210 protein-coding genes and 2 pseudogenes (2 of these 212 running past the window's edge) are annotated in these 229437 nt (G+C 71.8%); 129 read left to right on the top strand and 83 right to left on the bottom strand.

All coding sequences use genetic code 11. From position 1 onward, the window contains the following. Together sucB and lpdA are read right to left on the bottom strand one after the other, a co-directional pair. Window positions 1-49, bottom strand: the 5' end (the start) of a protein-coding gene (gene sucB, locus AB0M43_RS20160) for a 2-oxoglutarate dehydrogenase, E2 component, dihydrolipoamide succinyltransferase (protein ID WP_363726746.1). It extends 1757 nt beyond the left edge of the window; the window shows 49 of its 1806 coding nt (coding positions 1-49); the start codon lies at window positions 47-49; its stop codon lies beyond the left edge, outside the window. 30 nt (window positions 50-79) lie between these two features. After that, on the bottom strand, window positions 80-1492 hold the full coding sequence (gene lpdA, locus AB0M43_RS20155; RefSeq protein WP_363726744.1) for a dihydrolipoyl dehydrogenase: 1413 nt from the start codon (window positions 1490-1492) through the stop codon (window positions 80-82). A gap of 226 nt (window positions 1493-1718) precedes the next feature. Here lpdA and AB0M43_RS20150 point away from each other — a divergent pair, with 226 nt between their 5' ends. Further along, window positions 1719-2003 (top strand): hypothetical protein, encoded by a 285-nt coding sequence (locus AB0M43_RS20150; protein WP_363727003.1) that lies wholly within the window; start codon window positions 1719-1721, stop codon window positions 2001-2003. A 25-nt stretch (window positions 2004-2028) separates the two neighbouring features. On the opposite strand, the gene AB0M43_RS20145 is transcribed toward AB0M43_RS20150, so the two are convergent. Further along, window positions 2029-3540, bottom strand: coding sequence for a leucyl aminopeptidase (locus AB0M43_RS20145; protein WP_363726742.1), 1512 nt, complete (start codon window positions 3538-3540; stop codon window positions 2029-2031). A gap of 79 nt (window positions 3541-3619) precedes the next feature. Here AB0M43_RS20145 and gcvT point away from each other — a divergent pair, with 79 nt between their 5' ends. Beyond that, window positions 3620-4723, top strand: a complete 1104-nt coding sequence (gcvT, locus tag AB0M43_RS20140) for a glycine cleavage system aminomethyltransferase GcvT (protein WP_363726740.1) — start codon at window positions 3620-3622, stop codon at window positions 4721-4723. Window positions 4724-4725: 2 nt separating this feature from the next. Next, window positions 4726-5064, top strand: coding sequence for an MmcQ/YjbR family DNA-binding protein (locus tag AB0M43_RS20135; protein WP_363726738.1), 339 nt, complete (start codon window positions 4726-4728; stop codon window positions 5062-5064). A gap of 77 nt (window positions 5065-5141) precedes the next feature. On the opposite strand, the gene AB0M43_RS20130 is transcribed toward AB0M43_RS20135, so the two are convergent. The 3 genes from AB0M43_RS20130 to AB0M43_RS20120 all read right to left on the bottom strand — a co-directional run bounded on the left by AB0M43_RS20130 (window position 5142) and on the right by AB0M43_RS20120 (window position 8718). Further along, complete coding sequence (locus tag AB0M43_RS20130) at window positions 5142-6095, bottom strand: hypothetical protein (RefSeq protein ID WP_363726736.1); 954 nt, start codon at window positions 6093-6095, stop codon at window positions 5142-5144. A 129-nt stretch (window positions 6096-6224) separates the two neighbouring features. Further along, the gene (locus tag AB0M43_RS20125) at window positions 6225-6974 is read right to left on the bottom strand and encodes an adenosylcobinamide-GDP ribazoletransferase (RefSeq protein WP_363726734.1); all 750 of its coding nucleotides are present in this window, start codon (window positions 6972-6974) and stop codon (window positions 6225-6227) included. Between the two features lie 163 nt (window positions 6975-7137). Further along, a complete protein-coding gene (locus AB0M43_RS20120) occupies window positions 7138-8718 on the bottom strand; it encodes a bifunctional adenosylcobinamide kinase/adenosylcobinamide-phosphate guanylyltransferase (protein ID WP_363726732.1) in 1581 nt (526 codons plus the stop codon). A 96-nt stretch (window positions 8719-8814) separates the two neighbouring features. Between AB0M43_RS20120 and AB0M43_RS20115 the strand changes: the two genes are divergently transcribed. The 3 genes from AB0M43_RS20115 (at window position 8815) to AB0M43_RS20105 (ending at window position 10797) form a co-directional block, all read left to right on the top strand. After that, window positions 8815-9006: a hypothetical protein gene (locus AB0M43_RS20115; protein ID WP_363726730.1), complete on the top strand. Its 192-nt coding sequence runs from the start codon at window positions 8815-8817 to the stop codon at window positions 9004-9006. 86 nt (window positions 9007-9092) lie between these two features. Next, window positions 9093-9773: a site-2 protease family protein gene (locus AB0M43_RS20110; protein ID WP_363727002.1), complete on the top strand. Its 681-nt coding sequence runs from the start codon at window positions 9093-9095 to the stop codon at window positions 9771-9773. Between the two features lie 22 nt (window positions 9774-9795). Next, on the top strand, window positions 9796-10797 hold the full coding sequence (locus AB0M43_RS20105) for an aldo/keto reductase family protein (protein ID WP_363726728.1): 1002 nt from the start codon (window positions 9796-9798) through the stop codon (window positions 10795-10797). 150 nt (window positions 10798-10947) lie between these two features. On the opposite strand, the gene AB0M43_RS20100 is transcribed toward AB0M43_RS20105, so the two are convergent. Beyond that, entirely contained in the window at window positions 10948-12282 is a 1335-nt protein-coding gene (locus AB0M43_RS20100; protein ID WP_363726726.1) for a WG repeat-containing protein, read from the bottom strand. A 483-nt stretch (window positions 12283-12765) separates the two neighbouring features. Between AB0M43_RS20100 and AB0M43_RS20095 the strand changes: the two genes are divergently transcribed. The 3 genes from AB0M43_RS20095 to AB0M43_RS20085 are packed head-to-tail and all read left to right on the top strand — an operon-like array spanning window position 12766 to window position 15210. After that, a complete protein-coding gene (locus AB0M43_RS20095) occupies window positions 12766-13476 on the top strand; it encodes an ABC-2 family transporter protein (protein WP_363726724.1) in 711 nt (236 codons plus the stop codon). Continuing rightward, window positions 13469-14266, top strand: a complete 798-nt coding sequence (locus tag AB0M43_RS20090; RefSeq protein ID WP_363726722.1) for an ABC-2 family transporter protein — start codon at window positions 13469-13471, stop codon at window positions 14264-14266. The genes AB0M43_RS20095 and AB0M43_RS20090 overlap by 8 nt, the downstream gene beginning before the upstream one ends. Further along, window positions 14260-15210 (top strand): ATP-binding cassette domain-containing protein, encoded by a 951-nt coding sequence (locus AB0M43_RS20085; protein ID WP_363727000.1) that lies wholly within the window; start codon window positions 14260-14262, stop codon window positions 15208-15210. Before AB0M43_RS20090 ends, AB0M43_RS20085 begins: the two co-directional genes overlap by 7 nt. A 133-nt stretch (window positions 15211-15343) precedes the next feature. Here AB0M43_RS20085 and bfr read toward each other — a convergent pair whose 3' ends face one another. Together bfr and AB0M43_RS20075 are read right to left on the bottom strand one after the other, a co-directional pair. Continuing rightward, the gene (bfr, locus tag AB0M43_RS20080; protein WP_363726720.1) at window positions 15344-15823 is read right to left on the bottom strand and encodes a bacterioferritin; all 480 of its coding nucleotides are present in this window, start codon (window positions 15821-15823) and stop codon (window positions 15344-15346) included. A 52-nt stretch (window positions 15824-15875) separates the two neighbouring features. Beyond that, window positions 15876-16061 carry a (2Fe-2S)-binding protein gene (locus tag AB0M43_RS20075; protein ID WP_363726718.1) on the bottom strand — a complete coding sequence of 62 codons (186 nt, stop codon included), beginning with the start codon at window positions 16059-16061 and terminating at the stop codon, window positions 15876-15878. A gap of 194 nt (window positions 16062-16255) precedes the next feature. Between AB0M43_RS20075 and AB0M43_RS20070 the strand changes: the two genes are divergently transcribed. Beyond that, the gene (locus AB0M43_RS20070; protein WP_363726716.1) at window positions 16256-16741 is read left to right on the top strand and encodes a hypothetical protein; all 486 of its coding nucleotides are present in this window, start codon (window positions 16256-16258) and stop codon (window positions 16739-16741) included. A 145-nt stretch (window positions 16742-16886) separates the two neighbouring features. Here AB0M43_RS20070 and AB0M43_RS20065 read toward each other — a convergent pair whose 3' ends face one another. Both AB0M43_RS20065 and AB0M43_RS20060 read right to left on the bottom strand, forming a co-directional pair. Next, window positions 16887-18725, bottom strand: coding sequence for a PASTA domain-containing protein (locus AB0M43_RS20065; protein WP_363726714.1), 1839 nt, complete (start codon window positions 18723-18725; stop codon window positions 16887-16889). A gap of 55 nt (window positions 18726-18780) precedes the next feature. Next, window positions 18781-19290, bottom strand: coding sequence for a hypothetical protein (locus AB0M43_RS20060; RefSeq protein ID WP_363726713.1), 510 nt, complete (start codon window positions 19288-19290; stop codon window positions 18781-18783). 64 nt (window positions 19291-19354) lie between these two features. On the opposite strand from AB0M43_RS20060, the gene AB0M43_RS20055 reads away from it, so the two are divergent. The 11 genes from AB0M43_RS20055 (at window position 19355) to AB0M43_RS20005 (ending at window position 25587) form a co-directional block, all read left to right on the top strand. Further along, window positions 19355-19696, top strand: coding sequence for an Rv2175c family DNA-binding protein (locus AB0M43_RS20055; protein ID WP_363726711.1), 342 nt, complete (start codon window positions 19355-19357; stop codon window positions 19694-19696). Then, complete coding sequence (locus AB0M43_RS20050) at window positions 19693-20004, top strand: lycopene cyclase domain-containing protein (RefSeq protein WP_363726709.1); 312 nt, start codon at window positions 19693-19695, stop codon at window positions 20002-20004. Before AB0M43_RS20055 ends, AB0M43_RS20050 begins: the two co-directional genes overlap by 4 nt. Further along, complete coding sequence (locus tag AB0M43_RS20045) at window positions 20001-20303, top strand: lycopene cyclase domain-containing protein (protein WP_363726707.1); 303 nt, start codon at window positions 20001-20003, stop codon at window positions 20301-20303. The genes AB0M43_RS20050 and AB0M43_RS20045 overlap by 4 nt, the downstream gene beginning before the upstream one ends. Continuing rightward, window positions 20293-20793: a ribonuclease domain-containing protein gene (locus AB0M43_RS20040; RefSeq protein ID WP_363726705.1), complete on the top strand. Its 501-nt coding sequence runs from the start codon at window positions 20293-20295 to the stop codon at window positions 20791-20793. The genes AB0M43_RS20045 and AB0M43_RS20040 overlap by 11 nt, the downstream gene beginning before the upstream one ends. A gap of 49 nt (window positions 20794-20842) precedes the next feature. After that, a complete protein-coding gene (locus AB0M43_RS20035; RefSeq protein ID WP_363726703.1) occupies window positions 20843-21394 on the top strand; it encodes an HdeD family acid-resistance protein in 552 nt (183 codons plus the stop codon). Between the two features lie 5 nt (window positions 21395-21399). Beyond that, a complete protein-coding gene (locus AB0M43_RS20030; protein WP_363726701.1) occupies window positions 21400-21666 on the top strand; it encodes a helix-turn-helix transcriptional regulator in 267 nt (88 codons plus the stop codon). Window positions 21667-21817: 151 nt separating this feature from the next. Beyond that, the gene (locus AB0M43_RS20025; protein WP_363726699.1) at window positions 21818-22879 is read left to right on the top strand and encodes a polyprenyl synthetase family protein; all 1062 of its coding nucleotides are present in this window, start codon (window positions 21818-21820) and stop codon (window positions 22877-22879) included. A 259-nt stretch (window positions 22880-23138) separates the two neighbouring features. Beyond that, on the top strand, window positions 23139-23339 hold the full coding sequence (locus tag AB0M43_RS20020) for a hypothetical protein (RefSeq protein WP_363726698.1): 201 nt from the start codon (window positions 23139-23141) through the stop codon (window positions 23337-23339). Between the two features lie 46 nt (window positions 23340-23385). Next, window positions 23386-24309, top strand: a complete 924-nt coding sequence (metF, locus tag AB0M43_RS20015) for a methylenetetrahydrofolate reductase [NAD(P)H] (protein ID WP_363726696.1) — start codon at window positions 23386-23388, stop codon at window positions 24307-24309. Further along, window positions 24299-24919, top strand: a complete 621-nt coding sequence (locus AB0M43_RS20010) for an SIMPL domain-containing protein (RefSeq protein WP_363726694.1) — start codon at window positions 24299-24301, stop codon at window positions 24917-24919. The genes metF and AB0M43_RS20010 overlap by 11 nt, the downstream gene beginning before the upstream one ends. Next, the gene (locus AB0M43_RS20005) at window positions 24901-25587 is read left to right on the top strand and encodes a CDP-alcohol phosphatidyltransferase family protein (RefSeq protein WP_363726692.1); all 687 of its coding nucleotides are present in this window, start codon (window positions 24901-24903) and stop codon (window positions 25585-25587) included. The genes AB0M43_RS20010 and AB0M43_RS20005 overlap by 19 nt, the downstream gene beginning before the upstream one ends. 119 nt (window positions 25588-25706) lie before the next feature. Here the strand turns inward: AB0M43_RS20005 and AB0M43_RS20000 are convergent, their stop codons facing one another. Genes AB0M43_RS20000 through AB0M43_RS19990 form a run of 3 tightly spaced genes read right to left on the bottom strand, consistent with a single transcriptional unit; the run spans window position 25707 to window position 28544 of the window. Further along, window positions 25707-26273, bottom strand: a complete 567-nt coding sequence (locus AB0M43_RS20000) for a GNAT family N-acetyltransferase (protein WP_363726690.1) — start codon at window positions 26271-26273, stop codon at window positions 25707-25709. A gap of 19 nt (window positions 26274-26292) precedes the next feature. Next, complete coding sequence (locus AB0M43_RS19995; protein WP_363726688.1) at window positions 26293-27369, bottom strand: alpha/beta hydrolase-fold protein; 1077 nt, start codon at window positions 27367-27369, stop codon at window positions 26293-26295. Then, entirely contained in the window at window positions 27366-28544 is a 1179-nt protein-coding gene (locus AB0M43_RS19990; protein ID WP_363726686.1) for a hypothetical protein, read from the bottom strand. The genes AB0M43_RS19995 and AB0M43_RS19990 overlap by 4 nt, the downstream gene beginning before the upstream one ends. A gap of 263 nt (window positions 28545-28807) precedes the next feature. Between AB0M43_RS19990 and AB0M43_RS19985 the strand changes: the two genes are divergently transcribed. Then, entirely contained in the window at window positions 28808-29239 is a 432-nt protein-coding gene (locus AB0M43_RS19985) for an SAV_6107 family HEPN domain-containing protein (RefSeq protein ID WP_363726684.1), read from the top strand. 219 nt (window positions 29240-29458) lie between these two features. Next, the gene (locus AB0M43_RS19980) at window positions 29459-30877 is read left to right on the top strand and encodes a pyridoxal phosphate-dependent aminotransferase (protein WP_363726682.1); all 1419 of its coding nucleotides are present in this window, start codon (window positions 29459-29461) and stop codon (window positions 30875-30877) included. Here the strand turns inward: AB0M43_RS19980 and AB0M43_RS19975 are convergent. Beyond that, window positions 30852-31955, bottom strand: a complete 1104-nt coding sequence (locus tag AB0M43_RS19975; RefSeq protein WP_363726681.1) for a DUF2332 family protein — start codon at window positions 31953-31955, stop codon at window positions 30852-30854. The genes AB0M43_RS19980 and AB0M43_RS19975 overlap by 26 nt on opposite strands. Before the next feature lie 99 nt (window positions 31956-32054). On the opposite strand from AB0M43_RS19975, the gene AB0M43_RS19970 reads away from it, so the two are divergent. The 8 genes from AB0M43_RS19970 to AB0M43_RS19935 all read left to right on the top strand — a co-directional run bounded on the left by AB0M43_RS19970 (window position 32055) and on the right by AB0M43_RS19935 (window position 39762). Further along, the gene (locus tag AB0M43_RS19970) at window positions 32055-33095 is read left to right on the top strand and encodes a hypothetical protein (protein ID WP_363726679.1); all 1041 of its coding nucleotides are present in this window, start codon (window positions 32055-32057) and stop codon (window positions 33093-33095) included. A gap of 215 nt (window positions 33096-33310) precedes the next feature. After that, entirely contained in the window at window positions 33311-34231 is a 921-nt protein-coding gene (gene rpsB, locus AB0M43_RS19965) for a 30S ribosomal protein S2 (RefSeq protein WP_363726677.1), read from the top strand. A gap of 39 nt (window positions 34232-34270) precedes the next feature. Beyond that, window positions 34271-35086, top strand: coding sequence for a translation elongation factor Ts (tsf, locus tag AB0M43_RS19960; RefSeq protein ID WP_363726675.1), 816 nt, complete (start codon window positions 34271-34273; stop codon window positions 35084-35086). Between the two features lie 88 nt (window positions 35087-35174). Next, window positions 35175-35924, top strand: coding sequence for a UMP kinase (gene pyrH, locus AB0M43_RS19955; protein WP_363726673.1), 750 nt, complete (start codon window positions 35175-35177; stop codon window positions 35922-35924). A gap of 35 nt (window positions 35925-35959) precedes the next feature. After that, window positions 35960-36517 (top strand): ribosome recycling factor, encoded by a 558-nt coding sequence (gene frr / locus AB0M43_RS19950; RefSeq protein ID WP_363726671.1) that lies wholly within the window; start codon window positions 35960-35962, stop codon window positions 36515-36517. Further along, the gene (locus tag AB0M43_RS19945; RefSeq protein ID WP_363726669.1) at window positions 36517-37614 is read left to right on the top strand and encodes a phosphatidate cytidylyltransferase; all 1098 of its coding nucleotides are present in this window, start codon (window positions 36517-36519) and stop codon (window positions 37612-37614) included. Before frr ends, AB0M43_RS19945 begins: the two co-directional genes overlap by 1 nt. Window positions 37615-37678: 64 nt before the next feature. Beyond that, complete coding sequence (gene rlmN, locus AB0M43_RS19940) at window positions 37679-38845, top strand: 23S rRNA (adenine(2503)-C(2))-methyltransferase RlmN (protein ID WP_363726667.1); 1167 nt, start codon at window positions 37679-37681, stop codon at window positions 38843-38845. Continuing rightward, window positions 38842-39762: a DivIVA domain-containing protein gene (locus AB0M43_RS19935; RefSeq protein WP_363726666.1), complete on the top strand. Its 921-nt coding sequence runs from the start codon at window positions 38842-38844 to the stop codon at window positions 39760-39762. Before rlmN ends, AB0M43_RS19935 begins: the two co-directional genes overlap by 4 nt. 170 nt (window positions 39763-39932) lie before the next feature. Here the strand turns inward: AB0M43_RS19935 and AB0M43_RS19930 are convergent, their stop codons facing one another. Then, the gene (locus AB0M43_RS19930) at window positions 39933-40160 is read right to left on the bottom strand and encodes a DUF2631 domain-containing protein (RefSeq protein ID WP_363726664.1); all 228 of its coding nucleotides are present in this window, start codon (window positions 40158-40160) and stop codon (window positions 39933-39935) included. A gap of 140 nt (window positions 40161-40300) precedes the next feature. Between AB0M43_RS19930 and AB0M43_RS19925 the strand changes: the two genes are divergently transcribed. After that, complete coding sequence (locus tag AB0M43_RS19925) at window positions 40301-41803, top strand: Rieske 2Fe-2S domain-containing protein (protein ID WP_363726998.1); 1503 nt, start codon at window positions 40301-40303, stop codon at window positions 41801-41803. Between the two features lie 59 nt (window positions 41804-41862). On the opposite strand, the gene AB0M43_RS19920 is transcribed toward AB0M43_RS19925, so the two are convergent. Beyond that, a complete protein-coding gene (locus AB0M43_RS19920) occupies window positions 41863-42510 on the bottom strand; it encodes a 2-phosphosulfolactate phosphatase (RefSeq protein ID WP_363726662.1) in 648 nt (215 codons plus the stop codon). 377 nt (window positions 42511-42887) lie between these two features. On the opposite strand from AB0M43_RS19920, the gene AB0M43_RS19915 reads away from it, so the two are divergent. The 11 genes from AB0M43_RS19915 (at window position 42888) to ispG (ending at window position 53926) form a co-directional block, all read left to right on the top strand. Continuing rightward, a complete protein-coding gene (locus AB0M43_RS19915) occupies window positions 42888-43664 on the top strand; it encodes a hypothetical protein (protein WP_363726660.1) in 777 nt (258 codons plus the stop codon). Between the two features lie 83 nt (window positions 43665-43747). Beyond that, the gene (locus AB0M43_RS19910; RefSeq protein WP_363726658.1) at window positions 43748-44947 is read left to right on the top strand and encodes a S8 family serine peptidase; all 1200 of its coding nucleotides are present in this window, start codon (window positions 43748-43750) and stop codon (window positions 44945-44947) included. 39 nt (window positions 44948-44986) lie between these two features. Further along, entirely contained in the window at window positions 44987-45625 is a 639-nt protein-coding gene (locus AB0M43_RS19905) for a hypothetical protein (protein ID WP_363726656.1), read from the top strand. Then, window positions 45622-46806, top strand: a complete 1185-nt coding sequence (locus tag AB0M43_RS19900; protein ID WP_363726654.1) for a hypothetical protein — start codon at window positions 45622-45624, stop codon at window positions 46804-46806. The genes AB0M43_RS19905 and AB0M43_RS19900 overlap by 4 nt, the downstream gene beginning before the upstream one ends. 48 nt (window positions 46807-46854) lie before the next feature. Continuing rightward, window positions 46855-47514: a hypothetical protein gene (locus AB0M43_RS19895; RefSeq protein ID WP_363726652.1), complete on the top strand. Its 660-nt coding sequence runs from the start codon at window positions 46855-46857 to the stop codon at window positions 47512-47514. Next, window positions 47515-47853, top strand: coding sequence for a hypothetical protein (locus AB0M43_RS19890; protein ID WP_363726650.1), 339 nt, complete (start codon window positions 47515-47517; stop codon window positions 47851-47853). 26 nt (window positions 47854-47879) lie between these two features. Next, entirely contained in the window at window positions 47880-48899 is a 1020-nt protein-coding gene (locus AB0M43_RS19885; protein WP_363726648.1) for a hypothetical protein, read from the top strand. A gap of 359 nt (window positions 48900-49258) precedes the next feature. Next, on the top strand, window positions 49259-49771 hold the full coding sequence (locus AB0M43_RS19880; RefSeq protein WP_363726646.1) for a GNAT family N-acetyltransferase: 513 nt from the start codon (window positions 49259-49261) through the stop codon (window positions 49769-49771). Between the two features lie 525 nt (window positions 49772-50296). Beyond that, window positions 50297-51487 carry a 1-deoxy-D-xylulose-5-phosphate reductoisomerase gene (gene dxr / locus AB0M43_RS19875; protein WP_363726644.1) on the top strand — a complete coding sequence of 397 codons (1191 nt, stop codon included), beginning with the start codon at window positions 50297-50299 and terminating at the stop codon, window positions 51485-51487. A gap of 11 nt (window positions 51488-51498) precedes the next feature. Then, entirely contained in the window at window positions 51499-52749 is a 1251-nt protein-coding gene (locus AB0M43_RS19870) for a site-2 protease family protein (RefSeq protein ID WP_363726642.1), read from the top strand. 10 nt (window positions 52750-52759) lie between these two features. Next, window positions 52760-53926 carry a flavodoxin-dependent (E)-4-hydroxy-3-methylbut-2-enyl-diphosphate synthase gene (gene ispG / locus AB0M43_RS19865; RefSeq protein WP_363726640.1) on the top strand — a complete coding sequence of 389 codons (1167 nt, stop codon included), beginning with the start codon at window positions 52760-52762 and terminating at the stop codon, window positions 53924-53926. A 267-nt stretch (window positions 53927-54193) separates the two neighbouring features. Here ispG and AB0M43_RS19860 read toward each other — a convergent pair whose 3' ends face one another. Continuing rightward, on the bottom strand, window positions 54194-55411 hold the full coding sequence (locus tag AB0M43_RS19860) for an MFS transporter (protein ID WP_363726638.1): 1218 nt from the start codon (window positions 55409-55411) through the stop codon (window positions 54194-54196). Between the two features lie 66 nt (window positions 55412-55477). On the opposite strand from AB0M43_RS19860, the gene AB0M43_RS19855 reads away from it, so the two are divergent. The 4 genes from AB0M43_RS19855 (at window position 55478) to AB0M43_RS19840 (ending at window position 60196) form a co-directional block, all read left to right on the top strand. Further along, window positions 55478-56299: a GNAT family N-acetyltransferase gene (locus tag AB0M43_RS19855; RefSeq protein WP_363726636.1), complete on the top strand. Its 822-nt coding sequence runs from the start codon at window positions 55478-55480 to the stop codon at window positions 56297-56299. A 125-nt stretch (window positions 56300-56424) separates the two neighbouring features. Then, window positions 56425-56976, top strand: a complete 552-nt coding sequence (locus AB0M43_RS19850) for a hypothetical protein (RefSeq protein ID WP_363726634.1) — start codon at window positions 56425-56427, stop codon at window positions 56974-56976. A gap of 38 nt (window positions 56977-57014) precedes the next feature. After that, on the top strand, window positions 57015-57698 hold the full coding sequence (locus AB0M43_RS19845; protein WP_363726632.1) for a pyridoxamine 5'-phosphate oxidase family protein: 684 nt from the start codon (window positions 57015-57017) through the stop codon (window positions 57696-57698). Next, window positions 57695-60196, top strand: a complete 2502-nt coding sequence (locus tag AB0M43_RS19840; protein WP_363726630.1) for a DEAD/DEAH box helicase — start codon at window positions 57695-57697, stop codon at window positions 60194-60196. Before AB0M43_RS19845 ends, AB0M43_RS19840 begins: the two co-directional genes overlap by 4 nt. A gap of 241 nt (window positions 60197-60437) precedes the next feature. On the opposite strand, the gene purU is transcribed toward AB0M43_RS19840, so the two are convergent. Then, window positions 60438-61283, bottom strand: coding sequence for a formyltetrahydrofolate deformylase (gene purU, locus AB0M43_RS19835; RefSeq protein ID WP_363726628.1), 846 nt, complete (start codon window positions 61281-61283; stop codon window positions 60438-60440). Window positions 61284-61551: 268 nt separating this feature from the next. Here purU and map point away from each other — a divergent pair, with 268 nt between their 5' ends. Together map and AB0M43_RS19825 are read left to right on the top strand one after the other, a co-directional pair. Next, complete coding sequence (gene map / locus AB0M43_RS19830; RefSeq protein WP_363726627.1) at window positions 61552-62406, top strand: type I methionyl aminopeptidase; 855 nt, start codon at window positions 61552-61554, stop codon at window positions 62404-62406. Window positions 62407-62482: 76 nt separating this feature from the next. After that, window positions 62483-63178, top strand: a complete 696-nt coding sequence (locus AB0M43_RS19825) for a VIT1/CCC1 transporter family protein (protein ID WP_363726625.1) — start codon at window positions 62483-62485, stop codon at window positions 63176-63178. A gap of 212 nt (window positions 63179-63390) precedes the next feature. Here AB0M43_RS19825 and AB0M43_RS19820 read toward each other — a convergent pair whose 3' ends face one another. Beyond that, entirely contained in the window at window positions 63391-64098 is a 708-nt protein-coding gene (locus AB0M43_RS19820) for a nucleotidyltransferase domain-containing protein (protein WP_363726623.1), read from the bottom strand. Window positions 64099-64247: 149 nt separating this feature from the next. Further along, the gene (locus AB0M43_RS19815; protein WP_363726621.1) at window positions 64248-64493 is read right to left on the bottom strand and encodes a hypothetical protein; all 246 of its coding nucleotides are present in this window, start codon (window positions 64491-64493) and stop codon (window positions 64248-64250) included. A 199-nt stretch (window positions 64494-64692) separates the two neighbouring features. On the opposite strand from AB0M43_RS19815, the gene AB0M43_RS19810 reads away from it, so the two are divergent. Next, the gene (locus AB0M43_RS19810) at window positions 64693-65439 is read left to right on the top strand and encodes a GntR family transcriptional regulator (RefSeq protein WP_363726619.1); all 747 of its coding nucleotides are present in this window, start codon (window positions 64693-64695) and stop codon (window positions 65437-65439) included. A 25-nt stretch (window positions 65440-65464) separates the two neighbouring features. Here AB0M43_RS19810 and AB0M43_RS19805 read toward each other — a convergent pair whose 3' ends face one another. Genes AB0M43_RS19805 through AB0M43_RS19785 form a run of 5 tightly spaced genes read right to left on the bottom strand, consistent with a single transcriptional unit; the run spans window position 65465 to window position 70333 of the window. Further along, the gene (locus AB0M43_RS19805; RefSeq protein ID WP_363726617.1) at window positions 65465-65674 is read right to left on the bottom strand and encodes a dodecin family protein; all 210 of its coding nucleotides are present in this window, start codon (window positions 65672-65674) and stop codon (window positions 65465-65467) included. A 47-nt stretch (window positions 65675-65721) separates the two neighbouring features. Continuing rightward, window positions 65722-66192, bottom strand: a complete 471-nt coding sequence (locus tag AB0M43_RS19800) for a nitroreductase family deazaflavin-dependent oxidoreductase (protein ID WP_363726615.1) — start codon at window positions 66190-66192, stop codon at window positions 65722-65724. Between the two features lie 51 nt (window positions 66193-66243). Next, entirely contained in the window at window positions 66244-69030 is a 2787-nt protein-coding gene (locus AB0M43_RS19795; RefSeq protein WP_363726613.1) for an FtsX-like permease family protein, read from the bottom strand. After that, on the bottom strand, window positions 69027-69752 hold the full coding sequence (locus AB0M43_RS19790) for an ABC transporter ATP-binding protein (protein ID WP_363726611.1): 726 nt from the start codon (window positions 69750-69752) through the stop codon (window positions 69027-69029). Before AB0M43_RS19790 ends, AB0M43_RS19795 begins: the two co-directional genes overlap by 4 nt. Continuing rightward, window positions 69749-70333: a PadR family transcriptional regulator gene (locus AB0M43_RS19785; RefSeq protein ID WP_363726609.1), complete on the bottom strand. Its 585-nt coding sequence runs from the start codon at window positions 70331-70333 to the stop codon at window positions 69749-69751. The genes AB0M43_RS19790 and AB0M43_RS19785 overlap by 4 nt, the downstream gene beginning before the upstream one ends. Window positions 70334-70458: 125 nt before the next feature. Between AB0M43_RS19785 and AB0M43_RS19780 the strand changes: the two genes are divergently transcribed. Further along, the gene (locus tag AB0M43_RS19780; protein ID WP_363726607.1) at window positions 70459-70731 is read left to right on the top strand and encodes a hypothetical protein; all 273 of its coding nucleotides are present in this window, start codon (window positions 70459-70461) and stop codon (window positions 70729-70731) included. 45 nt (window positions 70732-70776) lie between these two features. Here the strand turns inward: AB0M43_RS19780 and AB0M43_RS19775 are convergent, their stop codons facing one another. After that, window positions 70777-71205 carry a ferritin-like domain-containing protein gene (locus AB0M43_RS19775; protein WP_363726605.1) on the bottom strand — a complete coding sequence of 143 codons (429 nt, stop codon included), beginning with the start codon at window positions 71203-71205 and terminating at the stop codon, window positions 70777-70779. After that, window positions 71202-71657 carry a hypothetical protein gene (locus AB0M43_RS19770; protein ID WP_363726603.1) on the bottom strand — a complete coding sequence of 152 codons (456 nt, stop codon included), beginning with the start codon at window positions 71655-71657 and terminating at the stop codon, window positions 71202-71204. Before AB0M43_RS19770 ends, AB0M43_RS19775 begins: the two co-directional genes overlap by 4 nt. A 144-nt stretch (window positions 71658-71801) precedes the next feature. Between AB0M43_RS19770 and rimP the strand changes: the two genes are divergently transcribed. The 8 genes from rimP (at window position 71802) to AB0M43_RS19730 (ending at window position 79699) form a co-directional block, all read left to right on the top strand. After that, a complete protein-coding gene (gene rimP / locus AB0M43_RS19765; protein ID WP_363726602.1) occupies window positions 71802-72356 on the top strand; it encodes a ribosome maturation factor RimP in 555 nt (184 codons plus the stop codon). Then, window positions 72353-73381 carry a transcription termination factor NusA gene (nusA, locus tag AB0M43_RS19760; RefSeq protein ID WP_363726600.1) on the top strand — a complete coding sequence of 343 codons (1029 nt, stop codon included), beginning with the start codon at window positions 72353-72355 and terminating at the stop codon, window positions 73379-73381. The genes rimP and nusA overlap by 4 nt, the downstream gene beginning before the upstream one ends. Before the next feature lie 8 nt (window positions 73382-73389). Further along, window positions 73390-73722, top strand: a complete 333-nt coding sequence (locus AB0M43_RS19755) for a YlxR family protein (protein WP_363726598.1) — start codon at window positions 73390-73392, stop codon at window positions 73720-73722. A gap of 97 nt (window positions 73723-73819) precedes the next feature. Then, a complete protein-coding gene (gene infB / locus AB0M43_RS19750; RefSeq protein ID WP_363726596.1) occupies window positions 73820-76798 on the top strand; it encodes a translation initiation factor IF-2 in 2979 nt (992 codons plus the stop codon). Window positions 76799-76858: 60 nt separating this feature from the next. Continuing rightward, window positions 76859-77842: an SAM-dependent methyltransferase gene (locus AB0M43_RS19745; RefSeq protein WP_363726594.1), complete on the top strand. Its 984-nt coding sequence runs from the start codon at window positions 76859-76861 to the stop codon at window positions 77840-77842. Window positions 77843-77852: 10 nt separating this feature from the next. Continuing rightward, on the top strand, window positions 77853-78146 hold the full coding sequence (locus AB0M43_RS19740; RefSeq protein WP_363726592.1) for a DUF503 domain-containing protein: 294 nt from the start codon (window positions 77853-77855) through the stop codon (window positions 78144-78146). A gap of 105 nt (window positions 78147-78251) precedes the next feature. Further along, entirely contained in the window at window positions 78252-78677 is a 426-nt protein-coding gene (gene rbfA / locus AB0M43_RS19735; RefSeq protein WP_363726590.1) for a 30S ribosome-binding factor RbfA, read from the top strand. 32 nt (window positions 78678-78709) lie between these two features. Next, window positions 78710-79699 carry a bifunctional oligoribonuclease/PAP phosphatase NrnA gene (locus AB0M43_RS19730; protein WP_363726996.1) on the top strand — a complete coding sequence of 330 codons (990 nt, stop codon included), beginning with the start codon at window positions 78710-78712 and terminating at the stop codon, window positions 79697-79699. 391 nt (window positions 79700-80090) lie between these two features. On the opposite strand, the gene AB0M43_RS19725 is transcribed toward AB0M43_RS19730, so the two are convergent. Continuing rightward, on the bottom strand, window positions 80091-81728 hold the full coding sequence (locus AB0M43_RS19725) for a hypothetical protein (protein ID WP_363726588.1): 1638 nt from the start codon (window positions 81726-81728) through the stop codon (window positions 80091-80093). Window positions 81729-82135: 407 nt separating this feature from the next. On the opposite strand from AB0M43_RS19725, the gene AB0M43_RS19720 reads away from it, so the two are divergent. Further along, on the top strand, window positions 82136-83779 hold the full coding sequence (locus AB0M43_RS19720; RefSeq protein WP_363726586.1) for a DUF2142 domain-containing protein: 1644 nt from the start codon (window positions 82136-82138) through the stop codon (window positions 83777-83779). Between the two features lie 123 nt (window positions 83780-83902). Further along, window positions 83903-84823 carry a hypothetical protein gene (locus AB0M43_RS19715; RefSeq protein WP_363726584.1) on the top strand — a complete coding sequence of 307 codons (921 nt, stop codon included), beginning with the start codon at window positions 83903-83905 and terminating at the stop codon, window positions 84821-84823. A 36-nt stretch (window positions 84824-84859) separates the two neighbouring features. Here the strand turns inward: AB0M43_RS19715 and AB0M43_RS19710 are convergent, their stop codons facing one another. From AB0M43_RS19710 to rfbB, 6 genes are read right to left on the bottom strand one after another with little or no spacing between them, the layout of a single operon-like run. Continuing rightward, window positions 84860-85885: a glycosyltransferase family 2 protein gene (locus AB0M43_RS19710; RefSeq protein ID WP_363726582.1), complete on the bottom strand. Its 1026-nt coding sequence runs from the start codon at window positions 85883-85885 to the stop codon at window positions 84860-84862. Continuing rightward, on the bottom strand, window positions 85882-87165 hold the full coding sequence (locus AB0M43_RS19705; RefSeq protein ID WP_363726580.1) for a polysaccharide biosynthesis protein: 1284 nt from the start codon (window positions 87163-87165) through the stop codon (window positions 85882-85884). The genes AB0M43_RS19710 and AB0M43_RS19705 overlap by 4 nt, the downstream gene beginning before the upstream one ends. A gap of 1 nt (window position 87166) precedes the next feature. Next, on the bottom strand, window positions 87167-87874 hold the full coding sequence (locus AB0M43_RS19700) for a glycosyltransferase family 2 protein (protein ID WP_363726579.1): 708 nt from the start codon (window positions 87872-87874) through the stop codon (window positions 87167-87169). Further along, window positions 87858-88205 carry a DUF2304 domain-containing protein gene (locus tag AB0M43_RS19695; protein ID WP_363726578.1) on the bottom strand — a complete coding sequence of 116 codons (348 nt, stop codon included), beginning with the start codon at window positions 88203-88205 and terminating at the stop codon, window positions 87858-87860. Before AB0M43_RS19695 ends, AB0M43_RS19700 begins: the two co-directional genes overlap by 17 nt. Then, entirely contained in the window at window positions 88202-89059 is an 858-nt protein-coding gene (gene rfbD / locus AB0M43_RS19690) for a dTDP-4-dehydrorhamnose reductase (protein ID WP_363726577.1), read from the bottom strand. The genes AB0M43_RS19695 and rfbD overlap by 4 nt, the downstream gene beginning before the upstream one ends. Beyond that, window positions 89056-90045: a dTDP-glucose 4,6-dehydratase gene (gene rfbB / locus AB0M43_RS19685; protein ID WP_363726575.1), complete on the bottom strand. Its 990-nt coding sequence runs from the start codon at window positions 90043-90045 to the stop codon at window positions 89056-89058. The genes rfbD and rfbB overlap by 4 nt, the downstream gene beginning before the upstream one ends. Before the next feature lie 50 nt (window positions 90046-90095). On the opposite strand from rfbB, the gene rfbA reads away from it, so the two are divergent. Then, on the top strand, window positions 90096-90953 hold the full coding sequence (gene rfbA / locus AB0M43_RS19680; protein WP_363726573.1) for a glucose-1-phosphate thymidylyltransferase RfbA: 858 nt from the start codon (window positions 90096-90098) through the stop codon (window positions 90951-90953). Window positions 90954-90986: 33 nt separating this feature from the next. Continuing rightward, window positions 90987-91589 (top strand): dTDP-4-dehydrorhamnose 3,5-epimerase, encoded by a 603-nt coding sequence (rfbC, locus tag AB0M43_RS19675; RefSeq protein ID WP_363726571.1) that lies wholly within the window; start codon window positions 90987-90989, stop codon window positions 91587-91589. 175 nt (window positions 91590-91764) lie between these two features. Here the strand turns inward: rfbC and AB0M43_RS19670 are convergent, their stop codons facing one another. Continuing rightward, the gene (locus tag AB0M43_RS19670; RefSeq protein WP_363726569.1) at window positions 91765-93726 is read right to left on the bottom strand and encodes a hypothetical protein; all 1962 of its coding nucleotides are present in this window, start codon (window positions 93724-93726) and stop codon (window positions 91765-91767) included. A 251-nt stretch (window positions 93727-93977) separates the two neighbouring features. Here AB0M43_RS19670 and AB0M43_RS19665 point away from each other — a divergent pair, with 251 nt between their 5' ends. Next, window positions 93978-95276, top strand: coding sequence for an MATE family efflux transporter (locus AB0M43_RS19665; RefSeq protein WP_363726567.1), 1299 nt, complete (start codon window positions 93978-93980; stop codon window positions 95274-95276). A gap of 231 nt (window positions 95277-95507) precedes the next feature. Further along, window positions 95508-96344 (top strand): tRNA pseudouridine(55) synthase TruB, encoded by an 837-nt coding sequence (gene truB, locus AB0M43_RS19660; RefSeq protein WP_363726994.1) that lies wholly within the window; start codon window positions 95508-95510, stop codon window positions 96342-96344. Here the strand turns inward: truB and AB0M43_RS19655 are convergent. Beyond that, a complete protein-coding gene (locus tag AB0M43_RS19655; RefSeq protein ID WP_363726565.1) occupies window positions 96289-99597 on the bottom strand; it encodes an NACHT domain-containing protein in 3309 nt (1102 codons plus the stop codon). The two genes, truB and AB0M43_RS19655, sit on opposite strands and share 56 nt — an antisense overlap. 167 nt (window positions 99598-99764) lie before the next feature. Here AB0M43_RS19655 and AB0M43_RS19650 point away from each other — a divergent pair, with 167 nt between their 5' ends. The 5 genes from AB0M43_RS19650 (at window position 99765) to dapB (ending at window position 105759) form a co-directional block, all read left to right on the top strand. Next, window positions 99765-100694 carry a bifunctional riboflavin kinase/FAD synthetase gene (locus AB0M43_RS19650; RefSeq protein ID WP_363726563.1) on the top strand — a complete coding sequence of 310 codons (930 nt, stop codon included), beginning with the start codon at window positions 99765-99767 and terminating at the stop codon, window positions 100692-100694. Between the two features lie 120 nt (window positions 100695-100814). Beyond that, window positions 100815-101084 carry a 30S ribosomal protein S15 gene (gene rpsO, locus AB0M43_RS19645; RefSeq protein ID WP_197004916.1) on the top strand — a complete coding sequence of 90 codons (270 nt, stop codon included), beginning with the start codon at window positions 100815-100817 and terminating at the stop codon, window positions 101082-101084. Between the two features lie 169 nt (window positions 101085-101253). Further along, window positions 101254-103572 (top strand): polyribonucleotide nucleotidyltransferase, encoded by a 2319-nt coding sequence (locus AB0M43_RS19640; RefSeq protein ID WP_363726560.1) that lies wholly within the window; start codon window positions 101254-101256, stop codon window positions 103570-103572. Window positions 103573-103660: 88 nt separating this feature from the next. Next, window positions 103661-105004, top strand: coding sequence for a pitrilysin family protein (locus tag AB0M43_RS19635; protein WP_363726558.1), 1344 nt, complete (start codon window positions 103661-103663; stop codon window positions 105002-105004). Further along, window positions 105001-105759, top strand: a complete 759-nt coding sequence (dapB, locus tag AB0M43_RS19630; protein ID WP_363726556.1) for a 4-hydroxy-tetrahydrodipicolinate reductase — start codon at window positions 105001-105003, stop codon at window positions 105757-105759. The genes AB0M43_RS19635 and dapB overlap by 4 nt, the downstream gene beginning before the upstream one ends. A gap of 15 nt (window positions 105760-105774) precedes the next feature. Here the strand turns inward: dapB and AB0M43_RS19625 are convergent, their stop codons facing one another. Next, the gene (locus AB0M43_RS19625; protein WP_363726554.1) at window positions 105775-106335 is read right to left on the bottom strand and encodes a GNAT family N-acetyltransferase; all 561 of its coding nucleotides are present in this window, start codon (window positions 106333-106335) and stop codon (window positions 105775-105777) included. A gap of 69 nt (window positions 106336-106404) precedes the next feature. On the opposite strand from AB0M43_RS19625, the gene AB0M43_RS19620 reads away from it, so the two are divergent. Continuing rightward, the gene (locus AB0M43_RS19620; RefSeq protein WP_363726552.1) at window positions 106405-107697 is read left to right on the top strand and encodes a glycosyltransferase family 87 protein; all 1293 of its coding nucleotides are present in this window, start codon (window positions 106405-106407) and stop codon (window positions 107695-107697) included. Between the two features lie 29 nt (window positions 107698-107726). Here AB0M43_RS19620 and AB0M43_RS19615 read toward each other — a convergent pair whose 3' ends face one another. Beyond that, entirely contained in the window at window positions 107727-108254 is a 528-nt protein-coding gene (locus AB0M43_RS19615) for a GNAT family N-acetyltransferase (protein WP_363726550.1), read from the bottom strand. 40 nt (window positions 108255-108294) lie between these two features. Between AB0M43_RS19615 and AB0M43_RS19610 the strand changes: the two genes are divergently transcribed. Beyond that, entirely contained in the window at window positions 108295-109506 is a 1212-nt protein-coding gene (locus AB0M43_RS19610) for a crosslink repair DNA glycosylase YcaQ family protein (protein WP_363726548.1), read from the top strand. 217 nt (window positions 109507-109723) lie between these two features. Here the strand turns inward: AB0M43_RS19610 and AB0M43_RS19605 are convergent, their stop codons facing one another. After that, window positions 109724-112750, bottom strand: a complete 3027-nt coding sequence (locus AB0M43_RS19605) for a PQQ-dependent sugar dehydrogenase (RefSeq protein WP_363726546.1) — start codon at window positions 112748-112750, stop codon at window positions 109724-109726. A gap of 53 nt (window positions 112751-112803) precedes the next feature. Further along, window positions 112804-115830, bottom strand: coding sequence for a PQQ-dependent sugar dehydrogenase (locus tag AB0M43_RS19600; RefSeq protein ID WP_363726544.1), 3027 nt, complete (start codon window positions 115828-115830; stop codon window positions 112804-112806). Window positions 115831-115970: 140 nt separating this feature from the next. Here AB0M43_RS19600 and AB0M43_RS19595 point away from each other — a divergent pair, with 140 nt between their 5' ends. Beyond that, the gene (locus AB0M43_RS19595) at window positions 115971-116465 is read left to right on the top strand and encodes a DUF2752 domain-containing protein (protein WP_363726542.1); all 495 of its coding nucleotides are present in this window, start codon (window positions 115971-115973) and stop codon (window positions 116463-116465) included. Window positions 116466-116515: 50 nt separating this feature from the next. Here AB0M43_RS19595 and AB0M43_RS19590 read toward each other — a convergent pair whose 3' ends face one another. The 3 genes from AB0M43_RS19590 to AB0M43_RS19580 all read right to left on the bottom strand — a co-directional run bounded on the left by AB0M43_RS19590 (window position 116516) and on the right by AB0M43_RS19580 (window position 121107). Continuing rightward, a complete protein-coding gene (locus tag AB0M43_RS19590; RefSeq protein WP_363726540.1) occupies window positions 116516-119560 on the bottom strand; it encodes a PQQ-dependent sugar dehydrogenase in 3045 nt (1014 codons plus the stop codon). A 154-nt stretch (window positions 119561-119714) separates the two neighbouring features. Beyond that, entirely contained in the window at window positions 119715-120572 is an 858-nt protein-coding gene (locus tag AB0M43_RS19585; RefSeq protein ID WP_363726538.1) for a DUF4097 family beta strand repeat-containing protein, read from the bottom strand. A gap of 22 nt (window positions 120573-120594) precedes the next feature. After that, complete coding sequence (locus AB0M43_RS19580; protein ID WP_363726536.1) at window positions 120595-121107, bottom strand: hypothetical protein; 513 nt, start codon at window positions 121105-121107, stop codon at window positions 120595-120597. Between the two features lie 150 nt (window positions 121108-121257). On the opposite strand from AB0M43_RS19580, the gene thyX reads away from it, so the two are divergent. From thyX to AB0M43_RS19525, 11 genes are all read left to right on the top strand, one after another. After that, window positions 121258-122007: an FAD-dependent thymidylate synthase gene (thyX, locus tag AB0M43_RS19575; protein WP_363726535.1), complete on the top strand. Its 750-nt coding sequence runs from the start codon at window positions 121258-121260 to the stop codon at window positions 122005-122007. A 217-nt stretch (window positions 122008-122224) separates the two neighbouring features. Beyond that, on the top strand, window positions 122225-123121 hold the full coding sequence (gene dapA, locus AB0M43_RS19570) for a 4-hydroxy-tetrahydrodipicolinate synthase (RefSeq protein ID WP_363726533.1): 897 nt from the start codon (window positions 122225-122227) through the stop codon (window positions 123119-123121). A gap of 22 nt (window positions 123122-123143) precedes the next feature. Then, window positions 123144-124832, top strand: a complete 1689-nt coding sequence (locus AB0M43_RS19565; RefSeq protein ID WP_363726531.1) for a ribonuclease J — start codon at window positions 123144-123146, stop codon at window positions 124830-124832. A gap of 224 nt (window positions 124833-125056) precedes the next feature. After that, the gene (locus tag AB0M43_RS19560; RefSeq protein WP_363726528.1) at window positions 125057-127495 is read left to right on the top strand and encodes a DNA translocase FtsK; all 2439 of its coding nucleotides are present in this window, start codon (window positions 125057-125059) and stop codon (window positions 127493-127495) included. A 181-nt stretch (window positions 127496-127676) separates the two neighbouring features. After that, window positions 127677-129149 (top strand): 30S ribosomal protein S12 methylthiotransferase RimO, encoded by a 1473-nt coding sequence (rimO, locus tag AB0M43_RS19555; RefSeq protein WP_363726527.1) that lies wholly within the window; start codon window positions 127677-127679, stop codon window positions 129147-129149. A 16-nt stretch (window positions 129150-129165) separates the two neighbouring features. Continuing rightward, entirely contained in the window at window positions 129166-129738 is a 573-nt protein-coding gene (gene pgsA / locus AB0M43_RS19550; RefSeq protein WP_363726525.1) for a CDP-diacylglycerol--glycerol-3-phosphate 3-phosphatidyltransferase, read from the top strand. A gap of 121 nt (window positions 129739-129859) precedes the next feature. Further along, window positions 129860-130210 (top strand): helix-turn-helix domain-containing protein, encoded by a 351-nt coding sequence (locus tag AB0M43_RS19545; RefSeq protein ID WP_363726523.1) that lies wholly within the window; start codon window positions 129860-129862, stop codon window positions 130208-130210. 198 nt (window positions 130211-130408) lie between these two features. Next, on the top strand, window positions 130409-132220 hold the full coding sequence (locus AB0M43_RS19540) for an extracellular solute-binding protein (RefSeq protein WP_363726521.1): 1812 nt from the start codon (window positions 130409-130411) through the stop codon (window positions 132218-132220). Beyond that, on the top strand, window positions 132220-133038 hold the full coding sequence (locus tag AB0M43_RS19535) for a hypothetical protein (protein ID WP_363726520.1): 819 nt from the start codon (window positions 132220-132222) through the stop codon (window positions 133036-133038). The genes AB0M43_RS19540 and AB0M43_RS19535 overlap by 1 nt, the downstream gene beginning before the upstream one ends. A gap of 106 nt (window positions 133039-133144) precedes the next feature. Then, a complete protein-coding gene (locus AB0M43_RS19530; protein WP_363726518.1) occupies window positions 133145-133987 on the top strand; it encodes a PspA/IM30 family protein in 843 nt (280 codons plus the stop codon). A 144-nt stretch (window positions 133988-134131) separates the two neighbouring features. Continuing rightward, window positions 134132-134893, top strand: coding sequence for a hypothetical protein (locus AB0M43_RS19525; protein WP_363726516.1), 762 nt, complete (start codon window positions 134132-134134; stop codon window positions 134891-134893). Window positions 134894-135038: 145 nt separating this feature from the next. On the opposite strand, the gene AB0M43_RS19520 is transcribed toward AB0M43_RS19525, so the two are convergent. The 7 genes from AB0M43_RS19520 to AB0M43_RS19490 all read right to left on the bottom strand — a co-directional run bounded on the left by AB0M43_RS19520 (window position 135039) and on the right by AB0M43_RS19490 (window position 140369). After that, complete coding sequence (locus AB0M43_RS19520) at window positions 135039-136613, bottom strand: polyamine aminopropyltransferase (protein ID WP_363726514.1); 1575 nt, start codon at window positions 136611-136613, stop codon at window positions 135039-135041. Then, window positions 136610-137608 (bottom strand): hypothetical protein, encoded by a 999-nt coding sequence (locus AB0M43_RS19515; RefSeq protein ID WP_363726512.1) that lies wholly within the window; start codon window positions 137606-137608, stop codon window positions 136610-136612. Before AB0M43_RS19515 ends, AB0M43_RS19520 begins: the two co-directional genes overlap by 4 nt. A gap of 2 nt (window positions 137609-137610) precedes the next feature. Next, window positions 137611-138024 (bottom strand): DUF350 domain-containing protein, encoded by a 414-nt coding sequence (locus AB0M43_RS19510; RefSeq protein WP_363726510.1) that lies wholly within the window; start codon window positions 138022-138024, stop codon window positions 137611-137613. A 12-nt stretch (window positions 138025-138036) separates the two neighbouring features. Next, complete coding sequence (locus AB0M43_RS19505; protein WP_363726508.1) at window positions 138037-138459, bottom strand: DUF4247 domain-containing protein; 423 nt, start codon at window positions 138457-138459, stop codon at window positions 138037-138039. Next, window positions 138456-138938 carry a DUF2617 family protein gene (locus tag AB0M43_RS19500; RefSeq protein ID WP_363726506.1) on the bottom strand — a complete coding sequence of 161 codons (483 nt, stop codon included), beginning with the start codon at window positions 138936-138938 and terminating at the stop codon, window positions 138456-138458. The genes AB0M43_RS19505 and AB0M43_RS19500 overlap by 4 nt, the downstream gene beginning before the upstream one ends. Continuing rightward, window positions 138935-139567 carry a DUF4178 domain-containing protein gene (locus AB0M43_RS19495; protein WP_363726504.1) on the bottom strand — a complete coding sequence of 211 codons (633 nt, stop codon included), beginning with the start codon at window positions 139565-139567 and terminating at the stop codon, window positions 138935-138937. The genes AB0M43_RS19500 and AB0M43_RS19495 overlap by 4 nt, the downstream gene beginning before the upstream one ends. 61 nt (window positions 139568-139628) lie before the next feature. After that, window positions 139629-140369 carry a CPBP family intramembrane glutamic endopeptidase gene (locus AB0M43_RS19490; RefSeq protein ID WP_363726502.1) on the bottom strand — a complete coding sequence of 247 codons (741 nt, stop codon included), beginning with the start codon at window positions 140367-140369 and terminating at the stop codon, window positions 139629-139631. 47 nt (window positions 140370-140416) lie between these two features. Between AB0M43_RS19490 and AB0M43_RS19485 the strand changes: the two genes are divergently transcribed. After that, window positions 140417-141541, top strand: a complete 1125-nt coding sequence (locus AB0M43_RS19485; RefSeq protein WP_363726500.1) for an acyltransferase — start codon at window positions 140417-140419, stop codon at window positions 141539-141541. 117 nt (window positions 141542-141658) lie between these two features. Here AB0M43_RS19485 and AB0M43_RS19480 read toward each other — a convergent pair whose 3' ends face one another. The 4 genes from AB0M43_RS19480 to AB0M43_RS19465 all read right to left on the bottom strand — a co-directional run bounded on the left by AB0M43_RS19480 (window position 141659) and on the right by AB0M43_RS19465 (window position 148417). Next, window positions 141659-142009: a VOC family protein gene (locus AB0M43_RS19480; protein WP_363726498.1), complete on the bottom strand. Its 351-nt coding sequence runs from the start codon at window positions 142007-142009 to the stop codon at window positions 141659-141661. Between the two features lie 81 nt (window positions 142010-142090). Next, a complete protein-coding gene (locus AB0M43_RS19475; protein ID WP_363726496.1) occupies window positions 142091-146371 on the bottom strand; it encodes a hypothetical protein in 4281 nt (1426 codons plus the stop codon). A 126-nt stretch (window positions 146372-146497) separates the two neighbouring features. Then, entirely contained in the window at window positions 146498-147235 is a 738-nt protein-coding gene (gene leuE, locus AB0M43_RS19470; protein ID WP_363726495.1) for a leucine efflux protein LeuE, read from the bottom strand. Then, a complete protein-coding gene (locus AB0M43_RS19465; protein WP_363726493.1) occupies window positions 147236-148417 on the bottom strand; it encodes a bifunctional pyridoxamine 5'-phosphate oxidase family protein/GNAT family N-acetyltransferase in 1182 nt (393 codons plus the stop codon). It lies immediately after the preceding gene. Window positions 148418-148451: 34 nt separating this feature from the next. On the opposite strand from AB0M43_RS19465, the gene AB0M43_RS19460 reads away from it, so the two are divergent. The 6 genes and pseudogenes from AB0M43_RS19460 to rny all read left to right on the top strand — a co-directional run bounded on the left by AB0M43_RS19460 (window position 148452) and on the right by rny (window position 158330). Beyond that, window positions 148452-149777: an aminotransferase class I/II-fold pyridoxal phosphate-dependent enzyme gene (locus AB0M43_RS19460; protein WP_363726492.1), complete on the top strand. Its 1326-nt coding sequence runs from the start codon at window positions 148452-148454 to the stop codon at window positions 149775-149777. 67 nt (window positions 149778-149844) lie between these two features. Further along, on the top strand, window positions 149845-151158 hold the full coding sequence (locus tag AB0M43_RS19455; protein WP_363726992.1) for an MFS transporter: 1314 nt from the start codon (window positions 149845-149847) through the stop codon (window positions 151156-151158). Further along, window positions 151155-151355, top strand: coding sequence for a DUF3046 domain-containing protein (locus tag AB0M43_RS19450; protein WP_363726490.1), 201 nt, complete (start codon window positions 151155-151157; stop codon window positions 151353-151355). Before AB0M43_RS19455 ends, AB0M43_RS19450 begins: the two co-directional genes overlap by 4 nt. 208 nt (window positions 151356-151563) lie before the next feature. After that, window positions 151564-152604: a recombinase RecA gene (gene recA, locus AB0M43_RS19445; RefSeq protein ID WP_363726990.1), complete on the top strand. Its 1041-nt coding sequence runs from the start codon at window positions 151564-151566 to the stop codon at window positions 152602-152604. Window positions 152605-155315: 2711 nt separating this feature from the next. Further along, window positions 155316-155912: pseudogene (locus tag AB0M43_RS19440) on the top strand (regulatory protein RecX); the annotation flags it as partial. A 519-nt stretch (window positions 155913-156431) separates the two neighbouring features. Continuing rightward, entirely contained in the window at window positions 156432-158330 is a 1899-nt protein-coding gene (rny, locus tag AB0M43_RS19435; RefSeq protein ID WP_363726488.1) for a ribonuclease Y, read from the top strand. A gap of 159 nt (window positions 158331-158489) precedes the next feature. On the opposite strand, the gene AB0M43_RS19430 is transcribed toward rny, so the two are convergent. The 3 genes from AB0M43_RS19430 to AB0M43_RS19420 are packed head-to-tail and all read right to left on the bottom strand — an operon-like array spanning window position 158490 to window position 161990. Next, a complete protein-coding gene (locus tag AB0M43_RS19430) occupies window positions 158490-159506 on the bottom strand; it encodes a TAXI family TRAP transporter solute-binding subunit (protein WP_363726486.1) in 1017 nt (338 codons plus the stop codon). After that, on the bottom strand, window positions 159503-159889 hold the full coding sequence (locus tag AB0M43_RS19425; protein WP_363726484.1) for a roadblock/LC7 domain-containing protein: 387 nt from the start codon (window positions 159887-159889) through the stop codon (window positions 159503-159505). Before AB0M43_RS19425 ends, AB0M43_RS19430 begins: the two co-directional genes overlap by 4 nt. Then, entirely contained in the window at window positions 159882-161990 is a 2109-nt protein-coding gene (locus tag AB0M43_RS19420) for a nitrate- and nitrite sensing domain-containing protein (RefSeq protein WP_363726482.1), read from the bottom strand. The genes AB0M43_RS19425 and AB0M43_RS19420 overlap by 8 nt, the downstream gene beginning before the upstream one ends. Window positions 161991-162075: 85 nt before the next feature. Here AB0M43_RS19420 and AB0M43_RS19415 point away from each other — a divergent pair, with 85 nt between their 5' ends. Together AB0M43_RS19415 and AB0M43_RS19410 are read left to right on the top strand one after the other, a co-directional pair. Then, on the top strand, window positions 162076-164088 hold the full coding sequence (locus tag AB0M43_RS19415; RefSeq protein ID WP_363726480.1) for a TRAP transporter fused permease subunit: 2013 nt from the start codon (window positions 162076-162078) through the stop codon (window positions 164086-164088). Beyond that, window positions 164085-165080, top strand: a complete 996-nt coding sequence (locus AB0M43_RS19410) for a TAXI family TRAP transporter solute-binding subunit (protein ID WP_363726478.1) — start codon at window positions 164085-164087, stop codon at window positions 165078-165080. The genes AB0M43_RS19415 and AB0M43_RS19410 overlap by 4 nt, the downstream gene beginning before the upstream one ends. Window positions 165081-165126: 46 nt before the next feature. Here the strand turns inward: AB0M43_RS19410 and AB0M43_RS19405 are convergent, their stop codons facing one another. The 5 genes from AB0M43_RS19405 to AB0M43_RS19385 all read right to left on the bottom strand — a co-directional run bounded on the left by AB0M43_RS19405 (window position 165127) and on the right by AB0M43_RS19385 (window position 168765). Next, the gene (locus AB0M43_RS19405) at window positions 165127-165468 is read right to left on the bottom strand and encodes a hypothetical protein (protein WP_363726476.1); all 342 of its coding nucleotides are present in this window, start codon (window positions 165466-165468) and stop codon (window positions 165127-165129) included. 94 nt (window positions 165469-165562) lie between these two features. After that, window positions 165563-166375: an amino acid ABC transporter permease gene (locus tag AB0M43_RS19400; RefSeq protein WP_363726474.1), complete on the bottom strand. Its 813-nt coding sequence runs from the start codon at window positions 166373-166375 to the stop codon at window positions 165563-165565. Further along, window positions 166372-167028, bottom strand: coding sequence for an amino acid ABC transporter permease (locus tag AB0M43_RS19395; RefSeq protein ID WP_363726472.1), 657 nt, complete (start codon window positions 167026-167028; stop codon window positions 166372-166374). The genes AB0M43_RS19400 and AB0M43_RS19395 overlap by 4 nt, the downstream gene beginning before the upstream one ends. A 54-nt stretch (window positions 167029-167082) precedes the next feature. Beyond that, a complete protein-coding gene (locus tag AB0M43_RS19390) occupies window positions 167083-168009 on the bottom strand; it encodes a glutamate ABC transporter substrate-binding protein (protein WP_363726470.1) in 927 nt (308 codons plus the stop codon). 15 nt (window positions 168010-168024) lie between these two features. Continuing rightward, the gene (locus tag AB0M43_RS19385) at window positions 168025-168765 is read right to left on the bottom strand and encodes an amino acid ABC transporter ATP-binding protein (protein WP_363726468.1); all 741 of its coding nucleotides are present in this window, start codon (window positions 168763-168765) and stop codon (window positions 168025-168027) included. An 80-nt stretch (window positions 168766-168845) separates the two neighbouring features. Between AB0M43_RS19385 and miaB the strand changes: the two genes are divergently transcribed. Next, the gene (gene miaB, locus AB0M43_RS19380; protein ID WP_363726466.1) at window positions 168846-170312 is read left to right on the top strand and encodes a tRNA (N6-isopentenyl adenosine(37)-C2)-methylthiotransferase MiaB; all 1467 of its coding nucleotides are present in this window, start codon (window positions 168846-168848) and stop codon (window positions 170310-170312) included. 215 nt (window positions 170313-170527) lie between these two features. Here miaB and AB0M43_RS19375 read toward each other — a convergent pair whose 3' ends face one another. Continuing rightward, window positions 170528-171739: a DUF349 domain-containing protein gene (locus AB0M43_RS19375; protein ID WP_363726464.1), complete on the bottom strand. Its 1212-nt coding sequence runs from the start codon at window positions 171737-171739 to the stop codon at window positions 170528-170530. Between the two features lie 186 nt (window positions 171740-171925). Here AB0M43_RS19375 and miaA point away from each other — a divergent pair, with 186 nt between their 5' ends. Beyond that, window positions 171926-172801, top strand: a complete 876-nt coding sequence (gene miaA / locus AB0M43_RS19370) for a tRNA (adenosine(37)-N6)-dimethylallyltransferase MiaA (RefSeq protein WP_363726989.1) — start codon at window positions 171926-171928, stop codon at window positions 172799-172801. 422 nt (window positions 172802-173223) lie between these two features. On the opposite strand, the gene dapF is transcribed toward miaA, so the two are convergent. Next, entirely contained in the window at window positions 173224-174006 is a 783-nt protein-coding gene (gene dapF, locus AB0M43_RS19365) for a diaminopimelate epimerase (protein ID WP_363726462.1), read from the bottom strand. A gap of 490 nt (window positions 174007-174496) precedes the next feature. Continuing rightward, on the bottom strand, window positions 174497-175924 hold the full coding sequence (locus AB0M43_RS19360; RefSeq protein ID WP_363726460.1) for an NAD-dependent malic enzyme: 1428 nt from the start codon (window positions 175922-175924) through the stop codon (window positions 174497-174499). Between the two features lie 166 nt (window positions 175925-176090). On the opposite strand from AB0M43_RS19360, the gene hflX reads away from it, so the two are divergent. Next, complete coding sequence (gene hflX, locus AB0M43_RS19355; RefSeq protein ID WP_363726458.1) at window positions 176091-177485, top strand: GTPase HflX; 1395 nt, start codon at window positions 176091-176093, stop codon at window positions 177483-177485. 90 nt (window positions 177486-177575) lie between these two features. Then, window positions 177576-179960: a hypothetical protein gene (locus tag AB0M43_RS19350; RefSeq protein ID WP_363726456.1), complete on the top strand. Its 2385-nt coding sequence runs from the start codon at window positions 177576-177578 to the stop codon at window positions 179958-179960. Window positions 179961-180203: 243 nt separating this feature from the next. Here AB0M43_RS19350 and lexA read toward each other — a convergent pair whose 3' ends face one another. After that, complete coding sequence (gene lexA, locus AB0M43_RS19345) at window positions 180204-180818, bottom strand: transcriptional repressor LexA (RefSeq protein WP_363726987.1); 615 nt, start codon at window positions 180816-180818, stop codon at window positions 180204-180206. Window positions 180819-181102: 284 nt separating this feature from the next. On the opposite strand from lexA, the gene AB0M43_RS19340 reads away from it, so the two are divergent. The 3 genes from AB0M43_RS19340 to AB0M43_RS19330 all read left to right on the top strand — a co-directional run bounded on the left by AB0M43_RS19340 (window position 181103) and on the right by AB0M43_RS19330 (window position 185058). Beyond that, window positions 181103-181384 carry a LysM peptidoglycan-binding domain-containing protein gene (locus tag AB0M43_RS19340; protein WP_363726454.1) on the top strand — a complete coding sequence of 94 codons (282 nt, stop codon included), beginning with the start codon at window positions 181103-181105 and terminating at the stop codon, window positions 181382-181384. A gap of 294 nt (window positions 181385-181678) precedes the next feature. Continuing rightward, window positions 181679-182233 (top strand): transcriptional regulator NrdR, encoded by a 555-nt coding sequence (nrdR, locus tag AB0M43_RS19335; protein ID WP_363726452.1) that lies wholly within the window; start codon window positions 181679-181681, stop codon window positions 182231-182233. Beyond that, complete coding sequence (locus AB0M43_RS19330; protein ID WP_363726450.1) at window positions 182230-185058, top strand: vitamin B12-dependent ribonucleotide reductase; 2829 nt, start codon at window positions 182230-182232, stop codon at window positions 185056-185058. Before nrdR ends, AB0M43_RS19330 begins: the two co-directional genes overlap by 4 nt. A gap of 207 nt (window positions 185059-185265) precedes the next feature. Here AB0M43_RS19330 and AB0M43_RS19325 read toward each other — a convergent pair whose 3' ends face one another. Next, entirely contained in the window at window positions 185266-185844 is a 579-nt protein-coding gene (locus AB0M43_RS19325; protein ID WP_363726448.1) for a pyridoxamine 5'-phosphate oxidase family protein, read from the bottom strand. 347 nt (window positions 185845-186191) lie between these two features. On the opposite strand from AB0M43_RS19325, the gene AB0M43_RS19320 reads away from it, so the two are divergent. From AB0M43_RS19320 to AB0M43_RS19275, 10 genes are all read left to right on the top strand, one after another. Continuing rightward, complete coding sequence (locus AB0M43_RS19320) at window positions 186192-187214, top strand: aspartate-semialdehyde dehydrogenase (RefSeq protein WP_363726446.1); 1023 nt, start codon at window positions 186192-186194, stop codon at window positions 187212-187214. 685 nt (window positions 187215-187899) lie between these two features. Next, on the top strand, window positions 187900-188100 hold the full coding sequence (locus AB0M43_RS19315; protein ID WP_363726444.1) for a hypothetical protein: 201 nt from the start codon (window positions 187900-187902) through the stop codon (window positions 188098-188100). 519 nt (window positions 188101-188619) lie between these two features. Continuing rightward, a complete protein-coding gene (locus tag AB0M43_RS19310; protein ID WP_363726442.1) occupies window positions 188620-189321 on the top strand; it encodes a UDP-N-acetylglucosamine acyltransferase in 702 nt (233 codons plus the stop codon). Continuing rightward, a complete protein-coding gene (locus AB0M43_RS19305; protein WP_363726440.1) occupies window positions 189308-189544 on the top strand; it encodes an acyl carrier protein in 237 nt (78 codons plus the stop codon). Before AB0M43_RS19310 ends, AB0M43_RS19305 begins: the two co-directional genes overlap by 14 nt. A 196-nt stretch (window positions 189545-189740) precedes the next feature. Beyond that, a complete protein-coding gene (locus tag AB0M43_RS19300) occupies window positions 189741-190559 on the top strand; it encodes an SDR family NAD(P)-dependent oxidoreductase (RefSeq protein ID WP_363726438.1) in 819 nt (272 codons plus the stop codon). Window positions 190560-190600: 41 nt separating this feature from the next. After that, the gene (locus tag AB0M43_RS19295) at window positions 190601-191992 is read left to right on the top strand and encodes an AMP-binding protein (RefSeq protein WP_363726436.1); all 1392 of its coding nucleotides are present in this window, start codon (window positions 190601-190603) and stop codon (window positions 191990-191992) included. 265 nt (window positions 191993-192257) lie between these two features. Then, the gene (locus AB0M43_RS19290) at window positions 192258-193292 is read left to right on the top strand and encodes an acyl-protein synthetase (protein WP_363726434.1); all 1035 of its coding nucleotides are present in this window, start codon (window positions 192258-192260) and stop codon (window positions 193290-193292) included. A gap of 62 nt (window positions 193293-193354) precedes the next feature. Next, a complete protein-coding gene (locus AB0M43_RS19285; protein WP_363726985.1) occupies window positions 193355-194485 on the top strand; it encodes an acyl-CoA reductase in 1131 nt (376 codons plus the stop codon). Between the two features lie 47 nt (window positions 194486-194532). Then, complete coding sequence (locus AB0M43_RS19280) at window positions 194533-195717, top strand: Shedu anti-phage system protein SduA domain-containing protein (RefSeq protein ID WP_363726432.1); 1185 nt, start codon at window positions 194533-194535, stop codon at window positions 195715-195717. Between the two features lie 105 nt (window positions 195718-195822). Beyond that, window positions 195823-196248, top strand: coding sequence for a hypothetical protein (locus AB0M43_RS19275; protein ID WP_363726430.1), 426 nt, complete (start codon window positions 195823-195825; stop codon window positions 196246-196248). A 60-nt stretch (window positions 196249-196308) separates the two neighbouring features. Here AB0M43_RS19275 and AB0M43_RS19270 read toward each other — a convergent pair whose 3' ends face one another. Next, the gene (locus AB0M43_RS19270) at window positions 196309-197316 is read right to left on the bottom strand and encodes a lysylphosphatidylglycerol synthase domain-containing protein (RefSeq protein WP_363726428.1); all 1008 of its coding nucleotides are present in this window, start codon (window positions 197314-197316) and stop codon (window positions 196309-196311) included. Window positions 197317-197385: 69 nt separating this feature from the next. Here AB0M43_RS19270 and AB0M43_RS19265 point away from each other — a divergent pair, with 69 nt between their 5' ends. Next, window positions 197386-198486 (top strand): DegT/DnrJ/EryC1/StrS family aminotransferase, encoded by a 1101-nt coding sequence (locus AB0M43_RS19265; protein WP_363726426.1) that lies wholly within the window; start codon window positions 197386-197388, stop codon window positions 198484-198486. After that, window positions 198483-199427 carry a Gfo/Idh/MocA family oxidoreductase gene (locus AB0M43_RS19260; RefSeq protein WP_363726424.1) on the top strand — a complete coding sequence of 315 codons (945 nt, stop codon included), beginning with the start codon at window positions 198483-198485 and terminating at the stop codon, window positions 199425-199427. Before AB0M43_RS19265 ends, AB0M43_RS19260 begins: the two co-directional genes overlap by 4 nt. A 67-nt stretch (window positions 199428-199494) precedes the next feature. Here AB0M43_RS19260 and AB0M43_RS19255 read toward each other — a convergent pair whose 3' ends face one another. The 4 genes and pseudogenes from AB0M43_RS19255 to AB0M43_RS19240 all read right to left on the bottom strand — a co-directional run bounded on the left by AB0M43_RS19255 (window position 199495) and on the right by AB0M43_RS19240 (window position 203252). Next, window positions 199495-200673: a glycosyltransferase family 4 protein gene (locus AB0M43_RS19255; protein WP_363726423.1), complete on the bottom strand. Its 1179-nt coding sequence runs from the start codon at window positions 200671-200673 to the stop codon at window positions 199495-199497. Next, window positions 200673-200879 (bottom strand): annotated as a pseudogene (locus AB0M43_RS19250) (DapH/DapD/GlmU-related protein); the annotation flags it as partial. The gene AB0M43_RS19255 and the pseudogene AB0M43_RS19250, both read right to left, overlap by 1 nt. A 293-nt stretch (window positions 200880-201172) precedes the next feature. Beyond that, window positions 201173-202108, bottom strand: a complete 936-nt coding sequence (locus tag AB0M43_RS19245) for an NAD-dependent epimerase/dehydratase family protein (RefSeq protein WP_363726421.1) — start codon at window positions 202106-202108, stop codon at window positions 201173-201175. Between the two features lies 1 nt (window position 202109). Beyond that, the gene (locus AB0M43_RS19240; protein ID WP_363726419.1) at window positions 202110-203252 is read right to left on the bottom strand and encodes a DegT/DnrJ/EryC1/StrS family aminotransferase; all 1143 of its coding nucleotides are present in this window, start codon (window positions 203250-203252) and stop codon (window positions 202110-202112) included. Between the two features lie 226 nt (window positions 203253-203478). Here AB0M43_RS19240 and lhgO point away from each other — a divergent pair, with 226 nt between their 5' ends. Both lhgO and AB0M43_RS19230 read left to right on the top strand, forming a co-directional pair. Continuing rightward, entirely contained in the window at window positions 203479-204669 is a 1191-nt protein-coding gene (lhgO, locus tag AB0M43_RS19235) for an L-2-hydroxyglutarate oxidase (RefSeq protein WP_363726417.1), read from the top strand. Window positions 204670-204759: 90 nt separating this feature from the next. Beyond that, a complete protein-coding gene (locus AB0M43_RS19230; protein ID WP_363726415.1) occupies window positions 204760-205368 on the top strand; it encodes a hypothetical protein in 609 nt (202 codons plus the stop codon). A gap of 248 nt (window positions 205369-205616) precedes the next feature. On the opposite strand, the gene AB0M43_RS19225 is transcribed toward AB0M43_RS19230, so the two are convergent. Then, window positions 205617-206282, bottom strand: a complete 666-nt coding sequence (locus tag AB0M43_RS19225) for an iron dependent repressor, metal binding and dimerization domain protein (RefSeq protein WP_363726413.1) — start codon at window positions 206280-206282, stop codon at window positions 205617-205619. Between the two features lie 53 nt (window positions 206283-206335). Here AB0M43_RS19225 and AB0M43_RS19220 point away from each other — a divergent pair, with 53 nt between their 5' ends. Genes AB0M43_RS19220 through AB0M43_RS19210 form a run of 3 tightly spaced genes read left to right on the top strand, consistent with a single transcriptional unit; the run spans window position 206336 to window position 211035 of the window. Then, entirely contained in the window at window positions 206336-207091 is a 756-nt protein-coding gene (locus AB0M43_RS19220) for a sulfurtransferase (protein ID WP_363726411.1), read from the top strand. 4 nt (window positions 207092-207095) lie between these two features. Continuing rightward, a complete protein-coding gene (locus tag AB0M43_RS19215) occupies window positions 207096-208262 on the top strand; it encodes an acetoin utilization protein AcuC (protein ID WP_363726409.1) in 1167 nt (388 codons plus the stop codon). Further along, window positions 208249-211035 (top strand): GNAT family N-acetyltransferase, encoded by a 2787-nt coding sequence (locus tag AB0M43_RS19210; RefSeq protein WP_363726407.1) that lies wholly within the window; start codon window positions 208249-208251, stop codon window positions 211033-211035. Before AB0M43_RS19215 ends, AB0M43_RS19210 begins: the two co-directional genes overlap by 14 nt. Before the next feature lie 128 nt (window positions 211036-211163). Here the strand turns inward: AB0M43_RS19210 and AB0M43_RS19205 are convergent, their stop codons facing one another. Continuing rightward, window positions 211164-212078, bottom strand: a complete 915-nt coding sequence (locus AB0M43_RS19205; protein WP_363726983.1) for a sigma-70 family RNA polymerase sigma factor — start codon at window positions 212076-212078, stop codon at window positions 211164-211166. Between the two features lie 233 nt (window positions 212079-212311). Here AB0M43_RS19205 and AB0M43_RS19200 point away from each other — a divergent pair, with 233 nt between their 5' ends. Together AB0M43_RS19200 and AB0M43_RS19195 are read left to right on the top strand one after the other, a co-directional pair. Beyond that, entirely contained in the window at window positions 212312-212683 is a 372-nt protein-coding gene (locus AB0M43_RS19200; protein WP_363726405.1) for a BlaI/MecI/CopY family transcriptional regulator, read from the top strand. A 58-nt stretch (window positions 212684-212741) separates the two neighbouring features. Continuing rightward, window positions 212742-213632: a M56 family metallopeptidase gene (locus AB0M43_RS19195; RefSeq protein WP_363726403.1), complete on the top strand. Its 891-nt coding sequence runs from the start codon at window positions 212742-212744 to the stop codon at window positions 213630-213632. A 17-nt stretch (window positions 213633-213649) separates the two neighbouring features. Here the strand turns inward: AB0M43_RS19195 and AB0M43_RS19190 are convergent, their stop codons facing one another. Then, window positions 213650-214171, bottom strand: coding sequence for a hypothetical protein (locus AB0M43_RS19190; RefSeq protein ID WP_363726401.1), 522 nt, complete (start codon window positions 214169-214171; stop codon window positions 213650-213652). A gap of 123 nt (window positions 214172-214294) precedes the next feature. Here AB0M43_RS19190 and AB0M43_RS19185 point away from each other — a divergent pair, with 123 nt between their 5' ends. Then, the gene (locus AB0M43_RS19185; protein WP_363726399.1) at window positions 214295-215182 is read left to right on the top strand and encodes a GNAT family N-acetyltransferase; all 888 of its coding nucleotides are present in this window, start codon (window positions 214295-214297) and stop codon (window positions 215180-215182) included. A gap of 73 nt (window positions 215183-215255) precedes the next feature. Here the strand turns inward: AB0M43_RS19185 and AB0M43_RS19180 are convergent, their stop codons facing one another. Both AB0M43_RS19180 and AB0M43_RS19175 read right to left on the bottom strand, forming a co-directional pair. Further along, complete coding sequence (locus AB0M43_RS19180; protein WP_363726397.1) at window positions 215256-216743, bottom strand: methyltransferase; 1488 nt, start codon at window positions 216741-216743, stop codon at window positions 215256-215258. 114 nt (window positions 216744-216857) lie between these two features. After that, window positions 216858-217406, bottom strand: coding sequence for a TetR family transcriptional regulator (locus tag AB0M43_RS19175; RefSeq protein ID WP_363726395.1), 549 nt, complete (start codon window positions 217404-217406; stop codon window positions 216858-216860). Window positions 217407-217603: 197 nt separating this feature from the next. On the opposite strand from AB0M43_RS19175, the gene AB0M43_RS19170 reads away from it, so the two are divergent. Together AB0M43_RS19170 and AB0M43_RS19165 are read left to right on the top strand one after the other, a co-directional pair. Next, complete coding sequence (locus AB0M43_RS19170; protein ID WP_363726393.1) at window positions 217604-217966, top strand: DUF3099 domain-containing protein; 363 nt, start codon at window positions 217604-217606, stop codon at window positions 217964-217966. A 68-nt stretch (window positions 217967-218034) separates the two neighbouring features. Next, window positions 218035-218421: a RidA family protein gene (locus tag AB0M43_RS19165; RefSeq protein ID WP_363726391.1), complete on the top strand. Its 387-nt coding sequence runs from the start codon at window positions 218035-218037 to the stop codon at window positions 218419-218421. A gap of 31 nt (window positions 218422-218452) precedes the next feature. On the opposite strand, the gene AB0M43_RS19160 is transcribed toward AB0M43_RS19165, so the two are convergent. Together AB0M43_RS19160 and AB0M43_RS19155 are read right to left on the bottom strand one after the other, a co-directional pair. After that, window positions 218453-219370 (bottom strand): PfkB family carbohydrate kinase, encoded by a 918-nt coding sequence (locus AB0M43_RS19160; RefSeq protein WP_363726389.1) that lies wholly within the window; start codon window positions 219368-219370, stop codon window positions 218453-218455. Then, entirely contained in the window at window positions 219367-220281 is a 915-nt protein-coding gene (locus AB0M43_RS19155) for a pseudouridine-5'-phosphate glycosidase (RefSeq protein ID WP_363726387.1), read from the bottom strand. Before AB0M43_RS19155 ends, AB0M43_RS19160 begins: the two co-directional genes overlap by 4 nt. A gap of 224 nt (window positions 220282-220505) precedes the next feature. Here AB0M43_RS19155 and AB0M43_RS19150 point away from each other — a divergent pair, with 224 nt between their 5' ends. The 6 genes from AB0M43_RS19150 to AB0M43_RS19125 all read left to right on the top strand — a co-directional run bounded on the left by AB0M43_RS19150 (window position 220506) and on the right by AB0M43_RS19125 (window position 225033). Further along, window positions 220506-220868, top strand: coding sequence for a metalloregulator ArsR/SmtB family transcription factor (locus AB0M43_RS19150; RefSeq protein ID WP_363726385.1), 363 nt, complete (start codon window positions 220506-220508; stop codon window positions 220866-220868). After that, window positions 220861-221319 (top strand): SRPBCC domain-containing protein, encoded by a 459-nt coding sequence (locus AB0M43_RS19145; RefSeq protein WP_363726383.1) that lies wholly within the window; start codon window positions 220861-220863, stop codon window positions 221317-221319. The genes AB0M43_RS19150 and AB0M43_RS19145 overlap by 8 nt, the downstream gene beginning before the upstream one ends. Window positions 221320-221412: 93 nt before the next feature. Continuing rightward, window positions 221413-222021, top strand: coding sequence for a hypothetical protein (locus AB0M43_RS19140; RefSeq protein ID WP_363726381.1), 609 nt, complete (start codon window positions 221413-221415; stop codon window positions 222019-222021). Between the two features lie 154 nt (window positions 222022-222175). Continuing rightward, window positions 222176-222394, top strand: a complete 219-nt coding sequence (locus AB0M43_RS19135; protein ID WP_363726379.1) for a DUF3039 domain-containing protein — start codon at window positions 222176-222178, stop codon at window positions 222392-222394. Between the two features lie 188 nt (window positions 222395-222582). Further along, window positions 222583-223254 carry a TRIC cation channel family protein gene (locus AB0M43_RS19130; protein ID WP_363726377.1) on the top strand — a complete coding sequence of 224 codons (672 nt, stop codon included), beginning with the start codon at window positions 222583-222585 and terminating at the stop codon, window positions 223252-223254. Between the two features lie 60 nt (window positions 223255-223314). After that, window positions 223315-225033: a DEAD/DEAH box helicase gene (locus AB0M43_RS19125; protein ID WP_363726375.1), complete on the top strand. Its 1719-nt coding sequence runs from the start codon at window positions 223315-223317 to the stop codon at window positions 225031-225033. 1135 nt (window positions 225034-226168) lie between these two features. On the opposite strand, the gene AB0M43_RS19120 is transcribed toward AB0M43_RS19125, so the two are convergent. Together AB0M43_RS19120 and AB0M43_RS19115 are read right to left on the bottom strand one after the other, a co-directional pair. Then, entirely contained in the window at window positions 226169-226399 is a 231-nt protein-coding gene (locus tag AB0M43_RS19120; RefSeq protein ID WP_197004828.1) for a hypothetical protein, read from the bottom strand. 194 nt (window positions 226400-226593) lie between these two features. Next, a complete protein-coding gene (locus tag AB0M43_RS19115) occupies window positions 226594-228117 on the bottom strand; it encodes an RNA polymerase sigma factor (RefSeq protein WP_363726372.1) in 1524 nt (507 codons plus the stop codon). A 196-nt stretch (window positions 228118-228313) separates the two neighbouring features. Between AB0M43_RS19115 and AB0M43_RS19110 the strand changes: the two genes are divergently transcribed. Beyond that, on the top strand, window positions 228314-229117 hold the full coding sequence (locus AB0M43_RS19110) for an inositol monophosphatase family protein (protein ID WP_363726981.1): 804 nt from the start codon (window positions 228314-228316) through the stop codon (window positions 229115-229117). Between the two features lie 5 nt (window positions 229118-229122). Here the strand turns inward: AB0M43_RS19110 and AB0M43_RS19105 are convergent, their stop codons facing one another. Continuing rightward, window positions 229123-229437: the 3' portion of a LytR C-terminal domain-containing protein gene (locus AB0M43_RS19105; protein ID WP_363726370.1), read on the bottom strand. The gene runs 222 nt beyond the window's last position; 315 of the gene's 537 nt are visible here — the last part of the coding sequence; its start codon lies off the right edge, out of view; the stop codon is at window positions 229123-229125.

Below are 229437 nucleotides of genomic sequence, written 5' to 3'. Positions count from 1 at the left end.
CCTCGGTGACACTCTCACCGAGAGCGGGCATGGTTACCGAGACCGGCATCTCGTTCGACTCCCTCGTAAGGTTCTTCTCTTAGGCGTGCGCGTGCAGGGGCTTGCCGGCCAGGGCCAGGAAGGCCTCGCCGAGCGCCTCGTTCTGGGTCGGGTGACCGTGGACGAGCTGGGCGACCTCGGCCGGGTACGCCTCCCAGTTGTAGATCAGCTGGGCCTCGCCGATGAGCTCGCCGACCCGGGCGCCCACCATGTGGATACCCACGACGGGGCCGTCGGTCACGCGTACCAACTTGATGAAGCCCTGGGTCTTGAGGATCTGGCTCTTGCCGTTGCCGCCGAGGTTGTAGTTGTACGTCTCGATCTTGTCCGAGCCGTACCGCTCCTTGGCCTTGTCCTCGTTGAGGCCCATCGAGGCGACCTCGGGGTCCGAGTAGGTGACGCGCGGGATGCCCGACTCGTCGATCACCGGCGGGTTGAGGCCCGCGATGTCCTCGGCCACGAAGATGCCCTGCTGGAAGCCGCGGTGCGCGAGCTGCAGGCCGGGGACGATGTCGCCGACCGCGTACACCCCCGCGACGTTGGTCTTGAGGCGCTCGTCGGTGAGGACGAAGCCGCGGTCCATGGTGATGCCCTGGGCCTCGTACCCGATGTTCGCGGTGGCCGGACCACGCCCGACGGCGACGAGCAGCAGCTCGGCCTCGAGGGTCTCGCCGCCCGCGATCGTCACCTTCACGCCGGTGGCGGTCTTCTCGAGCTTCTCGAACGGCTTGCCGACCTTGAAGCCGATGCCGCGCTTGCGGAAGGTCCGCTCGAGCTGCTTGGAGATGTCCGGGTCCTCGGCGGCCACGAGCCGGGGCAGGGCCTCGACGATGGTGACCTCGGCGCCCAGCGACTTCCACGCGGAGGCGAACTCGACGCCGATGACGCCGCCGCCCAGCACGATCGCGGAGGTCGGGACCTTCTGGAGGTTCAGCGCGTGCTCGGAGGCGAGGACCTTCTCGCCGTCGAGGTCCAGACCGGGGATCGTCTTCGAGTACGACCCGGTGGCGAGCACGATGTTCTTGCCGGTGACCCGGCGGCCGGCGACCTCGATCGTGTTCGGCGCGACCAGCGTGCCGGCGCCCTCGATGTAGTCGATCTTCGAGGACTTGATCAGACCCTGCAGGCCCTTGTACAGCTTGGCGACGACGTCGTCCTTGTACTTGTTGACGCCGGGCATGTCCACGCCCTCGAGGGTGGCCTTGATGCCGAAGTCCTCGGAGTGCCGCGCGGAGTCGGCGATCTCACCGGCGTGCAGCAGCGCCTTGGTCGGGATGCAGCCACGGTGCAGACACGTGCCGCCGACCTTGTCCTTCTCGATCAGTGCCACGGTCAGGCCGAGCTGAGCGGCACGCAACGCGCACGCGTAGCCCCCGCTGCCGCCGCCGAGGATTACTACGTCGTAACCGTCGCTCACGTGATCTCCTAGAAGACTCAGCAGTTCCGTGGTCATCTTGTCACTTCAGGGTGCGTCCCCGCATAGCGACCCGTGGGTTCCTGTGCCCAAGCACACGTTTCCCGGGCGCGGCGCCGGGTGGCGCGTCGTGGTTGCCGAGGCGGCGGGGCCGCTGGACGATATATGGCGCGCGGTCGATTCGGCGGTAGGCTTTCCGGCACGGACGAGAGAGGAAACAGCGGTGGGGTGGTTTCGGCGGAACCGCAAGCCCGACGGGGACCGGATGGCCGACAAGGCCGCGGTCAACGCCGACCTGACGCACCTGCGCGAGTGGGCGCGGTCCCGGCAGGGCGTCGAGGCGTACCTGGAGCCGAGGACCACCGTCACGGAGACCACCGTCATGCTGATCGCCCACGACGGTGAGTGGACCCGTCGGCGGGTGACCGGGCCCGACGCGGCCGGCCGGCTCGCCAACGAACTCGCCATCCCGCTGTACGAGGTGACGAAGGTCGGGTATCCGGGCCGGATGCGGGAGTTCAACGCGCGGCGCAAGGCCCAGGGCCTGTAGGAGGCCCCGGGCCGTGCTGCGGGGACTAGCCGTTGCGCGCGATGTCCTCGACGCTCTCGATCAGCGTCCGGACCGGCACGCCCGTGCCGCCCTTGGCGATGTAGCCGTACGGCTCGCCCGAGTGGTAGGACGGGCCCGCCACGTCGATGTGCGCGAACTCGACGCCCTCGGTGACGAAGGCCGACAGGAAGATGCCGCCCTGCAGCATGTGGCCACCCCGGTCCATACCCGCCGAAACCTGGAGGATGTCGGCGATGTCGGACTCCATGTTCTTCTTGATGTCGTCCGGCAGCGGCATCGTCCAGCCCTGCTCGCCGACCCGGTCGCCGGCCGCCTGGACCCGCGCGCACAGCTCGGGGGTACCCATCAGGCCGTGCACCCGCTTGCCGAGCGAGATGACCTGGCCGCCGGTGAGCGTGGACGTCTCCAGCAGGTACTGCGGCCCGTCCTCGCAGGCCCGCGCGATGGCGTCGCCCAGGATCATCCGGCCCTCGGCGTCGGTGTTGAGCACCTCGACCTTCGTGCCGCCGTACATGGTGACGATGTCGCCCGGCCGGTACGCCGTACCCGAAGCCATGTTCTCCGCCATCGGCGTGTAGGCGACGACCTCGACCTTGGGCTTGAGCGCGGCGATCGCGATCATCGTGGCGATCACGGCGGCCGCCCCGCCCATGTCGCTCTTCATCTCCCACATGCCGGCGGCCGGCTTGATGGACACGCCGCCGGTGTCGAAGGTGATGCCCTTGCCGACCAGCGCGATCTTCTTCTTCGCCGACTTGTGCTTGTAGGAGATCCGGACCAGGCGCGGCTTGGCCTCCGAGCCCTCGCCGACGGCCAGGATGCCGCCGTAGCCGCCCTTGCGCAGCGCCTTCTCGTCGAGCACCTCGACCTCGAGGCCGGCCTTCTTCGCGGCCGCGGTCGCCAGGTCGGCGAACGACGGCGGGCGCAGCTCGTTCGGGGCGGTGTTCACCAGGTCGCGGGCCAGCGCCACGGCGTCGGTGACGATCACGGCCCGCTTCAGCTCGGCCTTGGCCTCCTTGTCGGCGGCGTCGGTGACGAGCACGGTGACCTGCGAGACCGTGGCCTTGGGGGCCGGCTTGGACTTGTAGCCGGCGAACCGGTACGCGCCGAGCAGCGCGCCCTCCGCGACCGCGCGCAGTCCGCCGTCCTCCTCCGACAGGCCCGGCAGGGCCAGGGCGACCTTCGCGGTACCGGTCAGGGCGCGCACGGCGGCACCGGCGGCCCGGCGCAGCGTCTCGGCCGGGGCCGGGCCGGCGGTGCCGAGGCCGACCGCGACGACGACCGGGGCGGTGGTCGCGCCGAGCGACGCGAGCTTGGTGACCTCACCGACGGCACCGGTCGCGCCCAGCAGGGCGAAGGTGGCGGCCAGCTTGCCGTCGAACGCGGCGTCGACGCCCTCGGCGCCCTGGGCGAGGAGAGGAGCCGCCGCGGGGTCCGCGTCGCTGTACACACCGACGACGATCGCGTCGACGGGAAGTTCTGCCGGGTCGGTGTCGGCGAGGGCGAGCGTGGTCACACGATGCTCCGTTGCGGTCGGTGGGTAACGATTTCCCTGCCGATGCTAACCAGGTCTGGACTCGCGATAAGTTGCAACCATGACAGAACAGCTCCTGCGCTCACCCCTGCACGACCGGCATGTCGCCCTTGGTGCGAAGTTCGCACCCTTTGGTGGCTGGGAGATGCCGTTGGAGTACGCCGGAGGGGGTGTCCTCAAGGAGCACTCCGCGGTCCGGGAGTCCGTGGGTGTGTTCGACGTCTCCCACCTGGGCAAGGCCACCGTGACCGGGCCGGGCGCGGCGGACTTCGTCAACCGGTGTCTCACGAACGACCTGAACCGGATCGCCCCCGGCAAGGCGCAGTACACCCTGTGTTGTGACGACGCCACCGGCGGCGTGGTCGACGACCTGATCGCGTACCTGTACGGGCCCGAGCACGTCTTCCTGATCCCGAACGCGTCGAACACCACCGAGGTCGTCCGCCGGCTCGTCGAGGCCGCGCCCGAGGGGATCTCGATCGTCAACCAGCACCCCGACTACGCGGTGCTCGCCGTGCAGGGGCCGCGCTCCACGGAGCTGCTGGAGAAGCTGGGCCTGCCCACGGACCACGAGTACATGTCGTTCGAGACCGCCAAGCTGGGCGGCGCGGAGCTGACCGTGTGCCGGACCGGCTACACCGGCGAGCACGGCTACGAGCTGGTCGTGCCGGCCGCGCAGGCCGCCGAGGTGTGGGACGCCCTGTTCGGCACCGACATCGAGGTCCGGGCCGCAGGCCTGGCCGCCCGCGACACGCTGCGCACCGAGATGGGCTACCCGCTGCACGGCCAGGACCTCTCCCTGGAGATCTCCCCGGTGCAGGCCCGGGCCGGCTGGGCCGTGGGCTGGAAGAAGGCGGAGTTCTGGGGCCGCGAGGCGCTGCTGGCCGAGAAGGCCGCGCCGCAGCGGGTGCTGTGGGGCGTGCTGGCCACCGACCGGGGCATCCCGCGCGCGCACATGACCGTGCTGCGGCCCGGCACCGACGAGGTCGTCGGCGAGGTCACCAGCGGCACGTTCTCCCCGACGAAGAAGATCGGCATCGGGCTGGCCCTGATCTCGACCGCCTCCGGGCTGACCGAGGGCGACCAGGTCGAGCTCGACGTCCGGGGCCGCCGGTCCGTGGTCACCATCGTCAAGCCGCCGTTCGTGACCGCGTCGACCAAGTAGCCATGGCGACGTTCGCGCAGGTCCGGGAGCTGGCGCTCGCGCTGCCCTCGGCGGTGGAGGAGCCGACCTGGGGGGACGTGACCTTCAGGGTCAACGGCAAGATCTTCGCCATCACGGGTACGGAGTCCGCGCACGTCTCCGTGAAGGCCTCCAAGGAGGACCAGGCGGAGCTGATCGCGTCCGATCCGGAGACCTACTCGTTCGCGCCGTACGTGGGCCGGTTCGGCTGGGTGCTCGTCCAGCTGGCCGGCGTCGGGGCCGACGACCTGCGGGACCTGTTGACGGAGGCGTGGCGGCGGACCGCGCCGAAGAAGCTGGTCAAGGAGTTCGACGCGGCATAACGCGGAGCTGCACGCGGCTCGGGGGCGGTTTCCGGAATCCGGGGACCGCCCCCGACGTGTGGTGGGCGGTCCGGGGCTCAGCGCGCGGTGAGGAAACTGGTGACGATCTGGGCGATGCTGGTCACGAGGGTGGCCACGACGGCGATGATCGCGATCCGCTGGTCGAGTGTGCGCTCCGACCAGCGGAGCCGGGCTCGCGGTCGTGCCGGGGCGACGGGGTCGGCCGGCGTCGCCGGTGGCCCCGGCGACCACGTACGGGCCGGGCGCGCGGGACCGGCCGGCGGCGCGGGCTCCGGTGGCCGCCACCCGGTCGGAGTCGCGAGCGGGCTCGTCCGGGCCGGTCCCTGGGCCGGGGGCGGCAGAGGTGAGGTGGGCAGGCCCAGGATCACCGGGGTGCCGGTGTACTCCTCCGCCGGAGCCGCCTGGCCGAGCCGCATCGCGAGCCGCCGGTAGCCGGTGCCGGCCAGGAAGCCCACCGCCCCGCCGATGGCGACGATCAGGAACACCGAAACGGTCACGAGCTGGTCCAGCAGGAAGCTGACGCCGCCCCCGGCGAGCGCTGGCAGCACCCACAGCGGCCAGGACGGTCCGGTGTACACGAGGCTCCCGGGCTTCGCGACGGCGCGCCGGTCCAGCCATTCCGCGGTCCGCATCACCAGGTGGACCGGGATCCACAGTGCGACGGCGGTCGCCAGCGGCAGCCAGACGTTCCAGCGGCCGACCCCGGAGGGGTCCTCGGGCGCCCAGGAGACGGCGGAGACGAAGACGGCGAAGGACGCCTGCCGGAGAATCCGGCCGCCGCCGTCGCTCTCGTGGGCGGAGACCACGCCGAGACCGAGCAGCGCGCCCACCAGGCCCAGGTAGAAGAAGAAGGCCGCCCCGTAGAGCAGGTCGGCGCTCGTCGCGCCGCGCGCGAGGTCGTCGGCCTCGGCACCGTTGAAGCCGTCCCAGTACAGACCCAGGCCGAGCAGGACGGCGAGCCCGCTGATCCCGGCTCCCCAGGCTGCCACCACCGCGCCGCGATCGCTCACAACCTCCATTGTGGGCCGGGTCAGGTGTCCCGGGCCAGCCCAATACCGGTCGATCTCCGACTGGTCGTCGGCCCGGGGAGGTCGCGGCCCGGAAGGTCCCGGTTCGCCGCCGTGCCGTGGACGGCGTGGCTAGTGCGCGGCCCAGGCCAGGCCGATGAGGGTCGCCGTGGCGGCGAGTTCCACGCACGCGCCGAACACGTCCCCGGTGACCCCGCCGAACCGGCGCACCGCGTGCCGGGTCAGCACCGCCGCCGCCAGCAGCGCGACGGCCACGGCGAGGGGACCCTGCCAGGGCCGGTCGGTGGCCCGGACGGCTGCCGCCGCGACCAGCAGGGTGAGGCCTCCGGCGGACACCCACGAGGTGGTACCGGCGACCAGCGCGCCCAGCCCCGACGGCCGCGCGGCGGGCACCCCGGTCCGGCAGGCCCAGGTCACCGCGAGCCGCCCGGTGGCCGTGGCCACGACCAGCGCCGGGAGTACGTGGGCCGTGGGCAGGGCGGACACGGCGGCCACCTGGGCGAGCAGGGTCAGCACGACGGCCGCCACCCCGAACGGCCCCACGTCCGGCTTCTTCATGATCTCCAGCGCCCGGTCGGCCCCCGCGTACGAGCCCAGGCCGTCCACGGTGTCCGCCAGCCCGTCGAGGTGCAGTCCCCGGCTGAGCAGCGCGCCGAGCGCGACGACGAGGACGGCCCCCAGGAGCGCCGGGGCGTGCGCGAGCCGCAGACCCAGGGCCGCACCGCCCAGGACCGCCCCGAGGGCCGCACCGACCAGTGGGGCCCACCGCATGGCCGCCCCGGCGGTGGCCCGGTCGACCCGGCCGCCCCGGACCGGGGCGACCGTGAAGGTGGTGACCGCCAACCGCAACCCGTCGAGCACCGCCACACCTCCCCGCCCCGTACCCGTCGCATCCGGACCCTGTCGCGTCACCGGCCCGGCGGCCGCGCGTTCCACCCCGGCGTGCCCGGCGTGCCCGGCGTGCCCGGCGTGCCCGGCGTGCCCGGCGTGCCCGGCGTGCCCGGCGTGCCCGGCGTGCCCGGCGTTACTCCGTGGCGTCCCCGGCTTCCTCTGCGGGCTCGACGTCGCTGGTCAGGGCGGCGGCCAGGGCCAGGGCCGTCTGGGCCAGGGGCAGGGCCGCCAGCGCGTTCGCCCCCTCGCCCAGGCCGAGCTTGAGGTCCAGGACGGGGTACAACCCGAGGACGTCCGCGCCCAGCTTGACGGTCGGGTGGCCGCCGTGGTCGAGGAGCAGCAGCCAGTGCCGGGTCTGGCCGGCGATGTCCCGGGCGAGCAGCCCGGCGGTGACGCCCAGCGGCCCGTCCAGGACGACCGGGGTGCGCCGGGTGGCGGCGGCCAGGATCACGCCGGTCGCGACGGCCAGCTCGGTGCCGCCGATCGCGGCGAGCAGGCTGCGCGGGTCGCGGGCGGCGGCCCGGATCCGGCGGAGGGCGTCGCGCGCCGTGGCGGCGCGGGTCATCCAGCCGTTGTCGTCGACCTGGCCGTCGGCGGTGCTGAGCCGGGCCAGCAGGGCCGGGGGCTCGGCGCCGGTGAGCAGGGAGACGATCGCGGCGGCGGGCGTGCCGGCGTCGGTCAGGGTGCCCAGGACCAGCAGGTCCGCGCCGCCGTCGACGGCCCGGTCGGCGAGTACCCGGCCGTGGTCGATGGCCGCCGCGACCTGCTCGGCGGTCAGGACGTCGGCGTGCACCGGGTCGCCCTCGTCGGCGGTCAGCTCCACGACCTCCAGGTGGACGCCGGCCCGGTCGGCGAGCAGCGGGTACACGCCCTCGCCGGCCGCCGGGCGCGGGTCGCCGGTGGAGTTGAGCAGGACGAGCCGCACGTCGGAGTACTCCACCGGGGCGGACGTGCCCTGCTGGCCCCCCGCGACGGCGACCGTGTCGGCGAGCCCGCCCAGCCCGGGGCCGGCCACCTCCAGGGTGCCGAGCCGCTCCCGGGCGGCCTCGCGGGCGTCCTCGTCGGGCATGCCCATCGAGGTCGGGTCGAACGGGTCGGGCAGCTCGGTCAGTTCGACGCCGGACACGACGACGCCGGGCGTGGCGCGGGTCCGGACCGGGGCGGTGCGGATCCGCCGGTTGAGGGTGGCCCGGTCGGGCGGGGTGCCCTTCAGCCACACCGGCGCCCCGGCGACGACGAGCACGACCCCGTCGCAGACCTCGGCGAGCCGGCGGTTGAGCACGCCCAGCGCGTCGGTGAACCTCCGGCCGGACTCGGTGGCCGGCACGACGGTCAGCCCGACCTCGGGGGAGACCAGGACCAGCGGGCCCCGGCGGGCGGCCACGGCGGCGACGAGCGGGTCGGGGTCGACCTCGCCCTCCCAGCCGGTGGCGTCGTAGGAGGCGGTCAGCCAGGCGCCGAGGTCGTCCACGAGCAGCGCGGCCTCGCCGGTCAGCCGGTCGGTGAGGTCCGCGCCCACCTCCTCGGTGGTCCAGTGCTCGGGACGCCGCTCGGTGTGCGCCTTGATCCGGTCCGCCCAGGCGGCGTCGTCGCGGCTCGGGCCGGTGGCCAGGTACGTCACGCGGGGGGCGCCGGTCAGCAGCGCCTCGGCGTACTCCGACTTGCCCGAGCGGATGCCGCCGAGCACGAGTACCCGTCCGAATGCCTCAGTCATAACTTCGCATCCTGCCACCTGTTTTCGGGCTACGGGGCACGGGTCCACGCCCGCTAGGCTTGCGATCTACGGTCACCGGGAGCGAAGGGGTACGCAATGGCGTGGATCTGGCGGTACGAGGACGCTGACGGACAGCCGGTGGACGGTCCGGGCGAGACGTTTCCGAACCAGGGCGACGCCGAGTCATGGCTGGGGCAGCAGTGGCGCGACCTGGCGGCGACCGGGGCGGCGAGCGTGGTCCTGGTCGAGGACGAGCGCGTGGAGTACCGGATGAGCCTCCTGTCGTGAACTACCAGCTCGGGGCCCGTCGGGAGCACTTCCGGCCCAGCCCGGTCTTCGTCGCCCTGCTGGCCGTCACCCTGGCCGGCGGCGCGATGGCCTACCTCGGCTACGGCAGCGTCAAGTTCGACGTGTTCCTGCTGGTCATCGGCGGCTGGCTGGTCTCGCTGTGCCTGCACGAGTTCGCGCACGCCTTCACGGCCTACCGTGGCGGGGACCATTCGGTGGCGGCGCGCGGGTATCTGACGCTCAACCCGCTCAAGTACACCCATGTATTGCTTTCCATAGTTCTGCCGCTTTTGTTCGTGCTGCTCGGCGGGATCGGCCTGCCCGGCGGCGCGGTGTGGATCGACCGGGGCGCGGTGCGCGGGCGGCTGCGCCGGAGCCTGATCAGCGCCGTCGGGCCCGCGGTGAACATCGTGTTCGGGTTGGCGCTGGCCGCGCCGTTCTGGTTCGACCCCTACCCGGACGAACACCGGGCGTTCTGGGCCGGGCTCGCGTTCCTCGGGTTCCTGCAGTTCACGGCGGGTCTGCTCAACCTGCTGCCCATCCCGGGCCTCGACGGCTACGGCATCATCCAGGAATATCTCCCGCACGACTGGCGCAGCGCCCTGGACAAGGCCCAGCCCTGGGGCATGCTGTTCGTGTTCGCGCTCCTGTGGTGGCCGCCGGGTGGCGCGGTGTTCTTCAGAATCGTCTACTTCCTGTGCGAGCTGGTGGGACTCCCCAGGGACTTCGTCGGCGCCGGCAGCGCCCTGATCCGGTTCTGGCAGTAGTCCGCGAGCTAGGGTCGGGCCTATGGAATTTCGTCATCTCGGCCGGTCAGGCCTCCTCGTCAGTGAGATCTCCTACGGCAACTGGATCACCCACGGCTCCCAGGTCGAGGAGGACGCGGCGCTCGCCTGTGTCCGTGCGGCCCTGGAGGAGGGCATCACGACCTACGACACCGCCGACGTGTACGCGGGCACCCGCGCGGAGGCGGTGCTCGGCCGCGCGCTGAAGGACGAACGCCGCGAGGGCCTGGAGATCTTCACCAAGGTGTACTGGCCCACCGGCGACGGCCCGAACGACCGGGGCCTGTCCCGCAAGCACATCATGGAGTCGATCAACGGCTCCCTCAAGCGGCTCGGCACCGACTACGTGGACCTCTACCAGGCCCACCGCTACGACTACGCCACCCCGCTCGAAGAGACGATGGTCGCGTTCGCCGACGTCGTCCGGCAGGGCAAGGCCCTCTACATCGGGGTCTCCGAGTGGCGCGCCGAGGAGATCCGCGAGGCCGCCGCGCTCGCCAAGGAGCTGAGGATCCAGCTCGTGTCGAGCCAGCCGCAGTACAACATGCTGTGGCGGGTCATCGAGGCCGAGGTCATTCCGACGTCGGAGGAGCTGGGCCTGTCCCAGATCGTCTGGTCGCCGATCCGCCAGGGCCTGCTCACCGGCAAGTACCTGCCGGGCCAGCCCCCGCCGGCCGGCTCCCGTGCCACGGACGAGAAGTCCGGCGCGCACTTCATGAGCAACCTGATCTCCGACGAGGAGACCCTGACCCGGGTCCAGCTCCTCAAGCCGCTCGCCGAGGCCGCCGGGCTGACCATGGCCCAGCTCGCCGTCGCCTGGGTGCTGCAGAACCCGAACGTCGCGTCCGCGATCGTCGGGGCGTCCCGGCCGGAGCAGGTCCGCGACAACGTGAAGGCGGCCGGGGTCACGCTCGACGTGGAGCTGTTGAAGCAGATCGACGAGGTGCTGGAGCCGGTGATCGAGCGGGACCCGGCGAAGACCACCTCGCCGGCGGCGCGGCCGTAGGTTTCGCGCGGGAGGCCGTCGCCGCGGTGGCGGCCTCCCCGGAATGTCGCGCGGCTGGCCGGACCTGGCTCCGGGTGGGGGCCGTCTGGCCCCGCGTGGGGGCTGTCCGGCCCCGGGTGGGCCCCGGGTGGCGCGGCGTCCCCGGTCGGTTCAGAGCACCGGGCGGGCCGTCGACATCAGGCGCTCCACGTGCTCGATCACCTCGGCCCGGCTCGCGAACACCGGCTCGATGATCTCGTCCCCGCGCCGGTCCAGGGCTCCCCACCGGTGCTCCGCCGACACGATCAGGTACGCCACCGGGTGGATCACCAGCCCCCGGTACGCGGGCTGGACCAGCACCCGTCCCGTCCGGTCCACGACGCCCTTGCGCCCGCCGCGCTCGACCACGGCGAGCCCCTCCTCGGTGAACCCCTCCACGTAGCGCCCGTCGGCCAGCGCCGTGCAGAACTGGTCGTACGAGCAGGACAGCATCACCTTGCCGTGCACGTCCACGGCCCCCCAGCCGCCGGCCCGGCGCACGGCCGCGACGCCGTGCCGGAAGGGCCGCACGTCGTCGTACCCGGCGGAGATGACCACCCGGCCGTCGAGGTCGATGGCCACCCAGTCGTCGTCGTCCGTCCGGCGCACCCAGGCCAGCCCGTCCCGGTACGGCTGCGCGTCGGCGTAGTCGCCCTCCGGTACGAGCTGCTCGGGGGCCTCGCGCTGCCGGGGCATCGGCCCGAACCCGACGGTCGAGGCGCGCTCGGCGATCGCGTCGAGGACCAGTTCGACCTCGCCGATCAGTTCCTGGTCGTAGGTGAGCCGGCGCAGTTCGAGGGCGCGTTCCAGGTACGCGGCGGCCTCGATGAGCCGGCCCTGGTCGTACGCCGACCGGGACGCGTGCGCGTACAGGCTGGCGCGCAGCGGGCCGGGCAGCTCGGTGGAGTTCGCCTGCGCGTACAGCTCGTCGGCGGCCCGGTGCTCGCCGCGCCACTGGTGCACCCGCGCGAGCCGGGCCCGCGACAGCGCGATCCGGCGCAACTGGTCGGTGCTCTCGGCGTGCTCGACGGCGAGCCGGGCGTCACTGAGCGCCGGGTCGTACTCGCCGAGCAGCCGGTGGGTGACGGCGCGCAGGCCGAGGAGCCGGGCCCGGGTACCCGGATCCGAACTGTCGGAAATCCGACTCGTGAGGGCCGCCCGAATCGAGCGCAGCCGGGCCGGATCGGACACCGTCTCGCGCAGGGTCACCGGGTCGAGGGGGAAGCGTTCCTCGGCGAGGGCGCGCTCGGGGTCGCCGTCGTAGGGGACCGCGTCGTCGGTGGGGACGTAGGCCGCGACGTCGGGGATCTGCGAGGCGGCGGACGGCAGCGGTTCGACCGGGGCCGGGGGCGGGGGTGGGGGTGCGGGCGGCGCCGGCTCGGTTCGGGGCGCGGGGACCACCGGGGTCGCCACGATCACCGGCGGCGGAGCGGGGCGGGACTCCACGACCACCTCGACCACATCCACCCGCACGGCCGGCGGCGGGGCGGCGGACGGGGCCGCAGGCCCAGGAGGTGCGGAAACGGGAGCCGCGACCGGGCTGGGAGCCGCAGTCGGCGGAGCCACTGCTGCCACCGAGACCGGGGCCACCGGCACCGAAACAGCCTCCGGAACGGGCTCCGAAACCGGCGCCAACGGTGCCGGTTCTGGTACCACTACAGACGGTGCGACCGAAACTTCCTCTTCCGCCCGGACCACTTCGGGCAGCGAGGGGCGGGTGGCGAACCAGCCACCGGCCACACTCGCGTCACTCATGCCGCACGCACCCTGCGAAATTAGCCTGACGGGGGGACACCGCGCGGCGTAGGCTCGGCCGCTTGTGTGTCGATAGGAGGGTAAAGCGTGACCGCACCCGCCGCCAGTATTCCGGCCGGTTCGTTACGAGCCTTTCTGGCCCTCGCCGGAGCAGGTTATAGACGATTTTCTACCTATACGCAGGCCACGTTCGCCATGGCTTTCACCAACTCGGTCTTCGGGTTCCTCAAGTGTTACGTGTTCCTGACAGTCGCGGCCGGCGCCGGCGGGGTCGTGCTGGGCTACGACCGGTCCCAACTGGCCACCTACATGTGGGTCTCGCAGGGCATCATCGGGGTCATCAACGTGTGGGGCCAGCTCGACCTCGTGCAGCAGATCCGGACCGGCAACGTGGTGTCCGACCTGCTCCGGCCGATCGACCTGATGTGGGCGGCGGCGGCGACCGAGTCCGGCCGGTTCCTGTACTCGATGCTGGTCCGGTTCAGCCTCCCCGTCGTGGTCGGGGCGGTCTTCTTCACGTTGTACGTGCCCCGGCACGTGATCACCTATCCGCTGTTCGCGGCGGCGCTCGTGCTGTCGGCGGCGCTGTGCTTCTGCCTGCGGTACCTCCTCGCGCTCGTGTGTTTCTGGTTGTTGGACGTCCGTGGCGTGTGGACCGCGTGGCTGCTGATGTCGGGGCTGTTCGGCGGGCTGCAGTTCCCGATCGAACTCTGGCCCGACGGGCTCGCGGCGGTGCTGCGGGCCACCCCGTTCCCGCTGCTGTTCCAGGGGCCGCTGGACGTGCTCGTGGAGAAGCGGTCCTTCGACGTGCTCGGCCTCCAGCTCGGCTGGCTGGTGGCGCTGGTGGCGCTGTCCCGGGTGGTGCAGGCCCGGGCGCTGCGCAGGCTGGTGGTGCAGGGTGGCTGACAACCCCTATCTGCGGGTACTGGGCGCGCAGGTCCGCAGCCAGGCCCAGTACCGGGCGTCGTTCGCCCTGGACCTGGTCACCGCCACGGTGCTGGCGGCCGTGGACGTCGGCGCGATCTTCATGCTGTTCCGGGTCACGAAGACGCTCGGCGGTTTCGCCTGGACCGAGATCATCCTGATCACGGCGCTGTCGGTGGTCGCGTTCAGCTTCGCCGACGGGCTGGTCGGCGAGATCGAGCGCCTCAAGACGTACGTCCGCACGGGGCTGCTCGACACCGTCCTGCTCCGGCCGCTGTCCGCCCTGGGCCAGCTCCTGGTGCTCGACTTCGCCAGCCGCCGCCTGGGCCGGATGCTCCAGGCCCTGGTCTTCTACGGGGTCGCGCTGGTCGTCGCCCCGGTGGTGTGGACCCCGGGCGCGGTGCTGCTGGCCGTGCTCGCCCCGATCGCGGGGGCGGTCTTCTTCGGGTCGCTGTTCGTCGTCTTCGCCTCGCTGGCCTTCTGGTGGGTGGAGTCCGGGGACGTGGGCAACGCGTTCACGTACGGCGGCCGGGACTTCACCAACTATCCGACCACCATGTTCGGGGGCTGGTTCCGTGGCCTGTTCGCGTACGGGCTGGGGTTCGCGTTCGTCGCGTACCTGCCGGCCCTGGCGCTGCTGGGCCGCTCGGACCCCCTCGGCGTACCGGATCCGCTGCGGTGGCTCTCGCCCGTCGTCGCGCTGCTCGCCCTTCTGTTCGCCCGGACGGTCTGGCGGGCCGGGCTCCGTCGCTACGGGAGTACCGGATCATGATCATTGAGACGCGTGGACTGCGGAAGGACTTCACGGTCCGCAAGAAGGTCGGCCGGTTCCGCCGCGAGTCGGTGACCGTGCCGGCCGTCGACGGGGTGGACCTGGCCATCGACCGGGGCGAGCTGCTCGGCTACATCGGCCCGAACGGGGCCGGCAAGTCCACCACCCTGAAGATCCTCACCGGCATCATGACCCCCTCGGCCGGCGAGGTCACCGTGTGCGGGCTGCGCCCCGTGCCGCAGCGCACCACCCTGGCCCGGCGGATCGGCTCCGTGTTCGGCCAGCGGTCCCAGCTGTGGTGGGACCTGCCGCTGCGCGACTCCTTCGACCTGCTCCGACACGTGTACCGGGTGCCGCCGGCCGAGCACGCCGCCCGCCTCAAGCGCTGCCGCGCGCTGCTGGACCTGGACGAGTTCCTCGACACCCCGGTGCGGCAGCTCTCCCTCGGCCAGCGGATGCGCGGCGAGATCACGGCCTCGCTGCTGCACGGCCCCGAGGTGCTGTTCCTCGACGAGCCGACCATCGGGCTGGACGTGATGAGCAAGCAGGCCGTCCGGGGCTTCCTGGCCGAGTTGGGGGCCGCCGGGGACACCACCATCGTGTTGACCACCCACGACCTGGCCGACATCGAGAAGCTGTGCGAGCGGCTGGTCGTCATCGACCACGGCCGGGTGGTGCACGACGGCTCCCTGGAGGCGCTGCACGACCGGTACGACTCCCGGCGCGGCATCGTCGCGGACCTGGAGGCGCCGTGGCCGGCCGGGCTGGTGATCCCGGGCGCCCGGGTGGTGGAGGTCGACGGGTCGCGGGTCCGGCTGGAGGTGGACGGGGCCACGGTCGGCGAGGTGGTGGGGCGGCTCGCGGCGGTGGTCGCGCTGCGGGACCTGTCCGTGGTGGAGCCGGAGATCGAGGACGTGATCGCGAAGCTGTACGGCGGGGCGTAGGGTCCGGCCGCAACCGGCTCGGGCCGCCGGCACCGGGCCCGGGCAGGCAGCACCAGTCCCGGGCCGCCCGCCGCGCCCCGGAAACGCGTCGTGGGCACCCCCTCGGTGAGGGAGTGCCCACGGGCGGACCCGGCTACGCCTCCGGGTGCTCGGTCACGTTCTGGAGGTACAGCGGCAGGCCCAGCGACTCGATCAGAGCGAGCTGGGTCTCCAGGTAGTCGATGTGACCCTCCTCGTCGGCGAGGATCTCCTCGAAGAGGTTCGCGGAGGTGACGTCACCGATCTTGCGCATGTACTCGATCCCCTTGCGGAGCCGGGTCACGGCCTCCTGCTCGACCTGCATGTCGCAGGCGAACATCTCCGGGACGCTCTCGCCGATCCGCAGCGGGAACAGCCGCTGGTAGTTCGGCAGCCCGTCGAGGTACAGGATGCGGTCGGTGATCTTGTCGGCGTGCTTCATCTCGTCGATGGACTCGTGCCGCGTGTACTTGGCCAGCTTGGTGTAGCCCCAGTTCTCCTGCATCTTGGAATGGAGGAAGTACTGGTTGATGGCCGTCAGTTCGGCGGTGAGCTGCTCGTTGAGGAACTCGATGACTGTGGGATCTCCCTGCATGATCAGCAGGATAAAGGCACCGGTGTCCGGGTCAGTCGCTAAGGGTATGCAATTACGCGCTTAGGGTAGCCAATGCTGGGCTTTCCTCGCCGATCAGATCCGCGATCCGGTCCAGGCACGAACCGCAGCCGGTGCCGGCCCCGCAGGCGTCGCCGACGCTCTCCTCGCACCGGGCGCCGAAGCGGATCGCGTCGCGGACCTCGCACTCGCGGACGCGCGCGCAGATGCAAACGAACACGCGATCACCCCTTCGCTTAGCCTGGCCTAAGCAAGGATGCCCTAAGGGGGCGGCTCCGTCAAGGGTTCGCGCAGGTCAGAGTGGGTCCACCGTTCGGGGGAGAACGTTCGTCCCTCGATGTGCGCCGTGTCCTGTTCAGATGTTTACCGTTCGACCGATTCGGCCTTTACCTGCCGGGCCCTACGGTTCGGCACATGCGGATACATCGAGCTTTGACGATTGTTGCCGTCGCGGTGGCCGTGACGGTCGGGTTCGGCTCCCCGGCCTTCGCCGCCACCAAACTCACCCAGTCCCAGGCGGCCGGCCAGCTGTCGGCCTCGGGCATCACGTGGTCCTCCAGCGGGGGCTGCACGAACCGGAACGTCTCCACCTGCACGTCGTTCGAGCAGATCAACCAGTCCACCGTCAGCGGGATCAAGACGTTCAAGGCGATCACCGGCTGCGCGATCAACATCACGGGGGGTACGGAGACCGGGCACTCCGGCGGCACGTACAGCCACTGGAACGGCTACAAGGTCGACGTCGGCAAGACCACCTGCGTGACCAACTACGTCAAGAACCACTACACCTACGTCGGGTACATCTCCGGCTGGGGATACCAGTACAAGGCGCCGTCGGGGAACCTCTACACCGACGAGGGCAACCACTGGGACATCCTGTACTACACCTGCGGCTGCTGACCCGCCCTCCGACCGTCGCCGGGGAGGCTTCGAGCCTTCCCGGCCGGTCGCGTCGGGGTGGGTCGCTCACCAGAGCCTTGCGACGGCCCCGGAGTCGCAGGTCCCGGCGCCGGGCACGCACCCGGGCTCGACGGGCGTGGCCGGGTCAGTAGAGCCAGAGGGAGACCGACGAACCCTTCGCGACCTGCTGGTTCGCGCCCGGCGACTGGGTGTAGACCGTGTTGCGCCCGCCCGGCCAGTTGAAGGCCCTGACCGCGACCAGCCCCACCGACTCCAGCTTCTTCTTCGCGTCCTCGAACGACAGCCCGCCCACGTCGGGCACCGCCACCATCGGCGGGCCGGCGCTCACGCTCAGCGTGACCTGCGCGTTGGTCTCCACGCCGGTGCCGCTGACCGGGTTCTGGCCGATCACCCGGTCCTTGGCCACGGTGTCGTTGTTCACGACGTTGACCACGACGACGAGCCCGAGCTTCTCCAGTTCGCGCTTGGCGTCCTCGACCTTCTTGCCGACCACGCTGGGTACCGTGATCGGCGGCGGCCCCTTGCTGATCGCGAGGGAGACGGGCGCCCCGGCGGGCAGCACCGTGCCGGCCGGCGGGTCGACCGAGGCCACCTTCCCGGCGGCGACCGTCGCGCTGTACTGCTGGGACTGGGTGACCCGGAACGTCTGCGCCTTCAGGGCCTTGAGCGCGTCCTCCCCGTCCATCCCGACGAGGTCGGCGGGCACCGTGTGCCGCTCGGGCCCCTTGGAGACCGTGACGACGATCGTGCCGCCGCGCAGGATCGACTCGGTGGCCTTCGGCTGCTGGGAGACGACGGTGCCGACCGGGGCGGTCTCGCTGTAGCCCTCCACGGCCTTCAGGGAGAACCCGGCCTTCGCGGCCCTGGCCTGCGCGTCCGCCTGGGCGAGGCTGACCAGTGCCGGGGTCTCGGTGTACCGGCCCGCGCCGAACCACCAGCCGCCCAGCGCCGCGAGCACCCCGATCACGACGACGGCCGCGATGACGGCGAACGGCGGTTTGCGCAGCGCGCGCTGGGCGGCCATCGGCAGCCGGGCGGCGAGCGGGATGACGGTGGTGTGCGCCACGGGCGGCGGGACCGGGTGGTACCGCGCGACGGCGGGCCGGGGCGCGCCGAGATCCTCGCGGGCGGCGCCGAGCTCGGCGAGCATCGCCCCCGCGTCGGTGGGCCGCGCGCCCGGGTCGCGCCGGGTGGCGCGGGCGACGAGTTCGTCGAGGCTGGCGGAGGTCTCCGGGGCGAACCGCGACGGGGCGGGCACGTCGCGCTCCACGTGCTGCCAGGCGACGTCGACGGCCTGGGCGCCCTCGTACGGCACCCGGCCGGTGAGCAGCTCGAACAGCATGATGCCGGCGGAGTAGACGTCGGCGCGCGGGTCCGCGAACCCCTCGGAGACGAGTTCCGGGGCGACGTAGGCGACGGTGGCGAGCAGTTGGCCGCTGGCGGTGTTCTCCTCGCCGCTGGCCTCCACGGCGCGGGCCAGCCCGAAGTCGGCGACCTTGACCTGGCCGTCGTCGGCGATCAGCACGTTCTCGGGCTTGACGTCGCGGTGCACCAGGCCGGCCCGGTGCGCGGCGCCCAGGGCGGCGAGCACGGCGGCCATGATGTTCAGCGCCTCGTCGCCGGGAAGGGTGCCCCGGTCGTTGAGGACGTCGCGGAGGGTGCGGCCACGGACGTACTCCATCACCAGGTACGGCAGGCCGTCGTGGCTGCCCTCGTCGTACACCGCGACGATGTTGGGGTGGGTGAGCCGGGCGATCATCTTCGCCTCGCGCTCGAACCGGTCGGTGAACTGCCGCTTGCCCGCGTGCGTCGGATGGATGATCTTGATTGCGATCTCGCGCTCCAGGCGCTCGTCCATCGCGTGGTACACGGTCGCCATGCCGCCCCGGGCGATTCGGCCGCGAATGCGGTACCGCTCGTCCAGGAGCGCCCCGATCAGGGGGTCGGCGACTGTCGTGTCCACGCCCGCGAGTGTACGGGCCGGGCGCACCCCCGTGGTCCACCCGGCCCGACGACGCTCAGTGGTGGGTACTCGTGGGGGTCGGCGCGACCGTCGCGGTGGGCGTCGCGCTGGGCGTGGGACTGGGCGAGGAACTGGCCGTCGGCGACGGGGTCGGGCTGCCCTCCGGGGTGGGCGTCGGCCCGGCCGTGGACCGGGTCGGGGTCGGCCTGGGCGCCTCGGGGCGGGCGGAGGCCGACGGCTCCGCGGACGGGCTCCGGGTGGGCAGCCGGCGCGGGGTCGAGGTGACCCGCCGGGGCTCGGAGCCGGCCGGCCCGCCGTCGGCCGTACCCCCCTGGATCTCTGTGCCGCCCCGGCCGGCGGCGGCCCCCAGGGCGGTGTCGCCCCGCACGGCCTTCGCCACGCCGAGCACGGTGAAGTACGAGCCGGCGGCCACCGCGAGGACCAGCAACGACAGGCCCAGGAGCACGATGCCCCGGTGGGTGGGGTGCTCCGGCTCCGCGCCCCGACGAAACAGGTCGTAACGGACGGAGCGTAGGACTCCGCGGATTTCCCGACGGAGGTTCATGTGCGATTTCCCTTCCAGAGGCCGACCCGAGGGGCGGGAACGGGGGAGGCCCTAGTCTTGTGGGGTGACTACGGAAATTTCGCCAGCCGAGTGGCTGACCCTGCCTGATGTGTCCGAACGGCTCGACCTGCCGATCCTCAAGGTCCGGCAGCTGCTGCGGGAGGGACAGATCCTCGCGGTGCGCCGCGACGGGGTGCTGCGGGTACCGAGCGAGCTGCTCGCCACCCCGCTCGCGATCAAGCACCTCCCGGGTGTTTTGAACCTCTTGCGTGATGCTGGGTACAACGACGAAGAGGCACTCAGGTGGCTCTATACCCCCGACGAGTACCTGGAGGGGACGCCGGCCGCCGCCCTGAGCCACCGGTCCACCGAGGTCAAGCGCCGGGCACAGGCCGCGGGCTATTGAGGCACCTGTCGTACCTGTTCGTGCTGGTCGGATGCCTGGCCGCCGCGATCTGGCTGGAGCCCGTGCTCCGGACCGGGGTGCTCCGGCAGGGGCGGCGGCTCGCGCTCACCGTCCTGCCGGTCGCGGCCGTCTTCGTCTGCTGGGACCTGGCGGCCATCGCGGCCGGGCACTGGCGCTACGACCCCGCCCAGGTGCTCGGCGTGACCCTGCCCGGCCGGTTGCCCCTGGAGGAACTGCTGTTCTTCCTGGTCGTACCCCTGTGCGCGATCCTCGGTTTCGAAGCCGTCCGGAAAGTGCTGGCCCGATGACCTACACGGCCGCCGTCGGCCTCGGGCTGCTGTGCGCGGTCCTCGTCGATCTCCGGGTACTGCGGACCAGGCTGCTGCTCGGGCGGACATTCTGGGCGACGTACCCGATCATCGTGTTCTTCCAGCTTCTGTCCAACGGGATTCTCACCGGCCGGGGCATCGTCCAATATGATCCCCGTGCGATCACCGGCTGGCGGATCGCGCACGCCCCGGTCGAGGACCTGGGGTTCGGTTTCGCCCTCGTGCTGACGACACTGTCGGTATGGACCTGGCTGGGGAAGCGTAAGAGTGAACAGTAAGCAGAAGGGCCTGCTCGCCTCGGCGGCCGTCCTCGTCGTGGCCGTGCTGGCCGTGTTCCTGATCGGCAAGCTGTCGGCGGACCCGAAACCCGCCCCGGACGGCGCGCGGGCCACGGCAACAGCCACCGGCGGCACGGCGGCCACCACCGGACCGGCCGCGCAGGCGACCTCGACGAAGCCGCGGGCCACCACGCCCGCGCCGCCCGACTCCGGGCTCAAGAAGATCAAGGTCGCGGACCTGCCCGCCGAGGGCCGCAACACCCTCGCGCTGATCGACCAGGGCGGGCCGTTCCCCTACAAGCAGGACGGCGTGATCTTCGAGAACCGGGAGCGCCGGCTGCCGCAGAAGCCGGGCGGCTACTACCACGAGTACACGGTCGTGACGCCCGGCGAGGGTGACCGGGGCGCGCGCCGCCTGATCACGGGCGACGGCGGGGACCTGTACTACACGGCCGACCATTATGGCAGTTTCCAGCAGGTTCTCCGCTGACTTCCGGAATAACCGCCCACGCCCCCGCTGTCCGATTGATCATCGGTACATGCTGGAGCTGCTGGCAAGAAACTGGGGCCTCGTCGTCCTGCGGGGCGTCCTCGCCGTCGTGTTCGGCGTCCTGGCCGTCGCCTGGCCCGGGGTCACCGTGCTCGCCCTGGTACTCGTCTGGGGGGTCTACGCCCTGATCGACGGGGTCACCGCCGGCTGGCTGGGCATCTCGGGCCGGGGCGAGCACCGCTGGCTGCTCGTCCTGATGGGCGTCGCCGGGGTGCTCGCCGGCATCGGCACCTTCCTCTGGCCGGGGATCACCGCGCTCGTCCTGCTGGTCTTCATCGCCAGCTGGTCGATCATCATCGGACTGCTCTACCTGTACGCCGCCTGGCAGATCCGCAAGGAGGTGACCGGCGAGTGGCTGCTGTACCTGTCCGGCGCGCTGTTCGTCCTCCTCGGCATCGTGCTGCTGGTCCGCCCCGGTCAGGGTCTGGTCGCGCTCGCCGTCACCCTCGGGATCTGGTCGATCATCTGGGGCGTGTCCCTCGTGTTCTACGGCTTCCGGCTGCGCGGCCTGGCGAGGACGTCACACCCCTCCGGTATATAGAACGCATGTACGAATCTCTGGCCGAACTCCTGCACCGCCGCCGCCGCGCCCGGGGCTGGAGCCAGCACCGGCTCGCCCGCGAGCTCAACACCCTGACCGGCCGGCCCACCCTCACCCGGCACGAGGTGTCCCGGTGGGAACGGTCCCGCCGGCTGCCCGGGCCGTTCTGGCGCGGGGGGCTGGCGGCGTTGCTCGGCCTGTCGGAGGAGGAACTGCGGGCGGCCTCGGCCGCCGGGCGCCGCCGACGCAGGGTTCGGACCCGGCCGCGCTGACGGAGGGTCCGCGCTGGCCACGCCTACGCCGGCTCCGCGCCCGGCCCCGCCGGATTCGACCCCGGCCCCGCCGAATCGGCCCGGGAGCCCCCGGTCACCAGTGCGGAACCCGAACATCCGGAGCACCCCCTGATCGACTACCGTCGGGGCCGTGAATCACGATCATGCGCCGCTGCAGCGCCGGGTGACCGCCGCGTTGGAGTCGTTCCTGACAGCCCAGCGCGAGCGGCTCTCCGCGATCGACTCCGCCCTGCTGCCGGTCGCCGACGCGCTCACCGAGTTCGTGCTCGGCGGCGGCAAGCGGATGCGCCCCGCCTTCGCGTACTGGGGCTTCGCCGGCGCGGGCGGCACGGACGCCGACGAGGTCGTCGGGTGCCTGTCGAGCCTCGAACTCGTGCAGGCCAGCGCCCTGATCCACGACGACGTGATGGACGCCTCCGACACCCGGCGCGGCCTGCCCGCCATCCACCGCCGGTTCGCCGACCGGCACGCGGCCGAGGGCTGGGCCGGTGACTCCGAGGCGTTCGGCCGGGCGGCGGCGATCCTGCTGGGGGACCTGTGCCTGGCCTGGTCGGACGAGCTGTTCGACGGCGCGGGCGTGGATCCGGTGGCGGTGGCCCGGGCCCGGCCCGTGTTCGACGAGATGCGCACCGAGGTGATGGCCGGCCAGTACCTGGACGTGCTCGCGGTCGCCACCCGGGACACCAGCCTCGAACGGGCCAGCAAGATCGCGGTGTACAAGTCGGCGAAGTACACCATCGAGCGCCCGATCCTGATGGGCGGCGCCCTGGCCGGGGCCGACGACGGCCTGCTCAAGAGCTACTCCGCGTACGGGCTCCCGCTCGGCGAGGCGTTCCAGCTCCGCGACGACGAACTGGGCGTGTTCGGCGACCCGGCCGTCACCGGCAAGCCCGCGGGCGACGACCTGCGCGAGGGCAAGCGGACGTACCTGGTGGCCGCCGCCATGGCCGCCGGCACCCCCGCCCAGCGCGACCTGGTCACCGCCCTGCTCGGCGACCCGGACCTCGACGACGCCGGGGTGGCCGCGCTCCGGGACGTGATCGTGTCCACCGGCGCGCTGGCGACCGTGGAGGCCCGGATCTCCGAACTGACCGCCGCCGCGCACGAGGCCCTCGACGGGGCGCCGGTGGAGCCGGGGGCGCGGGCCGTGCTCGCGGACCTGATCACCGCCGCGACCCGCCGCGCGGGCTGACCCGCCACCGGGAGACGCCCGCCCCGGCCTGACCCACCACCGGGAGGCGCCGGCCCCGGCCTGACCCACCACCGGGAGACGCCCGCCCGGCCTGACCTACCGCGTGGAGCGCCTCCGGGTCGCGCCCACCCGGCCCGCGCCGCAATCCCGAGCCCGGCCCGGCGGCCCGTGCCCCGGGGCCGCCCGCCCGGAAAAGAAGTGTGGGCCAGCCCCGTTCCCGGCTCCTCCCACCCACCCCGTTCCCCGGTTACATCGACCCATGCCCGATCCCGAGAACGCGCCAATCGTCGAGCTGCTCCGGCGCCTCGCGGCGCACCTGATCCGGCAGCACGAACCCGCCCTCGACGCCCCGCCCGACACCCGTCCCCGCAGGTGCCGGGCCTGCGGCGAGTCCTGGCCGTGTCTGGGCCGCCGGCTGGGGGAGCGTGGCTGGGCGGCGAGCGCCGACCGTCCCGAATGATGGTGGTTCTTCAACTCCCCCCACCGCCACCAGTAGTCTGGCGACCGTGGCAATCAACAACGCGTCCTTCCGCCCGGCACGACCGGCGTCGATCGGTGACCTGATCCGGCACCCCGACCCGACGTTCTCGTTCGAGTTCTTCCCGCCGCGGAACGCCGAGGGCGAGCAGGTGCTGTGGCAGACGATCCGGGAACTGGAGCAGCTGCGCCCGTCGTTCGTCTCGGTGACGTACGGCGCCGGCGGCACCACCCGCGACCTGACCGTGGAGGTGACGGAGCGGCTCGCCACGGAGACCACGATGTTGCCCATGGCGCACCTGACCGCCGTGGACCACTCGGTCCGCGAGTTGCGGCACGTCGTCGGCCGGCTGGCCGGCGCCGGGGTCCGCAACATCCTCGCGGTCCGGGGCGACCCGAAGTCCGGCGTCGACGGCGAGTGGATCAAGCACCCCGAGGGCGTGCTGTACGCGGAGGACCTGGTCCGCCTCGTGAAGGAGGCCGGGGACTTCAGCGTGGGCGTGGCCGCGTTCCCGTACAAGCACCCGCGCTCGCGGGACATCGAGGAGGACACGAGGTTCTTCGTCCGCAAGATGCGGGCCGGCGCGGACTTCGCCATCACCCAGATGTTCTTCGACGCCGACGACTACCTGCGGCTGCGCGACCGGGTCGCCGCCGCCGGCTGTGACGCGCCGATCGTGCCGTGCATCATGCCGGTCGTCGCGATGGGCACGATCGCCAAGTCGGCCCAGTTGTCGGGGGCCCCGTTCCCGTCGGCGTTGGCGGCGCAGTTCGAGAAGGTGGCCGACGATCCGGCCGCCGTCCGTAGACTCGGGATCGACCAGGCCGGCGAGCTGTGCCAGAGGCTGTTGCGCGAGGGCGCGCCGGGGATCCACTTCATCACCTTCAACAGGTCCACGGCGACCCGCGAGGTGTGGCAGAACATCACGGGGGTGCGTGCGCATGCGGCATGACGGAGTCACGGTCATCGGGGTCGGCCGGGTCCCGGTCACCCCGGACGTCCTGATGGCGAACCTGGGGGCCGAGGTCACCGCCCCGTCGGTGCAGGCCGCGCTGGACCGCTGCTCGGCCGCGCTGAACAGCATCAACGACGTGCTCAAGCGCTCCGGGGTGCCCGACCGCGACCGGCAGACCGCCGGCGCCCGGGTCTTCCAGGCGTTCGGCCCCAACGGCGCGCCGCAGGGCTGGACGGCCAGCCAGCAGCTCACCGCGCGGCTGCGCGACCTGGGTACGGCCGGCGACATCGTGGGCGCGGCGATCGGAGCGGCGGGCGACGCGGCCCGGCTGCACGACCTGAGCTTCGCCGTGGACGACCCGGCCGAGGCGAAGACACGCGCGCGCGATCTGGCCTTCGAGGACGCGAAAACGAAGGCCCGGCGTTACGCTGAGCTGGCCGAGCGACGACTCGGTGTGGTCGAGGCGGTCTCCGAGGCGGGTCAGGGCGGCGGTTCCGGCCCGGGGCACGCGATGCGGGCCATGGCTTTCGGGGGCGGCCCGTCCGTGGAGGCCGGTGAACTGGAGATCTCGGCATCCGTCGAGGTGCGATGGGGGTTGTTGAGCTGACGACGCTGGGCTGGGACGGTTACGCGGCACGCTGGGCGTCGCTGCACGGGGTCGATCCGAGGACGACCCCGCAACCGTTCCGTGGCTGGCTCCGGGTGTCCTACGCCCTGGCCCGCCCGCTGGCCCGGCTCGGCGCCGCCCCCGGCAACCTGCTCGCCGCGAGCCTGGTCCTGAGCCTGGCCGTGCCGGCGTTCGCGGCCGTCGGCGGCTGGTGGACCCTCGGCGCGGGGGCGGCGGTGCTGCTCGCGGTCGTCACCGACGCGGTCAGCCGCGCGCTGGCGGTGCTCACAGAGCGGATCACCCGGATCGGCTACGTGTACGCGGCCCTGGTCGAGCGGTTGTCCGAGGCGGCCTGGCTGGGCGCGTTGTGGCTGCTGGGCGCGCCGGGCGTGCTGATCGTGGCGTGCGGCGCGCTGACCTGGCTCCAGGAGTACCTGCGGACCCGGACGGCCGAGACCGGCGTCGTCCTCGTCGAGGGTTCCGTGCTCGGCGAACGCGGCCCCCGGATCGCGACCGTCGCGCTGGGCCTGATCCTGTGTGGACTGGCCGGTGCGGCCTCCGAGACCCTGGCCCGGGGCGCGGCGGCCCTGGTCGGGGCGGTCTGGCTGCTCGTCGCCGTCCTCGGCCTGACCCACGTCTTCACGTCGGTCCGCCGCTCCCTCGGCTGACGAACCCCTTCATCGGGGTACCGGGACCCGCGCGGACCCGGGCGCCCACCCGGAAGGCGAACCGCCCACGTTGCCCCGGCCCCATCGTGTGCCGTGATCAGGCCTCCCACCCGGGCCCGCTATGCGCTCCGACCAGACTCGTCGCCCCGGTCCAGCGGCAGCGACCGCCCCAACACGGCGAACGGCCGCTCGTCCCCGGGGAAGTGGAAGTCGCGCAGCACGTCGAGGAACCCGAGCCGCCGGTACAGCCGCCAGGCCCTCGACGCCTCCCGGGGCACCTCGGGCGTGGACAGCAGCACCGTGCCGCGCGGCACCCCGGTGAGCAGTGCCACCAGCTGCCGGTGCCCGCTGCCGTGCCCCTGCGCGCCGGGGGCCACGTGCAGCTCCACCAGTTCGAAGCAGTCGTCCATCCAGCCGTGGTACACCGGCCGGGGCAGCGCGCCGCGCACCTGCTCGTGCCACCACTGGCCGGGGCTGGACGTGTACCCGTAGCCGAAGCCGAGCAGCGAGCCGTCGTCGTCGAGGGTGGCCACGGCCCGGAAGCCCGGCCGGCCGGCGTGGCTGGCGACGAAGCTGCGCCGGGAGAAGATCAGGTCCCTCGGGTACGCCATCGCCGCCCCGTACACGGCCAGGACGTCGTCGAGGCGGTGCAGGAGATCGTCGGGTCCCCAGTGGATGAGTGGCATAGGTACGTATCTTGGCGCATTAGGACAAGGTCTGCGGCGCGGCAAGCCGGGCCGAGAGCCAGTTGAGTGCCGACGGGATCAGGACGAGCCAGGCGGAAAGCGTGTGCCCGCCCACCGGGATGAACGCCGTCGTGAACCGGACCGGGGCCCTGACGTGCGGCGCGAACTCCCGGATCCCCGCCATCGCGTTCTTGTCGTCGTTGGCCGACCCGAACCAGATGTCGACGTCGGGGACCGGCGCGTTCTGGATCCGCCACAGCGGGGAGTTCTCCTGGCGGGCCCGCTCGTTCCCCTTGAACAGGTCCTGGGTGCCGCCCGCGCCGCCCGGCAACGGCTTGAAGTACCCCGCGATGCTGCCGGCCGCGACGTACCGGTCGGGGTGGCGCAGCACGTGGTTCACGGCGCAGTACCCGCCGGTGGAGAAGCCGATCACACCCCAGGCGGCCCGGTCCCCGCGTACCCGGTAACGGCTCTGCACGGCGGCGGGCACGTCCTCGGTCAGATACGTGTCGAACTGCGGCCCGCCCTCGGCGTTCACGCACTCGCTGTCCCACTTGGGATCAGGGTGCATGGTCGGGTAGATCACGACGGTCGGGGCCATCCGGTGCGCGGCGATCTCGGCGTCGAGCATCTTCTGCGCCCCGGTGCCGGACACCCACGTGTTCGGCGTGCCCGGGTAGCCCGCGTAGGCCGTGATCACCGGGTACCGCACGTTGTCGGACTGGTCGTAGCCCGGCGGCAGGTACACCACCACCGGCAGCGCGATGCCCGCCTTCCCCGGCGCGGGCGTGAACTGCTCCATCCGGCTCTGCCCGGGCGCGGCGGTGGGCGGCGCGGTCCCGTCGTCACCGCCGGACGGCACGGCGGCGGCGTCGCGGTCGCCGAGCACGTGCCCCCAGGTCGGGGCCAGGAACATGATCCGGTTGACGGCCACCCCGACCACGGAGAACGCCGTGACCGCGCACAGCAGGAGCAGCACCGGACGGATCAGCCAACGCACCCGGCGGGCCCGGGGCCAGGCCCACGCGACCAGGACGGTCGTCGCGACCGCGATCGCCATGGTGAGCAGCTGCAGGCTCAGGCTCGTGGGGGTCATCGCCGGTTCCCGGGGGCCGCCGGGGGCCGGCTCGGGGTGGCCGGCGGCCGGGGCGAGGACGACGCGCCGGGGGTGGGCGTCGGTGACGTGGTCGTGGACGTGCTGACCTGGCCGGCCGTCTGCGCCGGGTCGAGGGCGGCCGGGAGCTGGGCCGCCGCCCAGCGCAGGGCCGTCGCCAGCGGGTCGGCGTGCTTGGGGGAGAGACGCGTGTTGGGGGAGGCGGTGGCCGTCGGTTTCGCGGTGCCCGGGTGCGGGGTGCCGGTCGGGTTCGCCGTGGCACCCGGGTGGGCCGAGCCGCCCGGGCCGGGGGTGCTGCCCGTGGACGGTGGGCCGCCCGGGCTCGTGCTGCCGGCCGCCGAGGGCACGGGAACGCCGGGCGGCACCGCCACGCCGGGCGCGAGGAACACGGCCACCGGGCTGTTCATCGCCGCGAGCGCCTTCGCCGGGGCGGCCAGCTCGGCCGGGGCGGGCGGGGTGACGGCGGCCGCCGACCGGTACCGCTCCGGGTGCCGGCGGGCCAGGTCCAGCGCCGCGACCCCGTACTTCCCGACGCCGACCGTGGACCACCGGTCGGGGGTGGTGCGCAGGTCGCGGGCCAGTTCCTCCGGCAGTTCCGCGCCGAGCAGCCGCAGGGAGGCGGCGTCGTGGGTCCTCGGGTGCAGGAACACGACGATCGCCGGGTCGCCGTTGCGGCCGGCGGCGCGCGGGTCCGACCAGCCGGGCGTCCCGGGCGGCCCGAACGCGACGATCACGGGGAACCGGCTGTTGGGCTGCAGGAAGTACTGCGCCGGCAGGCTGATCGACGGGTGCTCCGCGACCGGCCACTTTCCGCCCCCCGCCGGCTGCCAGGGGAACGCCAGCCCGGACTTCGCGCCCTGCTGGGCCCGGGCCCGCAGCCACTCGTCGAGCCCGCCGCTGGTGACGCTCTCGGCCACGTGCCGCTTGGCCTTCGGCGGACTGACCAGGGTCTCCAGGGTGGGGTAGAGCTGCTCCGACCGGTTCACCACGAGGCCCACGCAGAGCACCACCATGATCTGGGACAGCAGCAGCGAGCCGCTCCGCAACGCCAGGCGCCCCCGACGCGGCCAGCGCCGCCACAGTGTGACCGTGCCCGCCACCACGAGGATCGCGAGGACGAACCCACCGACGAGGGTCGATGTGGCGGTCAGGGACATGGCTCCCACTGTAAAGAGCGGTTTTCCGGTACGACGACCGGAGTGATCTGTCCGACACCTCCACATCCCGCGCACCCCGAACACCCCTCCCCGACGGGTGGCCGAGCTGGTTCGCGGTGTGGAGATCGACCGCAAGGGGGCTGTTGTCCCGAATTGAAGAATGGTGAATGGGTGTTGCGTCCACTGTGTGGAGAGCGCTACTCTACGTCTATTCGAACAAGAGTTCGAACATGCACGCGGTTCGACCGGCTGGAGGATTCCGCATGCTGACGATCCCGGCACACGCCTTCCCGCAGCGCACGCCGCTGGAGCTGTTCGCGCTGGCCCGCAAGGGGTTGGCCGAGGCCGCTGCCGCCAGCACCGACGAGGAGCGCTACGCCACCGCCCATCTCGCCGCCCTGCGCGCGGCGGCCGCCGTCGTGGCCGCCAGGGCCCGGCCGGCCCCCGGTGGCCGGGGCCGCCCGACCAGCGTCTGGGGTCTGCTCACCCTCGTCGCGCCCGAGTTGTCCGACTGGGCGGCCCTGTTCGCCGCCGGCGCCCGCCGCCGGGCCATCGCCGAGGCCGGGGTCCCCGGCGCGGTCACCCACCAGGAGTCCGAGCGGCTCATGGTGGAGGCCGAGCGCTTCGTGGCGATCGTCGCCGACGCGCTCGCCCTGAGTTACCGGTCCGCGACCGCCCTGCCCAGGGCGGCCTGACCGGCCACCACGTCCCCGTCCGGGGCCGCGCCACTGCGTCGGCTCCGACCGGGGCCCGGCGCCCGTCGTCGGCAATCCCCCCGTCGGCGGCGACGCGCCTGCTGGTTCCGCGACCCGGCACCCCCCTGCCGGGTCGCGGAACACAACTACCCGGCAACGCGTGGGGCGAGGGTCCGGTGTGCTCGCTTTCGCCGGGTCGGACGCCCTAGGCTTTGCGGCATGACTGACCCTCTGGTCGAGCGCATGCGTCCGTTCGGCACCACGATCTTCGCGGAGATGTCCGCGCTGGCCGCCCGCACCGGTGCCGTCAACCTCGGCCAGGGCTTCCCCGACACCGACGGCCCCGCCGAGATGCTCGAGGCGGCCCGGGCGGCGATCCTCGGTGGACACAACCAGTACCCGCCGGGGCCCGGGGTGCCCGCCCTGCGGGCCGCCATCGCGGAGCACCAGCGCCGGTTCTGGGGGCTGGAGTACGACCCGGACGGCGAGGTCCTCGTCACCGCCGGGGCGACCGAGGCGATCGCGGCGTCGATCCTGGGGCTGTGCGAGGCCGGCGACGAGGTGATCTGCTTCGAGCCGTACTACGACTCCTACGCGGCCTCGATCGCGCTGGCCGGCGCCGTCCGCCGCCCGGTCACCCTCCGCCCCACCACCACCACCACCGCCGGCCCCGCCGCCAAGGCCACCGCCACGTCGACCGGCACCGGGAACACCGGCACGGCAGCCATCGCCGGCCACCCGACCTTCACCACGGCGGCCGGCACCACGGGTCACCCGACCGGCGACTCCGCTCCGGGCCCCACCGGTCACCCGGCCGCCGACTCCGGCCCCACCGGTCACCCGACCGACGCCTCCGGCCCCGGCGTCGAGGACACCTTCCTCGGCGCGGCCGGCCCCGAGGGCGACCCCGGTGCCGGTTACGCGTTCGACCCGGACGAGCTGCGCGCGGCCTTCTCCCCGCGTACCCGTCTGGTGCTCTTGAACTCCCCGCACAACCCGACCGGCAAGGTGTTCACCCGCGCCGAACTGACCCTGATCAGCGAACTGTGCGTCGAGCACGACGTGATCGCGGTCTGCGACGAGGTCTACGAGCACCTGGTGTTCGACGGCGAGCACCTGCCCCTGGCCGGCTTCCCGGGCATGCGGGACCGCACCCTGCAGATCTCCTCGGCCGGCAAGACGTTCTCCTGCACCGGCTGGAAGGTCGGCTGGGTGTGCGGCCCCGCCCCGCTGGTGTCGGCGGTCCTGCGGGTCAAGCAGTTCCTCACGTTCGTCAACGCGGGCCCGTTCCAGCCGGCCGTCGCGGTGGCCCTGGCCCTGCCGGACGGCTACTACCGGGGCTTCCGCGACGAGTTGCGCGCCAAGCGGGACGCGCTGTCGGAGGGGCTGCGCAAGGCGGGGTTCGACGTCCGCCGGGCCGAGGGCACGTACTTCGTGACGGCGGACATCACCCCGCTCGGCGGCGTCGACGGCGTGGAGTTCTGCCGCGCGCTGCCGGAACGCAGCGGGGTGGTGGCCGTGCCGACCCAGGTGTTCTACGACGACGTCGAGGCGGGCCGCCGCCTGGTCCGGTTCGCGTTCTGCAAGAAGCCGGAGGTCCTGGCCGAGGCGGTCAGCCGACTGACCGTGGGCGCATGACGGTGGGCCGCCAGTCGAGCCACCGGCCCCACGGGTCGACCTCGGCGAGCGCCACGACCTCGGTGATCCGGCCCGCCGCGTAGGTGACGGACGTCAGTACCACCGTGTGATCGCCCTCGAAGGGGTTGGGGTCGTCGGTGACGAGCGCGAGCGCGTGTTCGGGGTGCTCCTTGGTGATCCACACCAGGTCGCGCCCCGCCGCCGCGAGCAGCGCCGGGAGCTCTGCGCGCCGGTCCTTCTGACAGCAGAGGACGCTGGAGCCGTACACGACGGGCAGCTCGTCGGGCGGGATGTCGGCCAGGGCCCCGGGCAGCTGTTCGAAGAAGTCGCCGGCCCGCCAGTCGATCGTGGCGGCGTCCAGCGCGGCGAGACCCGCGGTGACCCGGGCGAGTTCGGCGGTGCGCTCGGGCCAGATCCCGGACAGCAGCCAGCGCACCGCGGCCGGGTCGTCGTGCCGGATCGGGTCCAGCTCCAGGGCGATCCGCCGCGCGATGTCCAACTCGGCGTGCCCGGGGACCTCGCCGCGGATCTCGCACCCGAGGGTGACCGCTCCCGCGCCGGTCACCCCGGAGGGGCCGGTCGACGCCGGGTAGTAGTCATAGTCATAGAAATCGGGCAGGAGGGTCAGGCCTGCCGCCGAGCCCATCTCCACGAGGGCCAGCGGCCTGCCCCCGGCGGCGACGGCCGCCCGGCCCAGCGCCGGCCGGATGATCGCGGCGATCGACGGGTCGTTGCTGCGGGGCTTGGCGTCGGCGCACAGCGCGGCCAGCCGGTCGCCGTGCGCAGCGACCAGGTCGGCGAACGCCTCGACCAGGCCGGCGTCGGGTTCGCGGGTGCCGCCGAGGGTGGGGTAGTAGTCGGCGAGCGGATGCCCGACCGTGCGCACCACGCACTGCACTGCGGAGAACAACAGGGGCGGGTGCGCCGGCGCGACCTCGCCGGAGCCCAACGGCGCCGCGAGGGCCGGATCCGCCGCGACGGCCCGGGCCAGGGCCACATAGCGGGGGGAGCCGCCCATCGTGAACCGGCCGTCGGCGGCCGTGGTGAACGCTTCCGCGAGCGTGGGGGTTTCAGTCACCGGGGAATAGTAGGTCGATCACGGACAAACGTCCGGACACCTTTTTCACCGTACGGGCCGATGGCGCTAACACCCTGGTATCGCCTAGCTTTGATACACGTGAGCTACCCCGAGCAATCCAACCCTCAGAGGTGGTACGGCGAGGAGCGCGATCCCCGCTACGCCGAGCCGCCGTACGCCGACCAGCGCCCCTCCGGGGAGTACCGGCCGCCGGAGCCCCGCGCCGGTGACCCTGCCCCCACGGAGCCCGCCTGGGGCGGCGCCACCCGGCCCGACGGCCCGGCCTGGGGCGGCGACCAGCAGTCCTGGACCCCGCCGGCCGATCAGCCCCCGGCCGCCTGGGACACCCCGCAGCCCCGCGCCACCGAGGGGTCCTGGACCCCCGAGCAGCGTCCGGCGGAACAGTCGTGGACGCCCGAGGGCCGGCCCGCCGAGGCGGCCACCGGCCAGTCGTGGACGCCCGAGCAGCGTTCGGCGGAGCAGCCCACCGGCCAGTCGTGGACCCCGGAGCAGCGCCCGGCCGAGCAGCCCTGGACCCCGGCGGAGCAGCCCACCGGCGGCCAGCGGCACCAGGCCGAACGGGTGCCCCTGCTCAAGGGCCAGCCCCGCCCGGAGCAGCCGAAGAGCAACGGTTTCCCCTCGGAGGGCAGTGGAGGCTTCCCGACGGAGCAGCCGGCGTTCGACCCGCCGACCACCCGGGTGCCGACCGTCGACCCGGCCCGGGGCCCCGAGCCCGCGCGCGGCCCGGAGCCGGCGCGCGCCCCGCAGCCCGGCTACCCGACCGAGCAGGTCCAGCTCCGCCGCCCCGAGCCGGCGGCCGACGGCGACGGCGTGTACCGCTCCCGCCGCCCGGTCATCGCCATCGGCCTGGCCGCCGTGGTCGGCGTACTGGAGATCGCGGCCCTCGTCCTGCTCGGCTCCACGCTGCTGGCCAGCGGCACGACGTCACCCTCCGGAGTCGTCGCGGGTGTCCTGCTCCTGCTGGGTCTGCCCGTTTTCGCCGCCGGAATGTACGGCATGGTGACCGGCGCGGGCCGGGCTTCCGAACGGCACGGCGCCCGGGTCCTGCTCCGCCCGCCGCTGTCGTACCTGGTGATCGGCCTGGTACTGCTGCTCGGCGCGGCCCTGGCGGCCGGGTGACAACCGGCACACCGTAGACTTGTCAACCGGCGACCGCCCTGCGCGGTCGACCTCGCGCGCCCTTCGTACGCACAGTGCGACGGCGGCTCTCCCTGGTCCCATCCGCGAGATGGACGCCAACGGGCCGACGACCGGGCGCTAGGGCCGTGACCACCGGTCGCGGCGACAACCAGGGAACAACGCGGGCCCCGGCCCGCACAGGGAGAGAAAGACACATGGCCGTCGTAACGATGCGTCAGCTCCTCGAGAGCGGCGTGCACTTCGGGCACCAGACCCGGCGCTGGAACCCGAAGATGAAGCGCTACATCTTCACCGAGCGCAACGGTATCTACATCATCGACCTGCGCCAGAGCCTCGACTACATCGAGAAGGCGTACAACCACATCAAGGCGACTGTCGCCGGTGGCGGTTCGATCCTCTTCGTGGGTACGAAGAAGCAGGCCCAGGAGGCCATCGCCGAGCAGGCCGCGCGCGTCGGCATGCCGTACGTGAACCACCGGTGGTTGGGTGGCATGCTCACCAACTTCCAGACGATCTACAAGCGGCTCCAGCGCATGAAGGAGCTCGAGGCCATGGAGCAGACCGGTCAGGGCGCGACCGGCCTGACCAAGAAGGAGCTCCTGACCCTCTCGCGCGAGAAGATCAAGCTCACCCGCACCCTCGGTGGTCTGCGGGACATGCAGAAGCTCCCGGCCGCGGTGTGGATCGTCGACACCAAGAAGGAGCACATCGCCGTCGATGAGGCGCGCAAGCTGCACATCCCGGTGATCGCGATCCTCGACACCAACTGCGACCCGGACGAGGTCGACTTCCCGATCCCGGGCAACGACGACGCGATCCGGTCGGCCGCGCTGCTGACCCGCGTGATCGCCGACGCCGTCGCCGCCGGCCTCGTGGCCCGCGCGGGCAAGGGCCGCAACGACGAGAAGCCGGAGCCGGGCGTCGTCGCCGGCGACGAGCCGCTCGCCGAGTGGGAGCAGGAGCTGCTCGCCCCGAAGGCCGACGAGACCCCGGCCGCCGCCGTGGCCGTGGAGACCGCTCCGGTCGCCGAGGCTGCTCCGGCCGCCGAGGCCGCCCCGGTCGAGGCCGCCGCGGTCGTCGAGACCCTGGCTGCCGAGAAGCCGGCCGCCGAGTAGTCCTGAGATCCTCCCAACTTTCGAGTCAGAGAGAAGACCATGGCGAACTACAGCGCAGCGGATGTCAAGAAGCTCCGCGAACTGACCGCTGCCGGCATGATGGACTGTAAGAAGGCGCTCGAGGAGGCCGAGGGCGACTTCGACAAGGCCGTCGAGATCCTGCGCGTCAAGGGTGCCAAGGACGTCGGCAAGCGGGCCGGTCGGACCGCCGCCAACGGCCTCGTCGCCCAGTCGGGCAACGCCCTGCTGGAGCTCAACTGCGAGACGGACTTCGTCGCCAAGAACGGCGCGTTCATCGAGCTGGCCCAGACCCTCGTCGAGCACGTCGCGGCCACCAAGCCGGCCGACGTGGCGGCGGCCCTGGCGAGCGACCTGAACGGCAAGAGCGTCGCGGACCTGATCCAGGACGAGTCGATCAAGATCGGCGAGAAGCTGGTCCTGAACCGGATCGCGATCTTCGAGGGCCAGACGACGGTGTACATGCACCGCAAGAGCGCCGACCTCCCGCCGGCTGTCGGCGTCATGGTCGAGTTCACCGGTGCCGACGCCGACACGGCGCGCGGCGTCGCGATGCAGATCGCGGCCATGCGGCCGAGCTACGTCACCCGTGACGAGGTTCCGGCCGAGGTCGTCGAGTCGGAGCGCCGGATCGCCGAGCAGACCTCCCGCGAGGAGGGCAAGCCCGAGGCGGCCCTGCCGAAGATCATCGAGGGCCGGGTCAACGGCTTCTTCAAGGACGTCGTCCTGACCGAGCAGGCTTCGGTCACCGACTCGAAGAAGACGGTCGCCCAGATCCTCACCGAGGCCGGGGTCACCGTGACGCGGTTCGCCCGCATCGAGGTCGGCCAGGCCTAAGCACGAACTCAAGGGGGCCGCGGTGGTGTGTTGTTGACGCGCCGCTGCGGCCCTTTTGCCGCGTAATAGACTGACTTCGGAGGTTTCCATGACCGACACCGCGACCACCCGGTACCGGCGGGTGGTTCTGAAGCTCTCCGGCGAGATGTTCGGCGGCGGAGCGGTCGGCGTCGATCCGGATGTCGTCTCCGAGGTGGCCCGCCAGATCGCCAAGGCCGTCACCGAGCGGGGCGTGCAGGTCGCCGTCGTGATGGGCGGCGGCAACTTCTTCCGGGGCGCCGAGCTGCAGAAGCGCGGCATGGACCGCCCCCGCGCCGACTACATCGGCATGCTCGGCACCGTGATGAACTGCCTGGCCCTCCAGGACTTCCTGGAGAAGGAGGGCATCGACACCCGAGTGCAGACCGCCATCCACATGGCCCAGGTCGCCGAGCCCTACATCCCGCGCCGGGCCATCCGGCACCTGGAGAAGGGCCGGGTCGTCATCTTCGGCGCCGGCGCCGGCATGCCGTTCTTCTCCACGGACACCGTGGCCGCCCAGCGCGCGCTGGAGATCGCCGCCGACGCCGTGCTGATGAGCAAGAACGGCGTCGACGCCGTCTACACCTCGGACCCGCGGACCAACCCGGACGCCGAGAAGCTCGATACCATCACGTTCGAGGAGTCGCTCCGGCGTGGACTGAAGGTGGTCGACGCGGCCGCGTTCAGCCTCTGCATGGAGAATCGGCTGCCGATGCTCGTGTTCGGTGCCGAGGGCGACGACATCCTCGTCCGGGCGCTCGGCGGCGAGCGGATCGGCACCCTGATCACCTCGGCTGAGGCCGGGCCCCGCAAGTAGAGCACCACCGACTTGAAGAAGGAGCGACGAGCCAGGTGATCGACGACACACTCCTCGAGGCCGAGGAGAAGATGGATTCGGCAGTCGAGCACGCCAAGTCGGAGTTCGCGGCGATCCGCACGGGCCGCGCGAGCGCCGCCATGTTCTCCAAGATCGTGATCGACTACTACGGGACGCCCACGGCGCTGCCGCAGATGGCGTCGATCGGCGTGCCCGAGGCCCGCATGGTCATCATCAAGCCCTACGACGGCAGCCAGCTCGGCAACATCGAGCGCGCGATCCGCGACTCGGACCTCGGGGTGAACCCGAACAACGAGGGCACCCAGATCCGGATCAACATCCCGCCGATGACCGAGGAACGCCGCCGCGACATGATCAAGGTCGCGCGGGGCAAGGGCGAGGACGCCAAGGTCGCCATCCGCAACATCCGCCGTCGGTCCAACGACGAGCTCGCCCGGATCCAGAAGGACGGCGAGGCCGGCGAGGACGAGGTCAAGCGCGCGGAGAAGGAGCTCGACGGGCTGACCACGAAGTACGTGGCGGTCATCGACGAGCTGCTCAAGCACAAGGAAGCCGAGCTGCTCGAAGTCTGATGACAGATTTCGACCCCTTCGACAACGGAGTCCGGCGCGCCCGTCGCGAGCGCGCCGACACTCCGGCGGACGAGCAGCAGCCGGACTGGCTCGACCAGGCCTGGGACTCCACCACCCCCGCGTGGTCGGAGCCCGAGCCGGCCGTACCCGCAGAGTCTGAATTTGATCCTTTCGCCCCTTCCGGCGCTGTTCCGGTGGAAGGGGCTTCCGCCGTGGCCGACGACGCCACCGGGGCGCTGCCCCTGGTGACCGCCGAGGCCCAGCCCCCGGCCGCCGCGCCCCCGCCGAAGGGCGGCCGCAACCTGCCCGCCGCGATCGGCGTCGGCGTGGGCCTCGGCGCGCTCGTGATCGCCAGCCTGTTCATCCGGCGCGAGGGCGCCCTGTTCCTGCTGGCGGCGGCCGTCGTCATCGGGATCTGGGAACTCGTCCGGGCGCTCGGCGACGGCCCCGAGCGGCCCCCGCTGGGCCCGCTGCTGGCCGGCGGGGTGCTGATGATCGGCCTCGCCTGGTTCGGCGACGTCGGGGCGCTCACGATCGGCCTGCTGCTCACCCTGCTGGCGGTGATGGTCTGGCGGCTCGGCGACGGCCCCCCGGGGTACGCGCGCTCGGTCACCTCCGCCGCGATGGTCGCCGTGTACGTACCCTTCCTCGCCTCGTTCTTCGTCCTGCTGCTGCGGCCCGAGGACGGCGCGCTGCGGGTGGTCTGCGTCGTGGCGGCCGTGGTGCTCTCCGACACCGGCGGGTACATCGCGGGCGTGTTCCTCGGCAAGCACCCGATAGCGCCCACGGTGAGCCCCAAGAAGTCCTGGGAGGGCTTCGCCGGCTCGGTGCTCGCCTGCGTGATCGGCGGCACCCTGATGCTCCGGTTCATGCTCGACGCGCCGTGGTGGGCGGGCGCCGTGTTCGGCGTGGCCCTGGCGATCGGCTCGACCGTGGGCGATCTGGCCGAGTCGTTACTGAAACGTGATCTCGGGATCAAGGACATGGGCACGCTGCTGCCCGGCCACGGCGGGGCGATGGACCGGTTGGACTCCCTGCTCGTGGCCGCTCCGCTCGGGTACATGTTGCTGAGCGTGCTGGCCGCCCCCACCGGGTGAAGTGGCTCGCCTTTCCTCCCTGGGGTCGGTTGTTCGGGGGTCGGCGTGGGACACTGGCTGAGTCATGACGACCCTGCCTGTACTCAACATGTCGCCGCCGCGCCGCGCCGGCCGTTCCATGCCGCCCCGACACCTGGCCGACCTCGATCTGGCCGGGCGTCGGGCCGCCGTCGCCGAGTTGGGGGAGAAGCCGTTCCGGGCCACCCAGCTGTCGAACCACTACTTCGGCCGGCTCGAGGGCGACCCCGCGGCGATGACGGACCTGCCCGCGGGGCTCCGGGAGAAGCTGGCCGGCGAGTTGCTGCCCCAGCTGCTCACCCCGGCCCGCCGGCTCGCCACGGACGACGGCCTGACCCAGAAGACGCTGTGGAAACTGCACGACGGTTCCCTCGTCGAGAGCGTCCTGATGGGGTACCCGTCGGTGTCCGCCACAGATGAGGACGACTCGGAACAACCGGCCAGGTTCGGTCGGGCCACGGTGTGTATTTCGTCACAGGCCGGCTGCGGGATGGCGTGTCCGTTCTGCGCCACCGGCCAGGCGGGCCTCACCCGGAACCTGTCCACCGGCGAGATCGTCGACCAGGTCGTCGACGCCGCCCGGATCGCCGCGAGTGGCCAGCTCGCGGGCATGCCGACCCGCCTGTCGAACGTCGTGTTCATGGGCATGGGCGAGCCGATGGCGAACTACAACCGGGTCATCGAGGCCGTCCGGCGGATCACCGATCCCGCCCCGGAGGGCCTGGGCCTGTCCCAGCGGCACGTGACAGTCTCGACGGTGGGCCTGGTGCCCGCGATGCGCAAACTGGCCGACGAGGGCCTGTCGGTCACCCTGGCGCTGTCCCTGCACGCCCCGGACGACGAGCTGCGCGACGAGCTCGTCCCGGTGAACACCCGGTGGAAGGTCTCCGAGGTCCTTGACGCGGCGTGGCACTATGCGTCGAAGACCGGACGTCGGGTCTCGATCGAATACGCAATGATCAGAGATATGAACGATCAGCCGTGGCGCGCCGACCTGCTCGGACGCCTACTATCTGGTCGGTTGGCACACGTGAACCTCATCCCGCTCAACCCCACACCCGGCAGCAAGTGGGATGCGAGCCCCAAGCCGGTGGAGCGGGAGTTCGTCCGACGACTGCGTGCCGCGGGAGTGCCGACTACAGTTCGGGACACGCGGGGTCGGGAGATCGACGGGGCATGTGGGCAGCTCGCTGCTGCGGAGGTGGATGAGTGACGAGTTCAGGTGGTCAGCGGTTCCGACGTCGGGCGCTGCGCCGTGGCTACAAGGTCGACGAGGTGGACACCTTCCTCGACCGCGTGGAGGCGACGCTGGGCGGTGACGCGCCGGGCACGCCCGTGACCGCGCAGGAGGTCCACGACGTGGTCTTCCGCGTGCGGTTCGGCGGCTACGACGAGTGGCAGGTGGACCTGCACCTCGACCGGGTGGAGCGCCAGCTGACCGAGCTCGAGGAGCGGGGCGGCCTGTACCAGCGGGTCGAGCAGCGGCTCGCGCCGCAGCAGGTCCCGCCGCGCGCGCAGCCCCAGGGCCCGCCGCCCGTGCAGGCCTTCGACGAGCGGCCGCAGGCGCAGCCGTTCGACGAGCGGCCCGCCATGGCGCCGCCGCCCGCGATGCCGCCGCAGTTCGACGACCGGACGGCGCAGCAGCCGCCGGTGCGCGACGACCGGGGTTTCGCCCCGCCGCCGCCGCGCGAGGACTACCCGACCCAGAACTTCCCGAGCGTCGTCCCGCCGCCGGCCCCCGTGGCCCCGCCGGTGAGCCGCTCGGGGGAGTACCCGCGGCCGGACCCCACCAGCTTCAACAGCGGCGGCTACGACGCGGCCGGCCGGCACGGCCGGATGGAGATGACCGGCGAGATGGGTGCCGTCACCGGTGCCTTCACCCCGGACGAGGTCAGCAAGGTGGACGCGCTCCGGCGCACCTTCCAGCCCCGCCGCTTCGGCAGCGGGTACGACCCGGCGCAGGTGGACCGCCTGTTCGACGCGGTCCTGGCCTACATGACGGGGCGCTCCGGCGCCGCCGTCGCCGACGGTGAGCTCGACCCGAGCCAGTTCAGCCTGGTCCAGGGCGGCTACTTCGAGGCGGACGTGGACTCGGCGCTCAAGGAGATCCGGGCCCTGCTCCGCAAGTAGTAGATGTAGAAAAGAGCCCCGCATCGCTGCGGGGCTCTTTTCTATTGCTCTAAGGCGAAGTGGCCGTCGTCAGGGCGCGGATGGCGAGGCTTTCTCGGCACCGCTAGGGCAGCGCCCTGCGGGGCCGAGAAAACGCAGCCAGCCGTGTTCTGACGACGGCCCCCAACGGTCTAGTTGGACTTCAGGCCGTTTTTGCGGAGGAGCCAGTCGCCCACGATGGTGGCCGCGAGCAGGAGGGCCAGGCCGAACAGCCAGATGTTCTCCACGTTGCCCTCGTGGTTGCCGATCGCCATCACGAGAAGGATCAGGATCGTGACGATCCCGCCGATACGTGCCGCCTTCAAGTTCGTCGGCTTGTGCTGGTCCGGCGAGGTCACCGGTTCGGAGCTGCCAGCCACGTCGTGTCCCTTCCTTACGGTGTGCGTCGCGTCCAGTCTGGCATGACGGGTTGGGGGCGCGTCGGAGGGTTCGGGTAGCGTCTAGGGCGCGTCTTACGAGGAGGTCAAGAGTGCGGGTCACGGGTACCGGTCACGCGGGCATGTTCATCGAGACCGGCGCGGGCAGCATCCTGTGCGACCCGTGGGTGAATCCAGCCTATTTCGGCTCGTGGTTCCCGTTCCCGGACAATGTCGACCTCGACTGGGACCGGTTGGGCAACCCCGACTTCCTGTTCGTCTCGCACCTGCACCGCGACCACTTCGACGCCTCCTTCCTCCGGGACCGGATCTCGAAGAAGGCGACGATCCTGCTGCCGGAGTACCCGACGTCGCAGCTGGAGGACGAGCTGCGCGACCTCGGCTTCACCTCGTTCTACAGGACGGTGTCCGACGAGGTGCACGAGATCGACGGCCTCAAGGTCATGATCCAGGCGCTGACCTCCCCGACGGACGGCCCGATCGGCGACTCGGCCATCTGGGTCGAGCACGACGGGGTGCGCCTCCTCAACCAGAACGACGCCCGGCCCACCGACCTGTCGACGTTCGCGGCCCTGGGGCAGGTGCACGCGCACCTGCTGCAGTTCAGCGGCGCCATCTGGTACCCGATGGTGTACGAACTGCCCCAGGCGGCCAAGACGGCGTTCGGCAAGCAGAAGCGCGACCGGCAGTTCGACCGCACGGTGCGCTACATCGACGACCTGAAGGCGTCGTTCGTCCTCCCGATCGCCGGCCCGCCGTGCTTCCTCGACGACGCGCTGTGGCAGTTCAACGACATCCACGGCGACGAGGGCAACATCTTCCCCGACCAGCAGGTGTTCCTCGACCACATCGAGGGCCTCGGCTACGACAACGGGGTGCTGCTGCTGCCCGGCTCCGTCGCCGACGCCGCCACCGGCAAGGTCGAGCACCCGGTCGCCGACGTGCGCGCGTTCTTCGAGAACAAGCCGGTCTACCTGCGTGAGATGGCCGAACGCAAGCGGCCCGCGTTGGAGGCCGAGAAGGCCACCTGGTCGCACCCCGAGATCGACGTGCTCGCCGAGCTGAAGCGCCGGGTCGAGCCGATCATGGAGGAGTCGGAGTACATCGCGGGCGGCATCGGCGGCCCCGTGCGCTTCGACCTGCTGGCCACCGACTCCGAGGAGGTCGTCGAGAGCATCGTCTTCGACTTCCCGAACAACGAGATCCGGGTCGCCGCCGATGAGAAGGTCCGCTACCGGTTCCGCACCGAGCGCCGGCTCCTCGAGCACCTCATCTTCATCGACGAGGGCGACTGGGTGAACTCCCTGTTCCTGTCCTGCCGGTTCTCGGCGGCCCGGATCGGCCAGTACAACGAGTTCGTCTACGCGTTCTTCAAGTGCCTGTCGGAAGAGCGGATCAACTACGCCGAGGGCTGGTACGCCGAACAGAAGCCCGACGCCGAGGACATCGAACTCGAGGGCTGGACCGTGCAGCGCCGGTGCCCGCACCTCAAGGCGGACCTGGGCCGGTTCGGCAAGGTCGAGGACGGCGTGCTGACCTGCCAGATGCACGGCTGGAAGTGGAACCTCGAATCCGGCAAGTGCATCACGAGCGCGGGGCACGAGATCCGCTCTTCGGCGTCCTAGAGGCTGCCCGGCGCGGCGATGTCCCGGTACCCGTCGAGGTCGTGTTCTTGGTTCTGGTGTCAGGACACGATCAGGTGGTCGCCGGTCGGGGTGGCCAGCAGCGGGCGGTCCAGGACGTCCAGGGTGAGGGAGCGCTCGACGTCGAGGGCGTGGATTCCGGGGTACCCGTCGGCCACGCCCCGCGCGAGCCGCGCCGCTCCCCGTGACCGGCGGGAACGCTCCAGGTAGGGCTCCGGTGCGGTGCCCGGGTCGGCCTGGAGCGCCGCGATGAACTCCGCGCACTCGCGGTCCTCCTCGCCGCCCGTCACGACGAAGGTCGCCGGCCGGTCGCCGAGGGCCCGGGCCGTGGCGCGGGCGTTGGGGAAACTCGCGACGTAGAGCTCGTCCGCGGTGCGGGCCGCGGCGGTGCCACGGGTGCCGTTCCTGGTCGCGTGGATGATCGTCGCGCCCTTGACGTCGACTGTGGACAGTTGGCCGGGGGAGTTCGTCAGGGGGAAGTCCGGCAGTTTCGGGCCGTCGGTGCAGCTGGTGGCGTCCGGGTAGGTTGCCCGCAGGCGCCTGGCGTGGTCCTTGTCGGCGGCCAGCACGATCCGGGTCGCGCCCAGGTGGATCGCCCAGGTGGCGAAGCTGAACGCGCGGAACACGTCGATCACCACTACCGGGTCGGTGGGCTGGTCCAACTCCTCGATCGTCACGAAGCGTGTCACCCGGGTCAGGGTACTGGCGTGCGTCGGTGTCGTGTGTCCCGTGGCGTGCGTGCGTCGTCCTGCGTGGATGTGGCGGTTGCCGCCCATTCATGTGGCGCGGGCTCCTGGAGAGATAGAGGGTGGGCGTGCTCCGGGGGTGACTGCGGTCGGGTACCCATCTGGCCTTCCGGGTTTGGACTTCGTCGGCGGAAGGCGATCGACCGGCGGGAATGGCGGCAGAAATCCGGGCTGGGGCGGAGCGGAGCAGGCGGGATGCATTCGGGTGGGTTGTGGGGGCTTCGAGAGTGGCGGATACCCGCTATCGTGTCGCTTTGACTACGGGGTGCACGGATAGCTGGAGGAATACGGGGATGGCGCGGCCTCGGTTCGACCTGGTTGTGAACGGCTACGACACACAGGACGTCGACCTGGTGGTTGCCCGGCACGAGACCCATGGCTGGGGGCAGGGCGGGTGGGTGACCACCTGGAGCAGGGAGAAACTGAGAACCGCGGACGTGGGGTACGACATTACCCAGGTCAACGAGTACCTGATGTCGCTCGTGAAGCCACCGACGCGGTCCTACGGTCCCGCAATAGACGCACTGTGGCCGCCGGCCCCGCCGCCCGTGGGGAAACACGTGCCGACCGTGACGAAGGTGCGGCAGTGGGCCGCTCGCGGCACGTTGGTCCTCGCCGCCGCCGTGTTCCTCCTGTCGTTCGCTCTCGTCTGCCGTTCGGACCGACTGGGCATCGGGAACGCGAGCAGTGCCACCGGCACTGCCGCGATCGGTCAGTGCCGCTCCACGGGGTGGAGTCTGGAGGCACCGTATCTCTGCGATGCCGCAGTCGAATGGGAGAAGGGGGACGGCGACGACGCTCCGATGGTGCGTTCACAGGATTCGCTGTCCGGCCTGGTGCCCGTCGAGGAGCGCTGCTTCACCATCGGAACCGGTAGGAACGGACTGGGGCAGCTGAAGTGTGTGATCACAACGGCTGACTACCCGACGGCGGAGGGGCTGCAGAACAGGCTCTTTCTGGTGCTGTGCTCCGTTTGTGTCCTGGCGGCGTTCCCGGTCTGGTGGGCGGCCTCGACGTTGCAGGACCGGAGACGGCAGTTGCGGATCGCCCGTGAATTCCGGGCGGCGAGGCGGGAATCCGACAGGGGATTCATATGACGATCCAGCTATCGTGTCGAATTGACCATGGTCGGGCTGATAGGGGCGGGTGTGTCGGGGTGTTGGGGAGACTGCGGGCCGGGGTGACGGTGCTTGCCGCCGGGGTGGTGCTGGTCGCGGCACCTGGGGTGGCGCACGCGGATACGGTGCGGGGGCTTTCGTGGCACCTCGATTCCCTGAAGATCGGGCAGGCGCACGCGATCAGCCAGGGTGAGGGTGTGGTTGTCGCCGTGATCGATTCGGGGGTGGATGCGGGGCATCCGGATCTGCAGGGGCAGGTGTTGCCGGGGTTTGGGATTGGGGGGGATGCGGCTGCGGATGGGCGGGCGGACGTCGTGGGCCACGGAACTCGGATGGCTGGGCTCATTGTGGGTAAGGGGGGCGGCGACCAGCACGTCCTTGGCGTGGCGCCCAGGGCCAAGATCTTGCCTGTCTCACTTGGCTCCAGCTATCCGGGCGGCGAAATCGCTGACGCCATTCGCGGCGCGGTTGACCGTGGAGCTTCCGTTATCAACGTGTCGTTGGGCGGTGGGACGGCCGCTGCGACGAGCGAGGAGACTGCTGCGGTGGCCTATGCGATATCAAAGGATGTCGTTGTTGTCGCAGCTGCTGGCAACTTAGAACAGGGCGCACGGGCCGTTGCCTCGCCAGCCCGAATTCCTGGAGTCGTGGCCGTAGCTGCATCGAGCCAGGACGGGAGTGCCTGGTCTGGATCTGTGCAGGGCGCTGAGTTGGCAGTAGCTGCACCTGGTGTTCGGATTGTATCGACGGATCCACAGACCGTCACGCGAAGTGGATATGCCGTCAGCGACGGAACGAGTGGCGCCGCCGCCATTGTCTCCGGTGAAGCCGCTCTCATTCGTTCCAAGTTCAAGCAGCTCAGTGCTGCCAATGTCATCAACCGAATCATTCGCACGGCGAAGGACGCCGGCAACCCCGGGCGCGACGACCTCTACGGCTTCGGGGTGATCGATCCCGTGGCCGCGCTGACCGCCGACGTGCCAGAGGTCAGCAGCAATCCGTTGATCGCGGGAGGGACGGGCGCGTCGCCGGTCGCCACGGGTACCGGCAAGCCCCCGCTCGTGGCCGTCCACATCGACTGGAAAGTCATGGGTCCGCTGCTGGCGGTCGTGGCAGTCGCCTTCGCCGGTGGTGCTGTGTGGCTGGTCCTGGCGGGCAGGCGTCGTCGCCGCGCGCACCAGCCTCCTGTCGGCTCACATCCTTACGGCCCAGGCTATCCGCCGCCGCCCGGCTACGGGCCGCCGCGACCGCCGGGTCACTAGACACACGTTGGACAACAACTTCATGGGGAGGGTTCACCGATGGGTGAGCAGGAACTGACGGTCACCAATCCACAGGCCGCGATCATGGTCAGCCATTCGCGCAAGATCGGCCCCGATACCTGGGAGATCCAGCTCGTGGACGGCCGGGTGATGACCATCAAGACAGAGGGCAACCGGCTCGACGGTGAGATCTCGGCCTGGTGGTTGCCGCCGGCGATGCGAATGCGGATCACCGCCGACGACAACGGCATGCGGACCGCCGAGGTCCCCGACGGGCTGAAGTTCGGGCCCGGCGAGGGACTGAGGACGGAGTACGACCTCACCTCGCTCGCCGAAGCCCAACGCTGGCTGCAGGACACCGGCGACGTGTCGCGGAAGCTCCTGGCGGGCATGTCCGACGTCAAGAGGCTGATCGACGGGCCGGCGTCGACCGGTACCGGTGTCGGTGGTTTTCCGAAGGCGACGGAACTCAAGACCCGACACGACGGGGTGTACGCCGGCTTCGAGAGCATGCTGCGGACCGTCGCCGAGGAGCTCTACGACGCGCACGACGCGCTCGGCCAGGTGATGCGCAACTACGTGTCGGTGGAGGACCGCAACCGGATGACGGCGGAGCAGATGACGAAGATCCTCACGGAGCAGACGACCACGTCCCACGACCTGAGGGAGACCCGGTGACCACCGACTGGAGCACGATGGTCCGTCAGGTCGTCATCCAGGGCCGACCCGGCGACCTGAAGAGCGCGGCTCTCGGCTGGGAGCAGCTGCTCAAGCAGGCCGGACAGGTCAAGGCGACGCTGGAACGCGATGTGAGCGACCTGGCCCGGTACTGGACGGGGCCCGCCTACGAGGCCTACAAGACGCACGTGCTGGGGATCGCCAAGAAGATCGGGGACGCGATCGACAAGGCGAACGCGGGTACCGGCATCGCGCCGTCCCTGCGGGAGGCGGCCTCCCGGTTGGCCGAGGCGCAGGCCGCGATGCCTGTGCCGCACGGCATGCTCGGTGACCTGTTGGCGGCCCGCAATGGGCAGATCAGTTTGGGGCCGAAGTTCTGCGAGCTGTCGCTGTCCAATGAGCTGTTCAACAATCCCGTTGCCAGGCACCTCGGGAACATCACGGACCTGTTGGAGAAGGCGGTCCACGATATTGAGGGGCCGGCTCGGAAGGCTTACGACAAGGTGTCGGGTGACTATGAGGGGGTGAAGGCGCGGATGCCAGAAGGGGCAGGGACCAGTGCAGGTTACGACGTGGGCCATGAAGGACTTGACCTCACCGATACACCGCCAGCCGGCACCTCAGGCGGCCCCGATCTGGGCTCCGGCGGCGCGTACACCCCGAATGGTTTTGCTCCTCATCAGCCCAGCCCAATGACCCCCGCCAACCCCACCCGCGACGCCTGGAACCGAGGCTGGGAGGACGCCGGCGACTTCCGTCCACCCCGCACCGACGCCACCACCCCCTCCACCACCGGCCTCGCCGGCCTGGGCGACTCCTTCGGCTCCGGCGGTACTCCGCTCGGCTCAGGCACGTTGGGCGCCGGCGCCGGCGCGGGACTCCCCGCCCAACTCCCCGGCGGCGGCACCCTCGGCCGCCCCGTCGACCTGCTCCGCACCCTCGCGGCCGGCAACGCCGCCCGCGCCGCGAGCCCCGGCCTCGGCAGCGTCGGCGCGATCGGCTCCCCGGCAGCCAGGTCCGCCGAGGACGACCCCGCCTACTCGACGTGGCTCCGTGAGGACAAGACGATCTGGTACGGCGACGAAGAGATCGCCCCCGCAGTCCTCGGCAAGGTCGAGGAACCGGTGTCCGACTGGCCGGCCGGCGTCGAGATGGTGCGCTTTGTTCGGCCGCAGGACTGATCCCGTGACCTGCACGCGAGTCAGCGGGACAGCGGGGAGCGCCTTCCGATGAGGACAGACGAGTGGATCACCGAAGCGGGCGGGATGGCCCGGTTCGCCGCCTCCTGTGTCGTGGGAGCCGAGTCCGCGAACCGCGAGGTCACTGTCATGGTGGGCGTGGGCGGCGTACCCCGGTCGATCGTGTTCGGTGGGCAGGCCGCGCGCCTGGACGGCCGGAGCCTGGCGCGGCTGGTCCTGGGCACCCTGCGCACGGCCGCGTCCCGGGTCGACGAGCACCTCACTGCCAGGCTGGGCGATCACGCGGGCCTTTTCCGCAGCGAACTCCCTGACCTCCCGCCGGGCGACGGGACGGGAGCCGAGGTCGGCGACAGCGACCCGGTTCAGAAGCCGATTCCAGAGCTGGAACGGGCCCGGGCCCTGGTGGCCGGCCGGGTCGAAATCGCATCCCAGTTGCGGATCTCCGCGTCCCAGAATCGCACTCTCGTGGAGAACTCGGACGGCCGGATCCGGGTCGGGGTCAGGGGTGTGACGGTGGAGGAACTGTTTCTGGCTGACGGCTTGCTTCCGGAGTACGGCTCGGAGGCGTTGGGCTTGCTGCTGGTGTCCCTGGTCCAGGGTGCCATCGCCCGGTCGGCTGAGCGGGTCGCGGAGCTCGCGGGCGAGTTGACGGGTACCCGGCTCGACATACCCGGACGGGGGTCGGTCTAGGTGGAGGATCCCAAGGGGTTCTGGGTGGACCCCGCGCAGCTGGAGGAGTGCCGGCAGAGGCTGGCACAGGTGCGGTACAGGACGGCGGAGCTGCTCAAGGTCGCCGAACAGGCCGATCCGGAGTGGTACATCTGGGGCGCGCTGGGCATCAACATGGCCGCCGCGTACTGGAACGGCTGCGGCCGGGACCTGTACCGCCAACTGGAGATGATAGGCGAGGGCATCCAGGGCCGGGTGCAGGCCGTCGATGCCACCGGCAAGGCCTACGCGGACGCGGACCGGGGCATCGCCGACGCGCTCGGGGGCGTCCGCAAGCTGCTCGGAGAGGAGGGGAAGTGACCTCTCCGGAAGCGAACGACAGTGACGTGACCAACGACAAACCCGATGGCGCGTGGACGCTGACCCTGGGCGACGACGGCACGCCGGGCAATATCGGCCGGTACGAGTTCCTGCGGTTCGACATCAAGTCGGATATCCCGTTCCTCTCGGATTCGGTGGCGATCGGGAAGGTGCTCGGCCAGTTCGGCGGCGAGGAGCAGACGGACCTGGCCGAGCTGTTCACGGTGATCGGCGGCCTTGGGAACAGCGTCTTCGAGGTTGCGATCGACCCGTTGAACGCGCTGCTCAGCGCCGGTCTCGGGTTCCTGATCGACGTGGTTCAGCCCGTCGAGGACCTGGTGGGGCTGGTCACGGGCAACGCGGAGCGGATGGGTACGGAGATCGCCCGTTGGGAACGGGTCGGCAAGGCGTTGGTTCCACTCGCGGCGGAGGTACGCGCGAGCGGCAACGAAAGCCTGCTCGGCTGGCAGGGCAAGACGGGGGAAGCCGTCAGGCAACGGCTCGGCGAGTTCGCCGACGGCATGCGCGCGGTGGCCACGGACATCAAACTGATCGAGGTCTGCCTGCTGCTGGCGAAAGCCGTCATGGAGATCGCGCAGGCGTTCCTGATCGGCCTGCTGGCGACGTGGGTCGAATGGCTGATCATCACGTGGGTGTTGGCGATGGGCACCGTGGTGGAAACCGCCGGCGCGTCCGTCAACCTGGCTGTCGTCGCCACCGAGATCGAGGGGACGCTGGTGCTTGGCAGGGGCGTCGCCTTCCTCGACCGGGTGGTGCCCGTGCTCAACCGGCTGGAGCGATTCTTCAACAAGTTCGAGCCGGACAAGATGCCGGGGATACGCCGCGGGTTCCGGCCGCCGGCGGGTCAGCGCACTCCGGGGGACGTGGCACGGGAGTACTCGGGGAGTGAGGACACCTGGATGCCGGCGGGACTGAAGGCCGCCGGGGGTGTGGCCAGCGTCGGGACGCGGTATCAGGACTGGCTCGACGACCCGCACCGACGGGACCAGGCCGACATCGAACGCTACCTGGACAAGGACAGATGACATCCGGGTGTACCGCCAAAGTTGTACGGCGGTCGGAAACGTCAACCCTGTGCTGGACGCCACCGGTGTCCCACCTCGGTAGCGTTCCCGGAGTCCACACTAGAGACGAGGCGGGCCGGACATGACGACGCGCCTGCTCCTGATCATCGGGGGCGTGCCCGTGGCCCTGGTCGCGGGCACGACGGTGACCGCGTCCCCGGCCGGCGCACCGGCCCGGAAGGTGGCGGGGGAACGGCGGGACCGGGCGGGAGGGGTACGGGGAGACGGCGCGCAGGTCCGGGCGACGGATCCGTCCGGCCGGCCGAGGCTGACCGACCGGACGACCGTCCCGGCCGGTCACCGGATGGCAAGCTGGCGGCATGACCATTGTTTTCCGTACCGAGCGGCTGGTTGTCCGGCCGTGGGACGAGTCCGACGCGGACCGGCTGTTCGACATGTACGCGCGGATGGAGGTCGTCCAGTACCTCGGTGCCACTCCGCAGGTGATGACAGAGCCTGAGCAGGCGCTGCGGACGGTGGCCCGGTGGCGGGAGCGGTCGGCGGATCCCCGGTTCGGGATCTGGGCGGTGCAGCGTCCGGACGGGGTGGTGGCGGGCACGGTGCTGCTGGTGCCGCTGCCGGACGGGGACGGCGAGGTGGAGGTGGGCTGGCACTTCCATCCGGACTCGTGGGGTCACGGGTACGCGACGGAGGCCGCCCGGGGCGCGATCGAGAAGGGGTTCGCGGAGGGGCTGGACGAGATCCTCGCCGTGGTGCACCCGCCGAACGCGGCCTCGTTGCGGCTGTGTGAGCGGCTGGGCATGACCCCGCAGGGGCTGACGGACCGGTGGTACGGGGTCGAACTCGAGTCGTTCCGGATCACCCGGTCCTGACGGGTGGGGGCGGCGGTGCGGGCGTTGGTTGGGAACCTCCGGCACCGCCGCCCCGGACCGGCTCCATGCCACCGCCATGGCGCGACCCGAGCTGACCGGTCAGCGGCCGAGACCCGGAGTCCCCGCCGAACACCGGCACGGGCGCGAGCCGTCGAACCTCGGTCGGCTGCCCGCCGCCTGGGCAATGGCCGACACCCGCAGTCCCGTGCCGACTCCGGCGTTCAGGCGCGAGCCCCCGAACCATGGTCGGCCCTCCACCGGCTGGGCAGCGGCCGAGGCCTGTAGTCCCCGTCGAATACCGGCTCCGGCACGCGGACGCGAGGCGCCCGAATCTCGGTCGGCCTCTCGCCGGCCGGGCGGACCCAGGCACGTGCCGGCACCCGCGACCCCTACCGGATGCCGACCCCGCCCCACCCGACCGACCACCGGCCCCCAAGCACCCCACAGACCGCGTGCCCCGGGCCTTCACAGGTCCGCCACGGCACCGCCACAACCACCCCCCGACCGGTCGGCGACAATGTCCGGGTGACGCGCACCCTCGTACTTCTCGGCTCCACCGGTTCGGTGGGCACCCAGGCCATTGACGTCGTGCGGCAGCACCCGGACAGGTTCCGGGTGGTGGGACTCGGCGCGGGTGGCGGCAACGTGGCGCTGCTGGCCGAGCAGGCGCTCGGCCTCGGGGTCGAGATCGTGGCGGTGGCCAACTCGACGGCCGTGCAGGATCTCCAGTTGGCCTTCTACGCGGAGGCGCAGAAGCGGGGCTACGCGACCGGGGACTTCCGGATCCCGAAGATCATCGCGGGGCCGGAGTCGATGGCGGACCTGGCGGCGTACCCGTGTGATGTGGTGTTGAACGCTGTCACCGGGTCCATCGGGCTCAAGCCGACCCTGGCGGCGCTGAAGGCCGGTCGGACCCTGGCGTTGGCCAACAAGGAGTCTCTGGTCGCCGGTGGGGCATTGGTGAAAAAATTCGCTCAACCCGGTCAAATCGTGCCGGTGGACAGCGAGCACTCCGCCCTGACGCAATGCCTGAGGTCGGGTACGGAGCGTGAGGTTCGCCGCCTGATCGTCACGGCGAGCGGCGGCCCGTTCCGGGGACGGTCCCGGGAGTCGCTGCAGGGCGTGACGCTGGAGGAGGCGATGGCGCACCCGACCTGGGACATGGGGCCGGTGATCACTATCAACTCCGCGACCCTGGTCAACAAGGCCCTGGAGGTGATCGAGGCGCACGAGCTGTACGGCACGCCGTACGCCGACATCGCCGTCGTGGTGCACCCGCAGTCGGTGATCCACTCGATGGTCGAGTTCGTGGACGGGTCGACGATCGCGCAGGCCAGCCCGCCGGACATGCGGTTGCCGATCGCGCTGGCCCTGGGCTGGCCGGACCGGGTGCCGGAGGCCGCGCGCGCCGTGGACTGGACCCGCGCGCACACCTGGGAGTTCGCGCCGCTGGACGACGAGGTGTTCCCGGCGGTGGCGCTCGCGAAGGCCGCCGGTACCGAGGGCCGCTGCCGGCCGGCGATCTTCAACGCGGCGAACGAGGAGTGCGTGGAGGCGTTCCGGGTCGGCCGGCTGCCGTTCCTGGGGATCGTGGACACCATCGCGCGGGTGCTCGACGACGCGCCCGACTACGCTGAGCCAGGTACCGTCGAAGAGGTGCTCGCCGCGGAGGCGTGGGCTCGCGCTCGCGCTCGCGAGCTGGCCGGGACGTACTAGAGAGGGATTTCATGGTGCAGGCGCTCGGGGTGATCTTGTTCGCCCTCGGCATTTTCGTCTCGGTTTGTCTGCATGAGGCCGGACATATGTGGACGGCCAAGCGGTTCGGGATGAAGGTCACCCGGTATTTCGCCGGCTTCGGCCCGACGCTGTTCTCCTTCCGGAGGGGTGAGACCGAGTACGGGCTCAAGGCCATTCCGCTGGGTGGTTTTGTGAAGATCGTCGGAATGACGCCCCAGGAGGAGGAAGAGGAGGAGCTGAGCGAGGCCGACCAGAAGCGGGTCATGTGGCGCAAGCCGTTGTGGCAGCGCACGATCGTGCTGTCCGCGGGCTCCGCCGTGCACTTCATCCTGGCCTTCGTGATCATGTGGCTCGCCGCGCTGTTCGTGGGCCTGCCGAACGCGGCGTACGCGCAGGCGTACGAGGACCAGACGAAGTACTCCCGGATCACCGTCATGCCCTGCGTCGTCGTCGCCAACGAGCAGCGCACCTGCAACGTGACCGACCCGAAGTCCCCGGCCCAGGAGGCCGGCCTGCGCAGCGGCGACACGATCACCAAGGTGAACGACAAGGCCGTCGCCAACTACCTCGAACTGGTCACGGCGATCCGCGCCGCCCCGGCCGGCCCCGCCACGCTCACGGTCACCGCCGACGGCGCCGAGCGCACCGTCACGGCGAACCTGGTGGCCGTCCAGCGCGCGTCGCTCACCGTGAAGGACAAGACGGAGACGGTGTCGGCGCTGGGCGTGTCCACGTACATGCCGCCCGGGGTGCCCACCACCGTGACGTACGGCCCGGTCGACGGGGTCGGCGCCGCCGGCAGCTTCTACATGGACACTCTCGGCAACACGTTCACGGCGCTGAAGAAGTTCCCCGAGAAGGTGCCGAAGCTCTGGGACGCCCTGACCGGCTCCGAGCGCGACCCGGAGACCCCGATCAGCGTGGTCGGCGCGAGCCGGATCGGCGGCGAGCTCGCGGATCGCGGCCTGTGGTCCGTGTTCCTTTGGCTCCTTGCGTCGTTGAACATATTTGTGGGCATCTTCAACCTGCTACCCCTGCTCCCGCTCGACGGGGGCCACATCGCGGTCGCCTGGTTCGAGCGCGTCCGGTCCTGGTTCGCCGCCCGACGCGGCCGCCCGGATCCGGGCCGCGTCGACTACGCCAAGCTGATGCCGGTCACCTACGTGGTCATCATCGTCTTCGGCGCGTTCACCCTGCTCACGGTGGGCGCTGACATCTTCAACCCGATCACCCTGAAGTAGTGGAAGAACAGTGACCTCGATCAGCCTTGGTATGCCCCCCATGCCGTTACCGGCTCTCGCCGAGCGGCGCGTCTCCCGTCGACTGATGGTCGGTGACGTGCCGGTCGGTGGCGGCGCGCCGATCAGCGTGCAGTCGATGACGACGACGTTGACCTCCGATGTGAACGCCACGTTGCAGCAGATCGCGGAACTGACCGCGTCGGGTTGCCAGATCGTCCGGGTGGCCGTGCCGTCCCAGGACGATGTGGAGGCTCTGCCGGCGATCGCGAAGAAGTCCAACATCCCGGTGATCGCGGACATCCATTTCCAGCCGAAGTACGTGTTCGCGGCGATCGACGCCGGGTGCGCGGCGGTCCGGGTGAACCCGGGCAACATCCGCCAGTTCGACGACAAGGTGGGCGAGATCGCCAAGGCGGCCGGCGACGCGGGGATCCCGATCCGGATCGGCGTGAACGCGGGCTCCCTGGACAAGCGCCTGCTGGAGAAGTACGGCAAGGCCACGGCCGAGGCCCTCGTCGAGAGTGCCCTGTGGGAGTGCTCGCTGTTCGAGGAGCACGGTTTCCGCGACATCAAGATCTCGGTCAAGCACAACGACCCGGTCGTGATGATCCGCGCGTACCGGCAGCTCGCGCAGCAGTGCGACTACCCGCTGCACCTGGGCGTGACCGAGGCCGGGCCGATGTTCCAGGGCACGATCAAGTCCGCCGTGGCGTTCGGCGCTCTGCTGGCCGAGGGGATCGGTGACACGATCCGGGTGTCGTTGTCCGCGCCGCCGGTCGAGGAGATCAAGGTCGGCAACCAGATCCTGGAGTCCCTGGGGCTGCGGGAGCGGGGCCTGGAGATCGTGTCGTGTCCGTCGTGCGGGCGCGCGCAGGTGGACGTGTACAAGCTGGCCGAGGAGGTCACCGCCGGGCTCGAGGGCCTGCCGGTGCCGCTGCGGGTGGCCGTGATGGGCTGTGTCGTCAACGGTCCCGGCGAGGCCCGTGAGGCCGACCTGGGTGTGGCCTCCGGCAACGGCAAGGGCCAGATCTTCGTCAAGGGTCAGGTCATCAAGACCGTGCCGGAGTCGCAGATCGTGGAGACCCTGATCGAGGAGGCGCTGCGCCTCGCCGAGGAGATGGGCGCCGAACTCCCCGAGGAGCTGCGCGGCCTGTCCTCGACGGTGACGGTGCACTAGAACATCGAGACCGGCGCCCGTCCCGTGTTCGCGCGGGGCGGGCGCCGCTATCTTCACCCCAAAAGCCTTTGATGGCTACGAGTGGGCCACCGACCCGATCCCGGACGACCCCTGCCCAGCCAGGTCACCGGCTCGGATGCTCCCGTCCCCGCTCGGCCCTGCCCAGCCCGGCGACCCTGCCCCCAGCCTGACCGGGCCCCACCCAGCCCGGTTCCTGCCTCCCACCCTGATCCAGCCCCACCCGGCCCGGCGACCCCTGCCCCCGGGCTACACCACCGCCACCTCAGGCCGAGTCCGCACCCCCCACCGCACCACCGCCGGATACACCACCCCGGCCACCCCGAACACCGCCCCCATCCCCACCCACCCGAACCGCCCCCCGGAAGCCACCAGCACCGCCAGCAACGGCGGCGTCACCATGTTCCCGAACTGCCGCCCCATGGCGTACGTCCCCTGGTACTGCCCCTGCGCCCAGTCCGGCGCCAGCCCGAACACCACGCTGAACGTGGCCGTCGACAGCCACAGCTCCCCGAGCACGTGCACCCCGGACGCCACCACGACCAGCACGGCCACCGCCCACACGGGCAGCCCGGCGGTGAACCCGTACAGCACGCAGGCCACCCCGACGACCAGCGCCCCGCGCCGTCCGATCCGCGCGGCGTCCCGGATCCCGTCGACCCCCCGGCTGGCCCACACCTGCAAGGTCACGCACCCGACGGTGTTGACCAACAGGGCGACGGTCACCAGCCACAGTGGCGCGTGCCGCTGGGTGGCCAGCCACAGGGGCAACCCCAGACTGATGATCTCGTTGTACGCGCTGGCCATGAATCCGTCTACGGCCGTGAACACGAGGAACGGCCGGTCCCGCAGCGCGACCATCCGGGGCCCGTCGGCGGGCACGGGCAGCACGGGCACCCGCGCGGCCCGGGACAGGATCGCGGCGGCCACCACGAAGGTGCACGCGTTCCCGAGCAGCATCGCGACGTACGCGGCCCGGGTGTCCAGCAGCAGCGGGATCCCGCCGACCAGGGTGCCGAGCGCGATCCCGCCGTTGTTGACGGACCGGACGAAGGCGCGCAGTTCGAGCCGCTGGTCGGGCGGCACGGCCCCGGCGATCATGGCCCCGGCCGCGCCCTTGACGGTGGCCTCGCCGACCGCGATCAGGCAGGCGAGGACGACGAAGGACCAGAAGCCGGTGACGAGCACCATGCCGGCGTACACGAGGGCGCAGGCCAGCAGGGCGCCGATCTGGGTGCCCTTGGGACCGACCCGGTCGGCGACGTAGCCCAGCGGCGCGCTGAGCACGGTGCCGAGGACCGCCGCGATGCTCAGCCCGATGCCGAGTTGGACGGGGGTGAGCCCGACGGAGCGGGTGAGGAACAGGACGCTGCACGACAGGTACGCCCCGTTCCCGAAGGTGTTGACCAGGGTGGCGAGGGTGATGATCCGGGCGGTTCCCGGGGGCGGCAGCAGTCGGTTCAGCACGGCCCGATCAAACAGTACGAACGTACGGTTTGAAAAGGAGTTGTGATCCATGACACGCTAGCGGGCGTGTTGACGTCCACGTTGCCCGTGCGGCTTCTCGGCGAGAGCGACCGCGCGGACGTGCTGCGCCTCCTGGCCAGGTCCCCGGTCGCGTCGGCCCAGCTCGCGGAACGCATCGAGGCGTACGGGGTCTCCGCCTGGCGCACCGGCGGCCAGCTCCTCGGCCACGGCCCCCGGGGTCAGTTGGAGGGCGTGTGCTGGCGCGGCGCCAACGTCATCCCGATCGGCGTCTCGACCCACTTCGCCGACGTGCTCGCGGCCGACCGTCGGGGCGTGGGCTCCATCGCGGGCCCGGCGGACACGGTGCTCGACCTCTGGCGGCGGCTGGAACCGGTGTGGGGCCCGGCGCGCCTGACCCGGCCCGACCAACCACTCCTGGTGACGGGCGGCCCGTCGGCCGTGGTCCCGGAGTCGCGGGTCCGGCTGGTCCGCCGCCGGGAGCTGTCCCTGCTCTACCCGGCCTCGGTGGCCATGTACACCGAGGAACTGGGCGTGCCGCCGATCGAGGACGAGTACCAACGAAGGGTCTCCGCCCTGATCCGCGCCCGGCGCGCCTATGCCTGGATCGAGGGCTCGGAGGTCCTGTTCAAGGCCGAGTTGGCCGTCGTGTCCCGGCACACCGCGCAGTTGCAGGGCGTCTGGGTCGCGCCGGAGCACCGGGGCCGGGGGATCGGCGCGGCGTGTCTGGCGACCGTCATCGAGGACGGCCTGCGCCGGCTCGCCCCGACTGTCAGTCTGTACGTGAACGACTTCAACGCGGCCGCCCGGCGTGTTTACGCTAAGTGCGGATTCCGACAGGTCGGCACGTTCGCGACGATCTTGTTCTAGGGCGAACATGCGTTCCCCGCAACATGAATGAATCGGCCGATCGGCCACAACTCGTGATTTCCCTCACGCACCTCGCTACTGTATGTAACGACAGCACTCCTAACGAGTAATGAGGTGACGCTGCCATGGGGAGGATCGTCAAACAGATCTCCGAGAACACCACGAAGTACTACTGGTATCCCGGGGACAAGAAGGATTGGATCAGGGCCGGCATAGCCCTCGGTGCGGGCGCGGCGGTCTTCGCCGTGGCCCGGTTGTTCACCGACGGGCCACTGTGGGGCGCCGTGCTCGGAGCGTCCGCGACCCTTGCCGTGGCCGGTTTCAACTTCGGGCGTCGCGACGCCCGGGCCCTGCACACGTTCCCGGACGTGGCGGCGGCCCGACGCGCTGCGATGGTCGACACGGGGCGAGCCGCCTGGCGGGCGCTCGTCGAGGGGTTCGGCGCGGCGGCCGCCGCGGTGTTGATCGTCAACATCCCGCGGACCGGCTTCGCGTACAACTGGTTGCTTCCGATCGTGCCGGCCATCATCGGCGCGCTCGGCCACCAGGCGGGCATGCTCTACGAGCGCTTGCAGCAGACGGCCGCCGCCGAGGCCGCCGCGACCAAGGAGGCGAAGCCGGTCCCGGCCCCGCCCGCCGCGGCCGCACCGGCACCGGAACCGGCCGCCGTGAGCTGAGCACGGGGACTGTCGGCCCCGGGGTCTAGATTGGGACTATGGGGAAGACGTACGAGAGCATCGACGCTGGGCTGCGGGAGTTCATCGCGGCCCAGCCGCTCTTTTTCACCGCCACCGCGCCGACCGGCCCCGACGGGCATGTCAACGTGTCACCGAAGGGCATGGCGGGCTGCTTCGCGGTCCTTCCCGACGACCCGGGGCTGACCCGGGCAGGCCCCCTCGAAGACCCGCTGCCGGGCTCGCCCGACGCCGGATCCGAGGCCCCGATCGGCCGGGTCGCCTACCTCGACTACACCGGCAGCGGCGCCGAGAGCATCGCCCACCTGCGGCAGAACGGCCGGATCACCATCATGTTCTGCGCCTTCGAGGGCAGACCCAAGATCGTCCGGTTGTACGGGCGGGGCCTCCTGCACTTCCCCGGCGACCCCGGATTCGCCGCCCTGCGCGGGCGCTTCCCCCGGTCCGAGGACCACGGGCTGCGCGCCATCATCGAGGTCGAGGTGCACCGGATCAGCTCGTCCTGCGGGTTCGCCGTCCCGCTGATGGACTTCGTCGGCGACCGCGACCTGCTGGAAGCCTGGGCCGACAAGCGAACCCCGGAAAAACTCGTCGAGTACCGCACGGAACGCAACGCGCTCAGCATCGACGGCCTCCCCGGCTACCCGGTCCCCGCCGCGCCCGTCACCTCGTCGGGGGCCGCCGCGTCCCGGGTGTCCGGGTGAGGGCCCGCGCCGAGGAGCTGCTCCGCCGGCTCGCCGGCCCCACGGCGGTCCTCCGCGACGACCAGTGGACCGCCATCGAGGCCCTGGTCGCCGACCGCCGCCGGGTGCTCCTCGTCCAGCGCACCGGCTTCGGCAAGTCCGCCGTCTACTTCGTGGCCACCGCGCTGCTCCGCGAGCAGGGCAGCGGCCCCACGGTGATCGTCTCGCCGCTGCTCGCCCTGATGCGCAACCAGGTCGACGCGGCGGCCACCGCCGGGATCCGGGCCGCCACCATCAACTCGGCGAACCTGGACGACTGGTCGGCCGTCGAGGCGGACATCCTCGCGGGGAACGTCGACGTGCTGCTGGTCAGCCCGGAACGGCTGAACAACCCCGACTTCCGCGACCGGGTACTCCCCGTCCTCGCCGACTCCTGCGGCATGCTCGTCATCGACGAGGCGCACTGCGTCTCCGACTGGGGCCACGACTTCCGCCCCGACTACCGGCGGATCCGCACCTTCCTCGCGGGCCTGCGCCCCGGCGTCCCCGTGCTGGCCACCACCGCCACCGCCAACGAACGCGTCACGGCCGACGTGGCCGAACAACTCGCGGTGCAGGCGCCGGCCGCAGCGGCCACGGGTGCGGCGCGGCCGGGCTCCGGTCCGGCGCGGTCCGGCCCCGGCACACCGGTTCCGGCGCGGACCTCGGGCGGCGGCCCGGCGGCCGACTGGGACGACGCATGGGCCAGCGCGGAGCCCGACCTGTGGGACGAGGCCGCCCTGGCGGAGGAAGCCGACCTCGGCCAGCCCCGGGACGCCGCCCAGCCGCCCGGACGCCCCGGCCAGGACGCAGACCAACCGCTCGACCGGTCGCGCCACGACCCGCCGTCCGGACAGGCGCAGCGGGACGCGGCCCCGGCGACCGACCGGCCCGGACGGGACCCGGCCCCGGACGCCGACGTCGCGACGGAGCCGCAGGGCACCCTCGTGCTGCGCGGTCCCCTGGACCGGGAGTCCCTCCGCCTCGGCGTGCTCCGCCTGACGGACGCCGCAGAGCGCCTCGCCTGGCTCGGCGAACACCTGGCCCACCTGCCCGGCTCGGGCATCGTCTACACCCTGACCGTCGCCGCCACGGAGGAGGTGTCGGCCTACCTGCGCTCCTGCGGGTACGAGGTCGCCGCGTACTCCGGCAAGACCGACCAGGCCGAGCGGCTCGCCGCCGAGGAGGCGCTGCTCCGCAACAAGGTGAAGGCGCTGGTGGCGACCTCCGCCCTGGGCATGGGATACGACAAGCCGGACCTCGGTTTCGTCGTGCACCTGGGCGCGCCCAGCTCGCCGATCTCCTACTACCAGCAGGTCGGCCGGGCCGGTCGCGCCGTCGAGCACGCCGAGGTGCTGCTCCTGCCGGGCCGCGAGGACGAGGCCATCTGGCGGTACTTCGCCTCCGTGGCCTTCCCCGCCGCCGACCAGGTCGCCGCGGTCCTGGCCGCGCTCGGTACGAGCCCGCTGTCCACCCAGGCGCTGGAGTCGCGCACCGAGCTGCGCCGTACCCGGCTGGAACTGCTCCTCAAGGTTCTCGACGTCGACGGCGCGGTCCGCCGGGTCAAGGGCGGCTGGGTCGGCACCGGCGAACCGTGGAGCTACGACGCCGAACGCTACGCCCGGGTCACCGCCGCCCGCGACGCCGAACAGCAGGCGATGCGCGACTACTGCGCCCTCCCGACCGGCGCCTCGTCCGTCGCGACCGCTGCCCCGGACGAACCCGCCCCTCCCGGGTTCGCGGCCCCGTCCCGCCCGGTCGGCGGCGGAACCGGCGGCACCTGTCGGATGGAGTTCCTCCGGCGGCAGCTCGACGACCCGGGCGCTCGCCCGTGCGGCCGGTGCGACGGTTGCGCCGGCCCCTGGTACCCGCTGGACATCGCCCCCGCCTCCCGCGACCGGGCCCGCGCGTTCCTCGGCAAGCCCGGCGTCGAACTCGACCCGCGCAAGCTCTGGCCGACGGGCGCGCCGGCCAAGGGCAAGATCCCCGCGGGCGAACTGGCCGACTCCGGCCGCGCCGTGGGCCGGCTCTCCGACCTGGGTTGGGGCGCGCGGCTCCGCGAGGTGACCCGCGCCGACGGCCCGGTCCCCGACGACGTGTTCGCGGCCGTGATCGACGTCCTGAAGTCCTGGGGCTGGGAGCGGCGGCCCACCGCCGTGGTCGCGGTCCCGTCGCGGACCCGCCCCCAGCTCGTCTCCACGCTGACCCGCCGCCTGGCCACCGTCGGCCGGCTGACCGACCTGGGCGACCTGACCAGGATCGGCGGCGGCCCCCCGGGGGCGTACGCGGACGCGAACAGCGCGCACCGGCTCGGCGCGGTGTGGGGCGCGTTCGAGGTGCCGCCGATGGACTTCGACGGCCCGGTGCTGCTCGTCGACGACTTCGTCGATTCGGGCTGGACGATGACCGTCGCCGCCCGCGCCCTCCGCCAGGCGGGCGCCCCGGCGGTCCTGCCCCTGGTCCTGGCCCTGTCCGGCTAGGCCGAACCCCTGCGGCGCCCACCGTGGGGCGGCCGTCGGGTTCGGGTACGAAGGGAGAAGAGCCTTTGACTCCCTCCGTACCCGAACCCGACGGCCTTCTCGCGTACGGCCGGAAACGGTCCGTGGCGGGTTCGCTGGGAGAGAGTCAAAGGCTCTTCTCTCTCCCAGCGAACCCGCCACGGACTACCCCACAGCGAGTACGGAGGGGTGCCGACGCGTGGGCCGGTACCCATCAGAGGGGTTATCTGAAGATGACCGTCCGATGGGCGTTGAGCAGGATCCGGTGCTCGACGTGCCACCGCACAGCCCGGGCCAGCGTCGTGCGCTCCAGGTCCCGCCCGATCGCGACCAGGTCCTCCGGCGTGTTGGTGTGGTCCACCCGGGCGACCTCCTGCTCGATGATCGGCCCCTCGTCGAGGTCCCCGGTGACGTAGTGCGCCGTCGCCCCGACGATCTTCACGCCCCGGTCGTAGGCCTGGTGGTAGGGCCGCGCGCCCTTGAAACTGGGCAGGAACGAGTGGTGGATGTTGATCGCCCGGCCGGACAGGGCGGTGCACAACCCGTCGGACAGGATCTGCATGTACCGGGCGAGCACCACCAGGTCCACCCGCTCGGACTCGACCAGCGCGAGGAGCCGCTCCTCGGCCTCGGAGCGGGTCGCGGCGCTGATCGGGATGTGGTGGAACTTGGCCCCGTGGAAGGCGGAGAGCTGTTCGAGGTCGGGGTGGTTGCTGACCACGCCCACGATGTCGGCGCGCAGGTCGCCGTTCTCGACCCGGTAGAACAGGTCGCTGAGGCAGTGCGCGTAGCGGGACACCATGACCAGGATCCGGGGCCGGACGGCCAGGTCGTCGAACCGCCAGGTCATGTCGTAGGTCTCGGCGAGCGGCTCGAACCCGGCCCGGAGCGCGTCGACGGTGACGCCCGGGGCGGTGGTCCGCACCCGCATCAGGAACCGTCCGGTGGTCGGCTCGGCGAACTGGCGGCTGTCGACGATGTTGCCGCCGACCTCGTGCAGGTAGGCGGAGACGGCGTGCACGATCCCCGGTCGGTCGGGGCAGTCGAGCCGAAGGACGAAGTCACCCATCGCACCAGGTTAGTGGTCGGCCGCCGTGCCGCCGCCGTGCACCGCGCCGTCCCGGGGAGTGGGAGAACCACCCGCTCGGCCGACCTGCCGGGAAGCCCGCCCACCCGACGCACCAGGGAGCCCCGTCCACCCGGGCACCCGACCCACCGGGGCGCCCCGCCCACCCGCCGCGCCCGGGGCGCCGCCCCACCCCCGCCGGGCGTGGCGCGCGGCACCCGCCCCCAGGTTCCCCCTCCGGCACCGCCCCGGCACCGGATAGGCTCGACGCATGACCGTCCGCGCTCCCCTTGTCCCCGGTGTCCAGTCGCCCTGGCGGGCCGTCCCGTCGAACATCGTCCGTCCCGAGTACGTCGGCAAGAAGAAGCCGACCAGGATCGGCGAGGACGTCCAGACCCCCGAGATCATCGAGCGGATGCGGATCGCGGGCAGGCTCGCGGCGCAGGCCCTGGAGGTGGGCGGCCAGGCCGTCAAGCCGGGGGTGACGACGGACGAGATCGACCGGATCGTGCACGAGTTCCTCTGCGACCACGGGGCGTACCCGTCGACGTTGGGTTACAAGGGTTTCCCCAAGTCGTGCTGCACCTCGCTGAACGAGGTGATCTGCCACGGCATCCCCGACTCGACGGTGGTCGAGGACGGCGACATCGTGAACATCGACGTGACGGCGTACATCAACGGGGTGCACGGCGACACGAACGCGACGTTCTTCGCGGGGGAGCCGGCCGAGGAGGTCCGGCTGCTGGTGGAGCGGACCCGCGAGGCGACGATGCGCGGCATCAAGGCCGTGCGGCCGGGCCGCTCGCTGAACGTGGTGGGCCGCGTGATCGAGTCCTACGCGAAGCGGTTCGGCTACGGCGTGGTCCGCGACTTCACCGGCCACGGCATCGGCCAGACCTTCCACACGGGGCTGTACGTGCCGCACTACGACAACCCGCGCCTGGACACGGTGATCGAGGTGGGCATGACGTTCACCATCGAGCCGATGATCACGTTGGGCACGCACGACTACGACATCTGGGCCGACGAGTGGACGGTCGTGACGAAGGACCGGAAGTGGACGGCCCAGTTCGAGCACACGCTGGTCGTGACCGAGGCCGGCGCCGAGATCCTGACGGTCGCGTGAGCCAGGCCCCCGGTCGGGTGCCACCCGCCACCACCGCCCGGATCGGGGCCGTCGCCGCCGACATCGGGGCCGTCGCGTGACCAAGGCCCCGCCGGCGGTCGACCATTCGCACGCCGACGTCTCCGGCGGCTGGCTCCGCCCGGCCACGTTCGGCGCGATGGACGGCCTGGTCACCAACATCGGCCTGATCGCGGGCGTGGGCGGCGGCCGGCTGGACCCGAAGACGATCGTGCTCACGGGTCTGGCGGGCCTGGTCGCGGGGGCGATCTCGATGGCGCTGGGGGAGTACACGAGCGTCCGCACCCAGAACGAGCAGGTCGCCTTCGAGGTGGACAAGGAGCGCCGCGAGCTGGCGGTCAACCCGGAGGGCGAGGCCGACGAGCTGGCCGAGGCGTGGATCGCCCGGGGCCTGCGCGCGGATCTGGCGCACGAGGTGGCGTCGGAGCTGGCGAAGAACCCGGCGGAGGCGCTGCGGGTGCACGCCCAGGAGGAGTTGGGCGTCGACCCGGGGGAGGTGCCGAGCCCGTGGATCGCGGCGGGGTCGTCCTTCGTGTGTTTCTCGATCGGCGCGCTGATCCCGTTGCTGCCGTATCTGCTGGGTGTCGACCAGCTGTGGCCGGCCCTGGCGGCGGGCGGCGCGGGCCTGTTCGTGGCGGGCGCGATCGTGTCGCGGTGGACGCGGCGGGTGTGGTGGGCGAGCGGCCTGCGCCAGTTGACGATGGGCGCGCTGGCGGCGGGGGCGACCTACCTGATCGGCAGCCTGTTCGCCTGAGCGCGACCCACAGATCGACACCTTCATCTGGTTACGGTGGGGACGCGCTCCCGTGGGAAGGCACTGCCCACCGGCGTCGCATCATCTGCACGGACTCCCGGCCCGCCCCTGAGCCGCGTCGGACCCGCGTCGCATCATCTGCGCGTGCCCTGTCCCCGGGGTCCGCACGTTGTGGGGAACAACTAACGAGCCAGTCCGGCACACGTCACGGGTCAACCCAACAGGTCCGATATGTCCCCATCCACCGGCCGGCCGCGCTCCGCCAACGCCTCAGCTTGTGCCATCAACTTCTCGCCGACTTCGGTGCCCGTCATCTCGCCGAGTCCGGTCCGGGTGACCGCGTCGGCCGCGCCCCGGAAGTAAGTCCTGGTCAGCAGGCCCTCGACGGTGGCGGACGCGATCCGGGCCTGGGCGAGCAGCAGCACCGCCCCATCGGTGTCGTACCGCTGCGCGAGCCGCGAGGACCGCGCGTGTAGGGACATGCCCTCGTACCAGGCGGCGCGGGCGAGCGCCGAGAACTCCCGCCCGCCAGCCTCCGCGAGCCGGGCGAGGTGCGTGTCCCGCAGGGTGTCGAGCCAGCCGCCCGGGTCGTGCAACGCCGTGGTGGTCAGGTACTGGTCCGCCGCCAGCGGCCAGGTCGTCGACAGGGTGCGCGCGTGCCGCAGGTACGCGTCGGCGCTGATCACGCCCAGGTCGACGATGATCCCGTCGATCCGCCGGCTGCCGGGGCGCGGCCCGCCCCCGTCGCCGTAGGTGACCACGACCAGGTCGATGTCGCTGCCCACGGTGTCGTCGCCGTGTGCGAGGGAGCCGTGCACGCCGACCGCCCGCACGTCGGCGGCCCACCGGCGGCGGACGGCGTCGGACAGCTCTTCGGCGAGTTCCCACCGGGGGTTGGGCGCGACATCCTCACTGGACATACGGCCATTCTGCGCCCGGAAGGCACCGGTGGGGGCGCGAACTCCGAAGCCCTGTCGGCGACAGAGCGCGAAGGGGGCCGGGGGCGGGGAGCGCGGCCCAGGTCGGGCGGCCTCAGATCCGGGGCGTGGCCCCGGAGCCGGGCGTGGCCTCAGATCCGGGCGTGCCGCAACTGCCGGCCCGGCCCCTGCGGCGCGATGCCGTTGAGGTTGACGAACACCGACCGCTTGGTGACGGCGTTGCCGCTGTTGTCCAGCACGTAGCCCTCGATCCAGGCCCAGCCGTACACGCTGGACCGGCGGCCCTCGGTCTTGGTGACCCGCAGGAGCAGGGGCTTGCCGAACTGGGGGCTGGCGGACTTGGTGAGGCGTACGACGTCGCCGGGTGTGGGCATCATCGGCTCGGACCTTCGCGTTCGGTTGAGCACAGTTGTCTGGTATTGCACCGTCAGGTCAAAATTCGCACAGTGTGAAACCTGAACGACGTGGATGGCTTGTTGGTATAAGTTCGAGCCTGAGCGTACGGTGACCGTTCCTGTACGTCAAGACAGAGCGTAATTTTGTCGGTACAAGTAGTGATCGTTTTCGGAGGCGCTGATGCCGTCGCTGTACGCCACACTCGCGGACACTCTCCGCGCCGAGATAGTGGCTGGTGCCCTGCCCCCGGGCACCCAGTTACCCAGCGAACACGAGCTGGTGCAGCGTCACGGAGTCAGCAGGAACACGGTCCGCAAGGCCCTCGGCCAGCTCGTCCACGATGGACTGGTGATCAGTCGCCAGGGCAGCGGGTACTTCGTCCGTGAGCACCAGCCCGTGATCTGGCACGCCTCGCGCCCCGAGCGCAACGTGCAGACGAGTGTGCTGCCGGCCGACGCGTGGAGCCACTGTGTCCGCGAGCAGGGTCGTACCCCGGAGGAGAAGATCCGGATCGTGGTCGGCGTGCCCAACGCGCGGATCGCGGCGGCCCTGCAACTGAAGCCTGGGGAGGAGGTGGTCGGCCGGCTGCGTGAGCGCTATGTGGACGGGGTGCTGAGCACCCTCGCCGACTCCTACTACCCGGAGTCCCTGGTCCGGGACAGTCCGATCATGCTGCCCTACGACGTCCAGCCGGGGGTGTACGCGATCCTGGCCAGTCGCGGTGCCGGCTTCACCCGCAACCGGGACGAGATCATCACCCGGATGCCGAACCGCGAGGAGTCCAACCGGCTCAAGCTGGGCCCGGGTACGCCGATCGCCGAGCATCTGAGGGTCAGCTTCACGCCGAGCAACCGCCCGGTGCGTCTTCTGCTGTCCATCCTGCCCGGCGACAAGGTGACGATCGCCTACGAGAGCTTCGCGACGTAGCGTCACGAGCCGCCCCCGGGTCCCGCTAGTCCAGCACGAACGTGATCAACAGGTGTACCTGGTAGTTGGTCACGTTCCCCTTGCCGTCCAACCCGACCTTCATCTCCTTGACCCACGCGCTCGTCACGTTGCGGAGCGTGTCGTTGGCCCGGCCGATGCCGGTCTTGATCGCGTCCTCGAAACTGGTCGGCGAGGTCGCGCTGACCTCGGTGACGCGGGCGACGGTTCCAGGCATGCCGGTCCTCCAACTACAGCGAAGTATGGAATACCAGCAAAGCTAACCTACTTTTTGGGTACTAACCGGAAGATTCGGATTTTCCGCCCGGCCCGCTCGGCATAGCTGTCGTAGGCGGGCCACACCCGCGTGACCAGCCCCCACAGCCGCTCGTACTCGGCGCCGGTCGCCATCGTGGCCGTCACCGTGGACCGGGCGCCCCGGATCTCCACCGTCGCCTCGGGGTCGGCCAGGAGGTTCCCGCTCCAGGCGGGGTGCTTCTCCTGGCCCCAGTTGGAGCCGACCACGACATAGCCGTCGCCGTCCGGCGCGTACAACAGAGGATTGGTTCTGGGTTGTCCGGACTTGCGGCCCGTGGTGGTGATCAGCAGGGAGGGTAGGTCGGGCTTGCCGAGGATCATCAGCCGGCCCTTGCTCCACCGGGTGATCACCTTGTCGACGGGGACGAGCTGCCGGCCCAGCCAGGCGAACCAGCGCTGGTGCCCGAGGCGCTTCACGAGCGCGGAGTAGCGTGCCACGCCCGACAGTGTGTCAGCGTGGCACGCCGCTCCGCTAGAGGTGAATCATTCTCATGTGATCCGGCGTTCGATCGGCAACCGGGACCGGGTGAGCAGGCCCGCACCGGTCATGGCCAGCACCGGAACCGCCAGCACCACCAGAGCGAGCAGCAACCACGGCGCGTCCAGCGGCAGCGGGACGGCCACCGGCCACGCGTCCCGGTGCGACAGGTTCACCGAGAACAGCACGGCGTACATCATGCCGAGGCCGACCAGCGAGCCCATCAGACCGCCGAGGATCGCGATCACCCCCGCCTGGGACAGCGACAGCCGGCGCCGGAAGCCCGGGGTCGCGCCCACGGCGGCCAGAGTGGACAGGTCCGCGCGCCCGTCCGCCGCCGCCAGCCCGGTCGCGATCCACGCCGCGCCCAGCGTGACCAGGCACGCCGCGAGCATCAGGACCAGGAGCATCTGGGTCTTCTCCGCGTTGTACGCCGGCGTGCCCCGCTCCAGCTCCATGTACGCCCCGATCGACACGGCGTTGACCGCCGCGCGGGCCCGGTCCTCGGCACCCGTGTCCGGCAGCTTGTCCATGACCCCCACCAGCCCCACGACCTGGGGCGACATCCCGAGATCGGCGACGACCCCCGGCGGCAGGACCGCCCGGGTGCCGCCGACCGCCCCCGTCAGTACGGCGGCGGGCACCCGCACGGCCTTCCTGGTGATGGTGGGTTCGTTGACGCCGTCCTTGGCCGAGACCGTGATCTTGAGTACCTCGACCGTGCCGTCGGTGATCATGCGCGGGTTCCTGACCAGCACCTTCCCGGCCCGCAGCGCGGCGGTCGCCCGGTCGAGCTCCGCGCCGGACAGTCCGGTCACGGTCCCCAGCGCGGTGCCGTCGTCGACCAGGTACGGGACGATGTTCCCGCCCACCCGGTCGGACTCGTCGCACCGGCGGTCGGCCAGCGCGGCCTTGCGCTCGGCGGCGGTGGGCTCCCGTTCGAGCCGCTCCCAGCCGTAGGGGCACTGCTCCCGCACGGGCAGTTCGATGGCGACCTCGCACCCGGTGCGGTCCGGCGCCGCGGGGCCGCCGCCCGGCGTGCCCGAGGTGGCGCAGCTCGGGGCGGACACCTCGTGGCTGGTGCCGACCGGAAGGGCCCGGCGCAGCGTGTTCGCGACCCGGGCGCGCTCCCCGGGATCCTTGCCGGCCGAGTCCACGGACACGGCGACCCTGCCCACCGGGTACGACGGCCGGTACTCGGCGGCCTGGCGGGCCTGGTCCCCGGCGAGGTAACCGCCGAGCGCCACGCACCCGGCCACCGCCGCCATCACGGCCGCGATCGCCGGCGCCGCCGAGGCCCGGTTGCGCGCCGCGTCCCGCAGGGCGATCCGCGGTGCCAGCGGCAGGAACCGGCCGAGCCGCGACACCGCCCCGACCAGGGCGGGCGTGCACAGCACCGCGCCGAGTTCGAACGCGACCAGCCCCAGGATCAGGAGCGGGATCACCCGCTCCAGGGCCGCGAAGCTGACGGCCGCGATCCCGGTGACCACCAGGGTCAGGCCCACCGCCACCCACCGGCGCTTGGACCGGGTCACGCCCCGGCGGCCCGACAACGCCTGGACCAGGTTGACCCGGGCGGCGGAGAAGGCGGGGACGAGCGCGCCGACCAGCCCGGTGCCGACCGCGAGGCCGACCGCCGCGAGCTGCCCGAGCGGCAGGACCCGGACCCCGCCGCCGCGCTGGCCGACCAGCAGTTCCTCCAGGAACGGCCGGCCGAACACGGCCACCGCGATGCCCACCACGACCCCGACGCCGGCCGCGAGGAGGCCGAGCACGACCCCGTCGGCGAGCACGATCCGGCGGATCTGCGCCGGGGTGCCGCCGGCCGCGCCGACCAGGGCGAGTTCGCGCTGCCGACGCCGGGCGCCGACCGCGAACGCGGGACCGGCGAGCAGCACGACCTCCAGCAGGGACAGGACGACGACGAGCGTCACGTACGCGACGTCCTGCTGGTCCAGCGAGATGCCGCCGGTGCGCATGTCGTACGTCACGTAGTAGGGCACCTCGGAGCGGGCCGGCGGGTGCAGCAGCACGTCCCGGGACATCGCGACGACGCCGGACTTGTTCAGCTCGCGGACCTGGGCCCACGGCAACGCGGCCGGCAGGTCGGCCAGGTACCGGTCCGCCATGGAGGGCACCGCCGGATCGCTGTCCGGCAACGTCCCCGGCAGGGCCACGACGAACTGGTCGTTGATCCCGTCGGGGAACTCCACGAGCCCCACCACGGTGTACGACGCGGAGCCGTCCCCGAGCCGGACCACGTCCCCCACGGCGGCCCCGAGCCGGTCGGCGGCCTTCCTGCTCAGCGCCACCTGCCCGGCGCGCTTGGGCGCGGAGCCACCGACCTGACGGAGGATTCCAGCCGCCAGCGGGTCGGCGTAGTCGAGCGAGCGGGTCTCGAGTTTGGCGATCCCGGCGTCGCGCGTGGCGAACACGGCAGAGGTGCCCGACCGGTCGAGCAGGAGCCGGCTGCCGGCGGGCAGGGCCGCCGCGACCTCGTCCCGACCGGCTGGCTCAGAGGGCGGGGGCGGCTTCGACAGGTCGGGCGGGGACCAGGCCGACCGTTCGGGGTCCTGAAACAGGGCCGCCGACTGCGGCTTGATCACGGCGGCGTCGGCCGCGCCCAGGACCCGGGTGGCCCGCTCCTGTGGGGTGAGCTGGAACATGTCGTAGGTCGCGGCGGTGAAGGACACGGCCAGTACGGGCAGCATCAGCATCACCACGATCAGGGCGGACCGGCCCTTCGCGCGCCGGATCTGCCGCCACGACATCCGCAGCGTCGTACGCAGTGCGCTCACGCCCCGGCCTCCAGCAGCGAGTCGACCTCGGGCAGCGGGCCGGACGCGTCGACCATCAGGCCGTCGCGCAGGAAGACCACCCGGTCGGCCCAGGCGGCGTGCCGGGCCTCGTGGGTGACGAGCACCCCGGCGGCTCCGGCGTCGCACCGACCGCGCAGGACCCGGAGGACGGCCTCGCCGGTCTGGGAGTCCAGCGCGCCGGTCGGCTCGTCGGCCAGCACCAGGCGGCGGGGACCGACGAGCGCGCGGGCGATCGCGACCCGCTGCTGCTGGCCCCCGGACATGTCGTCGGGGAAGCGCGGGGCCAGGTCGACCAGGTCCAGCTCGGCCAGCGCCGCGAGCGCCGTCCGCCGGGCGGCGCGCACGCCGATGCCGTCGAGTTCCAGGGGCAGGGCCACGTTCTCCACGGCGGTCAGGCTGGGCAGCAGGTTGAGGTCCTGGAACACGTAGCCGATGCTCTGCCGCCGGAGTTTCGCGAGCCCCTTCTTGGTCTGGGAGCCGAGCGACTGGCCCTCGACGAGCACCTCGCCCCGGCTGGGCCGGTCCAGGCCACCGGCCAGGTGCAGCAGGGTGGACTTGCCCGAGCCGGACGGGCCCATCACGGCCACCAGTTCGCCGGCGCGGACGGTCAGGCTGACCCCGCGCAGGGCGTGCACGGCGGCCTCGCCCGTCCCGTGGGTGCGGTGGGTGTCCCGCAGTTCCAGTACCGCCGCGCCGGTCATGCCAGGCTCCGCTCGTCGTCGTGGGCCGCCACGTCCTCGGGGGTCGGCTGGGCGGAGGGCGCCGGGACCGGGTACCGCAGCAGGCTCGCCTCGCAGTGGTCGAGCCAGCGGGCCTCCGCCTCGGCCTGGAAGATCAGGGCGTCGAGCACCAGGAGCCAGGGCAGGTCGCGCGGCGGGGCGGCCCGGGACTTCAGCCGGGTGTACTCCTGCAGCGCGCGCATCGTCGCCGTCCGCTGGGTCTGCACCACGGAGGTGACGTCCACGCCCGGGGTGGTCAGCGCCAGGGACAGCTTGATGGCCAGCTCGTCGCGCGGCCGGTCGGCCCGGGCGACCGGGGTCGCGAACCACGTCGCCAGTTCCGCGTGCCCCGCGTCGGTGATCTCGAAGGGCCGCTGTCCGCCCTCGGACTCGGGCAGCGGGCGGACCAGGCCGTCGCGCTCGAGCCGGTTCAGGGTGGTGTAGACCTGCCCGATGTTGAGGGGCCAGGTCGCGCCGGTGGACTCCTCGAAGGCCACCCGCAGCTGGTACCCGTATCGCGGCCCGTGTTCCAGGGCTGCCAGAATCCCGTGCTTCACGCTCATAGCTACCGAGTATGCATACCCGGTATGGCGATGGCAAACGATCTACTGTTAAGTTTGAGAACTAATTGACAGTACTCAATCAAAGGCTCTTGGATGGGTGGACCACCACCATCAGGAGGAACCCAGTGCGCATAGCTCTCTCCGTCGCCGTCGGCCTCGCGCTCGCCGGCGCGGCCCTCAGCGTCGCCACCCCCGCCCAGGCGGGCTACCCCGGCTGCAACGGGGTCGTGATCGGCTGGCACGCCCACGGCACCTGTACGAACTTCGCGTTCCGGCTCAACGCCGAGTGCCCGGACGGCACGATCGTGCGCAGCGCGCTCACCCCGGCCCGGGGGAACGCGGACGTGTTCTGCTGGCAGAACCAGTCCGAGCAGATCCGCCGCTACTGGTTCGACTGACCGGTCCGCCGGCCCGTGCGGCGGCGACCGTTCCGGGCGGACGGCTCAGGCCGGGCGGCCCGGGAACGCGACCACCGACGGGGACACCCCGCCCACCCGCCGCCACCGGGCCGCGCGCTGCGCCGTGTCCACCAGGGCGTCCAGGGCCAGCCGGCGCTCCTCGCCCTCGGTCACCGGCAGCGCCGCCCGCCACGCCTGCGCGGCGCGCTCCTCGATCCCGACCGCCAGGGCGAGCGCGGTGGCCCGGTCGGTGACCGGGGACGGCGGCGCGTACACCGGCTCGGCGGGCGGGGGAGTGGCCCCGGCGGCGGTCAGGCGGACGACGAGGGCGTCGCGGCGCTCGCGGTGCGCGGCCTCGGCGGACCGGGCGGCCTCCAGCGCGGTGCCCTCCAGCCGGCTGCCGAGCACGCCGTAGCCGTACACGGCCGCGTGCTCGGCGGCCAGCGCGGCGGTCAACTGGGTGGCGGCGTTCACGACATCACCTCCACGTGGGTCGCGCGGCAGGCGGCGATGGAGCCGAGCAGCGCCGCGTACGCGCCCGGGATGGTCAGCACCGCGTCGTACGCGGCCTTCGCGGCCTGCTTCTCCTCCTCCAGCAACCCGGCCCTGCCCAGCGGCGCGGACCCGGAGGGGGCCACGGAACGGCTCGGCTTCGGCTTGCGGATCGCGGCGGCGACGGCCTCGGCGTGCGCCCAGTGGTCGTCCCGGATCGCGCCGAGCCGGTCGGCCAACTCGGGGGTCGCGGCGAACGCCTCCTCGTACAACCCGGCGAGCCGGACCGTCGCGTCCAGGTGCCCGGCCAGCGGGTTCGGCGGGGGCGGACCGGCCTGCTTGTCGAACAGCCCGCAGCCGGCGAGCCCCACGGCGGCGGCGAGCCCGACGAGCGTGCCGAGGGCCTGACGGCGGGAGATGGGTTCCATGCGCACCCGGACGAGGGTAGCCGGCCGGACGGCGGCGCGCCGGGCGAGCGCGCCGCGAGGACCGCGGGGGCGGCGGGTTACGCTCATACCCCCGGTCGGCGCCTCGTGGCCCACCGGTGGTGCTGACTTATAACTGGAGGTGTTCGGGCGATGGCGAGTCTGACCGCGCTGAAAACCCGGATGACCGAGATCGTCGCCCCCGCCGTGACCGGCGCCGGCTACGACCTGGAGGACCTCGCCGTGTCCCGGGTGGGCCGGCGGCTGCTGGTCCGGATCACCGTCGACGGCGACAACGGCGTGAACCTCGACACCGTCGCGGAGCTGTCCCGGCTCATCTCGGACGGGCTCGACGCGCACGAGGCGGAACTGGGCTCCGAGCCGTACACCCTGGAGGTGTCCTCGCCCGGGGTGGACCGGCAGTTGACGACGGCGCGGCACTGGCGGCGGTCCGTGGGCCGGCTGGTGAAGACGGCGTCCGCCGGCACCGGCCGGGTGGTGTCCGTGGCCGACGAGGTCGTCACGCTCGACGTCGACGGCACGGAGAAGCAGCTCACGGTCGCCGAACTCGGCCCCGGCCGGATCCAGGTGGAGTTCACCCGGGTGAACGAGGCGTTCCCCGACGAGGACGACATCGACGACGAAGACTTCGAAGACGACGACGCCGAGCTAGCTACCGCTGAAGTGGAAGAAGAGGATCAGAAATGAACATCGACCTCGCCGCCCTCCGCGAACTGGAGCGTGAGCGGGAGATCCCGTTCGAGACGATCCTGCACGCGATCGAGTCGGCCCTGCTCACCGCCTACCGGCACACCGAGGGCGCCGTCCCGCAGGCCCGGGTGGACATCGACCGGCGCACCGGCGTCGCCTCCGTGATGGCCACCGAGCGCGGCCCGGACGGCACGATCGTCCGCGAGTGGGACGACACCCCGCACGACTTCGGCCGGATCGCGGCCATGACCGCCAAGCAGGTCATCCTCCAGCGGCTGCGCGAGGCCACCGACGACGTCAACTTCGGCGAGTACGTCGGCAAGGAGGGCGACATCGTCACCGGTGTCGTGCAGGCCGACGGCGCGCGGGCCGAGAAGGGCATCGTCGCCATCGACCTGGGCAAGGTCGAGGCCGTGCTGCCGCAGTCCGAGCAGGTCCCCGGCGAGCTGTACGAGCACGGCATGCGGATCAAGTGCCTGGTCGTCCATGTCGCCAAGGGTTTCCGCGGCCCGCAGATCACCGTGTCGCGCTCGCACCCGAACCTGGTGAAGAAGCTGTTCTCCCTCGAGGTGCCCGAGATCGCCGACCGGACCGTGGAGATCATGTCCGTGGCGCGCGAGGCCGGCCACCGCACCAAGATCGCGGTGCACTCGGCGGTGCAGGGCGTCAACGCCAAGGGCTCGTGCATCGGCCCGATGGGTACCCGGGTCCGCGCCGTCATGAGCGAGCTGCACGGCGAGAAGATCGACATCATCGACTGGGCGGAGGACCCGGCGCAGTACGTGGGCAACGCCCTCTCGCCGGCCCGCGCGCTGTCCGTCGAGGTGGTCGACCCGGTGGCCCGCGCGGCCCGGGTCGTCGTACCCGACTTCCAGCTCTCCCTCGCGATCGGCAAGGAAGGGCAGAATGCCCGACTTGCGGCCCGGCTGACCGGATGGCGGATCGACATCCGTTCCGACGCCGAGGGTCAGGGCGATCACGGAAACGAGGCTGGCGGGGCGCGTCGGGGAGCGACGGGGTAGACTTCCTCGTGGTACGTCGCGCAAATCCGTCTCGAACCCAGCCGATCAGGCTGTGTGTCGGTTGTCGGACGCGCGCGCCAGCCTCCGAGTTACTGCGAGTGGTCGTTGTGGGGTGCGCTGTCACCCCTGATCCCCGCCGCAGGCTGCCGGGCCGAGGTGCGAGTCTGCATCCCGTTCCGGCCTGTCTCACGCTGGCAGAGCGGCGCAGGGCCTTCGGCCGGGCGCTGCGGGAGACGGGTGTCCTGGACACCGGTCCGCTGCTGGAGTTTCTTGGAGTTGCCGATGGCGGTGTCACCCCGACGCCGCACGGATCCCGTAACAAGGCAGGTCGACCAGCATGAGCATCCGATGAAGCAGCTGCAATGAGCCAGCTTCCGATGCACGAGTGAGGTTGCTGCGGGTCTTTGCCCGCACGACCTCGGAACCTAGAGGAGTGCAGTGGCAGGAAAGGCCCGCGTACACGAGCTCGCCAAAGAGCTCGGGGTCGAGAGCAAGACCGTGCTCGCCAAGTTGAAGGACATGGGCGAGTTCGTCAAGTCAGCATCCAGCACCGTTGAGGCGCCGGTCGCCCGGCGACTCCGTGACGCCATGGCGGCGTCCGGTGCCCCGTCAGCGGCTCCGGCCGCGCCGGCTGCCACCCCGTCCGCTCCGGCGGCCCCGGTGAGCAGCCCGACCTCCGTTGGCCCGAAGCCGACGGACGCCAAGCCGATGGCCCCCCGGCCCGGTGTGCCCGGCCCGCCGCGGAAGGCCGTTCCCGGCCCTAAGCCGCAGGCCCCGGTCGCGCCGTCGCCCAAGTTGGCCAGCGCGCACGACATCGAGGTCGCCGCGGCCGAGGCCCGCGCGACCCAGCTGAAGAAGGACCAGGAGGCCGCTCAGGCCGCCGCGGCCAAGCAGCGTGCCGAGGCCAAGGCTGCCCCGCAGCCGAAGCCCGGTGGTGCGCCCGCCGCCCCGGCGCGTCCGGCCGGCCCCGCCGGCGGTCCGACGGGCGGTGCCCCGCGTCCGGGGCCGCGTCCCGGCCCGCGGTCCGGCAGCGCCAGCAACAACCCGTTCGGGATCACCCCCGGCGGTAACCAGCCCGCTCCCCGTCCGGCTCCGGCCGCCGGTGGCGCTCCCCGTCCGGCCTCGCCGGCGGGTGGCATCCCCCGGCCGAGCCCGGCCAGCATGCCGCCGCGGCCCAGCCCGGCGTCCATGCCGAACCGTCCGGGTCCCCGACCCGGTGGTGCTCCGGGTCGTCCCGGTGGTCCGGGTGCCGGTGCCGGTCGTCCCGGTGGTCCGGGTGCCGGCGCGGGTCGTCCCGGCGGCGGTCCCGGCGGTGCCGGTGGCGGCTTCCGTGGCGGTCCCGGTGGTGGCGGCGGCGGTGGCGGCTTCCGCCCCGGCGGCGGTGGCGGTGCTCCCGGTGGCGGTTTCCGTCCCGGTGGTGCCCCCGGCGGTGCCCCCAGCGGCGGCGGTGGTCGTCCGGGTGGCGGCGGCCGTGGTCGCGGTGGCGGCACGGCGGGTGCGTTCGGTCGTCCGGGTGGCAAGCCCGCGCGCGGACGGAAGTCGAAGAAGCAGAGGCGTCAGGAGTTCGACAACCTGTCGGCCCCGACGATGAGCTCGGGCGCTCCCCGCGGTCGTGGCGAAGAGATTCGTCTGCCCCGTGGCGCGTCGCTCTCCGACTTCGCCGACCGGATCAACGCGAACCCGGGCTCGCTCGTCCAGGAGATGTTCAACCTGGGTGAGATGGTCACGGCGACGCAGTCCTGCTCCGACGACACGATCATGCTGCTCGCCGAGCACCTGGGCTACACGATCTCGATCGTCAGCCCGGAGGACGAGGACCGCGAGCTGCTCGCGCAGTTCAACATCGACCTCGACGCGGAGGTGGACGTCGACCGGCTGGTCGTGCGTGCCCCGATCGTCACGGTCATGGGTCACGTCGACCACGGTAAGACGAAGCTGCTCGACGCGATCCGCAAGTCCAACGTCGTGGCCGGCGAGTCGGGTGGCATCACCCAGCACATCGGCGCGTACCAGGTGCGGGTCGAGCACGAGGGCATCGACCGCGCGGTCACCTTCATCGACACCCCGGGTCACGAGGCCTTCACGGCCATGCGTGCCCGTGGCGCCAACGTCACGGACATCGTGGTGCTGGTGGTCGCGGCCGACGACGGCGTCATGCCCCAGACGATCGAGGCCCTCAACCACGCGAAGGCCGCCGAGGCCCCCGTCGTGGTCGCGGTCAACAAGATCGACAAGGAAGGCGCCAACCCGGACAAGGTGCGCCAGCAGCTCACCGAGTACGGCCTGGTCGCCGAGGAGTACGGCGGCGACACGATGTTCGTGGACGTCGCGGCGAAGCCGGGCATCGGCATCGACAAGCTGCTCGAGGCGATCCTGCTCACCGCGGACGCCTCGCTGGAGCTGACCGCGCCGATCGACGGCCACGCCCAGGGTGTGTCCATCGAGGCCCACCTGGACAAGGGTCGGGGCCCCGTGGCCACCGTCCTGGTCCAGAAGGGCACGCTGCGGGTCGGCGACTCGATCGTGGCCGGCAACGCCTACGGGCGCGTCCGGGCCATGCTCGACGACACCGGTACGCCGCTCACCGAGGCGGGTCCGGCGACGCCGGTCCAGGTCCTGGGTCTGACCGCCGTGCCGGGCGCCGGGGACACGTTCCTGGCGGCCGACGACGACCGCACGGTCCGGCAGATCGCCGAGCAGCGCGCCGCACGCCGTCGCGCCGCCCAGATGGCGAACAACCGTGGCCGCGCCACTCTCGAGTCGCTCATGGAGCAGCTCAAGGAGGGCGAGAAGACGACCCTGTCCCTCATCCTCAAGGGTGACGTGTCCGGTTCGGTCGAGGCCCTGGAAGACGCGCTGTTCAAGTTGGACATCCCCGAGGAGGTCCAGCTCAAGGTCATCCACCGCGGTGTCGGTGCGATCACCGAGAACGACGTCAACCTGGCGAGTGCCTCGTCCGGCGAGAACGCCACGATCATCGGCTTCAACGTCCGCGCGACGTCGCAGTCGAAGGAGCTGGCGGACCGCGAGGGCGTCGAGATCCGGTACTACACGGTGATCTACCAGGTTCTCGAGGAGATCGAGGCCGCGCTCAAGGGCATGCTCAAGCCGGTCTACGAGCAGGCCGACCTCGGTACCGCCGAGGTCCGCGAGGTCTTCAAGTCCTCGAAGATCGGTACGATCGCGGGTTGCATCGTGCGCTCCGGCATCATCCGGCGGAACACGAAGGCCCGGCTCATCCGGGACGGCGCGGTCGTGGCCGACAACCTGTCGATCACCTCGCTCCGGCGTTTCAAGGACGACGCGACCGAGGTCCGCGAGGGCTTCGAGTGTGGTATCACGCTCGGATCCTTCAACGACATCAAGGCCGAGGACGTCATCGAGACGTGGGAGATGCGCGAGAAGCCGCGCGCGTAAGTTCACGATGGGGGCCCGGAGACTACTCCGGGCCCCCGCCCTTTTTGTAGAAAGAGAAGCATGTCCCGTTACGCGCTGTTGATCGCCCCGTCGTCCAACCGGGTGTACGCCGACACGGCCCCCCGCCTGGCCCTGGCCGAACTCGCCGTCTTCGGCCGGACCGCCCTGAAGGGCAGGATCGGCGAGCTGGCGGAGACGACGTTCGGCGGCGTGCCGTACGTGACGTTCGAGGCCGAGGACCTGACCGACCGGGACGTGGCGTACCTGTCGAATCTGTCGGCCATGTTCGCGCTGTTCCGGGTCGAGGGCGACCTGCTGCGCCCGGAGCCGTTGCGCCGCCTCGACACGTTCGACGACGACCTGATCACGATCCAGAAGTACGCGGGTAAGACGAACGAGCAGTTCACCAAGCTGCTGCTGAACGTGACGATGCTCGCCTCGGGCAAGGACCTGCTCGACGACCGGCCGGTGGTCTTCGACCCCATGGCCGGGCGCGGCACGACTTTGAACCAGGCCCTGATGTACGGCTACGACGCCCTCGGCTGCGACCTGGACCAGAAGGACTTCGAGGCGTACGCCGCGTTCCTGAAGACCTGGCTGAAGCGCAAGCGGCTCAAGCACCGCGCCGAGGTGAACCCGGTCCGCCGGGAGAAGAAGCTGCTCGCCCGCAAGCTCGAGGTCACGATCGCCGGCCAGCAGAACCTGTTGATGTACAACATCGACGCGCTGAAGGCCCGCGAGGTCATCAAGGTGCGGACCGCCGACCTGCTCGTCACCGACGCCCCCTACGGCGTCACGCACGGCGCGCACCACAAGGGACTGTCGCGCAAGCCGATCGAGCTGCTCGAGGAGGCCGTACCCGGCTGGGTGGAGATCCTGCGGCCCGGGGGCGCGTTCGGGATCGCGTTCAACACGTTCACCGCGGACAAGGACGACATCGCCCAGGTGCTGGAGGACGCGGGCCTGATGGTGATCGACACCCCGGGGTTCACGCACCGGGTCGACCAGGCAATCACGCGCGACATTCTCGTGGCCTGCAAGTAGCCTCGTCCGGGTGTTCACTGGTACCGCGTTGTTCGATCTGCTGCTGCCGGGGGATTCCCGCAGCCTGAAGGAGAAGCGGGGCTACGTCCGCCCGCTGATCGCCGCTCTGAGGAAGTTCGAGGTCGCCGTGGCCGAGGTCGGGGCGTTGGACCTGACCGGCCGGGCCGAGATCGGGGTCGCCGTGGTGGCCGCCGAGATCGCCCATGTCACCGAGGTGCTGGACCGCTGCGAGCGGCAGTTCGGCATGATGCCCGAGGTGCAGCTACTGTCCGTACGTCGTCGACTACATGGCGACGAGGATTAGTAGAAGTTTGTCCGTTTAGCTGTGCGGTGGAGGTCACGATGTGTGCACCTCCGCCGAAACCGAGTACTGTCGTCAGTTGGTGTGGCACAAGCCGGAGGTAGGAAGATGTCTGACTCGGCCCGGGTACGACGGCTGGCCGGTCGGGTGCGCGAGCTGGTCGCGTCCAGTCTGAAGACGCAGATCAAGGACCCTCGACTCGGCATGATCACCGTGACCGACGCCCGGATCACGAACGACCTGCGCGAGGCCACCGTCTACTACACGGTGTTCGGCGACGCGGTCGAGCAGTCGGCGTCCGCCGCCGCGCTGGAGAGCGCCAAGGGCGTCCTGCGCAGCACGGTCGGCAAGCGGCTCGGGCTGCGGCACTCGCCCAGCCTGACCTTCGTCGCCGACCAGGTGCAGGAGCACGTGGCGAACATCGACGACCTGCTCGCCGCCGCGAACGCCGCCGACGCGGAGGTGAACCGGCTCGCCGCCGGTGCGCAGTACGCGGGCGAGGCCAACCCGTACAAGGCCGAAGAAGAGTCGTGACGACCCCCACGGCGCGTCGACCCGCCGGGCCCGTGGGCCCGGCGGACACCGGTCCCTCGGAGTCCGAGTGGGCCAGGGCCCTCGACGCGCTGGCCCGGGCCGAGCGTCCGCTCCTGATCTGCCACGTCAACCCCGACGGCGACGCGCTGGGCAGCATGCTCGCCGTCGCGCTCGGCCTGTCCCGGCTCGGCCGGCCCTGCCAGGCCTCGTTCCCGGGGCCGTTCACGCTGCCGCCGCTGTTCGACGGCATGCCCGGCCGTGAGCTGCTCACCCCGGCCCCCGAGGTCGACCCGACGCCCGATCTGGTCGTCACGTTCGACGCGGGCAACGCCGAGCGCCTCGGTGAGCTGGCCGCCCGGTTCTTCCCCGTCGCCGACGACGTCGTCGTCCTCGACCACCACGCCTCCAACACCTTCTTCGGTACGGTGCACCTGGTCGACGCGGGTGCCGCCGCGACCGCCGTGCTCGCCGACGAGCTGCTCCGCCGGCTCGGGGTGCCCCTGGACGCGGAGATCGCCGAGTGCCTGTACGTGGGGGTGGCCACCGACACCGGCTCCTTCAAGTACAAGGCGACGACGCCCGCCGTGCACGGCCTGGCCGCCCGGCTGCTCGACACCGGCATCCAGCCCGACGTGATCTCCCGTCGACTGTTCGACACCCGGCCATTCGGCGCGCTCGGCCTGTTCGGCGCGGCCCTGGAGCGGGCCCGGCTGGACCCGACGGCCCCCGGCGGCCTGGTCTGGACGTACGCGACCCAGGACGACCTCGCCCGGCACGGTCAGACCTACGACGCGCTGGAGAGCCTGATCGACATCGTGCGCACCGCCGGCGAGGCCGACGTGGCGTGCGTGCTCAAGGAGCTCGACACCGGCGAGTGGGCGGTGTCCATGCGCAGCAAGGGCGACGTGGACGTGGCCCGGGTCGCTGTGGCCCTCGGCGGCGGCGGGCACCGGTACGCGGCGGGCTTCACCGGCACCGGGACGGCCGAGTCCGTGTTCGCGCAGGTCCGCGCGCAGCTGTAGCGCTACCGCCCCTCCGTACTCTCTGACCGGCCGGAACAGGGCCGGCGCTTCGGCGTACCCGTCGGATGGGTTTCCCGTCTTGTGGGAAAGCCGTGCAAACCTTGGGACTGAACGATAGTTTGGTCAACATGCGCCGAGTAGTACTCATTCTTAGCCGCCGAGGCGGGGCCTGATCCACGGGCCGGCCCCCCGCCCGGGGTTTCTGCGCTGGCCCGATCTTTCGATCAAGCTGAGGATGAGAACAATGGCACGCAAGCACACGCCCCGGCCGCAGGACACCGAAGCCCGCGAAGCCGCCCGCCAGGCCCTGCAGACCTCCATGGACGTCCGGCAGTAACGAACGACCTGATGTGGACAAGGGCCACCCCTTCAAGGGGTGGCCCTTCCCGCGTCATTCGAGCAGCTTCTGCCAGGTCTGGTCGCCGTCCTTGCTGCACTCGTGGTTCGGCGCGTACCGGGGGCAGTTCCCGTTGTACTCGCGCACCGTGTGCGACACCCACGGCAGGATCCGGTAGGTGTTCTCCTTCGTCGGCATGTACCGGTCCGACATCGAGGACGACACCGAGCCGAACAGCAGCAGCAGCCCCACGAACCCGCCGATCGCGGCCTTCGTCGGATCGGGGAACGCGCCCCGGTCCCGGAACCGCCGGGCCACCAGGTACACCGCCAGGCCACAGAGGATCAGCCCGCAGTACAACAGCTGGTTGTTGGTCCGCAGCCACAGCTGCACGGTGCCGGTCTCGAACATCCGGGACGCGAACCACATCCGGGCCACCCAGGCGCTCGCGAACATGCAGACGATCGTCACCACCATCGGCTTGCGCAGCCCCAGCCACAGGCACACGCCCAGGCAGACGAACAGCAGGATGCTGAACAGCCCCACCCCGCCGAGCTCGCCGGGCAGCGGCCACTGGCCGACCTTGCCGGGCATGTCGGTGCGCCACATCAGGAAGTACGTCGGGTCGGTCTTGGTGTCGAACGCGAAGTTGCGGTCCGCGGTGGTGGCGGACTCGTGCAGCATCGTCAGCACGTACCGGCCCGCGACCAGCGCGAACGCCAGACCCGTCGTGCCCAGGAACGCCAGCCCCTTCCACGGGGCCTTCTTCCACGGGAAGAACATCGCGCACGCCGCGAGCACACCCGCCGCGCTCCAGATGAACCAGCCCGAGTACGTCAGGAACAGCACGCCGAGCCCCACCCCGAACGCCGCGCCCTGGGCCAGCAGCACCCGCCAGCCGGCCAGGTGGCTGCGGCTCAGGGCCCGCACCATCGCGGCCAGCACCGGGGCCAGCAGGATCAGCACGATCTGGCTGTACGGCTTGTACGCGTCGATCAGCGAGAACGCCGGCAGCACCCCGAACGCGAGCGCCGGCAGCGGGCGGAGCAGCAACCGCCACGCCAGGTACGCGAGCGGGCCGGTGACCGCCGCGCCCAGGATCTGGAGGTCCTTGAACGCGTACGCCGTGTTGCCGCCGTGGAACCATTCCGCGTAGTAGCCGAGGATGTACAGCGGCAGCGGCGGGTAGACCGGCGACGGCGACGGCAGCCCCTTCGCGACGACGGCGGCCCACTCCACGATCCGCCCGCTGTCCCCGTTCAGCCCGAACATCGGCCACGGCGTGCCCAGCAGCGCCACCACGGCGCCACCGGCGACGAACCCGCTGGCCAGGCCCGCGACGCCGGCGCAGCACAGCCGCAACGCCGGGGCGAAGAACCGCGACCCGCGCACCTTGAGCGTCAGGAGCAGGGCGGCCACCATCACCAGCGCCACCAGGGCGAACCGGAACTGCAACGTGGCCAGCGCGCTGACCTGGCCGATCCGGTCGAGCGGGTTGACGTTCAGGTGCCGCACGGACAGCGGCAGCACCAGCGCGGCCCCGAAGCCGACCAGGGCCTCCAGCACCCACCAGTGCACGGGGCGGCCGCGGAGCAGGCGGCGGAAGCCCTTCGGCTGCGGCGCGGGGGTCGGCTCCGTCTCCGGGGCGTCGACGGCCGGTTCGGTGACGGGTGGTGCGGAGTCCGGTGCCACGGCGGTGATTCCTTCTTTGTGCGGCAGCAGTGCTGCCCGGTCGTGCGCGGGTGTGCGGGAGCCGAGCCGCGGGTCGTGCGCGGGCCGGCGGGTCGTGCGCAGACCGGCGGAAAGAGGCCTCGGAATGGTACCCTGCGGCAGGTCGCCCGGCATGTTCCGACTGCGGCCGGGGCACCACCCGCGATCATCCGGGTGCGACCCGCGATCGTCCACCGGTGCCCTACCGCACTATCGTGACATCCGGCACTTCGGGCAGGCACCCGGGCATTCGGGGCCAGCGCGGTGACTGAGGGTAGATACAATCCACGAGATCCTCCTGAGAATCCGCCGAAGATCCACCGGGCGGAGGTCCAGATCGTCGACTTGATGAGGCCGAACGTTCCGTGAGTACCAGTTCGTTGAACCGTATGGCTCGACCCCGCGCACTCTGGTCGTTGGCGTTCATCGCCTTCTTCCTCATCTTCGGCGCCTGGTCCGTGGCCGCACCCTACGACGGCACGCCGGACGAGATGCAGCACGTGATCCGGGCCTCGGGGGTCGCGGGCGGGCAGATCATGCCCGAACCGGTCCGGGTGAAGGGGCAGAGCGGCACGATCCAGAACGTGTCCGCCGGCCTCGACGCCCCGGCCACCTGCTGGCTCGCCAAGCCCGGCGTCTCCGCCGCGTGCGCCGACGAGCCCACCGGGGGCCCGCTGGTCGACACGCCCACGCTGGCCGGCCGCTACCACCCGCTGTACTACGCCGCCGTCGGCTGGCCGCTGCGGATCTGGGACGGCTGGACCGGGGTGCTGCTGGCCCGGCTCGTGAGCGCCGCGCTGTCCGCCGCCCTGCTCGCCTCCGCGTTCGTGCTGCTGGTGCGCTCGCGGTACGGACTGATGCTCGGCGGGCTCCTCGTCGCCAGCACGCCGATCCTCGGGCAGATGGCCGGGGCGGTGAACCCCAACGGGCTGGAGATCTCCTCCGGCATCGCGCTCGCGTCGGCCGGCATCCCGTTGCTGATGGGCGCGCAACGGGCCGCCGCCCGTCCCGCGTTCTGGCTGCTCGGGATCAGCGCCGCCCTGCTCGCGACCCTGCGGTCGATGGGGCCGCTGTTCCTGTTCGTCGGGCTGCTCGCGATGCTGCTGCCGGCCACCAGACGGCACTTCCGTGAACTTCTGGCCAGGTTCGGGCGGCCGTTGCGGGTCGTCGCCGTCGTGGTCGTCGTCTCGGTGGCGCTCGCCGGGGTGTGGATCCTCCTGATGAAGACGGGCGACCTCACGTCCCCGCCGCCCAAGGCACAGCTCACGGCGGGACAGGCCGTGCACACGGTGTTCAACCAGTGGGGTCCGCTGCTCCAGCAGCTGGTGGGCATCGCCGGCTGGCTGGACGTCACCATGCCGCTGCCCTTCTACTGGCTGTGGATCGGGATCGCCGCGAGCCTGACCCTGTTCGCGTACGTGGTCGGTTCCCGGGTCGACCGGTGGCGGCTCGGCGTCGTCCTGATCGGTGGCGCGCTGGTCCCGTCGGTCCTCCAGCTGATCAACATCAACACTGTGGGGTACATCACCCAGGGCCGCTACATGCTGCCCGTACTCGTCTTCCTCCCGCTGTTGAGCGCGTTCATCCTCGAACGGCGGCTGCTGAGTCCCCGGCAGTCGCACTCGTTCACGAAGATGTGCGTGTGGGCGCTGCTGCCGATCCACATGGTGTTGCTGTGGTCGTCGATGGTGCGCTGGCAGCGCGGCCTGCCGACGGTGCCGACCCTGCACCACCTCGATCCCTTCTGGGGGCCGTGGCGGCCGGTGCTGGGCTCGTGGACGCCGCTGCTGGCGATGCTCGGCGGGCTGCTGCTCCTCGGGGCGCTGGTGTTGCGGAACTCGGCCCGGATCGCCGCCGGCCCGGTCGGTGGCGACGTCGGTGGGGACGGTGCCGGGGTCGAGGCGCCCGTGGTCACGGCCGCGTCGGGCGTGGTCACGTCGGGTGGGGAGTCGGCGGCTGTGGTCGCCGATGTGAAGCCCGCCACCGGATCCACCCCGCCCCACAGCGAGTTGCAGACCGTTCGCTCCTCGTAACCTCCACCGAACGGTCACCCGTTCGGCCCCCCAGCGGGACAGCGGGCGACCGCGGTTCTGGGTCACAATCACTGCGCCTGTCCACCGGTCCGCCGGTGGCACCCTTCAGTGAGAGGATCCATCGTGCAGGAGAACACCGAGGCCACCACCGTGGGACGTCGCCGGCTGCTTCGCGGAGGCGCAGCCGCCCTCGCGGGAGTCGCCGGAGCCGGGGTCGCCGTGGCCGCGGCGTCACCGGCCCAGGCCGACCAGGGTCAGGCGATCCTCGCCGGCGTGGAGAACACCGCCACCGCGACCACGACCCTCAGCACCTCCGCCGCCACCGGGACGCTCAAGGTCGCCAACGCGGCCGGTGCCCCGCTGGTGCTCGCGCCCAGCGGCGTGCCGGTCCCCGACGGCTCGCCGGTCGGGGCCGTCGGCGCGACCGAGAACGGGTACCTGCTGCACGCCGTCGCCAACCGCGACGGCGGCACGTACGCGGAGGTCGTCTACTCCTCGTACTTCGCGTCGATGGTCGTCCCCACCGCCCCCACCCGGATCCTGGACACCCGCGACGCCAGCCTGCGCGGCTCGATCGTCGAGGGCCAGGCGTACGTCAACCCGCAGACGGGCCAGGTCGCCGCGGGCAAGGTCATCCGGATCAACCTGAGCAACCTCGTGAAGTGGGGCATCGGCGTCCAGATGAACGTCACCGTCGTCGCGGGCGGCGTCGGCGGCTTCGTGTCGGTCTGGGGCAGCAAGGGCGACCGGCCGAACGCGTCCTCCGTGAACTTCTCCGGCGGCGACGTCCTGTCGAACTTCGTGCAGAGCCAGCTGATCAGCGTCGTGGACTCCAACCAGGTTCCGCTGTGGACGGACACCATCAAGGTGTACGCGCACACCAACACCGCGATCATCGTCGACGTGGTCGGCTTCATCGTGGACCAGCCGTGGCGCATCACCAGCTCGGGCGCCGTGGTCCCCGGCCAGATGAACGTGCGCCGCCCGTCCGGCGTCGCGATCGAGCCGACCCCCGAGGGCCGTCAGTTCGACGTCCGGCACTAGGACCACGCGGGGGGAGGGGGTTCGACGCCCCCTCCCTCAGCGGGTACGCAGCAGGCGGCGCGCGACGGACCAGTACCCGGCGGAGAGGGCGTTGAACACGCCGACGCCGGGGGGAGCGCTGATGTTGGCCGCGTCGATCCGGGCCGTCAACTGGCGCGCGAACACCCCGTCGGGGACCCGCCGCTCGGACTGGAGCTGGCGCCGCCGGGCCGCCACGAACGCGCGGTTGTGCCACAGCCAGGTCCAGCCGGAGAACTTCTTCCGGTGCCAGCCGCCGGCCAGCGAGGACGCGACCATCGCCAGTTCGGTGACGGCGAGCATCGGGGCCAGGACGAGCAGGGTGCGGGTCTCGTACGTGGTGAAGAGGGTGAGGAGCCGGTTGCGCTCCACGTAGTACATCTTGCGCTCGTTGCGGGAGAACTCGTAGTGGTGCCACACGACCGCGTCGGGCACGAACTCGATGCTCAGTCCCCGGTGGTGCACGCGGATCGAGAGCTCGGTGTCCTCGTGGTACATGAAGTACTCGGGGGCGAACCCGCCCAGCTCCCGCCACAGTTCCGTGCGGATCGCGAAGACGCAGCCGCTGACGATCGGGACCGCCCGGCGGGCCGCGTGGTCGGTCGCCGGCTCGGAGAAGCCGCCCGCCCACACCATGCCGGTGTAGTGCATGGGGTTGCCGACGGTGTTCATCAGCTCCGGCTGGTCGGCGAGGCGGATCGAACCCATCGCGAGCCCGACCGCCGGCTCGGCCGCGACGGCGACCAGGCGGGCCAGCGCCTCCGGCGCGATGATCGCGTCGGAGTTGACGAAGGCGAGGAACTCGGTGTCCGCCTCCGCCGCGCCCGCGTCGCAGCCGCCCGCGAACCCGGTGTTGGTGTCCGGGGTGATCACGCGGACCCCGGGCAGCGACTTCACCAGGTCCATCTGGTCGGAGGTGCAGCCGTTGTCCACGACGAGCACCGACACGTCGACGCCCGTGGAGTCGAGGACCGCCCGGACGACCTGCTCGAGGTACGGCTCCGGGCCGTACGCGAGCACGACGGCGGCGACAGCGGGCATCATGACACGGTCTCCTTGGCTGGGCTGACCAGTTCCGCGGCCGGGCGGACCCGCCAGAGCAGGACGGCGAGGACGACGGCGGCGACCGCCGAGCTGGCGACGTAGGCGAACTCGACCCGCAGCCGGACGTCCCCGGGCCCGAACGTCACCGCGGCGAGGACCGCGAGGGCGAGCAGCCAGACGAGGGCCTGTTCGCGGTGCCGGTGCAGGCTGATGGCGCCCTGGGCCAGCACGAGCGCGAGCATGTAGGCCAGGGTGCCGGTCGCCAGGATCGCGAAGTCGGCGGTGCCCAGCACGTCCGGGGCGTTGAAGAACACCCGGATCGCCCAGGGGCCGAGCAGGATCGCGGGTACGCCGCCGCCGATGCCGAGCAGGGCGACGACGCCGGTCGCGCGGAGCAGCAGCCGGTGGTACCCGGCGGTGTCGCCCCGGGCGAGCAGGCCGGACAGGCCGGGCAGCAGCGACGCCTGCAGGGCCGCGAACACGAAGATGGGGATCCGCGCCAGGATCAGCGCCGACAGCAGGGCCGCGACGAGCGCCGCCTCACCGGGCGCGAGGAGCTTGGCGCTGACGACCCCGATGTTGACGACGGTCTGCGCCGCGAGCGCGGAGATGGTGAGCAGGCCGAGGCCGCGGGCGTACCCGCCGAGGCTCTGCGGGCTGCCCGGGCCGAGCGCGCCCAGGGTCGGCGGGAGCGTCGCCAGGACCGCCACGACCGGGGCGACCGTCAGGACCAGCGCGTAGGCGAGGGGGGAGCGCACGTCGGCGAACACCAGCGCGAGGCTGAGCCCGATCCGCAGGCCGCCGTCGATGCCCAGCTGGATCCCGTAGGCGCCGAACCGGCCACGGCCGGCGAGGATGCCCCGGGTCGCATACGAGACGGCCGCGCCGACCAGGGCGCCCGCGAGGGCCGCGACCATGCCCAGGTCGCCGTCGAACAGCGCGTCGGCCAGCGGGCGGGCGCCGATCGCGAGGCAGAACAGGAGGACGGCGAGGACCGCGCCGGACACGGCGACCGCGCGCCGGGCCACCGGGGTCGCCCCGTCGCCCCGGGCGGCCCGGGCGGCGACGATCCGGCCGGTCTCCTGCTCGACGGGCAGGAACAGCCCGAAGCCGAGCGAGATGACGATCGACCACACGACCGACACCTTCGACATGTCGACGGTGCTCAGCCGGTGCCCGGCGGCCGCGATGTGCACGTAGGACGCGACACCCAGGATGGCGAGTCCGCCGCCGACCGCGATGGTGCCGGCCGGCAGCGCCCTGATCAGGCGGTGCAGCATGTCACCGTCGGATCAGCGCGAGGAGCAGGATGATGAACGCCCGGCCGAGGTAGACGGTCGCCTTGAGGGGGGAGTGGCTGGGCACGCCACCCTGCCGGGGGCGCATCTCCACGGCGACCTGGCGGACGGTGTGCCCGTCCCGGATCGCGCGGACCAGGGTCTCGATGGTGTCGCCGAGGTACTCCACCGGGTACCAGTCCGCGAAGTACTCGATCATCTTGCGGTTGGAGCACCGCAGGCCCGAGGTGGTGTCCGTCAGCTTCGTGCGCGCCAGCCGGGAGATCACCATGCCGAGCATGCCCATCGCCCAGCGGCGCGGCCCACGGGCCTGGTACGAGCCGACGCCCGCGAATCGGGCCCCGATGACGAGGTCCGCCTCCTCCAGGCCGGCGATCAGGAGCGGCACGTACCGGGGGTCGTGCTGCCCGTCCGCGTCGACCTGGATCGTGACGTCGTAGTCGTTGTCGCGGGCGTAGCGGTAGCCGAGCCGCATGGCCCCGCCGACCCCGAGGTTGTACGGCAGCCGGAGCACGGAGGCGCCCGCGGCGCTGGCCACGGCCGCCGTGTTGTCCCCGGAGCCGTCGTCGACCACGAGCACGTCGACGTCGGGCAGTTCGGTGTGGATCTCCTTGATCACCGAACTGATGGCCTCGGCCTCGTTCCAGGCCGGCATGATGATCAGGACCCGGCTGCTACTGGGCGTTCTCATTGCTCTCCAGCTTCGCGTGGATGAGGGCGACGTCCTCGGCGAGAATGCGGGTCTCCTCCTCGAGCCGGCTGACCTCCCACGACAGGTGGATGCAGGTCAGGAGCAGGAAGACGACGGCGAAGAAGAGTGCCATGCTCACGCCGGACTGGATGCCGATCAGCGCGCTGAGACTGTTGAGCGCCTGGGGGAACATCGACAGCGGCAGCATCACCAGACCGACGAAGATCCACAGGATGCCGTACTTCTCGCGGAGCTGCCGGCGGCGCAGCAGTTCGATGATCACGACGAGCACGGTCAGGCCCGTGAGCGCCGTGACGATGGTGAGATTCATGACAGTCCCTCGATGAACGCTTTGGCGAGCATCTCCCGCCACGGGCCCAGGGGTGCGACCGGAGTACGGCCCCAGGCCAGGTGACCGAGCACACTGTTCGCCGGCCGGGCAGCCGGTCGAACGAACCGGTCACTGGTCGTCGGCAGGACCCGAGCGGGGTCGAGGCCGGCTTCTTCGAAGATCGCGCGGGCCAAACCATACCAGCTCGCCCGTCCCGCCGACGTCCCGTGGTACACGCCCGCGGGGGCGGTGCCGTCGAGGGCCGCGCGGCCCAGGTCGCGCAGCTGGACGGCGAGCGCGGCGGACCAGGTGGGCTGGCCGTACTGGTCGTTGACGACCTCGACGGTGTCCCGTTCGCCGGACAACCGGAGCATCGTCCGGACGAAGTTGGGGCCGTGCGCGCCGTACAGCCACGCGGTCCGCACGACGTAGCCGGTGTCGGGGAGGTGGCGGAGGACCGCCCGCTCGCCGACGAGCTTGCTCCGGCCGTACGCGTTGACGGGGGCGGTCGGCGCGTCCTCCGCGTGCGGCAGGGAACCCTGCCCGGCCAGCACGTAGTCGGTGGAGACCTGGAGCAGCCGGGCCCCGCTGGCGGCGCAGGCCTCCGCGAGGGTCGCCACCGCGTGCCCGTTGACGGCGGTGGCCTCGTCCTCGGCGGTCTCCGCGGCGTCCACGTTCGTCCACGCGGCGGCGTTGACCACCACGTCGTGTCCGGCGACCGCCGACGCCACGGCCAGCGGGTCGGTGATGTCCAGCTCCGTGCGGGTGACGGCGGTGACGTCCTCGCCGCCGAGCGCCGCGAGGAGGTCCTGACCGAGCATCCCGGCCGCGCCGGTGACGAGCCAGCGGGTCATCGCGCGAGGGCCGCCCGCTCCTTGAGGGGCGTCCACCAGTCGCGGTTGTCGCGGTACCAGGCGACCGTGGCGGCGAGGCCCTCGGCGAAGTCGACCCGGGGCGCGTACCCCAGCTCGGTGGCGATCTTGGAGATGTCGACCGAGTACCGGCGGTCGTGGCCGAGCCGGTCGGTGACGTGGTCGACGCTGGACCAGTCGGCGCCGCACGCGTCGAGCAGCAGGCCGGTCAGCTCCTTGTTGGTGAGCTCCACCCCGCCGCCGATGTTGTAGACCTCGCCGGCCCGGCCGCCCTCGGCGACGAGCTGGATGCCCTGGCAGTGGTCGTCGACGTGCAGCCAGTCGCGGACGTTCGCGCCGTCGCCGTACAGCGGCACCCGGCCACCGTCGAGCAGGTTCGTGACGAACAGCGGGATGACCTTCTCCGGGAACTGGTAGTGCCCGTAGTTGTTGGAGCAGCGCGTGATGACCGTGTCGAGCCCGTGGGTGCGGTGGTACGCGCGGACGAGCAGGTCGGAGCCGGCCTTGGCCGCCGAGTACGGCGAGTTGGGCTGCAGCGGGTCGGTCTCGGGCCACGAGCCCTCGTCGATCGAGCCGTACACCTCGTCGGTGGACACGTGCACGAACCGGCCGACCTCGTGCCGGTGCGCGGCGTCGAGCAGGACCTGGGTGCCGAGCACGTTGGTCAGCACGAACTGGGCGCCGCCGTCGATGGACCGGTCGACGTGCGACTCGGCCGCGAAGTGCACGATCACGTCGTGCCCGGGGACCAGCTCGTTGACGAGGTCCTTGTCGCAGATGTCGCCCTGCACGAACCGGAACTTCGGATTGTCATGTACCGGCGCGAGATTGGTAAGATTGCCGGAATAGGTTAGTTTGTCCAAAACGGTGACCTGAGCGCCGGAGTAGGCGTCATAGCTGCCGGACAACAGGCTGCGCACATAGTGCGAGCCGATGAAACCGGCACCGCCGGTGATGAGGACCTTCACAAGGCAGGGAGTCTAGTCGAAGCCCCGTCACCCTCCGCTAAGCTACCCCGATGCGTGGAATCGTGCTCGCGGGCGGTACTGGTTCGAGGTTGTGGCCGTTGACGCAGGCAGTCTCGAAGCAGCTGATGCCCATCTTCGACAAGCCCATGATCTATTACCCCTTGTCGACCCTGATGTTGGCCGGTGTCCGGGACATCCTGGTCATCACCACCCCCGAGGACCAGTCCCAGTTCCAGCGGCTGCTCGGCGACGGATCGCGGTTCGGGATCCACCTGTCGTACACGACCCAGCCCAGCCCGGACGGCATCGCGCAGGCGTTCCTCCTCGGCGAGGAGTTCATCGGCGACGAGTCCGTGGCCCTGATCCTGGGCGACAACATCTTCTACGGCGTCGGCCTCGGCACCCGTCTCGCCGAGAACTCCGATCCGGACGGTGGCCGCGTCTTCGCCTACCAGGTCGCCAACCCGCAGGAATACGGCGTGGTGGAGTTCGACCCGGCCGGCCGGGTGCTCTCGATCGAGGAGAAGCCGGAGAAGCCGAAGTCGAGGTTCGCGATCCCCGGCCTCTACTTCTACGACAACCAGGTCGTCGACATCGTCAAGGGCATCAGGCCCAGCGCCCGGGGCGAACTGGAGATCACGGCCGTCAACGAGGAGTACCTGCGCCGCGGGCAGCTGCACGTCAGCGTCCTGGAGCGCGGGACCGCGTGGCTCGACACGGGCACGTTCAACTCCCTGGTGCAGGCGTCGGAGTTCGTCCGGGTCGTCGAGGAGCGCCAGGGGCACAAGATCGGCTGCCTCGAGGAGATCGCCTGGCGCAAGGGTTTCGTGGACGACGCGGAACTGCGCGCCCTGGCCGAGCCGCTCCGCAAGAGTGGTTACGGAGAGTATCTGCTCGGCCTGCTCTAAACCCCCCGGCCACCCTCAGAAAGTGACTTCGCAGTGAAGATCAACCCGCTCGGCATCGAGGGCGCGTTCGAGATCGTGCCCGTCCAGCGCGGCGACAGCCGGGGCCTGTTCCTGGAGTGGTACCGCCACGACCTGTTCGCCGAGGCCAACGGCCACCCGCTCCGGCTCGCCCAGGCCAACCTGTCGGTGTCCAGCCGGGGCACCGTGCGCGGCGTGCACTACGCGGACGTGGCGCCGGGCCAGGCCAAGTACGTGACGTGCGTCCGGGGCGCGGTGCTCGACTTCGTCATCGACATCCGGGTCGGCTCGCCCACCTTCGGCCAGCACGAGGTCGTCCGGCTCGACGACGTCGACCGGCGCGAGGTGTACCTGGCGGAGGGGCTCGGCCACGCGATCTGCGCGCTGACCGACGACGCGACGCTGCTCTACCTGTGCTCGGAGACGTACGCCCCCCAGCGGGAGCGCGAGGTCTCGCCGCTGGATCCGGCGCTGGGGCTGGAGTTCCCGTTCGCGCGGGACGAGCTCATCCTGTCGGACAAGGACGTCGCGGCGCCGACGTTGGCGGAGGCCGCCGAGCGGGGGCTGCTGCCGGACTACGCGGCCTGCAAGCGGTTGTACGCCGATCTGAAGAGCTGACAGTTCGCAGCAAGGAGGCCGGCCGTCCCTAATGGGCGGTCGGCCTCGCTGTCTGTCCGGTGTGGACGCCGGCTTCAGGGGTGCGGCGCCGGGAAATCTCCGACCTCACGGGCCGGGCACCGGGCCGGCCCCAGATCGGGCGCCTTGCCGGCCCCAGACTCAGCGGCCCGCACCGCTACCAGGACGACGTGAACTTCAGATCCGGCTCGAACGCCACCAGCTCCACATCCAACCCGCTCGCCTGGCTCAGCGCCGCCCGCTGCGCCGGATCCACCGTCACCACCTGGTACCGGCCCGGATGCGCCCGCAGGAACGCCACGAACTCGTCCGGCGTGTGCCGCTGCTTCGTCGACGCCCAGTCCCGCCAGTCGGCGAGCCCCGGGTAGTCGCGCTGGATGACCGCGATCCACACGGACACGAAGACCTCGTCGCCCCATGACGGCAGCACGATCGTCGTCCGCCGGTCGGGGTCGGGCACCCGCAGCACCGTGTCGATCATCGCGCCCGCGTGCGGCTGGGCCAGCTTGCCCTTGAGCCGGAGCCGGCCGAGGTTGGACCCCCGGTCGTACGCGGTGGGCAGCGGCGAGTGCAGCGGGTTGAACACCTGCGCCGAGGTGACCGTCAGCGCCACGCACACCAGGGCCGCCCGCAGCCCGCGGACCCGGCCGGGAACCAGGAGCCCCTGGAGGAGCCGGCGCATCGCCAGGCCCAGGCCGACGAGGAGCACCACCGCGACCAGGTGCAGGGCCTTCTCGTAGTAGTAGGAGACGAAACCCGCCGTCCGGTACTGGAACAGCGCGATCGCCCCCGCGTACGCGCACGCCGCCGCCAGCACCGCGAGCACCATCTGCCCGGTCGGCCCGAGCTTGATCCGGCTGCCGTACAGCCCGGCGACCGTGAGCCCGCCGAGGGCCAGCAGCAGCGTGCCGTTGATCGGGTCGATCGCGCCCGTGGCGGTCAGGGCCGCGCCGGTGCCCACGTCGTTCTGCACCGTGCTGACGTTGATCAGCACCGGTACGGCCGACAGCGCGGCGACGACCGCGGCGGCCAGGGCGCTGAGCACCCAGCGGCGGCGCAGCCGGACCCGGTACCGGACCAGGCTCGCCAGCACGGCCGCGGCGGCGACCGGCAGCACGAAGTAGTAGGTGAAGGCGATCGCGACGAACAACGCGCCCACCACGGCCACCTGTTCGCCCGTGGACGTCAGCGGCCGGATCAGCAGGGCGCACAGGACGACCAGCAGGCTGAGGCAGACCAGTTCGGCCCAGAACCCGCAGCGCATCACGGTCTGGAGGTCGCCGAGCGCGGCCATCGAGGCGGCCAGCACCCCGAGGGGCAGGGCGAGCATCAGCCGGAAGCCGGGGCCGGCCACCCAGTTGATCGCCCAGGCCAGGACGCCGCAGAGCAGGACGAGCGAGCCGAAGTCGTACCACATGAAGTTGTTGAGGGAGGTGAGGCCGTCCGGACGGGGCCCGCCGCCCCGGGCGAAGGCGTCGAGCACCGCCGCGACGAAGTGGCCGCCCTGCGGGTAGTCGATGAACGCCGGCGGCACCGTGGCCGAGGCCGCGTCCTGCCGGAGGAACGTGTACCCGCCGACGCCGCCGATCGCGTCGAAGATCATGAAGTGCGCCGCCATGTCGCCCCCGGACGCGACCTGCGCGAACCGGTCCGTGAACCGGCCGGCGCGCATCGGCCACCAGACCGTCACGAAGCCGATCAGGAGCCCGAGCGGCACCACGGCGTCGACCAGCCGGAACCGGGGGACCAGGAAGAGCCGGTGGCCCCGGACCGCGGCGAGCACGGCGAGCACCGACAGGGCCGTCCCGGCGATCGGCACCGGCCCGAGCCCCCACGGCCAGACGGAGATCAGCAGCCCCGCCGCGCACGTGGCGCCGAACAGCAGCGCCCCGGCCACGACCACCCGGTCGAGCGCGAACCGGCTACCGCGCACCAGGACGGCCGTGGCACCGAGCAGCACCAGGGGGAGCAGCCAGTCGAGACCCACGAGGTGCGCGACCACGGCCACGAGCCAGGAGGCGGCGACACCGACGAGGGCCGTCCGTAACCGCAACGGCCAGCTCCGCGTCGACCGTGGGTCCCGGTTCGGGTCCGGCGACACCAGCCAGGCGCCCTTCATGGTAGAGATCCTCCTGGTGGGGGCCTTGTATTCTGCGGCAGCCGGTGAGCGGCTGCTCCACACTACGAGCTGTCGTCCGAGGCACCGACCACAAGGATGCAGCACGCTATCACAGCGGATCGCGCCGTCAGCGATAGCGGTTCATGTTTACCCATGCTTGCCGATTGGCCGTATTTCCTCCCACCCAACGTGACGCGGAACTCATCGGGCACGGCCCCGGACGTGTCGGACCCGGTGACTAGGGTCGGCGTGTGACTGACGTTTCGCTCCGCCGGATCGCCGGGCTGGCCCTGCCCGCCCTGGTCGTGCTCGCCGCCGAGCCGGTGTACCTGCTGGTGGACACCGCCGTGGTCGGCCACCTCGGCCGCACCGCCCTGGCGTCCCTGGCGATCGGCGGCGGGGTGCTGGCCGTGGCCGCGTGGCTCGGCAACGTCCTCGCCTTCGGCACCACGAGCCGCACCGCCCGGCTGTTCGGGGCCGACCGGCGCGCCGAAGCCGTCGCCGAGGGCGTCCAGGCCTCCTGGCTGGCCCTCGCCGCCGGCCTGATCCTGGTGGTCGCCGCCCAGTTCGGCGCGGGGGACCTGGCCCGCGCCCTCGCCGGCCCGGGCGAGGTCGCCGACGGCGCGGCCACCTGGCTGCGGATCGCCAGCCTGGGCGCGCCCGGCATCCTGCTCGCCCTCGCCGGCAACGGCTGGATGCGCGGCGTGCAGGACACCCGCCGCCCCGTCCTGTTCGTGCTCGGGGCCAACCTGCTGTCCGCCGTGCTCTGCCCGGTCCTGGTCTACCCGCTCGGCATGGGCCTGCAGGGCTCCGCCGTCGCCAACGTGATCGCCCAGACCCTCTCCGGCGCGCTGTTCGTCCGGGCGCTCCTCGCCGAGGGCGTCCCCCTCGCCCCGCACCCGGCGCGCCTGCTCCAGCAGCTCACCCTCAGCCGCGACCTGATCATCCGGGGCCTGGCCTTCCAGATCTGCTTCCTGTCCGCCGCCGCCGTGACCGCCCGGTTCGGGGCCGCCGCCCTCGCCGCGCACCAGATCGCCCTGCAACTCTGGATGTTCTGCGCCTTCGCCCTCGACGCGCTCGCCATCGCCGCCCAGTCCCTGGTCGGGGCAGACCTGGGCGCCGGCCGCGCCGCCGAGGCCCGCCGGACCGCCGCCCGGATCACCCGGATCGGGGCCGGCTGCGGGGTGGCGCTGGCCGGGTTCATCGGCGTCGGCGCGTGGTGGCTGCCGCAGGTGTTCACCACCGACCGGGCCGTCCTCGACCAGACCATGGTCGCCTGGCCGTGGTTCGTCGCGATGGAACTGGTCGCGGGCGTCGTCTTCGCCCTCGACGGGGTGCTGATCGGCGCCGGCGACGTCGCCTACATGCGCAACCTGACCATCGCGGCGGCCCTGGGCGGGTTCCTGCCGGCGATCTGGCTGACGTCGGTGTTCGACCTGGGGCTGGGCGGGATCTGGGCCGGGCTGACGCTGTTCATGCTGATCCGGCTGGTGACGCTGGTGTGGAGGTTGGTGTCCGGGCGGTGGGCGGTGGTGGGGGCGGTGCGCTAGGCCGCGCCGGATCGTCGGCGCTGCCGGTGTGCTCGGTTCCGGCCAGGAAGCTTCGCGTGGCCGGCGAGCGCCGGTCGACGGGTGGTGTCGCCTGGTCGCCGCTGGCCGGCGGATGATGCCGGGCGGGCGCACCGGCCGGGCGGGTGGCCCCCGGCGGACCGGCCCGGCGGCGTCTGGAAGGCTTTCCGGGTGGCGACGACAGGGCTAGTGATCGTGGACAAGCCGGCGGGGATGACCTCCCACGACGTGGTGGCGCGGGTGCGCCGCCTCGCGAAGACCCGACGGGTGGGCCACGGCGGCACCCTGGACCCGATGGCCACCGGGGTCCTCGTCCTCGGCGTCGAACGCGGCACGAAGCTCCTCACCTACGTCATCGGCAGCCGCAAGGGCTACACCGGCACGATCCGGCTCGGCCAGTCGACGATCACCGACGACGCCGAGGGCGAGTTCGTCACCGAGGTCCCGGCCGACGACGTCACCGACGAGGCGGTCCGGGCGGGCCTGGCGACCATGGTCGGCCTGATCCAGCAGGTACCCAGCTCCGTCAGCGCGATCAAGATCAAGGGCGTCAGATCCTATTCCCGGGTACGCGCCGGCGAGGACGTCGAACTCCCCTCCCGCCCCATCACGATCCACCGCCTCGACGTGGGGTCGATCCGCCGTTCCCCTGGACTCGTGGACGTCGACGTGTCGGTCGAATGCTCCTCGGGCACCTACATCCGCGCCATCGCCCGCGACCTGGGCGTCCTGACCGGCGTCGGCGGCCACCTGACGGCCCTGCGCCGCACGGCCGTCGGCGGCTTCACCCTCGCGGAGGCCCGGACCCTGGACGAGCTGGCCGAGCTGGACGACCCGGTGAACCTGGACCTGAACACGGCCGCCGGCCGCCTCTTCCCGCGCCGCGACCTGGACGAGGCCGAGGCCAAGGTGATCTCCCACGGCGGCCCGCTGTCCCCGACCGGCATCGACGTCCCCTACGCGGTCTACGGCCCGGGTGGCGACGTGCTCGCCGTCATGGTCGAGAAGGCCGGCCGCGCCAAACCCGAACTGGTGCTTGCGCCAGCCTGACGCCGTAACCGGCCCGGTCGTATGACACCGGTGCTGAGGCTGAGGGAAGCCGACTCGGACCCATGGTCGTCACCCGGCTGCTTGGCGCCAGGCGATCGGCCCCGATCACGGCTACGTTGTGGGGAACCGCAATCCAGAGGCCTTCTCGGCCTGCAAGCGGCGTGAGGTCGATGGGGCCGGGCATGTCGATGTACAGGTGGTGCAGTTGTCGGGCCTCGTGTAGTGGCGCCAGATCAACCGCACGATGACTGACCAGGTCGAGATATTTCAGTCGCCCTAATGGGATGACAGACACGTCGACTCCTCCCATCGATTCGAGATTGAGTCGACGCAGCTCCCGGAGTTCCGCGAGAGGCGAGAGGTCGGTGTTTGCCCCGACATCGATTGCCAGGTAGCGGAGACTGGCGTGCCACGGAACAAGTGAGCTGATGTCATCCAGAACATTGAAGTGGATCTTCAGAGACTCGGGGGTGGTAAGAAAGCTGAGCGGATGGAGCGTGGTCAGGCCGGACGCTCCCGTCAGTCGAACGTCCCGTAGCCCGGTGAGCTGAGTCAGGTGCGCCAGTTCGCGAACTGATACGCCGGACAGTTGCAAGCGTTCCAGCGACGTGGCATGAGTAAGTCCCATCAGACCATGTGTGCGCAGCCCGTTGACTGTGATGTGGCGGAGGCTGGACGATTTCGCGAGCGATGAGAGATCGAGGCTTGGCTCATTGATCCGCGACGTCCGTAACACGCTGAGGATCTCCAACGGAAGGTCCGCGATCTCCGTCAGATCCGGAGATTCTTCGACGCGTAGGGCGAGCGATCGGAGATGTGGCAGTGTTCGAAGAACCCCTAGTTCAGGTCTGCTTCCCATCCTCAACGTCGAGATGCTGACATGTTTGACGCGGGTGAACTCGGGGAGCGCGGCGAGTTGTTCCGGGCGTGAGATCTCAATGTTCGTGTGGGATCGCAATACTCGGCGTGCGTATTCGGCAGACTCGAAATGACGCCAGGCCGTCATCAGGTGTATGCGCGCAGGGCCGCTGGCTTGAGGGGACAACGACTCGATCAGGCTCAGGCCTGCCTGCCCGCCCACTCTCCCGGCGACGCTGATGGTGTGTGCGAATTCCTCACGGTTGTTGGGGGTCGCGGTGGCCAGGAGGTCGAGTCCCATCTCGCCCAGCCCCACCAGGACGTCTGCGTCCGCCCGGGTTCGGGGCGGGAGCAAGCGCTGTGCGGCCGCCTCGATCCTGCCGCGGATTTCCGGGGCCAGCTCTGGTGACGTCTCCAGACAGGCGACACACACCAGCAACAGACGGTCGTCAGTGTCCCGGTCCGCGCGGTCGATCAACGCCCGGAGCAGTTGGCTCCGCTTGGCCTTGGACGCGTGGCCGGCGGCGAGCACGATCACCTCGCGCCAGTTGTCGAGGTGCGCGTTGTTGATCAGCAGCCCGAGGTGGTCGTCGTCAACGGCGGCCTTGGCTGCCAGGTATTCCTGGAATGTTCGGTGCACGAAGTCGAGCCGGCCCTGTGCCGGCTCCCGCAGCAGTCCGCTGCGTTCGAGCATGTAGCGGAGCATCTCGGCCCCGTCTGACCCGACACCTGCCATCCGGGTCAGCAGCTTGCCCATCTGCCTTGCGGCATCGGCGATCGGAGCCTCGGTGTAGTCGTTGAGGATCAGCCAGAAAGCGAGCTCCTGCAACAGCAGTGTCTTCTTCGTGACGGAGACCTCTGGGCCGGTGTCGATGCCACGGCTTTTGTCGCGGCGGTCGAGCAGCATGGTCAGCGCGGTGGAGTACAGCTCCATCCGGGTGTCCGGCAGTTGTGCTTGGTGGTCCCGATGGAGGGCGCACAACAGTGCGCACAGGAGTGGGTAACTCGCGAGCCTGCGGAGATGGGACTGGCGGTCAAGCTGGGCGAGCAGGTTCGATTCATAGGTCAGAAGTTGGGCGCACTCCTCGGTGTCCTCCGCCCGGTCGTCGCGCATCGCCGCGTGCCAGCGTCGCACGAACACCGTCGTGTCCTCCGCTGTCATGGGTTCCAGCTCGGCGACGTCGAAGTTGTTGGTGCCGAGCCAGTCCGCAGGCACGGCGGCCGGACGGGAGGTGATGACGTACCGGGAATCGGGGAATGCGGTGACCAGTTCGCTGAGCCAGGTCCGGACCTCGTCCCGCCGTTCCGGTGCCAGCTCGTCCACCCCGTCGATGAGCACGATCGCCCGACCTTCGCGGAGCTGTCGGTGCGTCCAGCGGGCCGGCATTTCTTCGAGAATGTGTCCGCCGATGTCCGCGATGAACTCCTCGGGACGCGGAAGTGGCTGGGCGGCGTACCGGCGCAGCGGGAGAAAGAACGGCACCGTATCGCGCCAGTCCTGTAGCTCGGCGGAGAATCCGCGCCGGGCGCTATGGACCGCTATCCACTGCAGGAGGGTGGTCTTGCCGATCCCCGCCTGACCGCGAACGAACAGTCGGCGGCTGGCGGCGAGCGCGTCCTCCGCCCGCGCCGAGGCGGTGGTCGGGTGCCGGGAACGACCGCCCTTCTCATCGAACAGGAGTTCTCCCGAGACCTGCAGGTTCAGGTAGGCCACGGATAGCGGGTACTTTCGGCTGGCCTCGGAAAGGCTCGCCCCGAAGAACTCGATACGGTCCAGCCGATGGGCGACCAATTGTTTGTAGTCCGCCTCGAAGTCGTAAACGCCCCTGCTGGCAGGAAGTCGGTCGAGCACCTCTTGGAGGAGGGCCAGGACCTGGGTCTCGCGCCGCAGCAGCTCCTCCAGAGCGCCCATGCCACTGCCGGGAAGGGCGCGAGTGACCTCGATCAGGTATCGCGCGGACTCGCGCAGGACTAATTGGTAGAATTGGCACGCAGGGGCGCTGAGTCCCCACCGGGTGGGTCCCTGCTCCGAGAGTAGGTACTTGAAGAGAAAGCCGGCGTCAAGGTCGGTCTTGAACAGGTCCTCGTCGGTGAGCTGCGCGTTTCGCAGTGTCTCCACGACGGCGTCGATCGCTGCGGACTTCTCGTTCTCGGGAAGCCCGGCGAACTCCTGCTCGACGAGCCTCTCGATCCGGTCGGCGACCCGTTCCGCAGTCTGCTCCAGGATCCGTTTGAACTGGCGCTTCTCCTTTGACGTGCGCAGTCGTTGCACGGCCTCGTCAGCAATCTCGTGGCCCAGGCTCTCGATGAGCTTGACGTCGCCGAGCCAGATGCTGCAGGCGGCTTTGGTGATCGCTGTCCCGAGAACGAAGGCTCCGGCGGCCAGGAAACTCATGGAGCCACCCTGTCATGCGGCGACCACACCGACCACTTCGGACTTCAGGGGGTGGGTGGCAGGACGAGGTCTCCTGTCGGTACCCGTAGGAGATCGATCTTCGGCGGGACTCGGGTGCCTCCTTCCGGGTGGGCGGATAGGCTCGGGGGTGACGAAGGGGAGTGGAGATGCAGCGCTGGCGGGGAGTGGGTTCGGCACCGGGCGGCTGGGGCCGGTCCGTGGTCACCATCGGGGTCTTCGACGGCGTGCACCGCGGCCACCAGGCCACCATCGGGCACACGGTCAAGAGGGCCGCCGAGCTGGGGGTCCAGTCCGTCGTCGTGACCTTCGACCCGCACCCGAGCGAGGTGGTCCGCCCCGGCAGTCACCCGGCGGTGCTGACCGGTCCGGAGCGCAAGGCCGAGCTGATCGAGGCGCTCGGGGTGGACGTGCTGTGTGTGATCCCGTTCACGAGCGAGTTCAGCAGGCTGTCGCCGGAGACGTTCGTGCACGACGTGCTCGTGGAGCACCTGCACGCGGCGCTGGTCGTGGTGGGGGAGAACTTCCGGTTCGGGCACCGGGCGTCGGGGGACGTGAGCCTGCTCCAGGCGCTCGGCCGGACGTTCGGCTTCGGGGTGGAGCCGGCGCCGTTGGTGAACGACGAGGGCACGGTGTTCAGTTCGACGTACATCCGGAGTCAGATCGACGCGGGCGAGGTCGGGGCGGCCGGCACCGCGCTGGGTCGGCCGCACCGGCTGGACGGCATCGTGGTCCGCGGTGACCAGCGGGGCCGTGAGCTGGGCTTTCCCACGGCGAACCTGGCGGTGAGCACCCCGCACGCCGCGGTGCCCGCCGACGGGATCTACGCGGGCTGGCTGACGGAGCACGGCAACCGGCGGGCGGCGGCGATCAGTGTGGGGACGAACCCGACGTTCGCGGGGGTGGACCGCCGGATCGAGGCGTTCGTGCTGGACTACTCGGGCGACCTGTACGGGGAGCGGATCGCGCTGGAGTTCGTGCAGCGGCTGCGCGGAATGATCAAATACGACGCGTTGGACCCGCTTATCGCCCAGATCCAGGCAGACGTGGACGAAACACGTCGGATCCTGACTGTCTGATAACCGGTCGGGGGCGACTGGTAACCTTGACGGGTACGCCGGTTCTCGGCGTGGTCCCGCGTGCCTGCACGACGCCGCGGGCGTGGGACCAGTAAACCCCAGTTCAGTTAGAGGGAGAGTATGGCGCTCGAATCAGCGGTCAAGACCCAGATCATGCAGGAGCACGCGATCGTCGAGGGCGACACCGGTTCGCCCGAGGTGCAGATCGCGATGCTGACCAAGCGGATCTCGGACCTGACCGAGCACCTCAAGATGCACAAGCACGACCACCACTCGCGTCGGGGCCTGCTGCTGCTGGTCGGCCGTCGCCGCCGGCTGCTGAAGTACCTGGCGAAGTCCGAGATCACGCGCTACCGCGCGCTCATCGAGAAGCTCGGCCTGCGCCGATAGTTTTCCTGGGGGGAGTGGCCAGCGGGCCGCTCCCCCTCACTCCGCTCATGGGGACGACGCACCGGTCCTCGGTAGTGGTTGCCGGACACCAGACTCCGGCGGCTTCGATCGAAGACCGGCCAGCGAGAAGAAGCTCCCCTGGGCACACCAACCCAATCAAGGAGCAGTTTTGACTGACAAGACCCCCGAGGTCGTCCACCTCGGCACCCACAGCGCGACCGCCACGATCGACAACGGTTCGTTCGGCACGCGCTCGATCACCTTCTCGACCGGCCGGCTCGCCCGCCAGGCCGGGTCGTGCCTGGCCCAGCTCGGCGACACCGTCGTCCTGTCGGCCACCACGGCCAGCAAGTCGCCGAAGGAGCACTTCGACTTCTTCCCCCTGACGGTCGACGTCGAGGAGCGGATGTACGCGGCGGGCCGGATCCCCGGTTCCTTCTTCCGCCGCGAGGGCCGGCCGAGCGAGGACGCGATCCTCACCTGCCGCCTGATCGACCGGCCGCTGCGCCCGAGCTTCGTCAAGGGCCTGCGCAACGAGGTCCAGGTCGTCGAGACCGTGCTGGCGCTCGACCCCGAGCACCCGTACGACGTGGTCGCGATGAACGCCGCCTCCCTGTCCACCAAGCTCTCCGGTCTGCCGTTCTCCGGCCCGGTCGGCTCGGTGCGGGTCGCGCACATCGAGGGCCAGTGGGTGGCGTTCCCGACCCACGAGGAGACCTCGCGGGCGACCTTCGACATGATCGTCGCCGGTCGGGTCACCGAGGACGGCGACGTCGCGATCATGATGGTCGAGGCCGAGGCCACCACCAACGTGATCAAGCTGATCGCCGAGGGCTCCCCGAAGCCGGACGAGACCGTGGTCGCCAGCGGCCTCGAGGCCGCCAAGCCGGCCATCCGCGAGCTGTGCCGGGCCCAGTCCGAGCTGGCCGCCGTGGCGTCGCGCCCGTCGGTGGAGTTCCCGCAGTTCCTGGACTACCAGGACGACGCGTTCGCCGCCGTCGAGTCCGCCATCGCCGCCGACATGGCGACCGCGCTGACGATCGCCGACAAGCAGGAGCGCGAGACCGAGCTCGACCGCCTCAAGGCCGTCGCGCACGAGAAGCTCGACGGTCAGTTCGAGGGCCGCGAGAAGGAGCTCAGCGCGGCTGTCCGCTCGCTGACCAAGAAGCTGGTCCGCCAGCGCGTCCTCCGCGACGAGATCCGGATCGACGGCCGTGGCCCGCGCGACATCCGGCCGCTGTCGGCCGAGGTCGGCGTGCTGCCGCGCGTGCACGGTTCCGCGCTGTTCGAGCGGGGCGAGACCCAGATCCTGGGCGTCACCACGCTGAACATGCTCCGCCTGGAGCAGTCGCTCGACACCCTCTCCCCGGAGAAGTCGAAGCGGTACATGCACAACTACAACTTCCCGCCGTACTCGACCGGTGAGACCGGCCGGGTCGGCTCGCCGAAGCGCCGCGAGATCGGTCACGGCGCGCTGGCCGAGCGGGCGCTGCTGCCCGTGCTGCCGACCCGCGAGGAGTTCCCGTACGCGATCCGTCAGGTCTCCGAGGCCCTCGGCTCCAACGGCTCCACCTCGATGGGCTCGGTCTGCGCCGCGTCCCTGAGCCTGATGTTCTCGGGCGTGCCGCTGAAGGCCCCCGTCGGCGGTATCGCGATGGGCCTCATCTCCGACGAGGTCGACGGCAAGACGCGCTACGTCACGCTGACCGACATCCTCGGCGCCGAGGACGCGTTCGGTGACATGGACTTCAAGGTCGCGGGTACCCGGGACTTCGTCACCGCGCTGCAGCTCGACACCAAGCTGACGGGCATCCCGTCGGACGTGCTGGCGGGCGCGCTGTCGCAGGCGCACGACGCGCGGCACGCGATCCTCGACGTCATGCAGGACGCGATCGAGACCACCGGTGAGCTGTCGGAGTTCGCTCCGCGGGTCGTCAGCGTCAAGATCCCGACCGACAAGATCGGCGCGGTCATCGGCCCGAAGGGTCAGATGATCAACTCGATCACCGAGGAGACCGGCGCCGAGATCACGATCGAGGACGACGGCACGATCTACGTCGGCGCGACCAACGGCCCGTCGGCCGAGGCCGCGATCGCGAAGATCAACGCCATCGCGAACCCGACCATGCCGAAGGTCGGCGACCGCTTCCTGGGCACCGTCGTGAAGACCGCCGCGTTCGGCGCCTTCATCTCGCTGACCCCGGGCCGCGACGGCCTGCTGCACATCTCCAAGGTGGGCGACGGCAAGCGCGTCGACCGCGTCGAGGACTTCCTCAACGTGGGCGACAAGGTCGAGGTCCAGATCGCGGACATCGACAACCGTGGCAAGGTCTACCTGGACAAGGTCGGCGCCGACGGCGAGGTCATCGTGGTGGCCGGCGCCAGCGCCGGTGGAGGCGACCGTCCGCCGCGCGCCGAGGGTGACCGCGCCCCGCGCGGTGACCGCGAGGGCGGCGAGCGGCGCGAGCGCCGGCAGCGGCGCGACTAGTAGCTGATGACAGACTGGGGTCGGGCACGCAACTGTGCCCGGCCCCAGTTTCTCAAGCTCACACAGCTACCCCCTGACAGGAGCACACGTGGCGGAGGCTACGAACACAGCCCGGGCCCGAACCCGCACGCTGGAGGCCGATCCCCTCGGCGGCACCGTGCGCAGTACGGTCCTCCCCGGTGGCCTCCGGGTGATCACCGAGTCCGTGCCCGCGATGCGCAGCGTGTCGATCGGGTTCTGGGTCGGGATCGGCTCCCGCGACGAGACCCCCACGCTCTCGGGGGCCTCGCACTTCCTGGAGCACCTGCTCTTCAAGGGCACGAAGCGGCGCTCCGCGTTGGACATCTCGTCCGCGATCGAGGCCGTCGGCGGTGAGACGAACGCGTTCACCTCCAAGGAGTACACCTGCTACTACGCGCGGGTGCTCGACAACGACCTGCCGCTGGCCATCGACGTCCTCTGCGACGTGATCTCCTCCTCCGTCCTCAACGAGGACGATGTGGAGACCGAGCGGGACGTGATCCTCGAAGAGATCGCCATGCACGACGACGAGCCCGGCGACGAGGTGCACGACCTGTTCACGAAGGCGATCTTCGGCGAGCACGCGCTGGGCCGGCTCATCTCCGGTACCGAGGAGACGATCACCGCCCTGACCCGCAAGCAGATCGCGGGCTTCTACCACCGCCGCTACACCGCGCCCGAGATCGTGATCGCGGCCGCCGGCAGCCTGGAACACTCCGCCGTCGTGAAGCTGGTCCGGGCCGCGCTGAAGGACACCGCGCTGCTCGGCGGCGAGGGCGCGCCCGTGCCGGCGAGGCCGCAGGGCAGTCTGGTGCGCACCCGGTCGGGGCAGCTCAGCGTGGTGGACAAGGACACCGAGCAGGCCCACCTGGTACTGGGCTGCACGTCCATGACCCGGCACGACGAGCGCCGGTTCGCGCTCGGGGTGCTCAACAACGTGCTCGGCGGCGGGATGTCCAGCCGGCTGTTCCAGCTGGTCCGCGAGCAGCGCGGCCTGGCGTACTCGGTGTACTCCTACACCTCGCAGTACGCCGACGCCGGCACCTGGGGCGTGTACGCGGGCTGCACCCCGGCCAAGGCCGACGAGGTGCTCGGCATCATCCGGGACGAGCTGGCCAACGTCGCCGCGAACGGCATCACGGCGGCCGAGCTGGCCCGGGGCAAGGGCATGCTCAAGGGCGGGTTCGTCCTGGGGCTGGAGGACACCGGTTCGCGGATGAGCCGGCTGGGTAAGGGCGAGCTGCTGTACGGGGAGCTGCTCTCCGTGGACCAGCTCCTCAACAGGGTCGACGCCGTCACCCTGGACGAGGCGAACGCGATCGCCAGCGAGCTGTTGACCCGCCCGATGTCGCTGGCGGCGATCGGACCATTCGACGGGCACGATTTCTCGGGAGTAGTGAGGTCGTCATGACGGAGCAGGAGCCGCTGCCGGTCGGCGTGCTGGGCGCGCGGGGCCGGATGGGCGTCGAGGTGTGTCGCGCGGTGGACGACGCCGACGGCCTCGAGCTGGTCGCGATGGTCGACGCGGGCGAGGGCCTGTTCAGCGTCACCGACGCCGGCGCCCGGGTCGTGGTGGACTTCACCAGCCCGGAGACGGTGATGGACAACATCCACTGGTGCGTCGAGCAGGGCGTCAGCGTGGTCGTGGGCACCAGCGGGTTCACCCCGGAGCGGCTGCACCGGGTCGAGCACTGGCTGAAGCACAAGCCCGACGTGGGCGTCATCGTCGCCCCGAACTTCGCGATCGGCGCGGTGCTGATGATGGAGTTCGCCGCGAAGGCCGCCCCCTACTTCCCGTCGGTGGAGATCGTGGAGCTGCACCACCCGGGCAAGATCGACGCCCCGAGTGGTACTGCGCTGCACACCGCCGAGATGATCGGCGCCTCCCGCGCGGCGGCCGGCGTCGGCCCGTCCCCGGACGCGACGAAGACCGCGCTCGACGGCGCGCGCGGGGCCGAGGTGGCCGGGGTCCGGGTGCACTCGGTACGCTCCGCCGGCCTGGTCGCGCACCAGGAGGTGCTGCTGGGGACCGGTGGGGAGACCCTCACGATCCGGCACGACTCCCTGGACCGGGTGTCGTTCATGCCCGGGGTGCTGCTGGCCGTGCGCGAGGTGCTCAACCGGCCGGGGCTGACCGTGGGACTGGGCCCGCTGCTCGGCCTGTAGTTTTATTCGAGGACGTCAGCTGTCCGTGGGACCGCTGACGTCCTCGTTCAATGAGACGTGCAGCCGCACCTGGGGGACCAGGACGTCGGCCATGTCGAGAGCCCGGCGAGCGCCGTCGGGCTGCCATCCCGCTGAGGTGAGGAAATTGATGGTCGCCGGGGCCTGGTCGAAGGCCCAGGCCAGGGCGGTGCTGAACCCGTCGTCGCGCCAGTGCGCGGTGGCGGCGGACAGCAGGCGGCTGCCGTGGCCCCGCCGGCCCCACCGGGGCTCCACGAGCAGCTCCGTGAAGGCCGCCGCGTCGGGCACCTTGTCGTCGGCGTCGGCCGGGCCGATCGCGGCGAACCCGACGGTGTGCTCCTCGGCGGCCTGCTCGACGGCGACCAGCACCCGGAAGCGCGGGCCGGGCGGTTCGAGGACGGCGGTGCGCCAGTGCGCGGCGAGGGTGTCGGCGTCGAGCGCGGCGAGGATCTCCCGGGGCACGAGCTTGCGGTACGCGACCCGCCACGTCTCCAACTGGATCCGTGCGAGATCGGTGGCGTCCCCTGGACGCGCTGGTCGAACGAATCCGAGCGCCATGCCGAAAAGCCTACGTGGGTCGTTTCGTACTCTGGACACCGGCAGTGTCACCGATGGTTGGGTGGAGTCTTGATCGAGAGTCGTAAGCAGCGACTGTCCGCGTACGTGGCGTCGCAGGGCGGGCGCTTCTACAAGCAGCTCGCGTTCGTGGCGGTGCTGTCGGGCGTCGTGTGGTTGCTCGCCGACCGGTTCGGTGGCCAGCATCACCTGTTCGACCTGCGGATCTACCGGAAGGCAGTCACCTTCTGGTTGGCCGGGAACGACATCTACGACTACTCGCAGCCCGACGTGATCAACGGCACTCTCGGGTACACGTACCCGCCGTTCGCCGCCGTGCTGATGAGCCCGATGGGCGTGCTGCCCTACGGGTTCGTGAAGTGGTTCACGATCGGCACGACGCTGCTGGTCGCCATCCTCACCACGTACTGGATCATGAAGCCCGTGGCGATGCGCCGGGGCTGGCCGGTGTGGTTCGCCACGTCGGTCACCACGGCGCTGATCTTCGCCCTGGAGCCGATCCGGGAGACGATGAGCTTCGGCCAGATCAACCTGTACCTGGTCGCACTGGTCCTCGGTGACCTGCTGATCCTCGGCGGCCGGGGCTCGAAGTGGACGGGCGTCGGGATCGGCGTGGCCACGGCCATCAAGCTGACCCCGGGCTTCTTCATCCTGTACCTGCTGGTCACCCGCCGGTGGCGCGCGGCCGGGGTCTCCGTGGCAGCGGCCGGCGCGGCCACCCTGCTCGCGGCGGCGCTCGACTGGCACAGCTCGTGGCGGTTCTACACCAGCGTGCTGTGGGACACCGAACGCGTCGGCTTCCCGGACAACCCGGGCAACCAGGCCATCAACGGCATGGTGGCCAGGATCGACGACATGGTGCCGGTCAGCTCCGGCGGCAAGCTCGTCTGGCTGGTGCTCGCCCTCGCCGTCGGCGGCTACGGGCTGTGGCGGGCGGCCCAGGCGCACCGGGCCAAGGACGAGCTGGCGGCGATCACGATCACGGGGCTCGCGGGCGTGGCGGTGAGCCCGGTCAGCTGGACCCATCACCTGTACTGGATCGTCCCCGCCCTGGTCATCCTCGTCGACGTCGTGCTGGACGCGCCGGGCGAGAAGAAGGCCTGGTGGCGGATCGGCCTGATCAACCTCGTGTACTGGTCGTTCACGATGTCCCTGGTCTGGTTCTTCCGGCGCACCCCCGGTCACCACCGGAACAACAACCTGCCGAGCGCGGTGGGGGAGAACGCGTTCGCGATCCTGATCGTGGCGCTGCTGGTCTTCACGCCGTTCCGGCTGGGGATCGACGGGCGGGCCGGGTCGTGGGCGCGGGTCGAGGAGCCCGAGGCGCAGCCGGTTCCCGTCTAGGGGCGTGAGGGGAGGGCCCCGGGCCGGGGTCAGGCGGTCAGCGTGTAACGCAGGGTCGCCAGGCTCAGGCCGTCGCGGTCGTAGACCCTGGTCGCGCCGTCGGCCACGAAGCCGTACCGCTCGTAGAACCGGCGGGTGGCCGCGTTGCCCTCGGCGCACCACAACCGGACGGTGCGCCGACCGGACCCGGTCTCCGAGTCGCCGGGCGGCACCCGTCCGCCCAGCCGGCCCACCGCCGCGTCCATCAGCGCCCGCCCGATCCCGTGCCCCTGCCGCCCGGGGTCGACGTAGATCGCGTACACCTCGGAAAGGTCCGGATCGTCGCGGTCCGGCCCGCAGCCGGCGAACCCCGCGATCACCCCGTCGAGCACCGCGACGATCCGGTGCCGGCCCGGCGTGCCCATCCCGGCCCGCTGCCGCTCCAGCCACGCGCCGGCGTCGATCGCGTCGAGGTAGGCGTCGGGCACGAGGCCCCGGTAGGCGTCCTTCCAGGTGCGGACGTGCACGTCCACGGTCGCCGGCAGGTCGGTCCCGGTCGCGTCCCGGATGATCAGCATCCGGAAATTGTCGGACCCGTTGGCTACGCTGTCGAGCACTATGAGCATTCCGGACACGCTGACCGTCGCCCAGGCCCGGCGGATCACCCTCGCCGCCCAGGGTTTCGCCGACCCCCGCCCGGCCGGCGTGCCCGACGCCCGGCACGCCCGCAAGGTCATCGGCCGCCTCGGTCAGCTGCAGATCGACTCGGTCAACATCCTGGCCCGCGCGCACTACCTCCCGATGTACTCACGCCTCGGCCCCTATCCGCACGACCTCCTGACCAGGGTGTCGACGGGCCAGAACCGCGACCTCTTCGAGTACTGGGGGCATGAGGCCGCCCTGGTCGACGTCCGGCTGCACCAGCACCTGCGCTGGCGGATGGCCCTGGCCGACGACAAGGCCTGGGGCAACATGCGCAAGGTCGTCCGCGAGCAGCCCGAGCTCGTCGCGTGGATCCTGGACGAGGTCCGGGACAAGGGCCCGCTGACCGCGCGGCAGATCGAGCACGACGTCCCGGTGGAGAAGAACCACTGGGGGTGGAACTGGAGCGTCGCCAAGCAGGCCCTGGAGTACCTGTTCTGGGCCGGCCGGGTGACCGCCAGCCACCGCAACAGCCAGTTCGAGCGGGTGTACGACCTGCCCACCCGCGCCCTGCCCCGCTTCGTGACCGAGACGGCCGACCCCCCGCTCCCGGAGTCGTACCGGGCACTGGTCGAGGTCGCCGCCCGCGCGCTGGGCGTGGCGGCGGAGCCCGAGCTGCGCGACTACTTCCGGCTGCCCGTCGAGGCGACGAAGCCGGCGATCGCGGCGCTGGTCGCCGAGGGGGTGCTCACCCCGGTCACGGTCGAGGGCTGGAAGAAGCCGGCGTGGCTGCACGTCGACGCGCGGCTGCCCCGCTGGGTGCGGGCGAGCACGCTGGTCAGCCCGTTCGACCCGCTGATCTGGGAGCGGGGCCGCACGGAGCGCCTCTTCGACTTCCGGTACCGGCTGGAGATCTACACCCCGGCCCCCAAACGCGTGCACGGCTACTACGTGCTGCCGTTCCTGCACGGCGACCGGCTGACCGCCCGGGTCGACCTCAAGGCGGACCGGGCGGCCGGGGTGCTGCGGGTGCCGGCCGCGTGGCTGGAGCCGGGCGCCGACCCGGGGGAGACGGCGGTCGCGTTGGCGGCGGAGCTGCGGCGGATGGCGGGCTGGCTCGGGTTGACCGAGGTGGCGCTGCCGGACCGGGGCGACCTGGCCCCGGAGCTGTCCCGCGCGCTGGGCTGACCGCCATAGGTCGTGCGTGCGCGGGCCGACGACGCCCATCGTGTGTGCCTGCACTGAGACCGCCCGTCGCCTGCGGGGACAGGCCCGGACCCGTCCCGCGCTGGGTGGTCCGCGCTGAGCACGGTCGAGGGGACAACCTCCGCGAAGTTGTCCCCTCATCACCCGGAGCCTGGTCCAGCCTCGGACTGCCCGCCCGTCTCCTTGGGTCGCCGGCCGGTCAGGGCCGCCGGAACACCACCGACGTGTCCGTCCGCAGCACCGGGTCGTGGTAGAGGTAGCGGACCCCGGCGGTACCCGTCTGGTTCTCGATGCCGACCGTCGCCGTGCCGCCCCGCTCGTCGACCTGGGCGTCGATCCCCTGGTAGCCGAGCCGGATCTCGCCGTTCGGGGACAGCGTCACCGAGAAGGTCACCCGGCGGGTCGGCTGCCCCTTGACGTACACGTCGCGCCATTCCACGGTGAACGCCCCGGGGGCCGAGGCGGTCAGGACGGCCGAGGACGCGTCGAGGACGAAGTCGCGCCAGAACGGGTAGATGGCCCCGTTGGGCGCCGCCGTGCCGGGGACGGACCCGTGCTCGGGGTAGGAGACGGTGCCGCCGAAGGACAGGATGCCGTTGGTGTCCACGGTGGCCCGGGTGTAGCTCTGGGCGTAGTACGGGAAGGCGAACGGCAGGTTCACCGTGGCGAGGGCGTTGTCCCGGGTCAGGGTGATCCGCTGCGTGCCGGGGACGAAGGGCAGGGCCCCGTCGACGCAGGTGTGGCCGTAGGAGTCGGTGCGCGCCGTGACCCGGACGTCGACCGTCTTCGGCGCGTCGAGGACCACGGAGGCGGTGGCGGGGGTGACGCACCGGCCGCGGCCGAGGGCGACGGTCACGCCGTACGTGTCGGGGGTCAGGCCGGTGAAGGCGTACCCGCCGGTGGCCGTCGTGGTCGTGCTCCGGCCCCCGGGGTTGAGGGTGACGGTGGCCCCGACCAGGGGTTTCCCGGTGCTGTCGACGAGGGCCCGCCCGCTGATCCCGAGCTCCCCGCTGATCGCCGTGTACGTCGCGGTGTGGGTGGCCGGACCCGAGGCGGTCACGCTGTGCGTCTGGGCCCCGCCGTCCGACCAGTTGGCGAACGCGTAGGACCGGTCGCCGAGCGCCTGCGGGGTGGGCGCGCTGACCGACTCGACGGTGCCCACGATCATGGTGCGGGTGAACGGCGTGGCCTCGGTGGCCGAGCCGACGGTGACCTGGAGCCCGGGCGGGCTGGACTCGAACCGGATGTCGGTGGTCAGCGGGTCGAGCCGGACGCTGGTGCTGCCGGTCAGCCCGGTGGAGTCGGTGGCGGTGAGCCGGAGTTCGAGGTGCGAGGGGTAGCCGTGGCCGGGGGCGACGAAGCTCCCGCCGGTACCCGTGAAGTCCTGCAGGGGGTGGGCGTGGCACTCCCCGGCGGTGTCGCAGTGGTGCAGGATCAGCTCCCAGCGCAGCCGGTTGCCGGGGATCGTGCCGTCCTGCGGGTCGGTGCCGTGCCCGGTGAAGGCGATGGTCTCGCCGACCTTCCACCGCAGTTGGCCGCCGGGGGAGTCGATGACGGCGGTGGGCGGGGCGTTGCCGGGGTGCACGACGGTGCTGGTGCTGGCGCTGGCCCCGGCGGGGTCGGTGACGGTGAGTTTCGCGGTCCGGTCGCCGGGGGTGGGGTAGACGAAGCTGGCCGTCACGCCGGTCGCGTCGACGGTGCCGTCGTTCTGGAAGTCCCACTGGTAGGTGAGCGGGTCGCCGTCGGGGTCGGTGCTCCCGCCGGCGTCGAAGGCCACGGTCAGCGGGGCCGGTCCGTGGTCGGGGGTGGCGGTGAGGGCGGCCACGGGCGGCCGGTTGGCGGCGAAGTACCGGATCCGGCGGACCGTGCCGCCGTTGAGGTCGACGTAGTACACGTGGCCGCCGGGGCCGACGGCCAGGTCGACGGGGTTGGCGGCCTCGGTGACGAAGGTGCTGATCCTTGTCGGGTCGGGCAGCCCGTCGGGGCCGGCGCGCATCGCCCAGACGCATTTGCGGCTGTAGTCGGCGAAGAACAGCGCCTTCCGGTACTCGGCGGGGTAGCTCCCGGTGTCCGGGTAGAACGCGAGCCCGGACAGCGCGCCGCCCCCGTTGGGGCAGTTCTCGCCGGGTACGACGGGCGCGCTGTGCTTGTAGGTGAAGTACGGCGCGGTCTGCCCGCCGGCGGTGTACAGGCTCTCGCACAGGTTGAGGTTGGCCGCGTCGTAGCCGGGCTGGCGGGCGGGGCCCTCGAAGCACGGCCAGCCGAGGTTCGCGCCGGGCGTGACCCGGTTGATCTCGTCCCAGGTGTTCCAGCCGGTGTCGCCGACCCACACCTCGGAGGTGCCGGGGCGGACGGCGAGCCGGAACGGGTTGCGCATGCCGTACGCGGAGATCCGCCGGGCGTTGGCGTTCATGGAGGAGTGGTAGGGGTTGCCGGGCAGGCCCTCCCCGGTGGCGGGGTCGATCCGGATCACGGCGCCGGACAGGCCGGTCGGGTCGCCGGTGGTCCGGACGTCCTGGGCCCGCAGCGCGCCGGCCTCGGAGGTGGGCGGGGTGGGGGCGGAGCCGCCGGGGTCGCCGCACGGGTTGCCCTTCTGCCCGTGGTCGGCGTACGTGAAGCTGGCGCCCTCCCCGGCGGAGGCGTACAGCGCGCCGTCGGCCCCGAACTTCAGGTCGCCGACGGAGTGGCTGGGGAACTGCTGGCACCAGTCGGTGACCAGCACCTGTTCGGGGCCGGTCATGTGGTTGTTGGCGGCCTGGAGCCGGGACAGCCGGCCGGTGACGACGCAGCCGTCGACGGTGGCGCCGGGCGGGTCGGGGCAGACGTCGCCCCAGGCGGGCGGGTTGCCGCCGGGCTTGGCGTCGTAGGTGTAGAGCACGTAGACCCAGGGGTCGGCCGGGAAGTTCGGCGCGAGGGCCAGGCCGAGCAGGCCCCGGTCCCAGAAGTTGTGCACCTTGGCGGACAGGTCGGCGAAGACGTCGGGGGTGGGGTCGGTGAGGGAGTCGTACACCTTGATCACGCCGCCCTTCTGGGCGACGAACACCCGGCCGTCGGCCGCGAACTCGATGTTCGTGGGGGCCGCGAGCCCGGACAGCACGGTCTCCTGGACGAAACCCGGCGGCAGGGCGCTCGCGGCGCGGGCCGGGTCCCCGGTGAGCCCGAGGCACACCGGGGACATGACGGCGAGGGTGAGGACGCTTCTGAGTAGCACACCACGAATCGTCATGGACCGATCATAAGAAACCTTTTCGGGTACTGGATGATAAACGGTAATGAATGCTACGGACGGCGGAACAGCACCGAGATCCCGTCGCGGAGCACCGGCTCGCCGTGCGAGTAGCGCAGGCCCACGGTGCCGGTCTCGTTCTCGATCCCGACGGTGGCGGTGCCGCCCTGTTCGGAGGCCCGGGCGTCGAGGTCGCGGTAGCCCACCTCGATGTCCCCGTTGGCGAGCAGCGTGACGGAGAAGGTGATCCGGTGCGACCGGTAGCCGTAGATGTAGGCGTTGCGCCACTCGACCGTGAACGTGCCCGGTCCGGCGCTGGTCAGGACCTGCGAACTCGCGTCGAGCCCGAGGTCGCGCCAGAACGGGTAGACGGCCGCGTTCGGGGCGCTGGTGGCGGGCAGGTCGACGTTCGCCGCCGCCGAGGTGGCCGTGCCGAACGCGAGCACCCCGTTGCTGTCCACGGTCGCGGCCGTGTACGTCTGCCCGTAGTACGGGAAGGCGAACGGCAGGGTCACCGGGGCCACCTTGTCGTCGCCGGTCAGCGCCAGGGTCGTCGCGCCGGTCCGGAACGGGCGGGCCGCGTCGACGCAGGTGTGCCCGTACCCGTCGGTGCGGGCCGTGACCGCCAGGTCGGCGACCTTGGGCCCGTCGACGATCACCGAGGCCGTGGCGGGGGTGACGCACCGGCCGAGGCCGAGGGTCGCCGTCACGCCGTAGGTGCCGGGGGTCAGGTTGGTGAACGCGTACCCGCCCGTGGCCGAGGTCGTGGTGGTCTGCCCGCCGGGTGTCAGGGTCACGGTCGCCCCGCTCAGGGGCCGCCCGGTGCCCGCGATCGTCGCGGTGCCGGTGACCGACAGCGCGGACGAGATCGGGGTGTAGCTGGCCGTCAGGGTGGCAGGGGTGGCCGGCGCGACGAGGACATGGGTCTGCGCGCCGCCGTCCGACCAGGTCCCGAACGCGTACGCCTGGCCGCCGACCACCTGCGGGGTCGGAGCGCTGACCGACTGGGACGAGCCGACGATCACGGTGCGGGTGAACGGCCCGGTCCCGGTCGCCGACCCCACGGACACCTGCAGGCCCGCCGGGGCGGTCGCGAACGTCAGGTCGACGGTGCGCGGGTCCAGCCGCACGGTGCTCGTCCCGGTCAGGCCGGCCGAGTCGGTGGCGGTGAGGATCAGGTCCAGGTGCGACGGGTACTCGTGGTCCGGTGCCGTGAACGTCCCGCCCGCCCCGTCGAACTCCCGCACCGCGTGGCTGTGGCAGTCGGTGGCCGACGAGCAGTGCTGGAGCACGAGCTGCCAGTGCAGCCGGTTCGCGGGCAGGGTGCCGTCCTGGGTGTCGGTGGCGTGCCCGGCGAAGGTGACCGTGTCGCCGACCTTCCACCGCAGGGAACCGGCGGGGGAGTCGATCACGGCGGTCGGCGGTGAGTCCCCCGGGTTGATCTGCCGGGTGGTGCTCGCCGAGGCCCCGGTGGAGTCGGTGACGGTCAGCTTGGCGGTGCGCGGCCCGGCCGTGGCGTAGGTGTACGACGCGGTCCGGCCGATGGCGTCCTGGGTGCCGTTGTTGTCGAAGTCCCACCGGTAGGTGAGGATGTCGCCCGGGTCGGGGTCGGTGCTCCCGCCGCCGTCGAACGCGACGGTCAGGGGCGCCGGGCCGGCCGACGGGGTGGCGGTGAAGGCGGGCACGGGCGGGCGGTTGGCCGGGTAGTACCGCAGGCGGCGGATCGTGCCGCCGTTGAGGTCGGCGTAGTAGACGTCCCCGCCGGGGCCGATCTCCAGGTCGGCGGGCCCGGCCGCGCCGGACGCGAACGTCTGGATCTTCGTCGGGTCGGGCAGGCCGTTGGCCCCGACGCCCATCGACCAGATGCAGTTGCGGCTGTAGTCGGAGAAGAACAGGCTGTTCTGGTACTGCGCGGGGTACGTCCCGCCGCTGCCCGGGTAGAACGCGAGCCCCGAGATGGCCGAGCCCCCGGTCGGGCAGGCCTCCCCGGCGACGACCTTGCTGTCGTGGTTGTAGGTGTAGTGGGGCGCGGTGACGCCCCCGGCGGTGTACAGGCTCTCGCACAGGCTCACATTCACGTTGTCGTACTGAGCCTGCCTGCCGGTTCCCTCGTAGCACGGCCAACCGAAGTTCCCCCCGGGCGCGGCGAGCCGGTCGATCTCCTCCCAGGTGGTCCAGCCGACGTCGGCGGCCCACACCTCGGACGTCCCGGGCCGCACGGCCAGCCGGAACGGGTTGCGCAGCCCGAACGAGGAGATCCGGCGCGCGTTGGCGTCCGCCGAGGACGCGTACGGGTTGCCGGGCAGCCCGGCCCCGGTCGCCGGGTCGATCCGGATCACGGTCCCGTCCAGCCCGGTCGGGTCGGCGGTGGTCCGCACGTCCTGGGAGCGCAGCGCGCCGCCCTCCGCGCCGGGCGGGGCCGGGTTCGCGCCGCCGGGGTCGCCGCACGGGTTCACCGGGCTGCCGTCCTGGCCGTAGTCGGTCCAGTTGAAGCTGGCCCCGTCGCCGGCGGAGGCGTACAGCGCGCCGTCCGCCCCGAACGCCAGGTCCCCCACGGAGTGGCTCGGGTACTGCTGGCACCAGTCGGTCACCAGCACCTCCTCGGGCCCGCTCATCTGGTTGCCCACGGCCTTGAGCCGGGACAGCCGGCCGGTCACCACGCAGCCGTCGGCGGTGTCCCCGGGCGGGTTCGGGCAGGCGTCACCCCACGTCGGGGCCGTACCGCCCGGCTTGGCGTCGTAGGTGTAGAGCACGTAGACGTACGGGCTGGTCGGGAAGTTCGGGGCCAGGGCCAGGCCGAGCATCCCCCGGTCCCAGAAGTTGTGCACCTTGGCGGACAGGTCGGCGAAGGTGTCGGGGGTGGGGTCGTCCAGCGAGTCGTACACCTTGATCACGCCGTTCTTCTGGGCGACGAAGATCCGCCCGTCCGGTGCGAACTCGATGTTCGTCGGCTGGTTCAGGCCGGTGAACACGGTCTGCTCGACGAAGCCGCTCGGCAGGCCGGCGGCCGTCGCGGGCGGACCCGGGACGAGGGTGGCCGCGAGGAGGCCGGCGGCCGTGAGCAGGCGACGGAGCTTCATGCGAAGCAGCATATGAAGGAAGCTCAATATAGAGAGTGTCGGATGCGTGACTCTCCGCAGGTGATCTGGGAGCCCCTGACACGAAAAGAACGCAGGTTGTACCGTGTGAATGTCGACCGAGATGAAGAGGTGCTGGTGTCATGGCGGAGCCCGTGGACGGACACGTCCCGTATCCCTATCCGCTGCCCGAACCGGGCAGGTTCACCCGGTTCATGACCCGGATCGTGGAGAAGCCCGCGTGGCTGGCCCCGGCCGTGGCGGTCGGCTGCTTCGGCGGCGCCGTCGCCTACACCCTGCTGATGGACCCCACGGTGGCCCAGGCCGGCGCGGTGCCGACCTGCGCGATGAAGCTCCTGACCGGGTTCGACTGCCCGGGCTGCGGCGGCACCCGCGCGTTCTGGTACGTGCTGCACGGCAACCTGCCCGAGGCGGCCCGGCACCACATCCTGGTGCTGTTCGCGCTGCCGTTCCTCCTCTACATGTTCGTCTCGTGGACCTGGAACCGGATGGCCGCGTCGAAGATCCCGGCGCTCCGGTTGCCACCCCAGACGATCGCGGTGTTCCTCGTGGTCTGGGGCGTGTTCTCGGTGCTGCGGAACCTACCGTGGGCACCGTTCACCATGTTCTACGTCTGACCTGGTCGAACAGAAAAGCCCGGGCCGAGGCCCGGGCTTTTCGCGTTACCTCACGTCCGTCGGAACAGGATCGTCAGCGTGTTCCTGAGCACCGGATCCGCGAAGGAGTACTGCAGCGCGGTCGACCCGTCCGGACTCTCGATCCCCACGGTCGACGCGCCGCCCTGCTCGCTGTCGCGCGCGTCCAGGTACTGGTAGTTGAACCGGACGTTCCCGTTCGGCGACAGGATCACCTCGAAGTTCAGCCGGTACGACTTGTACCCGTAGATGTGCACGTTGTTCCAGTCGATGACGAACTCGCCGTTGACCGTCGCGGTGCGCAGCTGCGAGCTGGCGTCCATCTTCAGGTCCGCCCAGAACGGGTAGATCCCGTTGTTCGGGGCCGACGCCGTCGGGATCGCCCCCCGGTTGATCACGCTCGACGGCATCGACGTGAACGACAGCATGCCGTTGGTGTCGACCCAGGCGGTGGAGTAGTTCCCGCCGTAGAACGGGAACGCGAACGGCAGGCTGAGCTGCTGCACCGCGTCGTCCCCGGTCAGCGGCTGGACGGCCGTCCCGGGCACGTACGGCCCGGCCGTGGAGTCCACGCAGCTGTACCCGGAGTTGTCGTGCAGCGCGTTCACGGCCACGTTCGCCGTGGTCGGCCCGGCCACGGTCACCGACGCGGTGTGCGGGGTGACGCACCGGCCCAGGCCCATGGTGACCGTGACCCCGTAGTTGCCGGAGGTGACCCCCGAGAAGGAGTACCCGCCGGTCGCCGACGTGGTCGTGGTCTGCCCGCCCGGGTTCAGCGTCACGGTCGCCCCGGGCAGCGGGCGCGCCGTGCCGTTGATGGTGACCGTCCCGGCCAGGCCCTGCTGCTGCGGGGCCCCGGCCGTGAAGTTCGCCGTGTACGTCGTCTCCGCCGCCGGCGCGTCGACCACGTGGGTCTGCGCCCCGCCGTCCGACCAGCCGGTGAACGTGTAGGTCACCCCGTTGAGGGTCTGCGGGCTCGGCGCGCTGATCGAGTTGTGCGACCCGGAGATGACGACCTGGGCGCTGGGCGCGGGCTCCGTGCCGTACGCCGTGGACAGGGTCAGCCCGGGCGGGTTGGTCGCGAAGTTCAGCTTCGTGGTCTTCGGTTGTAGCGGCCGGGACGTGGTCGCGGTCCGCCCGCCGGAGTCCGTGGCCGTGAGCACCAGCTCCAGGTGCGACGGGAAGTCGTGGTCCGGGGCGTCGAACGCGCCGGAGGCCACCCCGTTGAAGTTCTGCAGCACGTGGGTGTGGCAGCTGGTGTCCTCCACGCAGTGCTCCAGGCGCAGCTCCCACTTCAGCGCGCTCGGCGGCAGGGCGCCGTCCTGCGCGCTCGTGGCGTGCCCGGAGAACGTGATGTGGTCGTCCACCTGCCAGGTCAGGCCGTCGGTCGGGGTGTCGATCACGGGGACCGGCGCGCCCACGCCCACGGCGACGGGCACGGTCGTGCTGTTGCTGGCCCCGCCGGGGTCGGTCACGGTCAGCTTCGCCGTGAACGAACCGGTGCCGGTGTAGGTGAAGCTGGGCTGCGGCGTGGTCGCGTCGACCGTGCCGTCGTTGGTGAAGTCCCAGGCGTAGGTCAGCGCGTCGCCGGGGTCGGGGTCCGACGAGCCGGTCCCGTTGAACTGCACGGTCAGCGGGGCGGGGCCCGAGGTCGGGTTCGCGGTGGCCACGGCGGTCGGCGGCTGGTTGCCGGCGAAGTACCGGACCCGGCGGATGGTGCCGCCGGACATGTCGGCGTAGTACAGGTCGCCGCCGGGGCCGATCGACAGGTCGGTGGGGGTGGCCGCGCCGCCGTCGAACAGTTCGACCTTCGTCGGGTCGGGCAGGCCGTTGGCCCCCGGCATCATCGCCCAGATGCAGCTGCGCGCGTAGTCGGCGAAGAACAGCGCCCCGTTGTACCGGCCGGGGTAGTTGCCCTTGCTCGACTGGTAGAAGGCCAGCCCGGTCGGGGACGAGCCGTCGATGGCGCAGTTGTCCCCGGGCACCACGGCGTCGGCGTGGTTGTACGCGAAGTACGGCTTCGTGGTGGAGTTCGGCGTGTTGTACAGCGAGGTGCACAGGTTGAGCCCGGCGCTGCCGTACCCGCTGGTCTTCTGGAGCCCGCCGTTGTCGCCCTCGTAGCAGGGCCAGCCGAAGTTCTGCGGGGTGGCCGCCTTCGGGTTGACGACCCGGTTGATCTCCTCCCACTTGCGCCAGCCCACGTCGCCGACCCAGATCTCGGAGGTACCGGGCCTAAACGTCAGCCGGTAGGGGTTGCGCAGCCCGTACGCCACGACCCGCTTGGTGTTGGCGTCCTGGCCGCCCGCGAACCACGGGTTGTCGTTGAGGGGAGCGGCCGTGTTCGGGTCGATCCGGATGATCGTGCCGCCCAGCGGGGTGTGCGTCCGGTCCACCGCGCGCACGGACTGGCTGCGCAGCGCGCCGCCCTCCGCCGTCGGGGCCGTCTGGACGCCGCCCACGCCGCCCGGGGCGTCGTCGCACGGGTTCACCGCGGGGTAGCCGGCCTGGCCCCAGTCCGCGAAGGTGGGGCTGGCGCCGTCGCCGCCGGAGACGTACAGCGCGCCGTCCGGGCCGAACTCGACGCTGCCCACCGAGTGGGTGAAGAACTGCTGGCACCAGTCGTTGAGCAGCACCTGCTCGTTGCCGACCATGTGGTTGCCGCTGGCCTGGAGCCGGGACAGCCGGCCGCTGATGACGCAGCCGTCCTTGGTGCCGGGCGGGTTGGAGCACCCGTCGCCCCAGGTCGGGGCGGTGCCGCCGATGGGGGCGTCGAACGAGTAGAGAACGTACACATATGGGTTGGTGGGGAAGTTCGGCGGCAGCGCGAGGCCGAGAAGACCACGGTCCGTGTAGTCCTGGACGTTGGTCGACAGGTCCGCGAACACGTCGGGAGTGGTGTCGGCGAGGGAGTCGAAGACCTTGATCGCGCCACCCTTCTCCGCCACGAAGATCCGGCCGTCGGGGGAGAACACCAGGTTGGTGGGCTTTGTCAGTCCACTGAGGACCACTTGTTCCTGAAAACCGGTCGGCAATGTGGCGGCCTGGCCGGGTTCCGCCTCGAACGGCAGTCCGATCACAGTAAGTAACGAACCCACCACAGCTAGAGCTGCGAAAAGGGCACGACGCGGCATCGACATGGCAAAGAATGTAAGCCCATCACTTGTACCGCTGACAGCCCTGTCGCCTAGATGACGACAGGACTGTCCGAACGGCTCTTGTGACGCTGAACGATCAGGCGGGGTTGAGTACCCGGTGCACCTCTATGTCCCCGCTCGCCGTGCGGACCTGGAGGGTCAGCTGCGAACCGGTGGGCGCCGCGCCGCTGCCCATGTTGAGGTCGCTCGTCGTGCGGCCGCTCGCTGTGGACAGGTCCAGCCAGACGGCCGTCCCCGCCAGCACCCCGACCCGCACGTCCCCGGACGCGGAGGTCACCTTGACGGTTCCGGACCGGGTGGACGCGATCTGGATGTCCCCCGACGCGGTGTCCGCCTTCACCGACCCCCCGACGGGGCCGACGGTGATGTCGCCGCTGGCCGAGTGCGTGGACGCCTCGCCGCGCACCTCGCCGATCCGGATGTCCCCGGACGCCGACCGGGCCTCCGCGCTGCCGCCGACGTCCCCGATGAACAGGTCCCCCGACGCGGTCTTGGCTTTCAGCGAGCCGCCGACCTGGCCGACCCGCAGCGCGCCGCTGGCCGAGTCGAGCACGGTGTCGCCCGCCGCCTCGTCGAGGTGCACCTCGCCGGACGCGGAGCTGATCCGGGCCTCCGCGTACCGGCCCTTGAGCCGGGCGTCGGCGGAGGCGACCTTCACGGCCACGGTGCTGTGCTCGGGCAGCAGCACGGTCACCCGCAGCTTGCCGCTCTTCCACAGCCCCTTGAGGCCCTTGTTCTCGGGTGCCTCGACCACGAGGTCGTCGCCGTCGAGGGCGACCCGGGTGTTGGCGGCTGCCTCGCGGGAGCTGTCGCTGGAGTCGCCGGGCTCGACGACCACCTCGATGGTGTCGCGGGCCTCGGCGGTGACCACCAGGCTGCCGGCGTGGACCCGGATATGGGCGTTGACGGGGCCGGGGGCGGCGAAGTCGTACATGTCAGTCCTCCGTGGGGGTGGTCTAGGCCTGGGCGAAGCCGGTGACCCGGCGGCCGTAGCGGACGTGCGAGGAAGGGAAGGGCGGCTCGCCCGGGTTCTGTACGGCGGAGCCGATGGCGCGGACGAGCCAGGAGTTCACCGAGATGGCCTCGGCCTGGGCGGCGCGTTCGACCGCCTGCTTGAGCGGCTCGGGGAGTCGGAGGGTGATCCGGGAGATGTCCCCGCCGTCGGGCTCGCCCGGGGGGAGCGGCGGCATCGGCGGGGGCGGGGGCGGCGGGACCGGCGGCATCGGCATCGACTCGGACACGACGATGTCGGCGTCGCGGCCGCGCAGCCGGATCTCGACGCTCGTGTCGGCGAGCCGGGTGGTGATCTCGGCGGCGGCGTCCGACAGCGCCTCGAGCAGGGCCAGCCGGGCGGAGGCCTCGAGCGAACCGGTCAGGAGTTCGGCCGCCCGGGTCATCTCCGGACCACCGGGGGCGGCGGCCGCGGTGAGATCGCGGCGTAGGGAGTCCAGGTACGGGGTCAGTTCCATGACGTCATCATGACATCAAAAGTGCTGTCGTGCAATGTCAGCCTGACATCGCCGCGTGTCATCCTCCCAGGGCACGCCGGGCTCACGGCCGTCGGGCACCGTTCCCGGGCTAGTGTTCTCGGCGAGTCGACGCCCAGGAGGCCCCGCGCTATGCCCGTGATCGTCCCACCGAAGGTCCAGCTCATCGCGTGGACACACTTCGAACCGCCGGCCGACGTGCCGTGGGAGACCGACGCGGAGGGCGGCCAGGCGCTGGCCGAGTTCGCCGGGCGGGCCTGCTACCAGTCCTGGTCCAAACCCAACCCCGCGACGAGCACCAACGAGGGGTACCTGAGCCACATCCTCGACGTGGGTCACCTGTCCGTCCTGGAACACGGGACGGTCTCCTTCTACTTCAGCGGCGTGTCCCGGTCGTGCACCCACGAGCTGATCCGGCACCGGCACTTCTCCTACAGCCAGCTCTCCCAGCGGTACGTGCCCGAGGGCGACGCCGCCATGGTCGAGCCGGCCGTGATCGCCGAGGACCCCGAACTGCACGCCCGGTTCGTCGCGGCGGCCGAGGCGAGCGTGGCCGCGTACCGCGCACTGCTCGACGGGCTGGAGCGCAAGCTCGCCGACGTCGGCAACGCCACCCTGCGCCGCAAGCAGGCCCGCCAGGCCGCCCGGGCGGTGCTGCCCAACGCCACCGAGACCCGGATCGTCGTCACCGGCAACTACCGGGCCTGGCGGCACTTCGTCGCCATGCGGGCCACCGAGCACGCCGACGTCGAGATCCGCGAACTGGCCGTCGAGGTGCTCCGCCAGCTCCAGGGTCGGGCCCCGAACGTGTTCGCCGACTTCCGGATCTCCGCGCTGCCCGACGGCACCGAGGTCGCGTTCAGCCCCCACGAGGCCGTGTAACGACGCGACCACGCCCCGCGATGAGGTGAGTAGCCCCGTGGCGTGCCGGACCCCCGACCGGCGCGGCACGGGGCTCACACCGTCCGCCCCGGGCGGAGGTCGCCTCCCGGCCCGGCAGGTCACCCCGGGTGACGCTCCGAAGGTCGCCGATGTGTCGCAGGTCGGCTTGATCGGCGCTCAGGGTCAACGGCGCCGGTCGATCAGCTAGGTTTGTGGAATGACGAAGGTAGCCACCCATCCGTTCGGTCGCCTGATCACGGCGATGGTCACGCCGTTCCAGGCCGACGGCTCCCTGGACCTGGCCGGCGCCCAGCGGCTGGCTGCCCACCTGGTCGACGAGCAGCGCAACGACGCCCTGGTGATCAGCGGGACGACCGGCGAGAGCCCCACCACCACCGACGTGGAGAAGACCCGCCTGCTCGAGGCCGTGGTCGAGGCCGTCGGGGACCGGGCCCGGATCATCGCCGGCGTCGGCACGTTCAGCACCGCGCACACCGTCGAGCTGGCCCAGTCGGCGGAGAAGGCCGGCGCGCACGGCCTGCTCGTCGTCACCCCGTACTACTCCAAGCCCCCGCAGGCCGGCATGCTGAAGCACTTCACCGCCGTCGCGGACTCCACCGGCCTCCCGGTCCTGCTCTACGACATCCCGCACCGGGCCGGCGTGGCGATCGCGACCGAGACCCTCGTCCGGCTGGCCGAGCACGAGCGCATCGTCGGGATCAAGGACGCCAAGGGCGACCTGATGGCCTCCTCCGACGTCCTGCGCCGCACCGACCTGGCCTACTATTGCGGCGAGGACGCGCTGACCCTGCCGTTCCTGGCGATCGGCGCCGTGGGCGTCGTGGGCACGTCCACCCACCTCAGCGGGGCCGAGACCCTGCGCATGATCGAGGCGTTCGAGCGCGGCGACCACGCCGAGGCGCTCCGCCTGCACCAGCAGTTGTTGCCGATCTACACCGGAATTTTCCGTACCCAGGGCACCATCCTGGTCAAGGCGGCCATGAACGAGCGCGGCCTCCCCGGCGGCCCCGTCCGTTCCCCGCTCGTCGACGCCACGAAGGAGGAGCTGGCCACGCTGCGCGCGGACTGCGCCGCAGCGGGCCTCGCCCTATGACATCCGAATCAGGAGAGAAACTGTGACCGAAGCGCACGCGGAGCTGGGCCCGCCGCCCCCGCTCCCCAAGGGAGGGCTGCGGGTCACCCCGCTGGGCGGGCTCGGCGCGATCGGGCGGAACATGACCGTCTTCGAGTTCGACGGCAGACTGCTCATCGTCGACTGCGGCGTCCTGTTCCCCGACGTCGACCAGCCGGGCGTGGACCTGATCCTGCCGGACTTCTCGACGCTGCTCGACCGGCTCGGGGACATCCAGGCCATCGTGCTCACCCACGGTCACGAGGACCACATCGGGGCCGTGCCGTACCTGCTGGCCCACAAGCACGACATCCCGCTGGTCGGCTCCAAGTTCACCCTGGCCCTGGTCGAGGCGAAGCTCGCGGAGCGGCGGATCACGCCGTACACGCTGACCGTCACGGAAGGTGACCAGGAGCGGCTCGGTCCGTTCACGTGCGAGTTCTTCGCCGTGAACCACTCGATCCCCGACGCGCTCGCGGTCGCGATCAAGACGGACGCCGGGGTCGTGCTGCACACCGGCGACTTCAAGATGGACCAGCTGCCGCTCGACGGCCGGATCACCGACCTGGCCGGCATGGCCCGGCTCGGCTCCGAGGGCGTCGACCTGCTGCTGTCGGACTCGACGAACGCCGAGATCCCCGGCTTCGTCACCCCCGAGCGCCAGATCGGCCCGGTCCTGGACACCATCTTCCGGGACGCCAAGAGCCGGATCATCGTCGCGTCGTTCGCCTCGCACGTGCACCGCGTGCAGCAGGTGCTCGACTCCGCGCACTCGCACGGCCGGAAGGTGGCCCTGATCGGCCGCTCCATGGTCCGCAACATGGGCATCGCGCGCGACCTGGGCTTCCTCAAGATCCCCCAGGGCCTGCTCGTCACCATGGACGAGATCAAGGAACTGCGGCCCGACCAGATCGTGCTGATGTCCACCGGGTCGCAGGGCGAGCCGATGAGCGCGCTCGGCCGGATGGCCACCGGCGACCACCGGCACGTCACGATGGAGCCCGGCGACACCGTCGTCCTGGCGTCCTCGCTGGTGCCGGGCAACGAGACCGCCGTGTTCCGGGTGATCAACCAGCTGTCCCGGGCGGGCGCGATCGTCGTGCACAAGGACGTCGCCAAGGTGCACGTGTCCGGGCACGCCCCGGCCGGCGAGCTGCTCTACCTGCTCAACACGGTCAAGCCGACCAACATGATGCCGGTGCACGGCGAGTGGCGGCACCTGCGCGCCCACGCCCGGCTCGCCATCGACAGCGGCATCCCGGCCGACCGGGTCGTGCTCGCCGAGGACGGCGACGTCGTCGACCTGGTCAACGGCCGGGCGAAGATCGTCGGACACGTCAAGGCCCGCTACGTGTACGTGGACGGCCTGGCCATCGGCGACGTCGGCGAGAGCCTGCTCACCGAGCGCAAGATGCTCGGCGACGGCGGCTTCATCTCCGCCACCGTCGTGGTCGACTCGGTGACCGGCAAGGTCGTCGGCGGCCCCATGGTCTCGGCGAAGGGCTTCTCCGACGACCCGGCCGCGTTCAACCCGGTGCTGCCGCTGATCACGGAGGCGCTGGACCGGGCCGCCGCCGAGGGGATCGGCGACCCGCACCAGCTGCAGCAGATCATGCGGCGGACCGTCGGCCGGTGGGTGAACGACAAGTACCGTCGGCGCCCGATGATCGTGCCGACCGTGGTCGAGGTCTGACCCCGGCCCGAACGTCACGAGGCCCCGCGCACCCACCCGGTGCGCGGGGCCTCGACGTTTCCGGGCGGGGCACCCGGGTGAGCTCCGGGCAGGGCGTGGGGCCGGCCGGTGTCGGGGACCTGACGGGGTCCACGGTCCTGAATGTCGGGAATGGTGGGAGACACAGCGCCAAGGCCGGGGACAAAAGCGGGGCTCATTGATGATCTACCGTTACCGTGTCACCTATGGCTGGTCGCGCAACTCCGAGCGGTGGCCGCACGTCCTCCACGCGGGCTGCGACCGGGCGCTCGGCCACACCCCGTAAGACAGCCGCGAAGGCGGCCCCGCGCAAGGCGGCGGCCCCGGCGAAGTCGAGCGCCCTGGCCCCGGTCGGCCGGGCGCTGGGCAGCGCGTGGATGGGTGGTGCGAACGCGGTGGGCTGGATGGCCCGTGGGCTGGGCCGCAAGGCGGCGACGGCCAAGGATCTCGACCCCGAGCACCGCCGCGACGGCGGCGGCCTGCTCCTGCTGGGTCTCGCGCTCGTGCTGGCCGTCGCGGTGTGGTTCGACGCGGCCGGCCCGTTCGGCAAGTGGCTGTCGGACACCGTGCGCTGGTGCGTGGGCGCCGTGTCGGCCGCCCTGCCCGTCCTGCTGGCCTGGGGCGCGATCCGGGTGATGCGCAACGAGCCCGACCCGGAGCACCGGGGGCGGGGCCTGGTCGGCTGGGGCGCGCTGATCTCGTCCGTCGCGGGCCTGCTGCACGTGATCGGTTCGCCGGAGACGACGGCGAAGCAGGCGTACGCGGGCGGCATGCTCGGCCGCGGCTTCGGCGGCCTCCTGGAGGCGGCGGTCACCGGCTGGGTGGCGATCCCGCTGCTGCTGCTGTTCCTGCTGTTCGGGCTGCTGGTCATCACGGCCACCCCGCTGAACCGGATCCCGGAGCGGATCGCCCGGCTGTGGGCCATCGCGCTGGGCCAGGCCCCGGCCGTGGAGACGTTCGACGACGAGGACGCCGAGGACGAGGAGGAGGCCCCGACGGCCCGTCGCCGGCCCGCGCGCCGCCGGCAGGCCGCGCTGGTCGAGCCCGTGTCGGAGTACGAGACGGAGGAGGTCCCGGAGCCCGAGCCGGTGACCCGCCGGGTGCCGTCGACCCGCAAGGCCCCGGAGCACACCCCGCCGCCGACCCGCGCCGAGCAACTGGCGCTGACCGGTGTGGAGGGCGACTACAAGCTGCCGCCGCCGGACCTGCTGGGCAAGGGCGAGCCGGCCAAGACCCGCTCCAAGGTCAACGACGACGTGATCGCCTCGCTGACCGGGGTGTTCGACCAGTTCAACGTGGACGCGATGGTCACGGGGTTCACCCGGGGGCCGACGGTGACCCGGTACGAGGTCGAGCTGGGCCCCGGCGTGAAGGTCGAACGGATCACCCAGCTGTCGCGCAACATCGCGTACGCGGTGAAGAGTCCCGACGTGCGGATCATCAGCCCGATCCCCGGCAAGAGCGCGGTCGGCATCGAGATCCCGAACCTCGACCGGGAGAACGTGTCCCTGGGCGACGTGCTGCGCTCCCGGGCGTCCACCTCCGACCACCACCCGATGGTGGCGGCCCTCGGCAAGGACATCGAGGGCGGCTTCGTCGTCGCGAACCTGGCGAAGATGCCGCACCTGCTCGTCGCGGGCGCGACCGGCGCCGGCAAGTCCAGCTGCATCAACACGCTGCTGGTGTCGATCCTGTCCCGGGCCACCCCGGACGAGGTCCGGCTGCTGCTGATCGACCCCAAACGGGTCGAGCTGACCCACTACGAGGGCATCCCGCACCTGGTCACGCCGATCGTGACGAACCCGAAGAAGGCGTCCGACGCCCTGCAGTGGGTCGTCAACGAGATGGACATGCGCTACGACGACCTCGCGGCCAACGGGGTCCGGCACATCGACGACTTCAACCGCAACGTGCGCAGCGGGAAGATCAAGGCGCCGCCGGGCAGCGAGCGCGTGATGCGGCCGTACCCGTACCTGCTCGTGATCGTCGACGAGCTCGCCGACCTGATGATGGTCGCTCCGCGTGACGTCGAGGACGCGATCGTCCGGATCACCCAGCTCGCCCGGGCCGCCGGCATCCACCTGGTCCTCGCGACCCAGCGGCCGTCCGTGGACGTCGTCACCGGCCTGATCAAGGCCAACGTGCCGTCCCGGCTGGCGTTCGCCACCTCCAGCCTCGCCGACTCCCGGGTCATCCTCGACCAGCCCGGCGCGGAGAAGCTGATCGGGCGCGGTGACGCGCTGTTCATGCCCATGGGTGCGAGCAAGCCGATCCGGTTGCAGGGCGCGTGGGTGGACGAGGCCGAGATCGCGGCCGTGGTGAAGTTCTGCAAGGACCAGCGCGATCCGGAGTACCGCGAGGAGGTCGTCGCCGCCCCGGCCGCCAAGAAGAAGCCGGAGGAGGACGTCGGCGACGACCTGGAGCTGCTGATCTCGGCCGCCGAGCTCGTGGTGACCAGTCAGTTCGGTTCGACGTCGATGCTCCAGCGCAAGCTGCGGGTCGGGTTCGCCAAGGCGGGCCGGCTGATGGACCTCATGGAGCAGCGCGGCATCGTCGGCGCCTCCGAGGGCTCCAAGGCCCGGGATGTCCTGATCAAACCGGATGAACTGGACACGACCCTGGACGCGATCCGCGCCGAGGCCTGAGGCCGACGCGGCCGCTCCGGGGACCGGGCGGGCGGCGGATATCCAGGGAGCCCGACGTGCCACGAGCGGCCCGGGCGGCTGGCGGGTGGTCGGCGCTTCCCACTCGTACCAAAATGATGGTTTTGGTGGGGTGGCGCACAGCGGTCCGGGGAGTGTCGGGCCTGCCCGCTAGACTCGCGGGGTGTCTGCACCCACCACTCCCCGCCGTGTCGCCCTCGTGACCCTCGGCTGCGCCCGCAACGAGGTCGACTCCGAGGAGCTGGCCGGCCGGCTCGCCGCCGGTGGCTGGGAGGTCACCACGGACGGCGAGAAGGCCGACGTGGTGATGGTCAACACCTGCGGTTTCGTGGCCTCCGCCAAGCAGGAGTCGATCGACACCCTGCTCGCGGCCAGCGACACCGGCGCGAAGGTCGTCGCGGCCGGCTGCATGGCCGAGCGCTACGGCAACCAGCTCGGCGACGCGCTCCCGGAGGCGTCGGTGCTCAGCTTCGACGACTACCCGGACATCTCCGACAAGCTGGAGTCGCTGCTGCGCGGCGAGGAGCACGAGGCGCACACCCCGCGCGACCGGCGTTCCCTGCTGCCCCTGACCCCGGTGAAGCGCCAGAACAGCGGCGTCGTCATCCCGGGCCACGCCGTGGTCGACGAGGCCACCCCGGCCCACCTGCGCCAGACCCTGCGCCGCCGGCTGGAGGGCGGCCCGGTGGCCTCCCTGAAGCTGGCCTCGGGCTGCGACCGGCGCTGCTCGTTCTGCGCGATCCCGTCCTTCCGGGGCGCCTTCGTCTCCCGCACCCCGGACGAGCTGCTGGCCGAGGCCGAGTGGCTGGCCACCCAGGGCGTGCGCGAGCTGGTCCTGGTCAGCGAGAACTCCTCCTCCTACGGCAAGGACCTCGGCGACCCGCGCCTGCTGGAGAAGCTCCTCCCGCAGCTCGCCGGGATCGCCGGCATCGTCCGGGTCCGGGCCAGCTACCTGCAGCCCGCCGAGATGCGGCCCTCGCTCACCGAGGCGATCGCCACCACCCCGGGCGTCGCGCCCTACTTCGACCTGTCCTTCCAGCACTCGGCCGAGCCGGTGCTGCGCCGGATGCGCCGTTTCGGCTCCACCGACCGGTTCCTGGAGCTGATGGCGAGCATCCGGGAGCTGTCCCCGGAGGCCGGCGCGCGCACCAACGTGATCGTCGGCTTCCCGGGCGAGACCAGGGCGGACGTCGGCGAGCTGGAGCGCTTCCTGACCGGGGCCCGGCTCGACGCGGTCGGCGTGTTCTCGTACTCGGACGAGGACGGCACCGAGGCCGCCACCATGACGGGCAAGGTCCGCAAGGACACCATCAACCGGCGGTACGCGAAGATCAGCGAACTGGTCGAGGAGCTCACCGCCCAGCGCGCCGAGGACCGGATCGGCACCACGATCGAGGTGCTCGTCGATCGGATATCCGACGGAGCCGAGCGCGACAGTGCGGGTCAGCCGGTGCGCGAGGTCGAGTCCCGGGCCGCCCACCAGGCTCCCGAGGTCGACGGTTCCACGGCCCTCGTCGGCGGAATCGCGGATCAGCTGCGCCCCGGCGACCTCGTCCGGGCTACGGTGACGGCATGCGGCGGAGTGGATCTGGTGGCGGAGCCGGTCGAGGTCATCGACCCGGCCACCCGACCATGACCTCCGCCGGAGTGTCATGATCACTCCTGTGAAACGGGTCCCGATCCGTAACCCGGCCAACGCGCTGACGGTCCTACGGCTGATTCTCGTCCCGGTGTTCGCCGCCTTCGTGATCGTCTCGGAGATGACGGACTCCTGGTGGCGCATGGCCGCCTGCGTCGTGTTCGGCATCGCCTCGGTGACCGACCTGGCCGACGGCTGGATCGCCCGCACCTGGGGGCTGATCACCGCGTTCGGCAAGGTGGCCGACCCGCTGGCCGACAAGGCCCTGACGGGTACGGCCCTGGTTCTGCTCTCGGCGTACGACGTGCTGCCCTGGTGGGTCACGGGCCTGATCCTCGCCCGGGAGCTCGGCGTCACCCTGATGCGCTTCTGGGTCCTCCGGCACGGTGTGATCGCGGCCAGCCGGGGCGGCAAACTGAAGACGTTGCTGCAGATAGCGGCCATCGCGTGGTACCTGTGGCCCTTCCCGTCCGGTCTCGCCACGGTCGGCCCGTGGCTGATGGCCGCGGCCGTCGCCGTGACCCTCGTGACCGGGTTGGACTACGCGTTCCGGGCGTTCGCGCTGCGGCGGAATACCCAGGCCTGAGGAACGTTGAAGTCGACAACGGTCTGGTATGTACCCGGTTCGCAGTGCGAGCATGTACGGTGACAGCGGTTGGTGAACGTAGCCCTACGGGTACCGACTGGTATGGGGAAGGAGTGTGGCGATGATCCTGCTGCGTCGTGTGATCGGCGACACGCTGCGTTCGCGGCGGCTTTCCCAGCACCGCACGCTGCGTGAGGTGTCCACCGGGGCCAACGTGAGCCTCGGCTACCTCTCGGAGATCGAGCGGGGCCAGAAGGAGGCGTCCAGCGAGCTGCTGGCCTCCATCTGCGACGCCCTCGACGTGCCGTTGTCCCAGGTTCTCCGCGAGGTCAGTGACACCCTGGCCGTGACCGAGGACCGTCCCGCCGTGCTGCAGGCCGTGGGCGCGCCCTCCGGCAAGCCGGTCAAGCAGTCGACCGCGAAGGCGTCCAACCCGATCGAGCGCAGTGTGGCGCACCTCCGGGCGGCCTGAAGCACCTTCGGATTTCCGACACGGCGACCGTCCTGCGGGGCGGTCGCCGTTTCGCTGTCCGCGTGGTGGCCGGACCTGCCCGGCCCGGCGCGTGACCCGGTACCCGTCGGGGGTCGGGCTTTCCGGTGGGAGGGCGGGGGAGGCGGGCGCTGGACGAGAGGTGCGACACTTGGGCCCCACCCTTCCGCGGAGGCACCTGTGTCCTACTCGACGCCCCCTACGTCGCGACGCAACCCGCTGCCGATCATCATCGCGGCCGTCATCGGCGTCGTGGCGATCGTCATCACCTACGTCGTTCTGAAGTCCGGCTCCGACGACGAGCCGACGGCGCGCAAGCACCGCGAGGGCTGCGTGGCCCTCGACGTGAACTCCTCGGTCGAGAAGGCCGGGCTGTTCGGCCAGGTCGCCGACGCGTACAACAACGCCGGCCGGACCGTCGGCGGCAAGTGCGTGGACGTGACGATCAGTTCGACGGCGTCCGGGGCGGCGGCCGAGGCGCTGGCGAAGGGCTGGGACCCGGCCCGGGAGGGCGCGCCCGTCCCGCAGGTGTGGAGCCCGGCCTCGTCCTCGTGGCTGGCCCTGTCCCGGCACCAGAGCGGTACGGGCGACAAGGGCGTCGTGGTGCCCACGGGCCCGCAGCCGTCGATCGCGCAGTCCCCGCTGGTGCTGGCGATGCCCAAGCCGATGGCGGAGGCGCTGGGATGGCCGGACAAGCAGCTCGGCTGGTCGGACGTGCTGGGCCTGACGACGGCCGGCTGGGGCAGCGTGGGGCACCCTGAGTGGGGCACGTTCAAGCTCGGCAAGACCAACCCGCACTTCTCGACCACGGGCCTGCAGTCCACCGTCGGGGTGTACTTCGCCGCGACCGGCCTGTCCAGCGACCTGAACGAGCAGCAGGTGGCCGACCCGAAGGTCCTCGACTACGTGAGCAAGATCGAGTCCGGGGTGGTGCACTACGGCGACACCTCGCTGACGTTCCTGGCGAACATGGCCGAGGCGGACAAGCAGGGCCGGGGCCTGGCGTACATCTCGGCGGTCGCGATCGAGGAGAAGTCGGTCTACGACTACAACGAGGGCAACCCGACCGGTGACCCGAAGCTGACGGGCAAGGGCACCAAGCCCCGGGTCCCGCTGGTGGCGATCTACCCGAAGGAGGGCACCCTGCTCTCCGACAGCCCGTTCGTGACCCTGACGACGGCCAGCGAGGAGCAGAAGGCGGGCGCGGCGGACTTCCTGAAGTTCGTGCGGGAGCCGGCCCAGCAGAAGCGGTTCACCGACCAGGCGTTCCGGTCGTTCGAGGGCAAGACCGGGCCGGTGCTCAAGCAGGAGAACGGGCTGCTGCCCCAGGCCAAGGTGAGTCTGCTGACCCCGCCGTCGCCGGCGGTGCTGGCGAAGATGGTCTCCGGCTGGGACGCGCTGCGCAAGCGGGCCCAGGTGCTGCTCGTCCTCGACGTGTCGGGCTCGATGGCGGAGACGGCCACGGGCGGCCGGTCGCGGCTGGAGCTGGCCAAGGACTCGGCGCTCAAGTCGCTGGACCTGTTCGCGCCGGACGACCAGGTCGGGCTGTGGACGTTCAGCACGGAGCGGGGCGGGGCGTCGACGCCGTACACGGAGCGGGTGCCGATCGGCAAGGTCTCCGACGTGAAGGCGCAGCTCATCGCCCAGATCAAGGGGCTGAGCCCGGAGGGCGGCACGGCGCTGTACGCGACGGCGCGCGCCGCCCAGCGCAAACTGCTGGCCGTGGCCGACCCGAACCGGATCAACGCGGTGGTGCTCCTGACGGACGGCAAGAACGAGTACCCGAAGGACGACAACCTCGCCCAGTTGGTCAAGGACCTCGACGCCTCGAAGATGGAGGAGTCGGTCCGGGTGTTCACGATCGCGTTCGGCGAGCAGGCGGACCTCAACGCGCTGCAGAGCATCTCCCGGGCCTCCCGGGCCGCGGCCTACGACGCGCGCGACCCCGCGACGATCGACAAGGTCATGGTCAACGTGATCAGTAACTTCTGATGGCACTCCGCGACCATCTCACCGAACCCTGGGGCGTCCTCGCCGCGGGGCTGATCGGCGGCCTCGGCGGGGCGGTGACCGCCGCGACCGTCTCGGCCGGCGTGGGTATCGCGCTGGGCATGGGCGTCGCCGCCGCCGTCTACGGGCTCCGGGTCGGCCTGGGCGTCGCCTTCGACCGCCCGTCGGCTCCCGGGGCCCCCGACGGCCCCGAACTGCTGGCCACGCCGACCCGCCGGCTGCCGGAGCCGCCCACGGGCAGCCCGGCCGAGCTGTGGCTGCGCCGGGCCGAGGGGGCGGCGGGCGCGCTGCGCCAGCAGGTCGCCTCGGAGGAGGACCCGATCCTGCGGTCCCAGATCGACCAGGTCGACGAGGGCGCGGTCAGCGTACTGGGCGATCTGCGGAGATTCGCCGGTCAGGTCACGTTGCTGGCGGACACGGCGGCGTGGATCGACGCGCCGGCCCTGCACGAGGAGTACGAGGCGCTGACGTTCGCGTTGCAGACCGGCCCGGCGAACCTGCGCGACGAGCGCCAGCGGGGCATCCAGGCGGTCCGGGACCAGCTGGACTCGCACCAGCGGCTCACCGAGGCCCAGGAGACCCTCCTGGTGCGCATGCAGGCGGCCGTACTGGGCCTGGAGGGCCTCGTGGTGCGCCTGGCCGAGTTGTCGACCATGCACGCCGCGTCGGATGTGGTGGGGGACACGACGAGCCGGGTACGCTTGCTGACCGAGGATCTTGACGGGTTGCGGTCGGGTCTGGCGGACGCCGAGGCGTTGTCCCGACAGGTGCTCGCCGGGGAGCCTCCTCCCGGAGGATGATGGACGGGCGACTGAATTCACCCCGAGGTGGGTGGGTGCGCCGCACCCGGGCCTGCGACGATAGACAGACAACCGCACGGCGCATGCCGGAGAGAGGACCGCAGCGATGGCTAACCCCTTCGTCAAGGGTTGGAGATACCTGATGGCGCTGTTCGGCGCCAAGATCGACGAGTACGCCGATCCGAAGGTCCAGATCCAGCAGGCGATCGAAGACGCGCAGCGCCAGCACCAGGGGCTCGTCCAGCAGGCCGCGGCGGTGATCGGCAACCAGCGTCAGCTGGAGATGAAGCTGTCCCGCACGATGTCCGAGGTCGAGAAGCTCCAGGCGTCGGCGCGGCAGGCGATCGTCCTGGCGGACAAGTCCCGGGCCGCCGGCGACGAGGCCAAGGCCACGGAGTACGAGAACGCGGCGTCGGCCTTCGCGACCCAGCTCGTCTCGCAGGAACAGTCGATGGAAGACCTCAAGGGGATGCACGACGGCGCGATCGCGGCCGCCGCACAGGCCCGCAAGGCCGTCGAGAACAACGCGATGATGCTCCAGCAGAAGCTCGCCGAGCGCACCAAGCTGCTCAGCCAGCTCGAGCAGGCCAAGATGCAGGAGACCATCGCGGCCTCCCTGGAGTCGATGAGCTCCCTCGCCGCCCCCGGCAACACCCCGTCGCTGGACGAGGTGCGCGAGAAGATCGAGCGGCGCTACGCCAACGCCCACGGCCGCGCGGAGCTCGCCTCCACCTCGGTCGAGGGCCGGATGCTCGAGGTGCAGAAGTCCACGCTGGACATGGCCGGCCAGTCCCGCCTCGACCAGATCCGCGCCTCGATGTCGGGCGACAAGCTCGCGGCCACCCCGGAGACCCCGGCGGTGTCCGGCACCGGCAACACGGCGGGCGTCACCCGCCTGGATGAGATCCGCGCCTCGATGGCCAAGGACAAGGACTCGTCCGCGGGTTAGTCCGGCCCGGCACGACACGCAGCACCTTCGGGGCGCCCGCATCTTGTGGGCGCCCCGAAAGCTCTGACCCACTTTCCGGGTACGCGGCCGGATCGGGCAAGCGGGCACACACGGCGCTCCGCGGGCGGCGGTACGCTTGCTGGCATGACCGGCGACCCGCGTGCCAAGTATTTCCGTCGGCTCCGCCGGTTGCGCCGCGCCGCGCGTCGGTGGAGCGTCATCGGAGCCACGCTGGGGGCCGCGACGGCCGTCCTGCTGCCGTACCACGGGATCGGCCTCCCCGACGTGTTCTGGGCCGCCTCGGCCGGCGGTTCGATCGCCCTGGCCGCGTGGCGCTGGTCGGACCTGAAGGCGCTCGCCGCCCAGGAACCGCCGGCCGCGCTGCCCGGCGGCGACCCGCTGAGCAAGGTCGTCGCCATGCTGTCGCGGCACCCCACCGGCAAGGCCGCCATCGACCAGCTCCGCCGCCAGCGCAGCAAGGCCCAGCTCCGGGGCACCGCCGCCGCCACCGCCGCGGCCCGCCTGGACCGCGCGTCGGCGACGATGACGGGCCTGACCGGCCGGCTCCGGGGCCCGGTGGAGTCGATCGCCGCCGAGGCCGCGTCCGCCGAGGCGCTGCTGTGGGACGTGGCGGGCCGCACCGCCGGGGTCGACAAGGCCCGGCAGTTCGCGCCCGTGGACACGCACGGCTCGCTCGACGCGGCCCGCGCCTCCCTCGTGGCCCAGCTGGACGAGGGCGTCACGGCCTACGAGCGGCTGGTCGCCGCCGCCGCCGAGTACGTGGCGGAGGACAGCCGGACCGGCCCGCACAGCCCGACCACGAACCTGCGGCTCAGCGAGGCCGTGGACATGCTCCGCGGCCACGCCCAGGGCCTGGCCGAAGCCCGGGACCTGGGCCGCGTCTAACGCCCTTGATCTAAAGCTCTTGATCTAAGGCGAAGTGGCCCGCTGAGGGCGGTGCTGGCAAGCGAATGGCCCGGATGCTAGGGCAGCGCCCTGCGTCCGGGCCATTCGCGCAGTCCAGCGCCGCCCTCAGCGGGTCCAAACGGCCTCAGTAGTTCTTCCATTCGCCGCTGACGACATCCACGATCCGGGGGTGGGTCAGGGTGGACGGGGGCATGTCGAGCCGCCGCCGGTCCGCCGGGAACGTCGTGGCCGCCGCCAGGGTGGCCGCGTCCAGGTACCGGCGCGGCGGCGCGTCGGGCGCGAGCGTCGGCACCGGGGCCGCGTCGGCGGCGGACAGCAGGTAGCCCCAGTCGCCGAAGGAGGGCACGTCCGCGTGGTACGGGGTGGTTGCCAGGCCGGCCTCGCGGACCGAGGCGTCGATGGTCCAGAAGCCTCGCGGCGCGAAGTACGGGGAGCCGGCCTGGACGACCGCCCGGCCGCCGGGGGCCAGCGCGTGCCGGATCAGGCCGTAGAACTCGACCGAGTAGAGCTTCGCGGTGGCGGGGCTGTCCGGGTCGGGCAGGTCGACGATCACCGCGTCGTACCGGTCGGTGGTCCCGGCCTGTTCGGGGGTCGGGGAACCGCCGCCGCGCGCGCCGTCGCGCAGCCACGTGAACGCGTCGGTGTTGACGACCGTGACCCGGGGGTCGGCGAACGCGTCGTGGTTGAGGTCCTTGAGCAGCGGGTTCGTCCGGGCCAGCGTGATCATGGCGGGGTCCAGTTCGACCAGGGTCGCCGAGCGGACATCCGGGTAGCGGAGCACCTCGCGCAGGGCCAGGCCGTCGCCGCCGCCGAGGATCAGCACCCGGCCGCGCGGGCCGGCGAGGACGGGGTGCACGAGGGCCTCGTGGTAGCGGTACTCGTCGACGGACGCGAACTGCAGGTCGCCGTTGAGGTAGAGCCGGACGTCCGCCGCCCCGGTCAGCGCGACCGACCGGGTGACGACGATGTCCTGGTACCGGGTGCGCTCGGCGTGCACGATCGGATCCTTGTACAGCTGCTGGCGGGCCGTGGTCTCGAAGTCGTCGCTCACCACGTACCCGAAGGCGAGGATCGTGAAGACGACGACGCACCCGGCGGTGAGCGCGGCGCGGGACCGACCACCCAGCTCTTTGCGGAACAGGCCGAGGACCAGGGTCAGGCCGCACACGGCGTTGAGCGCGCCCACGACCAGCGCGCCCTGGATCAGGCCGAAGAACGGCAGCAGCAGGAACGGGAACGCCAGCCCGCCGAGCAGCGCGCCCACGTAGTCGGCGGCGAACAGGTCGGACACCGCCTCGCCCGCGTCCTGTTTGCGGATCCGCTGCAACAGCACCATGAGCAGCGGGATCTCCGCGCCGATCAGGAGCCCGAGCAGGAACGCCACCACGATCAGCGCCGGGGTGTACAGGTCCAGCCACGCGAACGCCGCGTACAGCCCGAGGACGCTCAGCCCGCCGCACAGCGCGAGGATCAGCTCCACGGCCGCGAAGGTGGCCGCGGGCCGGCCCAGCAGCGGCTTCACGGCGAACGCGCCGACGCCCATCGCGAACACCATCACGGCGAGTACGACGGACGTCTGCCCGACGGTGTCCCCGATCAGGTACGAGCCGAGCGCGACCAGGGCCAGCTCGTAGACCAGCCCGCAGGCGGCCACGACGAAGACCGTGGAGAGCACGAAGGCCCGGGAGAGGCGTTTCACGGGGTGGGCTGGTTCCCTGCGGGGTCGGTCGGCGTGGGGCCGGGCGGGGTGCCGCCCGGGTCGGGGGCCGGGGCGGTGCCGGGCGCGGTGCCGTCGGGTGCCGGTCCCGTGCCCGGTGCGGGGTGGACGCCGGGCCGTGGGCCGCTGTCGCCGACGCGGGGGCCGGAGGGCCCGCGGGGTTGCCGCCCGGCGGCCCGGGCGTCGTCCGCGGTGCGCTTCGCGAGCGCCCGGGCGAGCTTGTCGGCCATCCGGGCGGACTCGGCGGCCCGTCGGCGGCGCTCCGGCAGCGTGTACCCGAACAGGCCGTAGAGCCCGATGCCGAGAGCGGCGCCGAGCAGGGCGACGGCCGCGACGAGCAGGCCGGAGTTCTCCCGGAGGAAGTCCGAACCGGCCCTGGTGAGCGGCTCGGGACTCTCGGTGGAGGCCGGCCCCTCGGGCACCGCCGCCTGGCCGTGCGTCGTCATCAGCAGCGGCAGCCCGAGCACGGCGGCGGCCGTCGCCTCGGCCGGCGCGTCGATGATGGCGGTGTTGGTCAGGCCGGCCTGTTCGAGCTCCGTGCGGGTCGGCAGGGACAGCCCGGCGCTGCCGGTGAGCGAGTAGTAGCCGGAGTCCTCGGACTCGCTGGACTCCGAGGTCCAGTCGACGTCCACGGACAGCAGCACCCACTTGGGGCACGCCTTCGGGTCCCGGACCGGCTTGTCGACGCCGAGGTTGGAGCCGACCTGCTTCTTCAGGGTGTTGAACGACAGCTCGTAGCCGTAGCAGACGCCCTGGGCCTGGTGCGCCTTCGCCAGTTCGGTGACCAGGGCCTCGGCGCCCGCCGTGTCGAACTGCGCGCCCTGCTCGACGTACGTGGTCCCCTCGGGGCCGGAGCTGGGCACCAGCACGAGGAAGGCCACGAACCCGAGGACGAGGGCCCCGGCGCCGCCCGAGAGCAGTGTCCTGAAGTTCCGCGTGTTCGCCGCTTTCGCGGCGGCTGTGGGGTTCGCCGCCATGGCTAGGAGATCGCGGCGGCGATGATCGCCCCCGAGGTGAGGTGCGCCGCGACGGAGACCCACACGGCCGGGTGCGGCTCCGGGTCGCACAGCAGTTCGCCGAGCTTGCCCGGGGTGGCCAGGTCCAGCAGGACGAAGGACACGGCCATCACGACGAGGCCGAGCAGGCCGTACAGGCCGGTGTCGACGATGCCCTTGGCGAAGTCGTCGTTGCTGTTCACGATGGCCACGACGACGATCATGCCGACGCCGACCAGGCCCGAGGCCAGCAGCAGGGCCGCGTTGCGGTTCCGGTCGACCCAGATCAGGTCCCGGAGCTTGCCGGGGGTCGCGATGTCCACCAGCACGTAGCCGACGGCCATCAGAGCGATGCCGACGCCGCTGTACGCGAGCGTCGCCAGGATGTCAGTGAGCATGGGGAAGTCCCTTCATTTGCCGCTGCCCGGTCCGCCACCGCGGCCGGCCTCGCCCTGACCCGTGGTGAAACCCCAGTAGCCGCCGACGTGGGAGTGGTAGCGGCGGTAGGCCCGGTCGGAGTCCTCGACCCGGATCAGGCTGCCCGAGCCGCGGGGGAACACGGCGACCACGTCGTCGGAGTAGCGCAGGTAGTACCCGCTGGCGTCGGCGAACTCCTCGGCGGGCTTCCAGCCGCCCCGGATCATCGCGGCCACGGCGGCGGGGGCCTTCGTCGACCGGTACGCCTGGGCGCCGTCCACGTCGTCGACCGCCGAGCGGGTGAACGACCGGGACACGTACCCCCGGGGGGAGGTGGCGCTGCCGAACACGGCGATCCCGCCGAGCACGAGGGCGAGGACAGCGGCGATGCCGCCGAACACGTACCACTTCCTCATCGGGGCACCTTCACGGTCGTCGACGTCACGGCGAGCTCGCCGGTCTGGGGGTAGGAGTGCCAGGTACGCCACGTGATGCCGTCGGGGGTGGCGGTGGCGAACAGGGCGGTCAGCGCGTCCGGGGAGCCGGGGAACATGCCCACCAGGGCGCTGCGGGTCGAGCCGAGCTTGGTGCGCAGGTGCCGCAGCCGCCACGGGTCGAGGACCCGGATCTCGGACCGGAAGGTGTAGCCGGCCTCCACCCACTCGTCCGGCAGGGGCTCGGACCGGTCGGGCAGGCAGGCGACGGTCTCGATCAGCCGGCCGGCCGGGGTGTCGAGGATCGCCTGGTGGGAAGCGCCGAGCAGGCGCAGTTCCAGCCGGGCGTCGACCGTCTCCACGAACAGGGTGTCGAGCGCGGGCAGCAGCGGGCCGCCGAGGGTGAAGGACAGCGCGGCGGCGTTGGTGTCCACGTAGGGCACCGGAATCGTCGTGATCATGACCGGGGGAACACCCGCAGCTCGTGCCGGTGCAGCTTCTCGCCCCGGGCGACCTCCCACGTGCCGGAGTCGCCGTACCGTTCGAAGGACAGGCGGGCGTCGCCGGCCTTGTAGTCGTGGTAGGCGAGCGTGCCGGCCGGGTCGAGCCCGGTGGTGCCCGTCGCCGTGTACCGCGCGGTGCCCGACTCGTCGGAGGCGTAGCGCCGGCCGTCGAGGTCCACCGTGGCCGGACCGGGCGTGACGGTCGCGCCCTTGACGTCGGTCCACAGCACCACGATCAGGTCGGGGTCCTCCTCGACGGACAGCCACAGGTCACTGGTCTCGGCGTCGCCGAGCAGGTGTTCCTTCCACGACCAGGAACCCTCGCTGATGTGCAGGGAGCCGCGCACCGCGTACGCGTGGCCACGGATCTCGATCGTGTCGCCCGGGCCCAGCCGGCGCGGGTCGCCGAGCTCGGCGTCCACCCCGAGGTCCGCCAGCGGGTCCACGGTCGCCGCCCGGGCGAGCGTCGCGGCGTCGGCCGCCTGGTGCCTGCGCGCGGCCCGACGGGCTGCCAGCACCACCACGACCACGACGATCAGTAGCAGCGCGACGACAGCGAGCAGTACTGCGATGACCTGGGGGTTCACCGGGTCTCCAGCCGAATCTGTGAGTGTTGTGGCACGACAACCTACCAGGAGGAAGCCACCTCTATGAAGGCAGCAGAATCCAGGCCAGCAGGTACCCGCCGGCATTTGTCGCGGTATGGAACAGGAAGGGGGCGAGCAGGCCCCGGCCCATGTGTCGCCAGGCGGACAGGAACACGCCGGCGCCCATCGCGGCCAGCATCGCCACCACCGGGGCGACGATCGCGCCGGACGAGCCCAGCAGGTCGTGCACGGCCTGGTTGTGCTGGGCCAGGTGCAGCGCCGGGAAGAAATGCCACAACCCGAACAGGGCGCTCGCGCCCAGCACCGGCTGCCAGCGCCACGTCTGGCCGTCCGCGCCCATCAGGGCCGGCAGGACACCCCGGAACGCCAGCTCCTCGATCAGCACGGTGCCGAACGGGACCCGGACCAGCATCGCCCAGGCGAGCCCGCCGAGGCCCAGGCCGGCCGCCCGGTTGTCGTGGAACGCGGCCCGGGTCTGCGGGAGGGCGAGGCCGACCGCGTAGACCGTCGCGACCAGCAGGACGCCGATCCCGGCGACCAGCAGGGTCCGCCGGGAGACGGTGATGCCCAGCCGGGCCGGGGTCAGACCCACGGCCAGGGCGCCCGCCAGCAGGACCAGGGCCATGCCGGTGTTCCACAACGGGTACGCCCACGCGGGGAGGGTGAGGCTGACCATGACGGCGGTGCCGGCGAGCAGCAGGACGCTTCCCGCCAGCGCGGCGCGCAGCCGGGGGCGGGGCGGGGATGTGAGGGGCGCCTCTACGCGTACCAAAAGGTCCATACTGAGGGGCAACCCTACCCGGGTGGCCAGGCGAAAGAGAGGTATCAGTGGCGACGGACACCCCAGCGGAACGTAACCGTTACGTCGATTTCCTCCGTGGCTTCAGCCTGATCGTCGTCGTTGTCTGGCACTGGGCGTTCACGATCATCCGCTGGCGGGTCGACGGCCCGCACGCCACGAGCCCGCTGCGCTTCACCACCGGCCTGTGGATCTTCACCTGGCTGCTCCAGGTCATGCCCCTTTTCTTTTATATCGGGGGCTATGTCCACCTGAAGTCCTGGCTCCGGGCCAAGGCGCGCGGCGACGGTCTGGGCGGGTTCGTGTGGAAGCGGGTCAAGCAGCTCGCCATCCCGGCCCTCGCACTGCTGCTCACCTGGGTGGCGCTCGGCGCGGCACTGGAGGGCGCCTACGGCCTGAAATGGATCATGCAGGCCGTCAAGCTGGTGGTCAGCCCGCTGTGGTTCCTGGCCGTGTACCTGATGCTGATCGCCCTGCTGCCCGTCGCGCTCTGGCTGCACCGCCGGTTCGGGGTGCTGGTCCTCGTCTGGCTCGGCGGGCTCGCGATGTGCATGGACATCCTGCGGTTCCGGTACCACTTCGAATGGGCCGGCTGGGCCAACCTGGTCATCGTGTGGGGGCTGGCCCACCAGGCCGGCTTCTTCTACCGCAAGGTCGTCGACGCCCCGCGCAAGGTCGACTGGTCGCTGCTGTGGATCGGGCTGTTCGGCCTCGTCGGCATGGTGTTCTCCGGGCTGTACCCGGGCTCCATGGTCGGCGTACCCGGCGACAAGTGGTCGAACATGGCGCCGCCCACCTTCGTGATCGTCGCGCTGCTGCTCTTCCAGATGGGCGTCGTGGAGGTCGCCCGGCCGAGGATGGAGGTCCTCCTCGAACGCCGGCGCTGGCGGTGGTTCACCGAGGTGATGAGCCGGTTCGCCCTGCCGCTGTTCCTGTTCCACACCACCGGGATGGCCATCTCCCGGTTCATCGGCTGGATCTTCGGCCAGCAGCTCGACGACCGGGTGCCACCGGACGCGCTGTGGTGGCTGGCCCGGCCGCTCGCGATCCTCGGGCCGCTGGTGTGCACGTTGCCGGTGATCCTGGTGTTCGGGCGGCGCTGGGTGCGCCGGCCGGCTCCCGCGCAGGAGCCGGTGCGGGTGGAGTCCTCCTAGCGGGATTCCGCTCCGGCCGGCCGGTCCTGGCCGCGTGCCGGCGGCTGGCCTGCCGGGTGCTGGCGGCCAGCGGCCGGTCGGGTGTGCCCGGGTGCCGCCGCCGGCGCGGTCCCGGTGCTACTCCTTGCACAGGCAGAACGGGTGCCCCACCGGGTCGGCGTAGACCCGCCAGCCCCGGTCCTTCCGGGTGTCCAGCGGCCGCGCGCCCAGGGCCAGCGCCTTCGCCTCGCCCGCGTCCAGGTCGGCGACCGTGAGGTCGAGGTGCGACTGCTGCGGCGCCTCCGGGTCCGGCCAGCGCGGGGCCCGGTAGTCGGCGACCCGCTGGAAGCTCAGGTCCACCCCGTCGCCGCCGACGGTCACCCAGTCGTCGCTGGTGTAGGTGACCTTCCGGTCCAGCAGCTCCGCGTAGAACCCGGCCAGCGCCGCCGGGTCGGGACAGTCCAGCGCGACCGATCCGAGCTTGATCATCGTATTCCTCCGACACCAGTGTTCAGTGATTACCGGTTACACCGTAGTCGACGGGACCCGATCCCGAAACCCGAAAGATCTTTATCCGGGTACGGGGGCGCCCGACCCGATTTCCGGCGGTCCGAGCAGCCCCGCCCGGGACGAGGTGCCCCGCACCAGCCGCGCGGCACGCCCCCGGGTACCGGGGTCGTCCGTGAACCACAGCACCTCCGCCCCGGCATACAACACGAGCCGCCCCCCGACCACCACGACCACGGCCCCGCCGTGCCGCCCCGGGTGCCTCTGGTGCCCTGGGTGCCCTGGGCCGCTCGGGCTCTCCGGGCCGCCCGGGTGACTCACGCGACCTGGGTGGTTCGGGCTCTCCGGGCGGCCACGGTGCGCCGCCGGGTTGTGGCGCCCCGAGTGGTCGGCGTGATCCGGGCTGGTCTCGCCGGCCGGGTGATCGGGCCAGGGGAGGGCCGCGCCAAAAGGGTTGGCGGGATCGGTCGCGGCGAGCAGCACCGCGTGTCCCACCGGTGCCGACCGCAACGGCACCCGCGCATCCGGATGCACCACCTGGCCACCGTCCCGGTCCCGACAGTCCCGATGCTCGCTGTCGTCCGCCGCGGCGACGCCGTACCGCCTCAGTAGCTGGTCCGCGTGGGCGGCGGCCCGCCGGCCCGCGTCGGCGTCGAGTGCGGGCAGTCTGAACCACCGGCCCGTGGCGCCCTGCGGAGTGCCCCTGGCGGGCCGGGCGCCCGGGGTCGCCGGCCGCACCGGGGCGAGGGTGTCGTTGCTGACGTACCCGGCCCAGACGAGTTCCCGGAGAGCGCGGAGCACCCGGTCGGCGACGTCGGACACAGGTGGCGGCGGACCGTCGGTGGACCCGGACGGCGGTCCGGCGGCGGACTCGTGCGGCGGGGGTCCGGCAGCCCCGCGCGGTGGCGATCCGGCGGCCTCGCGCGGTGGAGAGTCTGCGGCCTCGCGCGGTGGCGATCCGGCGGCCTCGCGCGGTGGAGAGTCGGCGGCCCCGCGGGGTGGCGGGCCAGCGGGCGAAGGGCCGGGCGATGGGTGTCCGGTCCGCGACGCGACTGCGGCCACCAGGGCGGGGAAGAACAGCGCCCGCTCGTCCAATGCGGCCAGGATTGCCTCGTGCGTCGGTGACATATCCACAGTGGCCGGTGGAGGGAGAAGGAGGCCGGCGTCCCGGGCCAGGTACAGGGCTACGTGTCCGGGGCCGTGGCCCGCCCACAGCAGTTCCCCGGAGCGGCACGCCTCGTCGAGGAGCCCGGGGGTGAAGTCGGCGACCCGTGCGGGCAGAACCAACTCCTCCAGTTCCCCGACGGGTACGGCGCACCCCTGGAGCCGCTCCACCGCGTCCACCAGCCCCGTGACCCCGACGCCACCAGACCCGACCCCCTGCCAACCGGGCAGGAACGCCGCGAACGCCCGCCCCGACACCGCCCCGAACGTCTCCCGAGCGGTCTCCGTTGACGGCGCGGGCCCCGGAACCGGCCAACCCGAAAGCGCCGCCAGCAGATGGTGGTCCAGGGTCACCGCAGGGCGCACACTCCTAGCCGGAGCCGGAGCCGGAGCCGGAGCCGGAGCCGGAGCCGGAGCCGGAGCCGGAGCTTGGCCGGCCAACTCCTCCGTCACGGCAACTCCGGCGGTCTCCACTCCGTCCTCCACCATCGCGACCGGGACGTTCCCTACCCCCTCTGCGCCCGCCGCCGTGAAGGTCTCCACCTCCCGCACGACCACCCGCCCGTCCGCGATCCCGCCCATCAGCGCGGCGAGCCCACGGACGTCGAGGACCTCCGCCAGCAACCCCCGGGCCGCCTCCAGTGCGATCGGAAAGTCCCCGCCGTCCCCGACAGCGGCCAGCAGTTCGTCCGATCGTTCCCGCTGGCGCCGCCGGGACTCGCGCCGACCCGGATCGGCGCGGGGCAGCAGCAATGCCCGCGCCGCGCCCGCACGGAACGCCTCCGCGAACAGTTCCGACCCGCCGATCGCGCCCACGACCAGGGACCCCACCTCCCCGGCGTCGAACACCACCAGCTCGCCGCACGGAGTCGCGTCGACCATGTCGGGGATCCGGAACGTGAGGGTCGTGTCCGAGTACGCGACCGGCGTGTCCAGCCCGTGCCGCCCCCGGAGCCGCACCCCCAACGCCTCGGCCCATGCCGCGTGGACCCGCGTGCCGTGAACACTGTGGACGGTCACCGACCAGTCGCCACGCTCGTCCCGGCACCGTTCCACGACGACGGTCCGGTCGTCCGGCAGTAGCCCCGCGCACTTCCGTCCGGCCAGGTAGGCGTCGAGAACGGCGACCGCGCCCCGCCCGAGAACAGCGAGCCCGGCCCCGCCGCCCCGTCCAGGCCGCAGGTGACCGTCCTCGGGTCCCGGCGGGCCGATCCCGTGAGCAGCGCCACCATCCGCACCTGGCCCTGATCCGGCACCCGGGAAGGGCTGCTGGACTCCGTGACCGCCGGGTTCGGCGTCACAGGTCTCGACGGGGGGTTCCGGAGCGTGGGCCGGGGTGACGAGTACCCGATCAGTGGTGGGGTCTGTGATCTGCCAACGGGTCGACCCGATAAGGAGGACGTCGCCCGCGCGGCAGCCGGCCGCCTCCGGCTCGCCGAGGTCCCCGATCCGTTCGGTGCCGGCGAATACCGGCACCATTCCCCGGTCGCGCCCGGCCTGCACCGCGAGCCGTTGCGCGCCGGCCCTGCCCGTGACGACGCCGGTCGCCCGATCCCAGTCGAAGCGTGGCGGCACAGCGGGGAACCGGCCGGCGAGCATGTCGAGTGTCGCGTGCAGTGCCGAGGTGGGCAGACCCGCGAACGGGGCGGCGCGGCGGACCAGCGCGGCGAGGTCGGGAACGGTCCAGTCGTCCATGGCGACCATGGCGGTGAACTGCTGCGCCAACACATCGAGCGGGCCGCTGACCTGCGTGGGCGCGTCGAGTGGTCCATCGGCCAATGCCGCCACACCGAGCGGCCCACAGACCGGCGTGGGCGCGCCGAGTGGCCCATCGGCCAGTGCCGCCACACCGAGTGGCCCACTGACCAGCGCTGTCGCACCCGGTGAGTCGCTGGCGAGCGTCGCCACACCGAGCGGATCGGTACCGGGCGTCGTCGTGCCCACGGGATCGCGGCCCCCTGTCGCCACACGGAGCGGCCCACTGACCTGCGTGGGCGCTTCGAGCGGGTCGGTGCCCGGCGGCTCCGGAACGCGGGGGGCCGGGTGCCCGGTGAGGCGTGTCGCCGCGTGCAGGTCGGCCGGATCCCGGGGCAGGACGACGGCCCGGGGCGCGAGTCCGAACCGTCGGGTCGTCTCGGCGGGCGGGGGAGTGCCGCACTGGACCACGAGTTCGACCGCTCCCGGGCCGAGGCCGAGGTCGTCGGCGGAGGTGGCGACGAGGGTGGTGATCCGTCCGCCGAGCAGGTCCGCGACCGCCCGCGCGCGCAGCCGGGACGCCATTCCACTGTGGTGCGCCCGGGCGGAGTCCAGCCGCGACGCGAGCTGTTCGGCGTTCTCCCGGCCCGGCACGAACACCACAGCCGTCCCGTGCGGCCCGACCAGCTCCCGGACCCGCCGCGTGACGTCCACGGGCGGCGTCTCGACCACCACATCGGTCCCCACCGTGGCGTCGGCAGCGGTGCGCGCCCGGCCGGGTGGACGCGACCCGGTCCGCGTGACCGGGACGGCCTCGACGGCGGTCGGCCCGGTGCCGCCGAGAAGACCCGACAGGCCTTTCAGCGGGTACGCGGCCAGGCCCACCCGCCGCGCCGGTACCCGCAGCAGTGCGTCGAGCCGTTCCAGGGACAGGGCGAGGTGCGCGCCGCGCCGGGTGCCGTGCAGCAGGTCGAGCCCCGCCACGACCACGGTCCGCACGTCGCGCAGGCCGGCGCGGGCCCGGGCGGTGAGCAGCAGGTACAGCGATTCGGGGGTGGTGGCCAGGATGTCCGGTCGGGTGCGCTCGAAGGCCCGGCGCTCGGCGGTGGGCGTGTCCCCGTTCCGCACCCCGACCGTGTACCCCGCTCCGCCCGCATCTGCTCCGCCCGCACCCGGGCCTCCCCGGCCGTGACTTCCGCCGCAGATCCCGCCGCTACGCCCGATCCCGCCTACGGTCCCGTCCGCGTCCGCGTCCCCGTCGCCGAACCGCGTCGATGACACACGCAGGTCCCGCACGACGTCGGCGGCCAGCGTGGGCAGCGGGCTGACGTACAGCACCCGGCAGCCCTCGCCGGGCCGGCCGAGCGCGTCACCCACCTCGGCGACGGCACCCGCCCCGACGACCACCACGTGCCGCCGCCCGGCGTCCGGCCCCGCGCCGTGCCCAGGGGTGGGCGCGGCACCGGTCCGGGCTGCTGTCGTCACCGCCCCATTCTCCGGGGCGGGCCGCCCGGAGCCGGCCGCCGACACGGCCGTCCCGCGAGCCGGGGCGCTCCCACGTGCCCCGGGTGCGACACCGGGGCGGCTGGCCGCGTACCCGGAAAAAGGGGTTTAGAGCGAGGCCGTGGCGAGCTTGGCGCTGAAGCCCAGGAACAGGGCGCCCGCCCCGGTCGCGAGCAGCGCGGACAGCCGGCGCCGGCGGCGGAACTGGGCCGCGAGCAGGACGCCCCCGAAGATCAGGGTGCTCAGGTACGCCAGGCTGAACACCTGCACGATCGCGCCGAGCACCACGAAGGACAGCGCCGGGTGCGCGTAGGTCGGGTCCACGAACTGGATGAAGAAGGAGACGAAGAACAGGATCGCCTTCGGGTTCAGCAGGCTGACCGTGAGCGCCCGGCGGAACGGCCGGTGCGCGCCCCCGACCGGCTCGACGGCCCCGCCAGCGGCATCGGACCCGCTGGCGGCGACAGCCCCGGTCCCGGCATCGGACCGTGCGACGGCATCGGATCCGAGAGCGGCGGCATCGGCCCCCGCGACCCCGGCCGGCGCGCGCCACGACCGCACCGCCCCCACCACCATCCGCAGCCCCATGAAGGCCAGATACGCGGCCCCGGCGTACTTCACGGCCATGAACGCCGCCGGATACGCCTGCAACAGCGACGCGACCCCGGCCGCCGACAGCACCATCAGCACCGTGTCGCCGACGAACACCCCGGCCGCCCCGCGATACCCGGCCCGGATGCCGTGCCGCGCGGCAGTGGCCAGCACGTACAGCGAGTTGGGGCCCGGCAGCAGGATGATCAGGAAGGCGCCGAGGACGTACGTCCACAGGTCGGTCACGCCGAACATTCAGCCCTCCAGCCGGGTGCGCGCCTCGGGCCACTCGTCGGCCGTCATGCCGTACCAGTATGTGTCGCGGAGCGTGCCGTCCGGCCGGACGCGGTGGTGACGGATGACACCCTCCAGCTTCGCGCCGAGGCGTTCGATGGCCTGCTGGGAGCGGGTGTTCCGATTGTCCGTGTGCCAGGTGACCTTGAGCGCGCCCAGCTCGTCGAAGGCCCGGCTGAGCATGAGCAGCTTGGACTCGGCGTTGAAGCCGCGCCGCCACCAGGGCTTGCCCAGCCAGGTGTACCCGATCGCGACGGCCCGGTTGCGCGGGTCGACCTGGTAGTAGGAGGTGGTGCCGACGGCCCGGCCCGTGGCCAGGTCGATCTGGGCCCACGCGACCCGCTCCTGGTCGGCGATCGCGCCGTCGATGATGGCGGCCATCTCCTCGACGGTGTTCGGCTGCGGGGTGGACAGCCACGGCCACACCTCGGGGTCCGCGCCAGCCTCGAAGAGGTCCGCCGCGTGCCCGGGGTGCAGGGCCTCCAGCCGGAGCCGGGTGCCGGTCATCGTCGCCGGGTGGTGCCAGGGGGTGGCCGCCAGGTACGCGGGCGGCTCCTCCCCGGTCTCGGACACGGCGGCGAGCCGGGTGGTGACGAGCGGGACGACCCCGGACCAGTACGGCAGGTCGACGTCCTCGGGTTCGTTCACCGGACCGCCGGCGCGGGCCTTGACCGTGACCTCGTCCAGGTCGAGGGCGAGGAGGACGGTCTGGGCGAGTTCCTTGGGGCTGGGCGGCCGGGAGTCGGTGGACCGGCCGACGGCGACCTTGTCCATGAACGCGGCGAACGCCAGGTCGCGCTCCGCCGGGTCGGTGACGACCCGGGCGATCCCGTGCGCGATGACGGACCGGTAGTTGGCGGAGTGGTTGAACTGGGACTTGGCCAGCACGAGGCCGTCGACCACGGTCACCGACAGGCAGAGCCGCAGCTCCGCGTCGCGGCCGTGCAGGGCGAACCGGCCACCGGTCGAGCCGTGCACGTAGACCCGCTCGCCGACCCGGACGTGGAACATGGGCAGGACGCGGGGCTCGCCGTCCACGACGAGGCCGAGGTGGGCGACGTGCGCCTCGTCGAGGGTCCGGTGCAGGAGCTCGCGGTCCTCGGTGAACCTGATCGACTTGCGCAGGGGGAGGGTCCGGGTCATGGCGGCACCTTTGTTCTAGTACAATCTATCAACTGTGCCAGTACATTATCAGCTCAGCGGGGACAGCGCCGTCTCCATCGCGGCCAGCGTCGAGGCCGGCATCCGCACCGGGGCCCTGCCCGTGGGCGCGCCCCTGCCGCCGATCCGGGGACTCGCGGCCCAACTGGGGGTGAGCCCCGCGACGGTGTCCTCGGCGTACGCGGCGCTCCGGCAGCGCGGGGTCGTCGAGACCGCCGGGCGCAACGGCACCCGGGTCCGGGAGCGGCCGGCGGTGGGCGGCAGGGCGGGCCACGTGCTCCCGGTACCCGCCCATGTCGTCGATCTGTCCTCCGGCTCGCCCAACCTGGCGCTCGTGCCCCGGCTCGGCCCCGTCCTGGCCCGGATCGACCCGCGCCCGGTCAGCTACCGGGACGCGGGCGTGCTGCCCGAACTCGCGGCGGCGGCCGGCGACCGGCTCGCCCTCGACGGGATCGCCGGGGAGGAGATCCTGGCGACCAGCGGCGCGCTCGACGCGATCGAACGCCTGCTCGGGGCGGCGCTGGGCCCCGGGGACGCGATCGGCGTCGAGGACCCGGGCTGGGCCAACCTGCTCGACCTGGCCGCCGCGATGGGCCTGCGGATCGTGCCGGTGCCCGTGGACGAGGCCGGGCCGACCCTCGACGGGCTGGCCGCCGCCCTCGCGGCCGGTATCCGCGCGCTCGTGGTCACGTCCCGCGCGCACAACCCGACCGGCGCGGCCCTCACCCCGGAACGCTCCGCCGCGCTCCGGGTGCTGCTCGCCGCGCACGCCGACGTCCTGGTCATCGAGGACGACCACTGCGGCGACCTGGACGACGTGCCGCTGCACCCGCTCGCCGGGGTCACCCCCGCCTGGGCCTACGTCCGCTCCGTGTCCAAGGCCTACGGCCCCGACCTGCGGCTCGCCGTCGTCGCCGGGGACGCCGCGACCCTCGGCCGGGTGTCCGGGCGGCTCCGGCTCGGCGCGGGCTGGGTGTCCACGCTGCTGCAACGCGCCGTGCTGGAACTGTGGGACTCCGCCGAGGTCGCCGCCCTGGTCCGCGACACCAGCGCCGTCTACCGCGCCCGCCGCGCCCGGCTCCTGGCGGCCCTCGCGGACCGGGGTCTGCACGGCTACGGGCGCAGCGGCATCAACGTCTGGCTGCCCGTCCCGGACGAGACGACGGCCGTCACCCGGCTCCGGGACGCGGGCTGGGCCGTGGCGGCCGGCGCGGCCTACCGGCAGGTGAGCCCGGCGGCGGTCCGGATCACGATCAGCGCGCTCCCCGACGACCAGGTCGAACCCCTGGCTGACGCGGTGCTGACGGCCGTCACGCCGACGTCAGGGAGTCGGAGTGTCTGATCTTGGCCGTGCGAGGATCGGGGACGTGAACACCGCTCGGGTCCAGCGCCGCACCCTCCGCCTCCTCATGATCACGAACGTGATCGGAGGGGTGGGCGTCGCGATCGGCATCGCGGTGGGCGCCCTGCTGACCGCCCGGCTCACCGGCGGCCCCGGCCTGTCCGGCCTCGCCCAGAGCGGGGCCGTCGTCGGCGGCGCCCTGATGGCCATCCCCATGACCCGGCTGATGAACAGATCAGGACGAAGACCAGGACTTCTCCTGGGGTACGCCGTCGGCGCGCTCGGCGCCCTCCTCGTCGTCGCGGCGGCCGTCACCGAGTCCGGGCCGCTCGCCTTCCTCGGCATGTTCTGCTTCGGCGGGAGCACGGCCGCGAACCTGCAGGCCCGGTACGCCGCCGTCGACCTCGCCGAGCCCGCCCGGCGCGGCTGGCAGCTGTCCATCGTCGTCTGGGCCACGACGATCGGCTCCGTCGCGGGGCCGAACCTGTCCCGGCCGGCGGACGCGCTGCTGCGGAAGGCGTGGGCCGACCTGCCCGAACTGGCCGGGCCGTTCGTGTTCAGCGCGTTGGCGTTCGCGGTGGCGGGGCTGTTGATCTGGGGGTTGCTGCGGCCGGATCCGCTGGTGGTGGCGCGGGGACTGGCCGCCGCGCAGGACGCCGGGGCGGCACCGGCCGGTCCGGTCGCCGGGTCTGCACCGGGCGGTCCGGCCGCCGGGTCGGCCCCGGGTGCGGACGGGAGCGGTCGGGGCGGGGTGGTCACCGCCGAGCCCCGGTTCGGGATGCGGTCCGCGTTCCGGCTGGTCATGGAGATCCCCGCCGCCCGGCTCGGCCTCGCCGCCACCGCCGTCGGCCACCTCGTCATGGTCGGCGTGATGTCCATGACCCCGATCTACATCGGCCAGACCCCGGGCATCGACCACGGCGACGTCCTCAGCATCGTCGGCCTCGTCCTCAGCCTGCACATCGCCGGCATGTACGCCCTGAGCCCCCTCGTCGGCCTCGCCACCGACCGGTTCGGCCGCCGCCCCGTCATCCTCACCGGACTGGGCCTGCTCCTGGCCGCGTGCGCCATCGCCGGCACCGCCGACCACGGCACCCCGCAACTCGCCGCCGGCCTGTTCACCCTGGGCCTCGGCTGGTCCTGCACCATGATCGGCGGCTCGACCCTGCTCGTGGAGTCCGTACCCGTCACCCGCCGCCCCGCCGCCCAGGGCCTGTCCGACCTCGTGATGGGCCTGTCCGGCGCGGGGGCCGGCGCGCTCGGCGGCGTGGTCGTGCAGGTCGCGGGCTTCCCGGTGCTGGCCGTCCTGGCCGCCGCGTGCGCCGTGCCGGTCCTCGCCCTCGCGCTCCGGGTGCGGTCCGCTGTTAGGGTCGGCGGGTGAGACAGACCGATTTCTGGTACCGGCTGGAGCAGGTGTTCGGCGCGACGTACGCGGGCAGCGTCGCCTCCGACCAGAACCTCTCCCAGCTCGGCGGCCTGACGATCCGCGAGGCACTGGCCCACGGCGTGGCCACGATCACCGTCTGGCGGGCCGTGTGCGCGGCCTATCCCGAGCGGGTACCCGCCAAGCTTCGCTGATCTTGTGCCACTTTTCTGTGCCTTTTGTTAGCTTTTCGTATGGCTCGCTGGACCAATACCCGTGTCGCGACTTGAATAGAACACGTGTTCGGCTAATGTGCTTACTCGTGGCAGGCGGGTCGGGGGAAGAAATGTCAGACCCGCCGCCTACGGTGTCAGCGTGAACAAGCGAGCGACCGCGAAGACGGCGACTACAGGGGTGACGGCGATGGCAGCAGGTCCGGACCGTGAGAAGGCGCTCGATCTGGCCCTCGCACAGATCGACAAGCAGTTCGGCAAGGGCTCGGTCATGCGACTGGGCGACAGGACGGCACAGCCCATGGAGGTGATCCAGACCGGCTCCATCGCGCTGGACATCGCCCTCGGGATCGGCGGCATCCCGCGCGGCCGGGTCGTCGAGATCTACGGGCCGGAGTCCTCCGGTAAGACCACACTCACCCTGCACCTGATCGCCAACGCGCAGGCCAACGGGGGCATCGCGGCGTTCATCGACGCGGAGCACGCCCTCGACCCGGAGTACGCGAAGGCGCTCGGCGTCGACACCGACGCCCTCCTGGTCTCGCAGCCCGACACGGGCGAGCAGGCCCTCGAGATCACCGACATGCTGATCCGCTCCGGCGCGATCGACCTGATCGTCATCGACTCCGTCGCCGCCCTCGTGCCGCGCGCCGAGATCGAGGGCGAGATGGGCGACAGTCACGTCGGCCTCCAGGCCCGCCTGATGAGCCAGGCCCTCCGGAAGATCACCGGTGCCCTGAGCAACTCCGGCACCACCGCCATCTTCATCAACCAGCTCCGCGAGAAGATCGGCGTCATGTTCGGCTCGCCGGAGACCACGACCGGCGGTAAGGCGCTCAAGTTCTACGCCTCCGTCCGGCTCGACATCCGCCGGATCGAGAGCCTCAAGGACGGCACCGACGTCGTCGGTAACCGCACCAGGGTCAAGGTCGTCAAGAACAAGGTCGCCTCGCCGTTCAAGCAGGCCGAGTTCGACATCATGTACGGCAAGGGCATCAGCCGCGAGGGCTCCCTCATCGACGTCGGTGTCGAGCAGAGCATCATCCGCAAGTCCGGCGCGTGGTACACGTACGACGGCGACCAGCTCGGCCAGGGCAAGGAGAACGCGCGGAACTTCCTCCGCGAGAACCCGGACGTGGCCGCCGAGATCGAGAAGAAGATCAAGGAGAAGCTGGGTGTCGGGGCGGTCCTCGACGCCGACGCCGTTGCGGCCCCGCCGGTCGACTTCTGACCGTGATCCGGCCCGACGACGCTGAGCCGTCTCACCCCGAGTCGTCCCATCCCGTGTCGTCCGCGGACAAGCACGGTGACGGGCGCGCCCTCGACGAGGGCGCGCCCGCGCCGTCCATCCCGCCGGTGGCCGATCCTTCGCGGTCGACCTCGCCGGTGGCCGGCCCGCTGCGGCCCGCGCCGACGCCGGACCCGGGTCGGCCTGCCTCGTCCTCCGACCGGGTGCCGCCCACGTTGGTCGGGTCCGAGTCCTCCGGCCCGGTGTCGCCCACGTCGGTCGGGTCCGATCCATGGGCGCTCGACCCGTTGCGGACGGATCCGGTAGCGGACCCGTCGGCAGCCGGACCGTCGGTAGCCGGACCGTCGGCTTCCGGCCCGGTGTCTTCCGGCCGGGCCGGGTCGACTTCCGATCGTGCCGGGGCGCCTCCGGTCGGCGCGGGGTGGTGGGAGCGTGACGTGGTCGACGCCCCGGATCCGTGGCCGGGGCTTCTCGCCGGGCTGGGGCATCCGCAGGCGGATCATCGCCCGGCTGATCAGGAACAAGCAGATGGTTCCGATGCGGACCTGACTGTTCCCGATCGGGCCGTTTCTCACCGTGCTGCTCCTGACGGGGCCCCCGACCGGGCTGTGTCCGACGGGGCCGGTTCTCCTCAGGTTGTTCCCGACCGGGCCGGTCCCGAGGTCGTTCCGGGCCGGGCGTCCGCTGATCCGGCTCGCGACGCTGGCCTGATCGACACCTCCGCCCACGACCGGGGCCCGAAGTCCGGTGGCTTGCTGGAGCCGGTTCCGGAGGTCGGGCAGGCTCCTGACCGGGCTACGCGGGGTGTGCCTCCGGCCCGTCCGGCGAGTTCTGCTGATGACGGTCTGGGAGAGCGTGGGCCGGTCGGCGGCGTTGCTGGTGAGGCGCCCTCCGAGAAGCCCCCGGGTCGCCCCGATCGGGCTCGCCCGAGGACGGGGCAGGCACTACCCCCGGTTGTGCGCACACGGGTGGCCCATCCTCCGGTCCGGGACAGCGGGTCTCCGTCCGGCCGTGTCGACGAGGCGCGCTCCGAGGTGGCTCCGACCAGGAGCGAGCCCTCCGTTGATCAGGGCCGGGCTGGGCCGGTCTCCGCTGAAGTCGTGGAGTTTCCCGTCCGCGCTGGTGATGTCGTGGAGTCGTCCAGCCGCGTGGCGGAGGCCCGTCCTGTCGGCTCCGCCCCCAAGGAGAGCTCCGGCCGCGCCGCCGACCCGGTTTCCCCGGGCCCGGTGATTCCGGCGCTCGACGGGGTTCGGCTCATGCGGGCCGCCGACCTCCCGTCCCCGGCCGCCGACGCGCCCGCCGGGCCGGACGGCATCCGCCGGGGGACCGGCCGGGTCCTGCCCTGGTCCGACCAGCCGTTGGAGCCCGACGGCCGGGGCTCCCGACGCCGCTCGTCCCGTGCCGCCAGGGCGACACCGCCCGACCATGGGGACCCGCAGGCCGGACCCGCCGACGACTCCGGCGGTCCGCCCGGCCGGACCCGGCGACCGTTCGGGGGCGGCAGCCGATCCACCTTCGGGGACGGTGCCCGATCGACCTCCGGGGGCGATGCCGGATCGGCCTACGAGGGTGGTGCCCGATCGGCCTCCGGGGGCGACGCCGGATCGGCCTACGAGGGTGACGCCCGGTCCACCTTCGGGGGCGACGCCCGCTCGATTTACGAGGGCGACGCCGGATCGGCCTACGGGGGTGACGCCCGGTCCACCTTCGGGGGCGACGCCCGCTCGACTTACGGGGGCGACGCCCGCTCCGGTTCGGGGGGCGTCCGCTCCGGCTTCGGGGGTGATGCCCGCTCCGGTGCAGGGGAGGGCACTCGCTCCGGCTTCGGCACCAGGTCCTCCTTCGGCGACCGTCGGGGTGGCCTGTCCCATGGCGGGGGACTGGGCTCGAAGAAGAAGGCCAGCGGAGCCGAGGCCGAGCCGCGGACCACCTCCTCCGGCCCGTGGCAGACCTTCGGCAGCCGCGCCGCCGACTCCGATCACACCGACGCCCAGGACCCCACCGAAGCCCCGGACTCCCACGAGGGTTCCCGTGCCCGGTCGGGGCGCGAAGCCCGGAACCGCCGGGGCGGCCAGGAAGTGCGCCCGGACCAGGCGGACTCCTGGCGCGACGAGTCCCTGGCCACGGAGGCGCCGTGGGCGCACGACGGGGCGGCGTCGCCGGAGGCGGGGCCCCAGCACGTCGAGCCACCGGTCCGGGTGGCGCGGGGCGGGCGTGACAGGTCTCAGTTCCCGGCGGCGAAGTCCGGGGCGGAGTCCGCGCCGGTCCCGGACTGGCATCCCGCCGCCCACGGCCACGAGGAGTCCCCGGACTTCGACCCGGCCACTGCCCCGGTCCTGCCGAGGGCTACCTACTCCACCGGCGACCGCGGCACCCACGAAGCCAGCGACTGCGGCACCCACGAAGCCAGCGACTGCGGCACCCACGAAGCCAGCGCCCGCGGCACCCACGAAGCCAGCGCCCGCGGCACCCACGAAGCCAGCGCCCGCGGCATTCGCGAAACCGGCAACCGCCGCACGCGCGAAGCCGGCGACCGCAGCGCCCACGGAGCCGGAGACCGCGACGGGGCGACACGGGAAACCCCGGCATGGGAGCCCCGGGCCTGGGAGCGTCGGCCCACAGAGTCACGGGCCAAGGAGCCACGGGCCAAGGAGCCCCGTGCCCGGGACCCCAAGCCGCGCAAACCCAAGGAACCCCGACCCCGCAGGACCCCGGAGGAACGCGCCCAGGCAGCCCTCGAGCGTGCCGAGGCCGCGCGCGCCGAGATCGCCAAGAACCCGGAGCAGGCCGCCCGGGCGATCTGCCTGCGGCTGCTCAACGACCGGCCGCGTACCCGCTCGGAACTGGCCGCCGCCCTGGCCAAGCGTGGCGTGCCGGAGGAGGCCGCCGCCGCTGTCCTGGACCGGTACGACGAGGTCGGGCTCATCGATGACGCGGCGTTCGCGCGGGCATGGGTGAGTACCCGTCATCAGGGTCGTGGTCTGGCTCGTCGGGCGCTCGGGCAGGAGTTGCGGCGCAAAGGGGTCGACTCGGACACCATCGGCGAGGCGTTGGAGGAGCTCGACCCGGAGACGGAGGAGGCCACGGCGCGGGCGTTCGTGGCCCGGCGGATGCGGTCGGTGAGCGGGCCGCCCGAGGCGGTGCTCCGCAAGGTGGTGGGCGCGCTGGCCCGGAAGGGGTATCCGCCGGGGTTGGCGTTCCGGGTGGTGAAGGAGGCGATGGAGCAGGCCGGGCAGGACGCGGACTTCGATCCGGACGCCCTGGAGGACAGCCACCTCGGGGATCTCTGAATCTCCGGGCCCCGGGAGCCGGCGGGTGTCCAGACCGCCGGTCGGACCGCCGCGTCGCGGGGCGAGCCCCGGGCAAGCTGCCACGCGTCGTGGTCTGAACTCGCCCTCGACCCGCCCCAATATGCACACCCCACACGCTGACCCAGCTGGATATCCCGCCCCGACCCTCCCGGATCCGACCGGCACCCGACGGCCCGCCCGCCGTACCCGTCTGATGATCGAAACAGCCCTGATCATGGTTTCTTGACCGGAGTAGCCATTTCGACCTAGCCTCGGCAGTAACAACGAGAAGAACGTCCGAGTACTGCGGGTTATCCGCGCCATAGAGAACGCCCCACCCAACTTCAAGACCAAGGTCCGCCCCACCGCGAACCTCGAGCCTTGGCGTGGCACGATCAGCGTGCGGCGCCCGTCATTCGTGCTGCCCTACGCAGTCCGGTCCGGCGGGTCACATGGCGTGCCCGGACCTTCTCGACACAGCGACTGCGCCGGATCCGGTGTGCACGGAAGGATGAGGCCATGACGACCGTCGGGGTAGTGGTGGGGGCGGTCGCCGCCCTGGCCCTGATCGTCGTGGTCGGCCTGGTGCTCCTTGCCCGGATGGTGGGCAGGCTGTCGGCCGGAACGCCGGGGACGGCCCGCACGGACGCCGAGGCCGAGCAGGCCCGCGCCCTGCTGGAGGCGGAGACGACGGAGGCGAGGGCGGCCGCGCGCCGCCTGGTCGAGTCGGCCCGGGTGGAGGCGGACGAGGTCGCGACCCGGTTGCGGACCCGCGCCGAGGAGGACGCCGCCCGGATCGCCGCGGAGGCCGAGCGGGCCGCCGAACGGGGTCGGGTCGAGGCGGAGCGGGTCACGGAGCGGGCGCGTCAGGAGTCCGAGGCGGCGGTCGGGAAGGCCCGCAGGGAGTCCGAGACCGCCGTGGAGAAGGCCCGCCAGGAGTCCGAGGGCGTCCTGGAGAAGGCCCGCCGGGAGGCGGAGCGGACGGTGGCCCAGGCCCAGGCGCTGGCGGAGCAGGCGGCGGGTGATGTCGCGGCCCGGGCGCGCCGGGAGGCCGAGCAGGTGGTGGAGTTGCGGTCGGCGCAGCTCACCGAGCGGCTGGCGGACGTGGAGCAGCGGCTCAACCGGTTGGACGAGCGCGAGCGCCGGCTCGGCGAGGAGGCCGAGCGGCTCGCGGCCCGGGACAGGCGGATCGCGGTCGCGGAGGCCGATCTGGAGGCGCGGGAGACCGAGGTCGGCGAGCAGGAGGTCGCGCTGGCGGAGGCCGACGAGGAGCGCCGCCGGGAGCTGTCCCGGATCGCGGGGCTGACGGCCGAGGCGGCGAAGACGGAGCTCGTCGGCGTGATCGAGGTGCAGGCGAAGCGCGAGGCGGCGGTGCTGATCCGCGACATCGAGGCGGACGCGCGCAACACGGCGGAGCAGCGGGCCCGGCACATCGTGGTCGAGGCGATCCAGCGGGTGGCCAGCGAGCAGACGGCCGAGAGCGTCGTGAGCGTGCTGCACCTGCCGAGTGACGAGATGAAGGGCCGGATCATCGGCCGCGAGGGCCGCAACATCCGGGCGTTCGAGTCGGTGACCGGGGTCAACCTGATCATCGACGACACCCCGGAGGCGGTGCTGCTGTCGTGCTTCGACCCGGTGCGCCGCGAGATCGGCCGGGTCACGCTGGAGAAGCTGGTCCTGGACGGCCGGATCCACCCGCACCGGATCGAGGAGGTGCACGACCTGGCGCGGTACGAGGTGGAGAAGCTGTGTCAGCGAGCCGCCGAGGACGCCCTGGTCGAGGTCGGGATCACGAACATCCACCCGGAGCTGGTGGAGCTGCTGGGCCGGCTGCGCTACCGCACGTCCTACGGCCAGAACGTCCTCAAGCACCTGGTCGAGACGGCGCACATCGCGGGTCTGATGGCCGCCGAGCTGGGCCTGCGCCCCGAGTTGATCAAGCGGGGCGCGTTCCTGCACGACATCGGCAAGGCGCTGACCCACGAGGTGGAGGGCAGCCACGCGCTGATCGGGGCGGACCTGGCCCGGCGGTTCGGGGAGTCCGAGGAGGTCGTGCACGCGATCGAGGCGCACCACAACGAGGTGCAGCCGCAGACGATCGAGGCGGTGCTGACCCAGGCGTCGGACTCGTGTTCGGGCGGCCGTCCGGGTGCCCGCCGCGAGAGCCTCGAGGTCTACGTGAAGCGCCTCGAGCGGATCGAGGAGATCGCCAGCGGCCAGCTCGGCGTCGAGCGGGTGTTCGCGATGCAGGCGGGCCGCGAGATCCGGGTGATGGTCCGGCCCGACGACGTGGACGACATCGGCGCGGCCGTGCTGGCCCGCGACGTGGCCAAGCAGATCGAGGACGAGCTGACCTACCCGGGCCAGATCCGGGTGACCGTGGTGCGCGAGTCCCGGGTCAGCGAAATAGCAAGATAAAAGCCTCAACCGCTAGATGGTTACGAGTCGGTCACCGGCCCGTCGCGCATCAGCTCGGCCGACCCCGGTCCGAGCACGGGGCACGGCGACCCCGGACTGACCCTTCTGCCGCGCACCCACCTCCCGCGCGGCCCCCGGGTCTCCGGCCAGCCCCCGGCCTCACCGTCCAGCGTGGAACCGCGCCGCCCCCGCGTGCAACGGCACCGGCGCGGTCGACCCGGCCGTGGCCCGGTCGATGTTCCCGGCCTCCGGATGCACCTTGGCCAGGTCCTTCTGCCGGTCGAACAGCAGCTTCACCAGGTCGTGGGCGAGCGCCTCGGGCATCGTGTCCCGGACGACGAGCAGGTTCGGCACCCCGATGGTGGCCACGTCCGCCGGCAGGTTGTACGCGCCGCGCGGAATGGTCGCCCCCGTGTACGCGTCCCCGTACTGCTGGCTGAGCCGGGGCAGCACCCCGGTGGGGGACAGGAACTCGACCTTCCCCGGGCCGGACGCGAAGAGTTCGGTGATGCCGCTGGCGGGCAGGCCGCTGGAGTACACCATGGCGTCGGTGCTGCCGGTGAGCATGCCCTTGACGGTCTGCGGCAGGGAGAGCGGCTGCCCGGTGATGTCGTCGGGGCCGATCCCGGCGGCGGCGAGCAGGCGCAGGGCGATCACCTCGGTACCGGACCGGGGGCTGCCGGTGGAGATCCGTTTGCCGCGCATGTCGGCGAGGCTCCGTACCCCGCTGCCGGTCCGCGCGATGACCTGGGTGTAGTTGAGGTACAGCTTGGCGAGGGCCCGGATCGGCTGCGGCCTGCCCTCGAAGGGTCCCTTGCCGGTGGCCGCGTCCCCGGCGGTGTCGGCGAGCGTGAAGGCCAGATCGGCGTCGCCGCGTACCACGCGCTGGATGTTCTCCACGGACGCGCCGGTCGGCTCGGCGGTCGCCTCGTACCCGGGGAGGTGCTGGCTGATCAGGTCCGCCAGGCCGCCGCCGAGCTGGTAGTACACCCCGGTGGTGTTGCCGGTGGCCACGAAGAGCTGGCGGCTGCGCCGGGTGGGCGCGGAGCCGGGTCCGGCGCACCCGGCGAGGGCCAGGGCGCCGAGGAGGAGGGTCCGACGGCCGCAGACGGCGGTCAGCGCCGTGCCGGCCGAGGACCGGCGGCCCCCGGGGAGCGGGGCGCGCCGACCGGTCACGAACGGACCTCCGGGGCGAGCGCCGTGGCCACCCGCTGGACGAGCATCGCGGTCTCGTAGCCGATCTGGCCGAGGTCGCAGCCGGGGGCGGCGAGGACGGCGATGTGCGCCCGGTCCCCGATGGCCATCAGCAGCAGGACCCCGCCGTCCATGTCGACGACGAACTGCCGGACCCGCCCGGCGGACAGGAACCGGGCCGCGCCGAGGGTGAGGCTGGTCAGGCCGCTGGTGACGGCGGCCAACTGGTCGGTCTGGTCGGTGGGCAGACCGGCGGACGTCGCCAGGGCGAGCCCGTCGACGGACACCACCAGCACGTGGGCGATGTCGGGTACCCGCTCGGCGAAGATGGTCAGCAGCCAGTCGAGATTCTGGCGATCAGTCAAGGTCCGCTCTTCCTGGGTGGGGTGACAGGTGGCCCGCCGCCGCGGTGATGCCGATGGCCAGGCTGGAGAGCCGCGACCTTATCTCCTCGGGGTCGATGGCGGTGGGGTCGGGTTCGGGTTCGGGGGGTCGGAGGAAGGCGCGGGCGACGGCCCCGGAGGGCGCGGTCCGGGGCCGCAGGCCCGTGACCGGCGCGAGCAGGGTGTTGGGCAGCCGGACGAGGGCGGCGGTGCCGTTGCCGGTGTGGCTGCGCAGCGTGACCTCGATGCCCTGCCGGGCGGCGAGCCGGGCCACCACGAGCAGGCCCATGGTGCCGGCGAGCGCCGCCGTGAGGGCCGCGGGTTGGGCGAGCCGGGCGTTGACCTCGTCCAGGCCCGCGTCGGGGATGCCGATGCCCTGGTCGTAGATGGTGATGTCCAGGCCGTCGATGGAGTGCCGGGCGGTGACGGAGACCCGGCTGTCGGGCGGGGAGAAGGTGGCCGCGTTCTCCAGGAGTTCGGCGAGGAGGTGGACGAGGTCGCCGACGGCCGCGCCGACGATGGCGAGGCCGGCCAGGTCGGAGGTGTCCACCCTCGGGTACTCCTCGATCTCGGCCGCCGCCGCGCGGACCACGTCCTCCAGCAGTTCGACGTGCGAGAACCGCCGGCCGGGTTCGCCGCCGGCCAGGAGCAGCAGGTTCTCCTCGTTGCGGCGCATCCGGGCGGCCAGGTGGTCGAGGGCGAACAGCTGGCCGAGGGTGTCCGGGTCGGACTCGGTGCGTTCGAGGTCGTCGAGGAGCTGGAGCTGCCGGTTGATCAGGGCCTGGCCGCGCCGGGACAGCGAGACGAGGGTCGCGGCGACGTCGATCCGGAGCAGGGCCTGGTCGGCGGCGAGCCGCAGGGCCTGCCGGTGCAGGGTGCCGAACGCGGTGCCGACCTGCCCGATCTCGTCGTCGAACCCGGCGGCCAGGGACGTGTCGGTGGCCGCCGCGACCGCCAGGTGGGTGTCCCGGACGACACCCGGCTCGGTGGCGACGGACACGGCGGCGATGGCGGCCGGCAGCGACTGGTTGGCGACGTTGAGCGCGGCGCGGCGCAGCCGGCGCAACCGGCGGGCGGTCCGGGCGGACAGGACGAGCGCGGTGAGCACGGACAGCACGGCGACCGCCCCGGTGAGGGCGAGCGCGAGGACGGTGCTCCGCCGGGCGGCCTCCTGGCGGGCGTACGCGGCGTCGTCGAGCTCCGTGGCCAGCCCCAGCTGCACCGTGTACAGCCGGCGGAGCAGTTGGGTCTGCGCCACGTACCAGGCGTCGGGGTCGATCCTGAGCCGGCCCGGGTCCTGGTCCCCCATGAGCGCGTCGTCCCGCAGCCCCCGGGCGATGTCGACATCGGACCCGGTGACCGTGTGGTCGTACGCGGCCCGGCCGGCGTCGTCGGCGACCCGGTAGAACTCGGCCTGCCGCGCCTCGGCGGACCCGACGAGGGTGGCGAGCGCGGACAGCTCACCCGGCGCGTACGCCCCCCGGGTGAAGACGCCGCGCAGCAGGTCGCGTTCCTCGGCGGCGAGGTGTCCGGCGGCGGCCAGCGCGGCGATCGCCCGCGTGCGGCCGGCCAGCGCGGCGTCGTCGATCCGGGCGGGCAGGGCCTCGGCGACCGCGAGGAGCAGGGTGACGACGGACCGGTAGGACTGGTCGGCGACCCGCTGTTCGCCGGACAGGCCGAGGGCCTGGCCCCGGGCGGTCGGCAGCCCGGCGAGCGCGCTGCTCGCGGTGGTCAGGGGACTGAACAGTTCGGGGACGTCGAGCTGGGTGGCCGCCCGGTACCGCACGAGGGCGGCGTCGGTGCGCCGGCGCTGGGCGAGCAGGATCTGGTCGGCGACCTTGCCGCTGCGCAGCCGGAGCGCGCCGGTCTCGGCGACCTCGCGTTCGAGCTCGTGGATCAGGCCGACGGTCGCGGTGGCGGTGCCGGCGAGCACCCGGGCGCGGACCGCGTCGTTCTCGGCCGCGAGCGCGGTGTCGGTCTGCTGGGTGCCGAGCGCGCCGAGGCCGAGGGTGGAGATCAGGATCGGCAGCAGGAGCTGGAGCCGGATCGAGCGTAGCCGCGGAGGCCCTGCCGCTCTGCGCACCGAAGAAGCTCCCCTCATACCCGCCACCGAGCACAGTAAACGATGGATGCCACTCCATGGATTGCTTGTAGTACTCTTGCCGGCTATGTCCGTCGATAACAGTCCGAGTCCGTCTGGTGACGCGGAAGACAGCGTATCGACCTTAGACGATCAAGGGAAGCTGCCCGCCGGCGGAGCGGACGTCGACGAACTCGCCGCGCGGTTCGAGGACGAGCGGCCGGCCGAGCGGCTGACCGGCCCGACCCGGATCGCCGTCTCCACAGTGGCCGGTCTGGTCTCCGTGTTCGTGCTGGCCCAGGTGTTCCTGCCGGTGCCGCAGGGCAACCAGTACTTCCTGATGCTCTTCCTCGCGGGCGTCCTCCCGCTGGTCTTCGTCTGCTACCGGGGCCCCGGCCCGCGCCTCCTCGACGGCGCCCTGGCGGCGGCGGCGTTCGTGGTCTGCCTGTACCCGGTCGCGACCGGCTTCGACGCCTTCCTGGACCGGCAGGGCTCGCTGTCGGTCCTCGACACGGTGATGGGCGGCCTGCTGCTCGTCCTGATCCTGGAGGGCTGCCGGCGGACCACCGGCTGGGTGCTGCCGGCCGTGTGCCTGGTGTTCCTCGGCTACGCCTACTACGGCGGCTTCCTGCCCCAGGGCTGGGCCATCGCGCACGCGGGCATGGACTTCGACCAGATCGTCGACGCCCTCTACAACACGTCCAGCGGCTTCTACGGCACCCCGCTGGACGTCTGCGCCAGCTACATCGTGCTGTTCACCCTGTACGGCGCGGTCCTCAACTCCTCCGGCGCCGGGACGTTCTTCGTCGACCTGTCCGTGGCCGCGTTCCGCCGGTCCCGCACGGCCCCCGGCCGGACCGCCGTCGCGAGCGGCTTCCTGCTCGGCACGGTCTCCGGCTCGGGCGCGGCCACCGCCGTCAGCGTCGGCGCGGTCACCTGGCCCATCCTCCGCCGGGCCGGCTACCCGGCGGAGAGCGCGGGCGGCATGCTCGCGGCGGCCGGGGTGGGCGCGATCCTGTCCCCGCCGACCCTGGGCGCGGCGGCCTTCATCATCGCCGAGTACCTCCGGGTGTCCTACCTGGAGGTCCTGCTCTGGGCCACGATCCCCACCCTCCTGTACTACCTGGGCATCCTCCTGGCCGTCGAGATCGACGCGCGCAGGTTCGGGGTCCGCCCGGTCGCGTTCGACGGCCGGAGCGCGGGCCGGCTGCTGGCCCGCTCCGGGTACCACTTCGCCTCGCTGTTCGCGATCGTCGCCTTCCTCGCCCTGGACGTCTCCGCCCCCCGCGCCGTCGTGTACGCCACCCTGCTCGCCCTCGCCCTGAGCTTCCTCGACCCGGCCCGCCGGATCGGCCCCCGGCGACTGGGGGAGACCCTCGCGACGGGTACCCGGGGCGTGCTCCCCGTGGCCGCCGTGTGCGCCGCCGCCGGGGTGGTCACGGCGGTGACCACGAAGACCGGGCTCGGCCCGCAGCTCGCGGAACTGCTGGTCAAGGGTGCCGCCTCGCTCACCGACAACCCGACCGGCGTCCTCGCCCTGACCGCCGTGTTCGCCGCGCTCGCCCTGATGATGCTGGGCCTGGCAGTGCCGGTGACCGCCAGCTTCATCATCGGCTGGGTCATCATCGGGCCGGCGCTGCTCGCCCTGGGCGTCAGCCAGCCCGAGGCGGCCATGTTCGTCTTCTACTACTCGGTGCTGTCCGAGGTCACCCCGCCGACCGCCCTCGCAGCCGTGGCCGCCGCCGCGATCACCGGCGGGCGGGTGATCCCGACGATGTGGCAGGCGGCGAAGTACGCGCTGCCGGCGTTCCTCGCGCCGCTGGCGTTCGTGCTCACCGACCACGGCTCGTACCTGCTCGCCCGGGGGCCCGTCCTCGGCGTCCTGTGGGCCACGGCGGTGGCCTGCCTGGCCGTGGCGGCCCTCGCCGTGTGCACCGGCGGCTGGCTGCTCGGCCCCGCGCACCCCGTCGAACGGGTCCTCGCGGGCGCCGCGGCCCTGTTCCTGCTCTACCTCGAACCGGCCAGCATCGGCGCCGGCCTGGCCTGCGCGGTCCTCGCGCTGCTCCTGCACCTGATCCGACGACGGAAGGCCCACGCATGAAACGCCAACTCACCCTCCTGATCGCGCTCACCCTGGTCGTGGGCGGTTGCGGGGGGCAGCGGCACACCGAGAAGAAGGACACCGGCGCGGACGTGGCCTGCAAGGTGGGCCAGGAGACCCGGATCGGCATCGCCACCGGCAACACCACCGGGGTGTACTACGCCCTCGGCAACGCCTACGCCACCCAGATCACGGAGGCCACCGGCGGCACGGTGAAGGCCAGCGCGGCCGAGACCGGCGCGTCCGTGCAGAACATCACCCAGCTGGTCGAGGGCAAGTACCAGCTCGCGTTCGCCCTCGCCGACACCGCCGCCGACGCGGTCAACGGCACCGGCCCCTTCAAGGAGAAGCAGCCGGTCGCGGCCGTGGCCCGGATCTACCCCAACTTCACCCAGGTCGTGGTACGCGCCGACGCCGGCATCTCCTCGATCGCCGACATGAAGGGCCGGGCCATCTCGACGGGCTCGCCGAACTCCGGGACCGAGGTCATCGCCAACCGGCTGTTCAAGGCCGCCGGACTGGCCACCGGTGACGTGAAGGCCCAGCGCCTGGAGCTCGGCAAGACCGTCGAGGGCATGAAGGACGGCAGCGTCGACGGGCTGATCTACTCCAGCGGGCTGGGCGCGGCCGGGCTCAAGGACCTGTTCGCCAGCGCCAAGGGGAAATACAAACTGCTGGACGTGACCCCGTTGCTCCCGGGGCTCAAGGAGGTCAACGCGGTGTACGACGTCGCGCCCATCCCCGCCGCCGCGTACGGCACCGAGGGGGACACCCCGGCCGTGGTCGTACCCAACGTGCTGCTGGTGAAGAACGACGTGGACGCCGAACTGGCCTGTGTGCTGACGAAGACGCTGTTCGACACGAAGGACAAGCTGGCGCTCGTGAACGCGTCGGCCAAGGAGATCACCCTGGACAAGGCCCGCAGGACCGAGCCGGTGCCGCTGCACCGGGGCTCGGCGGCGGCCCTGGACAAACTCAACGCGCCCAAGTAGAGCCACGGACCGGCCCGGCTCCCCGAGGAGCCGGGCCGTGGGACCATCAGGGCCAGTAGGCCAGATTCGAATCGAGTGCCACGTCACCGCTGTTGCAGGTGTTGGAGTACCACTCGCCGCTGCGGTGCACCTCCGAGACCACCATGTACGTGCCCGAGCTGGAGTTGGAGCACAGGATGTCGAGTCGGTTCCAGACGTTCGCCCCGGAGGGGCAGAAGGCGCTGCCGGTGCCGGCCCACTCGTTCGAGTTCCAGTACTCGTGGTGGCTCCAGCAACCGTTGCCAGCGTTCGTGTCGGCCAGCGCACCCGGCGCGTCCGCGAAGACGGCCCCGGACACCGCGAGAGCGGCGGACGTGGCCAGGGTCAGCATTGCCCTGGTTAACTGCATGCGAAACTCCCCGTGAGTGACAGTCGTCCATCTAAATATGGACATCTGCCATTGTAGAGGCCGAGGTCTTCGGCTGTCCGCCCCGAGCGCCGGCCTAACGGGCCCGGCGCCGAGCGCCGCGCTTGCTCAGCCAGTTCGCGAACCACGAGAGCAACGAGCACATCCCGATGTACACGGCCGCGACCACCAGGTACGACGGCACGTACGGCAGGTCGAACGACAGCCGGCTGCCCATCTGCTTGGCCACGTACAGCAGCTCGGGGTACGTGATGATGAAGCCGAGCGCCGTGTCCTTCAGGAGCACCACGAGCTGGCTGATGATCGACGGCAGCATGGCGCGGACGGCCTGGGGGAGCAGGATGTGCCAGAACAGCTGGCCCCGGTCGAGGCCGATGGCGAGGCCCGCCTCGGACTGGCCGCGCGGCAGGGACGCGATCCCGGACCGGAGGATCTCGGAGATGACCGCCCCGTTGTAGAGGGTCAGGCCGATCACGAGGGCCCAGAAGTTCGGGATGTGCAGCCCGTACGTCAGGGGGCCGTAGTAGAAGAAGAAGATCAGGATCAGCAGCGGGATGGCGCGGAACAGCTCCACGACGAACGTGGCCGGCGCCTCGATCGCCCGGATCCCGGTCATCCGCAGCCCCGCCAGGAAGCCGCCGAACAGCAGGGCCAGCACCGCGCCGGTCGCGGCGGCCTTGACCGTGTTGAGCAGGCCGTCGGCCAACTGCTCCTGGATCGCCGTGTACTGGAACTGCTGCCACTTCAGCGACTCGAACTGCCCGGTCTGCCAGAACCGGTACACGACCCAGGCGATGGCGGCGACGACGGCCGCGACGGCGAGGACGCTCAGGATGAGGTTGCGGCGCCGGGCGCGTGGGCCGGGGACGTCGTAGAGGACGGAGCTCACCGGGCGACCTTCCATTTCCGCTCGAGCCAGCGCTGGGCGACGATCATCGGGCCGACCAGGATCAGGAAGCCGATGGTGACCCAGACCAGGCCGTACATCTGGTTCTCGCTGCGCTCCGACAGGTACTGCTGGATCGCCCCGGCCTCGACCACCGAGAACCCGGCGGCGACCGTGGTGTTCTTCAGCATCGCGTTGAGCACGCTGATCATCGGCGGCACGACCGTGCGGAACGCCTGGGGCAGCACGATCATGGTGAGGACCTGGGTGAACGTCATCCCGATCGCGCGGGCCGCCTCGGCCTGCCCGACGGGCACGGTGTTGATGCCCGACCGCAGGGTCTCGCACACGAACGCCGCCGTGTACACGGTGAGCGCGATGTACGCGGACGTCTGGAAGTCCGCCTCCAGGCCGACCTTGGGCGCGGCGAACACCAGGAACGCGAACACGAGGGTCAGCGGGGTGTTCCGGATGATGCTGACGTAGCCGGTGCCGATGCCCCGCAGGGCCGGGACCGGCGAGACGCGCGCGGCACCGAGCAGGGTCCCGAGGATCAGGGCGAGGATCCCGCTCACCACGAACAGCTTGATCGTGTTGACGAAGCCCCGGGAGAAGATGTCCCAGTTGTCGGTCAGCGTATGCAGAAAGGCGTTCATCGCACCCTCGTGAGGAGGTGGGGGCCCGTGGACGAGCCACGGGCCCCGCTGGGACTAGTACCGCTCGAGGGCGGGCTGGGTCGCGGGGGACTTGGAGATCCCGAGCGTGCCGTCGTAGATCTTCTGCCAGGTACCGTCGCCGCGCGCGGCCTCGAGGAGGTCGTTCACGAAGTCACGGACGGCCTTGTCGTCCTTCGACAGGCCGATGCCGTACTTCTCGGTGCTGAACGGCTTGCCGACGACCTTCAGCTTGGCCGGCGCCTGGGCCGCGAAGCCCTTGAGGATCGCGTCGTCGGTGGTGACGGCGTCGACCTTCTTGTCGAGGAGCTGCGAGACGCACTCGGAGTAGGTCTTGAACTCGCTGATGTTCGCGTCCTCGGTCAGCTTCTCGTCCCGGACCCGCTGGAGCGGGGTCGAGCCGGTCGCCGAGCAGACCTTCTTGCCCTTGAGCGACTCCTTGCCGGTGATCGACGTGTCGTCCTTGCGGACGAGCAGGTCCTGGCCGGCGACGAAGTACGGGCCCGCGAAGCTCACGTCGTTCTTGCGCTTGTCGGTGATCGAGTACGTCCCGACGTAGTAGTCGATCTCGCCGCCCTTGATCGCGGTCTCCCGGTTGGCGGACGGGATCTCCTTGTACTCGATCTTCGCCGGGTCCACGCCCAGCCGCGAGGCGATGAGCTGCGCGATCTCGATGTCGAAGCCGCACCGGGTGCCCGAGGCGTCCTTGTAGCCGAGGTTCGGCTGGTCGGCCTTGACGCCCACGACGACCTTGCCGGCCGTCTTGATCTTGTCGTACGCCGGGCTGCCGGTGATCTTCACGTCCGTCGCCGGCGTGAACTTCACCCCGGAGCTCGCACACTTGTCACCCGTGCCGACGGCCTCGTCGGTCCCCGGGGACGGGGTGCCGTCCTTGCCGCAGGCCGCGACGGAAAGGGCGAGCGTTGCGATCGCGGCCGTGGCCGCGAGGCGCTGGAAACGCATGGGTACTCCTCCGTGTTAGTGCAGGATCTTGGACAGGAAGTCTTTGGCACGGTCGGACTGCGGGTGGTCGAAGAACTGCTCCGGCGGCGCCTGCTCCACGATCCGGCCATCCGCCATGAAGATCACCCGGTTGGCGGCGCGGCGGGCGAAGCCCATCTCGTGCGTGACGACGACCATCGTCATGCCCTCGGCGGCCAGCGCGATCATGACCTCCAGGACCTCGTTGACCATCTCCGGGTCCAGGGCGCTGGTCGGCTCGTCGAACAGCAGGGCCTTGGGGCGCATCGCCAGCGCGCGGGCGATCGCGGCGCGCTGCTGCTGCCCGCCGGACAGCTGGGCCGGCAACTTCTCGGCCTGGCTGGCGATGCCGACCCGCTCCAGCAGCTCCATGCCCCGCTTGCGCGCGGCCTCCTTGGAGTCGCCGAGCACCTTCACCGGACCCAGAACAACGTTGTCGATGATCGACTTGTGCGCGAACAGGTTGAAGGACTGGAACACCATCCCGACCTCGCTGCGCAGCTTGGCCAGCGCCCTGCCCTCGGCGGGCAGCACCCGGCCGTCGAACCGGATCACGCCGTCATTGATCGGCTCCAGCCGGTTGATCACCCGGCAGAGCGTCGACTTGCCCGAGCCGGACGGGCCGATCACGACCACGACCTCACCACGGGCGATGTCGAGGTTGATGTCCTGCAACACGTGCAGGGGGCCGTACCACTTGTTCACGCCCTCGATCTGCACGAGAGGGGTATCGGTCATCTGGTCACTCCATCATCGCCCGCCGGTGCACGTCACTGTAGCGGTCACCGCAAACAGGTTGGCGTAACCTAGCTGGCGAGATGAACGCTGAATTGAGGACCTACGAGGTCCGTACCTATGGCTGTCAGATGAACGTCCACGACTCCGAGCGGATCGCCGGACTCCTGGAGGGCGCCGGTTATGTGCCGGTTCCTTCGGAGGGCTCCCCGGATGTCGTGGTGTTCAATACCTGCGCGGTCCGGGAAAATGCGGACAACAAGCTCTATGGCAACCTGGGCCACCTCCGGCCGGTGAAGAAGGGCCACCCGGGGATGCAGATCGCCGTCGGCGGCTGCCTCGCCCAGAAGGATCAACACGAGATCGTCAAGAAGGCCCCCTGGGTCGACGTCGTGTTCGGCACCCACAACATCGGCTCGCTGCCGGCGCTGCTGGAGCGGTCCCGGCACAACCAGAGCGCCGAGATCGAACTCCTGGAGTCCCTCGAGGTCTTCCCCTCGACCCTGCCCACCAAGCGCGACTCGACCTACGCCGGCTGGGTGTCGATCTCCGTCGGCTGCAACAACACGTGCACCTTCTGCATCGTGCCGGCGCTGCGCGGCAAGGAGAAGGACCGCCGGCCGGGCGAGGTGCTCGCCGAGGTCGAGGCCCTGGTCGCCGAGGGTGTCCTGGAGGTCACCCTGCTCGGTCAGAACGTCAACTCCTACGGCGTCGAGTTCGGCGACAAGCTGGCGTTCGGCAAGCTGCTGCGGGCCTGCGGGAACATCGAGGGCCTGGAGCGGGTGCGGTTCACCAGCCCGCACCCGAAGGACTTCACCGACGACGTGATCGAGGCGATGGCCGAGACGCCCAACGTCTGCCCCCAGCTGCACATGCCGTTGCAGTCCGGGTCGGACTCGCTGCTCAAGGCCATGAAGCGGTCCTACCGGTCCGAGAAGTACCTGGGGATCATCGAGAAGGTCCGGGCGGCCATGCCGCACGCGGCCATCACCACGGACATCATCGTCGGCTTCCCCGGGGAGACCGAGGAGGACTTCCAGGAGACGCTCCGGGTGGTCCGCGCGGCCCGGTTCTCGGCGGCCTTCACGTTCCAGTACTCGATCCGTCCCGGCACCCCGGCCGCCACCATGGCCGACCAGGTGCCCAAGGCCGTCGTGCAGGACCGGTACAACCGGCTGATCGCCGAACTCGACCAGATCATGTGGGACGAGAACAAGCTCCAGGTCGGCCGGACCGTCGAGGTGCTCGTCGCCGTGGGCGAGGGCCGCAAGGACGGCGAGACCGGCCGGCAGTCCGGTCGGGCCCGCGACGGGCGGCTCGTGCACTTCCGGTCCGCCGAGGGGGTGCGGCCGGGCGACATCGTCGAGACGGTCGTGACCTACGCGGCGCCGCACCACCTCAACGCCGACGGCGAGCTGCTGTCACACCGGCGCACGAGGGCCGGGGACGCGTGGGAGGCCGGGCGGGCCGTGAAGACGGCGGGGACGATGCTGGGGCTGCCGAGCGTGGGCGTGCCGGCCCCCCTGCCGGTGGTCAACGGCTGCGCCTGAGCCGCCAACGCACGAGAGGGGCCCCGCACAGGGCCCCTCTTTCGTGTCCGACCGCAGCGGCGCGCGAGCCTGTCCGGACATAGCCGGGGAGCGAGCCGCGCACCGTCAACCGGAAGGCGTCGCCGCCCGGCCCCGGTCGGCCACTATCGCCAGGCGTGAACGACGAACCGCCGCCGACCCGGCTGTGGGTCGGCGGCGGAACGCTTCGGACTGGGTTACTTCGTGCCTTCGGCCAACTTCAAGAACTGCTGCTTGCCCGCGAGGGCCTGCTCCGCCTGCTTGATCCGCTTGGCGTCGCCCGAGGCCTGGGCCTTGGCCAACCGCTCCTCGGCCTCGGCCACCTGCACCCGCATCTGGGCGAGCAGCGGGTTGTCCTCCGGAGCCGTCCGCCGCCACGCGGTGTCCATCGCGAGCTTGATCTTCTCCTCGACCCCGCGCCAGCGCCGGTCCAGGCTCGCCATGTTCTCGCGCGGCACCCGCCCGACGTCGTGCCAGCGGCCCTGCAGGTCGTTGAGGATCCCCTGCGCGGACTTCGGGTCGGCCTCGACGTCGATGGCCTCGGCCTCGGCGAGCAGGGCCTGCTTGGCGCCGAGGTTGTCCTTGAACTCCGCGTCGCGGGCCGAGAACACCTCGCTCCGGCGGGAGAAGAACGCGTCCTGCGCGGCCCGGAACCGGTCCCACAGCTTCTGCTCGGTGTCCTTCGACGCCCGACCGGTCTCCTTCCACGCCGCCATCAGCTCCTTGAGCCGGTTGGCGGTGGAGTTCCAGTCCTCGGAGGAGGAGAGCGACTCGGCCTCGACGACCAGCTCCTCCTTCTGGGCCTGGACGGACTTGCGCTGCTGGTCGAGGGTCGCGAAGTGCGCGCCCCGGCGGCGGGTGAACCCGTCACGGGCCGCCGCGTACCGCTTCCACAGCTCGGTGTCGGCCTTGCGGTCGACGCCCTTGATGGTCTTCCACTCGTCGAGGATCTCCTTGAGGCGATCCCCGGCGACCTTCCACTGGGTCGACTCGTTGGCGATCAGCTCGGCTTCGCCGACGAGCGTCTGCTTCCGGGTCAGGGCCTCGGCCTTGGCGGCCTCCTTGGCCTGGCGGGCCGCCCCGGCCCGCTCCTCGGCGGCCCCGGTCAGCTTCTCCAGGCGCGCGGCGAGGCTGTCGAGGTCACCCACGGCGTGCGCGCCGTCGACGGACTCCTTGAGCCGCTTGATGCTGGCCAGGGACTGCTGGGGATCGGCCGCGCCACTGGCGAGCCGCTTCTCCAGCAGTACAACTTCGGTCTGTAGGTCTTCGAACCGCCGCACGAAGTGCGCCAGCCCCTCTTCGGGGGTGCCGGCCTGCCACGAGCCGACGGCCCGCTCGCCGGCCGCCGTCTTGACGTAGACAGTGCCGTCCGCGTCCACCCGCCCGAAGGTCGCCCAGTCGCTGCTCATCAGCCCATCCTCGTTCTCACCGGTGCCACGCGCCACCTTTTCGGGGGCTTCGGCGCCGCCAGTGCGCAGTGTCGAATTATCTTCTGGCATTCTCACAGGTCGGCCCTGGTGCGCGTCGAGCACCCACGACTCAACCGTGACCAGATGGAGACCTGAGTGATTCGTTACGGTAATTCGGTGACGAATGTGATCGCGGTGGTGGGGCCGACCGCGGCCGGAAAGACGGCCCTCAGCATAGCCCTGGCCAGGCAACTCGGCGGGGAGGTGGTCAACGCCGACTCGATGCAGCTGTACCGGGGCATGGACATCGGTACAGCCAAGGTCACGGCGGACGAAGCGGGCGACGTTCCCCATCACGTACTCGACATTTGGGATGTAACGGAGCCGGCGAGCGTCGCGGAGTACCAGTCGCTCGCCAGGTTTGCAATTGATTCGTTATTGAAGGCGGGCCGGCCGGCCATCCTCGTCGGCGGTTCGGGGCTCTACGTCCGAGCGGTACTGGACGATTTCGCGTTCCCGGGCACCGACCCGCAGATCCGCGAGCGCCTCGAAGCCGAACTCGCCGCCGTCGGCCCCGCCGCGCTCCACGGGCGGCTGCCCGCCGAGGTCGGGGCGAAGATCCTCGCCAGCAACGGCCGGCGGATCGTCCGCGCCCTCGAGGTGATCGAGCTCACCGGGGGTTTCACGGCGGAACTGCCGACCGAACCGGTGCCGCACTACCCGGCCGTCCAGCTCGGGGTCGACCTGCCGCCGGCCGACCTCGACGCCCGGATCGTCGCCCGGGTCGACCGGATGTTCGACACCGGCCTCGTCGACGAGGTCCGCCGGCTCGACACCCTGGGCCTGCGCGAGGGCCGCACGGCCGGCCGGGCGCTCGGCTACGCCCAGGCCCTGCGCCTGATCGACGGGGAGTGCGACGAGGCGACCGCCCGGGCGGACACCGTCAGCGCGACCCGCAAGTTCGTCCGCCGGCAGCGCTCCTGGTTCCGCCGCGACCCGCGCGTGCACTGGCTGACCGGCCCCGACCCGCTCGCCGAGGCCCTGGCGCTCCTCAACCGCTGAAAACCCGGATCAACCACGATCAGAGGGTTACGCCGCGTTCCCGACCGAGCGCGCATCGGCTCGGCCCGGCCCGGCTGGAAGACCCACACCCGGGCCGACCGGTGTGCGGGCTCGGACGTGGGATGCCGCACGGGCTCGGGCTTCGTCGCCGGCTCGCGCCTGGGGAGCCGGTCCTGGGCCGGACGTCGCGCGCCCGCTCACGCCCAGGGTGCTAGTTCGGGGCTGGACGCCGCGTTTCGCTCCCGCTCAGAGCGTTGGTCCAGGCCCAGACCGGGCGCGTCGGCTCGCGCCTGGGGCGCTGGTCCGGGGCCGGATGTCGCGTGTCGGCTCGCGCCTGGGGTGCCGGTCCAGGGTCGGACGTAGCTCGCCAGCTGGGGCCTGGGGCGCCCCTCCGGGGCGCCCCAGGCCCCACCCAACCCGACTCAGAACCCCGAACTCAGCTCCCCGTGCGCCACGATCACCGCGGGCCCCGCCAGCCAGCACGTCTCCCCGTCCAGCGTCACGGTCAACGTCCCGCCCCGGACCAGCACCGGCGTACTCCCCACAGCACCCTTCAGCGCCACCACGGCCACCGCGCACGCCCCGGTGCCGCACGAGTCCGTCTCCCCGACCCCGCGCTCGTACACCCGCATCCTGGTGCCCTCGGTGAACTCGACGTTCACCCCGCCCGGGTAGAGGTTCCGGTCGAAGCCGGGGGCCCTGGTCAGATCGAGCGCGTCGAGCGAGTCCACCGCGCACACCAGGTGCGGGTTGCCCATGTCGACGCCGACCCCCGCGTACTCCACCCCGCCCAGGGTCGCCACCGACGGCCCGAGCAGCCGGGGCGCGCCCATGTCGACCCGCAGGTCGGACCCGTCGACGAGCGTGCGCCGCACCCCGGCCCGGGTCGCTACCGGGATCTCGGGCCCCTCGGCGAGGCCGGTCTCCAGCAGGTACCGCACGAAGACGCGCACGCCGTTCCCGCACATCTGCGCGTACGACCCGTCGGCGTTGAAGTAGTCCATGAACCACTCGGCCTCGCCGGCCTGGTCGGCGGCGTCGGGGTGCTTGGCGGTGCGCACGACCCGCAGCAGGCCGTCGCCGCCGACGCCCTGGCGCCGGTCACACAGTCGGGCGACCCGCTCCGGGGTCAGGTCGAGGGCTCCGTCGACGTCCGGCACGATCACGAAGTCGTTGCCGGTGCCATGTCCCTTGGCGAAACGCATGGCACCAGCGTAACTCTCCGTCGATCCTGCGCCGCCCGACATCACCCTCCGCAGGATCTCCGGCCCCACCGCCCCCGCGCGCCACTCCACCCGCGAACCACGTCAGACACCCGCTTCCAGCGCGCGACCCGCGACACCCCGGGTGGGCGTTCCGGTCACACAGGGCCCGGGCCGTCGGAGTGTCGCGACAGACATCCGGGCGAACACGAACGCAGCCTTCAGGCGCGGGGCGCGGGGCGCGGGGCGCGGGGCGCGGGGCGCGGGGCGCGGGGCGCGGGGCGCGGGCTCGCAAGGTGTGAGCCGGAGGGTCCCGGCACAGAAACGCGGCGTAACCCTCTCATGCGTTTGATCTGGCTCTTCGCTTGTCCGGCAGCCCCGGGCAAGGACTCCCGCCGCCCCGCGCGGGGGATCACCACCGCCCCGCAGCGGCGCGCAGCAGACCGCCCCTGCCGGGCCGCACGACGGCGACCCCACAGGGGCGGCGGAACACCTACGAGGGGATCGCGACGACGACCTCGGGCTCGGACTTCTCACCCTTGACCACGGCCCGCACCGCCGCCGCGACGGCCGGCGCGACCCGGGCGTCGAACACGCTGGGCACGATCACGTTCGCGTTGATCTTGTCCTCGCCGACGACGTCCGCGATGGCCCGGGCGGCGGCCAGCCCCATCTCCTCGGTGTACTCCCGGGCCTGCGCGTCGAGCATCCCCCGGAACACGCCCGGGAACGCGAGCACGTTGTTGATCTGGTTGGGCTGGTCGGAGCGCCCGGTGGCCACGATCGCGGCGTGCTGGCGGGCCTCGCGCGGGTCGACCTCGGGGTCCGGGTTGGCCAGCGCGAACACGATGGAGCCGTCGGCCATGGTCGCGATGTCGTCGCCGGTGAGGATGTTCGGCGCGCTGACCCCGATGAAGACGTCGGCGCCGCGCAGGGCCTCCTTGGTGCTCCCGACGAAGTTGCCCTTGTTGGTGTTGGTGGCCAGCCACTCCCAGTTGGGGGTGAGGTCGGGCATGCCGCGGTGCAGCGCGCCGAGCCGGTCGCAGGCGACGATGTCCCCGGCGCCCTGCTTCAACAGCAACTTCATGATCGCGGTACCGGCGGCGCCCGCCCCGGACACCACGATCCGGACGTCCTCGATCTTCTTCCCGACGACGCGCAGCGCGTTGGTGAGCGCGGCGAGCACGCAGATCGCGGTGCCGTGCTGGTCGTCGTGGAAGACGGGGATGTCGAGCAGCTCGCGGAGCCGGGCCTCGATCTCGAAGCACCGGGGCGCGGAGATGTCCTCCAGGTTGATGCCCCCGTACGCGGGCGCGAGCGCCTTGACGATCCTGATGATCTCCTCGGTGTCCTGGGTGTCCAGCGCCACCGGCCACGCGTCGACGCCGCCGAACTTCTTGAACAGCGCCGCCTTGCCCTCCATCACGGGCATGGCCGCGTACGGCCCGATGTTGCCCAGGCCGAGCACCGCCGAACCGTCGGTGACCACGGCCACCGTGTTCCGCTTGATGGTGAGCCGGCGGGCGTCCTCGGGGTTCTCGGCGATCGCGAGACACACCCGGGCCACCCCCGGCGTGTACGCCCGGGACAGCTCGTCACGGGTGCGCAGCGACACCTTCGACTGGACCTCGATCTTGCCGCCGAGGTGCAGGAGGAACGTGCGGTCGGACACCTTGCGGACGTCGACCCCTTCGAGGGCGCGGAGGCTGTCGACGACCTGGTCGGCGTGGGTGGCGTCGGAGGTGTCGCAGGTCAGGTCGACCAGGACCCGGACGTGGTCGGAGTCGACGACGTCGAGCGCGGTGACGACCGCCTCGGCGGACCCGACTGCGGTGGTCAGTCGCCCGATGGCGTTGGAGTCTGCGGGCAGGGCGACCCGGATGGTGATCGAGAATCCGGCGCTCGGCAGGCGGCTGGACACGAAATTTCCTCTTCTCAGGCGGCACTGGAGGGTTTTATTGTGTCCGATCGGTGATCTCCGCTGCCGGGGCCATGGTTACCCGCAGGTAGGTACTGGGTTATGCGGATGCAATCCTGCTCCCGGCGTGCAACCCTGGAAGCAGGCGATGGGAGTGCACTTGTCTGACATGAAACAGTTCGTCACGGATGACGCGATCACCACGGGTGACTTCGAGCTCGAGGAGCGACACTCGCTCCGGCGGGTGGCGGGTCTCTCGACGGAGCTCACGGACGTCACCGAGGTCGAGTACCGGCAGCTGCGACTCGAACGCGTGGTCCTCGTCGGGGTCTGGACGGACGGCACCGTCGCCGATGCGGACAACTCGATGATCGAGCTGGCGGCGCTCGCCGAGACCGCCGGTTCCGAGGTCCTCGAGGGGCTCGTCCAGCGGCGGCGCGCGATCGACCCGGCCACCTTCATCGGCCGGGGCAAGGTCGACGAGCTCAAGGACGCGGTGGTCAACACGGGGGCCGACACCGTCATCTGCGACGGCGAGCTGTCCCCGAGCCAGCTGCGCAACCTGGAGGAGCGGCTCAACGTCAAGGTCGTCGACCGCACCGCCCTGATCCTGGACATCTTCGCCCAGCACGCGAAGAGCAAGGAGGGTAAGGCGCAGGTCGAGCTGGCCCAGCTGCAGTACCTGGTGCCGAGACTCCGGGGCTGGGGTATGACCCTGTCCCGGCAGGCCGGTGGTTCCGGCAGCGGTGCCGGCGGCGGCGTGGGCCTGCGGGGCCCCGGTGAGACCAAGCTGGAGATCGACCGGCGGCGGATCAACACCCGGATCGCGAAGCTGCGCCGGGAGATCAAGGCCATGCGGATCATCCGGGACACCAAGCGCGCGTCCCGGGCCCGCAACGAGGTGCCCGGCGTCGCCATCGCGGGGTACACGAACGCGGGCAAGTCGAGCCTGCTCAACCGGCTGACCGGCGCCGGCGTCCTGGTGGAGAACGCGCTGTTCGCCACGCTGGACCCGACCACCCGCCGGGCCCGGGCGGCCGACGGCCGGGAGTACACGCTCTCGGACACGGTCGGCTTCGTCCGGCACCTGCCGCACCAGATCGTCGAGGCGTTCCGCTCGACCCTGGAGGAGGTGGCCGGCGCGGACCTGGTCCTGCACGTGGTCGACGGGGCGCACCCCGCCCCGGCCGAGCAGGTCCGGGCGGTCCGCGAGGTGCTCGCCGACGTCGACGCGGACCGGGTGCCGGAGCTGCTCGTCGTGAACAAGATCGACATGGCGGACCCCGAGACCCTGCTCATGATCAAGCGGGACTGGCCGGGCGTGATGTTCGTGTCCGCGCACACCGGCGAGGGCATCGAGGAGCTGCGCGCGGCGATCGAGGAGCGGCTGCCGCGCCCGGCGATCGAGCTGCGGGCCCGGGTGCCGTACGACCGGGGTGACCTGGTCGACCGGGTGCACCGGCTCGGCGAGGTGCTCAGTACGGAGCACGGCGAGGGCGGCACGCTGGTGCACGTCCGGGTCCCCCGGGGCCTGGCGGCCGAGCTCAAACCTTACGCTCTGTAGCTTTTCTCGCGGAGAAGTTGTCATGGGGACAATCCGGTCGGATCAACCGGGTTGTCGCCATGATCAATGAACTGCTGGCACACTAGGCCGATGCGTCGGCTTGCTTCCCTACTAACGGTGACGGTCGCAGGGGTGTGGTTACTACCCTCTGCCGCCGTCGCGGACCCCACCCCGACCCCGAGCGCCGCGCCGCCGGCCAAGGGTGTGGCGGTCTGCAAGATCACCGATGCGAGGCTGTCGGAGCTCAGCGGCATGGTCGCGCTCGACAACGGCTACGCCGTGATGAACGACGCCCCGGACGCCGGCGAGGCCAACCCGCCGAAGATCTACTTCCTGGACAACGCCTGCAAGATCACGGCCACCTGGACCGACGCGAACCAGCAGGCCCGCGACCCCGAGGATCTCGCCGTCGCCAAGGACGGCACCCTGTGGATCGCCGACATCGGCGACAACCACTCCACCGAGCCCGACAACAAGCGCGCCACGATCGCGCTGTGGAAGGTCCCGGCGTCCCGGCAGGGCAAGGCGCAGCTGTTCCGGCTCAAGTACCCCGACGGCGCGCACGACGCCGAGGCCCTGCTGCTCGACGCGAACGACAACCCGGTCATCGTCACCAAGGACAGCGTCTCCGGGATCTACGTGCCCACTGGGCCGCTCGTCCCCGGCAACGAGGGCACGACGCTGAAGAAGGCCGGCGACTTCACCGCGACCCGGACCGGCACCCCCGGCGGGCCCGTCCCGATCATCAGCCAGAGCCTCGTCACCGGCGGCGCGAACTCGCCGGACCGCAAGAAGGTCGCGCTGCGCACCTACACCGACGCGTACGAGTGGGACGTGCCCAACGGGGACGTCGTCGGGGCCATCACCACCACCAAGCCCCGGATCACCCCGCTGCCCGACGAGCCCCAGGGCGAGTCGATCACCTACACCCGCGACGGGGCGGCGTTCCTCACCGTCTCGGAGACCAGCCTGCAGCCGGACGACGTCAAGCCGGTCATCCAGAAGTACGTGCCCGCGGTGCCCGCCGCGCCCGCCAGCAAGAACGCCGCCGCCGCCAAGAAGAACGACGACGCGCCCAGTTCACTCAGCGTCACCGACATCGCCCTGATGATCGGAGCGGTGGGTCTGCTCGGCCTGATCATGGTCGTCGCGGGCGTGATCGGCATCAAGAAGTCCAGGGTCAAGCACGCCGCCGAGGCCAGGAAGGCCAAGGCGACCCCCGGCGGTGCGCGCCCGGTCGGCGCGGCGGCCGTCCCCGGCGACCCGAAACGCGGCCCCGGCGAGGGCGCCCGCAGCCGCTCCGGCGTGTACGGGGCCAACCGCCAGGGGCCCGTCGACGACGACCTGTTCCGCCCGACCGACCCCGACGAGGCCCCGCCGGGCCGCTCCGGCGCCGTGTACGGCGGCGCCGCCCGCCCCGAACCTCCCGTGCCCGTCCCGGCCAAGCCCGAGGCCGCGTCCGGCGTCTACGGCGCACCCCGCCCCGCCCCGGAACCCGCGCCCGGCGTCTACGGCTCCGGCACCCGCCCGGCCACCGAACCCCCGCCCGGCGTGTACGGCGCGCCCCGCCCGGACGCCCCCGGTGTCTACGGCGCACCCGCCGAGCCCGCCCCCGACGGCTACGGCGTCCCCCGCCCCGCTCCGGCGTCCGGCTACGGCACCGCGCGCCCGGCCGATCCGGCGCCCGGCGTCCCCGGTGCCGCGCGCCCCGGCCCCGCCCCGGCGGCCGGCGTGTACGGCGCCACCCGGCCCGAGGCCCCTGAACCCGATCCGCTCGCCTTCCTCGACGCCCCGCCGAGGACCGAACGTGGACTCCGCAGCCGCGCCGCCCGCCCCACCGGCCCCGGCGTCGCCCGCACCGCCCCGTCCTCGGGCCGCGCCCGACCGGACACCGATCCGGCCGTCCGCCGCGAACCCGAGACCCGGGGCGGGGTCCCGATCCGCCCCGAGCCCACCGCCGGCCGCGCCGCCCGGGCCGACCGCTCCGGTGGCCTGGCCCTGCCGGCACAACCCGGCGTCCCCGTACCGCCCGTCGCCCCGGGCCGGCCCCCGCGCGCCGAGTCCGGCCGGGCCGGTCGCGCCGCGCCGCCCGAGCCCCCGGTCCGCCCCGAACGCCCGGGCCGGGCCGCCGTACCCGCGCCGGACCGCGCCCCGGTCGAGCCGCCCCCGGGCCGGGCCGCACCCGACAGCCGGACCAGCCCCGAACCCCCCGTCGGCCGCGCCCGCCCCGAGCCCGCCAGGGCCGAACCGCCCGCGCGCCCCGAACGGGTCGGCGGCGTCCCGGTCCGCCCCGATCCGGCGGTCGGCCGCGCGGGTCGGGCGGACGCCACGCCCCCGCCGGCGCCGCGTGCCGCGCGGGGGGTCAAGGGACGCAAGCCCAAGATGGACGACGACGACCTGAGCTTCGGGTTCGCCGACCTCAAGGGTGGCGACGACGAGCCGGATCTCGGCCTGCGCAGCCCGAAGAAGCGCTGACCGCGTGGCGCGTCACCAGAAGCTCGTGGGGCCCGAACGGCTGCCGTCCGGCACTCAGTAGCCAGGGAAGCCGCCTCCCACCCGGACACGGGCAGCCTGCACGGGTGACGTGCCACCCATCACGAAGTCCGGGGTGGGCCACCCGGCGAGGGGGCCCACCCCGGACTCCACGCGAGCCGTGAAAGGTGGATCAACAGGGCGCGATGCGAGGTGCGCACCCTCGCAAGTACCCAGAAAAGAGGTTCAGAGGCGGCGGAGGACCGACACGACCTTGCCCAGGATGGTGGCCTCGTCGCCCGGGATCGGGTCGTAGGACGGGTTGCGGGGCATGAGCCACAGGTGGCCGTCGTCGCGCCGCCGGTAGGTCTTCACGGTCGCCTCGCCGTCGAGCATGGCCGCGACGATGTCGCCGGTCTCGGCGGTGGGCTGCTGGCGGACCACGACCCAGTCGCCGTCGCAGATGGCGGCCTCGATCATCGAGTCACCCTGGACCTTGAGCATGAACAGCGTGCCCTCGCCGACGAGCTCGCGGGGCAGCGGGAAGGTCTCGTCCAGGGTCTGCTCCGCGAGGATCGGGCCACCGGCCGCGATGGCGCCCAGCATGGGGACCATGACCGGCGTGGGGCGGTCGGGGAGCTGCGAGACGTTGGAGCCGCCGCCGGTCTGGCGGATGTCGACCGCGCGCGGCCGGTTGGCGTCGCGGCGGAGGAAGCCCTTCTGCTCCAGGACGCCCAGCTGGTAGGCGACGGAGGAGGCGGAGGCGAGCCCGACGGCCTCACCGATCTCCCGGACACTCGGCGGGTAGCCCAGGCGCTCCACGGACTCCGAGATGACCTCGAGGATGCGCTGTTGGCGCATCGTCAGCGGACGGTTGTTCTTCTTCGAGGCCGAGGGCCGCGAGTCAGTGCCGTCGTGGGGAGCCACGTCGATCCTCCCAGGTCGGTCGGGTGTGGTGCGACGGGATGATCCCGCCCGGTGTCCTGCCATGACGTTAGCCGCTTTTGGGCAATGATTCAAACGTCTGTTCTAGCGACACGCCGGGAGTGCCTCGCTTTCGGGTTCGCGGTCTGCTAAACATCGTACGGACGTTCGATCGAACCCGTGTTCGATGGGGGTGTGGGATGGCGAGTGGCATGCGGCCCGTGCGGCTGACCCGGCGGGGGCGCCTGGTGCTGACCACGGTGTTGACGGCGGTGTTCCTCGGTGGGCTGGCGCTGGCCGCCCCCACGAGTGTGGCGTCGGGGGTGCCCACGGAGTCGAAGGTCGCCGTCGTGCGGCCGGGCGACAGCCTCTGGACGGTGGCCGTTCGCGAGCTGCCGAGGATGGACACCTACCGGGCGGTCCGCCAGCTCCGCGAGCTCAACGACCTGAGTGACGGTGTGGTGCACCCGGGACAACATCTAGTGCTCCCGGTGCGCGGCTGACCCCACCGGTGCCATGTTGGGCACATCACAACGAATCACCGCGCCGTCGGGGACCGCTCCGTGCGGCCTGCGGAAAGCTGTGAAAAATTGTCTCCGCGTGTTCCGCCGTTCCGTTTGCACGCGGGCCGCGATCGGCCTACTGTAACCCCTACATCTAGTGGCCCAGTCGAGCTAGTCCACCCACAAGTTGGGGTTTGACTACTCACAGTGGTACTGAGATAGGCGCATACTTGAAGGGTCCCTAACCAGGGGCCTCAAGACTGCTGCCCGGGTACAGGACAGGAGGCGATCTGCGTGAGGTGTCCGTATTGTCGGCACCCCGACTCGCGCGTCGTGGACTCCCGGGAGGCGGACGACGGACAACTGATCCGGCGTCGGCGTCACTGCCCGGAATGCGGCAAAAGGTTTACCACGGTCGAGGAGGCCATCCTCGCTGTGGTCAAGCGCAGCGGGGTCACCGAGCCGTTCAGTCGGACGAAGATCATCGGCGGGGTGCGCAAGGCGTGCCAGGGCCGGCCGGTCACGGACGACGCGATCGCCCAACTCGCCCAGCGGGTCGAGGAGGCGGTGCGCGCCAAGGGGTTCGCCGAGATGCCCAGCCACGAGGTGGGGCTGGCGATCCTCGGGCCGCTGCGCGAACTGGACGAGGTGGCGTACATGCGCTTCGCCAGTGTCTACAGATCTTTCGAGTCCCTGGAGGACTTCGAGGCCGAGATCGCGACGCTCCGGGGGGCGCGGAGCGAACTCGAGCCGCAGCACGAGGGCACGACCACGGAAATACGCATCTTCAGCGCGGCGAACGCCGCCAACCACGCGGCCGACGCCGCCAACCAAGGGGGAGCAGGATGACTGAGGCGGTGGGTCAGCGGGGGACCGCGGGTCGTGGGGCGCGCAAGGGCCTCAAGGTCGAGCGGGTCTGGACGACCGAGGGCACGCATCCGTACGACGAGGTGACCTGGGAGCGTCGCGACGTCGTCATGACGAACTGGCGCGACGGCTCGATCAACTTCGAGCAGCGCGGGGTCGAGTTCCCGGACTTCTGGTCCGTGAACGCGGCGAACATCGTCACCACCAAGTACTTCCGCGGCGCCGTCGGCTCCGCCGAGCGCGAGACGGGCCTCAAGCAGCTCATCGACCGGGTCGTGCACACCTACCGCGCGGCCGGCGAGAAGAACGGCTACTTCGCGACCGGCGCCGACGCCGAGGTGTTCGAGCACGAGCTGACCTGGATGCTGCTGCACCAGGTGTTCAGCTTCAACTCGCCGGTCTGGTTCAACGTGGGCACGAAGTCCCCGCAGCAGGTCAGCGCCTGTTTCATCCTCGCCACCGACGACTCGATGGACTCGATCCTCGACTGGTACAAGGAAGAGGGGCTGATCTTCAAGGGCGGCTCCGGTTCCGGCGTCAACCTGTCGCGGATCCGCTCGTCCAAGGAGCTGCTGTCCTCCGGCGGCACCGCCTCCGGCCCGGTCAGCTTCATGCGCGGCGCGGACGCCTCCGCCGGCACGATCAAGTCGGGCGGCGCCACCCGGCGCGCGGCCAAGATGGTCATCCTCGACGTGGACCACCCGGACATCGAGGAGTTCATCGACACCAAGGCGCGCGAGGAGGACAAGATCCGCGCGCTGCGGGACGCCGGCTTCGACATGGACCTCGGCGGCAAGGACATCGTGTCCGTGCAGTACCAGAACGCGAACAACTCGGTGCGGGTCAACGACGAGTTCATGCGCGCCGTGGACGCCGGCGGCGAGTTCGGGCTGCGCGGCCGGCTCGACGGGGAGATCATCGAGCACGTCGACGCCAAGCAGCTGTTCAACAAGCTGGCCCAGGCGGCGTGGGAGTGCGCGGACCCGGGCATCCAGTACGACGGCCAGATCAACGACTGGCACACCTGCCCGGAGACCGGCCGGATCACGGCGTCGAACCCGTGTTCCGAGTACATGCACCTGGACAACTCGTCCTGCAACCTCGCGTCGCTGAACCTGATGAAGTTCGTCAACGACCAGGGCACGTTCAACGTGGCGCGGTTCGTCAAGTCGGTCGAGTTCGTCATCACGGCCATGGACATCTCGATCTGCTTCGCGGACTTCCCGACGGAGAAGATCGGCGAGACCACCCGGGCGTACCGGCAGCTCGGCATCGGCTACGCCAACCTCGGCGCCCTGCTGATGGCCTCCGGCCTGCCGTACGACTCGGACGCCGGCCACGCCTACGCCGCCGCGATCACCTCGGTGATGACCGGTGTCGCCTACCGCCGCTCGGCGGAGCTGGCCGGCATCGTCGGCGCGTACGACGGCTACGCCCGCAACGCCGAGCCGCACCAGCGGGTCATGCGCAAGCACGCGGCCGCCAACGACGCGCTCAAGCACTTCGGCATCAACGACGCCGCCCTGATCAAGCAGGCGACGAAGGAGTGGTCCGAGGGCAACAAGCTCGGCGCGAAGAACGGCTGGCGCAACTCCCAGGCCTCCGTCCTCGCCCCGACCGGCACCATCGGCCTGATGATGGACTGCGACACCACGGGCGTCGAGCCGGACCTGGCCCTGGTCAAGTTCAAGAAGCTCGTCGGCGGCGGCTCGATGCAGATCGTCAACCAGACGGTGCCGCGCGCCCTGCGCAACCTGGGCTACCAGGACGAGCAGGTCGAGGCGATCATCGACCACATCTCCCACCACGGCCACGTCGTGGACGCCCCGGGCCTGAAGAAGGAGCACTACCCGGTCTTCGACTGCGCCATGGGCGAGCGCACCATCGCGCCGATGGGGCACGTCCGGATGATGGCCGCGATCCAGCCGTTCATCTCCGGTGCCATCTCCAAGACGGTCAACATGTCGGAGACGGCGACCGTCGCGGACGTCGAGGAGATCTACTACCAGGGCTGGAAGCTCGGCCTCAAGGCCCTGGCGATCTACCGGGACAACTGCAAGGTCGGCCAGCCGCTGTCCGTCGGCAAGTCCGGCAAGGTCAAGGCCGAGGAGAAGGCCGCGGCCGACAAGGCCGCCGCCGCCCCGGCCCCGGTCGTCGAGTTCCGGCCGGTCCGCAAGCGCCTGCCGAAGAAGCGGGCCTCGCAGACCGTGTCCTTCTCGGTCGGCGGCGCCGAGGGTTACCTGACCGCCTCGTCGTACCCGGACGACGGCCTCGGTGAGGTCTTCCTCAAGCTGGGCAAGCAGGGTTCGACCCTGGCCGGTGTGATGGACGCGTTCTCGGTGGCGGTGTCGGTGGCCATCCAGTACGGGGTGCCGCTGGAGACCTACGTCGAGAAGTTCATGAACATGCGCTTCGAGCCGGCCGGCATGACCGACGACCCGGACATCCGGATGGCCAACTCGATGGTGGACTACATCTTCCGCCGCCTGGCCCTGGACTTCCTGCCCTACGAGAAGCGCGCCGAGCTGGGCATCTTCACCAGCGCGGAGCGCACCGCCCAGGTCAACGGCGAGACCGTCGAGGTCGACCTGGTGGGCCTGGCCGGTTCCGCCGAGACGACCCAGGCGGTCGCGCAGGTGGAGGTGCCGGCGGAGCAGCGGGCGTTCGGTTCGTCGACGGAGCTGCTGGAGCTGGTGCAGGGCAAGGCGGCCGACGCGCCGCTGTGCTTCACCTGCGGGACGAAGATGCGGCCGGCGGGTAGCTGCTACGTGTGCGAGGGCTGCGGCTCGACGTCGGGCTGCAGCTAGTCGGACCAGGGACGGGCGGGGAGCCGACGGCTCCCCGCCCGTTTCCATGGGTTTTGATGGGTACAGGTCGGCAGCGGCGCCCGGGCCTCGCGTGCTCCGCGCTCGGCTGCACGCTGGCCTCGCGGCCGATGCTCGGTGACTGCTCAGGCCCTTGTGCCCCGGGCTCGGCGCCGGCCCAGGCCGCGGGTGCCCCGGGCTCGGCGGCGGCTACGCCTCGCAGCGACTCCCCGCCACGTCGAAGAAGTCCCCACCCTTGCGCCGCACGTCGTCCGTCCCCCAGTCCCGTTCCCGGTCCCAGGGCACGAGCCGCGGAATGTGCTTCCCGCAGTGGATGTACGCCTCGTCGACCGTGACCCGTACCCACCTCTCGGGCCGCCGCCCGGGCACGCCCTCCGGGTCGGCGACGCCCATCACCTCGGCGGGCACGATCTCGGCGACCCCGTTGACGTGCAGCCCGATCACGTCGCGGACGAAGTCGACGAACAGCAGGCCGACGTGCGGGTTCTCGCTGATGTTGCCGAGGCTGGCGTAGACGCCGTTGCCCCGGTACTCGGGCCAGGCGACCGTGTGCTCGTCGAGCACGTGCACGAATCCGGCGGGGCCGGCCCGGAAGGTGGAGTCGCAGGCGCCGGCCCGGTCGGCCGTGGCGACGAACATCATCTCCTGGCGGGCGAGGAACGCGCACATCCTCGGGTTGAGCCGGTCGAGGACCTGCTGGTCGTAGAAGCGGTCGGCGCGCTCCACGGTGTCGTACCGGTGCTGCAGAACCCGCTCACCGCTGTCCACAATGACCTCCCATGGGCACAACTTGTAAGCATGTGCCTACAGAGAGATCAAGACAAGACCGCACTTCCACCCCAAGATCAATATCATTCGCCGGGTATGCCTCCGCCGCGCCCCGCCCGGCTCCCGAGGTCCGGCCCGCCCACCGCCCGTGTGGTCCCAAGCCGCTCGGGTCGGGTCGGACGGGGCAGGTGCTCGGGCCGTCCGGGCCGCCCGGTCGGGTGGGCGCTCGGTGTGCTCCGGGCGGGTCGTCGTGAAACTTCTCCCGAAACCGTGGTGCCAGCCCTAACGTGCCCGCGCTCACGTCTACGCGGGACGCCGGAAATCTTGCGGCCCGGTAGATTCGGGCTATGAGAATCGGGATTGTGGGAGCCACCGGCCAGGTCGGTGGCGTGATGCGCCGGATGTTGGCGGAGCGGCAGTTCCCCGTCGGGCAGCTGCGGCTGTTCGCGTCCGCCCGGTCCGCCGGCCGGGGCCTGCCCTGGGGCGACGGCGAGATCGTGGTCGAGGACGCGGCGACGGCCGACTACTCGGGCCTGGACATCGTGCTGTTCTCGGCCGGCAAGACCACGGCGCTCGCGCTCGCGCCCACCGTCGCCGCCGCCGGGGCCGTCGTGATCGACAACTCGTCCGGCTGGCGGATGGACCCGGACGTGCCGCTGGTCGTCGCCGAGGTCAACCCGCACGCGGCCGCGAACCGCCCGAAGGGCATCATCGCCAACCCGAACTGCACGACCATGGCCGTCATGCCGGTCCTGCGCCCCCTGCACGACGAGGCGGGCCTCGTCGGCCTGGTCGCGACCACCTACCAGGCGGTGTCCGGCAGCGGGCTGTCCGGCGTGGCCGAGCTCGACGAACAGGCCCGCAAGGTGATCGACCGGGCCACCGAGCTGGTGCACGACGGTTCGGCCGTCGACTTCGGCACCCCGAACGTGTACGCGCGCCCGATCGCCTTCAACGTGCTTCCGCTGGCCGGTTCGATCGTGGACGACGGGTCCGACGAGACCGACGAGGAGCAGAAGCTCCGCAACGAGAGCCGCAAGATCCTGGAGATCCCGGGGCTGAAGGTGTCCGGCACCTGCGTGCGGGTCCCCGTCTTCACCGGACACTCGTTGCAGGTCAACGCCCGGTTCTCCTCGGCCATCAGCCCCGCGCGGGCCCGGGAACTGCTCGCCGCCGCGCCCGGCGTGGAGCTCAGCGACATCCCCACCCCGTTGCAGGCGGCCGGGGCGGACCCGACGTTCGTGGGCCGGATCCGGGTGGACGAGACCGTGGAGCACGGCCTGGCGCTGTTCGCGTCCAGCGACAACCTGCGCAAGGGCGCGGCCCTCAACGCGGTCCAGATCGCCGAACTGGTCGCCCGCACCCTCTGATCCCGTGGCGGGCACCGGCGTGACCCGCTCGCCCTCCAACTCGTGCCGGGTCGGTGCGTCACGCGCCGACCCGGAGGGGTGCCGAAGCGACATGCCCGCTCTCCAGCTCATGCCGGAACGCCTCGCACCAGCCCGGATGGGCGCCGCCGTGACGCGCTCGCTTTCCAGCTCGTGCCGGGTCGGTGCGTCGTAGCGCTCGCCCGAGTGGGCGTCGGAGTGGAGTGCTCGTTCGTCAGCTTGTGGCGAGCCGGTGCGTCGTGCACCGGCCCGAGTGGGCGTCGGAGTGGCGTGCGCGCCTTCCAGCTCGGGCCGGGCTGGAGTGTGGCGTAACGGCCCGAGTGGGCACGGGCGTGACGTGCTCGTTCTTCGGCTATGTCGGGATGGAATGTCGCGTGCCGGTTCGAGTGGGTGCCGGGGTGACGCACATTTCGGTTTCATGGGTGCTGACCGGGGCTGTTCGCTCCGGTGTTCAGGTGGGCGCAGGGGTGACCCGGTCGCTCCAAAGTGCACCGGGGGCGTCGTGGGGGTGCGCGGCTGCCGCCGTACCCGGATAAAGGGGTGCGGTGGTTTTTCCGTGCTGCTAGGGTGCTGGCATGTGATATTTCGGGCTTCCCTGCGCCTCGTTGCGCGATGCCGCCTCTGACGCGGCCCCTTTTTCCGCCTCAATAGCCCAGAGGAGTTCTTCATGACCACCAGCCATGAGCCCGAGCAGGTCGCTGACGAGTCCGTGACCGACGCCGAGGCCGTTCCCGAGGTCGAGCTGACCCGCAAGGAGCGCCGCGCGCTCGGCAAGCACCCGCAGCAGGTGCACGGCCAGGCGCCGACCCAGGGCAAGGGTGCGACGCTCTCGCCCCGCCGGCAGTATTCGAACCGGCGCAGCGGCTAGTCCCACCGCGAAGGGGCAGGTCCTCTGACCTGCCCCTTTGTCGTGCCCCGGGGTGTCGGAAATAGCCGGCATCCGCCCGGAAGAGCTCTGTCTGAGGGCCGTCAAACTCGTTGGTACACCCTGGCGGAAGTGTGTGATCGGGTGTTCACTGATGGTGATCAGGCCGCTGATCACTGTTGGGGGGAAAGAGCCCGAGTGGGACCACGACCCACTCGGGCTCTTTATTGTCCGGAGCCGGCCGAGACCTCGTCGGGGCGCTGACCGTGACCTTGTCCGGGGGCGGCCGAGACCTTGGCGGGGCGTTGACCGTGACCTTGCCCGGGCGGCCGTGACTGAGCCGGGGCGTCGACCGTCGCCTTGTCCGGGGGGCGGCCCGGACCTTGTCCGGGAGCTGGCCGTGATCTTGCCGGGGTGGCGACCGTCACCGTGTCCGGGCGCTGGCCGGGACGTCGTCCGGGAGGTGGGCGTGACCTGCGAGACCCCGGTGGTCGGCACGGGGGCGCTGGATAGACTCCCGAGGTGGCAAATCGTATTCACCCCTCCGCGATCGTCGGCGCCGGAGTAGAGCTGGGCGACGGCAACGTCATCGGCCCGTACACCGTGATCGTGGGTCCGACCCGGATCGGCGACGGCAACTGGATCGGCCCGATGGCCTCGATCGGCACCCCGGCGGAGTACCGGGCCGGGAACCACCCCGTCGGCTGGGAGGGCGAGCTGGACGGCGCGGGCGTCGTGATCGGCGACGGCAACATCATCCGCGACTTCGTCACCGTCAACCAGGGCGTGCACGTCACCACCACGGTCGGCGACAACTGCTACCTGCTGGCCCGCAGCCACGTCGGGCACGACTGCGTCCTCGACGACCTGGTCACCCTGTCCGACAACGTGCAGCTCGGCGGGCACACCCGCGTGTGGTCCTGGTCGAACATCGGGATGGGTACCGTCGTGCACCAGTACGGGCACATCGGGCCCGGGGCCATGGTCGGGATGGGCTCGGCGGTCCGCAAGGACATCGCCCCCTTCATGACGGCCGTGGGCAACCCGGCGCGCGAGGTGAGCGTCAACCGGGTCGGGCTGTCGCGGCGCGGGTGCGACGAGGAGCAGGTGGACGCGGTGGAGGCGTACCTGAAGAACAAGGGCGACTTGCCCGTCGGGCTCCCCACGGAGATCATCGAGCAGTTCGCAGCGTGGCTGAAGAGGAGTGAGAATGTCCCTGCATGACCGGTTGACGGGTGTCTTCGTCGAGGCGCTGGAGCTGAAGAGCGCGGACGGCGTGGACACGCTGAAGTACCGCGACATCGACAACTGGGACTCCCTCGGCCACATGACGCTGGTCGCGGCCATCGAGGACGAGTTCGACGTGCAGTTCGAGACCGAGCAGGTCATCGACATGAGCAGCTTCGCGGTGGCCGTCGAGATGCTCCGGGGCCTCGGCGTTGAGTAGCGCTCCCGGCGTGCGGGACTCCGGCCGTGAGCCGGTGACCGGCAGCACGCCGACGGTTCCCGCCGACTCCGTGACGCAGGTTTCCACCGGGACTGCGGCGGTTTCTGCGGGCTCCGCGACACGGGTTTCCGCTGCGGCTGCGTCGGTTCCCGCTGACTCCGTCGCGCGGGTTTCCGCCGGGAGGTCGCCGGTCGTCATGGGTTCCGCGACTTCGGATTCAGCCGGGAGCGCGTCGGTTCCCGCGGGTTCCGCGACTTCGGATTCCTCAGGTTCCCCGGCCGCGCCGGTTTCCGGGCGGGCGCTCGCGGGTCGGGTCGCCGTCGTCACCGGCGGGACCCGGGGCATCGGCCGGGCGACCGCCGAGGCGCTGATCGAGGCCGGCGCGACCGTGGTGATCACCGGCCGGCTGGACGTGGAGAAGGTGGCCGCCGAGATCGGCGCGTCCGCCGCGACCTTCGACGTCGGCGACTTCGACGCCGTCGCGGCCGGGTTCAAGGCCATCGCCGCCGAGCACGGCCGGATCGACATCCTGGTCGCCAACGCCGGCATCCTGGAGGACGCGCTGGTCGGCATGATCCGCCCCGAGCTGGTCGAACGGACCCTCGGCGTCAACGTCGCCGGCACCATCGCGACCGTGCAGGCCGCCGCCCGGGTCATGATGCGCAAGAAGTCGGGCGCGATCGTGCTGCTCGCCTCCATCGTCGGCGAGGAGGGCAGCGCGGGCCAGACGGTGTACGCCGCCTCCAAGGCCGCCGTCGCCGCCATCGCCCGCTCCACGGCCAAGGAACTCGGGCCGCGCGGCATCCGGGTGAACGCCGTCGCCCCCGGCCTGATCGACACCGCGATGATCGCGCACCTGCCGACCGACCTGGTCGCCCGGCGGGTCGAGGACACGTCGCTGCGCCGGCTGGGTACGCCGCAGGACGTCGCGCGGGCGATCCGGTTCCTGGTCAGCGACGAGGCGGCCTTCATCACGGGACAGGTGCTCGGCGTGGACGGCGGCCTGGTGCTGTGAGCCCGGCGGCGGAGACGGGACGGGGCTCGACGGAGCCGGAGATGGCTTCGGGCGCGCGGCTCCCGGCTGACCCGATCTCCGGCCCGGCCGGGGAGGGCGCGGAGTTCGAAGGTGTCGCCCCTGCGTCCGCCTCCCTGGTCGCGGCCGGGGCGCGCCTGATCGACGGGGCGACCGGGGAGGACGTACCCCTCAAGGTGGATCTTGATCTGCCCGAGGGGTTGGTCTTCGCGCGGACCGGGCTCGACGTCGCCTCCGTGCGGCGCTACCTCGCCGCCTGGGACGCCCGCCGCCCCGTCGCCGTCCTCGACCCGGCGCTGGCCCCGGAGACCCTGGCCGACCTGGTCCGCCGCTTCGAGCCGGCCGCCGTGCTCGGCGTCGACCTGGGCGAGGCGGGCGACCGCCCGGCCGGCTACACCGACGCCGACCTGCACGGACCCGCCTGGGTGCGCGCCACGGCCCCGGAGCACGCGCCGCACCCCGACCTCGCCGTGCTGCTGGCCACGTCAGGTTCCACCGGCGACCCGAAGCTCGTCCGGCTGTCCCGCGCCGGGGTGCTGCACAACGCCGCCGCGATCGCCGACGTGCTCGGCCTGGACCGGCACGAGGTGGCACCCACCAGCCTGCCGCTGTTCTACAGCTTCGGCCTGTCCGTGCTGCACAGCCACCTGACCGCCGGCGCGACCGTCCTGGTCGTCGACGGCGGCGTGCTGGCCCGCCCGTTCTGGGACGCCGTGGACCGGCACGGCGCGACCTCACTGGCCGGCGTGCCGTACAGCTACGAGATGCTCGCGAAGATCCGGTGGACCCCCGCGAAGCACCCGACCCTGCGGTCCCTCACCCAGGCCGGCGGCAGGCTCCGCGACGAGCTGATCGAGCGGTTCGCCGGGCAGGTCGAGCGGTTCCACGTGATGTGGGGCCAGACCGAGGCCGGGCCCCGGATGACCACGCTGCCGGCCGACCGGGTCGCCGACAAGCTCGGCTCCGTCGGCCTGCCGCTGCCCGGCGGGTCACTGTCCATCGTGGACGGCGAGGTGGTCTACGCCGGACCCAACGTCATGATGGGGTACGCCACCACGGCCGCCGACCTCGCGCGCGGCGACGAGCTGGGCGGCGTCCTGCACACCGGTGACCTGGGCGAACTCGACGCCGACGGGTACCTGTGGCTCAAGGGCCGGACGAAGCGGTTCGGCAAGGTGTTCGGCGTGCGGCTCAACCTGGACGACATCGAGGGCATGCTCGCCGACCTCGGGCCGGTCGCGGCGGTGTCCGGGCCGGACAAGGTCCTCGTGTACGTGGAGGGGCCGACCGAGGACGTCGTGCCCCGCCTGGCCGCCCGGTTGAAGCTGCACCGGACCGGGTTCGAGGCGCACCGGGTGGAGCGGCTGCCGCTGCTGCCCAACGGGAAGGTCGACTACCGGGGGTTGGCGGGATGAGCGGATCCGAGCCCGGGCCGCGGCGACTCCGGCCGGCACGACCCGGGGCCGCCTACCGTGCGCCCGCACCCACCGCGCGCTGCGTGCCCGCACCGACCGCCTACCGTGCGCCCGCACCCACCGCGCGCTGCGTGCCCGCACCGACCGCCTACCGTGCGCCCGCACCCACCGCGCGCCGCGTGCCCGCACCGACCACCGACCGTGCGCCCGCACCCACCACGCGCCGCGTGCCCGCAGCGACCACCGACCGGACGGGAGCGCACCGATGAGCGTGTTCACCCTGGCCCAGGCCGACCGCGAGGCCGCCCTGTTGCCGCAGCTCAACGACCTGACGGCCCACCACCGGACGGCCTCTGCGGAGTACGCCCGCCTCCTGGCCGCCCTCGACGCACCCCCCGCCGCCTCCGTGGCCGACCTGCCCTGGCTGCCCGTCCGGCTCTTCAAGCGCCACGTCCTCAAGAGCATCCCCGACGAGGACGTGTTCAAGGTCCTCACCTCGTCCGGCACCACGGGCGACGTCAGCCGGATCTACCTGGACAAGGAGGCCGCCGGCACCCAGCAGAAGATGCTCGCGGCCACGATGCGCGAGGTGCTCGGCCCGAAGCGGCTGCCGATGCTGCTCGTGGACACCAAGGCGCTGTTCACGAACCGGCGGTCGTTCTCGGCGCGCGGGGCGGGCGTGCTCGGCATGATGAACTTCGGCCGGGACCACACGTTCGTCCTCGACGAGGAGGACCGGCCCGATGTCCAGGCGGTCCGGGACTTCCTGGCGAAGCACGGCGACCAGCCGTTCCTGATCTTCGGGTTCACGTTCATGGCCTGGCAGTACCTGTACGAGGTCGCGCGGGCCGAAGGGCTCGACCTGTCCCACGGCATCCTGATCCACTCGGGCGGCTGGAAGAAGCTCGCCGACCGGGCCGTGGACAACGCGACGTTCCGGCGGGCGTTCGCGGAGACCGGGCTGACCCGGATCCACAACTTCTACGGCATGGTCGAGCAGATCGGCGTCGTGTACCTGGAGGGCCCCGACGGCGACGCGCTCTACTGCCCCGACCACGCGGACGTGATCATCCGGGATCCGGAGACGTGGCGGGAGCAGCCGGTGGGCGTACCCGGCGTGGTGGAGGTGCTGTCGACCCTGCCCCGTTCGTACCCCGGACATGTGCTCTTGACCGAGGATCTCGGGGTCGTGCACGGGATCGACGACGGGGCGTGGCCGGGCAAGCGGTTCGCCATCCTCGGCCGGTTGCCGCGCGCCGAGGCCCGGGGTTGCAGCGACACGTTCCAGGGGGTGCGGTGAAGCACCTGTTCGGCGCGCCGGAACCGGTCCGGGACCACTCGCTGACCGTCGGCGACCCCCGGATGGTCGACTTCCTGGTCGCGTTCGCCCGACGCCTGCTCAGGCCGGCCGTCGCCCGCCGGCACCCGGAACTCGCCTCGCTCGGCTTCTTCCTCCGCCGGGGCCCGCTCGCCGACGCCCTGGCCCCGCTCGACGGCCTGCGGTTCCCCCGGGGTCTGGTCTTCCACATCCCGCCGGCCAACGTCGACACCATCTTCGTGTACTCCTGGGCCCTGTCCGCCCTGTGCGGCAACGCCAACATCGTCCGGATCTCCGAACGCGCCGCCGGGGCCGCCACCGTCGTCCTCGACGCCCTCAACGAGACCCTCGCCGACGCCGACCCCGTCGTCGGGCGCACCCAGTCGATGCTCAGCTACGGCCGCGACGACGCGGTCACCGCGCGGCTCAGCGCGGCCTGTGACCTGCGGGTCATCTGGGGCGGGGACGCGTCGGTGGCGGCGATCCGGCAGTTCCCGCTGGCCCCGCACGCCCGGGACCTGACGTTCCCCGACCGGTCGTCGTTCACGGTGATCTCGGTCGACGGCTGGGGGCGGGCCACTGGGCAGGAGAAACGCGCCGCCGCCGAGGGGTTGTACAACGACTCCTACTGGTTCGACCAGGCCGCGTGCGCGTCGCCGAGGACGGTGTTCTGGGTCGGCGGCGCCGGTGCGGCGGGTGCCCCGGACTCCCCGGCCGGTCGGGCGCGGCGCGAGTTCTGGCAGCTCCTCGGCGAGGTCGTCGCCGCGAAGCACCCCGACATCGACGCCGCGATGGCCGTCGAGAAGCGGGTCGCCACCTACGGCCTCGCCCTGGACGGCCACGCCACCGGCCTGCACTACACCGGCAACACCGTCGCGACCGTCGACCTGCGCGACCCAGCCGACCTGCCCCGCCGCTGGCTCGGCACCGGCGTGTTCCCCGAGTCCGAGGTCGCGACCCTCGCCGACCTGGCCCCGCTGGTGGAGCGCCGCGACCAGACCGTCACGCACTTCGGCTTCACGGAGCCGGAGCTGCTGGACTTCGCCCGGCTGCTCGCGGGGCGCGGGGTCGACCGGTTCGTGCCGATGGGGGAGGCGTTGAGCTTCGCGGCGACGTGGGACGGATACCACCTGCCGCACGAGTTCACCCGCCAGGTGACGATCAAGACCCGTTGACGGGTACGTCTGCGCGACAACCCGACACGTAGGCTACGAAGCCCGCCATGACGGAAGTCGTGCGGGCGCGAACGGGCAGCTGGGGCGCGAACGGGAACGGGAATGCCATGGTGGTGCGGAAAATCAGGTCGGACTACATCCTGTCGGCTCAGTTGCGCCTGGTCGACGAGTTGGCCCGGTCGGAACAGGTGAAGTCCGCCGTCGGCGATGTGATCAGACACATGGGCGGCAGCCGAGGTTACCGCGGAGGACGTGAGCTGATCGGCCTGCTGGAGTTCGCCGCCCGCCAGGCGCGCGCGGAGGGCGAACCCCAGGTCGCGGAGATGCTTGACGACGCTCACGGATACGGGACAGGGCGGATACTGAGTTCGGAGTTCGAGTACAAGTACCAGCTTCTCGGGGAGGATGAGGACCGCAACTTTCTACAGCTCACAATGTCCAACATCCACCAGGCCGCAGCTGCGATCTTCGACGCCTTTCTGGCGGAGAATCCGGGTGCGTCCACGGAGGACGCCCGGGACCACTTCGCCCGTCTCGGCAAGCTGACGGTCAACGTCGTACGCGAGCGGGAATCAGGGTTCTTCCGTGTCCACCGGCTCGACACGGGTCGTCAGGTGTCACTCGCACACGCCCTGGTCCAGCGAATGTCACTGGGCCAGATCGCGGACGCGGTTCCCGGCACGGCACCCGTCTCTGAACTCGTTGACTCGCCGGACGTGGTGGCACTGGTGGCCGCAGCCCAGCTCGAGCTGCGGAAGAGGTCCCTGGCCAGGATCCGGACGGTGGTGGAGCACCCGTTCAGTGACGAGGCGCAGATCCAAAAGGTCGTGGGACAGGCCCCGTGGCTGTTCGGTGGGAGCTATATCGGTGTTGCGGCCCGGCGACGGCTGACCATGGGAATGGAGGTCGACATCCCGCTTCTGCGGGCGGACGGATCGCTGCACCTCGTCGAGCTCAAGAAGGCGAACATTCCGGTCGTGCGGACACACCGGGGGCGGTTGAACGTTACGGCCGCCGTGCACGAGGCGGTCGGCCAGGTGATGAACTACCTGCGCATGCTCGACGAGACCCGCAGCGAGGTGTTGGCGGAGCACGGGGTCGATGTGAGCCGCGCCGGGGCGACCGTCGTCATCGGGCACCCGACAGGACAACAGGGACGGCCGAGAGGTCGCGGAGGCTTTTCGAACGTACAACAGCCACCTGAGCCGGATCCAGGTGATCACGTACTTTGATCTGGTCGAAGGGGCGGCGAGGGCCCTCCAACTGGAGGCGGTCCCTGCAGGCTGACGGACGGGTCCGATCGGCCGCCTTCCCGCCAACGTCGAACGGAGCACACGATGACCGTCGAACGTGGTGAGCTGATCGGCCACTGGTCCGTCGAGCACGGTTACCACAGTTCGATGGAGGACGAATGGCTGATGTTCCGCGAGGACGGTTCTGGCTGGTATGCCTACCTGCGGCCGTGGTACTCGAGCGTCGTCGTCATTCGGTGGTTGTGGATCCGGCCGGGCATTGTCCGCGTCGAATCCCGCCGGGAGATCGAGGTGGACGAAGCCGAGGGAAATGCCAGGCTGGAACGCCGGTACATCGACGTCAGTGAGGAGGTTGCCTACGCCGTGACCTTGGTGAGACGGCCGCTGGTCGACGAACCCGTCCGCGAACTCCGGATCGGGCTGTCGCATTGTCTGGGCGGGGCCTTCGCCTGGGTCGGCCTCGACGAACCGGAACGCGACTTCCTCCACGCCGCTGACGTGCGCCCCTGACCGGGGGCCGATCCGACTCCGCCCAGGAAGGCCGTCCGCCACAAGGCGGAGCAGGTCCGCTCAGGACGCGCTGACGTCCTCGGGATGGTCCGCCGGGGTCCGCCGCAGGACCCGCATCGCGGTGAGCGCCGCCAGCCCGGCCGCGATCAGGTCCGCCACGGTCAGGATCAGCCGCGACGCCAGCGCGATCCCCAGCGCGGTCCCCACCACGTCCCCGCTGCTCAGGAACGGCACCAGCGCCGCCACCAGCACGCTCTCGCGCACCCCGAGCCCCGACGGCGAGATCACCACGAACATCCCGACGTTCATCGCGATCGCGAACGCCCCCACGCACACCAGGAGCCCGCCGAGTCCGGGGGCGGCCTGGGCGTTGGCCAGCAGCCAGAAGTGCAGCCCGAACAGCACCCAGCCCAGGGCGCTGAACCCCATCACCCGCAGGACTCCGGCCCAGGTCAGCGGGTTCTCCAGTCCGGGGCGGCGCACGAGGCGCAGGAACAGCTGCACGAGGCGGGTCAGCACGGCCGGGACGGCGCAGAGCAGGGCGATCGGCAGCAGGATCAGCATCACCCACAGGGCGGTGCGCACCGCGCCGGCGTGGTCGGCCGCGCCGCCGGACGCCTCCCGGAGCAGGGTGGGCAGGCCGGCGAGGCCGACGAGCAGGGCCGTGACCAGGCCGAGGCCGGTGGCGATCAGGGAGGCGAGGAAGGCGCGCGGGCGGGGGAGTCCGGCGCGGCGGCCGAGTTCCATCTGGAGGACGTAGGACCAGACGCTGCCCGGGAGGTACTTGGCGAGCCCGCCGACCAGGCAGATCTGCGCGGCGGTGGGGACGTCGACCTCGTGTTCGACGTCGGCGAGCGCGGCCCGCCAGGCGAGCACGTTGGCGCCCATCGCGGCGATCGCGGCGACGAGGGACAGCGCGAGGGACTGCCAGGCGAGCCCGAGCCAGGTGTCGCGGACCTGGGCCCAGTTGGTGACCACGTTCCACACCACGAAGCCGGCAATGGCGACAATTATCGCTATCCGCCCGGCAAGCAGGACCGGACGGGGGATACGGGGGGTGAAGGTCACCGGCAGAGTCTACGGAGAGTCAGGTTGGTACTGTCGCAGGGCCGTTCCGCACCTGACAGGAGACCCGACTTGATCCCGATTTCGAGGGTGCAACTGCCCGCCGACGCCGCGCGACTGGTCGTCGAGGTCATCGAGTCGGGGATGCTGGCCAGCGGTCCGATGGTCGAGCGGTTCGAGCGCGAGTTCGCCGCGATGATCGACGTCGAGCACGCCGTGGCCGTCAACAACGGCACCACCGCCCTGGTGGCGGCCCTCGAAGTGCTCGATCTCCAGCCCGGTGACGAGGTGCTGACCAGCCCGTTCACGTTCGTGGCGACGCTGAACGCGATCCTGGAGGCCGGCGCGACGGCCCGGTTCGCCGACATCCGCACGGACGACTTCTGCCTGGACCCGGACGCGGTGGCGGCCGCGATCGGCCCCCGCACCAAGGTCCTGATGCCGGTGCACCTGTACGGGCAGGCCGCCGACATGACCGCCCTCGCCCCGCTCGCCGCGGAACACGGCCTGGGCCTCGTCGAGGACACCGCCCAGGCGCACGGCGCGACCGTCGACGGGCGGGCGGCCGGCACGTTCGGGCTGGGCACCTTCTCGTTCTACGGCACGAAGAACCTCACCACCGGGGAGGGCGGCATGATCACGACGAACGACGCCGCGCTCGCCGCGAAGCTGCGCGTGCTGCGCAACCAGGGCATGGTCCAGCGCTACCAGTACGAGATGGCCGGGCACAACTACCGGCTCACCGACGTGCAGGCCGCCATCGGGCTCCCGCAGCTCGCCGGCTACCCGGAACAGGTCAAGCGGCGCAAGGACAACGCGGCCCGGCTCACCGAGGGCCTGGCGGGCGTGCCCGGGCTGACCACGCCGGCCGAGCTGCCGGGCCGGTCGCACGTGTGGCACCAGTACACGGTGCTGGTCTCTCCGGGTGCCGCCGTCACCCGCGACGAGCTGTCCGCGAAGCTCCTGGAGCGCGGCGTCGGCTCCGGCGTGTACTACCCGCGTCTCGTGCACGACTACGACTGCTACCGCGACCACCCCCGGGTCACCGCCGACCCGACGCCGGTCGCCGAGCGGGTCGCGGCGGGCTGCCTGTCGCTGCCGGTGCACCCGTACCTGTCGGAGTCCGACCTCGACACCGTCGTCGCCGCCGTGCGCGAGGTGATGGGCGCATGAGGTTCGCGCTGGTCGGCGCCGGGGTGATGGGTTCCCTGCACGCCCGGGTCGTGGCCCAGTCCGAGCGGGCCGAGCTGGTCCGGGTGATCGAGCCCCGGGAGGACACCGGCCGGGCCGTCGCCGAGCGGTACGACGCCGAATGGGTGCCCGAGCTGGACTTCTCCGGCGTGGACGCCGTGATCGTCGCGTCGGCCACCGAGACGCACCGCGACGTCGCGTACCGGGTGCTCTCCGAGGGCCTGCCGCTGCTGGTGGAGAAGCCGGTCTGCGCGAGCCTGGCCGAGACCGAGGAGATCGTCGCCCTGTCGGCGGCCCGGGACGTGCCCCTGATGTGCGGGCTGCTCGAACGCTTCAACCCGGCGATCCTCACCGCGCGCCAGCTCGTGGACCGGCCGGTGCACGTGACGGCCACCCGGCACTCGCCGTACGCGCCCCGGATCCGGACCGGGGTCGCCTGGGACCTGCTCGTACACGACGTGGACCTGGCGATCGGGATGTTCGGCGGCGCGGAGCCGTCCGGGGTGCGCGGCATGCTCGGGCACTTCCACCCGGAGTCCCTCGCCGGGGCCGAGGACGTCGCCGAGGCGCTGCTGACGTTCCCCGAGGGCGGGGTGGCCACCGTGTCGGCGAGCCGGATCGGGCAGCGCAAGGTGCGGTCGCTGACCGTCAACGAGGTGGACCGCTGCATCGAGGTCGACCTGCTCCGCAAGGACGTGACGATCTACCGGCACGTGTCCCTGGACGCGGCGACGCCCGACGGGCGCGGCTACCGGCAGCAGAGCATCATCGAGATCCCGGAACTGATCACGGTCCGCGAGCCCCTGGCGGCGCAGCTGGACCGGTTCCTGGACATCCTGGCCGGCAAGGCCGACGCGGCGGAGGAGCGGGCGGGCATCCTGCCGGCGCACCGGGCCGTGGGCAGCGTCCTGGCAACCGCCTAGAACACCTTTCGACGCGTACAGGGCCTGCTGCGCCCCGTACCCGGAAAAGGGCTCGTCTCTGTGGGTTTCAGCCCTCGCGGACCATCGACTCCAGCGTCTCCAGGTGCGACTTGAGCACCGAGTCCAGGGTGAACCGCTCGTGGATCAGGCGCTGGCCGCCGAGGCCGACCGCGCGCGCCCGGTCGGAGTCGGTGAGCACCTCGACCAGGGTGTCGGCGAGCGCGGCGGTGTCCCCGACCGGGGTCAGGTAGAGGTGCTCGCGGTCGCGCAGCCCGATGCCGGGGAAGTTGTCCGGCCGCACCGCCGCGACCACCGGGCAGCCGGCGCCCATGGCCTCCAGCGCGGCCGTGCCCAGCCCGAACCCGTCGAGGTCGTGGGTCTCCAGGTCGGCCGCCGCGACATAGGCGGGGATCTCCGACTTCGGCACCGCGCCGGTCGTGACGATCGCGTGCCGGACGCCCAGCTCCTCGGCCAGCTTGAGGAACTTGTCGTAGTAGACGGTGCCGACGACGAGGACCGCGAGGTCGGGCACCTTCTCCAGCACCCGGGGCAGGGCCTTCACGAGCTGCACCCGGTCGCGGAGCGGGATGACGTGCCCGAGGGACAGCGCGATCGGCCGGTCGCCCAGGCCGTGCCGCTCCCGGATCGCGGCGCCGTCCCCGTCGAGCAGCCACTGTGGATCGACCCCGACCGGGATGTACTCCAGGCCACGGACCGCCGAGCGGTACCGCTTCTGGATGTACTCCTCCATCTGCACGTCCATCACCACGAACCGGGGCTTGTACCGGCGCAGGATCGGCGCGACCAGCATCGAGTCCCCGGCCGTGAACACCGCCTGGTACGCGGCGCGCGGGCTCTCCAGCCGGGTGTGCACGCTGAGCAGGCTCGGCACGTTCCGCTTGCGCGCGTACAGCCCGCTGGCCCAGGTGAGGTCGAAGAACTGGCCGTGCTGGTGGATCACGTCCGGCCGGAACCCGTCGAGGATCCGGGTGACGTTGCGCAGCAGGGACGGCCGGACCGTGAACCCGATGTCGAAGCCGGCCACGGAGCTGGGCAGCTGCCAGGACGGCAGCCGGAGCACCCGGCACCCGCCGCGCACCTCGTCCAGCGGCGCGTCCTTGTACGTCGCGGTGAGCACCAGCACCTCGTGCCCGGCCGCCGCGTACCCGTGGGCGAGCGACTCCGACAGGTGCGCCGAGCCGCCGACACGGGGCGGGTAGAAGTTGTTGACGACGGCGATCCGCACTAGCTGACTCCCTCGAAGCGGGTGTTCTCCCCGTCGACCACGACCGTGCCCGTGACCCGGGCGGGCACCCCGGACACCACGGTGCCGGCGGCGACGTCCCCGGTCACCACGGCCCCGGCGGCCACCACGGCCCCGTCGCCGATGCTGACGCCCATCTGGACGACCGCGTTGGCGCCGAGGAACACCCGGTCGCCGATGGTCACCGGCGCGCGGTCCACGTGCGGGTAGGCCCGGCCGGACACGCAGCGCCGGGCGGTGGAGTGGGTGTAGATCTGTACCCCGCAGCTGATGTCGCAGCCGGCCCCGATGGTCAGCCCGCCGGAGCCGTCGAGCACCGTGAAGGCCCCGATCCAGGTGCCCGCGCCGATCACCGGGTCCCCGCTGATCCAGGCCTGCTCGTGGTAGTCGTTCGGCGGCAGGGCCGCCGGTACCCGCCGGGCGTCCCCGGCCGGGGCGGGCCGGGTGCCAGCGGCCGGGGCGGCCGGCTGCGACTCCGTGCTCACTGCTCCAGTGCCGCCTTCACCAGCGCGGTCATGCCCTCTTCGACGGTGATCGTCGGCTCCCAGCCGAGCACCTCGCGCGCCCGGGTGATGTCGGCGGCCCGCCGGCTGACCAGCACGTCGCGCGGCACGAAGATCGGCTCGACGTCGGAGCCGAGGGCCTCGATCAGGATCCGGGCGAGGGTCGCGATGGACGTGTCGATGCCGGTGCCGATGTTGATCGGCAGGTTGTCGCCCTTCGACTCCAGGGCCGCGACGACGCTGCGCGCCAGGTCGTGCACGTGGATGAAGTCCATCGACTGCTCACCCTTGCCGTCGATCGTGGGCGCCTGGCCGGCCCGGATCCGCTGGATGAACGTGTTGATGACGCTCGTGTAGTACGCCTCGATCTTCTGGCCGGGGCCGTACACGTTGAAGAAGCGCAGGGCGTTCCAGCTCAGGCCCTTGGTGCGCTGGTAGAAGCCCAGCAGGTCCTCGCCGGCCCGCTTGGAGATGCAGTACGGGGTCAGGGGGGCCAGCTCGTCGTCCTCGTGCATCGGCAGCCGCTTCGGGTCGCCGTAGACGCTGGCGGAGGAGGCGAACACGAGCCGCTCGACGCCGTGGTCGGCCGCCGCCGCGAACACGTTGTTGTTGCCGACCATGTTGATGTCGATCGACTCGTACGGGTCCGCGATGGACTTGTTGATCGACACCGTGGCGAAGTGGATGACGTGTGTGGCGCCCTTCATGGCCTGGTGCACGCCGCCGCCGTACCGCACGTCCTGCTCGACCAGCTCCACGTCGCCCGTGGCGATCAGCTCGTTGACCCGGGCCCGGTCGCCCCGGCCCATGTTGTCGAAGATCCGGATCCGGTAGTCCTTCTCCAGCAGCAGCGGGATGACGTGCAGCCCGATGAACCCGGCCCCGCCGGTGATGAAGACGGTTTTCTTCGACACTTCAGACTCCCTGGGCGACGTCGGTGACCACCGTACGGACGGCGGCGGCGACGGTCTCGATCTCAGCTTCGGTCAGGTTCGCGTGCATCGGGATGGCCAGGTGCCGGCCGAACAGGTCGGCGGACACCGGGCACTCGTTCGTCTTGCCGTACAGGGGCTGGACGTGCGAGGCGTAGGTGCCGAAGTTGCACTGCACCCCGCGGGCGCGCAGCCGCTGGGCCACCTCGCCCCGGTCGATCCCGGGGGCGATCGTGATGATGTACGCCTGCCACGGGTGCGTCCGGTCGTCCAACGCGAGGGGCAGTTCGATCAGCTCGAAGTCCCGCAGCAGCTCCGCGTAGCGCCCCGCGATGTGCTGGCGGGCCCGGAGCAGCAGCGGCAACCGGTCGAGCTGGGCGAGCATGATCGCGGCGGCCACGTCGGAGAGCCGGTAGTTGTAGCCGAGCTCGTCGAACGACGGGATCGGCAGCGCGGTGGACGCGGCCCGGTCCACGGCCGGCGCGATCCCGTAGGTGTGCAGCTTGCGGGCGTGCGCGGCCAGGTCGGCCCGGTCGGTGGTGAACGCCCCGCCCTCGCCGGCCGTGATGTTCTTCCGGCCGTGGAAGCTGAACGTCGCCACGTCGCCGAGCGAGCCGGCCGGGCGGCCCTGGTAGGAGGCCCCGGCGGCGCAGGCGGCGTCCTCGATGATGAACAGCCCGTGCTTGTCGGCGATGGCCCGCAGCTCCGCGTAGTCGGCGGGCTGGCCGGCGACGTCCACGGCCACGATGCCCCGGGTGCGCGGGGTGATCAGCGCCTCGACGGCGGCGGGGTCGATGGTCCAGATGTCCGGGCGGATGTCGGCGAAGACGGGCCTGGCGCCCGCGTACATCACGGCGTGGCCGGTGGCCGGGAACGTGTAGTCCCCGACGATCAGCTCGTCGCCCGGCTGCACGCCCAGGGTCAGCATGGCCAGGTGCAGGGCCGAGCCGCAGTTGTTGGTGGCCAGCGCGTGCGCCGTACCGGCCACGGCCGCGAACCGCTCCTCGAACCGCTGGCAGGTCGGGCCCGCGCCGGCGAGCCAGCCGGAGGCGAACACCTCGGCGATGGCCTTGAGTTCGGCCTCTCCGACCGTGGGCTGGCCGAGCGCGACGACTTCGGACGACATGGCACTCCTGAGCTCTCGGGGTCCCCGTGAGTCTATGGCCCGGTGCGGGCCGGCCTTCGCCCAGGCGGGGCGGCCAGAAGCGTCACTATTCGGGCACCGAGGGTGACCCGGGTGGCGTCGTACCCGAAAAAGGGTCTTCATCGGGCTGGCATATGGCGGTAACGACACCGCGCGGTCGGGAGAATACGATCGGCCACAGCCGATCCCGGCGGGCGGAGGAAGAGATATGACCAGATATGTAGTGATCGGCGGCGGGATCGTCGGTCTGGCCACGGCGCACCGGATCACCCAGGACCGGCCCGACGCCCAGGTCACGGTCATCGAGAAGGAGGCCGGCTGGGGCGCGCACCAGACCGGCCACAACAGCGGCGTCATCCACGCCGGGGTGTACTACAAGCCCGGCAGCCTCAAGGCCCGCTTCGCCAAGGCCGGCAGTGTCTCGATGGTCCGGTTCTGCGAGGAGCACGGCATCGCGCACGACGTGTGCGGCAAGCTGATCGTGGCCACCTCCGCCGACGAACTGCCCCGGCTCGACGCGCTGCACGAGCGCTCGCTGGCCAACGGGCTGCCGGTCCGCCGGATCGACGCGGCCGAGGCCCGGGAGTACGAGCCCAACGTCGCCACCGTCGGCGCCCTGCACATCGCCTCCACCGGCATCGTCGACTACGGCCAGGTGTGCGCGAAGCTCGCCGAACTGCTGGAGAAGGCGGGCGCCTCGCTGCGCACCGGGACGAAGGTCACCGGGCTGCGGCCCGACCGGGGCGGCGTGATCGTGGAGACGACGGCGGGGGAGTTCCCGGCCGACGTCCTCGTCAACTGCGCCGGCCTGCACGCCGACCGGATCGCCCGGCTCGGCGGCATCGACCCGCCGGCCCGGATCATCCCGTTCCGCGGCGAGTACTTCGAACTGACCCCGGAGCGCCGCGACCTGGTCAAGGGCCTGATCTACCCCGTGCCCGACCCGCAGTTCCCGTTCCTCGGCGTGCACCTCACCAAGATGATCGACGGCAGCGTGCACGCCGGCCCCAACGCGGTCCTGGCCCTGGCCCGCGAGGGCTACACCTGGGGCCGGATCAACGCCCGCGACCTCGCCGGAACCCTGGCCTACCCGGGCCTGTGGCAGATCGCCCGCCGGCACCTGCGCTACGGCCTGACCGAGGTCCGCCGCTCGCTGTCGAAGGCCCGGTTCGCCGAGAGCCTGGCCCGGCTGGTGCCCGCCATCACGGAGGCCGACCTGGTGAAGTCCTCGGCCGGGGTGCGCGCCCAGGCCGTGAAGCCCAACGGCGAGCTGGTCGACGACTTCCTGATCGTCGCGAAGGGCTGCCAGGTGCACGTGCTCAACGCCCCGTCCCCGGCCGCCACCGCGTCCCTGGAGATCGCCCGCCACATCGTGTCGACCCTGCCCGGAGCCCGCTGAAGATCAACCACCGTTTCCGGGTACGCCGCCGGCGCGGCCCCGGTCCGCCGGCCCGCTCCGGGTAACCTGGTCGGCTGGAGGTGACTCAACGTGAGTCTCAAGGCAACGATCGCGGCGCTCGGCGTCCTGGGCGCGCTGACCCTCTCCGGGTGCTCCGACACCCCGGAGCAGGCCCCGCCGCCCCCGGTCGACCCCACGAAGGTCGAGTCCGCCGCCCAGCCGCCCGTGGCACCGCAGAGCAAGGCCCCGGCCTCCGCCGCCCAGCCCGCGGCGGCCGCCGGCGGCGCGTGCGGCCTGCTCGACTACGACGTGGTCGCCACGGCCCTCGGCGAGCGGTTCCAGGTCGCGGTCGCCGGCGGCACGGCCCCCGCCACGACGTGTGTCCTCAAGCAGGTCGACAGCCGCTTCCCCGACCTGACCCTCGCCGTCGCGCCGACGAAGGCCGACGCGAAGGTGTTCACGAGCACCGTCACCCCGAAGGGCTCGGCGGCGGTGACCGGTCTCGGCAAGGCCGCCTACAGCCGCACCCTGCCCCCGGACGGCGCGGGCGGGCACACCGTCGAGGTCGGCTGGCTGTCGGCGAACAACCGGCTGCTCACGGTCCGTTACACGCTGCCGGCGGGTGGGGACGCGGCGGCGGCGGGCGCGCTGGCCCCGAAGTTGACGGACCTGGCCAAGCAGATCGACGCCAAAAAGTAACCGACAGGCCGGCCGTGGGCCCGGGAACGCCCCGGTGGGGTTGTCCGCGTCGGCCCGCGCGGCGGGATCCGGCCGCGACGCCCACCGGACCGGGTGCGGGCCGGCCCCGGGCGGGTGCGTGCAGGGCGGTCCCGGGGTGCGAGCCGGCCCGGGGCCAATGCGTGCCGGCTTCACGTAGTTCGGCCCCGTGGGACGCGAAAGGTCCCCGCACCGGCCAGTGCGGGGACCTTCGACGTTGCGTGTGCGGCCTAGGAGACGAAGACCCGGCTCGCGATGTCCCGGGTCAGCTTCACCGTCGCGTCCTGCGACACCACGGTCACCCCCGACCGGTCGCCGGAGACGGTCACCGACGCGCCCGGGTTGATCCCCGCGTTGTGCAGCTCGCGGAGCGCCTCGCCGTCGACCTGCACGCTCTCGCAGATCCGCACGACGGTCACCGGGCCGACCAGGCCGGTGGAGGCCAGGTTGCGCTCGGTGGACGGCTGCTCGGCGTCGCCGCCGAAGATCTCCAGGCCGGGGATCGGGTTCCCGTACGGCGAGCGGGTCGGGCGCTTGAGCAGGTCGTAGACCTTGCGCTCGACCGCGTCGCTCATCACGTGCTCCCACCGGCAGGCCTCTTCGTGGGCCTCCTCGTACGGCAGGCCGATCACGTCGACGAGCAGCAGCTCGGCGAGGCGGTGCTTGCGCATGACGGCGACCGCGTGCTCGCGGCCGGTGGCCGTCAGCTCGAGGTGCCGGTCGTCCTGCACGGTGACCAGGCCGTCGCGTTCCATCCGGGCCACGGTCTGGCTCACGGTCGGACCGCTCTGGTGCAGTCGCTCGGCTATCCGGGCACGGAGTGCCGGAACACCCTCCTCTTCGAGCTCGAGGATGGTGCGGAGATACATCTCTGTGGTGTCAACCAGCTCATTCACGGCGTGCGCCCTCCCGTGGAGACAATGCTACCTGTCGGCTACGACAGACTGTGATGGTGAGCCCATTGCTGAAGGCCGCCGAGCTGGCCGAATATTCCCCGTTGACCTTACTTGACGTCCGCTGGCGCCTCATGGGGCAGCCAGGACGGTCGGATTACCTCGCCGGGCATCTGCCGGGAGCCGTCTTCATTGACCTCGACACCGATCTTAGTGGCGCCCCGGGCGCGGCCGGCCGGCACCCGTTGCCGACTCCGTCACACCTCCAGGAGGCGCTCCGGTCCGCCGGGGTTCGCCAGGATCGTCCCGTTCTGGTGTACGACGGAGGGGACGGTCTCGCCGCCGGCCGCGCCTGGTGGACGCTGCGCTGGGCGGGCCTGACCGAGGTGTACGTCCTCGACGGCGGGTTCGCCGCCTGGACCGGCGAGGTCAGCACCGAGATCCCGACCCCGGAACGCGGCGACGTCGTGGTCACGCCCGGCGGGATGCCGACCGTGGACGCGGCGGGCGCGCTGGACCTGGCCGGGAAGGGCCGGCTGTTCGACGTCCGGGCCGCCGAGCGGTTCCGGGGCGAGGTCGAGCCGATCGATCACGTGGCCGGCCACATCCCGGGTGCCCGCAACCGTCCGATTCCCGACGGCCCCGACTACGGGCCGAAGGACGAGCCTCTCGCGTTGTACTGCGGGAGCGGCGTCACCGCCGCCCAGGCCGCGTTGGCGGCCACGCTCGCCGGGTACACCCCGAGTGTGTATGTCGGGTCCTGGAGCGAGTGGATCAGTGACCCCGACCGGCCGGTGGCTTTGGGAGAATGAGCCTGTGACCGTATTGATCTGGAGCGACGGGCTGCGGGGCTACGACCTCGGCGAGCACCCGCTGGACCCGGTGCGCCTGGAACTGACCGTGGCGCTCGCCGACGAGCTGGGCGTGCTGCGCGGGCTCACCGTGCGCGAACCCCGGCCGGCCGACGAGGCCACGCTGCGCCGGGTGCACAGCGCGGAGTACCTGGCGGCGGTGCGCCGGGCGCCCGACGAGCTGGTGTTCCACGGCTACGGCCTGGGCACGGCCGACACGCCCTGCTTCGACGACATGTACGCGGCCAGCGCCCTGATCGCCGGCGCCACCGTGCAGGCCGCCGAGGCCGTGTGGTCGGGGGAGACGAAGCGCGCGGTGAGCATCGCGGGCGGCCTGCACCACGCGTTCTCGGACGCGGCGGCCGGGTTCTGCGTGTTCAACGACCCTGCGGTGGCCATCGCCCGGCTGCTGGACCTGGGCGCGGAGCGGGTCGCGTACGTGGACATCGACGTGCACCACGGCGACGGCGTGCAGGCCATCTTCTACGACGACCCGCGGGTGCTGACGGTGAGCCTGCACGAGACGGGGTACGCGCTGTTCCCCGGCACCGGGTTCGCCGCCGAGACGGGCGGGCCGGGCGCGGAGGGCTCGGCGGTCAACGTGGCCCTGCCGCCCGGTACGGACGACGCGGCCTGGCTGCGCGCCTTCCACGCCGTGGTGCCCGGGGTGCTGCGCGCCTTCAAGCCGCAGATCCTGATCACCCAGTGCGGGGCCGACACCCACCTGCTCGACCCCCTCGCGGACCTGCGGCTCACGGTCGACGGCCAGCGCGCCGCGTACGTGGCCCTGCGCGGGCTCGCCGACGAGCTGTGCGACGGCCGGTGGGTCGCGACCGGCGGCGGGGGCTACTCGCTGTCCTCGGCCGTGCCCCGCGCGTGGACCCACCTGCTCGCCGTCGCGTCCGGCCAGGAACTCGACCCGTTGACCCCGGTCCCGGCCCGGTGGAAGAAGCTCGCCCACCAGCGCCGGCCGCACGACGACCTGCCGCTGCGGATGACCGACGACGGCTCGGGGCGCTACACGCCGTGGCAGCCGGGGCTCGAACCCGACTCGCTGGACCGGGCGATCATGGCCACCCGCCGGGCCGTGTACCCCCTGCACGGTCTGGATCCGATGGATGTCCGGGACTGACCCGGCGCGGCCCGGCGACCCCGAACCGACCGCTCCCCGCCCCCCGACCTCGGCCACCGGCCCGGAACCGCGCCCGATGCTGCCCGGCGGCCCGGAACCGCGCCCGATGCTGCCCGGCGGCCCGGAACCGCGCCCGACGCTGCCCGGCGGCCCGGACCCGCGCCCGGTCCCGGACCCCGGCCCGGACGGCTTCACTGTCCCGGACCGCTACCCCGCGCACCGGGCCGCCGACGTCCTCCTCGCCGACGGCGGCACCGTGCACCTGCGCCCGATCCGGCCCTCCGACGGCCCGGAGCTGCGCAGATTCCACTCCCGACTGTCGCAGCGCACCCGCTACTACCGGTACTTCTCCGCCTACCCCCGGATCCCCGACCGCGACCTGGCCCGGTTCACCACTGTGGACCACCACGCCCGCGAGGCCCTGGTCGCCGAGCTCGGCGAGGACCTGATCGCCGTCGGCCGCTACGACCGCCTCGACACGGCGGCCGACGACGGGGTCAAGGCCCGCGCCGAGGTGGCGTTCGTGGTGGAGGACGCGCACCAGAGCCGGGGGATCGGGTCTATCCTGCTGGAACACCTGGCCGCCGCCGCCCGCGAGGAGGGCATCGAACAGTTCGTCGCGGAGGTACTCCCCGAGAACGGCGGCATGCTCCGGGTCTTCTCCGACGCCGGCTACCAGGTCGACCGGTCCTACGCCGACGGCGTCGTGCACCTCGTCTTCGACAACGCCCCCACCGAGGCATCGATCCGGATCGCCCGGGAACGCGAGTCGCGCACCGAGGCCGCGTCGATCTCCCGGCTGCTCACCCCGCGCGGGGTGGCCGTGTTCGGCGCGTCCACCCGGGTGCCCGGGATCGGGTACACCCTGCTGCGCAGCCTGCGCACCGGCGGCTACACCGGCCAGATCCACCCGGTGCACCCCCGGGCCCGCACCGTGCAGGGCCTGCCCGCCTACCGTTCGGTCCGCGACGTGCCGGGCCCCGTCGACCTGGCCATCGTGGCCGTACCCGCCGCCGGGGTGCCGCAGATCGTCGAGGACTGCGCGGCCGTCGGCGTGCACGGCCTGGTCATCGTCTCCAGCGGGTTCGCCGAGACCGGCGCGCCCGAGGGGATCGATGCCCAGTTGGAGATCGTCCGCGAGGCCCGGCTGCGCGGGATGCGGATCATCGGCCCCAACTGCCTCGGGATCGCCAACACCGACCCGGACGTCCGGCTGAACGCCACCCTCGCGCCCCAGCTGCCCGAACCCGGCCGGGTCGGCTTCTTCTGCCAGTCCGGGGCGCTCGGCGTGGCCCTGCTGGCCGAGGCGGGCCGCCGGGGGCTCGGGCTGTCGAGCTTCGTGTCCGCCGGCAACCGGGCGGACGTGTCCGGCAACGACCTGCTCCAGTACTGGCAGGCCGACCCGCGCACCGATGTCGTCCTGCTGTACCTGGAGACGTTCGGCAACCCGCGCAAGTTCGCCCGGCTGGCCCGGGGCATCAGCCGGGACAAGCCGATCGTGGCCGTGGCCGCCCGGCGCAGCGACACCGGCCCGAACGAGCGCGGCGTCGAGGCGCTGTTCGCCCAGTCCGGGGTGGTCCGGGTCGACACCGTCGCCGAACTGTTCGACACCGGGCTGCTGCTGGCCCGCCAGCCCCTGCCGGCCGGCGACCGGGTCGCGATCGTCGGCAACACCGCCGCCCTGGGCCTGGTCGCCGCCCAGGCCGGGGAGTCGGCCGGCCTGCGGGTCGCGCGCGGCTACCCCCTGGAGGTCGACACCGCCGCCCCCGGCCCCGAACTGGCCGCCGCCCTGCGCGCCGCGAACGCCGACCCGGCCGTGGACGCGATCGTCGCCGTGTTCGTCCCGCCGCTGGTCGGCACCGCCGCCGGGTACGCCGACGTGCTCGTCGCCGAGGCCGGCCCCAAGCCGGTCGTGGCCGCGTTCGTCGCCGAAGGGGTCGGTGCCATCGTCGACCGGCCGGCCCCGGACGGGGCGCGCGACGACGCCAAGGCCCCCTCCGTCCCGCACTACCACTCCGTGGAGGCCGCGGTGGCCGCCCTGGGCCGGGTCGCCCGGTACGCGGCCTGGCGGCGCACCCCCGCCGAGCTGCCCGAACAGCCCGGGGTGCCGGCGGTGACCGTCGAACCGGGCGAGCTGCTGTCGGCGTACGGCATCAGGGTCCTGCCCGCGAGAACGGCCCGGGGCGGCGCCGGCACCCTCGCGGCGGCGGCGGAGCTGGGCTACCCGGTCGCGGTCAAGATCGCGTCGGCCGAACTGCGGCACCGCCTCGACCTCGGGGCCGTCCGGCTCAACCTGGCCACTCCGGCCGAGGTGTCCCGCGCCGTCGCCGAACTGGCCGAACGGTTCGGCCCCGCCGAGCCGCTCCTCGTCCAGCCGATGGCGCTGCCCGGCATCGCGTGCGTCGTCGAGGTCGTCGAGGACCCGTCCTTCGGCCCGATCGTCGGCTTCGGACTCGCCGGCCTGCACACCGAGCTCCTCGGCGACCGGGCCTGGCGCGCCGCCCCGCTGACCAGGGTCGACGCCGCCGAACTCCTGCGCGCGCCCCTGGCCGCACCCCTGCTGTTCGGGTACGGCGGCGGCCCCGTGGTCGACATCGGTGCCCTCACCGACCTGCTGGTCCGGGTCGGCCAGCTCGCGGACGCCACCCCGGCCCTGCACCGCCTGGAACTCAACCCGGTGATCGTCGGGGCGTCCGGGGTGGTCGCCCTGCACGCGAGCGTCGAACTCGGCACCCCGGAACCCCGCTCGGACACCGGCCCCCGCCGGATGTGACCGCCCATATGCGACGAACGCCCGAGGAGGCACTGCCGGTTGGGCGACAGCGCCCTCTCGGGCGTTCGTAGCGGATCCCGTGAGCCGTTGTTCTTGATCTAAGGCGAAGTGGCCTCAGCGGGTCCCCACTAGGCGTAACTGAGGAGGCGGTCGGAGCGCTCCGGCTGGCGGAGCTTCTTCAGCGTCTCCTGCTCGATCTGCCGGATCCGCTCCCGGGACAGCCCGAACTCCTTGCCGACCTCCTCCAGCGTGCGCTGCCGGCCGTCGTCGAGGCCGTAGCGCAGCCGGATCACGGCCTGCTCCCGGGTGGACAACGTGGACAGCACCATGCCCATCTCGCTGCGCAGCTCCAGCGCGGCGGCCGCCTCGCCGACCTCGGTGGTCGGCACCGCGACCTGGAGCAGGTCACCGAGGCAGCTGTCGCCGTCCTCGCCGACCGGGGTGTCCAGGCTGATCGGCTCCCGGTTGTAGGACAGCAGCTCCAGCACGTTGTGCGTCTCGACCTCGAGCAGCGCGGCGATCTCGGCGACGCTCGGCTCGCGGCCCAGCTCGATGGTCAGCGCGCGCTGGGCGCGGGTCAGCTTGGCCAGCTGCTCGACCATGTGCATCGGGATCCGGATGGTGCGGCCCTGGTCGGACAGCGCGCGGCTGAGCGCCTGGCGGATCCACCAGGTGGCGTAGGTGGAGAACTTGTAGCCCTTGGCGTAGTCGAACTTCTCCACGGCCCGGATCAGGCCGATGTTGCCCTCCTGGATCAGGTCGAGCAGGGCCAGGCCCTTTCCGGTGTACCGCTTGGCGATGCTCACGACCAGCCGCAGGTTGGCCTCGAGCATCCGGTTCTTCGCCCGCTGGCCCTCGTTGCGGATGACGACCAGGTCGAACTCGTCGGAACCCTGACTGAGCTTCTCGTCGGCGAACAGGCCGGCCTCGATGCTCTTGGCCAGTGTCACCTCGTCCTCGGCGGTGAGCAGTGGGATCTTGCCGATCCCGTTCAGGTAGGCCCGAACCAGATCACTCGTGATACCGGACTCCTGCGTCTCCAACACCTTGCTCGTCTCCCCGTGTCCGTTTCAACGTATGCGGCTAAGAGTGGACTGCCGAGCGTTAAACGGAGGTAAGGCGAAGGGGAGGTGGCACGAAGTGGGGATCTTTTCTACCGACTGTAGAATCGGCGCACGCCCGGTTCCCGGATCGCCCGGGGACAACCCTGACAAACCCATTTTCCGGGTACGCCGGGGAGGAAAGCGTCACCACGTCTTCGGAAAGGATGCCCCGCATGGCTCGGCTCGGTGAACTGGAGCACGCCGTCATGGAGGTGCTGTGGTCGGCCGGTGCGCCGTGCACCGCCAGGGACATCCTCGACGCCCTCCCCGACCGGGGGCTCGCCGCCACCACCGTGCTCACGGTGCTGTCCCGGCTGGAGCGCAAGCAGCTCGTCGGGCGGGACCGGGACGGCCGGGCACACCGGTACCGGCCCGTGGCCGGCCGCGAGGACCACATCGCCGCCCTGATGCGCGAGGCCCTCGACGGGGCCGCCGACCGGGGTGCCGCCCTGGCCCGGTTCGCCGACCAGGTGGACGACGCCGACGTCGAGGCGCTGGAGCTGGCGCTGCGCGAGGCGGTGCGCCGCCGCCAGGCCCTGGCATGATCCCCCGGCACCGGTCGCCCGGTGACCCGGCGGGCGGGCGCGCGGGCGGCGGTACCCGATGACGGCTCTCGCTCTGGCCCTTCTCGCCCTGGTCCTGCTCTGGCCCGCGCCGCTCCTCCTCGCCCGGGCCCGGTGGACCTACCGCGAGCCCCGCGCCGCCCTGGTGCTCTGGCAGGCCATCGGGCTCGCCGCCGGCCTGGCGCTGATCGGCGCGGCGGTCGCGGTCGCGCTCGCCCCGCTCGGCGGCGGCCTGTTCGACGGGCTCGCGGCGCTGGCCCGGGGCACCGGCCGGCTCCCGACGGCCCACACGGTGCTGTTCCTCGTCGCCCTCGGCCTGCTGACCTGGCTCGCGGGCGTCCTGGTGTACCGGTTCCTGGCCACCCTCTGGGTTCGCCGCCGGCACCGCGAACTCCTCGACCTCGTCGCCGACCCGTGGCCCGGCCAGGCCGGCGGCCGGGTGCTGGCCCACCCGCGCGCCGTCGCGTACTGCCTGCCCGGGGCCGGTTCCCGCGTCGTCCTCAGCTCGGGCGCGCTCGACCTGCTCGACCCGCAGGAACTCGACGCCGTCGTCGCCCACGAACGCGCCCACCTCGCCGAGCGCCACGACCTGGTCGTGCTCCCGTTCGCGGCGTGGCGGACGGCGCTGCCCGGCCTGCCCGGTGTCCGGCGCGCCCGGCCGGCCGTCGCGACCCTGGTGGAGATGCTCGCCGACGACCGGGCGTGCGCGGTGTGCGACCGGGCGGCGCTGGCCACGGCCCTGGCCCGGGTGGGGACGGCGGCGGCACCCGAGGGGGCGTTGGCGGCGACGGGCCGGGCGACCCTGGTGCGGGTCCAGCGCCTGCTCGATCCGCCGGCCCCGTCCCCGGTGCTGCGGTTCGGGTGCTACGCGGGGGCGGCGGCCCTGCTGGCGGTCCCGACCCTGGCCCTGCTGGCGGGCTGGTCGGGCTGAGCACCGCCGCCGGGCAGTCAGGCCCGGTCCCGGGCCGCCTCGCAGTAGCGGAGCGTGGCGCGGTGCAGGACCAGGAAGAGGAGCGCGGCGGGCAGCAGGATCCGCAGGAAGCCCAGCGTCAGCAGCACGGGGGCGGGCACCACCGGGGGCGCGCCGATCGGCAGCATCGTGGAACTCGCCGCCGCGGTGAACATCGCGGACATGCCGAGCAGGATGAGTACCACGGCGAAGACCCGGAGCCTGCGGCGGGCGACGTCGTGGCCGCGGAGGAGGCGGGTCCCGTGCCGGACCGCCATGAACACGACCACGGCGACCAGGAGGAGGGCGATCAGCTTCATCGGTGGGCTGGCCGACCGGACACCGGTCAGGCCCAGGGCGCGGAACGCCTGGTCGGTGGCGTAGGCGGCCGCGCTGGCGAAGGCCAGGACGGCGGCGGCCGTCACGGTGCGGGGCCGTCGCGGCCGCGGTGGCGCGGGTGGGGCCGGCACGGTGTAACCGGTGGCGGGGACGTCGTGCTCCGTCATCACGGTGCTCCTCATGGTGTGTCGCGGCAGCCTATCGACCGGTCGCCGGTTCCGCTGCCCCGGTGGCCGGAACGGCCCGGGGCCGCCGTCGGCCGAAACCGGTGGACGCGCCACCCGTCGCGGGGTCAGGATCGGCGGATGACCGACCTCATCTGGCGCACCGCCACCACCGCCGACGCCGAGGCTGTCGCCCGGCTCCGGACCGCGATCTACGAGGGCACCGGCACCGGATGGCCCGTCGACGCCGAGGGCGTCCGGCACGAGTGGCGGACCATGCTGACCCCGGAGGACACCCTGCTCGCGGTCGAGGGGCACGAGGTCCTGGCCTGGGGGTACGCGTGGCCCCGGGGCGAGCGGCACTACCTCGGCGGCGGGGTGCACCCGGCGCGGCGCGGCGAGGGTCTGGGCCGGCAGGTGCTCGCCTGGCAGCTCGCGCGCGTCCCGGCCGGCACGAAGGCCGACACCCGGGTGCCTGCGGCGGACGCGGGGACGATCCGGCTGCTGTCCCGGTTCGGGCTGGCCCCGCAGCGGTACTACCTGGAGCTGGAACGACCCACGTCCCTGTCCCTGGGGCCGACCACGGTCGAGGGGCTGCGGATCGACACGTTCCGGCCGGAGTACGGGCCCTCGCTGTGGGAGGCGCACCACGACGCGTTCGTGGGGCACTACGGCTTCTCGCCGTCGCCGATGGGGAAGTGGCTCGCGGAGCGGGTCGAGCACCCGGCGTTCGTGGCCGACTGGTCGTTCCTGGCGCTCGACGGGGACACCGTCGTCGGGTACGCGATCGCGTTCGGCCCGAGTTCCGTGCACATCGGCATCCTCGGCACCCGGGCCCCGTGGCGCGGCCGGGGCGTGGCGGCGGCCCTGCTGGAGAACGCGACCCGGGCGGGGGCGGCGGCCGGGGTCGGGGAGGTCAACCTCGACGTGGACAGCGAGAACGGCACCGGAGCGGTCGGGTTCTACCTGCACACGGGCTTCACGGAGACCTCCCGCACGATCTCCTACGGCCTGACCGTCAACCCCTGAGACCCGGCCCGGACGGGTACGGGGAGCCCGGCCCCGCCGTACCCGTCCGACAGGTCTGTCGGGGTTCGCGGGCTCAGTCCCGGACCGGGTCCAGGAACCCGCGTTCCACCAGGTGCGCCACGACCGGCAGCGCCACCTCGGCGAGCGCCTCCTCGTCCAGCCCGTACGCGACGGCCAGCAGCGCCAGCTGGTCGTTCAGGGTCACCTCGCCGGTGCACGAGGCGATCAGCGCCGCCGTGGCCTCGTCGACCTCCTCGGTCCAGTGCATGCCCCGGGTCTGCTCCAGCCGGCGGCTCACGCCCTCCCAGCCCTCCGGCCCCAGCTCGGACCCGGTGTGCAGCCGCAGCCCGTCGGCGGCCACGAACCGCCCGCCGAGCAGCTCGGCCGGCCCGGAGCCGCGCAGGTAGTCCTGCCGGGTGAACCAGTCGCCGATCCGGGTACCCATCGGCTGTTCGATCTGCTGGTGCACGTCCTCCATCCGGACCCTCGGGAAGCCGCCCGAGGTGCGCCGGCGCAGGGTGACCAGGCCGAAGCCGACGGCCTCGATCCGCTGCTCGTCGAACCAGTCCAGCCACGCGGCGGCCCGCCGCGCGTCGAACTGGTCCCCGGAGTCGCGCAGCCACAGCTGCACATAGGACACCGGGTCCTGGACCTCGCGCTGGATGACCCAACCGTCCACCTGGGTGCCCGCGAGCCAGGAGCCGACCCGGTCCTGCCAGGGCTCGCCCTCGACGTGCGCCCAGTTCGCGAGGAACTGCAGGTGGCCGCCCTCGGTGAGCAGCTCCTCGGCGCGGCCGGCGAGTTCGGCGCAGATCCCGTCGGCGGCCCGGCCGGAGTCGCGGTAGATGTGCGAGCCCTGGCCGGGGCCGATCACGAACGGCGGGTTGCTGACCACGAGGTCGAACCGCCGCCCGGACACCGGCTTGGTCATGTCGCCGTGCAGCAGTTCCCAGTCCAGCCCGTTGAGCGCGGCCGTCGTCGCCGCGAACCGCAGGGCCCGCTCGGACAGGTCGGTCCCGGTCACCCTCTTCGCGTGCCGGGACAGATGCAGGGCCTGGACCCCGCAGCCGGTACCGAGGTCCAGCGCCGTCTCCACCGGCGCCCGCAGCGTGGCGAGCGCGAGGGTGTTGGACGCCCCGCCGATGCCGAGCACGTGGTCGGCCCGCAGGGGAGCGCCGGGCCGGAGCAGTTCGGGCGCGTCGGCGACCAGCCACCACCCCTCGTACGGGTGCAGGTCCACGCCCGCGCGCAGCCCGCCGGGGACCGGTTCGAGCAGCTCCCCGTCGACGCAGTCCTCGACGGGCAGCACGGCGGCCACCACGTCGTGCGGGACGGTCTGGCCGCACACGTACAGCCGGATCAGGGTGTCCAGGGGCGAGTCGCCGAGCAGCCGCAACGCGGGCCGGAAGTCGTTGCGGGCGAGCGCGTCCTCCGCCGCCGGACCGAGCCGGGCCTCGACGCCGGACCGGGTGTAGTCGGCGGCGACGAGCGCCTCGCGGAGCCGGTCGATGCCGGCGGGGTCCAGGAGCGGAGTGATCTGCACACGGTCATCCTCCCGCATGGCCGCGCGCGGGGGCCGGCGATGTCGCCAAGACCGCGGCGGCCGGGGCCCCGTGTCGTCGGGCCGGGCGGTGCTGGCCGGCCCCGCTCCGTCGCGCTGGGGGTGGTCGGGCGCTCAGGGCCCGGCGAGCGCGGCCCTGACCATGAGTTCGACCGCCGGGCGCGGGTCCGTCTCGTCGTGCCGGGCGATCCGGTGCAGGACCAGGCCCTCGCTCACGGCCGCCAGGGCGGTGGCGGCGGTGGTCGGATCGGGCGCGCCGAGCCCGGTCAGGACGGCGACGGCCCACGACTCCATGACGGCCCGCCCCCGGGACACGGCCTCGCGGATCTCCGTGTTGTGGCTGCCCTCCATGAACAACACCATCCGGGCGGTGGTCAGGGTGCGGTTCACGGAGGTCCCGTACACGACGAAGCCGCACAGCGCGTCCACGAGTTCGGCGGCGGTGGTGGGGGAGGAGGGTTCGCCGATCTCGGCGAGTTCGCGTTCGAGGATCCGGTCGACCGTTCCGGCGAGCAGGGTCGCCCGGGTGCGGAAGTAGTTCGAGGTCGAACCCTTCGGGAGGCCGGCCCGCTCGTCGACCCGGGCGTGGGTGAGCGCGCGCAGCCCGCCGGTGCCGAGCAGTTCGATCGCGGCGTCGAGCGCCCGGTCCCTCGTCGTCGCCATGAGAACACTATAAACATAGTGAAATGGGTACTGCGAACGTAGTAGTCGCGCGCTGGCCATGTCTCGGCCCGGCCCATGCCTAGGCCCGGCCGCCCGCGACGGACCTGGTCCGCGACCGCGACGCGACGGATGTGCCAGCTGCGGAGAACGCGCCGCCACCCGGGGGCGGAGCGGTCCGGCAGGACTAGGCTGAAGGGGTGAAAAGCCGAGCGGTCCTCATCACCGACGCCGAGCGGAGCCAGGCCGACCAGTTGCGCAGCCGGCAGATCCGGTACGCGTCGATGATGGGCCTGCGGGTCGTCTGCCTGGTGGTGGCGACCGTCCTGGTGATGAACGAGGCCCCGCTGCTCTGGCTGTGGCTGCCGCTGTGCCTCGCGGGCATGGTCCTGCTGCCCTGGATGGCCGTCCTGATCGCCAACGACCGGCCGCCGAAGAAGGAACACACCCTGCGCGGCAAGATCGAGGCCCGGCACGCCGCGCACCAGGCGGTCGCGCCGACGTCGACCACCGAGGTCACCGCCGTCCCCGAGGGCGGCCGGATCGTCGACCACAACGGGTAGCCCGCCCAGCCGGGCACCACCCCCAGCCCCGGTGGGCGTTCCGCGCGCGGTCGGCGATCATGGTCTCCATGACCCTCACCCACGTCTCGCCGGACGGCATCGCCCCCGGCAACGGCTACAGCCACGTCGTCTGGGGCACCGGGCGCTTCATCGCGGTCTCCGGCCAGATCGCGCTCGACGAGGACGGCGCGCTCGTCGGCGGGAGCGACCCCGAGGCGCAGACCCGCCAGGTGTTCGAGAACCTCCGCCGGTGCCTGGAGGCGGCCGGGGTCGGATTCGCCGACGTGCTGAAGTTGACGATCTTCCTGACCGATCCGGCGGTACTGCCCGCCGTGCGCGTCGTGCGCGAGGAGTACCTGACCGACCCCCGGCCGGCGTGCTCCCTGGTCCAGGTGGTCGCCCTGGCCCGCCCCGACCTGCTCCTGGAGATCGAGGCCTACGCGATCGCCCCCTGACGGCCGCGCCGCCCGGCCCGCGACGAGGCACTCAGGCGCGCGGCCGGGCCCCCACCACGGTCACGGCCCGCGCCCCCAACGCGGCCCCCGCCGCCAACGCCTCCACCGGCGTCCCCCCGGCCAGCCACGCCGCCAGCAACCCGGCCGCGAACGCGTCCCCGGCCCCCGTCGGGTCCACCGCCGTCACCGGCTCCCCGGGCACCCGGACCACTCCGGGCCCGGCCCAGACCGCCCCGTCCGCGCCGAGCTTGACCACGGCGTGCGTCGCGTACCCGGCCAGCCGCTGGGCCAGCTCGTCGGGTCCGGGGCGCGCGGCGAACTCCGCCAGCTCCCGGGGCTGCACCTCGGACGCCGGCCCGGGAGTGGTCCCCACCAGCGTGTACGCCTCGTCGAGGTTGGCCAACAGCACGTCGGTGCCGCGTACCCAGTCGAGGAACCTGTCGGGTCCCAGGAGCCGCAGCGGCCCCGCCGACCCGGCGTCGACACTGGTCGTCGCGCCGAGTTCGCGGGCCCGGGCCAGCGCGTGCCGGCCGGCGGCGGCGGTCCTCGGGTCGAACAGGACGTAGCCGGACAGGTGCAGGTGCCGGGCGCCGGGCAGCGCGGCGTCGATGTCGGCGGCGGTGAGCAGCGCGTTGGCGCCCCGGTCGGTGACCATGCTCCGCTCGTCCGGTGTGGACAGCACGATGACGGTCCCGGTCGGCGCGGCGGACGCGAACCGTACGGCGTTCCCGCAGGTCAGTTCGGAGACCCGGGCCCGGCCGGCCGCGTCGTCGCCGACGACCGCCACCAGGGTGGTGTCGGTGAGCGCGCCCAGCCAGCAGGCGGTGTTGGCCGCCGAGCCGCCGCCGGTCTCCCGGATCGCGGCGGCGGTGTCCGAACCGGTGGTCAGCGGACCACCGAGGGAGGCCAGCACGTCGGTGACCAGGTCACCGACGACCACGACGGTCATCTGCCGGCCGCGACGGCGATCTGCGCGGCGAGTTCGGAGTTCCGCAGGATGATCCGGATGTTGACGTCCAGGCTGGCGCCGAGGGTGTGCTCGTGGAAGTACGCCAGCAGGAACGGGGTCACGCCCTTGCCGGTGACCCCGTGCAGCCGCATCTCGTGCAGGGCCTCGGTGAGCACCTGGTCGTGCAGCGCCGGGTCGAGCTGCTCGGACACCGGCAGCGGGTTGGCCACGACGAGCGCGCTCTGGCTGGCCCCGTGCCCCTTGCGGGCGTGGATCGCGCGGGCCGCCTGCTCGGGGCTGTCCACGGACCAGTCGAGCGGGAAGCCCGAGTCGGACAGGTAGAAGCCGGGGAACTTCTTCGTCCGGTAGCCCAGGACCCCGACCCCGAGGGTCTCGAGCCGCTCCAGCGTCGCGCCCACGTCCAGGATCGACTTGACCCCGGCCGACACCACACAGATGGGGGTACGCGCGAGCGTGACCAGGTCCGCGGACTCGTCGAAGCTCTCGCTGGCCAGCCGGTGTACGCCACCGAGCCCGCCCGTCGCGAACACCTCGATCCCGGCGGCGGCGGCCACGGCGCTGGTACTCGCCACGGTCGTCGCGCCGTTCGCCCCGGTCGCGGCGGCCACCGCCAGGTCCCGCACCGACAACTTCACCACGTCGTCGCTGGTCGCCAGGCGGGTCAGCTGCGCGTCGTCCAGCCCGACGATCAGCTCGCCGTCGACCATGCCGATCGTGGCCGGCACGGCGCCCTGGGCGCGCACCGTGGCCTCGATCTCGCGGGCGATCCGCAGGTTGTCGGGCCGGGGGAGGCCGTGGGAGATGATGGTGCTCTCCAGTGCCACGATGGGCGCCCCGGAGCGCCGCGCGGCGTCCACCTCTGGTCCGTACCGAATCTCGAAGCCGTTCACGCCGTGAGCCTAATCCCGCCGGCCGGCACCGCGCCCTGACTCCCGTAGCTCGGTGTCCATGATCACGTCGTGGACCTCGCGGAACCCGCCCCGGCCGACCCGGGCGCAGACCCGGTGGCCGAACCGCCCCGCCCTGCCGCTGAAATTTCCGCGTTCCCCTTGACGACGGCCCTTCCGGGCTCTACGTTTAACACATCAGTTAATTAACGGCGAGGTTAAATGCGATGGCGACCGACCGGCTCAGCACCATCTTCGCGGCGTTGGCGGACCCGACCCGCCGGGCGATCCTCGCCCGGTTGGCGGAGGGCGACGCGACCGTCCTGGAGCTGGCCGAGCCGTTCCCGATCAGCCTCCCGGCGATCTCCCGGCACCTCAAGGTGCTGGAGCACGCCGGCCTGATCACCCGGAGCCGCTCGGCCCAGTGGGTCTCCAGCAGCCTGGAGGCCGGGCCGCTCCGGGAGGCCACGGCCTGGATGGAGCACTACCGCCAGTTCTGGGACACCAGCTTCGACCGCCTCGACGCGCACCTCCGCCGCATCCAGCAGGCACAACGCGAATCCGACCAGAAGGACAGGAACAATGACTGACACCGCGACCCACGAGCTCGTCATCACCCGCCTCTTCGACGCCCCGCGCGAGCTCGTCTACCGGGCCTTCACTGACCCCGACCAGGTCGCCGCCTGGTTCGGCCCGGTGGGCTGGTCCGTGCCCCGCGACTCCGTGGACATGGACGTCAAGGTCGGCGGCCACCAGCGGTTCACGATGGTCAACGACGACGACGCCACGATGAACTCCCCGGTCAGCGGCACCTTCACCGAGGTCGTGGAGAACGAGCTGCTCGTCGGCGAGGAGACCGCCGACAACATCCCCGGCCTGCCGGCGGGCACGAAGTTCTCGCTGCGGCTGGAGTTCCACGACGAGGGCGGCAAGACCCGGCTCGTGCTGCGCCAGGGGCCGTACACGGCCGAGGTCGAGGGCATGGCCCGCGAGGGCTGGACCAGCTCGTTCACCAAGCTCGACGCGCTGCTCGCCGCCTGAGCGGCCCGGACCGCCCCCGCGCCGCGTGCCGGTGCGGGGGCCGGCGCCGTTTCGGGCCTTGTGGGAGTCGGGGGCCAGCCTCATCCTGTACGGATGCCCGACACGCCCCTCGACTTCACCGCGCCCGTGCCCGGCGATCCGTACGAGTCGCCCACCGCCGCCCGCCGGCAACGGCTGTCCCGGATCGTCCTCGCGGTGTGCGCGTTCGCGGTACTCCTCGTCGCCTTCGGGATGTGGAACCCGGCCCACCTGGTGGCGGTGCACGCGTACCTCAGCAGGCCCTGCGAACTGATGTTCTTCCTGCTCCCGGCCCTAGGCTTCGTCTACTACCTGCGCCGCGACGGCGACCAGGAGGGCATCAACGCGCTCCGGGCGGTCCTGGGCGTGTCCGGCGGGCTGCTGCTCCTCCTCGTGTGCGCGCTCCGGACCCCCGGCCCGGCCACGGTCGCGGTGTCCCCGGACGGCCGGTTCGAGGTGGTCCTCTGGCTGGACCCGGAGGGCCGCAACGGCGACCTGGTGATCCGGAGCCGCGACGGGCTGCTGAGCCGGGAGGCGACCGCGCCGCTGAGCTGCGTACCGCGCGGTTCCGAGGTGCGCTTCGTCGACAACGTCACGGTCACCGGGGACGGGATGGGCAAGGCGGCGACGTTCGACCCCGCCACCCTGGAGCCCACCGAACCGGCGGACTGGTGCTCCCGCTGACCGTGGACTTCACCGAACCCGTCCCGGCCGCTTCTGGCCAACGGAGGACGCACTCCTGCACCTGTGAAGCGCCGAACCGGACAGGGGCGTCCCAGGGCGGCGTCGCGGCCCCCGGCGGGGTTGCCCGCCCCGGCGGGGATGGCACACTGGGAGCGTGAGCACCGAAGTACTCGAGAAGCCGGAACTCAAGGACGCCGACACGGGTCCCGAGATGTTCCACTACGTCGACAAAACGAAGATGACCGAGAGCGCCATCCTCGGCACCCTCGTGCAGGCGCTGTGTGGCGAGGTGTTCCCCGTCACGAAGGTGCCGAAGCCCGGGGCGCCGGTGTGTCCGGCCTGCAAGGAGATCTACGACTCGTTCTCCGACTAGCGGCGGTCCCGGGCCGGGCGGCCCCGCGCCGTGGCGGCCACCCCGGGACCGGCCGGTATTCGGGTGACCTCGCCGAACGTGGACCCTGACGGCACTCCGCGTACCCGTCGAGGTGCACGGAGCGACACCACTCCCCGGGCCGTGCGGATCACACGGTTGCGGCCCCGCCGTCCCGATATCCTGCGGCGGTGGAGTCGCTGCTGCTCGTCGTCCTGGACCTGGTCGGGGTCGCCGTCTTCGCGGCCTCGGGCGGTTCCGCCGGGGTCGCCAAGCGCCTCGACCTGTTCGGCGTCGGCTTCCTCGGCCTCGTCTCCTCGCTCGGCGGCGGGATCTTCCGCGACCTGGTGATCAACGCCGCGCCCCCGCTGGCCTTCGCCGACTGGCGGTACGCGGCCGTCGCCGTCGCCGCCTCGGTCGCCGTCTTCTGGCTGCACCCGCAGCTCAACCGCCTGCGCCGCACGGTGCTGGTCCTCGACGCCGCCGGCCTGGGGCTGTTCACGGTGACGGGCACCCTCAAGGCGCTGAGCGCGGGGGTGCCGCCGGCCGGCGCGTGCCTGATCGGCATGATCACCGGGATCGGCGGCGGCATCGTCCGGGACGTGTTCACGGGCGAGATCCCGACCGTGCTCCGCAAGGAGGTGTACGCGCTGGCCTCCCTCGCCGGTGCGATCGTCATCACGGTGGCCTCGCGCCTGGACTGGGACTCGGCGGCCGTCACGATCGGGGCGGCGGTGCTGGTCTTCGGCCTGCGGCTGGTGTTCGTGAAGTCCTCGTGGCAGGTGCCGGTGGCCCAGGAACGGGAGTACCGGCCGCTGCGCAAGCGTCGTGGGAATTCGGCCCCCGGCGGTCGTACCGACTAAACTCAGCTCCGAGCCTTCGCGGGTCTGCCGCGGAGGTCTCGTCATGTGAGGAGGCACCACGTGGCCGCGCCGCGCCCCGATATCGAAGCGCTGTCCCCGCTGCGGGACTGGCAGCGCCGGGCGCTCGTCACGTACCTGCGGCGGCGCAGCGAGAACTTCCTCACCGTCGCCACGCCCGGTGCCGGCAAGACCACGTTCGCGCTGCGGATCGCGGCCGAGCTGCTGCTCGACGGCACGGTGCAGGCGGTCACGGTGGTCACGCCGACGGAGCACCTGAAGGTGCAGTGGGAGCGGGCCGCCGCCCGGTGCGGGATCGCCCTGGACGCGAGCTTCCGCAACTCCGACATCCACTCCACGAGCGACTTCCACGGCGTCGTGCTGACGTACGCGCAGGTGGGCATGGCCCCCGACGTGCACCGGCGGCGCACGATGACGAAGACGACCCTGGTGATCCTCGACGAGATCCACCACGCGGGCGACTCGCGGACCTGGGGCGACGGGGTGCGCCTCGCGTTCGAGCCGGCCACCCGGCGGCTGATGCTCACGGGCACGCCGTTCCGCTCGGACGAGAACCCGATCCCGTTCGTGCAGTACGAGCAGCTCGGCGGCGGGGTCTCCAAGTCCCGCTCGGACACCACCTACGGGTACGCCGACGCGCTGAGCGACAACGTCGTGCGCCCCGTCATCTTCCTGGCGTACTCCGGCGAGACCCGCTGGCGCACCTCGGCCGGCGAGGAACTGTCCGCCCGGCTCGGCGAGCCGCTCACCCAGGACCTGATCGCCCAGGCGTGGCGCACGGCCCTGGACCCGCAGGGCGACTGGATGCCCCAGGTGCTGCGCGCCGCCGACGCCCGGCTGCAGATCGTGCGCGGCGGGGGCATGCCCGACGCGGGCGGCCTGGTGATCGCGAGCGACCAGAACGCCGCCCGGTCGTACGCGAAGCTGCTGCACCAGATCACCGGCGAGAAGGCCACGATCGTGCTGTCCGACGAGGACGGCGCGTCGAAGCGGATCGGAGAGTTCGCCGAGGGCACGTCGCGGTGGATGGTCGCGGTCCGGATGGTGTCGGAGGGCGTGGACATCCCGCGCCTGGCCGTCGGCGTGTACGCCACCAGCGCCTCCACCCCCCTGTACTTCGCCCAGGCCATCGGCCGGTTCGTCCGGGCCCGCCGCCCCGGCGAGACGGCCAGCGTGTTCCTGCCCAGCGTGCCCAACCTGCTCGAACTCGCCAGTGACATGGAGGTCCAGCGCGACCACGTGCTCGGCGACGTGAAGAAGAAGCAGGAGGAGGACCTGGAGCTGGAGCGGGCCCAGCGCGCCGACAAGGCCAGCGGCGAGCTGGAGAGCACGTTCACGGCCCTGTCGGCCACCGCCGAGCTCGACCAGGTGATCTTCGACGGCGCCTCCTGGGGCACGCCGACCCAGTCCGGCTCGCAGGAGGAGGAGGAGTACCTCGGCCTGCCCGGGCTGCTGACCTCCGACCAGGTGTCGCTCCTGCTGGCCAAGCGGCAGTCCGACCAGGTGAAGGCCGCCAAGCGCAGCGCGCCCGTGGAGGCCCCCGTGGTGGCCCGTGCGCCCTCAGCGCCCCGCACCCCGGCGGAGCGGCGCATCCTGCTCCGCCGGCAGCTCAACGACCTCGTGGGCGCGCACCACCACCGGACCAACCTTCCGCACGGCAAGATCCACGCGGAGTTGCGGCGGTTGTGCGGGGGGCCGCCGAGCGCGCAGGCCACGATCGAACAGCTCGAGGAACGGATCGCGACCCTCCAGAGCTGGTAGAACCCTTTTTCTGGGTACTGGGGGAGCCGGGTCGGCCTGATCTGAGGGCACGTCCGCGTGGCGCGGGGTGGCGGCGGGCCGGCCTGGTGCGCGCCGGGTGCGTGGCTGCCGGGGCGGCCGGAGGCGCGGACTCACAGGGTGCACGGCGGCCCACGTGTCCGGGGGCCGCCGTCGTGGCGTGGCATGGCGCGGGCTCGCACGGGGCGCGGGCTTCGCCGTTTCTGAGGGCGGCCGGAGGCGCGGATCCACGGGGTGCACGGCGGCCCACGTGTCTGGGGGCTGTCGTGGCGTGGCTTGGGCTCGGGCTTTGCCGTCTCTGCGGGCGGTCGGAGGCGCGGATCCACAGGGTGCTCGGCGGCCCACGTGTCCGGGTGGCTGTCGTCGTGGCGTGGCGCGGCGTGGCTTGGGCTCGGGCTTCGCCGTCTCTGCGGGCGGCCGGAGGCGCGGACCCACAGGGTGCGGCGCGGCCCACGTATCCGGGTGGCTGGCGTGACGTGGCGCGGGCGTGTGACCAGTCTGGGCTGAGGGCGGGCGGCCGGAGGCGCGGATCCGTCGGCGAGCGCGGCGCGCCACCTTGTCGGGAACGGCCGCAGGCGCGGACTCGTCGGGGAGCCGGACCGCGTCCCTCTGGTGGCGGCCTGCAGCCAACTCCGGGCGGATGTATCGCTCGGCGGTCGTCTACCCAGTCTCCTAGGACGCACGAGCGCGCTGTGAGCTGTCGACCGAGGTCGCGGGTGGCTGGCCCGTCGCGGGAGCAGGTGGGGCAGGCCTGTCGGGGTGCGCCGTGGCGGCCGGAGGCGCGGGCTCGCGAAGGCAGGGCGATGCCGGCTCCGGAGGCCGGGGACTGTGCCCCGGCTCCCGGGGGCTGAGGGCGATCCCGGCTCCCGGGGGCTGAGGGCGATCCCGGCCGCCGGAGGCTGAGGACGGCGTCGGCTTGTCGGGGGCGGCCGGAGGCGCGGCGCAACCGGGGGCCGGGTCGGTGCTGATGCCCACGGGTCGGGCGCGCGGCGTAACCCCCTGATGATCTGTGGGGTTCACCCCGCGCGACCAGGTCCTGACAGTCAGTCGGACATCGGACACGTGAAGAGGCCCCCGCACACACCGCCGCGGGGGCCTCTCGCTACGTACAGGGGCCTTACTTCATCAGAACGCTGCCTCGCCAGGTGAAGTCGGGCTCTGCCGCGAAGTCGACGGCGATCTTCACCAGATCCTCGGCGTACTTGTTGGCGTGGTGACCGCAGAACATCAGGTCACCGCCACCCGCAAGCACGACCTTGAGCTTCGCCGCGGCGCTGCAACGATCGCAGCGCTCGTTGGCGGCGGTCTCTGTCGCCAACTCAGTTGGCGGCGTGAGGGTCGGGGTCATGCCTCATCCTCCTCTGCTTCACCGGTGCGTCCAGGGAACACCCCCGCGGCTGCGGAGGCAAGTCTTTGTTGCGCACTCATCGTCCAACACCCGGCCACCCGAATGCCTTCCCGAGCCGGCCGGTGGCGATCTTTGTCACAAAGACGTTTAGAAACAACGGCCCCTGCCGGATTGCGACAGGGGCCGATCGTTACTTAGTCGAGATAGTCCCGAAGGACCTGCGAACGGGACGGATGCCGCAACTTGGACATCGTCTTGGACTCGATCTGTCGGATTCGTTCCCGGGTCACCCCGTACACCTGGCCGATCTCGTCCAGGGTGCGCGGCTGGCCGTCGGTCAGGCCGAACCGCAGCCGGACCACGCCGGCCTCCCGCTCGGACAGCGTCTGGAGGACCGACTGGAGCTGGTCCTGCAGCAGCGAGAAGCTCACCGCGTCGACCGCGACGACCGCCTCGGAGTCCTCGATGAAGTCACCGAGCTGGCTGTCGCCCTCGTCGCCGATGGTCTGGTCGAGGGAGATCGGCTCCCGCGCGTACTGCTGGATCTCGAGGACCTTCTCCGGGGAGATGTCCATCTCCTTGGCCAGCTCCTCCGGGGTGGGCTCGCGCCCGAGGTCCTGGAGCAGCTCGCGCTGGATCCGGCCGAGCTTGTTGATCACCTCGACCATGTGCACCGGGATCCGGATGGTCCGGGCCTGGTCGGCCATGGCCCGGGTGATCGCCTGGCGGATCCACCACGTCGCGTACGTGGAGAACTTGTAGCCCTTGGTGTAGTCGAACTTCTCGACCGCGCGGATCAGGCCCAGGTTGCCCTCCTGGATCAGGTCCAGGAACGCCATGCCCCGGCCCGTGTACCGCTTGGCGAGCGACACGACCAGTCGGAGGTTGGCCTCGAGCAGGTGGTTCTTGGCCTTCTCGCCGTCCCGGTTGACCCACTTGAGGTCGCGCAGGAGCTGCGGCACCATCTTCTCGCCGTCCTCCTCGACGGCGCGGAGACGCTCCGCCGCGTAGAGGCCGGCCTCGATGCGCTTGGCGAGCTCGACCTCCTGCTCGGCGTTCAGCAGGGGGACCTTGCCGATCTGCTTGAGGTAGGCCCGCACCGAGTCCGCCGAGGCGGTCATCTCGGCGTCCTTACGGGCCTGCTTCAGCGCCTCGGACTCCTCGTCGTCCCACTCGAAGTCGTCGCCGGGGGTGGCCTCGTCGCCGTCCTTGGCGGCCTCGCCGTCCTTGGCACCGGCCTTGGCGGCCGTGGCCTTCGTGGCGGCGGTCTTGCGGGCCGGCGCGGCGGCCTTCTTCGCGGCGGTCTTCTTGGCGGCCGGGGCGGTCGAGGCGACCACGGCGGCGGCCCCGTCGTCCCCGGGCTCGACGTCGCCGGCCTTGGCGGCGACCTTCCTGACCACCGGCTCCGCCGTCTTCTTGACCGGCGCGGCCTTCTTGACGGCCGGGGCCTTGGCGGTGGTCGCCTTCGACGCGGGGCTGCCGCTGCGGGCGGCGGCCACCTTGCGCCGGGTGGACCCGGAGCCGTCGACGGCGAACGTGACGCCGGCCTCGGCCAGGGCACGCAGGATCTTCTTGGCCTGGGCCGGCGTCAGGCCGGCTGCTTCGACCTCACGGGCGAGCTCGGTGGCACCCAGTTGACCGCCGGCGTTGTTGGCCTGGGCGATCAGCGAGTCGGTGAGTGTCTGAACGTCGGCGCCGGTGTGGCGGGCGTCTGTCACGAATGACCTTCCCGTGGCGGTGATCGGGCACGGCAGGCACAGCCTCACGGCTGACTGCGGCGGTTGGAGCGGTTGTCTTGTCGGCCCGGGCGGTGGTGACGTGGGCACGGGCAGCGTGAATTGTAACGCCGGATCGAACGGACGGCTCGTCACCTCGGCCCTCGACGCAAGATAGGTTCATTTCGTGAACCCGAAGATGACCACCACCGAGCCCTCTGAGCTGTTGGAACTCGCCGTTACGCTGGCCCGTCAGGCGGGTGAACTCGCGAGGAACACTCGCGTCGAGGCCATCGGCCGGGTGACGACCAAGAGTACCGACACGGATGTCGTCACCGCCGCCGACAAGGCCGCCGAGCGGCTCGTCGTCGACGCACTGTCCGCCATCCGACCCGACGACACCGTCCTGGGCGAGGAGGGCGGCGAGAGCACCGGCGGCTCGGGGACCCGGTGGATCCTCGACCCGATCGACGGGACCGTCAATTATTTGTACGGGTTGGCGCACTATGCCGTCTCGCTGGCCGTCGAGGTCGACGGGGTGGTCGTGGCCGGCGTGGTGCACAACCCGGTCACCGGCGAGGAGTGGACCGCCGTGAAGGGCGAGGGCGCGTTCCGCAACTGGGAGCCGGTCCGGTGCTCGCAGGTCACCGACCTTGGTCAGACGCTGGTCGCGACCGGGTTCGGGTACGCGGCGGACCGGCGGGCGCACCAGGCGAAGGTGCTCGCCGAGGTGCTGCCCCGGGTCCGCGACCTGCGCCGCAACGGGGCCGCCTCCCTGGACCTGTGCTTCGTCGCGGACGGCCGGATCGACGCGTACTACGAGAAGGGCCTGGCGCCCTGGGACCACGCGGCGGGCGGCCTGATCTGCGCGGAGGCGGGCCTGGTGGTCTCCGGGCTCCGGGGTGCCCCAGCGGGCCCCGACATGGTCCTGGCGGCCCCCAGGGGGGTCTACGACGCCCTGCACGCGCTGCTGGTGGACCTCGACGCCGACGCCGGGCCCTGACCGGCTCAGTTCGCCGCGCAGGTGTTGTCCGGCAGCTCCGGGTTGCCGAGCGCCCCGATCTTCTGCTTGTACTCCGTCGGGCTCGCCAGCTGCCTGTAGCTCTGGCCGAGCACCACGTCCACCACGTCGTCGGTGCGGTTCGGGTCGAACTCGTCCGGCGTGTCGTTGTCGATCAGGAACTGGGCGCGCAGCACCTGGGCGGCGCCGACCGTCTTCGGCCCGTACCGCAGCTCGACGACGCCCTTGACCGTCTTGCGCTTCGGATCGTTGTTCATGCTGAGCACCTGGAACTTGGCCTGCTTCAGGCTGTCGGAGACGCC

The sequence above is a fragment of the Longispora sp. NPDC051575 genome (genome assembly GCF_040681875.1).
Classification (GTDB): domain Bacteria; phylum Actinomycetota; class Actinomycetes; order Mycobacteriales; family Micromonosporaceae; genus Longispora.
This window is presented reverse-complemented; position numbering and strand designations above follow the sequence as displayed.

Coding starts and splice junctions, on each gene's coding strand:
- AB0M43_RS19720 (WP_363726586.1), top strand. CDS start 82,136: ATGGCTCGACCCCGCGCACTCTGGTCGTTGGCGTTCATCGCCTTCTTC.
- AB0M43_RS19845 (WP_363726632.1), top strand. CDS start 57,015: ATGGGGAAGACGTACGAGAGCATCGACGCTGGGCTGCGGGAGTTCATC.
- AB0M43_RS19375 (WP_363726464.1), bottom strand. CDS start 171,739: ATGAGCAGCGACTGGGCGACCTTCGGGCGGGTGGACGCGGACGGCACT.
- AB0M43_RS20135 (WP_363726738.1), top strand. CDS start 4,726: ATGGCGACGTTCGCGCAGGTCCGGGAGCTGGCGCTCGCGCTGCCCTCG.
- AB0M43_RS20020 (WP_363726698.1), top strand. CDS start 23,139: ATGCCCGATCCCGAGAACGCGCCAATCGTCGAGCTGCTCCGGCGCCTC.
- AB0M43_RS19615 (WP_363726550.1), bottom strand. CDS start 108,254: ATGCTGATCATCCGGGACGCGACCGGGACCGACCTGCCGGCGACCGTG.
- map (WP_363726627.1), top strand. CDS start 61,552: ATGACCGTCCGCGCTCCCCTTGTCCCCGGTGTCCAGTCGCCCTGGCGG.
- AB0M43_RS19545 (WP_363726523.1), top strand. CDS start 129,860: ATGATCCTGCTGCGTCGTGTGATCGGCGACACGCTGCGTTCGCGGCGG.
- truB (WP_363726994.1), top strand. CDS start 95,508: ATGACCTCCCACGACGTGGTGGCGCGGGTGCGCCGCCTCGCGAAGACC.
- AB0M43_RS19880 (WP_363726646.1), top strand. CDS start 49,259: ATGACCATTGTTTTCCGTACCGAGCGGCTGGTTGTCCGGCCGTGGGAC.
- AB0M43_RS19695 (WP_363726578.1), bottom strand. CDS start 88,205: ATGAATCTCACCATCGTCACGGCGCTCACGGGCCTGACCGTGCTCGTC.
- dapB (WP_363726556.1), top strand. CDS start 105,001: ATGACGGAGCAGGAGCCGCTGCCGGTCGGCGTGCTGGGCGCGCGGGGC.
- AB0M43_RS20035 (WP_363726703.1), top strand. CDS start 20,843: ATGCTGGAGCTGCTGGCAAGAAACTGGGGCCTCGTCGTCCTGCGGGGC.
- AB0M43_RS19505 (WP_363726508.1), bottom strand. CDS start 138,459: ATGAGGAAGTGGTACGTGTTCGGCGGCATCGCCGCTGTCCTCGCCCTC.
- leuE (WP_363726495.1), bottom strand. CDS start 147,235: ATGTTCGGCGTGACCGACCTGTGGACGTACGTCCTCGGCGCCTTCCTG.
- AB0M43_RS19500 (WP_363726506.1), bottom strand. CDS start 138,938: ATGATCACGACGATTCCGGTGCCCTACGTGGACACCAACGCCGCCGCG.
- AB0M43_RS19945 (WP_363726669.1), top strand. CDS start 36,517: ATGACAGATTTCGACCCCTTCGACAACGGAGTCCGGCGCGCCCGTCGC.
- AB0M43_RS20060 (WP_363726713.1), bottom strand. CDS start 19,290: ATGAACCTCCGTCGGGAAATCCGCGGAGTCCTACGCTCCGTCCGTTAC.
- AB0M43_RS19815 (WP_363726621.1), bottom strand. CDS start 64,493: ATGATGCCCACACCCGGCGACGTCGTACGCCTCACCAAGTCCGCCAGC.
- AB0M43_RS20010 (WP_363726694.1), top strand. CDS start 24,299: ATGCGGCATGACGGAGTCACGGTCATCGGGGTCGGCCGGGTCCCGGTC.
- purU (WP_363726628.1), bottom strand. CDS start 61,283: ATGGGTGACTTCGTCCTTCGGCTCGACTGCCCCGACCGACCGGGGATC.
- AB0M43_RS19190 (WP_363726401.1), bottom strand. CDS start 214,171: ATGAGGAGCACCGTGATGACGGAGCACGACGTCCCCGCCACCGGTTAC.
- AB0M43_RS19175 (WP_363726395.1), bottom strand. CDS start 217,406: ATGGCGACGACGAGGGACCGGGCGCTCGACGCCGCGATCGAACTGCTC.
- AB0M43_RS19980 (WP_363726682.1), top strand. CDS start 29,459: ATGACTGACCCTCTGGTCGAGCGCATGCGTCCGTTCGGCACCACGATC.
- AB0M43_RS20000 (WP_363726690.1), bottom strand. CDS start 26,273: ATGCCACTCATCCACTGGGGACCCGACGATCTCCTGCACCGCCTCGAC.
- AB0M43_RS19195 (WP_363726403.1), top strand. CDS start 212,742: ATGACGGCTCTCGCTCTGGCCCTTCTCGCCCTGGTCCTGCTCTGGCCC.
- AB0M43_RS20070 (WP_363726716.1), top strand. CDS start 16,256: ATGCGGATACATCGAGCTTTGACGATTGTTGCCGTCGCGGTGGCCGTG.
- AB0M43_RS19405 (WP_363726476.1), bottom strand. CDS start 165,468: ATGCAGTTAACCAGGGCAATGCTGACCCTGGCCACGTCCGCCGCTCTC.
- bfr (WP_363726720.1), bottom strand. CDS start 15,823: ATGCAGGGAGATCCCACAGTCATCGAGTTCCTCAACGAGCAGCTCACC.
- AB0M43_RS19655 (WP_363726565.1), bottom strand. CDS start 99,597: ATGAGTTTCCTGGCCGCCGGAGCCTTCGTTCTCGGGACAGCGATCACC.
- AB0M43_RS19455 (WP_363726992.1), top strand. CDS start 149,845: ATGATCACGAACGTGATCGGAGGGGTGGGCGTCGCGATCGGCATCGCG.
- AB0M43_RS19925 (WP_363726998.1), top strand. CDS start 40,301: ATGTTCATCGAGACCGGCGCGGGCAGCATCCTGTGCGACCCGTGGGTG.
- AB0M43_RS19710 (WP_363726582.1), bottom strand. CDS start 85,885: ATGATGCCCGCTGTCGCCGCCGTCGTGCTCGCGTACGGCCCGGAGCCG.
- AB0M43_RS19285 (WP_363726985.1), top strand. CDS start 193,355: ATGGTCGACTTCCTGGTCGCGTTCGCCCGACGCCTGCTCAGGCCGGCC.
- AB0M43_RS19295 (WP_363726436.1), top strand. CDS start 190,601: ATGGCTTCGGGCGCGCGGCTCCCGGCTGACCCGATCTCCGGCCCGGCC.
- AB0M43_RS19150 (WP_363726385.1), top strand. CDS start 220,506: ATGGCGACCGACCGGCTCAGCACCATCTTCGCGGCGTTGGCGGACCCG.
- AB0M43_RS19600 (WP_363726544.1), bottom strand. CDS start 115,830: ATGAAGCTCCGTCGCCTGCTCACGGCCGCCGGCCTCCTCGCGGCCACC.
- AB0M43_RS19785 (WP_363726609.1), bottom strand. CDS start 70,333: ATGAGCGTGAAGCACGGGATTCTGGCAGCCCTGGAACACGGGCCGCGA.
- AB0M43_RS19275 (WP_363726430.1), top strand. CDS start 195,823: ATGACCGTCGAACGTGGTGAGCTGATCGGCCACTGGTCCGTCGAGCAC.
- AB0M43_RS19580 (WP_363726536.1), bottom strand. CDS start 121,107: ATGGAACTGACCCCGTACCTGGACTCCCTACGCCGCGATCTCACCGCG.
- AB0M43_RS19160 (WP_363726389.1), bottom strand. CDS start 219,370: ATGACCGTCGTGGTCGTCGGTGACCTGGTCACCGACGTGCTGGCCTCC.
- nusA (WP_363726600.1), top strand. CDS start 72,353: ATGAACATCGACCTCGCCGCCCTCCGCGAACTGGAGCGTGAGCGGGAG.
- lhgO (WP_363726417.1), top strand. CDS start 203,479: ATGACCAGATATGTAGTGATCGGCGGCGGGATCGTCGGTCTGGCCACG.
- AB0M43_RS19120 (WP_197004828.1), bottom strand. CDS start 226,399: ATGACCCCGACCCTCACGCCGCCAACTGAGTTGGCGACAGAGACCGCC.
- AB0M43_RS20120 (WP_363726732.1), bottom strand. CDS start 8,718: ATGACTGAGGCATTCGGACGGGTACTCGTGCTCGGCGGCATCCGCTCG.
- AB0M43_RS19805 (WP_363726617.1), bottom strand. CDS start 65,674: ATGCCTGGAACCGTCGCCCGCGTCACCGAGGTCAGCGCGACCTCGCCG.
- AB0M43_RS19895 (WP_363726652.1), top strand. CDS start 46,855: ATGAGGACAGACGAGTGGATCACCGAAGCGGGCGGGATGGCCCGGTTC.
- AB0M43_RS19850 (WP_363726634.1), top strand. CDS start 56,425: ATGGGGAGGATCGTCAAACAGATCTCCGAGAACACCACGAAGTACTAC.
- AB0M43_RS19810 (WP_363726619.1), top strand. CDS start 64,693: ATGCCGTCGCTGTACGCCACACTCGCGGACACTCTCCGCGCCGAGATA.
- AB0M43_RS19320 (WP_363726446.1), top strand. CDS start 186,192: ATGAGAATCGGGATTGTGGGAGCCACCGGCCAGGTCGGTGGCGTGATG.
- AB0M43_RS19180 (WP_363726397.1), bottom strand. CDS start 216,743: ATGCGGGAGGATGACCGTGTGCAGATCACTCCGCTCCTGGACCCCGCC.
- rpsO (WP_197004916.1), top strand. CDS start 100,815: ATGGCGCTCGAATCAGCGGTCAAGACCCAGATCATGCAGGAGCACGCG.
- AB0M43_RS20045 (WP_363726707.1), top strand. CDS start 20,001: ATGACCTACACGGCCGCCGTCGGCCTCGGGCTGCTGTGCGCGGTCCTC.
- rfbD (WP_363726577.1), bottom strand. CDS start 89,059: ATGACCCGCTGGCTCGTCACCGGCGCGGCCGGGATGCTCGGTCAGGAC.
- AB0M43_RS19585 (WP_363726538.1), bottom strand. CDS start 120,572: ATGTACGACTTCGCCGCCCCCGGCCCCGTCAACGCCCATATCCGGGTC.
- gcvT (WP_363726740.1), top strand. CDS start 3,620: ATGACAGAACAGCTCCTGCGCTCACCCCTGCACGACCGGCATGTCGCC.
- pgsA (WP_363726525.1), top strand. CDS start 129,166: ATGATCACTCCTGTGAAACGGGTCCCGATCCGTAACCCGGCCAACGCG.
- lpdA (WP_363726744.1), bottom strand. CDS start 1,492: ATGACCACGGAACTGCTGAGTCTTCTAGGAGATCACGTGAGCGACGGT.
- rfbA (WP_363726573.1), top strand. CDS start 90,096: ATGCGTGGAATCGTGCTCGCGGGCGGTACTGGTTCGAGGTTGTGGCCG.
- AB0M43_RS19650 (WP_363726563.1), top strand. CDS start 99,765: ATGCAGCGCTGGCGGGGAGTGGGTTCGGCACCGGGCGGCTGGGGCCGG.
- AB0M43_RS19305 (WP_363726440.1), top strand. CDS start 189,308: ATGTCCCTGCATGACCGGTTGACGGGTGTCTTCGTCGAGGCGCTGGAG.
- AB0M43_RS19240 (WP_363726419.1), bottom strand. CDS start 203,252: ATGTCGTCCGAAGTCGTCGCGCTCGGCCAGCCCACGGTCGGAGAGGCC.
- AB0M43_RS19870 (WP_363726642.1), top strand. CDS start 51,499: ATGGTGCAGGCGCTCGGGGTGATCTTGTTCGCCCTCGGCATTTTCGTC.
- AB0M43_RS19465 (WP_363726493.1), bottom strand. CDS start 148,417: ATGACCCGGACCCTCCCCCTGCGCAAGTCGATCAGGTTCACCGAGGAC.
- AB0M43_RS20110 (WP_363727002.1), top strand. CDS start 9,093: ATGGCCTACCTCGGCTACGGCAGCGTCAAGTTCGACGTGTTCCTGCTG.
- AB0M43_RS19790 (WP_363726611.1), bottom strand. CDS start 69,752: ATGACCGGCGCGGCGGTACTGGAACTGCGGGACACCCACCGCACCCAC.
- AB0M43_RS19705 (WP_363726580.1), bottom strand. CDS start 87,165: ATGCTGCACCGCCTGATCAGGGCGCTGCCGGCCGGCACCATCGCGGTC.
- AB0M43_RS19185 (WP_363726399.1), top strand. CDS start 214,295: ATGACCGACCTCATCTGGCGCACCGCCACCACCGCCGACGCCGAGGCT.
- AB0M43_RS19995 (WP_363726688.1), bottom strand. CDS start 27,369: ATGACCCCCACGAGCCTGAGCCTGCAGCTGCTCACCATGGCGATCGCG.
- AB0M43_RS19700 (WP_363726579.1), bottom strand. CDS start 87,874: ATGAGAACGCCCAGTAGCAGCCGGGTCCTGATCATCATGCCGGCCTGG.
- AB0M43_RS19315 (WP_363726444.1), top strand. CDS start 187,900: ATGACCACCAGCCATGAGCCCGAGCAGGTCGCTGACGAGTCCGTGACC.
- AB0M43_RS19390 (WP_363726470.1), bottom strand. CDS start 168,009: ATGCGTTTCCAGCGCCTCGCGGCCACGGCCGCGATCGCAACGCTCGCC.
- AB0M43_RS19525 (WP_363726516.1), top strand. CDS start 134,132: ATGACCGGCGACCCGCGTGCCAAGTATTTCCGTCGGCTCCGCCGGTTG.
- miaB (WP_363726466.1), top strand. CDS start 168,846: ATGAACGCTGAATTGAGGACCTACGAGGTCCGTACCTATGGCTGTCAG.
- AB0M43_RS19200 (WP_363726405.1), top strand. CDS start 212,312: ATGGCTCGGCTCGGTGAACTGGAGCACGCCGTCATGGAGGTGCTGTGG.
- AB0M43_RS19330 (WP_363726450.1), top strand. CDS start 182,230: ATGACTGAGGCGGTGGGTCAGCGGGGGACCGCGGGTCGTGGGGCGCGC.
- AB0M43_RS19260 (WP_363726424.1), top strand. CDS start 198,483: ATGAGGTTCGCGCTGGTCGGCGCCGGGGTGATGGGTTCCCTGCACGCC.
- recA (WP_363726990.1), top strand. CDS start 151,564: ATGGCAGCAGGTCCGGACCGTGAGAAGGCGCTCGATCTGGCCCTCGCA.
- AB0M43_RS19670 (WP_363726569.1), bottom strand. CDS start 93,726: ATGAAGGGCGCCTGGCTGGTGTCGCCGGACCCGAACCGGGACCCACGG.
- rpsB (WP_363726677.1), top strand. CDS start 33,311: ATGGCCGTCGTAACGATGCGTCAGCTCCTCGAGAGCGGCGTGCACTTC.
- AB0M43_RS19745 (WP_363726594.1), top strand. CDS start 76,859: ATGTCCCGTTACGCGCTGTTGATCGCCCCGTCGTCCAACCGGGTGTAC.
- AB0M43_RS20150 (WP_363727003.1), top strand. CDS start 1,719: ATGGCCGACAAGGCCGCGGTCAACGCCGACCTGACGCACCTGCGCGAG.
- AB0M43_RS19490 (WP_363726502.1), bottom strand. CDS start 140,369: ATGGACCTTTTGGTACGCGTAGAGGCGCCCCTCACATCCCCGCCCCGC.
- AB0M43_RS19530 (WP_363726518.1), top strand. CDS start 133,145: ATGGCTAACCCCTTCGTCAAGGGTTGGAGATACCTGATGGCGCTGTTC.
- AB0M43_RS19595 (WP_363726542.1), top strand. CDS start 115,971: ATGGCGGAGCCCGTGGACGGACACGTCCCGTATCCCTATCCGCTGCCC.
- AB0M43_RS19990 (WP_363726686.1), bottom strand. CDS start 28,544: ATGTCCCTGACCGCCACATCGACCCTCGTCGGTGGGTTCGTCCTCGCG.
- AB0M43_RS19385 (WP_363726468.1), bottom strand. CDS start 168,765: ATGACCGATACCCCTCTCGTGCAGATCGAGGGCGTGAACAAGTGGTAC.
- AB0M43_RS20095 (WP_363726724.1), top strand. CDS start 12,766: ATGGCTTTCACCAACTCGGTCTTCGGGTTCCTCAAGTGTTACGTGTTC.
- rimP (WP_363726602.1), top strand. CDS start 71,802: ATGGCGAGTCTGACCGCGCTGAAAACCCGGATGACCGAGATCGTCGCC.
- AB0M43_RS19280 (WP_363726432.1), top strand. CDS start 194,533: ATGACGGAAGTCGTGCGGGCGCGAACGGGCAGCTGGGGCGCGAACGGG.
- dapF (WP_363726462.1), bottom strand. CDS start 174,006: ATGCGTTTCGCCAAGGGACATGGCACCGGCAACGACTTCGTGATCGTG.
- AB0M43_RS19515 (WP_363726512.1), bottom strand. CDS start 137,608: ATGGCGGCGAACCCCACAGCCGCCGCGAAAGCGGCGAACACGCGGAAC.
- thyX (WP_363726535.1), top strand. CDS start 121,258: ATGCCCGTGATCGTCCCACCGAAGGTCCAGCTCATCGCGTGGACACAC.
- AB0M43_RS19610 (WP_363726548.1), top strand. CDS start 108,295: ATGAGCATTCCGGACACGCTGACCGTCGCCCAGGCCCGGCGGATCACC.
- AB0M43_RS19210 (WP_363726407.1), top strand. CDS start 208,249: ATGTCCGGGACTGACCCGGCGCGGCCCGGCGACCCCGAACCGACCGCT.
- AB0M43_RS20105 (WP_363726728.1), top strand. CDS start 9,796: ATGGAATTTCGTCATCTCGGCCGGTCAGGCCTCCTCGTCAGTGAGATC.
- AB0M43_RS19145 (WP_363726383.1), top strand. CDS start 220,861: ATGACTGACACCGCGACCCACGAGCTCGTCATCACCCGCCTCTTCGAC.
- AB0M43_RS20115 (WP_363726730.1), top strand. CDS start 8,815: ATGGCGTGGATCTGGCGGTACGAGGACGCTGACGGACAGCCGGTGGAC.
- AB0M43_RS19480 (WP_363726498.1), bottom strand. CDS start 142,009: ATGATCAAGCTCGGATCGGTCGCGCTGGACTGTCCCGACCCGGCGGCG.
- AB0M43_RS19625 (WP_363726554.1), bottom strand. CDS start 106,335: ATGGCGCTCGGATTCGTTCGACCAGCGCGTCCAGGGGACGCCACCGAT.
- AB0M43_RS20005 (WP_363726692.1), top strand. CDS start 24,901: ATGGGGGTTGTTGAGCTGACGACGCTGGGCTGGGACGGTTACGCGGCA.
- rbfA (WP_363726590.1), top strand. CDS start 78,252: ATGTCTGACTCGGCCCGGGTACGACGGCTGGCCGGTCGGGTGCGCGAG.
- AB0M43_RS19415 (WP_363726480.1), top strand. CDS start 162,076: ATGTCCGTCGATAACAGTCCGAGTCCGTCTGGTGACGCGGAAGACAGC.
- AB0M43_RS19820 (WP_363726623.1), bottom strand. CDS start 64,098: ATGTCCAGTGAGGATGTCGCGCCCAACCCCCGGTGGGAACTCGCCGAA.
- AB0M43_RS19535 (WP_363726520.1), top strand. CDS start 132,220: ATGGCACTCCGCGACCATCTCACCGAACCCTGGGGCGTCCTCGCCGCG.
- tsf (WP_363726675.1), top strand. CDS start 34,271: ATGGCGAACTACAGCGCAGCGGATGTCAAGAAGCTCCGCGAACTGACC.
- rlmN (WP_363726667.1), top strand. CDS start 37,679: ATGACGACCCTGCCTGTACTCAACATGTCGCCGCCGCGCCGCGCCGGC.
- AB0M43_RS19510 (WP_363726510.1), bottom strand. CDS start 138,024: ATGCTCACTGACATCCTGGCGACGCTCGCGTACAGCGGCGTCGGCATC.
- dapA (WP_363726533.1), top strand. CDS start 122,225: ATGACGAAGGTAGCCACCCATCCGTTCGGTCGCCTGATCACGGCGATG.
- AB0M43_RS19395 (WP_363726472.1), bottom strand. CDS start 167,028: ATGAACGCCTTTCTGCATACGCTGACCGACAACTGGGACATCTTCTCC.
- AB0M43_RS19165 (WP_363726391.1), top strand. CDS start 218,035: ATGACCCTCACCCACGTCTCGCCGGACGGCATCGCCCCCGGCAACGGC.
- AB0M43_RS19140 (WP_363726381.1), top strand. CDS start 221,413: ATGCCCGACACGCCCCTCGACTTCACCGCGCCCGTGCCCGGCGATCCG.
- AB0M43_RS19410 (WP_363726478.1), top strand. CDS start 164,085: ATGAAACGCCAACTCACCCTCCTGATCGCGCTCACCCTGGTCGTGGGC.
- lexA (WP_363726987.1), bottom strand. CDS start 180,818: ATGCGCCAACAGCGCATCCTCGAGGTCATCTCGGAGTCCGTGGAGCGC.
- AB0M43_RS19605 (WP_363726546.1), bottom strand. CDS start 112,750: ATGACGATTCGTGGTGTGCTACTCAGAAGCGTCCTCACCCTCGCCGTC.
- AB0M43_RS19985 (WP_363726684.1), top strand. CDS start 28,808: ATGCTGACGATCCCGGCACACGCCTTCCCGCAGCGCACGCCGCTGGAG.
- AB0M43_RS19110 (WP_363726981.1), top strand. CDS start 228,314: ATGACCACCACCGAGCCCTCTGAGCTGTTGGAACTCGCCGTTACGCTG.
- AB0M43_RS19350 (WP_363726456.1), top strand. CDS start 177,576: ATGCGTCGGCTTGCTTCCCTACTAACGGTGACGGTCGCAGGGGTGTGG.
- AB0M43_RS19905 (WP_363726656.1), top strand. CDS start 44,987: ATGGGTGAGCAGGAACTGACGGTCACCAATCCACAGGCCGCGATCATG.
- hflX (WP_363726458.1), top strand. CDS start 176,091: ATGAAACAGTTCGTCACGGATGACGCGATCACCACGGGTGACTTCGAG.
- AB0M43_RS19560 (WP_363726528.1), top strand. CDS start 125,057: ATGGCTGGTCGCGCAACTCCGAGCGGTGGCCGCACGTCCTCCACGCGG.
- AB0M43_RS19290 (WP_363726434.1), top strand. CDS start 192,258: ATGAGCGTGTTCACCCTGGCCCAGGCCGACCGCGAGGCCGCCCTGTTG.
- AB0M43_RS19300 (WP_363726438.1), top strand. CDS start 189,741: ATGGGTTCCGCGACTTCGGATTCAGCCGGGAGCGCGTCGGTTCCCGCG.
- AB0M43_RS20030 (WP_363726701.1), top strand. CDS start 21,400: ATGTACGAATCTCTGGCCGAACTCCTGCACCGCCGCCGCCGCGCCCGG.
- AB0M43_RS19220 (WP_363726411.1), top strand. CDS start 206,336: ATGGTGAGCCCATTGCTGAAGGCCGCCGAGCTGGCCGAATATTCCCCG.
- rny (WP_363726488.1), top strand. CDS start 156,432: ATGACGACCGTCGGGGTAGTGGTGGGGGCGGTCGCCGCCCTGGCCCTG.
- pyrH (WP_363726673.1), top strand. CDS start 35,175: ATGACCGACACCGCGACCACCCGGTACCGGCGGGTGGTTCTGAAGCTC.